179 protein-coding genes and 2 riboswitches (2 of these 181 running past the window's edge) are annotated in these 229,459 nt (G+C 70.8%); of the genes, 89 read left to right on the plus strand and 90 right to left on the minus strand.

The window, feature by feature from the left end; genetic code table 11:
• From R0232_RS21110 to R0232_RS21120, 3 genes are all read left to right on the plus strand, one after another.
• Positions 1–2,243 carry the 3' portion of a DUF6351 family protein gene (locus R0232_RS21110; RefSeq protein WP_431509294.1) on the plus strand. Its footprint begins 4 nt before the window's first position, so only the last 2,243 of its 2,247 coding nucleotides appear in the window; the start codon falls outside the window, past its left edge; it ends in the stop codon at positions 2,241–2,243.
• 179 nt (positions 2,244–2,422) lie between these two features.
• On the plus strand, positions 2,423–2,644 hold the full coding sequence (locus R0232_RS21115) for a hypothetical protein (RefSeq protein WP_431509295.1): 222 nt from the start codon (positions 2,423–2,425) through the stop codon (positions 2,642–2,644).
• A gap of 25 nt (positions 2,645–2,669) precedes the next feature.
• The gene (locus R0232_RS21120; protein WP_431509296.1) at positions 2,670–3,248 is read left to right on the plus strand and encodes a 2'-5' RNA ligase family protein; all 579 of its coding nucleotides are present in this window, start codon (positions 2,670–2,672) and stop codon (positions 3,246–3,248) included.
• 31 nt (positions 3,249–3,279) lie between these two features.
• Here R0232_RS21120 and R0232_RS21125 read toward each other — a convergent pair whose 3' ends face one another.
• The 4 genes from R0232_RS21125 to imuA form a co-directional block, all read right to left on the minus strand.
• A complete protein-coding gene (locus tag R0232_RS21125; RefSeq protein ID WP_431509297.1) occupies positions 3,280–4,236 on the minus strand; it encodes a hypothetical protein in 957 nt (318 codons plus the stop codon).
• 104 nt (positions 4,237–4,340) lie between these two features.
• Positions 4,341–7,685 (minus strand): error-prone DNA polymerase, encoded by a 3,345-nt coding sequence (locus R0232_RS21130; protein WP_431509298.1) that lies wholly within the window; start codon positions 7,683–7,685, stop codon positions 4,341–4,343.
• Positions 7,678–9,060, minus strand: a complete 1,383-nt coding sequence (locus R0232_RS21135; protein ID WP_431509299.1) for a Y-family DNA polymerase — start codon at positions 9,058–9,060, stop codon at positions 7,678–7,680. The genes R0232_RS21130 and R0232_RS21135 overlap by 8 nt, the downstream gene beginning before the upstream one ends.
• Entirely contained in the window at positions 9,029–9,844 is an 816-nt protein-coding gene (imuA, locus tag R0232_RS21140) for a translesion DNA synthesis-associated protein ImuA (protein WP_398493767.1), read from the minus strand. The genes R0232_RS21135 and imuA overlap by 32 nt, the downstream gene beginning before the upstream one ends.
• A 232-nt stretch (positions 9,845–10,076) precedes the next feature.
• On the opposite strand from imuA, the gene R0232_RS21145 reads away from it, so the two are divergent.
• Positions 10,077–10,964, plus strand: coding sequence for a CmcJ/NvfI family oxidoreductase (locus R0232_RS21145; protein ID WP_256222617.1), 888 nt, complete (start codon positions 10,077–10,079; stop codon positions 10,962–10,964).
• Positions 10,965–10,978: 14 nt separating this feature from the next.
• Positions 10,979–11,587 (plus strand): 2-hydroxychromene-2-carboxylate isomerase, encoded by a 609-nt coding sequence (locus R0232_RS21150; RefSeq protein WP_431509300.1) that lies wholly within the window; start codon positions 10,979–10,981, stop codon positions 11,585–11,587.
• A gap of 11 nt (positions 11,588–11,598) precedes the next feature.
• On the opposite strand, the gene R0232_RS21155 is transcribed toward R0232_RS21150, so the two are convergent.
• On the minus strand, positions 11,599–12,513 hold the full coding sequence (locus R0232_RS21155) for a LysR substrate-binding domain-containing protein (RefSeq protein ID WP_431512916.1): 915 nt from the start codon (positions 12,511–12,513) through the stop codon (positions 11,599–11,601).
• A 90-nt stretch (positions 12,514–12,603) separates the two neighbouring features.
• Entirely contained in the window at positions 12,604–13,503 is a 900-nt protein-coding gene (locus R0232_RS21160) for a LysR family transcriptional regulator (protein WP_431509301.1), read from the minus strand.
• 134 nt (positions 13,504–13,637) lie between these two features.
• Between R0232_RS21160 and R0232_RS21165 the strand changes: the two genes are divergently transcribed.
• Positions 13,638–15,005, plus strand: a complete 1,368-nt coding sequence (locus R0232_RS21165; protein ID WP_431509302.1) for a M20 metallopeptidase family protein — start codon at positions 13,638–13,640, stop codon at positions 15,003–15,005.
• 15 nt (positions 15,006–15,020) lie between these two features.
• Here R0232_RS21165 and R0232_RS21170 read toward each other — a convergent pair whose 3' ends face one another.
• Complete coding sequence (locus R0232_RS21170) at positions 15,021–16,559, minus strand: WD40/YVTN/BNR-like repeat-containing protein (RefSeq protein WP_093344632.1); 1,539 nt, start codon at positions 16,557–16,559, stop codon at positions 15,021–15,023.
• A gap of 272 nt (positions 16,560–16,831) precedes the next feature.
• On the opposite strand from R0232_RS21170, the gene R0232_RS21175 reads away from it, so the two are divergent.
• Positions 16,832–17,764: an aldo/keto reductase gene (locus tag R0232_RS21175; RefSeq protein ID WP_431512917.1), complete on the plus strand. Its 933-nt coding sequence runs from the start codon at positions 16,832–16,834 to the stop codon at positions 17,762–17,764.
• A gap of 6 nt (positions 17,765–17,770) precedes the next feature.
• On the opposite strand, the gene R0232_RS21180 is transcribed toward R0232_RS21175, so the two are convergent.
• Positions 17,771–18,661 (minus strand): alpha/beta fold hydrolase, encoded by an 891-nt coding sequence (locus tag R0232_RS21180; RefSeq protein WP_431509303.1) that lies wholly within the window; start codon positions 18,659–18,661, stop codon positions 17,771–17,773.
• Positions 18,658–19,218: a cytochrome b gene (locus R0232_RS21185; protein WP_431509304.1), complete on the minus strand. Its 561-nt coding sequence runs from the start codon at positions 19,216–19,218 to the stop codon at positions 18,658–18,660. Before R0232_RS21185 ends, R0232_RS21180 begins: the two co-directional genes overlap by 4 nt.
• 128 nt (positions 19,219–19,346) lie before the next feature.
• On the opposite strand from R0232_RS21185, the gene R0232_RS21190 reads away from it, so the two are divergent.
• Positions 19,347–20,837, plus strand: coding sequence for a glycosyltransferase family 2 protein (locus R0232_RS21190; protein ID WP_431509305.1), 1,491 nt, complete (start codon positions 19,347–19,349; stop codon positions 20,835–20,837).
• Here the strand turns inward: R0232_RS21190 and R0232_RS21195 are convergent.
• Entirely contained in the window at positions 20,828–21,658 is an 831-nt protein-coding gene (locus R0232_RS21195) for a DODA-type extradiol aromatic ring-opening family dioxygenase (protein ID WP_431509306.1), read from the minus strand. The two genes, R0232_RS21190 and R0232_RS21195, sit on opposite strands and share 10 nt — an antisense overlap.
• Positions 21,659–21,758: 100 nt before the next feature.
• Between R0232_RS21195 and R0232_RS21200 the strand changes: the two genes are divergently transcribed.
• Positions 21,759–22,703, plus strand: coding sequence for a LysR substrate-binding domain-containing protein (locus R0232_RS21200; protein ID WP_431509307.1), 945 nt, complete (start codon positions 21,759–21,761; stop codon positions 22,701–22,703).
• Between the two features lie 72 nt (positions 22,704–22,775).
• Positions 22,776–24,635, plus strand: coding sequence for an ABC transporter ATP-binding protein (locus tag R0232_RS21205; RefSeq protein ID WP_093344647.1), 1,860 nt, complete (start codon positions 22,776–22,778; stop codon positions 24,633–24,635).
• A 26-nt stretch (positions 24,636–24,661) separates the two neighbouring features.
• Here the strand turns inward: R0232_RS21205 and R0232_RS21210 are convergent, their stop codons facing one another.
• Positions 24,662–25,090: a VOC family protein gene (locus R0232_RS21210; protein WP_431509308.1), complete on the minus strand. Its 429-nt coding sequence runs from the start codon at positions 25,088–25,090 to the stop codon at positions 24,662–24,664.
• 79 nt (positions 25,091–25,169) lie between these two features.
• Between R0232_RS21210 and R0232_RS21215 the strand changes: the two genes are divergently transcribed.
• Positions 25,170–25,790 (plus strand): TetR/AcrR family transcriptional regulator, encoded by a 621-nt coding sequence (locus tag R0232_RS21215; RefSeq protein WP_431509309.1) that lies wholly within the window; start codon positions 25,170–25,172, stop codon positions 25,788–25,790.
• Positions 25,791–25,938: 148 nt separating this feature from the next.
• On the opposite strand, the gene R0232_RS21220 is transcribed toward R0232_RS21215, so the two are convergent.
• Entirely contained in the window at positions 25,939–27,048 is a 1,110-nt protein-coding gene (locus tag R0232_RS21220) for an IS5 family transposase (RefSeq protein ID WP_431512875.1), read from the minus strand.
• 474 nt (positions 27,049–27,522) lie between these two features.
• On the opposite strand from R0232_RS21220, the gene R0232_RS21225 reads away from it, so the two are divergent.
• Both R0232_RS21225 and R0232_RS21230 read left to right on the plus strand, forming a co-directional pair.
• Entirely contained in the window at positions 27,523–28,923 is a 1,401-nt protein-coding gene (locus tag R0232_RS21225) for a DUF2868 domain-containing protein (RefSeq protein ID WP_431509310.1), read from the plus strand.
• The gene (locus R0232_RS21230) at positions 28,920–30,347 is read left to right on the plus strand and encodes a GTPase/DUF3482 domain-containing protein (protein ID WP_431509311.1); all 1,428 of its coding nucleotides are present in this window, start codon (positions 28,920–28,922) and stop codon (positions 30,345–30,347) included. The genes R0232_RS21225 and R0232_RS21230 overlap by 4 nt, the downstream gene beginning before the upstream one ends.
• Positions 30,348–30,569: 222 nt before the next feature.
• Here R0232_RS21230 and R0232_RS21235 read toward each other — a convergent pair whose 3' ends face one another.
• Genes R0232_RS21235 through R0232_RS21250 form a run of 4 tightly spaced genes read right to left on the minus strand, consistent with a single transcriptional unit; the run spans position 30,570 to position 34,920 of the window.
• Entirely contained in the window at positions 30,570–32,792 is a 2,223-nt protein-coding gene (locus R0232_RS21235) for a xanthine dehydrogenase family protein molybdopterin-binding subunit (RefSeq protein WP_431509312.1), read from the minus strand.
• A 3-nt stretch (positions 32,793–32,795) separates the two neighbouring features.
• Positions 32,796–33,791, minus strand: coding sequence for an FAD binding domain-containing protein (locus tag R0232_RS21240; RefSeq protein WP_431509313.1), 996 nt, complete (start codon positions 33,789–33,791; stop codon positions 32,796–32,798).
• Positions 33,784–34,434: a (2Fe-2S)-binding protein gene (locus R0232_RS21245; protein ID WP_431509314.1), complete on the minus strand. Its 651-nt coding sequence runs from the start codon at positions 34,432–34,434 to the stop codon at positions 33,784–33,786. Before R0232_RS21245 ends, R0232_RS21240 begins: the two co-directional genes overlap by 8 nt.
• 30 nt (positions 34,435–34,464) lie before the next feature.
• Positions 34,465–34,920: a DoxX family protein gene (locus R0232_RS21250; RefSeq protein ID WP_057597412.1), complete on the minus strand. Its 456-nt coding sequence runs from the start codon at positions 34,918–34,920 to the stop codon at positions 34,465–34,467.
• Between the two features lie 145 nt (positions 34,921–35,065).
• Between R0232_RS21250 and R0232_RS21255 the strand changes: the two genes are divergently transcribed.
• Positions 35,066–35,980: a LysR family transcriptional regulator gene (locus R0232_RS21255; RefSeq protein ID WP_431509315.1), complete on the plus strand. Its 915-nt coding sequence runs from the start codon at positions 35,066–35,068 to the stop codon at positions 35,978–35,980.
• A 24-nt stretch (positions 35,981–36,004) separates the two neighbouring features.
• Here the strand turns inward: R0232_RS21255 and R0232_RS21260 are convergent, their stop codons facing one another.
• Complete coding sequence (locus tag R0232_RS21260) at positions 36,005–36,829, minus strand: SDR family oxidoreductase (RefSeq protein ID WP_431509316.1); 825 nt, start codon at positions 36,827–36,829, stop codon at positions 36,005–36,007.
• 50 nt (positions 36,830–36,879) lie between these two features.
• Between R0232_RS21260 and R0232_RS21265 the strand changes: the two genes are divergently transcribed.
• From R0232_RS21265 to R0232_RS21280, 4 genes are all read left to right on the plus strand, one after another.
• Positions 36,880–37,254, plus strand: a complete 375-nt coding sequence (locus tag R0232_RS21265) for a winged helix-turn-helix transcriptional regulator (RefSeq protein ID WP_431509317.1) — start codon at positions 36,880–36,882, stop codon at positions 37,252–37,254.
• Between the two features lie 166 nt (positions 37,255–37,420).
• On the plus strand, positions 37,421–38,851 hold the full coding sequence (locus R0232_RS21270) for a glycerophosphodiester phosphodiesterase family protein (RefSeq protein ID WP_431509318.1): 1,431 nt from the start codon (positions 37,421–37,423) through the stop codon (positions 38,849–38,851).
• Between the two features lie 43 nt (positions 38,852–38,894).
• On the plus strand, positions 38,895–39,515 hold the full coding sequence (gene trhA, locus R0232_RS21275) for a PAQR family membrane homeostasis protein TrhA (RefSeq protein ID WP_093344676.1): 621 nt from the start codon (positions 38,895–38,897) through the stop codon (positions 39,513–39,515).
• A 107-nt stretch (positions 39,516–39,622) separates the two neighbouring features.
• Positions 39,623–40,066: an ester cyclase gene (locus R0232_RS21280; RefSeq protein WP_431509319.1), complete on the plus strand. Its 444-nt coding sequence runs from the start codon at positions 39,623–39,625 to the stop codon at positions 40,064–40,066.
• A 143-nt stretch (positions 40,067–40,209) separates the two neighbouring features.
• On the opposite strand, the gene R0232_RS21285 is transcribed toward R0232_RS21280, so the two are convergent.
• From R0232_RS21285 to bla, 3 genes are all read right to left on the minus strand, one after another.
• Positions 40,210–41,511, minus strand: coding sequence for a UDP-N-acetylglucosamine 1-carboxyvinyltransferase (locus R0232_RS21285; RefSeq protein WP_093344681.1), 1,302 nt, complete (start codon positions 41,509–41,511; stop codon positions 40,210–40,212).
• Positions 41,512–41,552: 41 nt separating this feature from the next.
• Complete coding sequence (locus R0232_RS21290) at positions 41,553–42,782, minus strand: MFS transporter (RefSeq protein WP_431509320.1); 1,230 nt, start codon at positions 42,780–42,782, stop codon at positions 41,553–41,555.
• 146 nt (positions 42,783–42,928) lie between these two features.
• Positions 42,929–43,819, minus strand: a complete 891-nt coding sequence (bla, locus tag R0232_RS21295) for a class A beta-lactamase (protein WP_431509321.1) — start codon at positions 43,817–43,819, stop codon at positions 42,929–42,931.
• Between the two features lie 351 nt (positions 43,820–44,170).
• Between bla and R0232_RS21300 the strand changes: the two genes are divergently transcribed.
• The 5 genes from R0232_RS21300 to R0232_RS21320 all read left to right on the plus strand — a co-directional run bounded on the left by R0232_RS21300 (position 44,171) and on the right by R0232_RS21320 (position 50,234).
• Complete coding sequence (locus R0232_RS21300) at positions 44,171–46,231, plus strand: LamG-like jellyroll fold domain-containing protein (protein WP_431509322.1); 2,061 nt, start codon at positions 44,171–44,173, stop codon at positions 46,229–46,231.
• A 12-nt stretch (positions 46,232–46,243) separates the two neighbouring features.
• Positions 46,244–46,486 carry a hypothetical protein gene (locus R0232_RS21305; protein ID WP_431509323.1) on the plus strand — a complete coding sequence of 81 codons (243 nt, stop codon included), beginning with the start codon at positions 46,244–46,246 and terminating at the stop codon, positions 46,484–46,486.
• Positions 46,487–46,497: 11 nt separating this feature from the next.
• Positions 46,498–48,612, plus strand: coding sequence for a phosphocholine-specific phospholipase C (locus R0232_RS21310; RefSeq protein ID WP_431509324.1), 2,115 nt, complete (start codon positions 46,498–46,500; stop codon positions 48,610–48,612).
• Positions 48,613–48,699: 87 nt separating this feature from the next.
• Complete coding sequence (locus tag R0232_RS21315; RefSeq protein ID WP_093344701.1) at positions 48,700–49,476, plus strand: DeoR/GlpR family DNA-binding transcription regulator; 777 nt, start codon at positions 48,700–48,702, stop codon at positions 49,474–49,476.
• A 20-nt stretch (positions 49,477–49,496) separates the two neighbouring features.
• Positions 49,497–50,234, plus strand: coding sequence for a glutamine amidotransferase (locus tag R0232_RS21320; RefSeq protein WP_431509325.1), 738 nt, complete (start codon positions 49,497–49,499; stop codon positions 50,232–50,234).
• 13 nt (positions 50,235–50,247) lie between these two features.
• On the opposite strand, the gene fauA is transcribed toward R0232_RS21320, so the two are convergent.
• Complete coding sequence (gene fauA / locus R0232_RS21325) at positions 50,248–52,440, minus strand: TonB-dependent alcaligin siderophore receptor FauA (protein WP_431509326.1); 2,193 nt, start codon at positions 52,438–52,440, stop codon at positions 50,248–50,250.
• A gap of 88 nt (positions 52,441–52,528) precedes the next feature.
• Between fauA and R0232_RS21330 the strand changes: the two genes are divergently transcribed.
• The 8 genes from R0232_RS21330 (at position 52,529) to R0232_RS21365 (ending at position 59,964) form a co-directional block, all read left to right on the plus strand.
• On the plus strand, positions 52,529–53,518 hold the full coding sequence (locus R0232_RS21330; protein WP_431509327.1) for a helix-turn-helix transcriptional regulator: 990 nt from the start codon (positions 52,529–52,531) through the stop codon (positions 53,516–53,518).
• Between the two features lie 93 nt (positions 53,519–53,611).
• On the plus strand, positions 53,612–54,244 hold the full coding sequence (locus R0232_RS21335; RefSeq protein ID WP_093344709.1) for a CDP-alcohol phosphatidyltransferase family protein: 633 nt from the start codon (positions 53,612–53,614) through the stop codon (positions 54,242–54,244).
• A 28-nt stretch (positions 54,245–54,272) separates the two neighbouring features.
• Positions 54,273–54,854 carry a glutathione S-transferase family protein gene (locus R0232_RS21340; RefSeq protein ID WP_431509328.1) on the plus strand — a complete coding sequence of 194 codons (582 nt, stop codon included), beginning with the start codon at positions 54,273–54,275 and terminating at the stop codon, positions 54,852–54,854.
• Between the two features lie 110 nt (positions 54,855–54,964).
• The gene (locus tag R0232_RS21345) at positions 54,965–57,352 is read left to right on the plus strand and encodes a penicillin acylase family protein (protein WP_431509329.1); all 2,388 of its coding nucleotides are present in this window, start codon (positions 54,965–54,967) and stop codon (positions 57,350–57,352) included.
• Positions 57,353–57,408: 56 nt separating this feature from the next.
• Complete coding sequence (locus tag R0232_RS21350) at positions 57,409–58,065, plus strand: histidine phosphatase family protein (RefSeq protein WP_296782035.1); 657 nt, start codon at positions 57,409–57,411, stop codon at positions 58,063–58,065.
• Between the two features lie 50 nt (positions 58,066–58,115).
• A complete protein-coding gene (locus R0232_RS21355) occupies positions 58,116–59,078 on the plus strand; it encodes a DnaJ C-terminal domain-containing protein (RefSeq protein WP_431509330.1) in 963 nt (320 codons plus the stop codon).
• Position 59,079: 1 nt separating this feature from the next.
• Entirely contained in the window at positions 59,080–59,394 is a 315-nt protein-coding gene (locus R0232_RS21360; RefSeq protein ID WP_057595067.1) for a chaperone modulator CbpM, read from the plus strand.
• Between the two features lie 90 nt (positions 59,395–59,484).
• The gene (locus R0232_RS21365; RefSeq protein WP_431509331.1) at positions 59,485–59,964 is read left to right on the plus strand and encodes a MerR family DNA-binding protein; all 480 of its coding nucleotides are present in this window, start codon (positions 59,485–59,487) and stop codon (positions 59,962–59,964) included.
• Here R0232_RS21365 and R0232_RS21370 read toward each other — a convergent pair.
• The 3 genes from R0232_RS21370 to R0232_RS21380 form a co-directional block, all read right to left on the minus strand.
• Entirely contained in the window at positions 59,918–61,672 is a 1,755-nt protein-coding gene (locus R0232_RS21370; RefSeq protein ID WP_431509332.1) for a dipeptidase, read from the minus strand. The two genes, R0232_RS21365 and R0232_RS21370, sit on opposite strands and share 47 nt — an antisense overlap.
• A 163-nt stretch (positions 61,673–61,835) precedes the next feature.
• Positions 61,836–62,177, minus strand: coding sequence for a hypothetical protein (locus R0232_RS21375; RefSeq protein WP_057595065.1), 342 nt, complete (start codon positions 62,175–62,177; stop codon positions 61,836–61,838).
• Between the two features lie 201 nt (positions 62,178–62,378).
• The gene (locus tag R0232_RS21380; protein ID WP_431509333.1) at positions 62,379–63,239 is read right to left on the minus strand and encodes a hypothetical protein; all 861 of its coding nucleotides are present in this window, start codon (positions 63,237–63,239) and stop codon (positions 62,379–62,381) included.
• 173 nt (positions 63,240–63,412) lie between these two features.
• Between R0232_RS21380 and R0232_RS21385 the strand changes: the two genes are divergently transcribed.
• Entirely contained in the window at positions 63,413–64,495 is a 1,083-nt protein-coding gene (locus R0232_RS21385; RefSeq protein ID WP_431509334.1) for a S1C family serine protease, read from the plus strand.
• Between the two features lie 23 nt (positions 64,496–64,518).
• Here R0232_RS21385 and R0232_RS21390 read toward each other — a convergent pair whose 3' ends face one another.
• Positions 64,519–65,850, minus strand: coding sequence for a lytic murein transglycosylase (locus R0232_RS21390; protein ID WP_431509335.1), 1,332 nt, complete (start codon positions 65,848–65,850; stop codon positions 64,519–64,521).
• A gap of 151 nt (positions 65,851–66,001) precedes the next feature.
• Here R0232_RS21390 and R0232_RS21395 point away from each other — a divergent pair, with 151 nt between their 5' ends.
• On the plus strand, positions 66,002–66,172 hold the full coding sequence (locus tag R0232_RS21395) for a hypothetical protein (RefSeq protein WP_172705438.1): 171 nt from the start codon (positions 66,002–66,004) through the stop codon (positions 66,170–66,172).
• Positions 66,173–66,202: 30 nt separating this feature from the next.
• Here R0232_RS21395 and mmsB read toward each other — a convergent pair whose 3' ends face one another.
• From mmsB to R0232_RS21420, 5 genes are read right to left on the minus strand one after another with little or no spacing between them, the layout of a single operon-like run.
• The gene (gene mmsB / locus R0232_RS21400) at positions 66,203–67,096 is read right to left on the minus strand and encodes a 3-hydroxyisobutyrate dehydrogenase (RefSeq protein ID WP_431509336.1); all 894 of its coding nucleotides are present in this window, start codon (positions 67,094–67,096) and stop codon (positions 66,203–66,205) included.
• Positions 67,097–67,141: 45 nt separating this feature from the next.
• On the minus strand, positions 67,142–68,257 hold the full coding sequence (locus R0232_RS21405; protein ID WP_431509337.1) for an enoyl-CoA hydratase/isomerase family protein: 1,116 nt from the start codon (positions 68,255–68,257) through the stop codon (positions 67,142–67,144).
• 28 nt (positions 68,258–68,285) lie between these two features.
• Entirely contained in the window at positions 68,286–69,440 is a 1,155-nt protein-coding gene (locus R0232_RS21410; protein ID WP_093344745.1) for an acyl-CoA dehydrogenase family protein, read from the minus strand.
• Positions 69,437–69,799: a lysozyme inhibitor LprI family protein gene (locus tag R0232_RS21415; protein ID WP_431509338.1), complete on the minus strand. Its 363-nt coding sequence runs from the start codon at positions 69,797–69,799 to the stop codon at positions 69,437–69,439. The genes R0232_RS21410 and R0232_RS21415 overlap by 4 nt, the downstream gene beginning before the upstream one ends.
• Positions 69,800–69,831: 32 nt before the next feature.
• The gene (locus tag R0232_RS21420) at positions 69,832–71,355 is read right to left on the minus strand and encodes a CoA-acylating methylmalonate-semialdehyde dehydrogenase (protein ID WP_208510962.1); all 1,524 of its coding nucleotides are present in this window, start codon (positions 71,353–71,355) and stop codon (positions 69,832–69,834) included.
• A gap of 147 nt (positions 71,356–71,502) precedes the next feature.
• On the opposite strand from R0232_RS21420, the gene R0232_RS21425 reads away from it, so the two are divergent.
• Complete coding sequence (locus R0232_RS21425; protein WP_431509339.1) at positions 71,503–72,408, plus strand: LysR family transcriptional regulator; 906 nt, start codon at positions 71,503–71,505, stop codon at positions 72,406–72,408.
• A gap of 12 nt (positions 72,409–72,420) precedes the next feature.
• Here the strand turns inward: R0232_RS21425 and R0232_RS21430 are convergent, their stop codons facing one another.
• A complete protein-coding gene (locus R0232_RS21430; RefSeq protein WP_431509340.1) occupies positions 72,421–73,389 on the minus strand; it encodes a LysR substrate-binding domain-containing protein in 969 nt (322 codons plus the stop codon).
• Positions 73,390–73,565: 176 nt separating this feature from the next.
• Between R0232_RS21430 and R0232_RS21435 the strand changes: the two genes are divergently transcribed.
• The 5 genes from R0232_RS21435 to R0232_RS21455 are packed head-to-tail and all read left to right on the plus strand — an operon-like array spanning position 73,566 to position 79,188.
• Positions 73,566–74,513: a dihydrodipicolinate synthase family protein gene (locus R0232_RS21435; RefSeq protein WP_431509341.1), complete on the plus strand. Its 948-nt coding sequence runs from the start codon at positions 73,566–73,568 to the stop codon at positions 74,511–74,513.
• The gene (locus R0232_RS21440; protein WP_431509342.1) at positions 74,494–75,750 is read left to right on the plus strand and encodes an aminotransferase class V-fold PLP-dependent enzyme; all 1,257 of its coding nucleotides are present in this window, start codon (positions 74,494–74,496) and stop codon (positions 75,748–75,750) included. The genes R0232_RS21435 and R0232_RS21440 overlap by 20 nt, the downstream gene beginning before the upstream one ends.
• 33 nt (positions 75,751–75,783) lie before the next feature.
• Positions 75,784–76,773 (plus strand): Bug family tripartite tricarboxylate transporter substrate binding protein, encoded by a 990-nt coding sequence (locus tag R0232_RS21445; RefSeq protein WP_431509343.1) that lies wholly within the window; start codon positions 75,784–75,786, stop codon positions 76,771–76,773.
• A gap of 13 nt (positions 76,774–76,786) precedes the next feature.
• Positions 76,787–77,968 carry an enolase C-terminal domain-like protein gene (locus R0232_RS21450; protein ID WP_431509344.1) on the plus strand — a complete coding sequence of 394 codons (1,182 nt, stop codon included), beginning with the start codon at positions 76,787–76,789 and terminating at the stop codon, positions 77,966–77,968.
• Positions 77,969–78,021: 53 nt separating this feature from the next.
• Complete coding sequence (locus R0232_RS21455; protein WP_431509345.1) at positions 78,022–79,188, plus strand: pyridoxal phosphate-dependent aminotransferase; 1,167 nt, start codon at positions 78,022–78,024, stop codon at positions 79,186–79,188.
• On the opposite strand, the gene R0232_RS21460 is transcribed toward R0232_RS21455, so the two are convergent.
• The 3 genes from R0232_RS21460 to R0232_RS21470 all read right to left on the minus strand — a co-directional run bounded on the left by R0232_RS21460 (position 79,185) and on the right by R0232_RS21470 (position 82,081).
• Positions 79,185–80,564 (minus strand): CoA transferase, encoded by a 1,380-nt coding sequence (locus R0232_RS21460; protein WP_431509346.1) that lies wholly within the window; start codon positions 80,562–80,564, stop codon positions 79,185–79,187. The two genes, R0232_RS21455 and R0232_RS21460, sit on opposite strands and share 4 nt — an antisense overlap.
• A 76-nt stretch (positions 80,565–80,640) precedes the next feature.
• Positions 80,641–81,279 (minus strand): 3-oxoacid CoA-transferase subunit B, encoded by a 639-nt coding sequence (locus R0232_RS21465; RefSeq protein ID WP_057595049.1) that lies wholly within the window; start codon positions 81,277–81,279, stop codon positions 80,641–80,643.
• 1 nt (position 81,280) lies between these two features.
• Positions 81,281–82,081: a CoA transferase subunit A gene (locus R0232_RS21470; RefSeq protein WP_057595048.1), complete on the minus strand. Its 801-nt coding sequence runs from the start codon at positions 82,079–82,081 to the stop codon at positions 81,281–81,283.
• Positions 82,082–82,176: 95 nt separating this feature from the next.
• Here R0232_RS21470 and R0232_RS21475 point away from each other — a divergent pair, with 95 nt between their 5' ends.
• Together R0232_RS21475 and R0232_RS21480 are read left to right on the plus strand one after the other, a co-directional pair.
• Positions 82,177–82,779, plus strand: a complete 603-nt coding sequence (locus R0232_RS21475) for a LuxR C-terminal-related transcriptional regulator (RefSeq protein ID WP_203201593.1) — start codon at positions 82,177–82,179, stop codon at positions 82,777–82,779.
• A gap of 184 nt (positions 82,780–82,963) precedes the next feature.
• A complete protein-coding gene (locus R0232_RS21480; RefSeq protein WP_431509347.1) occupies positions 82,964–83,104 on the plus strand; it encodes a hypothetical protein in 141 nt (46 codons plus the stop codon).
• A gap of 97 nt (positions 83,105–83,201) precedes the next feature.
• Here R0232_RS21480 and R0232_RS21485 read toward each other — a convergent pair whose 3' ends face one another.
• The 8 genes from R0232_RS21485 to R0232_RS21520 are packed head-to-tail and all read right to left on the minus strand — an operon-like array spanning position 83,202 to position 94,506.
• A complete protein-coding gene (locus R0232_RS21485) occupies positions 83,202–83,993 on the minus strand; it encodes a hypothetical protein (RefSeq protein ID WP_431509348.1) in 792 nt (263 codons plus the stop codon).
• Positions 83,990–84,724: a phospholipase D-like domain-containing protein gene (locus tag R0232_RS21490; RefSeq protein ID WP_431509349.1), complete on the minus strand. Its 735-nt coding sequence runs from the start codon at positions 84,722–84,724 to the stop codon at positions 83,990–83,992. Before R0232_RS21490 ends, R0232_RS21485 begins: the two co-directional genes overlap by 4 nt.
• Positions 84,721–89,976, minus strand: coding sequence for a DNA repair ATPase (locus tag R0232_RS21495; protein ID WP_431509350.1), 5,256 nt, complete (start codon positions 89,974–89,976; stop codon positions 84,721–84,723). Before R0232_RS21495 ends, R0232_RS21490 begins: the two co-directional genes overlap by 4 nt.
• A gap of 29 nt (positions 89,977–90,005) precedes the next feature.
• Positions 90,006–92,174, minus strand: coding sequence for a hypothetical protein (locus R0232_RS21500; protein WP_296782059.1), 2,169 nt, complete (start codon positions 92,172–92,174; stop codon positions 90,006–90,008).
• A gap of 53 nt (positions 92,175–92,227) precedes the next feature.
• A complete protein-coding gene (locus tag R0232_RS21505; RefSeq protein ID WP_256222622.1) occupies positions 92,228–92,860 on the minus strand; it encodes a ubiquinone biosynthesis protein in 633 nt (210 codons plus the stop codon).
• 52 nt (positions 92,861–92,912) lie between these two features.
• Positions 92,913–93,353 (minus strand): hypothetical protein, encoded by a 441-nt coding sequence (locus tag R0232_RS21510; RefSeq protein ID WP_296782061.1) that lies wholly within the window; start codon positions 93,351–93,353, stop codon positions 92,913–92,915.
• Positions 93,350–94,078, minus strand: a complete 729-nt coding sequence (locus R0232_RS21515) for a PspA/IM30 family protein (RefSeq protein ID WP_431509351.1) — start codon at positions 94,076–94,078, stop codon at positions 93,350–93,352. The genes R0232_RS21510 and R0232_RS21515 overlap by 4 nt, the downstream gene beginning before the upstream one ends.
• Positions 94,079–94,089: 11 nt before the next feature.
• A complete protein-coding gene (locus R0232_RS21520) occupies positions 94,090–94,506 on the minus strand; it encodes a YjfI family protein (RefSeq protein ID WP_093344797.1) in 417 nt (138 codons plus the stop codon).
• A 139-nt stretch (positions 94,507–94,645) separates the two neighbouring features.
• On the opposite strand from R0232_RS21520, the gene R0232_RS21525 reads away from it, so the two are divergent.
• Positions 94,646–95,857 (plus strand): hypothetical protein, encoded by a 1,212-nt coding sequence (locus R0232_RS21525; RefSeq protein ID WP_431509352.1) that lies wholly within the window; start codon positions 94,646–94,648, stop codon positions 95,855–95,857.
• A gap of 11 nt (positions 95,858–95,868) precedes the next feature.
• Here the strand turns inward: R0232_RS21525 and R0232_RS21530 are convergent, their stop codons facing one another.
• Positions 95,869–96,078 (minus strand): TOBE domain-containing protein, encoded by a 210-nt coding sequence (locus R0232_RS21530; RefSeq protein WP_093344803.1) that lies wholly within the window; start codon positions 96,076–96,078, stop codon positions 95,869–95,871.
• 197 nt (positions 96,079–96,275) lie between these two features.
• Here R0232_RS21530 and R0232_RS21535 point away from each other — a divergent pair, with 197 nt between their 5' ends.
• On the plus strand, positions 96,276–97,475 hold the full coding sequence (locus tag R0232_RS21535; protein ID WP_431509353.1) for an NAD-dependent formate dehydrogenase: 1,200 nt from the start codon (positions 96,276–96,278) through the stop codon (positions 97,473–97,475).
• On the opposite strand, the gene R0232_RS21540 is transcribed toward R0232_RS21535, so the two are convergent.
• The 4 genes from R0232_RS21540 to adh all read right to left on the minus strand — a co-directional run bounded on the left by R0232_RS21540 (position 97,465) and on the right by adh (position 101,874).
• The gene (locus R0232_RS21540) at positions 97,465–98,394 is read right to left on the minus strand and encodes a LysR family transcriptional regulator (RefSeq protein WP_431509354.1); all 930 of its coding nucleotides are present in this window, start codon (positions 98,392–98,394) and stop codon (positions 97,465–97,467) included. The genes R0232_RS21535 and R0232_RS21540 overlap by 11 nt on opposite strands.
• A 22-nt stretch (positions 98,395–98,416) precedes the next feature.
• On the minus strand, positions 98,417–99,763 hold the full coding sequence (locus tag R0232_RS21545; RefSeq protein ID WP_431509355.1) for a DUF2325 domain-containing protein: 1,347 nt from the start codon (positions 99,761–99,763) through the stop codon (positions 98,417–98,419).
• Between the two features lie 118 nt (positions 99,764–99,881).
• Positions 99,882–100,271 carry a DUF779 domain-containing protein gene (locus R0232_RS21550; RefSeq protein WP_296782067.1) on the minus strand — a complete coding sequence of 130 codons (390 nt, stop codon included), beginning with the start codon at positions 100,269–100,271 and terminating at the stop codon, positions 99,882–99,884.
• An 82-nt stretch (positions 100,272–100,353) separates the two neighbouring features.
• Positions 100,354–101,874, minus strand: a complete 1,521-nt coding sequence (gene adh, locus R0232_RS21555; RefSeq protein WP_431509356.1) for an aldehyde dehydrogenase — start codon at positions 101,872–101,874, stop codon at positions 100,354–100,356.
• Between the two features lie 235 nt (positions 101,875–102,109).
• On the opposite strand from adh, the gene R0232_RS21560 reads away from it, so the two are divergent.
• The 3 genes from R0232_RS21560 (at position 102,110) to R0232_RS21570 (ending at position 105,375) form a co-directional block, all read left to right on the plus strand.
• A complete protein-coding gene (locus R0232_RS21560) occupies positions 102,110–104,008 on the plus strand; it encodes a sigma-54-dependent Fis family transcriptional regulator (RefSeq protein ID WP_431509357.1) in 1,899 nt (632 codons plus the stop codon).
• 99 nt (positions 104,009–104,107) lie between these two features.
• Positions 104,108–105,010 (plus strand): nitroreductase family protein, encoded by a 903-nt coding sequence (locus R0232_RS21565; protein WP_431509358.1) that lies wholly within the window; start codon positions 104,108–104,110, stop codon positions 105,008–105,010.
• Positions 105,007–105,375 (plus strand): gamma-glutamylcyclotransferase family protein, encoded by a 369-nt coding sequence (locus R0232_RS21570; RefSeq protein WP_431509359.1) that lies wholly within the window; start codon positions 105,007–105,009, stop codon positions 105,373–105,375. The genes R0232_RS21565 and R0232_RS21570 overlap by 4 nt, the downstream gene beginning before the upstream one ends.
• A 24-nt stretch (positions 105,376–105,399) precedes the next feature.
• Here R0232_RS21570 and R0232_RS21575 read toward each other — a convergent pair whose 3' ends face one another.
• Entirely contained in the window at positions 105,400–106,440 is a 1,041-nt protein-coding gene (locus tag R0232_RS21575) for a molybdopterin-binding oxidoreductase (protein ID WP_431509360.1), read from the minus strand.
• Positions 106,441–106,647: 207 nt separating this feature from the next.
• Between R0232_RS21575 and R0232_RS21580 the strand changes: the two genes are divergently transcribed.
• Positions 106,648–107,481, plus strand: coding sequence for a class I SAM-dependent methyltransferase (locus R0232_RS21580; RefSeq protein ID WP_208512780.1), 834 nt, complete (start codon positions 106,648–106,650; stop codon positions 107,479–107,481).
• 321 nt (positions 107,482–107,802) lie between these two features.
• Entirely contained in the window at positions 107,803–109,401 is a 1,599-nt protein-coding gene (locus tag R0232_RS21585; RefSeq protein ID WP_208512779.1) for a glucan biosynthesis protein, read from the plus strand.
• A 16-nt stretch (positions 109,402–109,417) separates the two neighbouring features.
• On the opposite strand, the gene R0232_RS21590 is transcribed toward R0232_RS21585, so the two are convergent.
• Positions 109,418–110,338, minus strand: coding sequence for a LysR substrate-binding domain-containing protein (locus tag R0232_RS21590; protein ID WP_431509361.1), 921 nt, complete (start codon positions 110,336–110,338; stop codon positions 109,418–109,420).
• Between the two features lie 125 nt (positions 110,339–110,463).
• Here R0232_RS21590 and R0232_RS21595 point away from each other — a divergent pair, with 125 nt between their 5' ends.
• The gene (locus R0232_RS21595; RefSeq protein WP_093344831.1) at positions 110,464–111,225 is read left to right on the plus strand and encodes a glucose 1-dehydrogenase; all 762 of its coding nucleotides are present in this window, start codon (positions 110,464–110,466) and stop codon (positions 111,223–111,225) included.
• A gap of 3 nt (positions 111,226–111,228) precedes the next feature.
• On the opposite strand, the gene R0232_RS21600 is transcribed toward R0232_RS21595, so the two are convergent.
• On the minus strand, positions 111,229–111,639 hold the full coding sequence (locus tag R0232_RS21600; protein WP_057597061.1) for an FKBP-type peptidyl-prolyl cis-trans isomerase: 411 nt from the start codon (positions 111,637–111,639) through the stop codon (positions 111,229–111,231).
• A 130-nt stretch (positions 111,640–111,769) separates the two neighbouring features.
• Here R0232_RS21600 and eat point away from each other — a divergent pair, with 130 nt between their 5' ends.
• From eat to R0232_RS21620, 4 genes are all read left to right on the plus strand, one after another.
• A complete protein-coding gene (eat, locus tag R0232_RS21605) occupies positions 111,770–113,197 on the plus strand; it encodes an ethanolamine permease (protein WP_431509362.1) in 1,428 nt (475 codons plus the stop codon).
• Positions 113,198–113,204: 7 nt separating this feature from the next.
• The gene (locus tag R0232_RS21610; RefSeq protein ID WP_431509363.1) at positions 113,205–114,599 is read left to right on the plus strand and encodes an ethanolamine ammonia-lyase subunit EutB; all 1,395 of its coding nucleotides are present in this window, start codon (positions 113,205–113,207) and stop codon (positions 114,597–114,599) included.
• Positions 114,596–115,381, plus strand: a complete 786-nt coding sequence (eutC, locus tag R0232_RS21615; protein WP_431509364.1) for an ethanolamine ammonia-lyase subunit EutC — start codon at positions 114,596–114,598, stop codon at positions 115,379–115,381. Before R0232_RS21610 ends, eutC begins: the two co-directional genes overlap by 4 nt.
• Before the next feature lie 120 nt (positions 115,382–115,501).
• The gene (locus R0232_RS21620) at positions 115,502–116,080 is read left to right on the plus strand and encodes a peroxidase-related enzyme (protein ID WP_093344841.1); all 579 of its coding nucleotides are present in this window, start codon (positions 115,502–115,504) and stop codon (positions 116,078–116,080) included.
• Between the two features lie 17 nt (positions 116,081–116,097).
• Here the strand turns inward: R0232_RS21620 and R0232_RS21625 are convergent, their stop codons facing one another.
• Positions 116,098–117,855, minus strand: coding sequence for a phosphoethanolamine transferase (locus R0232_RS21625; protein WP_431509365.1), 1,758 nt, complete (start codon positions 117,853–117,855; stop codon positions 116,098–116,100).
• Between the two features lie 57 nt (positions 117,856–117,912).
• Positions 117,913–118,611 (minus strand): phosphatase PAP2 family protein, encoded by a 699-nt coding sequence (locus tag R0232_RS21630; protein WP_431509366.1) that lies wholly within the window; start codon positions 118,609–118,611, stop codon positions 117,913–117,915.
• Between the two features lie 164 nt (positions 118,612–118,775).
• Here R0232_RS21630 and R0232_RS21635 point away from each other — a divergent pair, with 164 nt between their 5' ends.
• Together R0232_RS21635 and R0232_RS21640 are read left to right on the plus strand one after the other, a co-directional pair.
• The gene (locus R0232_RS21635; protein ID WP_093344845.1) at positions 118,776–119,444 is read left to right on the plus strand and encodes a winged helix-turn-helix domain-containing protein; all 669 of its coding nucleotides are present in this window, start codon (positions 118,776–118,778) and stop codon (positions 119,442–119,444) included.
• 3 nt (positions 119,445–119,447) lie between these two features.
• The gene (locus R0232_RS21640) at positions 119,448–120,812 is read left to right on the plus strand and encodes a sensor histidine kinase (RefSeq protein WP_431509367.1); all 1,365 of its coding nucleotides are present in this window, start codon (positions 119,448–119,450) and stop codon (positions 120,810–120,812) included.
• Positions 120,813–120,828: 16 nt separating this feature from the next.
• On the opposite strand, the gene R0232_RS21645 is transcribed toward R0232_RS21640, so the two are convergent.
• From R0232_RS21645 to R0232_RS21655, 3 genes are all read right to left on the minus strand, one after another.
• Positions 120,829–121,254: an acyl-CoA thioesterase gene (locus tag R0232_RS21645; protein WP_208512770.1), complete on the minus strand. Its 426-nt coding sequence runs from the start codon at positions 121,252–121,254 to the stop codon at positions 120,829–120,831.
• Complete coding sequence (locus R0232_RS21650; RefSeq protein WP_431512918.1) at positions 121,251–122,081, minus strand: DMT family transporter; 831 nt, start codon at positions 122,079–122,081, stop codon at positions 121,251–121,253. The genes R0232_RS21645 and R0232_RS21650 overlap by 4 nt, the downstream gene beginning before the upstream one ends.
• Positions 122,082–122,158: 77 nt before the next feature.
• Positions 122,159–122,941, minus strand: coding sequence for an SDR family oxidoreductase (locus R0232_RS21655; RefSeq protein WP_093344855.1), 783 nt, complete (start codon positions 122,939–122,941; stop codon positions 122,159–122,161).
• A gap of 139 nt (positions 122,942–123,080) precedes the next feature.
• On the opposite strand from R0232_RS21655, the gene R0232_RS21660 reads away from it, so the two are divergent.
• The gene (locus R0232_RS21660) at positions 123,081–124,784 is read left to right on the plus strand and encodes an electron transfer flavoprotein-ubiquinone oxidoreductase (RefSeq protein WP_208512767.1); all 1,704 of its coding nucleotides are present in this window, start codon (positions 123,081–123,083) and stop codon (positions 124,782–124,784) included.
• A 183-nt stretch (positions 124,785–124,967) separates the two neighbouring features.
• Here R0232_RS21660 and R0232_RS21665 read toward each other — a convergent pair whose 3' ends face one another.
• From R0232_RS21665 to R0232_RS21690, 6 genes are all read right to left on the minus strand, one after another.
• The gene (locus tag R0232_RS21665) at positions 124,968–126,044 is read right to left on the minus strand and encodes a hypothetical protein (protein ID WP_431509368.1); all 1,077 of its coding nucleotides are present in this window, start codon (positions 126,042–126,044) and stop codon (positions 124,968–124,970) included.
• Positions 126,041–126,928, minus strand: a complete 888-nt coding sequence (locus R0232_RS21670; RefSeq protein ID WP_431509369.1) for a 6-bladed beta-propeller — start codon at positions 126,926–126,928, stop codon at positions 126,041–126,043. Before R0232_RS21670 ends, R0232_RS21665 begins: the two co-directional genes overlap by 4 nt.
• 346 nt (positions 126,929–127,274) lie before the next feature.
• Positions 127,275–130,928: a hydantoinase B/oxoprolinase family protein gene (locus R0232_RS21675; RefSeq protein WP_431509370.1), complete on the minus strand. Its 3,654-nt coding sequence runs from the start codon at positions 130,926–130,928 to the stop codon at positions 127,275–127,277.
• A gap of 45 nt (positions 130,929–130,973) precedes the next feature.
• Complete coding sequence (locus tag R0232_RS21680) at positions 130,974–132,281, minus strand: MFS transporter (RefSeq protein WP_431509371.1); 1,308 nt, start codon at positions 132,279–132,281, stop codon at positions 130,974–130,976.
• Positions 132,282–132,371: 90 nt separating this feature from the next.
• Positions 132,372–133,187, minus strand: a complete 816-nt coding sequence (locus R0232_RS21685; RefSeq protein WP_431512919.1) for a putative hydro-lyase — start codon at positions 133,185–133,187, stop codon at positions 132,372–132,374.
• Positions 133,188–133,275: 88 nt separating this feature from the next.
• On the minus strand, positions 133,276–134,181 hold the full coding sequence (locus tag R0232_RS21690; protein WP_057597662.1) for a LysR family transcriptional regulator: 906 nt from the start codon (positions 134,179–134,181) through the stop codon (positions 133,276–133,278).
• 86 nt (positions 134,182–134,267) lie between these two features.
• Here R0232_RS21690 and denD point away from each other — a divergent pair, with 86 nt between their 5' ends.
• The 5 genes from denD to R0232_RS21715 all read left to right on the plus strand — a co-directional run bounded on the left by denD (position 134,268) and on the right by R0232_RS21715 (position 138,831).
• Entirely contained in the window at positions 134,268–135,287 is a 1,020-nt protein-coding gene (gene denD / locus R0232_RS21695) for a D-erythronate dehydrogenase (protein WP_431509372.1), read from the plus strand.
• Between the two features lie 45 nt (positions 135,288–135,332).
• On the plus strand, positions 135,333–136,307 hold the full coding sequence (locus R0232_RS21700) for a TRAP transporter substrate-binding protein (protein ID WP_203201621.1): 975 nt from the start codon (positions 135,333–135,335) through the stop codon (positions 136,305–136,307).
• A gap of 95 nt (positions 136,308–136,402) precedes the next feature.
• Positions 136,403–136,915 (plus strand): TRAP transporter small permease, encoded by a 513-nt coding sequence (locus R0232_RS21705; protein WP_203201622.1) that lies wholly within the window; start codon positions 136,403–136,405, stop codon positions 136,913–136,915.
• A gap of 11 nt (positions 136,916–136,926) precedes the next feature.
• Positions 136,927–138,219 carry a TRAP transporter large permease gene (locus R0232_RS21710; protein ID WP_208510014.1) on the plus strand — a complete coding sequence of 431 codons (1,293 nt, stop codon included), beginning with the start codon at positions 136,927–136,929 and terminating at the stop codon, positions 138,217–138,219.
• A 15-nt stretch (positions 138,220–138,234) separates the two neighbouring features.
• Positions 138,235–138,831: a hypothetical protein gene (locus tag R0232_RS21715; RefSeq protein ID WP_431509373.1), complete on the plus strand. Its 597-nt coding sequence runs from the start codon at positions 138,235–138,237 to the stop codon at positions 138,829–138,831.
• A gap of 33 nt (positions 138,832–138,864) precedes the next feature.
• Here R0232_RS21715 and R0232_RS21720 read toward each other — a convergent pair whose 3' ends face one another.
• Positions 138,865–139,662, minus strand: coding sequence for an AraC family transcriptional regulator (locus tag R0232_RS21720; protein ID WP_431509374.1), 798 nt, complete (start codon positions 139,660–139,662; stop codon positions 138,865–138,867).
• A 139-nt stretch (positions 139,663–139,801) separates the two neighbouring features.
• On the opposite strand from R0232_RS21720, the gene R0232_RS21725 reads away from it, so the two are divergent.
• The 3 genes from R0232_RS21725 to R0232_RS21735 all read left to right on the plus strand — a co-directional run bounded on the left by R0232_RS21725 (position 139,802) and on the right by R0232_RS21735 (position 142,406).
• A complete protein-coding gene (locus R0232_RS21725; RefSeq protein WP_431509375.1) occupies positions 139,802–141,007 on the plus strand; it encodes an MFS transporter in 1,206 nt (401 codons plus the stop codon).
• A 148-nt stretch (positions 141,008–141,155) separates the two neighbouring features.
• Positions 141,156–141,719, plus strand: coding sequence for a L,D-transpeptidase Cds6 family protein (locus R0232_RS21730; RefSeq protein ID WP_431509376.1), 564 nt, complete (start codon positions 141,156–141,158; stop codon positions 141,717–141,719).
• A gap of 144 nt (positions 141,720–141,863) precedes the next feature.
• Positions 141,864–142,406, plus strand: coding sequence for a hypothetical protein (locus tag R0232_RS21735; protein ID WP_431509377.1), 543 nt, complete (start codon positions 141,864–141,866; stop codon positions 142,404–142,406).
• A 2-nt stretch (positions 142,407–142,408) separates the two neighbouring features.
• Here the strand turns inward: R0232_RS21735 and R0232_RS21740 are convergent, their stop codons facing one another.
• Entirely contained in the window at positions 142,409–143,368 is a 960-nt protein-coding gene (locus R0232_RS21740; protein WP_431509378.1) for a LysR family transcriptional regulator, read from the minus strand.
• A gap of 158 nt (positions 143,369–143,526) precedes the next feature.
• Between R0232_RS21740 and R0232_RS21745 the strand changes: the two genes are divergently transcribed.
• The 9 genes from R0232_RS21745 to R0232_RS21785 all read left to right on the plus strand — a co-directional run bounded on the left by R0232_RS21745 (position 143,527) and on the right by R0232_RS21785 (position 155,434).
• Positions 143,527–144,849, plus strand: a complete 1,323-nt coding sequence (locus R0232_RS21745) for an MFS transporter (RefSeq protein WP_431509379.1) — start codon at positions 143,527–143,529, stop codon at positions 144,847–144,849.
• Positions 144,850–144,880: 31 nt separating this feature from the next.
• Positions 144,881–145,954 carry a porin gene (locus tag R0232_RS21750; protein WP_431509380.1) on the plus strand — a complete coding sequence of 358 codons (1,074 nt, stop codon included), beginning with the start codon at positions 144,881–144,883 and terminating at the stop codon, positions 145,952–145,954.
• Positions 145,955–145,978: 24 nt separating this feature from the next.
• Positions 145,979–147,502 (plus strand): FAD-dependent oxidoreductase, encoded by a 1,524-nt coding sequence (locus R0232_RS21755; protein ID WP_431509381.1) that lies wholly within the window; start codon positions 145,979–145,981, stop codon positions 147,500–147,502.
• A gap of 4 nt (positions 147,503–147,506) precedes the next feature.
• Positions 147,507–148,850, plus strand: a complete 1,344-nt coding sequence (locus R0232_RS21760) for an amidohydrolase family protein (protein ID WP_431509382.1) — start codon at positions 147,507–147,509, stop codon at positions 148,848–148,850.
• Complete coding sequence (locus tag R0232_RS21765) at positions 148,847–149,806, plus strand: alpha/beta hydrolase (protein WP_431509383.1); 960 nt, start codon at positions 148,847–148,849, stop codon at positions 149,804–149,806. The genes R0232_RS21760 and R0232_RS21765 overlap by 4 nt, the downstream gene beginning before the upstream one ends.
• A 22-nt stretch (positions 149,807–149,828) precedes the next feature.
• Positions 149,829–149,912, plus strand: a riboswitch (glycine riboswitch).
• A gap of 20 nt (positions 149,913–149,932) precedes the next feature.
• Positions 149,933–150,039, plus strand: a riboswitch (glycine riboswitch).
• A 15-nt stretch (positions 150,040–150,054) separates the two neighbouring features.
• Complete coding sequence (gene gcvT, locus R0232_RS21770; protein WP_431509384.1) at positions 150,055–151,254, plus strand: glycine cleavage system aminomethyltransferase GcvT; 1,200 nt, start codon at positions 150,055–150,057, stop codon at positions 151,252–151,254.
• Positions 151,255–151,337: 83 nt separating this feature from the next.
• Entirely contained in the window at positions 151,338–151,709 is a 372-nt protein-coding gene (gene gcvH, locus R0232_RS21775) for a glycine cleavage system protein GcvH (RefSeq protein ID WP_093344930.1), read from the plus strand.
• A 75-nt stretch (positions 151,710–151,784) separates the two neighbouring features.
• Positions 151,785–154,697, plus strand: a complete 2,913-nt coding sequence (gcvP, locus tag R0232_RS21780; RefSeq protein ID WP_431509385.1) for an aminomethyl-transferring glycine dehydrogenase — start codon at positions 151,785–151,787, stop codon at positions 154,695–154,697.
• Positions 154,698–154,702: 5 nt separating this feature from the next.
• Positions 154,703–155,434, plus strand: a complete 732-nt coding sequence (locus R0232_RS21785) for a Crp/Fnr family transcriptional regulator (RefSeq protein WP_261206674.1) — start codon at positions 154,703–154,705, stop codon at positions 155,432–155,434.
• Here the strand turns inward: R0232_RS21785 and R0232_RS21790 are convergent.
• Entirely contained in the window at positions 155,377–156,942 is a 1,566-nt protein-coding gene (locus tag R0232_RS21790; RefSeq protein WP_431509386.1) for an alpha/beta fold hydrolase, read from the minus strand. The genes R0232_RS21785 and R0232_RS21790 overlap by 58 nt on opposite strands.
• 270 nt (positions 156,943–157,212) lie before the next feature.
• On the opposite strand from R0232_RS21790, the gene R0232_RS21795 reads away from it, so the two are divergent.
• Genes R0232_RS21795 through R0232_RS21815 form a run of 5 tightly spaced genes read left to right on the plus strand, consistent with a single transcriptional unit; the run spans position 157,213 to position 164,068 of the window.
• Entirely contained in the window at positions 157,213–158,682 is a 1,470-nt protein-coding gene (locus R0232_RS21795; RefSeq protein ID WP_431509387.1) for an MFS transporter, read from the plus strand.
• On the plus strand, positions 158,679–160,238 hold the full coding sequence (locus tag R0232_RS21800; RefSeq protein WP_431509388.1) for an FGGY family carbohydrate kinase: 1,560 nt from the start codon (positions 158,679–158,681) through the stop codon (positions 160,236–160,238). The genes R0232_RS21795 and R0232_RS21800 overlap by 4 nt, the downstream gene beginning before the upstream one ends.
• Entirely contained in the window at positions 160,235–161,914 is a 1,680-nt protein-coding gene (locus tag R0232_RS21805; protein WP_208510386.1) for a glycerol-3-phosphate dehydrogenase/oxidase, read from the plus strand. Before R0232_RS21800 ends, R0232_RS21805 begins: the two co-directional genes overlap by 4 nt.
• On the plus strand, positions 161,911–163,461 hold the full coding sequence (locus R0232_RS21810; protein WP_431509389.1) for an FAD-binding oxidoreductase: 1,551 nt from the start codon (positions 161,911–161,913) through the stop codon (positions 163,459–163,461). The genes R0232_RS21805 and R0232_RS21810 overlap by 4 nt, the downstream gene beginning before the upstream one ends.
• Positions 163,462–163,471: 10 nt before the next feature.
• Positions 163,472–164,068 (plus strand): glycerol-3-phosphate responsive antiterminator, encoded by a 597-nt coding sequence (locus R0232_RS21815; RefSeq protein WP_057596439.1) that lies wholly within the window; start codon positions 163,472–163,474, stop codon positions 164,066–164,068.
• On the opposite strand, the gene R0232_RS21820 is transcribed toward R0232_RS21815, so the two are convergent.
• The 3 genes from R0232_RS21820 to R0232_RS21830 form a co-directional block, all read right to left on the minus strand.
• The gene (locus tag R0232_RS21820; RefSeq protein WP_431509390.1) at positions 164,065–164,997 is read right to left on the minus strand and encodes a DUF3014 domain-containing protein; all 933 of its coding nucleotides are present in this window, start codon (positions 164,995–164,997) and stop codon (positions 164,065–164,067) included. The two genes, R0232_RS21815 and R0232_RS21820, sit on opposite strands and share 4 nt — an antisense overlap.
• A 178-nt stretch (positions 164,998–165,175) precedes the next feature.
• Entirely contained in the window at positions 165,176–165,844 is a 669-nt protein-coding gene (locus tag R0232_RS21825; protein ID WP_398500219.1) for an alpha/beta hydrolase, read from the minus strand.
• A 30-nt stretch (positions 165,845–165,874) separates the two neighbouring features.
• A complete protein-coding gene (locus tag R0232_RS21830) occupies positions 165,875–166,933 on the minus strand; it encodes an NAD(P)H-dependent flavin oxidoreductase (RefSeq protein WP_431509391.1) in 1,059 nt (352 codons plus the stop codon).
• Between the two features lie 221 nt (positions 166,934–167,154).
• Here R0232_RS21830 and R0232_RS21835 point away from each other — a divergent pair, with 221 nt between their 5' ends.
• Together R0232_RS21835 and R0232_RS21840 are read left to right on the plus strand one after the other, a co-directional pair.
• Positions 167,155–168,078, plus strand: a complete 924-nt coding sequence (locus R0232_RS21835; protein ID WP_431509392.1) for a hypothetical protein — start codon at positions 167,155–167,157, stop codon at positions 168,076–168,078.
• Between the two features lie 15 nt (positions 168,079–168,093).
• Complete coding sequence (locus tag R0232_RS21840) at positions 168,094–168,720, plus strand: hypothetical protein (RefSeq protein WP_431509393.1); 627 nt, start codon at positions 168,094–168,096, stop codon at positions 168,718–168,720.
• Positions 168,721–168,723: 3 nt separating this feature from the next.
• Here R0232_RS21840 and R0232_RS21845 read toward each other — a convergent pair whose 3' ends face one another.
• The 11 genes from R0232_RS21845 to R0232_RS21895 all read right to left on the minus strand — a co-directional run bounded on the left by R0232_RS21845 (position 168,724) and on the right by R0232_RS21895 (position 181,421).
• The gene (locus tag R0232_RS21845) at positions 168,724–169,935 is read right to left on the minus strand and encodes a DUF1501 domain-containing protein (RefSeq protein ID WP_431509394.1); all 1,212 of its coding nucleotides are present in this window, start codon (positions 169,933–169,935) and stop codon (positions 168,724–168,726) included.
• Between the two features lie 26 nt (positions 169,936–169,961).
• Positions 169,962–171,542, minus strand: coding sequence for a DUF1800 domain-containing protein (locus R0232_RS21850; RefSeq protein WP_281077676.1), 1,581 nt, complete (start codon positions 171,540–171,542; stop codon positions 169,962–169,964).
• Between the two features lie 121 nt (positions 171,543–171,663).
• On the minus strand, positions 171,664–172,359 hold the full coding sequence (locus R0232_RS21855) for a DsbA family oxidoreductase (RefSeq protein ID WP_431509395.1): 696 nt from the start codon (positions 172,357–172,359) through the stop codon (positions 171,664–171,666).
• A 61-nt stretch (positions 172,360–172,420) separates the two neighbouring features.
• Positions 172,421–173,833, minus strand: a complete 1,413-nt coding sequence (locus R0232_RS21860) for an MFS transporter (protein WP_208509885.1) — start codon at positions 173,831–173,833, stop codon at positions 172,421–172,423.
• A 60-nt stretch (positions 173,834–173,893) separates the two neighbouring features.
• The gene (locus tag R0232_RS21865) at positions 173,894–175,777 is read right to left on the minus strand and encodes a bifunctional sugar phosphate isomerase/epimerase/4-hydroxyphenylpyruvate dioxygenase family protein (protein ID WP_431512920.1); all 1,884 of its coding nucleotides are present in this window, start codon (positions 175,775–175,777) and stop codon (positions 173,894–173,896) included.
• Positions 175,778–175,968: 191 nt separating this feature from the next.
• Complete coding sequence (locus R0232_RS21870; protein WP_431509396.1) at positions 175,969–176,733, minus strand: alpha/beta fold hydrolase; 765 nt, start codon at positions 176,731–176,733, stop codon at positions 175,969–175,971.
• Positions 176,730–177,899, minus strand: a complete 1,170-nt coding sequence (locus R0232_RS21875; protein ID WP_431512921.1) for an MFS transporter — start codon at positions 177,897–177,899, stop codon at positions 176,730–176,732. The genes R0232_RS21870 and R0232_RS21875 overlap by 4 nt, the downstream gene beginning before the upstream one ends.
• A gap of 65 nt (positions 177,900–177,964) precedes the next feature.
• Positions 177,965–178,390, minus strand: coding sequence for a carboxymuconolactone decarboxylase family protein (locus R0232_RS21880; protein WP_431509397.1), 426 nt, complete (start codon positions 178,388–178,390; stop codon positions 177,965–177,967).
• A gap of 35 nt (positions 178,391–178,425) precedes the next feature.
• Complete coding sequence (pcaB, locus tag R0232_RS21885) at positions 178,426–179,625, minus strand: 3-carboxy-cis,cis-muconate cycloisomerase (RefSeq protein ID WP_431509398.1); 1,200 nt, start codon at positions 179,623–179,625, stop codon at positions 178,426–178,428.
• Between the two features lie 21 nt (positions 179,626–179,646).
• Positions 179,647–180,480: a shikimate dehydrogenase family protein gene (locus tag R0232_RS21890; RefSeq protein ID WP_431509399.1), complete on the minus strand. Its 834-nt coding sequence runs from the start codon at positions 180,478–180,480 to the stop codon at positions 179,647–179,649.
• A gap of 26 nt (positions 180,481–180,506) precedes the next feature.
• A complete protein-coding gene (locus tag R0232_RS21895) occupies positions 180,507–181,421 on the minus strand; it encodes a shikimate dehydrogenase family protein (RefSeq protein WP_431509400.1) in 915 nt (304 codons plus the stop codon).
• Between the two features lie 200 nt (positions 181,422–181,621).
• On the opposite strand from R0232_RS21895, the gene R0232_RS21900 reads away from it, so the two are divergent.
• Positions 181,622–182,407 (plus strand): IclR family transcriptional regulator domain-containing protein, encoded by a 786-nt coding sequence (locus R0232_RS21900; RefSeq protein WP_431509401.1) that lies wholly within the window; start codon positions 181,622–181,624, stop codon positions 182,405–182,407.
• On the opposite strand, the gene R0232_RS21905 is transcribed toward R0232_RS21900, so the two are convergent.
• The 5 genes from R0232_RS21905 to R0232_RS21925 form a co-directional block, all read right to left on the minus strand.
• The gene (locus R0232_RS21905) at positions 182,404–183,030 is read right to left on the minus strand and encodes an RNA polymerase sigma factor (protein ID WP_431509402.1); all 627 of its coding nucleotides are present in this window, start codon (positions 183,028–183,030) and stop codon (positions 182,404–182,406) included. The two genes, R0232_RS21900 and R0232_RS21905, sit on opposite strands and share 4 nt — an antisense overlap.
• A 103-nt stretch (positions 183,031–183,133) precedes the next feature.
• A complete protein-coding gene (locus tag R0232_RS21910) occupies positions 183,134–194,503 on the minus strand; it encodes a filamentous haemagglutinin family protein (RefSeq protein WP_431509403.1) in 11,370 nt (3,789 codons plus the stop codon).
• Positions 194,504–194,627: 124 nt separating this feature from the next.
• Entirely contained in the window at positions 194,628–195,623 is a 996-nt protein-coding gene (locus tag R0232_RS21915; protein ID WP_431509404.1) for a FecR family protein, read from the minus strand.
• A gap of 90 nt (positions 195,624–195,713) precedes the next feature.
• A complete protein-coding gene (locus R0232_RS21920; protein ID WP_398493422.1) occupies positions 195,714–196,226 on the minus strand; it encodes an RNA polymerase sigma factor in 513 nt (170 codons plus the stop codon).
• Positions 196,223–196,993: a secretin and TonB N-terminal domain-containing protein gene (locus tag R0232_RS21925; RefSeq protein WP_431509405.1), complete on the minus strand. Its 771-nt coding sequence runs from the start codon at positions 196,991–196,993 to the stop codon at positions 196,223–196,225. The genes R0232_RS21920 and R0232_RS21925 overlap by 4 nt, the downstream gene beginning before the upstream one ends.
• 171 nt (positions 196,994–197,164) lie before the next feature.
• On the opposite strand from R0232_RS21925, the gene R0232_RS21930 reads away from it, so the two are divergent.
• Positions 197,165–197,869, plus strand: coding sequence for a glutathione binding-like protein (locus R0232_RS21930; protein ID WP_093344989.1), 705 nt, complete (start codon positions 197,165–197,167; stop codon positions 197,867–197,869).
• A gap of 100 nt (positions 197,870–197,969) precedes the next feature.
• On the opposite strand, the gene R0232_RS21935 is transcribed toward R0232_RS21930, so the two are convergent.
• A complete protein-coding gene (locus R0232_RS21935) occupies positions 197,970–198,746 on the minus strand; it encodes a metallophosphoesterase family protein (RefSeq protein WP_093344992.1) in 777 nt (258 codons plus the stop codon).
• A gap of 133 nt (positions 198,747–198,879) precedes the next feature.
• On the opposite strand from R0232_RS21935, the gene R0232_RS21940 reads away from it, so the two are divergent.
• Positions 198,880–199,731, plus strand: a complete 852-nt coding sequence (locus R0232_RS21940; protein WP_431509406.1) for a nucleotidyltransferase — start codon at positions 198,880–198,882, stop codon at positions 199,729–199,731.
• A 4-nt stretch (positions 199,732–199,735) separates the two neighbouring features.
• Here the strand turns inward: R0232_RS21940 and R0232_RS21945 are convergent, their stop codons facing one another.
• The 6 genes from R0232_RS21945 to R0232_RS21970 all read right to left on the minus strand — a co-directional run bounded on the left by R0232_RS21945 (position 199,736) and on the right by R0232_RS21970 (position 224,120).
• Positions 199,736–216,490, minus strand: coding sequence for an autotransporter-associated beta strand repeat-containing protein (locus R0232_RS21945; protein WP_431509407.1), 16,755 nt, complete (start codon positions 216,488–216,490; stop codon positions 199,736–199,738).
• A gap of 291 nt (positions 216,491–216,781) precedes the next feature.
• Positions 216,782–217,519 carry a response regulator transcription factor gene (locus tag R0232_RS21950; RefSeq protein WP_208510620.1) on the minus strand — a complete coding sequence of 246 codons (738 nt, stop codon included), beginning with the start codon at positions 217,517–217,519 and terminating at the stop codon, positions 216,782–216,784.
• Positions 217,516–219,657 (minus strand): sensor histidine kinase, encoded by a 2,142-nt coding sequence (locus tag R0232_RS21955; RefSeq protein WP_431509408.1) that lies wholly within the window; start codon positions 219,655–219,657, stop codon positions 217,516–217,518. The genes R0232_RS21950 and R0232_RS21955 overlap by 4 nt, the downstream gene beginning before the upstream one ends.
• Before the next feature lie 277 nt (positions 219,658–219,934).
• The gene (locus tag R0232_RS21960) at positions 219,935–221,341 is read right to left on the minus strand and encodes a class II fumarate hydratase (protein ID WP_431512922.1); all 1,407 of its coding nucleotides are present in this window, start codon (positions 221,339–221,341) and stop codon (positions 219,935–219,937) included.
• Between the two features lie 22 nt (positions 221,342–221,363).
• A complete protein-coding gene (locus R0232_RS21965) occupies positions 221,364–222,719 on the minus strand; it encodes a cation:dicarboxylate symporter family transporter (protein WP_431509409.1) in 1,356 nt (451 codons plus the stop codon).
• A gap of 24 nt (positions 222,720–222,743) precedes the next feature.
• The gene (locus R0232_RS21970) at positions 222,744–224,120 is read right to left on the minus strand and encodes a class-II fumarase/aspartase family protein (protein ID WP_431509410.1); all 1,377 of its coding nucleotides are present in this window, start codon (positions 224,118–224,120) and stop codon (positions 222,744–222,746) included.
• 92 nt (positions 224,121–224,212) lie between these two features.
• On the opposite strand from R0232_RS21970, the gene R0232_RS21975 reads away from it, so the two are divergent.
• The 6 genes from R0232_RS21975 to R0232_RS22000 all read left to right on the plus strand — a co-directional run.
• Positions 224,213–224,944: a GntR family transcriptional regulator gene (locus R0232_RS21975; protein WP_208508057.1), complete on the plus strand. Its 732-nt coding sequence runs from the start codon at positions 224,213–224,215 to the stop codon at positions 224,942–224,944.
• Between the two features lie 106 nt (positions 224,945–225,050).
• The gene (locus tag R0232_RS21980) at positions 225,051–226,070 is read left to right on the plus strand and encodes a Bug family tripartite tricarboxylate transporter substrate binding protein (protein ID WP_093356111.1); all 1,020 of its coding nucleotides are present in this window, start codon (positions 225,051–225,053) and stop codon (positions 226,068–226,070) included.
• A 59-nt stretch (positions 226,071–226,129) separates the two neighbouring features.
• Positions 226,130–226,795, plus strand: a complete 666-nt coding sequence (locus tag R0232_RS21985) for a response regulator (protein ID WP_296739584.1) — start codon at positions 226,130–226,132, stop codon at positions 226,793–226,795.
• A gap of 7 nt (positions 226,796–226,802) precedes the next feature.
• Complete coding sequence (locus R0232_RS21990; RefSeq protein ID WP_431509411.1) at positions 226,803–228,236, plus strand: sensor histidine kinase; 1,434 nt, start codon at positions 226,803–226,805, stop codon at positions 228,234–228,236.
• A gap of 38 nt (positions 228,237–228,274) precedes the next feature.
• Positions 228,275–229,309, plus strand: coding sequence for a tripartite tricarboxylate transporter substrate binding protein (locus tag R0232_RS21995; protein ID WP_093356116.1), 1,035 nt, complete (start codon positions 228,275–228,277; stop codon positions 229,307–229,309).
• A 31-nt stretch (positions 229,310–229,340) separates the two neighbouring features.
• Positions 229,341–229,459: the 5' portion of a hypothetical protein gene (locus R0232_RS22000; RefSeq protein WP_431509412.1), read on the plus strand. 67 nt of this gene lie beyond the right edge of the window; the window shows 119 of its 186 coding nt (coding positions 1–119); it begins with the start codon at positions 229,341–229,343; its stop codon lies off the right edge, out of view.

The following is a 229,459-nucleotide window of genomic DNA, read 5'->3' on the forward strand; positions in this document are numbered from 1 at the left end:
TCGCCATCCCCCACGCACCGCGCAAGCGGGTTTCTCCGTGGCCGGCCCTTCGCGCCGGCTCCTTCGCGGCACTGGCCATCGCCGCGGCCGCGCTGCTCGCCAGCTGCGGCGGCAGCTCGGACAGCGGCGCGGTGTTCCTGCCCGTCGCGCCGCCACCGCCCGCGCCGCCGCCCGCCCCGGCCGCCTTCGACGTGCGCACGCTGTCGTCCAAGCCCGAGATGGTGAGCGGCGGCGACACGCTGCTCGAGGTGCGCGCGCCCGAGGGCGTGGCCACCGACAAGGTGCGCGTGAGCCTCAACGGCAAGGACGTGAGCGCGCAGCTCAGCACGCGCGATGCCGCCACGCGCACGCTGCGCGGCCTGGTCACGGGCCTCGCCGAAGACCCGGCCTCGGCCACCGGCAAGGAGAACCTGATCGTCGTGAGCAACGCCGACAAGCCCGAGCAGCGCACCGAGCTCAAGCTGGTCAACTACCCGATCACCGGCCCGATCCTCTCGGGCCCGCACATCGCGCCCTACGAATGCCGCACCGTGCAGAACGGCCTGGGCGTGGCGCTCGACGCCAACTGCTCGGCCACCACGCAGGTGGTCTGGTACTACCGCAGCAAGGCCGGCAGCTTCAAGCCGCTGGCCGATCCGACCGGCACGCGCCCGGCCGACCTGGCCGACACCACCACCAACGACGGCGTCACCGTGCCCTACATCGTGCGCGTGGAGTCGGGCACCATCAACCGCGGCGTGTACCGCCTCGCGGTGCTCGACAACCCGGCGAAGGACGCGCCCGCCACCTGGAAGCCCGGCAAGGGCTGGAACAGGAAGCTGGTGCCCTACTTCGACTGCTGCGGCTCGGCCCAATACAACCAGGGCGTGCACCCGATCGAGTCGATCCTCGACCCGATCGCCGACATCTACCTGTCGCGCGGCTTCGCCTTCTTCAACTCGACCGAGCTGTGGAACAACCAGCACGCCAACCCGCACCTGCAGGGCGAGACGCTGATGATGATCAAGGAGCACGTGATCGAGGAATTCGGCGAGGTGCCGAAGTGGACCGCGGGCATCGGCGGCTCGGGCGGCGCGATCCAGCAGTACCTGATCGCGCAGCTCTACCCGGGGCTGCTCGACGGCATCCAGCCGATCGTCTCGTTCCCCGAGACGCTGATGCCCGAGGTGATGGAGTGCCGGCTGCTCAACAACGTCTACGGACTCGACATGGCGACCTGGACGCCGGCCAAGCAGGTCGCGGTCAATGGCTTCAACCAGGGCACCTGCGTGGCATGGGACCTGTCGTTCGCCAGCATCATCAAGTCCGACAACGCGGCGGGCTGCGGCTTCCTCGAACCGACCAACGCAGCCAACGTGTTCAACCGCGCGACCAAGCCGGACGGCGTGCGCTGCGACCTGTTCCAGACCAACGTCAACCTGCTGGGCAAGCGCCCCGGCACGCAGGAAGCGCGCCGCCCGATCGACAACGTCGGCGTGCAGTACGGCCTGGCCGCGCTCAACAAGGGCACGATCTCGGTGAAGGAGTTCCTCGACCTCAACGAGAAGGTCGGCGGCTACGACCGCGACGGCAACGTGCAGGCGGCACGCTCGCAGGCCGATGCCGGGGCGCTCGAGGCGACCTATTCGGGCGGCTTCAAGAACAGCTTCTCGGGCCCGGGCCTCGCGAACATCCCGATCATCACGCAGCGCGGCAATGCCGATGCGACCGGCGACATCCACGACACGCTGCAGGACCTGATCATCCGCGCGCGGCTGCAGCGCGCCAACGGCCGCAGCGACAACCAGATCATCTGGACGCTGGGTTCGTCGACCTCGATCCTCAGCTACGTGGGCGATTCCATCGACCTGATGAACAAGTGGCTCGACAACATGGCGGCCGACAGTGCCGCGGCCTCGACCGACAAGGTGGTGCGCAACAAGCCCGCGGGCGCCAACGACGCCTGCTGGGACAAGAGCAACAAGCGCATCGACGAGGTCGCGTCGCAGGACCCGGCGGCGAAGTGCAACGTGGTCTATCCGCGCTTCAGCACGCCGCGCATCGTGGCCGGTTCGCCACTCGTGAACGACGTGCTCAAGTGCCAGCTCAAGCCGGTCGCGATGGCCGACTACACGGTGACCTTCAGCGGTGCCGAGGAGACGCGACTCAAGACCATCTTCCCGGCCGGCGTGTGCGACTGGAGCAAGCCGGGCGCGGGGCAGCAGCCGCTGAAGGGAAGCTACCTGCGCCTGCCGCTGGGCTGAGGGTTTCATGGTGGGGATTTCGGGGCTCTTCGGAGCCCCTTTTTCGTGGCGCGGCGCGGGGCGTTCGCGCGATAGGAATTCCCCATCCGCGCCGGCTCCGGGCAAGGAGTTTTAACTGTACGTTCATACAGCATTTCTCTAGAATGCCTCGTCTCCAAGAACAACTTCGAGGCGACCGCATGACCACCGCCAATCCGCCCGCAGCCGCTGCGCGCATCCTCTTCTTCTCACGCCCCATGCAGGCGCAGCCCGGCCCGCGGCTGCGTGCCACGGGACGCCTCTCGACCTGGCCGTTCCGTGTGCTGCGGCACAACGAACAGGGCGATCCGCACGACATCAAGGCGCAGGCTGCGCGGGTGTTGCGGACGACGGCGCAGCAGTGGTGGCCGAAAGTGGACTGAATCACTCATCGTTCGAAAGTGCCAGATGACATTCGACATGACCCAGGATCACGCAACGAGCGACAACCGACTGCTGGTCGGACTGTTTCCGAACGGAGCCGTGTCAACGGCCATCGAATTGCACCGCAGGCAATGGTGGTGGCCGAAGGGCTGCCACTTTCCGCCGCTGAGCCGATTGCATCTCACGCTGGGCTATCTCGACGAGCACGAAGAGCGCTGCGAGGAACGACTGCTCGAGGCACTGTCGCAAGTGCGGATGAAGGCATTCGGTCTGATGCTCGATCAGTCCGGCACATGGTCCAACGGTGTCTCCGTGATTCAGCCTGCTCCGCACGGACAGTTGTTCGAATTGCGAGAAAGAATCTGGTCGGCTCTCCAACAGGCGGACCTGATGGATCTCGCCAAGACCTCGGGCTGGAAACCCCACATCACGATCGCCCGCGCTTCCGAACGCGCCGCCTGCCCGACGATGTCGCCCATCCCTTGGGCCGTGAGCGAAATCCGCGTCGTCCGCTCGCACTTCACGACACCGTTCCGTCACGAGCACCTGGCATCGATCTCCGCACGCCACGGGCTGCGCCGCCTGACTGCTTCACTCCACTGAACCGGCAACCATCGCGCCGGCTCGGCAGGCCTCAGACCAGCAAGTCCTGCACGTCCTCATCGAACCCCGCCATCGGCTGCGCCTTCGCGAGCGCGAGCCACACCGCGAACGGAATCCGCTCGAAGCTGCGATGTACCGCGGCACGCGCGACCACGAGGCGTTCGCCCTCGAGCACCATCACGCCGCATTCGGCCGGCACCTCCTCGGGCGTGGCGATGCAGCGGCCGCGCGCGTCGTTGCCCAGCACGTACCAGCACTCGCCGCCGAGGTCGAGGTAGGCCGCGCGCTTGTCGGGCTTGCGCAGGTCGCCCAGCAGGTCGGCGCGGCTCACCTTCACCTCGTGCACGATCGGGTGCGCATAGGCCTCGACGCTGGTGTTGCGGATCGAGAAGACATCGGGCCTGGCCATGCACCAGCGTGCCTTGCCACCCTCTTCCGCCGGCGGCAGCTTCGCGCGCAGGCTCAGGCCGCGCCAGGCGATGCGGCCGCCGCGCGTCATCTCGCGCGCCACGCGTTCCACCAGCGCCTCGTGCGGCGACAGCGCGGCGCGGTTGATCGTGAGCGTGGTGGCGATGCGCGCGAGGCCGGCATCGGTCACGCGCAGGGTCTCGTGGCCCTGCGCCGACCGCACGCGTTCGAGGAAGCCGCCCGCGAGCAGCTCGACCTCGATCGCGTCGCAGCAGGGCCAGCCGGCCGAGCGGTACATCTCGCGCAGGCGCCGCGCATGCAGCTTGCCGAAGGGCACGCCGCCCGACGCCGATGCGATGGCCAGCGAGGCCGCGAGCGACACCGCGGTCTGCATCGGCGGCTCCTGCACCGGCGGCGGAAAGCCGGGGTCGGTCACCGGGGGCATCGCGGGCGGCGGGTCGCCCTCGGGCAATGGCCCCGGCGGCATGACGGGCGGTGGCGGCACCACGGGCACGTCGGGCGCGGGTGGCGGCGGGCCGATGGGCGTGTCGACGATGGGATCGAGGGCGAGTGCGGACATGGTGAGGAACAGGTTAGCGAAATCCGGTGGATGAGGCGAGGACTCGAACGAACGGTTGCGATCGGTTGCAGAGACGGACAGAACGCGCGGATGCCGCCGTCGCGTCAGTGGAAATCCCGGCTGCTGTTGCTCTGCGCGAGCCGGCCCATCAGCGGCGTCAGGTCCTTGAAGCCGGTGGCGATCAGGTGCTGCACCTTGCCGCCGCTGTCGTCGTCGCGCTGCCAGGTGCCCTGCACCGCGAGCAGGTGCGATTTCAGCAGCGGCTCGCGCCAGGCCTCGATCACGTGGTTCCAGACGATCACGTTGACGTTGCCGGTCTCGTCCTCGAGCGTGACGAAGATGGTGCCGTTGGCGGTCTGCGGCCGCTGCCGGCCCTTGACGATGCCGCAGGCGCGCACCACGTGGCCGCTGGGCATGCCGCGCAGCTGCTCGGCGCTCAGCAGGTTCATGCGCGCCAGCCGCGGGCGCAGCAGCGCGAGCGGATGGCGCCGCAGCGTGAGGCGCATCGACGCATAGTCGCCGACGATCTCCTCGCCCTCGGGCGCCGCGGGCAGCGCCAGCGCCTCCTCGTGGATCGGCACGCCCTTGAGCAGCCCCGGCGCGCGCCGCTGCGCCGTCGCATCCCACATCTGCTGGCGCCGATGGCCCGACAGCGAGATCAGCGCATCGGCCGCGGCCAGCGCCGCCATGTCCTTGCCGTCGAGCTCGGCGCGCAGCGCGAGGTCTTCGGTGCTGGTGAAGGGCGACTGCGCACGGGCTTCGAGCAGGCGCTTCGCGCCGCCCTTGCTGAGGCTCGCGATGCGGTTCAGGCCCAGGCGCACCGCGGGCTGGTCGTCGTGGCCCAGGCGCTCGGCATAGCGTGCGTCGGTGCCCGGCGGCACGCGTGGTGCATCGGCCGCGCGCGGCTCGAGCGTGGTGTCGATCTCGCTGCAGGTCACGTCGACCGGCCGCACCTCCACGCCATGCCGGCGCGCGTCCTGCACCAGCTGCGAGGGGCTGTAGAAGCCCATCGGCTGCGAGTCGAGCAAGGCGGCGAGGAAGCAGGCGGGCTCGTGGCACTTGAGCCAGCTGCTGACCGTGACCAGCAGCGCGAAGCTGGCGGCGTGGCTTTCGGGGAAGCCGTAGTCGCCGAAGCCCATGACCTGTCTGAAGATGGCTTCGGCGAATTCCTCCTTGTAGCCATGGTGGACCATGCCGTCGACCAGCTTGCGGTGGAATTTTCCGAGCCCGCCCTTGCGCTTCCATGCCGCCATTGCGCGGCGCAACTGATCGGCCTCGTCGGCCGTGAACCGGGCCGCGATCATCGCGATCTGCATCACCTGTTCCTGGAAGATCGGGATGCCCAAGGTGCGTTCCAGCGCGGGCCGCAGTTCGTCCTTCTCGTAGAAGATGGGCAGGCCCTTGGCGACACGTTCACGCTGTTTGAGGTAAGGGTGCACCATGCCGCCCTGGATCGGCCCGGGCCGCACGATCGCGACCTCGATCACCAGGTCTTCGTAAGTGCGCGGCTTCAGGCGCGGCAGCATCGACATCTGCGCGCGGCTCTCGATCTGGAACACGCCCACGGTATCGGCGTCGCAGATCATGTCGAACACCTTGGCATCGTCGCTCGGGATCTGGTGCATTTCCCGGCTCCAGCCCCGCCAGCGGTTCATGTGGTCGAGCCCCCGCCTGATCGCGCTCAACATGCCGAGCGCCAGCACATCGACCTTGAGCATGCCGATGGCCTCGAGATCGTCCTTCTCCCACTGGATCACCGAGCGGCCCTTCATCGAGGCTTTCTCGACCGGCACCAGCCGCGTGAGCTTGGTGTGCGTCAACACGAAGCCGCCGACATGCTGGCTCAGGTGGCGCGGAAAGCCCCGCAGGCGCTGCGTCATCTCGATCCACTGCACCAGCTTGAGTTCGTCTTCCTCCACGCCCACGCGCGAGGCGGCGGCACGCAGCTGCTCGCCGAGCACGGTGTCGTCGAACCAGTAGTGGTCCTTCGCGAATTCGTCGACCAGGCGCTCGTCGATGTCCAGGGCCTTGCCCACGTCGCGCAATGCGCTGCGCGCGCGGTAGCAGATGACGACCGCGGCAATGGCGGCGCGGTCGCGGCCGTATTTCTCGTAGATGTACTGGATGACGTCTTCGCGCCGCTGGTGCTCGAAGTCGACGTCGATGTCGGGCGGCTCATGACGATGCCGGCTCAGAAAGCGCTCGAACAGCAGATGGCCCTTGTGGGGATCGATCGCGGTGATGCCGAGGCAATAGCAGACGGCCGAGTTGGCGGAGGAACCTCGGCCCTGGCAAAGGATGTCCTGCGAGCGCGCGAAGCGCACGATGTCCTCCACCGTGAGAAAGAACATCTCGTATTCGAGTTCGAGGATCAGCGACAGCTCCTTCTCGACCTGTTCGCAGACCTTGTCGGGCACGCCTTCGGGATAGCGCTTCCTCGCGCCCTCCCAGGTCTTGCGCACCAGCGTCTGCGCGGGCGATTCGTCGTGGCCGAGGGTCTCGAGCGGGTACTTGTAGTTCTCGCGGATCACCTTCGGATCGAAGCTGCAGCATGCGGCCACCGCCAGCGTGTTCGCGAGCATCTCGCGCGTGTAGAGCTCGGCCAGCCGCACGCGCTGGCGCAGATGGCGCTCGGCATTCGACTGCAGCGCGAAGCCGCATTCCGCCACCGTCTTGCCCTCGCTCACGGCGGTGAGCACGTCCTGCAGCGGTTTTCGTGCGCGCGCATGCATGTGCACGTCGCCGGCCGCCACCCGACGCACGCCGGCGCGCTCGCCAGCCTCGGTCAGCGCCACGAACCAGAGGTCGTCGTCGATCTCGTTGAGCATCTCGACGGCCAGCCAGAGGTTGTCGCCGTAGAGGGCCTGCGCCGCCTTCAGGTCGCCGTGCAGCGCCTCGGCGTCGAGCATGGCGCCGGGCACGCGCTGCGGCACGAACAGCACCTGGCAGTGCTGCAGCGAGGCCACGTCGCTGCCGTCCCAGGTCACGCGATAGTCGCCCTTGGGCAGCTCGGTGTTGCGCGCGGCGGTGATGAATTCGCAGAGGTTGCCCCAGCCCTCGGTGTCGTTCGCGATCACCACCAGCTTGAAGCGCTCGAAGCGGAACTCGCTGCCGAACAGCAGCCGGAACTCGGGATGGCGCGGAATCGGCGGCTCCTCGGGATGCTCGCGCTCGTACTCGTCGAGCTGCCCCGGCAGGTCGCGCAACGCCACGTGCGCGCGCACGATGCCGGCCACCGAGCATTCGTCGGTGATGGCGAGCGCCGCGTAGCCGAGGTGGTAGGCGCGCTGCACCAGCTCCTCGGGCGTGGAAGCGCCGCGCTGGAAGCTGAAGTGCGTGAGGCAATGCAGCTCGGCATAGCCCGGCAGGCTCGGCACGCCGACCGCTTCGCGCCGCGGCAGGGGCTGCACCGGGGCCGGCTTGCGCTGCTTGGCGCTCGAGTCAGGCATACAGCCCCTGCAGGAACCAGCGCACCTCGCCCGAGGCGAAGCAGGCCGCGGAGCGCTCCCTGAAGATCCACACCAGGCCGGCCTCGGGACTCTCTGCGATGTAGTAGTCGCGCACCGCCGGCTGGCCGCCCTCGTCCACGCCGCCCCACCATCCGGTCTCGACCCGCTGCGGCCCGATCAGCTTGCTCAACGGACCCTTGTAGCAAGGCCGCTCGCCGTCCATCTCGAGGCGCAGCGGCTCGGGCAGCAGCCAGGCGGGATAGAGGGCATCGGGCTGCTGGGCCGGTGCCGCGGCGGCATCGCGTGCCCGTGCCTTGGGTGCCGCGGACTTGATGCCGCTGCGGCCCAGCGCCGGCCGCCAGACCTGCGTGTGTTCGGGTTGGTGATCCGCCCGCGCCCGCGGCACCAGCACCTGCATCGCCCCCAGCCGCACGCTCAGCCGCTCGACCATCTCGTGCAACTTGTCCCCCTTGCGGTTGTCCTCCGGCAGAAAACTGGTGCTCGCCCCGGCCCACGGATCGGTCTCGAGCGAGCGCAGCTTGAGCCAGCTCGCAGGCGCGGCGAGCGTGGCGAGAGCCAGCTTTTCGGACAGCAGGCGGCGCAGGTGCGCGAGGTCCTGCGTGGGCTCGGCGGTACGCACCGCGATCTGCTGGGTCGGCGGCAGGTTCACGCCGTTGAAGCGCTTGAGGTCGAGCGTCCATTCCAGCTCGAGCGCGCGCGCGCCGCGCTGGCGCGCACGCAGCCAGATCTGCAGCGCCGACAGCAGCCGGTTGGCCGACCACATCAGTTCGGGCGCGGTCTCGGCCAGCGCGGGCAGCTCGAGCTTCTGCTCGAACACGTCGGGCAGCGTGAGCCAGGCATGGCTTTCGGGGCGCAGGCCCCAGGCGATGTCGAGCGCGGCGCGCAGCTCGGCGCCGAAGCGCCGCGAGAGCCCGCCGCGCGGCAGCGCCGCCACCTCGCCCCAACTGCGGCAGCCGAGCCGCGCGAGCGCATCGAGGTGCTCGCGCGCGGCGCTCAGGGTGTCGAGCGGCAGGCCGGCGGGAATCTCGGGCGGCCGCTTCTCCTCGCGCACGAACAGCCGCAGCCGCGCCAGCGCCTCGAGACTGGTGGCGCCCTGCGCACCGCGCAGCACGGCGGCGGCAGGCACGGGGTTCTCGTTGAGCAACTGACGCATCAGCGAGGAACGCCCGCCCCACAGGCGCTCGCAGGCCGAGACCTCGAGCATCAGCGCCTCGTCGAGCCAGCACACGTGCGGCGTGTAGCGCAACGCCCACCAGCCCAGCGCCTCGGGCGTGGGCATGGCATCGGCGGCGGCCGTGGCGGCACCGGCCTCGGCCTGCGCCTCAAGCGACCACTGCAAGGCGATCCAGTGCATTGGCGCCTCCTGCCTTCCATGCGTCGATGCGCACCACGTTGGCGGCCGGCGGTGCTTCCACCGCCTCCACCGCCACGGCGCCCTGCTGCTGCGCGCGCAGCTTGCGCCGCAACCGCGCGGCCGCGAGCAGTGCCGCCATGCGCTCGCCGCGCGCCGGCAGCATCACCGGCGCGGCCAGCGGCGGGCCGCGGCGCTTGAGGATGTGCAGCTCGATCTGCGCCGGATCGGCCTCGCAGCGCGCGATGCGCAGCCGCAGCCGCGCGGGCGAGGCCGACTGCGCCACGGCCTCGGGCCGGCAGACGAACAGCAGCGCCTCGTGCTGCGCGGCCGCGAGCTGCAGCCGCCGCAGCTCGCCCACGCGCGCCTGCGGCAGCCAGGCCAGCACCGCGCCCACCTCGGCGCAGCGCAGCGCCTGCTCGCAGGCCCACAGCCGCGCGGCCGAGGCCTCGCTGCGCACCCACATCAGTGCCTCGGGCCGCAGGCCATGGGCCGCGAGCGAGGCGCCGAAGGGTTCGCGCGGCGGACCGATCAGCACCACGGGGCCGCCGCGCGCCGCCACCGACTGCACCAGCGCGGGCAGCAGCAGCCGCCAGACATGGTCCTCGGGCGCGGCCTGCAGCAACTCGCTCATGGCGCCGACCGGCCAGCCTCCGCCCGGCAGCTGCGCGTCGAGCGCGGCATGGCCGGTGCCGATGACCTGCGCGTCGGCGCTGCCGAGCTCGTCGGCATGCCAGACGCCGCGGCCGGCGGCGGGAGAGAGGGAAGCGAGGGAAGGAAGGCCCATGATGAAACTGTTAACTGTATTTTTATCCAGTATTTCAGGGGTTCGCAATCGGGTCGGCAAATTTCTTTGCAGGGCCCCTTCTCCCATTCCAATGGCTCATGCGATGGCGCCAAGATCTCGTTTGAAGCCCCGCGCCGAAGCCGCTCCAATGGCTTCACGAAGAATGGTCCTCGTGGTCGCGGCGGATGGGCCGCCGCGGTCGCCAGCGGGCCATGTCCCAGGAGCCCCAGGAATGCACGCCACCCTTTCCCATTCCCCACCCGCCGGCTCGGCCATCGCCGCCGCGCCGCTGCCCGCCAGTGGCGACATCGAGGCCGGCCTCAACTACCTGCGGCCGACCGCGCTGCGGCCCTACAGCTACGCCTTCACGCCGCCGCCCGGCCTGCCCTGGGAGAGCGGCGAGTACGAGCGGATCGCGATGCCGATCGCCGATGCCCGCGGCCGGGCGACCCACATCGAGCGCGAGGGCTTCGAGCTGCGCGAGGCGCCGACCGCGGTCGCCGACTTCCTCGACGACGCCGAGGTCCAGGCCGTCTACTACCCCGAGCTGGCCGCGCTCGCGCTCGCGGTCACCGGCGGCGCGCGCGCCCACGTGTTCGACCACCTGGTGCGACAGCGCGAGCCCGAGCGCGCCGCGCTGAACTTCGGCCGCGGCAAGACCGACGGCAAGGCCGCCGCCAACGGCCGCATCCACAACGACTACACCGAGGAATCGGGCCGGCGCCGGCTCGCGCTGGTGCTCGCGAGCGCGGCCGAGGCCGCCGCCGTGCGGCGCTACTGCATCGTCAACATCTGGCGCTCGATCGCCGGGCCGGTGCTCGACACCCCGCTGGCCGTCTGCGATGCGCGCACGGTGATGGCACGCGACCTGGTGAACGCCGAGGTGCGCTATCCGAAGCGCACCGGCGAGATCTACCTCGCCACCCATGCCCCCACCCACCGCTGGTCGTACTTCTCGCGCATGGACCGGCACGAGGCGCTGGTGTTCAAGCAGTACGACGCGCAGCTCGGCGGCGTCGCGCGCTTCACGCCGCACGCGGCCTTCGACCATCCGCTGGCGCCGGCCGATGCCCCGCTGCGCGAGAGCATCGAGGCGCGCTGCCTGGTGGTGTTCGAGTGAGGGAGGCCATGGCCATGAACGCACCCACGCTCGACTTCTGGTTCGACTTCGGCAGCAACTACAGCTACCTCAGCGCGATGCGCATCGAGCAGGCCGCCGCCGCGCACGGCGTCGCGCTGCGCTGGCAGCCCTTCCTGCTCGGGCCGGTGTTCCGCGCGCTGGGCTGGGAGACCTCGCCCTTCGTGCTGCAGAAGGAAAAGGGCGACTACGTCTGGAAGGACATGGTGCGCCAGTGCCGCAAGTACGGCCTGCCCTGGCAGCGGCCCAGCCACTTCCCGCGGGCCGCCGTGCTGCCGCTGCGCATCGCGCTGGCCGGCTCCGGCCAGCCGTGGATCGGCGAGTTCTGCCGCCGCACGATGCGGCTGAACTTCGCCGAGGACCGCGACATCGACGCGCCCGAAACCATGGCCGCGCTGCTCGCCGACATGGGCCTGCCGGCGCACCGCGTGATCGACGAGGCGCTGTCGGACGCCAACAAGCTGCGCCTGCGCCGCCAGACCGAGACCGCGATGGAGAAAGGCATCTTCGGCGCGCCCACCTTCTTCGTCGGCGACGAGATGTTCTGGGGCAACGACCGGCTCGACGATGCGCTGGCGTTCGCCCGCGCACAGGCCGGCGCCTGAACCTGACGGTCTCAGTGCGGCGCGGAGCCCTTCGCTTCCGCCACCAGCCACTCGGCCACGTGCCGCACTTCCTCGCGCGGCTGCGGCTCGGCCTGGATCAGCCAGTAGGCATGGCCCGAGGGCTGGGCCGGCAACGCGGCCTCCACGCGCACCAGCCGCCGGTCGTCGAGCAGCGGCTGGATCAGCTCGAGCCGCCCGAGCGCCACGCCCTGCCCCGCCATCGCGGCCTGGATCAGCTGGTCGTACTGGTTGAAGCGCAGCATGCCGCGCGGCTTCGCGTCGGCCCAGCCGGCCGCGGCCAGCCAGTCGCGCCACTGCAGCCAGGGCCGCTGCGCATCGTCGAACTCGAGCAGGTTCAGCGCCGCGATCGCCTCGGCCGAGGCCAGCGGCGGCAGCGCCAGCGAGGGATGCGCCACCGGCGCCACCGTTTCGCCGAACAGCCGCACCGCGCCCGCCGGCGCCAGCGCGGGCGTGGTGTAGCGGATCGCGAGGTCGATGCCCTCGTTGCGCAGGTCGGCCACGCGGTTGTTGGCCGAGACGCGCACGTCCACGCCCGGATGGATGTCCTGCACCCGGCTGAGCCGCGGCAGCAGCCACAGCCCCGTGACGCCGATGCTCGCGCTCAGCGTCACCGGCCGCTGCGCGCCGGTGCGGCCGATCTCGCCCATCACCTCCTGCAGCTGCTGCACCACCGCATCGGCGCTGCGGAACAGCCGCTCGCCCTCGGGCGTGAACGAGATCGAGCGATGGCCGCGCACCAGCAGCTTCACGCCGAGCTGCGCCTCGAGCGCATGCACCTGCTTGCTGACCGCCGACTGCGTCACGCACAGGTCCTGCGCCGCCAGCGAGATGCTCATGCGCCGCCCCACCGCGACGAAGCCGCGCACGAGGTCGAGCGAGGACAGGCGGACGAGCGGGAGCGGCAAGCCCATGGCGGATGCGGCGGGATGGCGAGGGTGGAATGGGATTGGAGCACAGGCACCGCCGCGTGTCTTCGCGCGGAATGAGCCGGCCGGCTACCGCCCCCCCGCCGACACCCCGTCCGCCACCGCCTTCAACGACTGCGAGAACGCCCGCGCCGCCGGCGTGAGCGCCGCGGGGTCGCGCATCAGCAGCGACACCCGCACCTGGGGCAGCCTGTCCGCGACCTGCAGCGCAACCAGCCCGCGCGCCGCCACGGCATGCTTGAACAGCGAGGCCGCGGCCAGGGTCAGCGCGCCGGATTTCTTCACCAGCGTGATGCCGAGCTGCCACGAATGGCAGATCACGATGTCGCGCGGCGGCGGCAGGCCGGCCGCGGCGAAGTGGCGGCGCAGCAGCTCGACGCCGTACCAGGGCACCACCCACATGGCCTCGTGCAGCTTCGCCATCGAACGCACGCGCGCCAGCGGATGCTTCGCGCCGGCCACCACCGCGAGCGGGAACTCGAGCAGCGTCTCGCGATGCACGCCGTCGCCGGCATCGGGCTCGAGTTCGCCGAGGATCGCGAAGTCGAAATCGCCGCGGCTCCAGAGGCCCTTCACGTCGGCGCCGCTGAGCTCCTGCAGCTCGAGCGCGACGCCCGGCCACTTGCGGCGGAAGTCCTGCAGCGCGTCGGGCAGCAGCCGCTCGACCGCGAACGAGCTGAAGGCCACGCGCAGAAGGCCGCCGGCACCGTCGCGCAGCTGGGCGATCTCGTCCTCGGCGCGGCGCACCTCGTTGGCCAGCAGCCGCGCGCGCTGGAGCAGGGCCTCGCCGATCACGGTGAGCGACACGCCCTGGGCGCTGCGCACCAGCAACTGCGCGCCCACGCTCTGCTCGAGCTCGCGCATCGCGTAGGTCATGGCGGGCTGCGTGAGGCCGGCCACCCGCGCCGCGGCGCGGATGCTGCCGGCCTCGGCGATCGCTTCGAAGATCTTCAGATGGCGCAGGTTCATGGAAGGACGAGGAAATGGGGTGATCAGGGATTTTGATCGCCCTGGAGTTTTTCGAGTCTTTTCCGACGCGCCGGCTTTCGCTAAGGTCGACCCGCCACGACACCTCCCCTTCACCCTTCCTCCTTCAGCCACCCATGAAACTCCGCTCCCGCTTCGCCCTGCTGATGCTCTCCGGCAGCCTCTTCCACGTCGCGGCCTCGGCCCAGACCGCGCCGGCGCCCGATGCCGGTCATGCGCTGACGGCACGCGCGCTGGCGCTCGCGGATGCCTCCGAGGCGCAGGTGATCGAATGGCGCCGCCATGTGCACCAGCATCCGGAGCTGTCGTACCAGGAGGTGCAGACGGCCGCCTACATCGCCGCGGCGCTCGCGAAGATGCCCGGCATCGAGGTCCAGACCGGCGTCGCCAAGACCGGCATCAAGGCGGTGCTGCGCGGCGGCAAGCCGGGCCCGGTGGTGGCGCTGCGCGCCGACATGGACGCGCTGCCGGTGGCCGAGCGCAACGAGCTGCCGTTCCGCTCGACCGTGAAGGCGCCCTGGCTCAACAGCGACGTGCCGGTCTCGCACGCCTGCGGCCACGACACCCACGTGGCGATGCTGCTGGGCGCGGCGCAGGCGCTGTCGAAGGTGCGCGACGAGCTGCCGGGCACGGTCGTGTTCCTGTTCCAGCCCGCCGAGGAACAGGGCCCGGGGCCGGTGGCCAGCGGCGCGCCCGCGATGGTCAAGGCCGGCGTGCTCGACAACCCGAAGGTCGACGTGGTGATGGGCCAGCACATCAGTGCGCGCGCGCCCTCGGGCACCATCAGCTACCGGCGCGGCAGCCTGATGGCCAGCGGCGACGTGTTCAAGATCGCGCTCAAGGGCAAGGGCGGCCACGGCTCCTCGCCCTGGACCGCGAAGGATCCCACGCTGGCCGCGGCCGAGATCGCGCTGGCGCTGCAGAACATCGTGAGCCACCAGATCGATCCGCTCGACGGCCCGACCGTGGTGACCGTGGGCCTGCTGCAGAGCGGCAACCGCGTCAACATCCTGCCCGACACGGCCGAGATCGCCGGCACGGTGCGCTCGCTGTCGCAGAAGAACCAGAAGACCGCGCACGACGCCATCCGGCTCAAGGCGCAGAAGATCGCCGAGAGCCACGGCCTGACGGCCGAGGTCACGATCGACACCGGCTACGAGGTGCTGGTCAGCGATCCGGCCGCCACGCAGGCCGTGACGCAGGCGCTCGAGACCGCGGCCGGCCCCGGCAAGGCGCGCGAGTCGCAGCCGAGCATGGGCTCGGAGGACTTCGGCTCCTTCGGCAAGAACATCCCGATCGTGTTCTGGCACCTCAATGCCTCGCCCTTCGCCGACCGCAACGGCGCGCCCAACCACTCGTCCGAGTTCGTGATCGACGAATCGGCGCTGCGCGTGGGCGTGCGCGCGCTGGTGGGCAGCACGCTGGCGTACATGAACCGGCCGGCGAGTGGGGCCGCGGGGGTCAAGGTCTTGCAAGCGCAGTGAGGACCGCGCCGCGCTTCAGTTGTCCTTGACGATCTTCCAGCTCTTGCCCTCGTCCGCGGAACGCAGGATCAGGTTGTCGGGCAGGAAGGCGATCAGGGAGCCGTCGGAGCGGTCCACCATCATCTGGCGCACGGCCTGCGGCCCCGTGATGCTCGGCGAGCCGCCGGTGTGGGTCCAGCTCTTGCCGCCGTCGCGCGTGGTCATCAGCCCCATCGCACCGGGCATCAGCCCGGGTGCGATCGGCGCCACCGCATAGGCCGTCTGGCGGTCCTTGAAGGCGATGGTCACGACGAAGCGGCTGGTGTTGAGGTCGCTCCAGGTCTGCCCCCAGTCCGGCGACAGCATGGTGGACTTGGTGAAGATCGCCGTCTGCGACACCAGGGTGCCGTCGGGCAGCGCGTTCACGTCGAGGGTGGACTGGCCATTGCTCGAGCGCGTCAGCGTGCGGCCGTCGGTGGCGTGGAGGTCGCCGTTCGGCATCATCACGCCCACCCGGTCGGGCGTGCCGAAGGCCATGCTGCGCATCCACGGCATGTTGATCGAACGGCTGTCGGAGAACTCGCCGAGCTTGCGCCAACCGACGCCCGGATCGGCCGACGCGTAGACGCTCCAGAGGCTGTCGCTGCGCGAGACCACCACCAGGCTGCCGTCGCGCATCGGCTGCGCCACCTGGATCAGGCCGTCGTCGGGCGGCAGCAGGTCCTTCCAGGTATCGCCCTCGTCGGTCGACAGGCGCAGCAGGCCTTCCTCGCCGGCCACCAGCAGGCCGCCGCGGTACGGCCGCACCGACAGCACCTCGCGCCAGGTCTTCGCGTCGATCTCGCGCCAGCGGCTCTCGCCGCTCTTGCGCCACAGCACCTTGCCGAGCTTGGCGCCGGCCATGAACTCGCCGTCGGCGGTCTGTGCCAGGCCATGCCAGGCGGAAGCGAGCCGCTTGAGCTGCGGCGCCAGCGCGGCGCGGCGATGCAGGTCGGGCGTGAAGATGAAACCGTGCTGCGGACGATCGCGCGTCTGCGCCGCCAGCGCGGGATAGAGGGTCTCGAAGGTCTTCTGCAGTTCTTCCTCCGGCCGCACGTAGGCGACGACGAAGCGCGAGCCCCCGCGCGGCTGGATCAGCAAGGTGCCGAGCAGCGTGACCTCGTCGCGCACCACGTCGAAGCTGCCGAACTTCGCATCGATGGGGAAGGTGTAGCTCATGTTGCCCGAGCCGCCCGCCGCGTGCTTGATGATGTAGCGGCCCGGCGCGACCATGCCGCTGAAGACGGCCGTGGTGTAGGTGGAACGGCGCGTGCGCTGCAGCACCACCATGTCCTGGCCGGTCTGCTTCTCGCCGGGCCCGAGCACGCGTTGGAGATGCAGGGTCCACAGCGTTTCGGCCGGGTCGTTCTCGCCGGGGCTGTTGGTGATCAGCTTCATCACCACGGCGCCTTCATGGCCCGTCAGGGTCTGCTCGGGCGCGATCGGCGGCGCGACGCAGGCGGCCAGCAGGGCCGCGGCCAGCAGCAGCACGAACCCGCGCAGCAGGCGGACGATGGGTCGGGGAAACGGGGTCACGGTCGTGGCTCTCTTGTCGGAATGGTTTTGCGGGATGGCTCCGGCGGATCGCTCGACGGCCGGACGGCAGGCCCTCCACCTGCGGACGCGCACGATACATTCGGGAACATCCGCGGGCAATCCACCGGACGAAGGTGTTGCATCGGCGCCAACCCGCGGCCCGCCCCCGCGAGCCGCTGCGCGATGCAGGGGCCGGTGCTATCGTCGATTCCACCCTTCCCATGAAGCCCCCCGGCCCGACGCCCTCCTCCCGGCCCACGCTCGCGGCGCCGATGCATCGCGCGCAGTTCCTGCGGCTCGCCGCGGCCCTGCCCGCGAGCGCCGCGCTGAGCGCGTTCGCGCAGCGGCCGGCCGGGTCCACGCCCCCGCCGACCATGAACACCCGCCCCATCCCCTCCACCCAGGAAGCGCTGCCCGTGATCGGCTGCGGCACCTGGATCGGTTTCGACCAGCGTCCCGGCAGCGAGGAATACCAGCGCCTCGCGGGCGTGCTCGAGGCGCTGTTCGCCGCGGGCGGCACGGTGATCGACAGCTCGCCGATGTACGGCCGCTCCGAGGAGAGCACCGGCGAGCTGCTGGCCGCCACGGCGGCGGCCCGCGGCGCGCGCCGCCCCTTCCTCGCGACCAAGGTCTGGACCTCGGGCCGCGAGGCCGGCATCGCGCAGATGGAGCAGTCCTTCGCGCGGCTGCGCACCGAGCGCGTGGACCTGATGCAGATCCACAACCTGGTCGACTGGCGCACCCAGCTCGCGACCTTGCGCGAATGGAAGACGCAGGGCCGCGTGCGCTACCTGGGCATCACGCACTACACGGCCTCGGCCTACGACGAGGTCGAGGCGGTGCTGCGCGCGCAGCCGCTCGACTTCCTGCAGATCAACTACTCGCTCGATGCGCGCGCCGCCGGCGAACGGCTGCTGCCGCTGGCGGCCGAGCGCGGCGTGGCGGTGATCGTCAACATGCCCTTCGGCGGCGGCGGCCTGCTGCGCCGGCTGCGCGAGCGCGCGCTGCCGGGCTGGGCCGCGGAGGTCGGCTGCGCGAGCTGGGCCCAGGTGCTGCTGAAGTTCGTGCTGAGCCATCCGGCCGTGACCTGCACCATCCCCGGCACCAGCCGCGCGGCGCACATGGCCGAGAACGCCGCGGCCGGCGCGGGGCCGGTGCCCGACGCGGCGTTCTGGAAGCGGCGCGCGGCCGAGGTGCTGGGCTGACGCCGCTCAGCGATCGAGGAAGTCGGCCACGCGCCGATTGAATTCCTCGGCCCGCTCGTACTGCACCCAATGCCCCGCGCCGTCGACCACGGCGCCTTCGCGCTGCGGCCCCTCGGCCACGAGCCGCGCCACCAGCGCGCGCGAATCGGCGGTCACGTCGAACTCGCCCCAGAGAAAGAGCTTGGGCCCGGGAATCTCGGCCAGCGCCACCTGCAGGCCGCCGCGGCGCGACACCTCCTTGCTGCGAAAGCGCGTGCCGTGGCAGGCGATGTCGTGGATCTCGAAGGCCAGCGGATCGGCGCGCGACATGTCGTGCAGCATCAGCGCGCCGAGGTTGTGCAGCAGCGCGGCGCGCTCCGCCTCGCGGTCCTGCGCGAGGCGCCAGTTGATCATCTCGACCGCCATGCGCCGCATCGTGCCGTGGCCGCCGCTGCCCACCAGCAGCATGCGGCGCACCGCGCGCCGGTGCAGCGCGAACTGCGAGGCCACCACGCCGCCGAAGGAGAAGCCGCCGAGGTCGATCGGCGTGCCGGCGCCGATCAGCACATCGAGCGAGCCGGCCAGCGCCGCGAGCGAGGGCGCGAGCGGATGCTCGTCGGGCGCCGGCGGGGGCGGCGTGCCCGAATCGTTGAAGCCCGGCATGTCGGGCAGCCACAGCGCGCGCTCGGCCGACAGGGCCTCGGCATTGCGCAGCCAGTGCATCCAGCTGCCGTGGCCGCCATGCAGCAGCACCAGCGGCGGATGGGCGCCGCCGTCGGCGGGACCGAAGCGGCGCCAGCGGATGCGCACGCCGGCCTGCTCGATGTCGTGATGGGTCGACAACGCGTCGACGCGCGCGATGACCGCGCGGGCTTCTTCCTCGGTCGCGGCCGAGAGTCCGGACAGGCCCGCGCTCATGGCAGCATCCTCTGCAGCTCGGCCTCGCCGTCGAGGAACTGGTGCTTGAGCGCACCGATCAGGTGCAGCGCGAAGAGCACGTAGAGCACATAGCCGGCCCAGGTGTGCACGCCGCCCAGCACGGTGTGGAGGTTCTCCTTCGCGGCGGCCTCGATGTCCATGATCCAGCCGATGCGCGGCCATTCGAACAGCCCGAACAGCTGCATCGGGTGCGTGGCCGCGTCCTTCCAGGCCGAGTCGTGCATCCAGCCCGACAGCGGCAGCGCGATCATCACGAGGTACAGCGCGCCATGGGCCGCATGCGCGCCGATGCGTTCGAGCCGGCCGTAGCTGCCGGGCATGGCCGGCGGCCGGTGAGTGGCGCGCCACAGGATGCGCAGGATCACCAGCCCCAGCACGGTGATGCCGATCGACTTGTGGGTGTCGATGGCCGGGCGCACCCAGTCGTCGGGAAAGCGGTCGACCGAGAGGATCAGCGCGATGTTGACGACCATCAGCAGTGCGATGATCCAGTGCAGCGCGATGGCGGTGCGTGTGTAGCGATGGTGAGGGGGCATGCGGGAATTTTCGGCGGGAGTCCGACTCAGCCTGTCAGGCGCGCGATTGTCCGGTCTTCGGCCTCGGACATTCGAAACCGCCGGCCCGTTCCGTGCGTACACCTTCCCATCGCCCTGGCGCCCCTGTCTTGAACGACCTGCTCCGCTCCGCCTTCGTCGCCGCGTCACCGCGACTCTCGCCCCCCGCCACGCCGCTGCGAAGCTGGCTCATCCATGGCGGTGTGCTGCTGCTGTGGGGCCTGCTGTTCGCCATGGCCTTCCGCCTGGGCAACGTGCAGGCCTGGTCGGTGGGCGTGGTCTACGTGCTCTACGACACCGTGCTGCTGCTGTTCGTGGGCTGGCAGACGCTCGCGATCCTGCGCCCGCGCGGCATCGCGCTGGCCTCGGCGCCCCTGCCGCATCCCGCCGTGGCACCGCACCGCGCCACGCTGGGCGTGATCGTCGCCGCGCACGACGAGGCCGCGGTGCTGCCCGTGACGCTGGCCGCGCTGCTGGGCCAGACCGATGCGCCCGACCGCATCGTGATCGCCGACGACGGCTCGACCGACGGCACGGCCGAGCTGCTCACCACGCGCTACGGGCTCGAGGCGCCCGAGCCGGGGCAGCTCAGCGCCGCGAGCACCCTGCATCCCAATCTGCACTGGCTGCGGCTGCCGCACGGCGGCAAGGCGGTGGCGCTGAACGTCGCGGTGCTGTGCATAGCCACCGAGACCGTGCTCACCGTCGACGGCGACACCCTGCTCGATGCGCATGCCATCGCCGCGGTGCGCCGCGCCTTCTCGGACGAACCCGCGCTGGTGGCGGCCACCGGCGTCATCACGCCGGTGTGCAGCCGCACGCTGGGCGGTCGGCTGCTGCAGTGGTTCCAGACCTACGAGTACATCCGCAACTTCCTCTCGCGCTATGCCTGGATGCGTGTCGACGGCCTGCTGCTGATCTCGGGTGCCTTCGCGGGCTTCCGGCGCGACGCGGTGCGCGCGGTGGGCGGCTTCGACACCGACTGCCTGGTGGAGGACTACGAGCTCATCCACAGGCTGCACCGCCATGCCCAGGCGCACGGCCTCGACTGGCGCGTGCGCGTGCTCGGCGACGCGCAGGCGCGCACCGACGCGCCCAGCAGCGTGGGCGCCTTCCTGCGCCAGCGCCGGCGCTGGTTCGGCGGCTTCCTGCAGACCCAGTACTGGTACCGAGCGATGGTCGGCGACCGCCGCTACGGCTGGCTCGGCACCGCGATGCTGCCGGTCAAGGCCATCGACACCCTGCAGCCGCTGTACGGCCTCGCGGCCTTCGGACTGCTCGTGATGTACCTGGTGCGCGGCGACTTCGGCGTGCTGTTGCCCGCGGCCGGCGTGATCGCCGCCAAGATCGTGCTCGACCTCTTCTTCCACCTGTGGTCGGTGCACCTGTACCGGCGCTGGGTCGGCCACGACGGCGAGGCCGGCATGCTGCAGGCCTTCGCGGCCGCGCTGATCGAGCCCTTCACCTTCCAGCTGCTGCGCCACACGGGCGCGGCCTGGGGCTGGTGGACCTTCCTGACCGGACGCGGCACCTGGGGCCGGCAGCAGCGCGTCGGGCTGGTCGATTCAGACGGCGCCGAGCGCCGGGTCGATCAGAAGTAGCCCGCGCCGCCGAAGCGGTAGCTCGACACCACGAGGCCACCCATGAAGGCCTCCTCGTGATAGACGCGCTCGCCCGCCTCCTGCTCGGCCGCGCCCACCGCCACCATCAGCGGAATCAGGTGCTCCTCGCGCGGATGCGCCATGCGCGCCGAGGGCGCGGCGGCCCAGTCCTGCAGGCGCTGCACGCGTTGCGCCGGTGCGGCCTCGACCGAGGTGGCGTCGAGCCAGTCGCCGAAGGCCTTCGACACGCCATGCGCCTGCGGCCCGAAGTTGCGCAGGTTGTGATAGCTCAGGCCGCTGCCGACGATCAGCACGTCCTCGTCGCGCAGCGGCGCGAGCGCACGGCCCAGCGCGATGTGCTCGGCCGGATCGAGACCGCGGCGCAGCGACAGCTGCACCACCGGCACCTCGGCCTGCGGATAGATCGCGGCCATCGGCGAGAACATGCCGTGGTCGTAGCCGCGCTCGGGATCGACGGCCGCCGGCAGGCCGGCCGCGGCGATCAGCGACTGCACGCGCTGCGCGAGCTCGGGCGAGCCGGGCGCGTCGTAGTGCACCTCGTAGGTGTGGGCCGGGAAGCCGCCGTAGTCGTAGATCATCGGCGGGCGCGGGTTGCCCTGCACCGTGAACACCGGCGCCTCCCAGTGGGCCGACACCATGAGGATGGCCTTGGGCGTGCGGCCGAGCTGGCGCGGCATGTCGGCCAGCGCGGCGGCGAGCCGGTCGTAGGTGGCGCCCATCTCGCGCTTCATCCAGGGCCAGGGGCCGCCACCGTGCGAGATGAAGTAGGTGGGCAGGCGGTTCGGGTTGTCGTGGGTCATTCGTTGCTTCCTTGAAGGCGTTGCGTCGACTGTAGATATTTCCTGCGAGGAAATCGACAGGCTACGATTCATCGAATCGTTTCTCCAGAGGAAATCATCGATGGACCGCATGACCAGCCTGCGCGTGTTCCGCGAGGTCGTCGAATCGGGCAGCTTCGTGGCCGCCGCCGAGCGGCTCGGGCTGTCGGCGCCGATGGCCAGCAAGCACGTGGCGCAGCTCGAGAAGTCGCTGGGCGCGCGCCTCTTGCACCGCTCGAGCCGCCACCTGAGCCTGACCGAGGCCGGCACCGCCTGGTACGAGCAGAGCCGGCGCGCGCTCGACCTGCTCGACGCCGCCGAGGCCGCGATCGGCCAGACCCGCGAGGCGCCGCGCGGCCAGCTCAAGCTCAGCGCGCCCGTGTGGTGCGCCACCGCGCGCTTCGCGCAGGTGCTGGCCGACTACCGCGACCGCTATCCCGAGGTGCTGCTCGACATCCACCTCGAGAACCGCAAGGTCGACCTCGCGGCCGACGGCTACGACCTCGCGCTGCGCGCCACCCAGGAGCCCTCGCCCGCGCTGATCGCGCGGCCGCTGTGCCGCGTGCCCTTCTTCCTCGCGGGCACGCCCGAGTACCTCGCGCGCATGGGCGGCAGCCCCGCGGTGCCGGCCGAGGTGGCGCGGCTCGGCGCGATCGTGCCGAGCTACGTGGCGCTCGACCACCTGGCACTCACCGGGCCGGGCGGGCGCCTGTTTCCGCTGCGGCTCACGCCGGTCATGCGCTCGGACGACACCACGCTCACGCTGCATGCGGTGCGCGCGGGCATGGGCGTGGCGTTCATGCCGGGCTGGCTGCTCGAGGACGACCTCGCGCAGGGCCGGCTGGTGCGCCTGTTGCCCGACCACGAACCGCACCCGGTGACGCTGTTCGCGGTCTACACCAGCCGCCAGTACATGGCGCCCAAGCTGCGTACTTTCATCGACTTCCTCGGCGAGCGGCTCGCGGCGCTCGAACCAAAGACCGCGCCCGTTCCCGCCACTTCGTCGCGCAAACCACGCAGAAGCTGAAGAAACGCACCTTTTCAGGGCAAGGTCATGCGCTCGCGGCTACAGTCTTCGGCTCTTCGGGAGAGTCAGTCCTTGTTCCGTTTCTTCGAAAAACTTCTACACCCCTACCCCGCCGCCGAACCTCCGCTTCCGCCGCAAGGCTTCTTCGCCTTCCTCTGGGCCTGCACGCAGGGCGTGCGCGGCAAGATCCTCGCGATGGCGGTGCTCACCGCCGTGATGTCGACCTTCGAGGCGCTGCTGTTCGCGCTGCTCGGACGCGTGGTCGACTGGCTCGGCGGCCAGGCGCCCTCGCGCCTGTGGGAAGACCGCGGCACCACGCTCGCATGGATGGCCGGGCTGCTGGTCGCCAGCATCGCGGTGGTCGCGCTGCAGACCATCGTCAAGCACCAGACGCTCGCGATCAACCTGCCGATGCGGCTGCGCTGGAACTTCCACCGCCTGATGCTGGGCCAGAGCATGGCCTTCTACCAGGACGAGTTCGCGGGCCGCATCACGGCCAAGGTGATGCAGACCGCGCTCGCGGTGCGCGAGACCGTGTTCGTGCTGGCCGACGTGCTGGTGGCGATGGGCGTGTATGTCGCCACCATGATCGTGCTGGTGGGCGTGCTCGACGCGCAGCTGATCTGGCCGTTCGTGATCTGGCTGGCCTTCTACATCGGCGCGCTGATCTACTTCGTGCCACGCCTGGGCGCGGTCGGCAAGGCGCAGGCCGATGCGCGCGCGCTGATGACCGGCCGCGTGACCGATGCCTACACCAACATCGCGACGGTGAAGCTGTTCTCGCACACGCAGCGCGAGGCCGGCTTCGCGCGCGACGCGATGCGCGAGTTCATGCACACCGGCTACGGCCAGATGCGGCTGGTGAGCGCCTTCGAGATCGTCAACCACACGCTGAGCATGGGCCTGACCGCAGGCATGGCGGGCACGGCGCTGTGGCTGTGGTCCACCGGCGCGGTCGGCGTGGGCGCGGTGGCCGCGGCCACCGCCATGGCGCTCCGGCTGCAGGGCATGTCGCACTGGATCATGTGGGAGATGACCAGCCTGTTCGAGAACATCGGCACGGTGCAGGACGGCATGAAGACGCTGTCGCGCCCGCGCGCCGTGCTCGATGCGCCGGGCGCCAAGCCGCTCGAGGTGCCGCGCGGCGAGGTGCGCTTCGAGCATGCGAGCTTCCGCTACGGCGCGGCCGGCGGCCGGCGCGTGATCGAGGACCTCACGCTGACGGTGGCGCCCGGCGAGAAGATCGGCCTGGTGGGCCGCTCGGGCGCCGGCAAGTCGACGCTGGTGAACCTGCTGCTGCGCTTCCACGACCTGGAGAGCGGCCGCATCCTGATCGACGGCCAGGACATCGCGCTGGCCACGCAGGATTCGCTGCGCAGCCACATCGGCATGGTGACGCAGGACACCTCGCTGATGCACCGCTCGGTGGCCGACAACATCGCCTACGGCCGTCCCGACGCGACGCCGGCGCAGATCGAGGCCGCCGCGCGCCGCGCCGAGGCGCACGACTTCATCGGCACGCTGGGCGACGCCAGCGGGCGCCACGGCTACGAGGCCCACGTGGGCGAGCGCGGCGTGAAGCTCTCGGGCGGCCAGCGCCAGCGCATCGCGATCGCGCGCGTGATGCTCAAGGACGCGCCGATCCTGCTGCTCGACGAGGCCACCAGCGCGCTCGACTCCGAGGTCGAGGCCGCGATCCAGCAGAGCCTCTACACGCTGATGGAAGGCAAGACCGTGATCGCGATCGCGCACCGGCTGTCGACCATCGCGGCGATGGACCGGCTGATCGTGCTCGACGAGGGCCGCGTGGTGGAGGAAGGCGACCACCGCACGCTGATGGCCAAGGGCGGGCTCTATGCGCGGCTGTGGGCGCACCAGAGCGGCGGCTTCCTGGGCGACGCGCTCGACGAGGAAGAGGCGGCGCTGGCCTGAGCCTCGCCGCCGACCGATCGGGCCGATCAGGTCGGCAGCGCGCCCGCCTCGTACTGCGCCACGAACTCCCCGCTCGGCGGGATCGGCTTGATGATGTCGATCAGCACCCCGTTCGGGTCGCTGGTGATGAAGTGGCGCTGGCCGAAGGCCTCGTCGCGCAGCGGCAGCAGCACCGGCAGGCCGGCCGCGGCCAGGCGGTCGTACACCGCATCGGGATCGTCCACCTCGAAGTTCAACAGCAGCCCGCCCGCCACCTTGCCGCGGCCCGCGGCGGGAATGGTCTCGTGCCGGCCGTCGAGCACCGCGAGGTTGACCGAGGGCTCGCCCTCCAGTTGCAGGTGCACGTACCAGTCGCTCGTGAACAGCGGCGCGAAGCCGAAGTGGCGCTGGTAGAAGTCCGCCGTGCCGGCGACGTCATTGGTCATGATGACCGGGTAGTAGCTCGTGACTTTCATGAGGGCTCCTTGGGATGGCTGAAACTGACATACAGTCTGTATGTTTGATTGAATATACATACATACAGTCTGCATGTAAATGACCTCCAAGATCATCCGGACCAACAAGGAGCGCACCGAGACCACGCGCCAGGCGCTGACCGAGGCGGCGCGCGCCCTCTTCGTCGACCAGGGCTATGGCCAGACCTCCACGCCCGACATCGTGGCCGCGGCCGGCATCACGCGCGGCGCGCTCTATCACCACTACGCCGACAAGCGCGACCTGTTTCGCCATGTGCTCGAGCAGGAGTCGCGCGCGGTGGCCGCCGAGATCGCGGCCGCCACGCCCGAGGCGCTGGCGCCGCGCGAGGCGCTGCTGATCGGCAGCGATGCCTACCTGCGCGCGATGACCGTGCCGGGCCGCACCCGGCTGCTGCTGATCGACGGGCCGGCCGTGCTCGGCATGGCGGAGATCATGGCGATGGACGATGCGAACGCGGCCCGTTCGCTGCGCCAGGGACTGGCCGAGGCCGGCATGGGCCGCGGCGAGGTCTCGCTCGATGCGCTCTCGCAGCTGCTGTCGGCCGCCTTCGACCGCGCCGCGCTCGAGATCGAGGCGGGCGCCGATGCCGCCGAGGTGCGTGCCGCGATGCGCTGGCTGCTGCAGCAGGCACTCGGGCCCGAGGCGCCCTCGAAGCCGGCGCGCAAGACGAAGTCCTAGCAGGCTGTTGAAATTCGACGTTGCAAACGTCGATTGGTTAGCTTGATCAGGCGGTTGAAGCCGAATTGGCCAGGGCTTGGCTGTCGGTTTGGACCGATGAGGCTTTGCGCACGTGCGCCACACGTCGGGCAGGGGGCCGTTCGTGGGCTCATTGCACAGCCCTTTGAGGCCCAATGCACAGCATTCGAGCCATCCGCACGATATTGCTGGCCGTCATGGTGAGCTTGAACTGCTGGTCGACACGCTGGAGTCCGCGGTACATCGTCTGTCGTATCCTCCCGACCGTCTTCGCCCAGCCGAAGTGCTCTTCGATGCGCTTGCGCACGACCTGGCTGGCAGCGTAGCCGGCGTGACGAGTCGTTCGTCCATCGACGGCGCTGCCACCCCAACGCGTCGTGTGGCTGGCCACGTGCGGCGTCACGCCGCGCTTGCGGCAGTCGGCGATGAAGTCTCGCGTGTCGTAGCCCTTGTCGGCTGCGACCGTCTTACGGTGTGCTCCGGGGACGGTGTCGAGCATCGCCAATGCTGCCGAGCGCTCGCCGTAGCCGTCGGCGTACGTAACCACCGCGCCAACAACCAGACCGTTGCGGTTCTCCATCAGCACATGGCCTTGATACGCCAGGATCGCTGCAGTGCTGGCGCCCTTGCGGAACAGTCTGGCATCCGGATCTGTCTTGCTCTGGTGCGTATCGTTGCTGCGTGGTCGGCCCTTCCAATCGCGCTCCTGGTTGCGACCTGCGGGGCCGCCACCCGCCCCGGGCCCGTCGCCGTCCTTGGGCAAGAAGCTCTTGTGACTGGCCCAAGCCTGGATGAGCGTGCCGTCCACCGAGAAGTGCTCCTTGCTCAGCAGCTTGCGCTTGTCAGCCAGTCGCATCACCTGGGCGAAGAAGCTCTCGACGACAGCGTGCTCCAGCAGGCGATCACGGTTCTTGGAAAAGACTGAGTGGTCCCAGACCTCGTCATCGATGGCCAGCCCGATGAACCAACGAAATAGCAGGTTGTAGCGAACCTGCTCCATCAGTTGCCGTTCGCTGCGCACGGAGAAGAACACCTGGATCAGCATTGCCCGTAGCAACTTCTCGGGGGCAATCGACGCTCGCCCAGTCTCGGCGTAGATCGTGTTGAACAGACCGTTCAAGCCGACCAGTGCCTCATTGACCAGCCCGTGGATGGCTCGCAGCGGATGGTCTGGCGGCACGAAGTCATCAAGTTTGGCCAGCGTGAACAGGCCTTCCTGCATCCCATCTGATCCGCGCATCGGTATCACCCCACGTCGTTGCGTCACTTCAACCGTACCAGCATCAGTCTCTTCCCGAACCAGCAGTTCCCCGGAGAAATTCAACAGCCTGCTAGGCCGACCCGGGCAGCGGAAGGTATGTCACGACCGGCCCTGCAAGTCCTACAGAACCCGCCGCCCCCCGCCGACACCCTGGGTACCCCCTGCGCCGTGATGCTGGGACCATCGTCAACAACGTGGAGTGCTCGCGGTGAATTCCATCATTTACATCGTCGGTCTGGTCGTCGTGGTCGTGGCCGTGCTTTCGTTCTTCGGCCTGCGCTGAAAGACGTCAGTCCCCCTCGAACCATCCACACGCCAGAGAGGAACGGGGCCGCGCTGCGGCCCCGTTTTGCTTTGGGGGCGCCGGGCATAATCCGCGCGCTGAGCCGCCCTCGGCCGAGGGCTCATCGTCGGCTTTCCGCCGGCCCTGCCTCTGTTCGCGAAGGGACGCTGTTGACCACCACCGCACTGCGCGAGAACCCCGACTTTTCCGATGCGGTGATCACCGAGGCGATCCGATGGGCCGAGCAGAACGGCCCGCTCGACGACGCGCAGGCCATGCGCATCGCCGCGCAGGCGCCGCACACGCCGGCACGCATCGCCGAACGCGCGCGCCAGCTCGGCGAACGACTCGGATTGCAGGCCGAACTGCGGCGCGCGCGCCAATGGTCGCCCTGGGTGCTGCTCGGGCTCGTGGCCCTCATCGTCGTCGCCGGCCTCGCGCTCGCGGGCAACGTGGTGGGCGGCGGCGAGCGTCACATCAACGTGATCGTCGCGCTCGTGAGCCTGCTCGGCGTGCACCTGCTGACGCTGCTGCTGTGGCTGCTCGGGCTGTGGCTGCCGCTGGCCTCGTTCAGCGCGGCCTCGCTGGGCTGGATCTGGCTCTCGCTGACCGCGCGCGTGGCCGGCGGCCGGCACGGCCAGGCGCCGCTGCTCGTGCGCGCCACCACCGGCCTGCTGGGCCGCGCGAGGCTGCTGCCCTGGGCCTTCGGCATCGTGAGCCACGGCATCTGGTCGCTGTCCTTCGCGGTGGTGCTCGCGGCGATGCTGTTCGCGCTGGCCTTCCGCAGCTACACGCTGAGCTGGGAAACCACCATCCTCGATCCCGCCTTCTTCGTGCGCGCGGTCGATGCGCTGGGCTGGGCGCCGTCGCGCCTGGGCTTCCCGGTGCCCGACGCCGCCACCGTGCTGGCCACCGCGCCGCCGGCCTCGGGCCAGCGCACCTGGGCGCTGTGGCTCACGGGCTGCATCCTCACCTACGGGCTGCTGCCGCGCCTCGTGCTGCTGCTCTGGAGCACCGCCGTGTGGCGCCATCGGCGCCAGGCGCTGCAGCCCGCGCTCGACGCGCCCTACTACCGCCAGCTCGCGGCCCGCTTCGCGGCGCTCGCGCCCAGCGCCATCGTCGATGCCGATCCGGGCCGCCGCGCGCGCGAGGCGCCCGTGGGCCTCGCGCCCGCGGACCTGCGCGACCTGCGCGTGCTGGTCGGCTTCGAACTGCCGCCCGACATCGGCTGGCCGCCCGAGGGCCTGCCCGCGGACCTGCAGCTCGAGCGCATCGACGGCAGCGCGCCCGAGCGCCGCGCGCTGCTCGACCGGCTCGCGCTCGCACGGCCGCGCTGCGTGGTGCTGGCCTGCCGCGCGGCCGCGAGCCCCGACCGCGGCACCGAGCGCTTCGTGCGCGACCTGCTCGCGCACAGCGGCGAGTGCCGCCTGTGGCTGATCGCCGAGGGCGGCAACGACGGCCCGGCGATCGCGCGCTGGCTCGCGTGGCTGCGCGACGCCGGCCTCGAACGCGTGGCCGCGGGCACCTCGCTCGGCGAGTTGCTGGGCTCCACCGACACCGTTGCGCCATGAGCGAGCCGATCCGCATCGCCGTCGTCGGCCACACCAATGCCGGCAAGACCTCGCTGCTGCGCACGCTCACGCGGCGCATCGATTTCGGCGCGGTGTCCGACCGCCCCGGCACCACGCGCCATGTCGAGTCGGTCGACCTCGAGATCGACGGTCGCCCCACCGTGCGCTTCTACGACACGCCGGGCCTCGAGGACGCGGTGGCCCTGCGCGAGCATCTCGCGCGCATCGATCCCGCGGGCCAGGCCACGCCGCCCGAGCGCATCCGCCGCTTCCTGCAGGGCCCCGAGGCGCACGGCGCCTTCGAGCAGGAAGCCAAGGTGCTGCGCGCCATGCTCGACATCGACGCCGCCTTCCTCGTGATCGACGTGCGCGAACCGGTGCTGCCCAAGTTCCGCGACGAGATCGAGCTGCTCAATGCCTGCGCGCGGCCGGTGCTGCCGGTGCTCAACTTCGTGCGCGACGCGGCCAGCCGCGAAGCCGCCTGGAAGGAACTGCTCTCGGCCTACGGCCTGCACGTGCAGGTGCGCTTCGACGCGGCCGCGCCCTTCGTGGGCGCCGAGCGCGATCTCTACGGCGACCTCGCGACGCTGCTGCGCGACCGGCGCGAACTGCTGCGCGGCGTGGCCGATGCGCTCGAGGCCGAGGCCGCGGCGCGGCGCCGCGCGGCCGCCGCGCGCGTGGCCGAGCTGCTGGTCGACGCCACCGCGCTGCGGCGCAGCGTGCCGGCCACCGAGTTCGCCGATCCCGCGCGCCGCGACGCGCTGGTCGCCGCGCTGCGCAAGACCGTGTTCGACAAGGCGCAGCGCTGCGCCGACGACCTGCTCGCGCTCTACGGCTTTCGCCAGGGCGACGCGGCCGAGGCGCCGCTGCCGATGATCGAGGGCCGCTGGGCGCTCGACTTCTTCAACCCCGAGGCGATGAAGGACGCGGGCCTGCGCCTGGGCAAGGGCGCGGCCATCGGCGCCGCGGTCGGCGCGGTGGCCGATCTCGCGGTGGCCGGCCTCTCGCTCGGCGCCGGCGTGGCGCTGGGCAGCGCGATCGGCAGCGCGGTCTCGCAGGGCTGGGGCCCGCTGGGCCGCAAGCTCGCGAACAAGCTGCGTGACGTGCACGAGCTCACGGTGGAGGACGGCGTGCTGTTCACGCTCGCGGCCTGGCAGCTGCAGCTCGCGCGCGCGCTCGAGCGCCGCGGCCATGCCGCCACGCAGCGCATCGAGGCGGTGGACGCCGGCGCCGACGCGGCCGGCGAGGCCATCGCCGCCGCGCTGCGTGCCGCGCAGCCGGCGCGCAGCCATCCCGAATGGGAGAGCGGCCAGGGCGCGGCCGGCGCGCTGCAGGCGGTGCGCGCGCTGTGGCGGCCCGCGCCGCAGCGCGAGGCGCTGGTGGGCACGCTCGCCGGGCTGCTGCAGGGCGGCTTGGAGGTTTGAGGCCTGGTCGCGACTCGATCGGGGATCGGGATCGGACAGCCGTACGCAGAGGGCGCGAAGGTTGCGCGAAAGACGCAAAAGAACAGCCTTGAAGGGGGCCGTGCGCGATCGACGGTCGCGCGGACGAGAAGCGCCACGCATGCGAGGCGATCACCATTCCTTGCTTGCATTCTTTCGCGCCCTTCGCGAAACCTTCGCGTCCTCTGCGTCCGGTCCCCGAATTCAGTCGAGCAGATCCTCCAGCCGCAGCGGCAGCCGCCGCAGCCGCTTGCCCGTGGCATGGAACACCGCGTTCACGATCGCGGGCGCCACGCCCACCATCGCGACCTCGCCGAGTCCCTTCACGCCGAGCGCGTTGAAGCGCGTGTCGGGCTTGCCGACGAAGCCGACCTCGATGCGGCCGATGTCGGCCGCCACCGGCAGCACGTACTCGGCCAGGTCGGCGTTGAGGAAGCCGCCATGGCGCGGATCGACCTCGCTGGCCTCGCGCAGCGCGGCGCCGATGCCCCAGACCACGCCGCCCTCGACCTGGCTGCGCGCGGTGCGCGGACTCGCGACCGCGCCGCAGTCGGCCACGCTCACCACGCGCGGCACGCGGATGCGACGCGTGGTCGGCTCGATGCGCACCTCGACGAAGTGCGCGATGAAGCTGAAGCCCACGTAGTCGGGATAGACCGGCCCGGCCGCGGCCGGCAGCCCGCCCGTGAGCCGGCCGTAGACCTGCTCGGGCTGGCCGGGTGCGCGACGCCGGCTCTCGGCCTCGGCCTGCGCGCGGCCCGAGGCGCGCAGCAGTTCGAGCGCGGTGGCGTTCGTGCCCGCGCCGGGGGCGTGGGTGCGCAGGTCTTCCATCAGCCGCTGCGCCGCCTCCTGCACCGGCGGCAGCGCGGTCGCGGTGCCCCAGGAGCCGGCCGTCAGGTGCTGCGGCGCGGCACCGGTGTCGCCGAGCGCGATCTCCACCGCGGCCACCGGCGCGCCGAGCACGCGTGACACGGTGAGCGCGATCGCGGTGCGCATGCCCTGCCCCATCTCGTGGCCGCCCACGGCCACGCGCACGCGGCCGTCGCCGGCCAGACCCACGGTGGCGAAGGCCGGCGCCATCGCGGCCTTGTAGGCGCCCACGGCCACGCCCCAGCCGATGCGGCTGCCGTCGGCGGCGCGCATCGAACCCGGCGCCATGTCGCGCCGCGCCCAGCCGAAGGCCTCGCTGCCCTGCACCAGGCACTCGGCCAGGTGGCGCGAGGAGAAGGGCTTGCCGGTCAGCGGATCGACCGCGGTGTCGTTGCCGAGCCGGAAGGCCACCGGGTCTCGGCCCAGCAGGTACGCCATCTCGTCGACCGCGCTCTCGAACGCGAAGGCGGCCGGATGCTCGAAGGGCGCGCGCATGTAGCCCGGCGTCTGCACGTCGGTGCGCACCAGCCGGTCGCGGCCGAGGAAGTGCTTCACGCCGTACAGCCGCGAGGTGATCTCGCTGCCGCTCGAGGGAAAGAGGTCGTGACGCGAGGTCTGCTGGTCGATGTCGTGCACCGCCGCGACCAGCCGGCCCTCGCGGTCCGCGCCCAGGCGCACGTGGTGGCGGCTCGCAGGCCGGAAGCTGGCGTTGTGGAACAGCTGCGCGCGCGTCAGCACCAGCTTGACCGGCCGGCCGAGCTCGCGCGCGGCGATCGCCACCGCCGCGGTGTGCGACTGCAGCGAGTTCTTCTGCCCGAAGCCGCCGCCGAGCGTAGGCGAGAGCACGCGCACGCGCGCCGGCTCCATGCCGAGCTGCTTCGCGAGGCCGTGGCGCACGCCCTCGGCGTTCTGCGTCGGCTCGCGCACGGTCAGTACGCCCTCGTTCCATTCGGCCACGGTCGCGATGATCTCCATCGGGTTCTGGTGCTGGATCGGCAGCTCGTAGCGCGCCTCCACCGTGAAGGCCGCCGCGGCCAGCGCGGCCTCGGCATCGCCCACGCGGCGGTCGGCGAACATCGGCTGCGGCAGCAGCGCGGACTGGGCCTGCGGCTGCGCGTCGGGCGCATCGATGCCCGCGACGAAGGGCTGGGCCTCGTAGCGCACCTCCACCAGGGCCGCCGCCTCGCGCGCGGCCTCGAGCGTGTCGGCGACCACCATCGCGACGGTCTGGCCGCGGTAGGCGATCTGCGCCGAGCGCAGCGGATAGAAGCTCTGGAAGCCGAAGCCGCCGCCCATCAGGAAACCGCCCGATTCGAAGGCGCCGATGTTCTGGTGCGTGTAGACCTTGCGCACGCCGCGCACGCGCTCGGCGGCGCCGGTGTCGATGCGCGCCACGCTGCCGCGCGCGATGCGCGATGGCACGAGCGCGGCATGCAGCAGGCCGGCGCGCGCATCGTCGGCCGCATAGCGGGTGGCGCCGCGCACCTTGTCGTGCGCATCGACGCGCTCGGCACCGGGCCGCGCGCCGCGTTGGGGGTTGCTTGTCGTGGTTGCCATTTTTCAGCTCCTGTCCCGGGCCAGCATCAGCGCGTCGGTCACCGTCTCGATGCCGAGCGCCACCTTGAAGCCGTTGTGTTCGAGCGGCCTGGCCTGCGCGAACGCGATCTCGGCCGCGCGCCGCGCCGCGGCCTGCGTGAAAGGCCGCCCGACCAGGCTGCGCTCGGCCTCGAGCGCGCGCCACGGGTGCGTGGCCACGCCGCCGAGCGCGATGCGCGCATCGACCACGCGGTTGGCGCGCAGGTGCAGGCCCACGGCCGCCGAGGCCAGCGCGAAGGCATAGGACTCGCGGTCGCGGATCTTGTGGTACGTGGAGGCCCTGCCCGCCGGCGTGCGCGGCACGCGGATGCGCACGATCAGCTCGTCGGCCGCAAGCACGGTCTCGAGGTGCGGCGTGGCGCCGGGCGCGCGGTGCAGCTCGCGCACGGCCACCGTGCGTTCGCCGCGCGGGCTCAGCGTGTCGACCTGCGCGTCGAAGGCCGTGAGCGCCACCGCCCAGTCGCCCGGATAGACCGCCACGCAGGCCTCGCTGCCGCCGAGCACCGCGTGGCCGCGGTTCACGCCGGCCAGCGCCGCGCAGCCGCTGCCGGGCACGCGCTTGTTGCAGGCGAACTCGGGGCCGCCGCGGAAATAGGCGCAGCGCGTGCGCTGCAGCAGGTTGCCGCCCACGCTCGCCATGTTGCGCAGCTGCTGCGAGGCGGCCTTCCACAGCGATTCCGACAACGCGGTGAACTCGCGCTGCACCACGGGATGCTCGGCCACGTCGCTCATCGCGGCGAGCGCGCCGATGCGCAGCTCGGCCCGGTCGCTGGCGTCGATCTCGCGCAGGCCCTCGATGCGGCCGATGTCGACGACGGTGGCCGGCGCTTCCACGCCGAGCTTCATCAGGTCGAACAGGGTGGTGCCGCCCGCGAAGTAGCGAGCGCCGGGCTGGCTGCGCGAGAGCAGCTGCACGGCCTCGGCGCTGCTGCGCGGCCGGTGGTAGGCGAAGTCATGCATGGCGGCGGCCCTCCATGCCTTCGGTCTCGGCGCGCATGCGCGGGGCGGCATCGCGGATCGCCTCGAGGATGCCGGCGTAGGCACCGCAGCGACAGAGGTTGCCGCTCATGTACTCGCGGATCTGCGCCTCGCTGGTGGCATGGCCCTCGCGCACGCAGGCGATGGCGGCCATCACCTGGCCCGGCGTGCAGTAGCCGCACTGCAGCGCATCGTGGTCGACGAAGGCCTGCTGCATCGGATGCAGCGTGCCGTCGGGCGCGGCGATGCCCTCGATGGTGGTGACGGCGCAGCCGTCGGTCTTCACGCCCAGCGTGAGGCAGGAGGCGACGCGCCGGCCGTCGAGGTGGACGGTGCAGGCACCGCACTGGCCGTGGTCGCAGCCCTTCTTGGCGCCCGTGAGGCCGAGCTGCTCGCGCAGCACGTCGAGCAGCGAGGCGCGCGGCTCGAGCTGCAGCGCATGCGGCTGGCCGTTGATGACGACGCGGGTGTCGATGCGCGGCGGCGCGGGCGCTGTGTCCTGTGCGTTCGCCAGGCCGGTGCTCGCGACACTCGCGGCACCGGCGGCACCGGCCGCGGTGCTCATCATGAAGGTGCGGCGGCTCAGCGCGGGCGCGCCGGTGCCGGGGGATGGGGTGGGGTTCATCGTGGCGTCCTTTCTTTTTTCTTCTTCTGCTCAGACCTCGCGCCCGATGCGCGCATCGAGCGACAGCCGGCCGCCGCCGCGCGCCAGCAGGCACAGCGCGATGAAGAACAGCATCAGCGGGTATTCGAAGCCGCGGTCGATCCACGGGAAGGTCGGGCCCATCACGTAGCAGATGACCAGCATCTGCACCGCGACCATCGCGGCGACCACGCGCGTGAACAGGCCGGCCGCCAGCATCAGCCCGCCCACGCCCTCGAGGAGGGCGACGAACCAGCCCAGCAGCTCGGCGCCCGGCAGGTGCAGCACGTTGGCGATCAGGTTGACCGAGCCCTTCATCGGGTCGGCCATGCTGCCGTGGCTGCGGCCCAGCAGCTTGGGCAGGCCGTGGGTCACGAGCATCAGGCCGAAAGCCAGGCGCAGCAGCGCGTAGCTCAGCGGCTCGAAGCGGTCATAGGTGCCGCGCAGGCGCGGAAAGATCAACTGCATGGGGGTCGCTCCTCGGAAGGAAAGGGTGACGAGGCGCGGCGGGATGGCCGCGCGCTGGCAGTCTCTCTGTTCTGAACTGGCGAATAAATACGCGAATCTCGCCAATACAATTCAATGGCCGCCAACAATCCACCGAACTCATTCCATGGACCGCTTCGATGCCATGCGCCTGTTCACCCGCATCGTGGAGCTCGGCAGCTTCACGCAGGCCGCGGCCGCGCTCGAGCTGCCGCGCGCCACGGCCACCCATGCGATCAAGGAGCTCGAGGCCCGGCTGCAGGTGCGCCTGCTCGAGCGCACCACGCGCCAGGTGCGCACCACGGTCGATGGTCAGGCCTACTACGAGCGCTGCCGCCACCTGCTGCTCGAACTCGAGGACGCCGAGTCCTCGCTCGCGCAGCTCGCGGTCAATCCGCGCGGGCGGCTGCGCATCGACATCCACGGCGCGGCCGCCAACGACATCGTGCTGCCGCGCATCGGCGACTTCCATGCGCGCTATCCGAACATCGTGCTCGCCGTGGGCAGCGGCGACCGGCTCGTGGAACTGGTGCGCGAAGGCGTGGATTGCGTGGTGCGCGCGGGCGAGCCCAAGGACTCCTCGCTGGTCACGCGCCGGCTCGCGCTGCTGCCGCAAGTGACCTGCGCGAGCCCGGCCTACCTGGCCGAACGCGGCACGCCGCTGACACCGGCCGACCTGCTGAGCCAGCAGCACCTGGCGGTGAACTTCTTCTCGTCCTCGCGGCCCGACCACTTCCCCTACCTGTTCGAGGTCAACGGGCGCGTCGAGCAGGTCGTGCTGCCCGACTGGATCAGCGTGAACAACGCCGACAGCTACAAGACCTGCGCCGAGCAGGGCTGCGGGATCATCCAGGTGCCGCGCTATCACATCGAGCGCCAGTTGCGCGCCGGCACGCTGGTCGAGGTCCTCGCCGATACGCCCTGCCCACCGATGGTCTATTCGGTGCTCTACCCGCAGCACCGGCTGCTGTCGCCGCGCGTGCGCGTGTTCGTGGACTGGGTGACGGCGCTCTATGCCGAGCGCTTCGGCGCGCTCAGGTAGCGGCGTAGCGGCGCCCTCGTGCGCCTACACGACCGGCACCGTGCCGCCGTCGATCACGTACTCGCTGCCGTGGATCGAGGCCGCGCGCCGCGACACCAGGAAGGCCACGAGCTCGGCCACCTCCTCGGGCAGGCCGGGCCGGCCGATCGGGATGCCGCCGAGCGCATCCATCACGCCCTGGCGCGCGCTCGCGTAGTCGCTGCCCGCGCCCGCCGCGAGCCGCTCGACGAAGGCGCGCGCGGCGCCGGTCTCGATGTAGCCCGGCGCCACCGTGTTCACGCGCACGCCGCGCGGGCCGAACTCCTTCGACAGGCCCTTGCTGTAGGTGGTGAGCGCCGCCTTGGCCGCGGCATAGGCGAGCGTGGATTCGTACAGCGGCAGCCGGCGCTGGATCGAGGAGATGTGCACGATGCTGCCCTCGCCCTGCGCGAGCATCGAAGGCAGGAAGGCGCGGTCGAGGCGCACGGCCGCGAGCAGGTTGGTGTCGAGCGCCGCCTGCCATTGCGCATCGTCGAGCGCGAGCGCGCCGCCGGGCGAGGCGCCCGAGCCGCCGACGTTGTTGACGAGGATGTCGAGCCCGCCGAAGGCCGCGAGCGTGCGCTCGGCGACCTGCGCCACGCCCGCGGGCGTGGCGATGTCGGCCGCGACGAAGAGCTCGGCGCCGTCGCTGTCGGCCGCCTCGGGGGCGCTGCGCGCGGTGACGGCGACGCGCGCACCGCTCGCGGCGAGGCGGCGCACGATGGCCTGGCCCATGCCCTTGGTGCCGCCGGTGACGAGCACGCGGCGGCCCGCGAACTCCGCGGGGTCGAACGAGAAAGGCAGGGAGGAAGGTCGATGCATGTCGGTCATGAGAAAGGTCCTTGTTGGCGATGCATCGAGGCTAGGGATACCCTCGGGCCATGACAAGAACGCACGAAGAAGTAAGGCCCGTACTCGCAGGTAACCCCGTCGCCTACACGCCGGCCAGCGCGGCCGCGCAGGTCGAGCGCACGCTGGGCTGGATCGAGGGCCGCTGGAAGCTGGTGATCCTGTTCCAGCTCTTCGGCGGCAAGGTGCTTCGTTTCTCCGAACTCGAGCAGGCGATACCCGCGGTGTCGCAGAAGATGCTGACGCAGCAGCTGCGCCAGCTCGAGGCCGACGGCCTGGTGCTGCGCACCGTGCATTCGCAGGTGCCGCCGAAGGTCGAATACCGCCTGAGCGACTGGGGCCAGTCGCTGTGCCCGGTGCTCGACGGGCTGCTCAAGTGGTCCGAGGCGCGACCGCGCTTCGACTAGACACAAGGCCTTCGATGACGCCGCGGTGACGCTCGATGTCACCGCGCTTCGGGCGCATGGACGCCCGTGTTGCTTGCGCGCCCACGGTCACCGTACCGTCATCCGCCAAACCTAGCATCCGCCGGCCTTCGGCACCCCTCAACGCAACGCAACGCGAAACTCCAACATGAAGAAAACAGCCGTTCCTGCACCCGCACCCCGTCCCCTGCGTGCCGCCTTCGTCGCGCTCGGCGGCAGCCTCGTCATCGCCGCCTGCGGCGGTGGTGGTGGCGGCAGCGCCTTCGTCCCGGTCCTGCCGCCCGCCCCCGCGCCGGCACCGGCGCCCGCCCCGGCGCCGCTGGGCACGCTCGACGGCTCGGTGCCGCTGGTGATCGGCCATCGCGGCCTGCCCGGCCTCTTTCCCGAGGAAACCCAGAAGGCCTACGAAGCGGCCGCCGATGCCGGCGCCGATTCGCTCGAGACCGACCTGCACCTGACCAAGGACTGCGTGCTGGTCGCGCGCCACAACCCCTGGCTCAGCGACAACACCGACATCGCCGACGTGGCCAAGACCAACGCCACCGTGGCAGCGCGCAAGCGCACCGTGGCCGGCGTGCTGGTCGACGTGAAGTACCCGGCGATCCCGGCGAACGGCCCGTCGCAGTACCTGAGCGACCTGACCGATCCCAAGGATCCGAAGTCGGTGCTCAAGTCGCTGATCGTCGACGGCGAGGACCACACCAACGACTGGTCGATCACCGACTTCACGCTGGCCGAGCTCAAGCAGTGGATCCACGGCACCACCTACGACGCGAAGGACGAGCGCCCGACCGACCTGAACGGCAAGCTGCCGATCCTGAGCTTCCAGGAAGTGATCGACATCATGCGTGCCAAGGCCAAGGCCACCGGCCGCACGATCACCGTGTACCCGGAAACCAAGAACCCGATCTGGAACAACGCCCAGGCGATCGCCAACGGCTGCGGCCCGGCCGGCAGCCATCCGCTGGAAGACGCGCTGCTCAAGGCGATGAACGCCAACGACCTGAACCGCAAGGACGCGCCGATCTTCGTGCAGAGCTTCGACCCGGTGAGCCTGAAGTACCTGCGCTCGGCCGGCCTGAAGGCGCGCTCGGTACAGCTGGTCGACGGCAACGCCATCGACTTCAAGACCGGCGAGATGATCTACGTCACGAACGACGTCTACACCTTCGTCGACGGCCGCCCCTACAGCTGGACGCTCGCGGGCGACCCGCGCTGGTTCGGCGAGATGCTCACCCCCGCCGGCCTGGCCGAGGTGAAGACCTATGCCGACGGCATCGGCCCGTGGAAGCCGCAGGTGATGGCCCACACCATCGTGCCGTTCAAGACCGGCGGCACGCTGGCCGACGTGAACACGATCAAGCCCACCGCGCTGATCGCCGACGCGCACAAGGCCGGCCTGTTCGTGCACAGCTACACCTTCCGCAACGAGCAGAAGTACCTCGCGGGCGTGTTCAAGAAGGACCCGAAGGCCGAGTACCTCGCGTACTTCCGCGCCGGCATCGACGGCGTGTTCTCGGACTTCGCGAACACGGCCTTCGCCGCGCGCCAGGACTACCTGAAGGAAACCGGCCGCTGAGCCGGCACGCGGCGGACTGACCGAAGCAAGCAGGCGGCACACCATGTACCCGGGCGAACGACTCAACGGGTACAGCCACCTGCTCGGCCTGCTGCTCGCCCTGCCGGCGGCCGTGCTGCTGCTGGCCAAGACCCTGCCCACGGGCGACCCGGCGAAGATCGCCGGCTCGCTCGTGTTCTCGCTCTCGGCGGTCGCGCTCTACGCGGCCTCCACCCTGTTCCACAGCACGCGCGGCCGGCGGAAGCGCCTGTGGGAATGCGCCGACCATTGCGCGATCTACCTGCTGATCGCCGGCACCTACACCCCGTTCGCGCTGGTGATGCTCGAAGGCGCCTGGGCCTGGGTGCCGCTGCTGGCGATGTGGGGCGCGGCCGCGGTCGGCATCCGGCGCGAGCTGATGGCCGCGCGCGGCGCACCCGTGAAGCCCTCGCTGCCGCTGTACATCGGCATGGGCTGGCTCGCGATCGCGGCGGCCGTGCCGCTGGCGATGCAGCTCGAGGGCGGCGGCCTCGCATGGCTCCTGATCGGCGCCGTGCTCTACACCGCGGGCACGGTCTTCTACCGCAACCGCCGCGGCTTCCGGCATGCGCATGCGGTGTGGCACCTGTTCGTGCTCGCGGGCACGGTCAGCCATTACGTGGCGGTGGGCTGGTTCGTGCTGTAGCGCGGTCACGAGGCGCGCGCGGCTTCGTCAATGACCGCGGCGGTCATCGCGCCGCGCGAGCTCGCGGCGACACACTGGCCGCCCGCCGTTGCGCTTCACGAGCCTGCATGACCTCCACCACCTCTTCCTCGGCGAGCGAGGATCTTCGCGCCAGCTTCCTCGCATTCCGCCACGCGGTGTTCGAACGCCACGAATTCGACGCGATCGCCCGCTTCCTGCACCCCGAGTTCAGCAGCAGCTCGCCGATGCTGCGCGGCCGTGGTCCGGCCATGTACGCCGACTTCGCGCGCCTGCTGCTCGCGGGCCTGCCCGACCTGCGGCCGCTCGAGCAGGTGGTGCTGGTCGAGGGCACGCAGCTGATGGCGATGACCCAGTGGGCCGGCACCCACACCGGCAACTTCCTCGGCGCGCCGCCCACCGGCCGCGCGCTGCGCTTCGCGACCGCGGACCGCTACGAGACGAAGGACGGGCTGCTGCTGCGCCACTGGGACGTGGTGGACCGGCTCGAGGCCTCGATCGAGGCCGGGCTGCTGCGGCGCGCGGCGCCGTGAAACACGGCGGCCGGAACGCTCACAAGGTGTGAAGAAACCGTGGCGAGCGCACCGAGGTCGCGCCGAGGACCGCAGCCGTACTCACGTACGGTGAGGACCGCAGGTGCGAGATCGGGGCGCGCAGTAGGTTTATTCACACCTTGTCACTCCTCGCTGGTCCACTCCACCTGCACGCCCAGGCTGCGCAGGTTCTCGACGAAGCGCGGGTGCGCGCGGCGGATCGGCGTGGCGTTGCGGATCTCGGAGCGGCCCTCGATGCTCGAGGCCACCATGAACAGCGCGATCGCCACGCGGATGATGTAGGGGCTCTCGACCACCGCGGGCACCAGCGGCGCGCCGCCGAAGGTGATGAGCCGGTGCGGGTCGGACGAGAACACGTGGGCACCGAACTTCGAGAGCTCGCCGGTCCAGCCCAGCGCGCCGTCGTAGACCTTGTTCCAGAACATCGCGTTGCCCTGCGCGCGCACGCCCAGCGCGATGAAGATCGGCAGCAGGTCGACCGGGAAGTACGGCCACGGCGCGGCCTCGACCTTGGTCAGCACGTTGGCGGTGAACGGGGTCTGCACCTTCAGCGGCCCCGAGCGCACGGCGCGCGACCAGCCGTCCTCGTGCACGATCTGCACGCCGAACTTGGCGAAGGTGCGGTCGATCAGCGGGAAGTTGGCCGGCGCGCTGTTGCGCACCACCACGTCGCCGCCGGTGATGGCGCCGAGCGCGAGGAAGGTGGTGATCTCGTGGAAGTCCTCGTCGAAGCGGAACTCGCCGCCACCCAGCGCATGGCCGCCATGCACCGTGAGGCGCGAGGTGCCGATGCCGTCGATGCGCGCGCCGATCATGGCCATGAAGCGGCAGAACTCCTGCACGTGCGGCTCGGAGGCGGCATTGGTCAGGGTCGAGGTGCCCTCGGCGCCGACCGCGCACAGCACGAAATTCTCGGTGGTGGTGACCGAGGCGTAGTCGAGCCAGTGGTCGGTGGGCACCAGGCGCCCGTCGGTGCGCACCAGCAGCGAGCCCTCGGCGCGCTCGACCTGGCCGCCGAAGCTGCGGAACACCTCGACGTGCGGATCGATCTCGCGCACGCCCAGGGTGCAGCCCTTGACGTTGTCCTCGAGCCGCGCCACGCCGAAGCGCGCCAGCAGCGGCGGCACCAGCATGATCGAGGAGCGCATCTCCTCGGGCAGCCGGTGGGCGGCGGCGTCGAACACGGTGTCGCGGTGGTGCAGCGCGAGCGTGCCGGTGGCGTGGTCGAGCTGCACCTCGCTGCCCAGCGTGCGGAAGATGTCGAGGATCTTGCGCACGTCGGTGATGTCGGGCACGCCGTGCAGGCGCAGCGGCTCGCGCGTGAGCAACGTGGCGCAGAGGATCGGCAGCACCGCGTTCTTGTTGGCCGACGGCGTGATGCGGCCGCGCAGCGGCGTACCGCCGTGGACGATGAGATTGGACATGTGTGTGTGGGACCCCTGTGTGGGGTGAATGATAGGCGGCGCTAGGCCTCGTGGCCCGGCGTGCGGCGCGGAATCCAGTGGGCCAGCACGCCGGCCGCGGCGAAGGCGAGCCCGCCCGTGACCGCGATGCCCGCGGCCAGCGAGAGGCTGCCCGCGAGGAAGGACAGCAGCGCCGGCCCGCAGGAAGCGCCGATGTCGGACATCAGCCGCCACACGCCGAGGAAGTGCGCGCGGCCATGGCGCGGCGAATGGTCGGCGCCCAGGGTCATGATCATTCCCGAGCCGATGCCGTTGCCGAAGCCGATGGCCAGCGCCGCGACCAGCAGCGTGGCGGCACCCGTGGTCAGCGGCATCAGCAGCATCGCGAGCCCCATGATCAGCATCGATGGCACCGCGACCCAGCGCCGGCCCTTCTGGTCCATCACCTTGCCGGCCGGGTAGAACACCAGCATGTCGATGCCGCCGGCCATGCCGTAGATCAGCGAGGCCACCGAGGGCGCCAGCGCGAGATGGTCGGCCCACAGCGGGATCACGGCCTGGCGCGAGGCGCGCACCGCGCTGACCAAGGTCACGGCGATGCCCAGCGTGAGGAACACGCGGCGATGGTCGCGCAGGGTCGAGACGATGGTGGGCCTGGCGGGCGCGGCCTGGCCCGGCGGCGCGGGCGGCAACTCGAGGTCGGGAATGCGCGCGCCCAGGATGGCCGCGCCGGCCACCGCCACGATGCCGAGCACGTAGGCCGCCATCAGGCCGAAGAAATGCACCGCGCCGGCCGCCAGGAAGGGGCCGATGAACATGCCGATGCGCATCACGCCGCCCAGCGTGGACAGCGCCCGCGCGCGGTACTCGACCGGCACCGCCTCGCTCATGTAGCTCTGGCGCGCGAGGTTGTAGACCGCCTGCGACATGCCGACCATGAAGCAGCCGAGCGCGAACAGGCCCAGGTGCGAGGTCCACACGCACAGCGCCATGCCGAGCGCGCTCCAGGCGCCGGCCGCCACGATGGCCCAGCGCTCGCCCCAGCGCATGGTGATCATCGAGGCCGGGATGTTGTTGAGCAGCGAGCCGATGCCGATCAGCGCCATCACCAGCGCCGCCATCGGCACCGAGGCGCCGAGCTCGCGCGCCGTGAGCGGCACGATCGGCAGGATCGCGCCCTCCCCGATGCCGAACAGCAGCGAGGGGCCGAAGGCCGGCACCGCGATGCGCCACAGCGAGAACGAGGCCTGGGGGGTGGACGAGGAGGTGGAGACGGCGGGCGGGGACGACATGCGGCGGGGGCTCTGGCTGGATGCCCTGGCCGCGCGGGGCGCGCAAGGCGCGGCCATTGTCCCGCCGATGGCGCGCGGGCGCAGGCGCACCGCGCAGTGCCCGATGGGGCGGGTACGGCATTGCGGCCCCGGGGCAGCGCGGGCGCTCAGCCCCGCATCGCGTTCGCCACGATGCGCACCGCCGAGGCCACCACGTCGTTGCGCGTCCTGGCGCCCTTGTCGCCCGGGAAGGTCAGGTACACCGCGAGCACCAGCGGCGCGCCCGAAGCCGGCCACAGCACGCCGACGTCGTTGTTGGTGCCGTAGTCGCCCGCGCCGGTCTTGTCGCCCACGGCCCAGCCGGCCGGCACGCCGGCCAGGAAGCGCTCCTTGTTGGTGGTGTTGCCGCGCAGCCAGGCCTCGAGCCGCGCGCGCTGCGGCGCGGCCAGGGCATCGCCGAGCACCAGCCGCTGCACGCTGGCGGCCATCGCGGCCGGGCTGGTGGTGTCGCGCGGATCGCCGGGGATGGCGCTGTTGAGCTCGGTCTCCCAGCGGTCGAGGCGGAACACCGTGTCGCCGATGGCGCGCGCATAGGCCGTGACGCCGGCCGGCCCGCCGAGCTGGTGCATCAGCAGGTTGGCCGCGGCGTTGTCGCTGTACTGCAGCGTGGCGGCGCACAACTCGGCCACGGTCATGCCGTCGGCCAGGTGCTTCTCGGTGATCGGCGAGTTCGGCAGCAGGTGGGCGCGGGTGTAGCTCAGGCGGCGCTCGAGCAGCGCCGGTTCCTGCGCGGTGCCGCGCTGCAGGATCGCGGCCGCGAGCATCAGCTTGAAGGTGCTGCACATCGGAAACAGCTCGTTGCCGCGGTGCGCGATGCGCGCGCCGCTGCCGGTGTCGAGCGCGTGCACGCCCAGGCGGCCGCCGCAGTCGCGCTCGAGCGCCGCGAGCCGGGCCTCGGCGTCCGGGCCGGCGGCGGCGGACCAGGCGGCGCAGGCGCTCGCGAGCGGGACCGCGCTGGCGGCGGCGAGGAGCGTACGGCGTCGGATCGGTGTGTTCATGGGTGTGGGATTGCGAGAGAGTGGTTGGACGAGACCGCATGGTAGGAACGGGAGCCCCGCGCTGCCAGCGCGAGCGGGGCGGCGGGCGTCCCGGCTGTATCGGGTGTAACGGCGCTTCCTCGTTCCTCTGTCGATCGGCGCTGTTGCGGCTCTGTCGCGGCTCTGTCATGCGGCTCGCGCAGCATTCGAGGCATTGGTTGTATTTGTGGATTTTGTTGTAAATCACATTCATCTGCCCAAGTGCACATGAATGCATCGATCGCCGGCAAGCCACGCACGACCAGGAATGCCTTCGTGCCGGGGCGGACTTGAGTGCCCGCCCCGGCGTTCTTGACCTGCCGGAGTTCCCCGATGACAACGCCGAGAGGCCGCCTCGCGCGCGCCGCCCTGTGCCTGACCCCCGTGCTACTGCTGGCCGCCTGCGGCGGCGGTGGCGGTGGTTCGACCCCCTTCCTTCCCGTTCCGCCGCCCGCGCCGGCCCCTGCACCCGCGCCCTCCCCCGCGCCGGCACCGCGTCCCAAGGCGCTGGTCATCGGCGTCGACGGCGTGCAATACGCGGCTCTGCAGCAGGCGCTCGGCGACGCGCGCATGCCCGCGCTGCAAGGCCTGGGCACCTTGCTGCCTTCCTACACCGGCGGCGTGCTCGGCCAGCGCACGCAGCAGCAGGCCACCGACGGGCCGTCGTGGGCCACGCTGCTGACCGGCGGCTGGGCCGACCGGCACGAGATCCGCTCCAACTACGAAGGCCAGGCCTTCGGCGCCGACACCGTCTTCAAGCTGCTCAAGCAACGCCGCGCCGACACCCGCAGCGCGGTGGTCGCGAGCTGGAGCGGCCTGCCGCAACTGCTGCGCACCGACAAGGCCGCGGGCTACCTCGAGCTCGCGAAGGACTGCGACGGCAGCGACGACTGCGTCTCGACCGAGGCCGCGGGCGCGCTCGAGAGCGGCGGCTACGACCTCGTGGTGGCCGACTACCAGGGCCCGGCGCAGGTCGCCGACGTGGCGGGCTACGGCACCGACTACCAGAACGCGCTCGCGCAGGTCGACAAGCAGATCGCCACGCTGCGCTCCGCGCTGGCGCGGCGCCGCGCGGCCCAGCCGCAGGAGGACTGGCTGGTGGTCGTCGCCACCACCCACGGCCTGGGCGCCACCGGCGTGGCCGACGGCATCCCGGTGCCGTCGAACCTCGCGACCGCGCTGGTGCTCGACCGCCGCGCCAACCTCGACGCGAGCGCGCCCGCCGGGCTGCCCGCGAACATCGCGGACTGGTACGGCCATGCCTCCACGGCCGACATCGCACCCACCCTGCTGACCCATCTGTCGGCCCTGCCCGCGGCCGACAAGTACGCGATCGACGGCGCGCCGCTGCTGGGCGCGCCGGGCGTGCGCCAGCTCGCCGCGGTGGCCAACGACAAGCGCAACGGCATCCGCCTGAGCTGGACGCTGCCGGCCCCGGTCGCCTCGATCACGGTGCTGCGCGACGGCGCGGCCGTGGCCACGCTGCCCGGCACCGCCCTCGGCTTCGAGGACACCACGATGCCCTTCGACGCCAGCGGCACCTACGCCTACGACTACACCGTGGTGGCCGACAGGACACCGGTCTCGCTGCGCGCCTCGCTCGACTACGTGAAGCCGATCGTGCTGCTGCCCAGCGTGGCCAACGGCCTCACGCACCTGTTCCCGCTGAACGGCGCGCTCGGCGACCGCATCGCCGGTGGCCAGGTCTTCGCGCCCTGGGTCAAGGGCGCCACCGCGATCTACGCGGCAGCCGGCGACGGACCGCTGGGCAGCGGCACCCGCGCGCTGCTGTCGACCGACTACACCGGCGCCACGGTCTGCGCGGCCTGCGACGGCGGCTATTCGGTCCCCACGGCCAGCGTGACCAGCACCACGGCGCCCTTCAGCTTCGGCTTCTGGTTCCGCTCCGACGCCACGCGCTCTGGCATGCCGGTGATCTCGAACAAGGACTGGGGCAGCGGCAACAACCCGGGCCTCGCGATCGGCCAGTACGGCAGCGCCCTGCGCTTCAACATCGGCCGCGGCGGCGCGCGCCTTGGCGACAAGGACCTGGGCTTCAGCGCCAACACCTGGGCCTATGTCGCGATGACGGTCGACGTGCCGGCGCTGAAGGTGAGCTACTACGTCTTCGATCCGGCGCTGGGCCTGCAGAGCAGCTCGGCCACGCTGACCAGCGCCTTCGCGGCCGCGCTCAACGGCCTCAACAAGGGCTTCTCGCTCAACGAGGACGGCGACGGCGGCTACGGCCCGAACTACCGCAACGGCAATGCGAGCAACACCATCGCCGGGCGCTTCGACTTCGCCGAGCTCGCGACCTGGAACCGCGTGCTGAGCGCGGCCGAGATCGAGTCGATCGCGCGCTCGCGCGGTTCGCTGACCACGCTGGTGCCCTGAGGAGAGACACGCATGCGCAACCCAACGATGCAACGCGCGGCCTGCGCCCTGGCGCTGCTTGCCGCCACCGCGCTCACGGCCTGCGGCGGCGGCGGAGGGGGTGGCGGCGCCATCGCCCTGCCCCCGGCCACGGGCCTCGTGCCCAACGACCCGGCCACCGCCGGCCCGCCGGCCGAGGCGCTGACCCCGCCGGGCGGCACGCCCGATTCCCAACTGCCGCCGCGCCGTCCCGAGTCGGTGCGCTGCGCGCCCTGAGCCCGAACACCATGAGCGACAAGCAAGCATCCCCTTCCCGCCGCGGCTTCCTGCGCGGCGCCGCCACCACCGCGGGCGCGGCCGCCGCGCTCGGCATGCTGCCGCCCGGCATCCGCCGCGCGCTGGCGATTCCCGCCACGCGCGAGACCGGCACCATCAGCGACGTCAAGCACGTCGTGATCTTCATGCAGGAGAACCGCTCCTTCGACCATTACTTCGGCACCCTGCGCGGCGTGCGCGGCTTCGGCGACCGCTTCCCGGTGCCGCTGTCCAACGGCAAGCCGGTGTGGCAGCAGCCGCCGACCACGGGCAGCGGCACCTGCGTGCCCTTCCGCTACGACACCACCGCCACCAGCGCGCAGCGCACCACCGGCATGGCCCACAGCTGGTCCGACGGCCAGCAGGCCTGGAACGGCGGGCGCATGAACCAGTGGGTGGCGGCCAAGACGGCGCGCGCGCTCGGCTACTACACGCAGAGCGACATCGCCTACCAGTTCGCGCTGGCCGATGCCTTCACCTTGTGCGACGCCTACCACTGCAGCGAACTCACCGGCACCAACTCGAACCGCCTGTTCCTCTGGAGTGGCACCAACGACCCGCTGGGACAGGGCGGCGGCCCCGCGATCGACAACTCGAACGACGACCTCGCCAACGCGCCCGGCTACGACTGGACCACCTACCCCGAGCGCCTGGAACAGGCCGGCGTGAGCTGGCAGATCTACCAGGACATGGCCGACAACTACACCGACAACCCGCTCGAAGGCTTCACCAGCTTCCGCAAGGCCTACTACGCGGCCGAGCCGACCGAGGCGCAGCGCTCGCTCAAGGCGCGCGGCCTGTCGACGCGCTCGATCGACGCCCTGGCCGACGACGTGAAGGCCGGCCGCCTGCCGCAGGTGAGCTGGATCGTGGCGCCCGAGAAGTACTCGGAGCATCCCGGCCCCTCGTCGCCGCTGTGGGGCGCCGAATACACCGAGCGCGTGCTGAACGCCCTCACCGCCGATCCCGCGGTCTGGAGCCAGACCGTGCTGTTCATCATGTTCGACGAGAACGACGGCTACTTCGACCACATGCCGCCGCCCTCGATCCCCTCGCTGAACGCCGACGGCAGCGAGGCCGGCATGAGCACGGTGTCGACGCTGGGCGAGCGCAACGACCTCAAGGCACCCTACCGCGGGTCGCCCTTCGGCATGGGCTGGCGCGTGCCGATGTACGTGGTGTCGCCCTGGAGCCGCGGCGGCTGGGTCAACTCGCAGGTGGCCGACCACACCTCGGTGGTGCGCTTCCTCGAGACGCGTTTCGGCGTGATGGAGCCCAACATCAGCCCCTGGCGGCGCGCGGTCGCGGGCGACCTCAGCACCTGCTTCGACTTCGCCACGCCCAATGCGGCGCTGCCCGCGCTGCCGCACATCGACGGCAAGGCGGCCGACGATGCCATCGCGAAGCAGCTGCTGCTGCCCACCCCGGTCGCGCCCGCGCCCGGCACCGGCACCCTGCCCCAGCAGGCCACCGGCGTGCGCTACTCGCGCGCCCTGCCCTACGAGCTGCACACCAGCGGCCGGCCCGACGTGGCGCAGCAGAAGTTCTGGCTGGTGTTCGGCAACACCGGCGACGCGGGCGCGGTGTTCCATGTCTACGACCATCTCGCGCTCGACAAGGTGCCGCGCCGCTACACGGTGGAGCCCGGCAAGCTGCTCAACGACGCCTGGGCGGTGGCGGCCGGCGGGCGCTACGACCTCTCGGTGTTCGGCCCCAACGGCTACTTCCGGCGCTTCGGCGGCAAGCTGCCGGCCGCGCTCGCGGGCGGCACGGCGCTGCCCGAGGTGCGCGTCTGCTACGACGCCGCCAACGGCGACGTGCACCTGGAGATGCACAACCTCGGCAACATCAGCTGCACCGTCACGGTGGCGCCGAATGCCTACCGCACCGACGGCCCCTGGTCCTTCGCGCTCGCGCCGGGGCAGGTGGTCGTGCAGAAGTGGGACCTGGCGCCCGCGAAGCACTGGTACGACTTCAGCGTGACGGCCAACGTGGACGACGGCACCAGCTACCTGCGCCGCTTCGCGGGCCGCGTGGAGAACGGCAGCCACGGCATCAGCGATCCGGCGATGGGCCAGGCGGGCTGAGCGTCACGCGCCGCCCGCACGCCTCCCGCACAATGAATGGCGCCGGTCCGCCACCGGCGCCATCGCTCCCTCTCCCATCGGCATCCCATGCTCCAAGAAGAACGATTCCTGCGCATCCGCAGCCTGCTGGCCACCTTCTCGCGCCTGAGCGTCGAGCGGATCATGCAGGACCTCGCGGTCTCGCGCGAAACCGTGCGCCGCGACCTGCTCGAGCTCGAGGGCCTGGGCGAGCTGCGGCGGGTGCATGGCGGTGCCGTGGCCACGGGCGCGGAACCCGAGCCGCCGCTGGCGGTGCGGCTGGTGGCGCGGCAGCGCGAGAAGCGCGCCATCGCCAAGGCCGCGATCGCGCTGCTCGAGCCGGGCCAGACCGTGTTCCTCGACACCGGCAGCACCACCGCGCTGCTGGCCGAGGCGCTGGCCACGCTCAGCGGCATGACGGTCATCACCAACTCGCTGAGCATCGCGCTCAAGCTCGCGGGCGCGGCCGAGGGCCGCGACACCGGCGGGCGCACCGTGCTGCTCGGCGGCGAGATCGACGTCAAGACCCAGGCCACCTGCGGCGCCGGCACGGTCGAGGAGATTCGCCGCTACCGCGCCGACGTGGCGCTGCTGTCGCCGGTGGCGATGCATCCCAAGCACGGCGCGATGAGCTTCGAGCACCACGAGGCGGCGATCGCGCGCGCCATGGCCGAGCAGGCACAGCAGCTCGTGATCCTGGCCGACCACGCCAAGATCGGCCAGGCCAGCCGCGTCACCTATGCGCGCAGCGCCGACATCGACGTGGTCGTCACCGATGCCGCCTCGCGCGACATGCCGGCGCTGCCGGCCCTGCGCCGGGCCTGCGAGCGCGTGGTGCTGGCCTGAGGCTTTGGCATCATCGCGGGATGGAAATCCACTCCCGTCCCCTGGTCATCGTCAAGCTCGGCGACACCTTCGACGCCCTGCGCGAGACGCACGGCGACTTCGAGCACTGGATCGCCGACGGCCTGGCCAGCGACACGCTGCCCATCGCCGTGATCGATCCGCGGCGCGGCGACACGCTGCCCGATCCCGCCGCCATCGCGGGCGCGGTGCTGACCGGCTCGCATGCGATGGTGTCGCACCGCGAGGACTGGAGCGAACACACCGCCGGCTGGCTCGCGCGCGCCGTGGCGCAGGGCACGCCGGTGCTCGGCATCTGCTATGGCCACCAGCTGCTCGCGCATGCGCTCGGCGGCGAGGCCGGCGACCATCCGCGTGGCCCGGAGATCGGCACGGTCAGCGTCGTGCTCGAGGAGGCCGCCGCCGCCGACCCGCTGCTGGGCGGCCTGCCGGCACGCTTCGCGGCCCATGCTGTGCACTGGCAGAGCGCGCTGCGCCTGCCCGAGGGCGCGGTGCGGCTGGCCGGCAGCGCGCACGACCCGGTGCATGCCTTCCGCGTCGGCGACAGCGCCTGGGGCGTGCAGTTCCATCCCGAGTTCGATGCCCACGCGATGCGCGACTACATCGATCGCCTGGCCGGCCCGCTGAAGACGGCCGGGCTCGACCCCGAGGCGCTGCGCGAGCGCGTGCAGGCCACCGGCGATTCCGCGCAACTGCTCGGCCGCTTCGCGCGCATCGCCGAGGCGCGCCAGGGCCTCTGAGCCTGGTCGCGCCTCAGTACTGCACGCGCAGCGACAGCGTCGCGTTGCGCGGCGACCCGTACCAGCCCTGGTTGAAGAAGGCCACCTGCGAGTAGTACTTGCGGTCGGTCAGGTTGTTGATGTTCAGGGTCGCCGAGACGTTCTTGCGGATCTCGTAGCGCGCCATCAGGCTCACCAGCGCATAGCCCGACTGCGCGACCACGGTGGAGCGGTTGACCGGCGGCGCCATGACGGTCTCGTAGGCGCGGCCCTGCCAGTTCACGCCCGCGCCCACGGTCAGCGCGCTCCAGTCGCCCGGCAGCCGGTAGCTGCTGAAGATCTTGAGCTGGCTGCGCGGATGCCCGGTGTTGATCGGCGTGCCGTTCGCGGCGCGGGCACGGAAGTGCGTGTAGCCCGCGGCGAGGTTCCAGCCGCGCGCGATCTCGCCGCTGAGCTCGAGGTCCACGCCCTCCACCTTCGCGCCGGCCACCGCGCGGTAGGCCTGGGTGTTGGGCACGCCGCCCGCGGTCTGGCCGGCGATGGCTTCGGCCAGGTTGTCCTGGCGCGTCTGGAACAGCGCGAAGGCGCCGTTGAGCCGGCCGTCCGCATACGCGGCCTTGAGGCCGAACTCGAAGCTCTTGCCGGTCACCGGGTCGAGGATCTCGCCGGCCGCGTCGCGGTTGTTCTGCGGCTTGAAGATGCTGGTGTAGCTGGCGTAGGCCGTGTAGGTGTCGTCGATGTCGTAGAGCAGGCCCGCGTAGGGCGTGATGCGGTCGCGGTGCTCGTACCTGCGGATCGCGCCGAAGTAGTTCTGGTCGGTCTTCCAGTTGCTCACGCGCGCGCCCACGATCAGGTGCAGCGGGTCGGCCAGCGAGAAGCGCCCCACGGCATAGGCGCCGTCCTGGCGCGCGCGCATGGTGTCGGCCTGCGAGGGCACGCTCGACCACAGCGGCTCGGCGATGCGGTCGACGCGCCAGTCGAAGAAGCTGCCGATCGGCGGCTGGTTCAGCGCGCGGTACTGCGGCAGGTCGAGCCGGTCGTCGAAGCGCATCCAGCCGAGCGAGAACTCGTGGTCGCGGCCCAGCAGGCGGAACGGACCGCCGAGCGTGGCATGGGCGGCGCGGCGCTTCAGTTCGCCGTCGTAGTGGATGTACGAAGGCGCCACGCTCATCGCGCCGGTGAAGGCATTGACCGCGCCGCCGCGGTAGAGGTGCTTCATCATTATGTCGGTGCTGGCGTGGCTGTAGGCCAGGCGCGCGGTCCAGCGGTTGGCGAAGCGGTGCGTGAGGTCGAGAAAGGCGGTGGTGGTGTCGGTCTCGGCCCGGGTCCATGTCGTGTTGCTGGCCACGGAGCGGTCGAAGTCGGTACGCCGGCCATCGGTGTAGAACAGCGGGAAGCCGGCGCCGAAGCCGCGCGTCATGGTGTCCTGCTTGCTCAAGCCCAGCGTGAGTTCGGTGGCCGGCGTCAGGTCGGCGCTGAGCACGCCGTAGAAGGTGTTCGAGCGGTTGCCGAGAAAGGTTGTGTAGCTGTCGCCGTCCGAATGGGCCGCCACCAGGCGCGAGCGGATGCGCCCGTCCTGCGTGAGCGGCGCCGAGATGTCGACCTCGGCGCGCCGGAAATTCCAGCTGCCCACCGACACGCCGGCCGAGGCCGCGAACTCGCGCAGCGGCCGCTTGCGCACGAAGTTGATCGCGGCCGACGGGTTGCCCGCGCCGGTCATCAGGCCGGTGGCGCCGCGCACCACCTCGAGCCGGTCGTAGATGGCGGTGTCGAGGTTGCTCTCGCCGAAGGACCAGGGCGACAGCACCGGGCTCACGAGGCCGTCGAACTGGTAGCTGTCGATCGCGAAGCCGCGCGCCGACACCGAAAGCCGGTTGGCGTCGCTGCGCGTGATCGAGATGCCGGTGACGCTGTTCAGCATGTCGCCGGTGGTCTGCAGGCCCTGGTCCTCGACGATCTGGCGCGTGACCACGCTGACCGATTGCGGCGTCTCGCGCGGCGAGAGCTGCAGGCCGGTCGCGGTGTGCACGGCCTTCGTGGTGTACGACTGCGTGCCCTCGGTGGTGGGCGTGACGGCCGTGCCGGTCACCTCGATGGCGGGCAGCGCGGCGCCCGATCCGGCATCGGGTGCCTGCGCCAGCGCGGACATCGAAGGCAGCGCCGCGCCGAACAGGAGGCTCAGGGAATGACGCCGGAACGGCGCGGTAGAACGGAAGGCAGTCGGCATGGCGGCGGTGAGGACAAAGGGTTTAACGACAAATGAGAATTGTTACTATCTGGCGATGCACCGACCTATGCCGAAGCGCGGCAAACGTATGCCGGGCGCCGAAAGCGAAGCGCCCCTCGCGCCCGGCGTTTCGCCGCGCCGCTTCAGCGCCGCCGACTTCGACCGGCTCGGCCGCGACGCGGGCTTCCGCTATCGCCTGCCCTACGTGTCGGGCGTACCGCGCGACCCCGAGGCGCTGTGCATCGCCGAGGGCCGCGTCGAGACGCATGCGCTGGGCCCCGGCCTGACGCTGGCCGCCTCCGACATCGTGGTGCACCACCACTACGAAGCCACCTCGCAGGCGAGCCCCCGGTTCTCGGCCATCGTGGTGCTGCAGGGCCAGGCGCAGGCCGCGCTGGGCCGCGGCGACAGCGTGCCGATGCGCACGCACGGCGGCCTCAGCGCCGCCTATGGCGACGGGCTGTCGATGACCGGCATCCACCCGGCGCGCCAGCGGCTGCGCAGCATCAACGTGTCGGCCGCCGCGCCGCTCGGCACCGGCGACGCGCAGCTCGACGAGCTGATCGCCGCCGCGCTGCGCTCGCCGGCCGGGCGACCGCGCCACTGGGCGGTGCCGCCGCACCTCGTGCAGGCCATCGAGCAGGTGCTCGGCGGCCAGTGGCAGGGCCCGCTGCAGGCGCTGCTGTGCCAGGGCGTGGGCCTGCAGCTGCTCGCGCATGCGCTGGCCGATGCAGCACCCGCGGCGCCACCGTTGCCGTCGTCGCGCGAGCGCCAGCTGCTCGAGCGCGTGCGCGCACGGCTGCACGACGCGCCCGAGGAACATCACACGCTCGAGGCGCTGGCCCGCCTCGCCTGCATGAGCCAGAGCACGCTGCGCCTGAAGTTCCGCGCCGCCTACCAGTGCTCGGTCTTCGAATGGCTGCACGAGCGCCGCATGGCGCTCGCGCGCGAACGGCTGGCGCAGGGCCTGAGCGTGCAGGAGGCCGCGCAGCTCGTGGGCTACCGCCACGCGACGAACTTCGCGACCGCCTTCCGCAAGCGCTTCGGCGTGGCGCCGAGCGGCCGCGAACGCCGCTGACGCCGTCCGCGCCCGCGCGTCGGAGCGCGACTACATCGGGGCCCCGGCGCTTCGGTTAAGGTTCGGCGCATTTCCGCAGTTCCAGAAGGCTCCATGAACCGCCCCGCTCCCGTGCGCAAGCACTTCTCGATGATCCGCGGCTTCCACCTTGCCGACGTGTTCACGCTCGGCAACGCGGCCTGCGGCGTGGGCGGCGTGTTCCTCGCGATGGCCTACATGGCGAGCCAGTCGCTCACCCATTTCTACTGGGCCGCCGCGCTCGCGCCCGCGGCCTTCGTGTTCGACGTGTTCGACGGCCGCATCGCGCGCTGGCGCCAGACCCATTCGGCGCTCGGGCGCGAGCTCGATTCGCTGGCCGACATCATCTCCTTCGGCGTGGCGCCGGCCGCGCTGGGCTTCGCGGCCGGGCTCGACGGCGGCTGGGACTGCGTGGCGCTGGTCTACTTCGTCTGCTGCGGCGTGAGCCGGCTCGCGCGCTTCAACGTCACGGCCGAATCGCTCTCGGCCGGTGGCGACAAGGTCAAGTACTTCGAGGGCACGCCGATCCCCACCAGCGTGGTGCTGGTCGGCGTGCTCGCGTGGGCCGCCTCGCAGGGCCGCCTGGGCGACGCGCTGTGGGGCGGCGCCTGGAGCGTGGGCCCGTGGCAGCTGCATCCGATGGCGCTGCTGTTCGCGCTCTCGGGCACGCTGATGATCAGCAAGACGCTGCGCATCCCGAAGTTCTGAGCCAGACAAACCCCAGGAAGACACCCTCATGACCATGAAGCTGTATTTCGACCCGCACAGCCGCGCGCAGGTCGCCAAGTGGATGCTCGACGAGGCCGGCGTGGACTACGAGATCGTGCCCACGCTGCTGCGCGAGAAGGCGCACAAGACGCCCGAGTTCCGCAAGATCAACCCGGCCGGCAAGCTGCCCGCGCTGGTCGACGGCCGCACGCGGCTGTTCGAGAACGCGGCCATCTGCCTCTACATCGCCGAGAAGTACCCCGCGAAGAAGCTGGCCCCGCCCGTGGGCACGCCCGAGCGCGGCCGCTTCCTGTCGCTGATGGTCTATTCGACCGCGCAGCTCGAGCCCGCGATGGGCGACAGCATGCTCAAGCTGCGCAGCAACAACAGCGCGCGCGGCTGGACCGACTTCGAGGAGGCCAAGGACGCGGTCGAGCGCGAGCTCGGCGACGGTCCCTACCTGTTCGGCGCGCAGTTCACCGCGGCCGACGTGATGATCGGCTCGATGTTCATCTACCTGCGCGCCTTCGGCGGCCGTTCCAACCGGCCCCGGATCGACGCCTACGTCGAGCGGCTGCAGGCACGCCCGAAGGGCATGCGCTTCGGCTGAAGCGAGACGTTCCGGCGCCGGCTGCCGCGCCGGCGACAGGTGGCGCGGCAGAGGCGGGCCTACGCTCGGTCCCCCGCTGTTTTCCAACGAAGGCTTCGCGCCGCACCACCATGCACAACACCAAGAGACAGGCAGCCACCCTTCCCCTTTCCCTGCTCGCCGCCGCCCTGCTCCTCGCGGGCTGCGCCAGCGCCCCGCCACCCTCGGGGCGCGCGGTCACGATCGAGCGCACCACCTACGGCATCGCCCACGTCACCGCGCCCGACTACGAAGGCCTGGCCTTCGGCGCCGCCTACGCGCATGCGCAGGACAACGTCTGCCAGACCGCCGAGCACCTGGTGACGATGCGCGGCGAGCGCTCGCGCTTCTTCGGCGCACAGGAGCGCGGCGCCTTCGGCCTGGGCCTGATGCCCAACGCGCAGATCGACCTGTTCGTGCGCTACCACATGGACGATGCCGCGCTCGCGCGCGCCGGCGCCACCACCGGCACCGAGGTACAGACCATGATGCGCGGCTACGTGGCCGGCTACAACCGCTACCTGCAGGACGCCGGCCCCAACGGCCTGCCCGCGGCCTGCCGCGGCAAGCCCTGGGTGCGGCCGATGACGGCGGCCGACCTGGCGCGCGCCACCGAGCAATCGATGATCCAGGGCGGCCTGGGCGCGCTCGCGGGCGCGGTGCTGGAGGCGGTGCCGCCCGCGCCGGGCGCGCGCACCGGCGCGGCGCCGGTGCCGCTCGACCAGGCCGTGGCCGAGATCGGCCGCCACAGCTTCAACGCCAACCCCGAGGGTGGCGAGCTCGGCTCCAACGGCTGGGCCTTCGGGCGCAACGCCACGCCCGACGGCCGCGGCCTGCTCCTGGGCAACCCGCACTTCCCGTGGACCGGCACCAACCGCTTCTGGCAGCTGCACCTGACGATCCCCGGCCGCGTCGACGTGATGGGCGCCACCGGCGGCCTGAGCCCGGTGGTGGCGATCGGCTTCAACAAGGACGTGGCCTGGACCCACACCGTGTCGACCGGCAAGCGCTTCACGCTCTACGAGTTGCAGCTCGATCCGGCCGACCCGACCGTCTACATCGTCGACGGCCAGCGCCGCCGCATGACGGCGCGCACCGTGAGCCTGCCGGCGAGCGAGGGCGCGCCGGCGCTGCAGCACACCTTCTACGAGAGCGAATGGGGCCCGCTGATCGCGCTGCCCAAGGCCGGCCTGGGCTGGACCGCGCAGCGCGCCTATGCGATCCGCGACGCCAACACGCTCAACGTGCGCTCGGCCGAGTCCTGGATGCGCATGGCACAGGCGCGCAACGTGGCCGAGCTGCGCGCCGCGATGGGCAACCAGGGCATGCCGTGGATCAACACCATCGCGGCCGACCGCGACGGCAACGCGATGTACGCCGACCTCTCGGTGGTGCCCGACGTCTCGGCCGAGCAGCTGCGCGCCTGCGCGCCCTCGCCGGGCGCCGCGGCGCTGCTCAACGCGGCCGGCCTCGCGGTGCTCGACGGCTCGCGCGCCGCCTGTGCCTGGCAGCGCGATGCCACGGCCGCGTCGCCGGGCCTCATCGCGCCCGTGCGCATGCCGGTCGTGGTCACGCCCGACTGGGTGCAGAACAGCAACGACAGCTACTGGCTCAGCAACCCGCGCATCGCGCCGATGGCGGGCGTGTCGCCGCTGGTCGGGCCGGTGGGCGTGCCGCAGCGGCTGCGCACGCGCAGCGGCATCCTCGAGATCGAAGGCCGGCTCGCGGGCGCCGACGGCCTGCCCGGCAACCGCATGGGCGCGGCCGAGCTGCGCAGCGTGATCTTCCGCGACCGCAACCTCGCGGGCCTGCTGGTGATGGACGACCTGCAGGCGGCCTGCGCGGCCGCCGGCGGCGCGCTCGACGTCGACCAGGCACTGGGCTGCCGCGTGCTCGCGGCCTGGGACCGCACCAGCAACGCCGATGCGAAGGGCGCGGCGCTGTTCCGCGAGTTCTGGCGCAAGGCCAAGGACATCCCGAAGGTCTGGCGCCTGCCCTTCGATCCGGCGCAGCCCGTGACCACGCCGGCTGGCCTCGACATGGCCGCGCCCGCCACCCGCGCCGCGGTCTTCAAGGCCCTGGGCGAGGCGGTCGGCATCCTGCGCACCGCGGGCTTCGCGGCCGACGTGCCGCTGGGCGTGCCGCAGTCGCGCGAGGTGCGCGGCCAGCGCATCGCGCTGCATGGCGGCGACGAGTTCGAGGGCGTGCTCAACAAGCTCGAGTCGCAGGGCCAGTCGCTGATCGACCCGAAGGGCTACCAGGTCAACTACGGCAGCAGCTACATCCAGGTGGTGGGCTTCGACGAGCGCGGGCCGGTGGCGCAGGGCCTGCTGACCTACGGCCAGAGCAGCGACCTCGCCTCGCCGCGCGCCTACGACCAGTTGCCGCTGTTCGCGGCCAAGCAGTGGCACGCGCTGCCCTTCCACCGCGCGGACGTCGAGGCGCAGCGCGAAGGGCGGCCGCTGCAGTTCGCCTACTGAGATCGAGCAAACCCGAGCCCGCCGCTGCGACACATGGATTGCGCAGAATCGACGCCATGTCCCAAACCACTGCCGCCACTCCTTCCGCCTCCGGCCACCGGCCCTCGGGCCTCGACCAGCTGATCGCCCTCGCCGCCGCCCAGCCGCTGGCGCCGGCCTGCGACCACTTCTACTTCCTGCGCCACGGTCAGACCGGCCGCAACGCGCAGCGCATCTTCCAGGCCACCGACGAGCCGCTGAGCGAACTCGGCCTGCAGCAGGCCGCGCGCGCGGCCGAACTGCTGGCGGGCGAGCCGATCCGCACCATCGTCTGCTCCGATGCGCGGCGCGCCTTCGACACCGCGCACGCCGTGGGCAGCGCGCTCAAGCTGGTGCCCACGGCGCAGGCGGTGCTGCGCGAGCGCAACTTCGGCGCGCTGATCGGCACCTCCTCGGCCAACATCGACTGGGCCTGCGAGCCCGAGGGCGGCGAGACCCTGGCCCAGTTCGTCGCGCGCAAGCGCGCCGCGCTGGCCGAGGCCCTGGCCCAGCCCGCGCCGGTGCTGGTGGTGGCGCACGGCGGCACGCTCTATGCGCTGGCCGCGCTGCTGGGCGTGCCGGTCGACCTGGGGCTGCTGGGCAACGCGCAGCCATTGCGTTTCGACCGCAGCGGCCCCACATGGGCCGTGACGCCGCTGCTGCGGCATGCCGACGGCGACGCCGCGCTGGCCTAGGGTTCTCCGAGCGCCGCGCGCGAGCCGTCCCCACACCCCACACCAAGACCATGGAATTCAAGGACTACTACAGCGCCCTGGGCATCGAGCGCACCGCGTCGGACGACGAGGTGCGCAAGGCCTACCGCAAGCTCGCGCGCAAGTACCACCCCGACGTCAGCAAGGAGCCCGACGCCGAGCAGCGCATGCGCGACATCAACGAAGCCAAGGACGTGCTCGGCGACAAGGAGAAGCGCGCCGCCTACGACGCCCTGGCCGACCGCGTGGCGCGCGGCGGCCGCCCCGACGGCGACTTCCAGCCGCCGCCGGGCTGGGACGCCGGCTTCGAGTTCCACCGCGGACCGCGCCAGGGCCCGGCCGACCATGCCGACTTCAGCGAGTTCTTCTCCTCGATGTTCGGCGAGGCCGAGCGCCGCGGCGCCGCGCGGCAGAACTTCCGCGCGCGCGGCGAGGACCACCACGCCGCGATCGAGATCACGCTGGAAGACGCCATCGGCGGCGCCGAGCGCGAGATCAGCCTGCGCTCGCAGGTGCTCGACGCGCAGGGCCAGCCGCGCTGGGAAACGCGCACCCTGAGCGTGAAGATCCCGCCCGGCGTGCATCCGGGCCAGTTCATCCGCCTCGCGGGCCAGGGCCTGCCGGGCCATGGCGGCGAGCCGGCCGGCGACCTCTACCTCGAGGTCCGCATCGCGCCGCACCAGCTCTACCGCGTCGAGGCGCGCGACCTCTACATGACCCTGCCGGTCACGCCCACCGAGGCCGCGCTCGGCGCGCAGGTCGAGGTGCCGCTGCCCGGTGGCGGCGCGGTCGAGGTCACCGTGCCGAAGCAGGCCAAGAGCGGCCTCAAGCTGCGCCTCAAGGGCCGCGGCCTCGCGGGCAAGACGCCCGGCGACCTCTACCTGCTGCTCGACATCGCGCTGCCGCCCGCCGACAGCGAGGCCGCGCGCAGCGCCTACGAGGCGCTCGCGCAGGCCTCGGCCTCGTTCAACCCACGCCAGCACCTGGGAGTCTGAGATGGCGACCGTTTCCATCACCACCACCGCCGTCGGCCAACTGCATCCGCTGGCCGCGAGCGAACTCGCGCATGCCTGCGGTGCCGACACCGCCTGGGTCGTGCAACTGGTCGAGGTCGGCATCGTGCGCATCGAGACCGAGGAGGCGCAGCCCGAGCGCTGGCGCTTCTCGAGCGCCGACCTGCAGCACGCGCTGGAGGCACGGCGGCTCGAGCGCGACTTCGGCGTCGGCCTCGATGCCGCGGCGCTGATCCTCGACCTGCAGCACGAGGTGCGCAGGCTCAAGACGGTGCTGCAGGCGCACGGCCTGCGATAGGCCCACGCGCCGCAAGGAAAAGCCGCGCCGCGGCTTGACCTTGACACCGTGCGAGACCGAAGACTTCGGGCCTCTTCCACAGGAGGCCGCATGACCCTTCGCACCCTTCCATCGCCCGTCCACGTCGACACCGCGCCGCGGTTCGACCTCGAGGCCGCGCTCGCGCGCGCCGGCGTTTCGCAACGGCTGCTGAGCCAGTGCGAGGCGCGCGGCCTGATCGCCGCCACCGAGCCCCGCTACACGCACGCCCACGTCGCCGTGCTGCGCTTCGCGCGCCGTGCGCTGGCGCTGGGCTTCGCCATGGACGAGATCGAACGGCTGGTGGCGCTGTGGCGCGACGAGGAACGCACGAGCGCCGAGGTCAAGCGCCTCACGCTGTGCCGCGCCGAAGCGCTCGATTCGCGCATCGAGGAACTGCAGGCGACGAAGCGCGTGCTCGAACGGCTCGCGGACCTGTGCCGGGGCGACCACCGGCCGGCGTGTCCGATCCTCGACGAGCTGGTCGAGCTCCGGGGCTTTGCCGCTACTGCATCTGCGGCAGATTGCCGATCCGCACCAGCATCTCGGTGAACATCTGCATGTCCGCGTCGAGGTCGAGCACTTCCTTGTATTCCTTGGCGTTGTGCGCGGTGTATTTCTTGCCGGGCATCGCGGGGCCGAAGTTGATCGCGTTGGGCATCAGCTTGGCGGTGGTGCTGCCGGCCGTGGGCACGGGCTTGGCCTCCAGCCCGGTGGTGTCGCCATAGATGTTCAGCAGCGTCGAGAGCCACGCGCCCTTGGGGTCGCGCGCCATCCAGTTGCCCTGGTCGTACTGGATCTCGTGCCAGACCTTGGCGGCATCGGCCCAGGCCTGCACCTTCGCGGTGACCTGGGCCTTGAGTTCGTCGGGCGTGCGGCCGCGCGGCATGCGCACGTTGACCGTGACCTCTACGCGGCCGTCGGCGCCCGCGCGCAGCAGGTTCGGCGAGAAGGTCAGCGGGCCCATGAAGTCGTCGGCATAGCCCAGGCCCAGCTTCTCGCCGAGGTAGCCGGTGCCATAGAGCGCATCGAGGTAGTCGACGGCCTGGCGAAAGCCGTTGGGCGCGAGCGCCAGGCCCGACTCCTTGAGGAACAGCGCGAGGCGCGGCACCGGGTTCACGCCCTCCTCGGGCCGCGAGCCGTGGGCCGAGACGCCGGTCACCTTGAGCTCGATGCTGTCAGTGCCGCGCGCGATGTCGATCGCGAACTTGCCGCCCTGGGCTTCGTACTTGCGCAGGAAGGCGGCCTTCGCGGCCTCGAGCGTCGCGGCGGCCGCGCCGAGGTCGCCGCCCTTGAGCGTGGCGGTGGCGGTCTGCGCGATCGCATTGGCCGAGGCGGCACCGGCCATCGCGACGATGGTGGTGGCCGCGGGGTCGGCGGGCTGCGCGGGGAAGAACACCTTGAGCGCGCCCGAGCCCTTCTCGGCCACCACCGCCGGGTACTTGCTGTCGAGCACGATGTTGTAGGCCGGCAGCGCAGTCTTGTTGCGGTAGTAGAGCATCGCGTCGCCACCGGTCTCCTCGGTGGTCTCGATCATCAGGCGGATGCCGCGCTCGAGCGGCAGGCCGCTGTCCTTGACCGCCTTCATCGCATAGAGCACGGCGGCGATCGAGCCCTTGTCGTCGATGGTGCCGCGGCCGTAGAGGAAGTCGCCCACGCGGGTCATGGTGAAGGGATCGAGCCGGGTGCCGTCGTCGAGCACCCATTCGGACAGCACCGCGGGCACCACGTCGGCATGCGTGAGGATGCCGAACTCCTCGCTGCCGCGGCCCTCGAGGCTGACCTCGAAGATGCGGTTGTCGACGTTGCGCCAGGCCAGGCCGAAGTCCTTCGCCATCTTCTCGACCAGCCGGCCGAAGTCGAGGATCGCGGGGCTCTCGTGCGGCGGCACCTGCACGTTGCGCACGGTCGGGATCGCGACCATGGCACCGATGCTCGCGATCGCCGCCTGTTGGTTCTGCAGCCGGTTGTACAGGCCGAGCAGGCGCGCGATGTCGACCAGCGCATCGCCCGCGAGCGGCTGGCGCTGGCCATACGCGGACACGGCGGTGGCCAGTTCCTTGTTGGCCGGGTTCGCGGCGACGGCCTGGGCCAGGAAGGCATTGAAGTCCTTCGCGGTCTGGCCGGCCTGCCAGCGCGCGGCGAGCTGGTCGAGGGCGGGCTTCTTGAGCGTGTCGGCGAAGGCCGTGCCGCCGAGGGCGAGCACGGCGCAGCCGAGGGACAGGGCGGGCAGCGAAAGGCGGGAAAGACGCGATGGCATGGAGGAGCTCCCTCGTGGCAGATACATCCGCCGACGATAGCCGAGCCCACGTCACAAGCAGCCTCGCGACGCGCGCCCCAACGAAAAACCGGGCCACGCTCGTCGCGTGGCCCGGTTTCCCTAACCAATTCTCTTCAACAGAAGCGGCTTGCGCCGCCCGGCCTCACAGGCCGGCTTGACGCGTCAGCGTGCGGGCTTGCGCGGGGATCACGCTGCCCGGGAACGATTCGCGGCGCAGGTTCTGGCCGGGAGCGTGGGCGGCTGCCACGGCTTCGCCACGGACCACGGCGCGGTCGGTGTTGCCGGCCACGACGGGTGCCAGGTTGGCGGTCGCGCCGTCGGCGTAGATGTTGCCTTCGCGGGCAGCGGCGGCGGCCTGGGGCGCCACGTCGGCGCGGCTGTAGCCGGAGGTCACCGAATGCACGCCTTCATAGGTTTCCGCGTGGGCGCCGGCAACGGCGATCAGCGACAGGGCGGCGGCAGCGAGGATGTTCGAGGTCTTCATACGAGTGTCTTTCCTTGGATGGTCTTCTTTTGGGTGGACGCGAAGTTTGCCTCAGGAAACAAGGGAAAACCCTTGCTCTAATGAATCACGGTGTTCACGAAATTGAAACAATGGCGGGGAACTTTCGGACGACGACGCCCAAATAGCTACATTCGGCGCCGAATCGCCGGGCTTTCCGCCCGCGCGCCGAATACCTTCCGCCTAGCGAGGCCAGGCGCGCAGCACCGCGCGGATCGCGCGCGTATCGCCGGCCTTGACCTCGGCGCGGTAGCCGCCGACCAGCGCCTCGCGCTCGCCATCGGCCTGCGCATCGCCGCGCCAGGCGGCCAGCGCGGCGATCTCCTCGTCGCCGAGCGCCGACAGCCAGACCAGCGTGAGCTGCCGCTCGAGCTCGCGCGCGACCGTCAGCAGGTTGCGCTGGCGCGTCGAGGTCACGCCGCGCGACCACAGCGAGTCGATGGCGCCCTCGAGCGTGGCCTCGGGCAGCGAGGTGAACTGGGCCGCGTTGCCGCGCGCCAGCTGCTTGACCACGGCGCTCATCAGCAGCTCGCTCGAGAAGTCGACCTCGCGCAGCTCGGCCACCGCCATGCGATCGAGCAGCCCGGTGCGCGCCGGCCCCGGCGGGTTGGCCTGCTGGCGCTTGATGAAGTCGGCGCGCGCCGCGTCGTCCATCGCGCCATAGTCGGCGCGGACCTTCGCGAGGTGCGCGACCGCGGCCAGCACCGCGGGCGACGGCGCCGCGCCGCCCTGCCCGGCCGCCGCCACGGCCGTCTGCACCGCGGCCAGCGCGGCATGGGCGTCGAAGGCATGGGCCGAGGCGGCATCGAGCGCCTTGAGCGCGCCGCCCGCGATGGCCTCGTCGGCCGGATCGAGCTGCTGCTTCGCGCCGCGCGCCACGGCGCCGGGTGCGTAGGCGGCCTGGTAGCGCGCCGGCACGCCCTCGAACTGCAGCAGCGCCTGCGCGCGGTCCTGGGCCGCCGCGGGCGCGGCGGCCAGCAGCAGCGAGAGCGAGAGGCCGAGGGCCAGGGCGGCCAGGCAACGGGAGCGAAGGAACGACAGCATGGCGCGATTATTGGCGCCCACCCGGTCGGGCCGCGTCGGACGAGCGCCAGCCGGGCGCGCCGGAAAAATCGCGCCGCGCGCAGAACCGAACGCCGCCGCGAGGGTCGCAATCCATCGCCGGTCACCGCGGCCCGCTAAAGTCCGCCCCGCTCCCGCTCAATGCCCACCGCGCCATGCGAACCCTCTTCCTCCTCCCGCTCCTGCTGTCCACCCTGCTCGCCCTCCCCGGCCATGCCCAGCCGCGCGCCGAGGCCGCGCCGCGCCCGATCGCCGCGCGCGGCGCGCTCGGGGCCGACGAGCAGAACAACATCGCCGTGTTCAAGGCCGCCTCGCCCGCGGTGGTCAACATCACCTCGATCGGGCTGGAGCGCGGCCTGTTCTCGCTCAACGTGCAGCAGGTGCCGCAGGGCACGGGCACCGGCTTCGTCTGGGACACGCAGGGCCACGTCGTCACCAACTACCACGTGATCCAGAACGCGGCCGCCGCGCGCGTCACGCTGGCCGACCAGAGCAGCTACCGCGCGCAGCTGGTGGGCGTGTTCCCCGACCGCGACCTCGCGGTGCTGCGCATCGATGCGCCCGCGGCCAAGCTGCGGCCGCTGCCGCTGGGCACCAGCGCCGACCTGCAGGTGGGCCAGAAGGTCTACGCCATCGGCAATCCCTTCGGGCTCGACCAGACGCTGACCACCGGCATCGTGAGCGCGCTCAACCGCGAGATCGATTCGGTCAACCGGCGCACCATCCGCGGCGCGATCCAGACCGATGCCGCGATCAACCCCGGCAACTCGGGCGGCCCGCTGCTCGATTCGGCGGGCCGGCTGATCGGGGTCAACACCGCCATCTTCAGCCCCTCGGGCGCGAGCGCGGGCATCGGCTTCTCGATTCCCGTGGACGAGGTCAACCGCATCGTGCCGCGGCTGATCCGCGACGGCCGCTTCGTGCGGCCCGCGCTGGGCCTGACCTACGCGCCCAAGGAACTCAACAGCGCGCTCGACCTGCCGCGCGGCGTGGCGATCCTGCGCGTGCAGCCCGACAGCCCGGCCGCGCGCGCGGGCCTGCGGGCCTTCGCGCGCGGCGAGCGCGGCATCGTGCCGGGCGACGTGATCACCGCGATCGACGGCGCGGCCGTCACGAGTGCCGACGACGTGCTGACCGTGCTCGAGCGCCTGCAGCCCGGCGACGCGGTCGAGCTCACGCTGTGGCGCGCGGGCGCGACGCGGCGCCAGAAGGCCACGCTCGCGACCTCCGACGAATGAGCGCAAACGAACGCGAATGAGCGCTAGGGCGTGGCGAGGCGCTGCAGCAGCTGCACGGTCGGATAGCCGTCGGCCGGCTCGCCCACGCTGCGCTGCCAGCGCCGGATCGCATCGCGCGTGGCCGGGCCGAGCAGCCCGTCGGCCGCGCCCGCGCCGAAGCCGCGCGCATTGAGCGCCTGCTGCAGCGCGATGGTCTCGGCGCGCGACAGCGGCTGCAGGTCGCGCGGCCAGTCGGCGCGCACGCCGGGCCCGCCCGCGAGGCGCTGCGCCAGCAGGCCCACGCCCAGCGCATAGCTGGTCGCGTTGTTGTAGCGCAGGATGGTGCGGAAGTTCGGCCCGACCAGGAAGGCCGGCCCGCGCGCGCCGGCCGGCAGCAGGATCGAGGCATCGGCCAGCGCGGGCAGCGGCGTGCCCTCGTCCATGGCACGCACGCCCTCGGCCGCCCATTGGCTCGCGGACTGGCGTTGCTGCCCATCGGCGCGCGCGAGGTCGAAGCCCGGCGGCAGCCACACCTCCACGCCCCAGGGCTGGCCGGCCTGCCAGCCCGAGTGCTGGAGGAAGTTCGCGGTCGAGGCCGTGACGTCGGCCATGCTGTCCCAGATGTCGCGCCGGCCGTCGCCGTCGGCATCGACCGCATGCGCGAGGAACACGGTCGGCAGGAACTGCGTCTGGCCCATCGCACCGGCCCAGGAGCCGATCATGCGGTCGCGCGGGATGTCGCCGCGCTGCAGGATCTTGAGCGCCGCCATCAGCTGCTCGCGCGCCCAGCCGGCACGCCGGCCCTCGAAGCCCAGCGTGGCGAGCGCGTCGATGGTCGAGATGTCGCCGTAGTTGGCGCCGTAATTGCTCTCCATGCCCCAGATCGCGACCACGATCTCGCCCGGCACGCCGTAGCGCGCGGCCACGGCATCGAGCTGGGGCCGCAGCGCCTGCAGCCGTTCCTGGCCGCGCGTCACGCGCTGGGCCGAGACGGCCGTGTCGAGGTAGTCCCAGACCGCGCGCACGAACTCGGCCTGGCTGCGGTCGCGCTCCACCACCTGCGGCAGGTAGCTCGCGCCGTCGAAGGCGCTGTGCAAGGTGGCCTCGTCGACGCCGGCCGCGCGCGCCTGGGTGCGGAACTGCGCGACCCAGCGTTCGAAGTCCTGCTGGATGCGGGCATCGTCGGCAGCGGGTGCGACCGGCGCAACGGGCGCGGGCGCGGGCGCGGGCGCGGCGGTGCGTGGCGCGGCGGGTGCGGGCTGGGTCTGCGTGCGCGCGGGCGGCGCGGCGCAGCCTGCGACGAAGGCGGCGAGCAGCAGGCTCGCCGATGCGCGGTACGACAGGCGATGCGGTAGACGTGAAGTGGCATGAGGCATGCCCCCATTCTGACGATGCGCGCAAAGGCCCCGCGCCCGGCTGCTGCAACGACGTGCCGCGCGAGTTGTCCTACGCCGCGACGCGGCCTGCGCGCGCCGGGTGGCCCATGCACGGTGACCACGCTGACAGATCCAACGCAAGGAGCCAGCGATGCCGACCCGAAAGACCAAGGGCCTCTACGCCAACATCCACGCCAAGCAGGAGCGCATCAAGCACGGCAGCGGCGAGCACATGCGCAAGCCGGGCAGCGAGGGCGCGCCCAGCGACGAAGCCTTCGAGAAAGCCGAGAAGACCGCCCACAAGCGCAAACAGCGGCACTGAGGCCGCTGTCCTTCATCGAGCCGCGCCGGCTCAGGGCTTCTGGAACAGCTTCAGCACGCTCGAGAAATCGAGCGCGCCATGCCCCGCGAGGCTGTGCGCGGCATAGAGGTTGCGCGCGATCCCGCCGAGCGGCGTCGAGGCGCGCACCGCGGTCGCGTTCTCCTGCGCCAGGCCCAGGTCCTTGAGCATCAGGTCGGTGCCGAAGCCGCCCGCGTAGTTCTTCGAGGCCGGCGCGGTCTCCATCACGCCGGGCATCGGGTTGTACTTCTCGAGCGCCCAGTTGCCGCCCGAGCTGCGGCGCATGATCTCCGACAGCACCTTGGGATCGAGCCCGTTAGCCACGCCGAGCGCGAGCGCCTCCGATGTGCCGATCATCAGGATGCCGAGCAGCATGTTGTTGCAGATCTTGGCGGTCTGGCCCGCGCCCGCGGCGCCCGCGTGGAAGATGTTGGCGCCCATCTTCTCGAGCACCGGCCGCGCGCGCTCGAGGTCCTTCGTCTCGCCGCCGACCATGAAGGTCAGCGTGCCCGCGATCGCACCGCCCGTGCCGCCCGACACCGGCGCATCGATCATCGCGATGCCCTTGGCGGCGGCGGCCTCGGCCACCTTGCGCGAGGTGGCGGCGGCGACGGTGCTGCTGTCGATCACGAGCGCGCCGGCCTGGATGCTCTCGAGCAGGCCAGGCTTGCCCGCGCCGCCGAGGAACAGGCCCTCGACGTGCGCGCTGGCCGGCAGCATGCTGATCACGACCTCGGCATCGGCCACGCTTTCGGCCGCCGACTTCGCGATCGGCAGGCCCTCGCCCGCGAACTTCTGGCAGGCGTCGGCCGAGAGGTCGAAGGCGCTGAGCGTGTGGCCGGCCTTGAGCAGGTTGAGGGCCATCGGGCCGCCCATGTTGCCGAGGCCGATGAATGCGATCTTCATGTGTCGTCTCCGTTGTCTGTGTGTCTGTCTGTCGTCTGGATGGAATCAGACCAGCGATGCCAGCTCCGCCGGCATCTCGCCGCGCGGGCGCAGGTGGTCGTCGATGAAGGCCTGGGTGATCTCCTCGATGCTCGCGGGCGACCACTGGGGGTTGCGGTCCTTGTCGATCAGCACCGCGCGGATGCCCTCGGCGAAGTCCTTGTGCGCGCAGAAGCCCAGCGAGGCCCAGTACTCGAGGCGGAACACCTCGGCCAGCGACATGCGGTGCACGCGCTGCCAGAGCTCGAAGCTCAATGCGGCCGAGCTCGGCGCGCCCTTCATGAAGGTCTTGGCGGCGCCCTGCAGCCAGGCGTCGTCGCTCTGCAGCGCGCGCAGGCGCTGCGCGATGTCGAGAAGGTCGTCGCCGGCCATCAGCGCGTTGATGGTGTCGTAGTGCTCGCGCACCTTCGAGGCCGGCAGTTCGGCGCCCTCGCCGGCCTTGGCCAGGATGCGCGACAGCGTGGCGCGGTCGGCCTTGCCCTCGCCGGCCCAGGTGGCGGCGGCGATGGCCTCGAGCACCTGGCCCTTGTGCTCCTGCGGCACCAGCACGTCGGCCAGGCCGCAGAAGATCGCGTCGGCGGCGTTGAGGTTCGCGGCCGTGAGCGCGAGGAACAGGCCGGTGCGGCCCGGCGTGCGGCGCAGGAACCAGCTGCCGCCCACGTCGGGGTACAGGCCGATGCTGATCTCGGGCATGGCGATGCGGCTCTGCGCGGTCACCACGCGGTGCGAGCAGCCCGACATCAGGCCCACGCCGCCGCCCATCACGATGCCGTGGCCCCAGCAGAGGAAGGGCTTCGGGAAGGTGTGGATCAGGTGGTCGAGCTCATACTCCTCGCGGAAGAAGTCCTCGGCGTAGGTGTTGCGCTCGGGGCCGCATTCGAGCAGCGTCTGGTGGAGCTGGCGCAGGTCGCCGCCGGCGCAGAAGGCCTTCTCGCCCGCGGCCTGCAGCAGCACGCCGACGATGCCGTCGTCCTTCGCCCATGCGCGCAGCTTGGGCGTGAGCAGGCGCACCATGTCCACCGACAGCGCGTTGAGCGAGGCGGGTGCGTTGAGCGTGGCGACGCCGAAGCGCTGGCCGCCGGCGGTCTTGATTTCGTCGAAGAGAACTACGGAGTCGGTCATTGTCTTGAGGGGTTCCGGATACGGGGCGTCAGCGGATATCGCTGTCCCCTTCCAGCAATTTTCGCGCAACGATCACGCGCATGATCTCGTTGGTGCCCTCGAGGATCTGGTGCACGCGGGTGTCGCGCACCAGCCGCTCGAGCGGGAACTCGCTGAGGTAGCCGTAGCCGCCGTGCAGTTGCAGCGCGTCGTTGCAGACATTGAAGCCCGCATCGGTCGCGAAGCGCTTGGCCATCGCGCAGTAGGTGCTGGCGTCGGCGTGGCCGGCGTCGAGCTTGCTCGCGGCCAGCCGCACCATCTGGCGCGCAGCCACCAGCTCGGTCGCCATGTCGGCCAGCTTGAACTGCAGCGCCTGGAAGCTCGCGATCGGCTTGCCGAACTGCTGGCGCTCGTGCAGGTAGCGGCGCGCCGCGTCGAGCGCGCCCTGCGCCGCACCCACCGAGCAGGTCGCGATGTTGATGCGCCCGCCGTCGAGCCCCTTCATCGCGATGCGGAAGCCCTCGCCTTCCTTGCCCAGCAGGTTCTCGGCCGGGATGCGCACATTGTCGAAATTGATGGTGCGCGTGGGCTGGCTGTTCCAGCCCATCTTGTGTTCCTTCTTGCCGTAGCTCACGCCGGGCGCGTCGGCCGGCACCGCGAAGGCCGAGATGCCGCTGGCGCCCGCGCCGCCGGTGCGCGCCATCAGCACCAGCACGTCGGTGGAACCGGCGCCCGAGATGAAGGCCTTGCCGCCGTTGATCACGTACTCGGCGCCCTGCAGCTCGGCGCGCGTCTTGAGCGAGCCCGCGTCCGAGCCGGCGCCGGGCTCGGTGAGGCAGTACGAGGCCAGCTTGCGTCCGCTCGTGAGGTCCTCGCCCCATTGCTGCGCCACCGCATCGGTGGCCCAGGTGCCGAGCATCCAGGTCGCCATGTTGTGGATGGTGATGAAGGCCGTGGTCGAGGGGTCGACCGCGGCCATCTCCTCGAACACCAGCGCCGCATCGAGCCGCGGCAGGCCGAGGCCGCCGATGCGCTCGGGCGCGTAGAGGCCGCAGAAGCCCAGCTCGCCGGCCTTGGCGATGGCCTCCTTCGGAAAGAAGGCCTCGGCGTCCCACTGCGCCGCATGCGGCGCGAATTCGGCCTGCGCGAAATCGCGCGCGCTCTGCGCAAAGGCGTTCTGCTCTTCGGACAGTTCGAAGTTCATTGTTCGCGACCCTTCCAGCGATCCAGTTCGGCGGTCCGTTTCCGGGTCGATTTCTCCAGGCATGAATTGAATACCAGCGGCCACATGGAGCCGCCCTCGTTGGCCTTCGAGGCGCGCTTGCAGGCCGGGTCGCGGCCCTTGAGCCAGGCGCGCTGCTCGTTGCGCAGCGCGGTGCGCATCTGCGGCGACAGCGTCTTCATCACCTCGCCATAGCGGATGTTGAGCGCCGCATCGGCGGCGCGGAAATCGCGCGCCGCGCAGGCGTTCATCTGCTGCTGGTTCCCGTTGGGATCGCAGTCGTCCGCGCCGGCGCCGGCGGCCGCCCGCGCGCCGCCGGCGAGCAGCGCGAGCGTCGCCACCGCGCCCCAGGCCGCGACGCGAAGGCGCTTCCTCACTTGAGGCTGATGGTGGTGTTGACGCCGTGCGAGACGGTGCTGTCGTCGAACCAGCGTGCCGTCACGGTCTTGGTCTGGGTGTAGAACATGATGACCTGCTTGCCGTACGGGCCCAGGTCGCCGAGCTTGGAGGCGCGCGAACCGGTGAACGAGAACATCGGGACCGGCACCGGGATCGGCACGTTGATGCCGACCTGGCCCACGTCGATGTCTTCCTGGAAGCGGCGCGCCGCGGCGCCCGACTGCGTGAAGATCGCGGTGCCGTTGCCGTTCGGGTTGCTGTTGATCAGCTCGATGGCCTCGTCGATGGTCTCGGCGTCGGCCACGCACAGCACCGGTCCGAAGATCTCCTGGTCATAGATGGTCATGCCGGGCTTCACGCCGGTGAAGATCGTCGGGCCGACGAAGTTGCCCTTCTCGTAGCCGGGCACGCTGGGCTTGCGGCCGTCGAGCACGAGCTCGGCGCCGTCGGCCAGGCCGCGCTCGATCAGGCTGCTGACGCGGTCGTGCGCCGCGCACGAGACCAGCGGGCCCACGTCCACGCCCTTCTCGGTGCCGGCACCGATCTTCAGGGTCTTGGCCTTCTCGATCAACTCGGGCACCCACTTGCGCGCGTCGCCCACCAGCACCGCCACCGACACCGCCATGCAGCGTTGGCCCGCGGCGCCGAAGCTCGCGCCGGCCAGCGCGTTGAGCGTCTGTTCCTTGTTGGCGTCGGGCATCACGATGGCGTGGTTCTTCGCGCCCATCATGCATTGCACGCGCTTGCCGGCCAGGGTGGCGCGGTTGTAGACGTGGGTGCCGACCTTGGTCGAGCCGACGAAGCTGATCGCCTTGATGTCCTTGTGGTCGCAGATGCCGTTGACCACGGCCTCGCCGCCATGGACCACGTTGAGCACGCCGGCCGGGATGCCGGCCTCGAGGGCGAGCTCGCACAGGCGCATCGTGACCATCGGGTCCTGCTCGGAGGGCTTGAGCACGAAGGTGTTGCCGGTGACGATGGCCATCGGGAACATCCACAGCGGGATCATGGCCGGGAAGTTGAACGGCGTGATGCCCGCGCACACGCCCAGCGGCTGCAGCAGGGTGTAGGTGTCGACGCCGTTGGCCACGTTGTTGGCCAGCTCGCCGAGCTGCAGGTTGCCGATGTTCGAGGCGTGCTCGACCACCTCGAGGCCGCGGAACACGTCGCCCTCGGCATCGGGCAGGGTCTTGCCCTGCTCGGCCGTGAGGATCGCGGCCAGCTCGGCCATGTTCTCGCGGATCAGCTGCTGGTACTTGAGGAAGATGCGCGCACGCGCGCCGAGCGGTGTCTTGCGCCAGGTCTTGAAGGCGTCCTTGGCCGAAGCGACGGCGGCGTCGAGTTCATCCTGCGTGGCGAAGGGCACGCGGGCCAGCACCTGCTGCGTGGCCGGGTTGACGATGTCGCGCCATTCGGTGGTCTTCGACTCGACGAACTTGCCGCCGATCAAGAGCTTGACGGTGGCGATCTGGGTCGAGGGCTGGGTGCTGGCGTCCATGTGCTTGTCTCCTGTGAATGCGGTGCCGAAGGCGGCGGAACAGCGGGCATCGTAGCTTTGCAGTTTTGCTATGACAATAGACAAAATTGCGCTGGGGTTTTGCATAAATGCAGATCACCCGCACCACGGCGCCGCCCGGAGGAACACATGGACTGGGACAACCTTCGCTTCTTTCTCGAACTCGCGCGCTCGGGCACGCTGATGAGCGCGGCGCGCCGGCTCGAGGTCGACCACACGACGGTGGCGCGGCGCATCCAGGCGCTCGAGAAGGAGGTGGGCGCGCCGCTGTTCGCGCGCGAGGCCGGCGGGCACCGGCTCACCGAGGCCGGCCGGCGGCTGCAGCCGCAGGTGGAGGCGATGGAAGGCGCCTTCCTCGCGGTGGAGAGCACGGCGCCCGCCTCGCAGGAAGGGCTGTCGGGGCTGGTGCGCATCGGCGCCACCGAGGGCTTCGGCACCGCGGTGCTGGCGCCGCAGCTCGCGCTGTTCGCGCGCCAGCATCCGCGGCTGACCATCGACCTGCTGGCGATGCCGCGGCTGGTGCACCTGTCGCGGCGCGAGGCCGACATCGTGATCTCGCTCGAGCGGCCGGCGCGCGGGCCGGTGCTGGTCACCAAGCTCAGCGACTACACGCTGCGCCTCTACGCCTCGAAGCCCTACCTCGCGGCGCACAAGCCGATCGCCACGCGCGAGGACCTGCGCGGCCACACCTTCATCAGCTATGTCGACGACCTGCTGTTCAGCAAGGAGCTGCAGTACCTCGACGAGCTGCACCGCCCCGACAGCTTCGCGCTGCGCAGCACCAGCGTGCTGGCGCAGCACCGCGCGGTGGCCGCGGGCGCGGGCATCGCGGTGCTGCCGGCCTTCCTGGCCGAGGGCGACGGCAGCCTGCAGCCGGTGCTCGCGGGCCAGGCGAACTTCACGCGCACCTTCTGGATGTCGATGCCGGCCGAGACCAAGCACCTCGCGCGCATGAAGGCGACCTGGGAGTTCCTGCAGCAGACCGCGCAGGCGCAGCGCGACCTGCTGCTGCCCGATGCGGGCGCGCGGGCCTGAGCCGCCGGGCGCCTACGCCACGCCCTCGAGCACCGGCTCGTCCTGCGCGGGCGCGTCGGCCCGCACCAGCTCGCCCAGATGGCGCCACAGCCGCTCGGCCTGCTCGGCCAGTGGCGCGCGCCGGCGCATCAGCATGAAGCGCAGCGGCACCTCGAGCGAAGTGCCGCCGGCCCGCACGAGGCGCCCGGCATCGAGGTCCTCGCGCACCAGCGCCTGCGGCAGCCAGGCCACGCCCAGCCGCGACAGCGCCATGAAGCGCAGCCCGTCGGTCAGGCTGGCCTCGTGGTGGCGCTGCAGCCGCAGTTCTCCATGGCGCTCGAGCAGCGGCGACAGCGACCAGCCGAGGTGGCATTCCTCGGCATAGCCGAGGAAGGAAACGGGCGCGCTGCCGGGATCGCGCAGGTCGAACAGCGGCCCGCCCGCGGCATTCGGCGCGCTCACCGGCACCAGCCGTTCGCGCCCCAGCTCCAGCGCCAGGCAGTCGCCCGCCTCGCAGGCCGAACCCGCGCGCGCGGCCACCGCGCCGGCTTCGTCGAACAGCGCGACCACGTAGTCGACCGAGCCCTCGGCCAGCATCTCGAAGCACTCGGGCAGGTTGTCGGAGTTGACGCTGAACTTGGCGCTCCGGAAGTCGTTGTGCAGCCGCGGCACCCAGTCCGGGAAGAACACGGCCGACATGATGTGCGGCGCCGCGAAGCGGATGCGCTGCTGCCGGTCCTCGCCATCGGCCTTGATGGACTTGCGCAGCCCCTCCAGCGCATAGACCACCTCGGAGGAGATCGCCTGCAGCCGCTCGCCGGGCTGCGTGAGCTCGAGCGCCGCGGTGCGCCGGTCGAACAGCGGCGCGCCGATCCACTGCTCGAGGCCCTGGATGCGCCGGCTCAGTCCCGACACCGACACATGGCAGCGCTCGGCGGCGCGGCTGAAGCTGCGCGTCTGGCACAGGACCAGGAAATCCTTCAGGCTGACCAGGTCGATCATTTGCGGTTTCCTCAAAAGTTGGCGGCCACCAGAGTCTACTTTCGCTCGGCTATAGCCTGGGCGCTCCGGCGCCCCGATCCTTTGCGGCTTTCGCAAAACCCGGCGCCCAATCGGCAACCCGCTGAAGGCCTCGCGCCCCAAGAATTCCGGCACCCCGAACCCTTGCTGGAATCCAGATGCCGCCCTCCACCCCCCAACGCCTTCGCGGCGTGCTCGCCCCGGTCCTCACACCCTTCGACGCCGCGCTGAAGCCCGACGCCGCGCGCTTCCTGCGGCTGTGCCGCTGGCTGGTGGCGCAGGACTGCGGGCTCGCGATGTTCGGCACCAACTCCGAAGGCAACTCGCTCTCGGTCGAAGAGCGCATCGAACTGCTGCAGCAGGCCGTGGCCGCGGGCGTACCGGCCGCGCGCATGCTGCCGGGCACCGGCAGCTGCTCGCTGGCCGACGCGGTGCGGCTCACGCGCTGCGCGGTCGACCAGGGCTGCGCCGGCGTGCTGGCGCTGCCGCCCTTCTATTACAAGAGCGTCACCGACGACGGCCTGTTCGCCTTCTTCAGCGAGGTGATCGAGCGGGTCGGCGACAGCGGCCTGCGGCTGTACCTCTATCACATCCCGCCGGTGGCGCAGGTGGGCTTCTCCCACGCGCTGGTCGAGCGCCTGCTGAAGCGCTACCCCGGCACGGTCGCCGGCATGAAGGACACCGGCGGCGACTGGGACTACACCGCGCGCACCATCGCGCAGTTCGGCCCCGCGGGCTTCGACGTCTTCGCGGGCACCGAGACCATCCTGCTCGACACCCTGCGCCACGGCGGCGCGGGCTGCATCTCGGCCACCGCGAACGTCAATCCCCGCGCCATCGTGCGCCTGTTCGACACGTGGCGCGACGCGGATGCCGATGCGCGGCAGGCGGCGCTCAACGCGGTGCGCGCGAAGTTCGCGGCCCATCCGCTGATTCCCGCCATGAAGTCGGCCATCGCGATGGCCACGGGCGATGCGCAATGGGCGCGCGTTCGGCCGCCGCTCGAGGCGCTCGATGCGCAGCGGCAGGAGTCGCTGCGGCAGGCGCTGCGCGACCAGGCTTTCGATCTCGCCGCACTCGACGTCGATGCCAGCGATCGCCACTGAGCCGGGCGCGGCCGCGCCCTTCACCGAGGCCGAGCTCGCGCGCCTGCGCCGCGACACGCCCGCCTGGGGCGCGGGCGCGCACCTCGCCCATTTCGCGCATGGCTCGGCGAGCCTGCCGCCCGAACCCGTCTACGCGCAATGGCAGGCCTGGCTCGAGGCCGAGCGCACGCTGGGCACGCACCGCGCCACCGAACGGCATGCGGACGCGCTGCATGCGGTGCGCGCCAGCGTCGCGCGGCTCGTCAACGCGCAGCCGCACCAGGTCGCGCTGCTGGGCTCCGCGAGCCAGGCCTGGGCCGCCGCGATGAGCGCCGCCCATGCGCCCCACGTGATCACGACCCACGACGAATACGGCGCCAACGCGCTCCACCTGCTGAACGCGGCGCGACAGCGGCGGCTCGGCTTCTCGGTGATCGGCGCGCGGCCCGGCGCGACGCCGCTGACGCAGCGCCTGGACCATGCGCTGCGCCACGCACCCGCCGGTAGCCGCCCCGTGGTCTCGCTCGCCGCCGTGCCGACCGCCTGGGGCGCGGCCACGCCCATGGACGGCGTGGCGCGCTGCGTGCACGCGCACGGCGGCCTGCTGTTCCTCGACGCCAGCCATGCGGTGGGCCAGGAGCCGGTCGACATGCAGGCCCTCGGTTGCGACGTGCTCGTGTTCCCCACGCGCAAATGGCTGCGTGGCCCGCGCGGCGCGGGCGTGCTGTGCCTGTCGCAGCGCGCGCTCGAGGCGCTCGGCACGCCCGATGCCGTCGACGTGGCCGGCGCGCAGTGGCTGGAGGCCGAGCGCCTGCAGCCCTGGTCCGATGCGCGGCGTTTCGAGGGCCACGAGTTCCATCCGGGCCTGCGGCTGGCACTGGGCGCGGCCTGCGACTACGCGCTCGCGGTCGACCCGGCGCGCATCGCGCGACAGAACGCGCTGATTCGCCAGCGCCTCGCGCATGCGCTGCAGGAGCGCTTCGGCTGGCAGCCGCTCGAGGCCGGCCTGCCCGATCGCAGCGCGCTGCTGACCTACCGCCTGCCCGAGGCCTTCGGCGATGGCGCGGCCTTCGTCCGCCGCCTCGCCGACGCGGGCGTCCATGCCTCCTTCGTCGGCCCGCAGCACGCGCGCTGGGCGCTCGAGGCCGCGGGCCTGCCGGGCGTGCTGCGGCTCACGCCGCACTACCTCACGGACGACGACGAGATCGCGCGCCTCGTGGAGGCCATCGAGACCACGAATCCCCGCGTCCACCGCTGACGCTTTTCCATCGACACCAAAAAGGAGACAAGCATGAAGACCCATCCCCGCCCCCTCGCCCGCCTGGCCACCGCGCTCGCGCTGTTCGCCACCGTCGCCGCGAGCCCGCCGGCCGCCGCGCAGGCCTATCCCTCGAAGCCCATCACCGTCGTCATCCAGTACCCGGTCGGCGGTCCCTCGGACACCCTCGCGCGCCTGCTCGCGCCGCGCCTGCAGGCCGCGCTCGGGCAGCCGCTGGTGATCGAGGCCCGGGTCGGCGCCGGCGGCAACATCGGCACCGACTTCGTGGCCAAGGCCAAACCCGACGGCTACACGCTGCTGCTGTCCTCGAGCGGACCGCTGGCGATCAGCCCGTGGCTCTATCCGAAGCTGCCCTATCGCCCGCTCAAAGACCTGGTGCCGGTGGTGCAGCTCGCCGCAGTGCCGCTGGTGCTCGAGGTCAACGACGCGAACCCGGCGCGCAGCGCGGCGGAGTTCCTGCGGCTGCTGAAGGCCAACCCCGGCAAGTACAGCTTCGGCTCGTCCGGCAACGGCACGCCGCAGCACCTGTCGGCGGTGCTGCTCGGTTCGATGACCGGCGTGACGCTCACGCACGTGCCCTACAAGGGCCAGGCGCCGATGGCCACCGACCTGATGGGCGGGCAGATCGACTTCGCGATCGACAGCATGGTCTCGGCCATGCCCAACCTCGCGACCGGGCGGCTGCGCGCGCTGGCCGTCACCGGCCGCCAGCGCTCGCCGCTGCTGCCCGGGGTGCCGACGATGGAAGAGGCCGGCGTGCCCGGCTACGAGGCGCTCGCCTGGTACGGCCTGATGGCGCCGGCGGGCACGCCGCGCGCCATCGTCGAGCGGCTCAACGAGGCCACGCGCCAGGCGCTCGACACGCCCGCCGTGCGCGAGCAGATCGCGCGGCTCGGCAGCGCGCCCGTGCATGCCACGCCCGAGCGCTTCGGCGCCTTCATCCAGGCCGAATACGACAAGTGGGGGCCGATCGTGAAGAGCACCGGCGCCGTGGTCGATTGAGGCCGCACCGCCCATGAAGATCCTCAGCATCGCGGAACGCACCGTTCCCATCGCCTCCTCGCTGCGCAACGCGCGCATCGATTTCAGCGAGATCACCGCCAGCGTGGTGGCCGTCGTCACCGACCAGTTCCGCGACGGCCGACGCGTCGTCGGCCATGCCTTCAACTCCTTCGGCCGCTACGGCTGCGGCGGACCGCTGCGCGAGCGCTTCATCCCGCGCCTGCTGCGCGCCACGCCCGAGGAACTCAACGACCCCGCCAGCGGCATCGTCGACCCGCAACGCGCGCTCGACCTGATGCTGCGGCGCGAGAAGGCCGGCGCCCATGCCGAGCGCTCGATGGCGGTCGGCACGCTGGAACTCGCGCTCTGGGACATCGTCGGCAAGATGCGCGGCCTGCCGCTGTACCGGGTGCTGGCCGAGCGCATGGGCGAGCCTGGCATCGAACCCGCGCGCTCGGTGCGCTGCTACGTGGGCGGCGGCTTCTACCGCGACCACGACGACCTGGCACGGCTCGGCGACGAGGTGCGCGGCCATCTCGATGCCGGCTACACCGAGCTCAAGATCAAGGCCGGCGGCCTGCCGCTGGCCGCGGAGCTGCGGCGCATCGAGTCGGTGCTGGCGCTGGTGGGCTCGGGCGCGCGGCTGGCGCTCGACGCGAGCTGCGCCTTCGAGCGCGACGAGGCGCTGGCCTTCGCGCGCGCCATCGCGCCCTATGGCCTGCGCTGGCTCGAGGAGCCCTGCGACCCGGCCGACTTCGAGACCTACCGCGCGGTCAGCGAGGCCTATGCGGGCACCGTCGCCGGCGGCGAGAACCTGTTCTCGCGCGAGGAGGTCGCCAACTTCCTGCGCTACGGCGACTTCGAAGGCCGCGTCGTGCTGCAGCCCGATCCGCCGCTGGCCTACGGCCTGCTCGAGCTGCAGCGCATCGTGGCGCTCGCGCAGGCCCACGGCGTGGCGCGCGAGAACATCGTGCCGCACGGCGGCAACCTGATGTCGCTGCACGCGACCGCGGGGCTGGGCCTCGGCAGCGCGGAGTCCTATCCGGGCCTGTTCGGCCCCTTCGGCGGCTTCAGCCGCGAGGTCCGCATCGAGAACGGGCGCGCCACCCTGCCCGAGTCGCCGGGCATCGGCTTCGAGGAGCAGCCCGCGCTCTACCGCATCTTCCGCGAGCTCGCGGCCAGCCTGGGGGTGTGAACGCGCGCGCCGGCCGCAGAATGCGCAGACAACGCTTGCCAGGAGACGCCCGCATGCCTCGCCACCGCCCCGCCCGCCTGACCCACATCGCCGGCATCGGCGTCGACCGCATGGGCGCCATCGCCGACGACGCCGAGGGCCCGCCCTTCCTGCGGCTCGAGAACCTCGACGTCGACATCCCGCCCGATGCCGAGGCCGTGGCGCGCACCGTGCGCGCCGCCACCGAGGATGCGGACAACAGCTACCTGCCTTTCGTCGGCCAGGCGCGGCTGCGCGAGGTCGCGGCGCGCCATGTGTCGGAACTCTCGGGTGTGGCCTACGAGGCGCGCCATTGCGTGATCTCGGCCGGCGGGCTCTCGGGCATCCTCAATGCGCTGCTGGCCACGGTGGAGGTCGGCGACGAGGTGCTGGTGACCGACCCGACCTATGCCGGCCTGCTCAACCGCATCCGGCTCGCGGACGGCACGCCGAAGTACGTGCCGTTCCGCTTCACGCCCGGCGGCGAATGGAAGCTCGACCGCGAGGCGCTGCGGGCCGCCGTGGGCCCGCGCGTGCGCACCATGCTGCTGATGTCGCCCTCGATGCCTTCGGGCGGCTTCTTCGACGCCGACGACTGGCGCGCGATCGCCGCGCTGTGCGTGCAGCACGACCTGACGCTGATCCTCGACGCCGCGATGGAGCGGCTGCTGTTCGACGGCCGCGAGCTCATCCATCCGGCCGGGCTGCCCGGCATGGCCGAGCGCACCATCACCGTGGGCTCGTCGGCCAAGGAGCTGCGCATGATCGGCTGGCGCGTGGGCTGGACCGTGGCGCCCGAGCGCTACATGCCCGACCTGGTGGCGGTGTCGCTGGCCAACGTGGTGGTGCCGGTGGGCATCGCGCAGGACGCGGTCGCCACCGCGCTCGCGCAGTCGCCGCGCACGCTGGCGCCCTATGTGGCCGAACTCGAACGGCGACGCGACACGCTGCTCGACGAACTGCGCGGCCTGCCCGTGGGCGTGCCGGCCGGCGGCTGGTCGATGCTGCTGCGCGCCAGCGATTTCGGCATCGACGGCCAGACGCTGTCCGAGCGGCTGCTGAAGGCGCGCGTCTGCGCCACCGCCATGCAGGGCTGGGGCGAGACGCATGGCGCGCAGTACCTGCGCTTCGTGTTCTCGAACGAGCCGGTGGAACGGCTGCGCGGCCTAGGGGACAAGGTGCGCGCGGCGCTCGGGGCCTAAGGCCACTCCGCGGGGTGGCTGCCCGGCGGCATCGAGGGCCGCGGCCAGACGGCCGGCGTGCGCGCGAGCAGCGCGCTGTGCCGCAGGCCCGCGAGTTCGCCGAAGCCCGAGGGCTCGGTTTCCACATAGGGCGCGATGTCGGGCCTGGGCGTGGCGAGCCCGCCGGGCACGCGGCCGAGTCCGCGCAGCCAGTGCCCGGTCTGCGCGAGCGACACCCGCACCTGCCAACTGCCGCCCTCGCGCTGCTGGCGATGCAGCGCGGCGGCCGCGCCGAAGGCGATCAGGTAGCCCGTGGCCTCGTCGAGGATCTGCATCGGCAGCGGCTTCGGCTTGCCGTCGCCGGCCGCCTCGCCCTCGGCATGGTTGAAGCCCATGGCGGTCTGCACCAGCGAATCGAAGCCGCGGCGGCCAGCCCATGGGCCCTGCGTGCCATAGGCCGTGAGCGAGACGCAGACGATGCCGGGCCGCAGCGCCGCGAGCTGCGCCGGCCCGAAGCCCAGCGCCTCGAGGCCGCCGGGCCGGTAGCCCTGCACGAACACATGCGCCTGGCCGGCCAGCCGGCGCAGCGCCGCCTGTCCTTCGTCGGTGCGCAGATCGACATGCGTCGACAGCTTGCCGCGGCTGGTGTCGGCGATGGCCTCGATGTTGGGCAGCCGCGGCGAGTTGACCAGCAGCACGTCGGCCCCGTAGGCCGCGAGCGCGCGGCCGCCGACCGGGCCGGCCAGGATGCGCGTGAGGTCGAGCACGCGCAGGCCCGCGAGCGGCCGCTGGTCCTCGCGCAGCGGCGGCAATGCAAGCGGTACCGCGTCGCCGATGCGCTCGATGGTGAACAGCGGCTGCGCGGCGATCGCGCGGCCCTGCGGCGTGGCGTCCCACTCGTCGAAGCGGCGCAGCGCGGTGGCCACCAGCCCGCGCGCGGCGGCGGCTTCCTCGAAGTCGAGCGCGCGCCAGCCGGCCAGCGCGGCTTCGGCATCGGCGCGCACGGCCGTCGCGGGATCAAGGCCCAGCAGGCGCAGCGCGCCTTCACGGTGGTGCGCGAAGTTGGCATGGATGCGCACCCAGCCGTCCGCCGTGCGGTAGAGGCCCGAGAACGCGTCCCAGAGTTCGGGCACGCGGCCGTCGAGGCTGAACCAGCCGGTGCATTCGAGCGCGGCATGGCGCATGTCGACCGCGACCGCCTGGCGCGGCACGCCGCGCGCATGGCCGAGTTCGCAGGCCGCCAGCGCGGCCGCGGCGATGCTGCCCTGCGCCGCCGCGCCGACCGCGAAGGACGACGGCAGCACCGGGTCGACGCCCGTGAGCCGCGCCAGCGGCAGTGCGTCGGCCGGCAGGCCGGCCTGGCGCCAGAGGTCGTGGAGGATGTCGCTCGCGCTCATCTTTCGTTCTCTCCAATGAAAAAGGCAGGGCCCGCTCGCGCGGCCCTGCCCTTCGTTCGTCGTTGCGGCCTTCGCCTTACTGGATCAGCTTGGCGCCGGTCTTGGCCTGCAGCGCATCGAAGCTCACGCCGGGCGCGAGCTCGATCACCTTGAGGCCCTCGGGCACCACGTCCATCACGGCGAGGTCGGTGATGATGCGGTCGACCACGCCCACGCCGGTCAGCGGCAGGGTGCACTTCTCGAGGATCTTGAAGTCCTCGGTGCCGTCCTTCTTCTTGGCCACGTGTTCCATCAGCACGATCACGCGCTTCACGCCGGCCACCAGGTCCATCGCGCCGCCCATGCCCTTGACCATCTTGCCCGGGATCATCCAGTTGGCGAGGTCGCCCTGGGTGCTCACCTGCATCGCGCCGAGGATCGAGAGGTTGATCTTGCCGCCGCGGATCATCGCGAAGCTGTCGTGGCTGCCGAAGATGGCCGAGCCCGGCAGCGTGGTGACGGTCTGCTTGCCGGCGTTGATCAGGTCGGCGTCGACCTGGTCCTCGGTCGGGAACGGGCCGATGCCCAGCATGCCGTTCTCGCTCTGCAGCCAGACTTCCTTGGTGCCCGTGTGGTTGGCCACCAGCGTCGGGATGCCGATGCCGAGGTTGACGTAGAAGCCGTCTTCCAGCTCTTGCGCGGCGCGCGCCGCCATCTGGTCTTGGGTCCAGGGCATCTCAGGCTCCTTCTTTCTTGTTGACGACCTTGGCCGGCACTTCGCTGCCGGCGGCGGCCTGGGCGATTGCCGTCTGGGCCTCGACCTTGGCGGCCGCGGCATCGACGCCGGCGCTCACGGTGCGCTTCTCGATGCGCTTCTCGGGCGTGGCGTTGAGCACCAGGCGGTGCACGTAGATGCCCGGCAGATGGATGTCGTCGGGGGCCAGTTCGCCCACCTCGACGATCTTCTCGACCTCGACGATGCAGATCTTGCCGGCCATCGCGGCCGCGGGATTGAAGTTGCGCGCCGTCAGGCGGAAGCGCAGGTTGCCCGACTTGTCGGCCACGTCGGCCTTGACCAGCGCCACGTCGGGCACCAGCGAATGCTCCATCACGTAGGTCTCGCCGTCGAACTCGCGCAGTTCCTTGCCTTCGGCGACCTGCGTGCCCACGCCGGTCTTGGTGAAGAAGGCCGGGATGCCGGCGCCGCCGGCGCGCAGCTTCTCGGCCAGCGTGCCCTGGGGCGTGAATTCCAGCGCGAGCTCGCCCGCCAGGTACTGGCGTTCGAATTCCTTGTTCTCGCCCACGTAGGAGGCGATCATCTTCTTGATCTGGCGCGTCTCGAGCAGCTTGCCGAGGCCGAAGCCGTCGACGCCCGCGTTGTTCGAGATCACGGTGAGGTTCTGCGCGCCGGAATCCTTGAGCGCGTCGATGAGCGCCTCGGGAATGCCGCACAGGCCGAAGCCGCCGACCGCGAGCATCTGCCCGTCGGCCACGACCCCCTTGAGCGCCGCCTCGGCGGAGGGATAGATCTTGTTCACTCGTGCTCCTTGATTGGCTGTGTCGAGAGTGGGTGGGAAAGCCCTGAACGATACTACGTACCCGCATACGTAGTATTTCGTAATGGTGACCCCCGATGCAGGAGACGACCGATCGCAAGGCTGAGGCGGCAACGCCCGACATCGACTACCGGCTGGCCTTCGAGCATGCCCCGGTCGGGATGGTGGTGTCGCGCCACCGCGCCATCGTGGCCTGCAACCAGCGCGTGTGCGAGATCTTCGGCGCAACGCCCTCCGCGCTGGTGGGGCATTCGTTCAGCATCCTCTACCCCAGCCTCGCCGAGTTCGAGCGCATCGGCAAGCGCATGGAACCGATCATGAATGCCAGCGGGCATTACGCCGACAACCGCATGATGCGCCGCCTCGGCAACCTGCACGGCGCGATCGCGGGCGAGACCTTCTGGTGCCACGTCACCGGCCATGCGATGAACCGCGCCATCCCGCACGAGTCGGGCATCTGGACCTTCGAGGACCTGGGTTCGCGCCGCGCGACCAAGGCCCAGCTCACGCCGCGCGAACGCGAGGTGGCGGCCCAGGTGATGCGCGGCCTGACCTCGAAGGAGATCGGCAAGGCACTGGGCATCAGCCACCGCACGGTGGAACTGCACCGCGCGCGGCTGATGCGCAAGTACGCGGCCGCCACCACGGCGGAGCTGGTGCAGAAGCTGATCGCTGGCTGACCCCTGGCTGACCACGATCTCACGGGACCACGCCCCGATCGTTTCGCGTGCGCCAGGTTCCTTCGGATCGTTGCCGAAACGGAAACGCCGTGTCGATGAAAGGCACGAACCATGGCGCTTTCGCAGGACTATCGTTGCAGTCATGCGGACACGGTGTCCGCGTCACTGTTCAAGGAGTCGTCTCATGACCACAGCTCTTCATTCCGAAAAGGCCCTTCTGCAATCGCGCCTGGCCGCGCATGCCCACGTGCTCGTCGTGCACAAGGCACCGGTCGCGCTGACGCTGGCCGCCGTCATCCTGTCGGTGCTCGGCGTGCGCGCCTGACCCTGGCAGCGCGCCAGGGCTGAACGAGAGGCGCCGCGCCCCACGCATCGCACGATGCGCCCACGGCGCCCCTCATTCAGCGCTACTTCTTTCAGCGCTACTTCTTCTTCGGCGCGATCGAGGCCTTTGCCTTGCCGTCCGCCGACGCGGCCGCCCCGACCGCTTCAGGCGCCTTGACCCAGCCGCGCAGCATCAGCCCCATCAACAGGCCGGCCAGGAAGATCGCCCAGTAGACCCAGGCCGGCAGGTTCTCGGCGCCGCTGTGCAGGTTCATGCCGAAGACCGCGCCGATCGCCATCAGCGGAAAGGTCAGCGCGGCGATGGTGTTGAGCTTGTGCTGCGCGCGCGTGGCCTCCAGGGCCGCGCGCGCCTGCGCCTCGGCCGCATGGGCGAGGCGGAAGTCGAGCGACATGCGGGTGTCGGCCAGGAGCAGCTCGAGCCCGCGCGCGATCTCGACCGCGCGGTCGCGCAGGTCGACCAGCAGCGGATCGTCCTTCACCGCCTCGCGCGCCGCCTGCAAGGCGGCCTGCAGGTTGGCGGCCGCGCGCGACAGCGGGATCAGCGGCCCGAGGATCTGGAACAGGGCCTCGGCATCCGCCGCCGCTTCGTGGCGCTGCTCGAACGTGGCGAGCGCGGCGCGGTAGCTCTCGAGCAGCTTCGCGAAGGCGCGCTCGCCCGGCGTGCTGCCCTTGTGGAACCAGCCGCCATCGGGCTTGCGCAGGAACACCGAATGGCGGCGTTCGCTGCCGCTGCCCGCGGGCGGCTCGTGCAGGATCACGAGCAGGTGGCCGTCCTCGTGCACGATGCGCTGCGCGCCGTAGCTGTCGCGGCCCAGCCGCTGCAGCATGGCGGGCGGCAGCTCCCAGTCGTAGTCGATGCGTCGGCTCATCGGTCTTCCTGCAGTTCGCGCCACAGCGTGTCGAATTCGTCGGCGAAGCGCCGCAGCAAGGTGGCGTCGTTGCTCAGCACCAGGTTCTCCTCGTTGAACTCGCTGGCGCTGCGGGTCCAGTTGTAGCTGCCGTTGAGCAGCCAGGCGCCGTCGAAGATCGCGAACTTGTGGTGCATGTGGGCATCGGTGCGATCGACCGCCACCGGGATGCCCGCGTTGCGCAGCCGGCCCACGTCGCTGCCGAGGTCGTATTCCTTGTCGTTGTCGGTCACCAGCCGCACGCGCAGGCCGCGCCGATGGGCCGCGAGCACCTCGTCGCTGATGCGGTCGTCCGACAGCGTGAAGACGCAGAGGTCGGCGCTGCGGCGCGCGCCGCGCAGTTGCTGGACGATGGCCTGCAGGCAGGCCGTGCCCGGGCTGAAGAACACCTGCGAGCGCGGCGCGGCGCCGTCGGGAGTGCCGGGCGAGCGGCCGACGTCGATGGCGCGCACCACGCCCTCGAGCCACTTGAGCAGCCCGAGCTGCTGCGGATCGGCGGTGCGCGCGCGCACCAGGTCGAAGGCCCGGTTGCGCAGCTGGCGCAGGCCGTCCTCGGGCGGCGAGGCCTCGCGCAGCGTGTGCACCAGCACGCGCCGCTCGTCGTCGCTCAGGCGGTGGTCGGCCATGGCGGCGTCGAGCTGCGCGAGCAGCACCGGCAGCGCGTCGTGCCGCTCGGAAGGCGAGGTGCTCATTGGTCCTTCTCCGGCTTGGCCGCAGGCCGCTTCGCCGCGGCCTTCGTGCCCTGCATCTCGGCCGCGAGGCGCTCCATGTCGTGGCGGATGGTGCGGTCGAGCTCGAGCCGGCGCTCGGTGGCCGTGACCAGCGGCAGGATCAGCTCGCGGTAGGTCACGGCGATCTGCAGCATGGCCTCGGCCAGGCGTTGGCTCTCGCTCGGCGTCTCCGGCTGCGGCTCGGCCAGCGCCTCGGGCGGTGGCGGCTTGAGCGCATCGACCGCGCGCGCCACGTCGAGCAGGCCGCTGGTGATGCGCTGGCTGGCATCGGCATCGTCGCCGCCGAGCTTGCGGCGGCGCACGAACTCCTCGCAGATCGCGCTCCAGCGCGCGGCCTCCTCGGCCGTGGGGCTGCCGAGCAGCTGCGCGAGCCGCAGCAGATTCTCCTCGGCGCCGGTGGTCAGCGTCTGGGCCTCGCCGCGGTAGTGGTCGCGCAGCAGCGCATCGAGCTCGTCGTCGCGCATCAGCGCCGTGACCTTGCCCGCGAGCTTGGTCATGTTGCGGTAGCTGCCCTGCAGCTTGAACGGCGGCGCGGCGCGGTAATGCTCCTGCTGCGCGGCCGACTCGATGTACGCGAGGTTGACCTTGAGCAGCAGGTCGCGCACGCGGAACAGGCGCTGCAGCAGGCCCTTGATCTCCTCGAGCTCGACCGCGCTGTAGGGATGCGACAGCGCGCTGCTCGGCACCTCCTGGCCCTGCGCCATCTGCACCAGCAGCTGCACGTCCTTCGGATCGCGCGAGGCCAGCGGCATCAGGGTGGCGTTGGCCGTGAGGCTGTTCTCGATGTAGGACAGCGCGAACGCGGCCTCGCGGCCCGAGAGCACGTCGCCGAGGTTGTAGATGTCGGCCCGGTTGGCGAGCATGTCGGGGATCTTGAACACGTCGCCCGACTCGGTGTAGGGGTTGCCCGCCATCACGATCGCGAAACGCTTGCCACGCATGTCATAGCTGCGCGGCTCGCCGTTCCACACGCCCTCGATGCGGCGCGTGCCGTCGGCCAGCGCGATGAACTTCTGCAGGAACTCGGGGCTGGTGTGCTGGATGTCGTCGAGGTAGAGCATCACGTTGCTGCCCATCGCCAGGCCCAGGTTGAGCTTCTCGAGCTCCTGGCGCGCCGCGCTGTTGGGCGCGCTGGCCGGATCGACGGCCGTGACGCCATGGCCCAGCGCCGGGCAGTTGATGCGCACGAAGATCAGCCCGAGCCGGTCGGCCACGTACTCCATCAGCGTGGTCTTGCCGTAGCCCGGCGGCGAGATCAAGAGCAGCAGGCCCATGCGATCGGTGCGGTTGCCCTCGCCCGCCGCACCGATCTGCTTGGCGAGGTTGTCGCCCACGATCGGCAGGTAGAGCTCGTCGATCAGGCGATTGCGAACGAAGGTCGACAGCGGCTTGGCCTGGAACTGGACTAGCTTGAGCCGCGTCTTCTCGTGCGCGAGCAGCTCGTGGCGCAGCACGTGCAGCGCCTGGAAGTCGGGCACCGCGTGCGCGGCATGGAACTGGAAGCGGCGCCAGAAGTCGTTGAGGTTGAGCGTGACGCGGCCCTCGGTCACGCGCGGATGCTCGCCGCGCAGGCCCTCGACCGTGCGGTCGAGCGCCGCGTTGACGCGCACCCGCTGCACCGGAATGGCGAGCACGCTGGCCGCGTCGTCGACCCAGGCCAGCGACTGCGGCGACTGGTGCAGCGCATAGGCGCGCACCCAGTCGCGCGCCAGGCGCCAGCGCTCGGGCGGCGGCGCGCTGTCGAGGTCGTGCTGCCAGGCCTCGCGCCGGCCGCCGCGCTCGAGCTCGCGCAGCAGCGCGGTGGCGAGGTCTTCGCCCGCGCCCGACACCACCCAATGCTCGCCGCCCTGCGCGCTCGCGAGCTCGCGCACCAGGTAGGCGCCGGCGCGGCCGCAGAGGGTGGTGACCTCGTCCTGGTGCGCCTCGAGCGCCGCGTCGTCGGCGGCGGGTTCGGGCAGCGGCAGCAGGTCGGGCAGGAATTCCTGCGCGAAGTGGCGCAGCACGCGCGCCATGTCGGCCTCGAGCTGCGCCAGCGCATCGCGCCGGCCGAACAGCTCCTGCATCTGCAACGCGGCGCGCGCGCGCCGCTGCATCGACTCGCGCATCGCCACCAGGTGGCCGTGCTGCCAGTAGAGCAAGGCCAGCGCGCGCTCGGTCGGGCCCCAGGCCAGCAGGCCGGCCTCGTCCTGCATCGGCACCAGCGCGGCCAGGAGGCGCAGCGCGTCCTCGTCGTGCACGCCCTTCTGGTAGCCCTCCTGGTAGCGCGGCGCGGCGAAGCGGCGCACCAGTTCCAGCAGCTCGGGATGCAGCGGGTTCTCGGCCAGCAGCGCCAGCAGCTCGGCCCAGCCGCGCTCGGCCCGGCCCTGGAGCAGCGCCTCGAGCAGGCAGCCGGCCAGGTACTCGGCGCGCGACAGCGCGGGCGTCTCGGACACCAGCGCCTGGTTCCAGTAGCGCCGCAGCGGCAGCAGGCGCTCGTCGTTGACCGGGCTCAGGTAGTCGGTGCCCGTGACCTGGTAGGCCAGGCCCTCGCCGTGCGCCACCAGCGTGAGGTCGATCGGTTGCCGGTGCACGGTGAAGGCATGGCGGCCCAGCCGCAGCGTGTCGCCGCCCTCGCTCACCAGCTCGCGCTTGTCGCGCACCGCGCGCAGCGCCTGGTCGCGCGCGGTCTTCAGCCGCGTGTCGAGCTCGTCGGCCGGCACCGCCGAACCGAGCGCGCGCAGGTCGGCGATCAGCGCATGCAGCTTGGCGATCATCGGATCGGCCGCGAAATAGCTGTGGACCTGGCCCAGTTCGCCGAACTGCGCCACGCGGCGCGCGATGCCGTCGAGGATGCGGCCGGCCGCGTCGATCACGCCCTTGGCGCGCCGCTGGCGTCCCTCGACCAGCGTCTGGCGCCGCGCCGACAGCGCCTCGTAGACCGACTCGCGCTTCTCGGCGATGTCGGCCAGGAAATCCTCCTGCTCGGCGAAGCGACCCTCGATCTCCTCGAGCTGGGCCAGCAGGCGCGTGAGCGCGTCGTCGCACTTCTCGGGCGTGTCGGCGAACTCGAGCGCGTTCTCCACCGCCTGGCCGAACAGCTTGAACTGGGCGCCGAACTCGGCGCGCGCCTCGTTCGCGCCCAGCGACTTGCGGCGCGCGCGCGCGTCGGCGCGCATGCGGTTGATGTCGGCGTAGATCAGCGAGATGCGGTCGAGGATCGAGGTGCGCACCACCGCGTCGCCGCCCGGCAGGCTGCCGAGCTGCTCGGTCAGCAGGTCGAGGCCCGCGGCCTGCTCGTCGAGCGTGGCGAGCAGCTTGCCGAGCGCGGGCGAGGTGCCGAGCTGCGGCAACTCGAGCGCGAGCTTGTCGAGCGCCTGGCGCTGGCCGTCGAAGGCGTTGTCGGCCGCCAGGAACTGCATCGCGCGCTCGCCGATGCGCTGCTGCTCGGTCTCGAGCGCGGCGTCCATCGCGGCGATGCGCGGCAGGTCGGCGTAGCGCAGCTCCTTGAGCATCTGCAGCTGGCCGCGGCGCTCGCGCAGCCGCGCCAGCGCCTTGACGAAGTCGTCGGGAGCGCGCCACAGCGTGCTGGCGATGTCGACCAGCAGCGCATGCTGCTCCGCCTCGGCCTGGGCCAGCGCACGCGCCGTTTCGCGCCGGATGGTGTCGACCTTCTCGAACTCGGCCAGCGTGCCGCGCGCCACCTCGGCGATGCTGCGCAGCTCGCCCGAGAGGTTGTCGGTCTCGGGCGAGTCGAGCCAGAAGTAGGCATCGCTCACGCGCGTGCACTGGCGGATCAGGTCCTCGTAGGCGGCGCGCGTGGGCGCCTGCTCGCGCACCGCGCGCGCGATGCCCATCAGGTCGGACACGCCGCGCACCAGCTCGGCATTGCCGATCTTGCCGAAGAAGCCGGTGGCCGGCGGCTGGGCACCGGCATGCTCCTCGCTCGCGAACGGCGTCTGCCACAGCTGCATCGGGTGCACGCGGGTCGGCTCGTTCTCGTCGCCGTTGAACACCAGGATGCGCCCGTCGGCGAAGCGCGCATAGCCGTTGGCGACGATCGGCGTGGCCAGCGTCTTGTCGATCAGGTTGTAGTTGAACAGCGCATAGCGCCCGGGCTTGGGGTCGTAGAAGACATAGGCCACGTCCTCGCCGTTGGGCGAGCGCAGCATGCGCTTGAAGCGCAGGCTGCCGACCATGTCGGCCGGCAGGTCGAAGCGCTTGTGCTCGCCCGACTGCAGGTAGTAGCCGCCCGGGAAGATGATGCCGTGGTCCTCGGGCAGCTGCACGCACGAGCCGCCGATGGCGTCGATGCGCTCGACCTGCTGCGTGCGGATGTTGAACACCAGGTAGCGCGTGACCTGCTCGCGGTAGGGCTTCACGCGCAGCAGGATCAGCATGCCGAGCCTGGCCCAGGCGATCTCGGCATCGGTCAGCGACTGGCTGCGGTCCTCCACCGGTTCGTTGTAGATGCCCAGCCCGGTCTCGGTGTTGTTCTCGACCTTGATCGTGAGGTCGCCGCCCAGCGTCTCGACGAACACGGTGTCGAGCACGTTCACGTGCGGATGCTTGCCGCCCACGTGGTCCTCGCGCGTGGCGACGGTCCATTCGAAGTCGTGGCTGGCCGGCAGCGCGATGTCGCGCTCGCCGCGGTTGTCGATGTAGTGGATGGAGCCGTCGCGCTCGATGGCCCAGCGGAACACGCGCACGTCGTGCAGCTGCTGGCCGATCTGGAACGCGGCCAGCAGCTTGTCCTGCGTCACGCGCAGCTGCAGCAGCGTGGCCTGCTTGTAGTAGGCGTAGAGCTCGCGGAAGTCGGAGGCGAAGCGCGCGTCCTCGAGGAAGGTGCCGGCGATCGGCACCGGCTGCAGCTCGTCGGCATCGGGCGCGCCGAGCTGCGCCATGCGGTAGAGGCCGAACACGTCGCCGACGGCGGTTTCCTTGCGCAGGCCGATGAAGACGTTGTAGCCGAACAGCAGCAGGTCGCCGATGCGCACGATGTCGCGCGCCACGGCGTTGTTCTCGGTGCGCGCGCGGGTGCGCAGCACCAGCGACTGCTCGGAGCGGCCGAACTCGGCCAGCCGCTTCTCGTTGAGGGCGCGCGCCTTCTTCAGCAGGCCCTCGCCCTGGGTCTCGAGGCGCTTCTTCAGCAGGTCGTAGCTGCCGCTGCCCGAGACCAGGGCCTCGGTCGCATCGGCCGCGGCACCGGGGGGATGGCCCGGTTCGTTGGTGTCCATGGGTGGGTGCCGTGCGGGTCAGCCCGCGCTCAGTTGCGGAAGGTGGAGATCAGGTTGTGCAGCGCCGATTTCTGGGTTTCGCTGCCCTCGGTGGCGATCTTGTTCACGAGCGCTGCCACGCTGAGGTTCTGGATCTCGCCCGAGGACGAGCCGAGCGCGCCCACGATGTCGCGCAGGTCCTGCACCACGTCGCGGTTGCCCGAGAGCTGGTCCTTGAACGCGACCTGGATCGCATTGCTCTTGGAGATCACGCCGTCGATGCCCTTGCCCACCGAGAGCGAGCGCACGAAGCTGTCGAAGTAGTCGCCCTGCCCGCCCACGATGTCGATCTTGGCGTTCGACAGCGCGGTGCCCAGCACCTCGGCCTGCTCCTTGGCGATGGCCGTCTGGGCCTCGATGCCCTTGAGGGTCTCGATGTGCGACTTCTCGAGGCGCATGCGGAATTCCTCGTGGTCGCGGGTCTCGGGGCTCATGGACTTCATGGCCTCGAACTTCTCGTGCAGGCCCTTGGCTTCGGCACCGAAGCGCGCCTCGATCACCTGCGCATCGGCCTGGCCCGACTTGAGCGTGGCCTCGGCATCGGCCGTGCGCACATTGACCTCGGCCAGGCCGAGCTTTTCCTTGCCCGTGGCCTCGGCCTCGAACTTGGCGCGCATGCCCGCGGCCTCGGCCTGCGAACGCGCCTCGATCACCTGCGCGTCGGCCTGGCCGGCCTTGAGGATCGCATCGGCGTCGGCGGCGCGCACGTGCACGTCGGCCAGTCCGATCTTCTCCTTGCCCGTGGCCTCGGCCTCGAAGCTCGCGAGCTTGGCCTGGGCGGTGGCGATCTGCACCTTGGCGGCGGCCAGGCCCGGCGCGGCGGAGATGGCCTCCACGCCCTCGGCCTCGCGCTTCTTCGACTCGGCGTCGCGCTCGGCCACCTTGAGCTTGGCATCGGCCAGCGTCAGTTCCTCGGCCGCCTTGTGGCGCGCGCGCTTCTCCTGCGTCTCGGCCGCCTTCACGTCGAGCACCATCTTCTCGTCGGCCTGGCCCTCGGCCATGATCACCACCGACTTCTTGGTGCGCTCGGCCTCGGCCACCACGCGCAGCTCCTTGATCGCCTCTTCCTGCTCGGCCACCGTGCGCTCGACCACGATGCGCTCGCGGATCACGTCGGCGATGGCCTTCTTCTGCACTTCGACGGCCTTGTCCTTCTCGATGCGCTGCAGCGTCACTTCCTTCTCGCGGTCGACGATCTCGAGGTCGCGGGCACGCGTGACCTTTTCTTCCTCGATCGCCACCGCGCGCTTGCGGTTGTTCTCGGCCACTTCCTTCTCGCGCTGCACGTTCTCCTGCTGCACGGCCACGGTCTGCTCCGAGAGCAGGCGCGCGCTCTCGGACTTGGTGCGCTCCTCGGCCTGGATCTTCAGCGTCTCGGCCTCCTCGCGGGCACGCACGCTGGCGATCTCGCGGTGCTGGCGCGAGGTGGCGTCGGCCTGCTGGCGCTCGAGCTCGAGCAGCGCTTCCTGCGTCTCGACGTTCTTCTTCTTGATCTGCATTTCCTCGTTGCGGCGCAGCTCGTTGGTGCGCACGTGCTCGACCGCCGTCAGCTCGGTGATCTTCTTGATGCCCTGCGCATCGAGGATGTTGTTGGCATCGAGCTCCGACAGCGGCGTCTGCTCGAGGAAGTCGATCGCCGCGTCTTCGAGCACGTAGCCCGAGAGGTCGTTGCCGATCTGGCTCACGATCTGGTCGCGGAAGTTGTCGCGCGCCTGGTAGAGGTCGACGAAGTCCATCGACTTGCCCACGGTCTTGAGCGCCTCGGAGAACTTGGCCGAGAACAGCTCCTCGAGCGTCTCGTGGTTCGAGGCGCGCGCGCAGCCGATGCCCTGCGCCACCTTGAGCACGTCGTCGGCCGTCTTGTTGACGCGCACGAAGAACTTCACCTTGATGTCGGCGCGGATGTTGTCGCGGCAGATCAGGCCCTCGTTGGCCGAACGGTCGATCTCGATCGTCTTGACCGAGATGTCCATCAGCTCGGCCTTGTGGATGATCGGGTAGACCATGCGGCCGGTGAAGGTGACCTCGGGTTCCGCGCGCAGCGTGTTCACGATCAGCGCGTGGCCCTGTTCGATCTTGCGATAGAACTTGGCGAACATCGCGAACAGGCCGAGGATGACAATGGCCAGCACGGCGACGGCAATGAGGATGGGCTCCATCTTTTTTCTCCAGTACTTGAAGCGGAAAACAGGGGATCGGGCGGGGGCCGCGCTCAGGACGCCAGGTCGTCGTGCGCGGCGATGAGGTAGCGCGCGGCCACCTCGTCGTATTCGAGGATCAGCGCGATCGAGCCGCGCTTCAGGGTGTTGGGCACGGGTGCCCAGACGCGGATGTTGAGGCTCGCGCCGCGGCGCGCCACCTCGGCGCGGCCGTCTTTCTCGTTGACCACGCCGGTGACGACCTTGCAGGTCTGGCCGACCAGCGCCGCGTTGCTCACGGCCGTGTGGCTCACGAACAGGCCGCGCAGCGGACGGATCGCCACCGCCGTGACCGGAATCGCCACCACGGCGCTCGCCACCAGCAGCGCGGTGCCCGCGACCAGCTTGAGCAGCGTGGTCGGCACCAGCGGCAGCAGCCACTCGCCGCCGAGGCACGACACCACCCAGGCCACCAGCACCAGCAGGCTCACCGCGACCGAGAACGGCACGCCGTTGAGGCCCATGGCCACCACGTAGCTCGCGAGGTCGCCGACGTCCTCGGCATCGCCATCGGCGTGCGCGAGGTCGACGTCGATGCCGTGGTGCTCGATGTCGACCAGGCCCAGCATCGCCAGCACCCAGTAGATCAGCACGACGCCCAGCAGCACCGTGTAGATCGCGGTCGGGTAGCCCGTGACCGCTTCCATGAAATTGCCCATCGATCCTCCCCCGGGCCAGCCGGTGGTCTCTGCGTTGTTGTTATCGCCGCGCCGGCTTGCCGGTGCGGGCGCTCTGCTTCACGCCTTCGGGAGCGCTCTTGGCGGCGCTCTTCGCAGTGCTCTTCATCGCGTTCTTCGTCGTGCTCTTCGCCGCGGCCTTCCCACCGCCCGCGAATGCGATCAGGTCGCGCGTCGCCCGTTCCTTGATGGCGAGCCGGTCGTCGGCCGCCAGTCCGTAGCGCGCCGCCAGGAACTCGTAGTCTGCCGCACCGAGCGACACCGTGAGCCGCGGGCGCTTGGGGCCCGCGGTGGTCGTGAGGCCCAGCACCTGCCGGATCTGGTCGGAGGTCGACACGTGCCGGTCGAACGCCGCCTTGCGCACCGCCTCGAGCACCGCCTCCTCGACGTCGAAGGCCACCTGCACCGCGCGAATGGCGTCGTCCGAGCCCTGCCAGCGTGCCGGCTTGGCCCGCACGGTCATTGCGCGCCGGTCTCCGGCGTGCCGCCGCCGGCCGCGCCGGCCTGGCGCGCGCGGATGCGGTCCATGACCTTGCCGGTGCGGTTGGCATCGCTGCCGATGCCGGCCGCCGCGAGCTTCTTCTCGAGCGCGGCGTGGCCCAGCTCGTTCTCGAGCGACTCGCTGGCCGTCATGCGGTCGGACAGGTCCTCGTGGCGCTTGCGGATGCGCTCGAGCGATTCGCGCGCATTGGCCAGCCGCGAGCCGCCGCTGCCGATGTTCTCGGAGATCGACTGCGTGGCGCGGTAGACGCTCTCGGTGGTCTTGGCGATGCCGATCTCGCGCTCGTGCTCGCGGATGCGCGCCTCGGCCGAGCGGATCAGCTCCTTGAGCTTGCCGACCTGCAGCGCATACGAGGCATGGGCCTTGGCCTGCTCCTCGAGCTCCTGCTCGATGGTGCCGATGCGCGCGGCCACGTCGAGCGCCAGCCCTTCCTGCGTCTTGTTGAGCGCCTCGAGCGCGAGGCCCTCGTAGCGCGCCACCTCGTTCTTGAGGCGCTCGATCTCGCGGGCCGACTGCATCTCCTTGGCCATGACGCCCGTGAGGTCGCCCTTGGCCTTCTCGATGCTGTGCTTGGCGTCGATGATTTCCTGTTCGTAGATGCGGGTCGCGTTGCTGTCGACCACGCTCTCGCCGATCTCGCGTGCGCTGCCGCGCAGCAGGGTGACCAGTTTCTTGATGACCGTCATGATGACCTCGCTTAGTTCAGGAATTCGGACAACGCATCGAGTGCATCGAGCGCGTTGTCGCTGAGCACCGCGACTTCGCGCGCGATGTCCTCGACGCGCGCATCGCGCCCGAGCGCACCGGTGAGCACGTAGCGGCCGTCGACGCGTCCGAAGGACGACAACGGCACGGAGGGGTTGAGGTCGAGCAGCGACTCCAGCAGCTCGGTGCGCCGCTCGGCTTTGACGTCGGCCTCGGTCCACAGGTAGCAGATGCAGATGATCTGCATGTCGGAACTCGTCACGAAGATCGGGAGCTCGTCGCGGCCCTCGATGCTCACCTGGATCACGGGCGTCTGGCCCGGGATCGGCTGCAGCTGCACCGTCACGCCGCCCATCGCGGCCCCCGCCAGAACGTCCAGACCCTCGAGTTGATTCAGCAGCGTTTGCATACCCCTCCTGGTGATTGAGTGACGTGAAGGCGCTCTTGCCTCGGTGGGTTCACTATAGGGCTGCCGACATAACATGTCAAAAAATCTTTTGGCCTACGACCATGACTTTGGGCACTGGCGCGCTCCCTAGAATTCGACGATGGACACCCTCCTCCTCGTCGCGACCCTCGCCTCGCTGCTCGCGCTGAATGCGTGGATCACGCGGCGCATATGGGCCATCGACGAGACCGCGCTGCGCCGGAACCTGCTGATCGCGATGGCCTGGCTCGTTCCCTTCATGGGTGCGTTGATCGCGTGGACCCACTTGCCGAGATCGTCGCGAGGCGCTGGAAAAGAGACCGGCGATGCCACGCTGCCCCACGGCTTCGTCGCCGAAACGGCACCGGCCGAGCTTGCCGTCGGCGCTGCGCCGGCGTTCTCCCTGCCCGCGAACATGGACACGACGCAAGGTCTTCCGCTGCTGGATTGGCAAGCGCTCGAAGCCTGGGCCTCCTCGCAGGACGATCCCGGCCTTCGACGCGAAGCGCTCGCGCGGGGCCGGCGCGCATGGCTGCTGCATCTGCGGGATGCCCTGGGCCCCCACTTCCATCTCTACGAATCGGAACAGGCCTGGGTGCTGTCCTCGCTCGAGCCCGTGGTCGCGGCAGCCACGGCGGCCTATGTGGTCGCCACGCGCAAGCGGATCCAGCAGGTCCTGGCCGGCATCGCCCTGTTCGAAGCCGGCGACAGGAGCATCCTGCTGGTCGTGGACGACGAGGAGAGCTACTACGGCTACGTTTCGGGCTACTACCCGGAGCAAGGCGAATTCGCCTTCAGCGGCGGCATGTTCATCGACGCGGGCTGCCCGCACTTTCTCGCGAAGCGGGCCGATCTCTCGGCCATCGAGCCCGTGATCGCGCACGAGATGACGCACAACGCCCTGTCGCACCTGGACCTGCCCCGATGGCTCGACGAAGGCCTCGCGGTCAATACCGAGCGGCGGCTCGCGGGCGCCGGTCCCGCGACGCACACGCCGCAGGAATTGCGGCGCAAGCATCTCGCGTTCTGGGGCGAGGCGGAGATCCAGCAGTTCTGGTCGGGCGAATCCTTCTTCCGGACCGACGACGGCAACCTGCTGTCGTACGAACTCGCCCGCATCCTGGTCGAGCAGCTGGCCCGGGACTGGAACGCCTTCACGCGCTTCGCCTCGAGCGCGCGACGCGAGGACGGCGGTGCCGAGGCGGCGCTCGAGGTCTTCGATGCGGACCTCGGGGCACTGGCGTGCGCCCTGCTCGAGCGGCAACCCGATCGCCAATGGTCACCGGCGCCCGCGACCTGGTTCGCCGCGGCGCAGGCAGCCGCGCCCGCCTGACGCGCCGCGCCTCAGTCGGTGCCCACCATCACGCTCGAGGCCTTGATCACGGCATAGGCCGTCTGGCCTTCCACCAGCTTGAGCGAATCGGCCGAGTTGCTGGTGATGGTCGAGACGACCTGGACGCCGGGCGCGATCTCGAGCGTGACCTCGGTGCTGACGGGGCCGCGGACGATGGAAATGACCTTGCCCGACAGGACGTTGCGTGCGCTGATCTTCATGGGTGCTCCTGGTTGGATGTGAAAGCCCTCGACGGTCGCGATGCGCGCCGCCGAAGCGCGGGGGCATGGTAGCGCGCAGTTCTTTCGATAAGCCTCGCCTATCGCCGCATCGGATCAAACGATTGGCGCCGCCATGCCGTTCGCGAAACCATCTCTCCCGTGCAGCGATGTGCTGCCGCATCAACCAGGAGATGACTTTGGCCAAGATTGTTTGCGTGCTCTACGACGACCCCGTGACGGGCTATCCCACCACCTATGCCCGCGACGACCTGCCGCACCTGGAGCGCTATCCCGACGGGCAGACCCTGCCCACGCCGCGGCGCATCGACTTCCAGCCCCGCACCCTGCTGGGCAGCGTCTCGGGCGAGCTGGGCCTGCGCAAGTACCTCGAGGCCAACGGCCACCAGCTGGTGGTGACCTCGAGCAAGGACGGCGAGGACAGCGTGCTCGACCGCGAGCTGCACGACGCCGAGATCGTGATCTCGCAGCCCTTCTGGCCCGCCTACATGACGGCCGAGCGCATCGCCAAGGCGCCCAGGCTCAAGATGATCGTGACCGCGGGCATCGGCTCGGATCACACCGACCTGCAGGCCGCCATCGACCGCGGCATCACGGTCGCCGAGGTCACCTACTGCAACAGCAACAGCGTGGCGGAACACGTGGTGATGATGACGCTGGGCCTGGTGCGCAACTACATCCCCTCGTACAACTGGGTGGTCAAGGGCGGCTGGAACATCGCCGACTGCGTGGCGCGCTCCTACGACCTCGAGGGCATGCAGGTGGGCACGGTGGCCGCCGGCCGTATCGGGCTGCGCGTGCTGCGGCTGCTGCGGCCCTTCGACGTGAAGCTGCACTACCTCGACCGCCATCGCCTGCCGGAGTCGGTCGAGAAGGAGCTCAACCTCACGCACCACACCAGCCTCGAGAGCCTGACCCAGGTCTGCGACGTGGTGACGCTGAACTGCCCGCTGCATCCCGAGACCGAGCACATGATCAACGCCGACAGCCTGAAGAAGTTCAAGCGCGGCGCCTACCTGATCAACACGGCGCGCGGCAAGCTGTGCGACCGCGACGCGATCGCCTCGGCGCTCGAGAGCGGCCAGCTCGCGGGCTATGCGGGCGACGTGTGGTTCCCGCAGCCGGCGCCGGCCGATCATCCGTGGCGCACGATGCCGCACCACGGCATGACGCCGCACATCTCGGGCACCAGCCTGTCGGCGCAGACGCGCTACGCGGCCGGCACGCGCGAGATCCTCGAGTGCTATTTCGAGAACCGGCCGATCCGCAACGAGTACCTGATCGTGCAGGGCGGCCAGCTCGCCGGCGTGGGCGCGCACTCGTACAGCGCGGGCAATGCCACCGGCGGCTCGGAAGAAGCCGCGCGCTTCAAGAAGTAGGCTGCGGCGCCGCGCCGAGCAGTCCGTCGACCCAGCCCTGCAGGTCGAGGTCGCGGAAGCTGCGCAGCGCGGCATCGAGCACCGGCGCATGCGGCTGCTGCGCCAGCACCACCAGGCCGATGTCGCGCTGCAGCTGCGGCGACATCGGCCGCCAGCGCAGTTGCTCGGCGCCCTCGGCAAGGCACAACACGCTGTGCGGCAGGATGCCGTAGAGGCCGGCCTGGCGCACATGCGCGTAGAGCACCGTCATCGAATCGGTCTCGACCTGCGGCACGGCCTTCACGCCGGCGGCGGCGAAGGCCGCGTCCATGCCGCGGCGGCACTGCATGTTGGTGGTGAACAGGCACAGCGGCAAGCTCGCGGCCTCCGACCACGACATCGAGGCCGCGCCCTCGAACATCGCCTCGTCGGCCGCCACCAGCACATAGCGCTCGCGGAACACCGGCAGGGTCTGGAAGGCGCCGAGCCGGTCGTCGTCGAGATAGCTCAGGCCGATGTCGAGCTCGAAGTCGGCGATCTTGCGCAGGATCTCGGCGGCCGACAGCGTGTAGACCTCGTGCTTGAGGCGCGGATGCCGGCGCAGGCAGTCCTGCGTGAGCCGCGGCACCAGCGGCAGCGCGGCAGGGATCGCGCCCATGCGCAGCACGCCCACCGGGTCGTTGCCGCCCGCGCGCGCGTCCTGCCGCAGGCCCTCGCAGTCGGCCAGCACGCGGCGCGCCCAGGCCAGCACGCGCTCGCCGTCGGCCGTGAAGCCCTCGAAGCGCCGGCCGCGCTGCACGATGACCACGCCGAGTTCTTCCTCGATGCTGCGGATGGCCCCCGAGAGCGCGGGCTGCGAGACGTTGCAGGCGGCGGCGGCGCGGCCGAAGTGCTGTTCGCGCGCGAGCGCGACGACGTAGTTCAGCTGGCGGATGAACATCGGGGCGAGGCGCGCGCCCGGCTCAGCCGTGCCGCGGGCAGAGCGGCGACGTGCCGGCCGGCCCGTCTTCCCTGCCCTCGCCCTGTGCCTGCGTGCCCTCCGCCGGCCCCGAGAAGGCCGCGGCGAAGCAGCCGATGCCCGCGCTGCGCAGCGGCAGGTAGCGCACCTGCTGGCGCGTGCACAACCGCTTGAGGTTGTCCACCGATTCGTGGTCGATGCAGTCGACCGGGAACACCACCACATGGGCCCAGGACACGGCCGCGGCCAGCAGCCCCGCACGGTCCTCGAGGCCGCCGCCGTGGCGCCGGAATTCCCCGCCATGGCGCAGCACCAGGTCGCGGATCGCCGGATAGGTGCTGGGCCGCCCGCCCACGTAAAGGATGCGGCGGCCCTGCAGCTGCGCATCGAGCTGCGCCGACTGGTCGTTGCGCCCGCCGTCGTCCGCGTTGAGCCTTAGTTGCAGTTCGGCGGCGCCGAGCTCGCGGCCCAGTGCCTGGGTGTGGCGGCGCAGGTGCTCCAGCGTCTCGGCGAGCTGCGCGGCCTCGGCCTGCGCGGCGGCGGCGATCTGTTCGGCGCGCTCGCGGCGCGCGGTCTGCAGGGCGATCAGCGCGGCCGCCTTCCCGGCCCTGTCGGTCTCCTCCACGCGGTCCTGCCGTTCGGGCGCCGCGGCGGCCGTGGCCTCGATCAATTCGCGCCGCAGCGCCGCGATCTGCCGGTCGCGCTCCTCCATCAGTTCCTGCGAGCGCAGCTGCTGGCGGTCGAGCTTCTCGCGCAGCTCGGCGTTGTCGCGCTCCAGCGCCACGAGACGGCGGATGTCGGCACGGTTGGCCGAGCCGACCAGGTGCGACAGCATGTGGACGTCGCCGAACACGCGCTGGCGCAGCGCCGGCGTGGTCTTGCGGTGCGTCAGCACGGCCCAGTAGGCGCCGGGCACCTCGCCCTGGTGCAGTGATTCGTCCCAGTAGGCGGCCAGCGTCTCGGCGTCGGCCAGCTTCGAGGCGCGCTGCAGCGCCGGCGCATGCCGGTGGTCGAGCGCCTTCTGCAGCGCCTTCGCGACCTGCGGCTCGTGCGAGGTCTGCCGCACCGCGTCGTGGTGGATGTCGAGGTCGCTGGCGCCCTTCACGTCGGCGAAGCGCGCCATCAGCTTGCGCAGCTCGGCCGTGCTCAGGCAGGTGCCGATCACCGAGCAATGGAGGTGGTGGTCGAGATCCGCCAGCCGCGCGCGACCGGCCACGACGGCCTCGCGCGCCTCGGGCTCGGGCGTGGCGCAGCAGTCGACCGCGGCATGGCGCAGCGGCGAATCCGCGCGATCGACGCGCGTGAGCGCGGCATCGGCGGCGGCGAGAAGGCGAAAAGGCGGCTGCTGCATCGGCGGGGCGCGCGACGGCGCGGTCTGGCGAAAACGACACCGCAATATACGACGCAACATAGCGAAAGCCAAGCGCGAGGGCTTTCGCCCCGGATTCCGCCCGGGAGCGGGGGAAGGCTCAGGCCTTGGCGCCGTCGCGCTCGCGCGCCTCGAGCACGGCCCATTCCTCGTCGGTGAACAGCCGCGAGCGGGTCAGGAAGCGCACGCCCTCGGGCCCTTCGAGCGAGAACATGCCGCCGCGCCCCGGCACCACGTCGATGATCAGCTGCGTGTGCTGCCAGTACTCGAACTGCGGGCCGCTGATGTAGAACGGCATGCCGCCGATGTGACCCAGCAGCCGGTCGTAGTCGCCGACGATGAACTCGCCCTGGGCATAGCACATGGGCGCGCTGCCGTCGCAGCAGCCGCCCGACTGGTGGAACATCAGCGCGCCGTGCTTCGCGGCGAGCCGGTCGATCAGCGCCAGCGCCGCGTCGGTCGCGGTCACGCGCAGGACTTCTTGCGTCATGGAAAACCTTCCTTCGGGGATGCACGAACGCCCCGCGCGTCCCTTTTCTCGGGCCGCGCGGGGCGTGCCTTGCGGCAGGGGATCAGAAGAAGCCGAGCTTGTTTTCGCTGTAGCTCACCAGCAGGTTCTTGGTCTGCTGGTAGTGGTCGAGCATCATGCGGTGGTTCTCGCGGCCGATGCCCGACTGCTTGTAGCCACCGAAGGCCGCGTGCGCCGGGTACTGGTGGTAGCAGTTGGTCCACACGCGCCCGGCCTGGATGCCGCGGCCCATGCGGAAGGCACGGTTCATGTCGCGGCTCCAGACGCCCGCGCCCAGGCCGTAGAGCGTGTCGTTGGCGATCGCGAGCGCCTCCTCCTCGTCCTTGAAGGTGGTGACCGAGACCACCGGGCCGAAGATCTCCTCCTGGAAGATGCGCATCTTGTTGTGGCCCTTGAACACGGTCGGCTTCACGTAGTAGCCGTCCTTGAGGTCGCCCGCGAGCGTGTTGCGCTCGCCGCCGATCAGCACCTGCGCGCCCTCCTGCCGGCCGATGTCGAGGTACGACAGGATCTTCTCGAGCTGTTCGCTCGAGGCCTGCGCGCCGATCATGGTCTCCATCTCGAGCGGGCTGCCCTGGCGGATCGCGGCCACGCGCTTCAGCGCGCGCTCCATGAAGCGGTCGTAGATCGATTCCTGGATCAGCGCGCGCGAGGGGCAGGTGCAGACCTCGCCCTGGTTGAGCGCGAACATCGCGAAGCCCTCGAGCGCCTTGTCGAAGAAGGCATCGTCCTTGTCGAGCACGTCGGCGAAGAAGATGTTGGGCGACTTGCCGCCGAGCTCGAGCGTGACGGGAATCAGGTTCTGGCTCGCGTACTGCGAGATCAGCCGGCCGGTGGTGGTCTCGCCCGTGAAGGCGATCTTGCCGATGCGGTTGCTCGAGGCCAGCGGCTTGCCGGCTTCCACGCCGAAGCCGTTGACCACGTTGAGCACGCCCGGCGGCAGCAGGTCGCCAACGATCTCCATCAGCACCAGGATCGACACCGGCGTCTGCTCGGCCGGCTTGAGCACCACGCAGTTGCCGGCCGCGAGCGCAGGCGCGAGCTTCCACACCGCCATCAGCAGCGGGAAGTTCCACGGGATGATCTGGCCGACCACGCCGATCGGCTCGTGGAAGTGGTAGGCGAAGGTCTCGTGGTCGATCTCGCTGATGCCGCCTTCCTGCGCGCGGATGCACGCGGCGAAGTAACGGAAGTGGTCGATCGCCAGCGGCAGGTCGGCCGCGGTGGTCTCGCGGATCGGCTTGCCGTTGTCCCAGGTCTCGGCGGCCGCGAGCACGGCCAGGTTCTCCTGCATGCGGTCGGCGATGCGGTTGAGGATGTTCGCGCGCTCGGTGGTCGAGGTGCGGCCCCAGGCGGTCTTGGCCTTGTGCGCTGCATCCAGGGCGCGGTCGATGTCGGCGGCGCTGGAGCGCGGCACCTCGCAGAAGACCTGGCCGGTCACCGGCGTGATGTTCTCGAAGTACTGGTTGTCCACGGGCGCCACCCATTCGCCGCCGATGTAGTTGCCATAGCGCTTCTTGAACGGCACCGCGGTACCGAATTTGCCCGGTTCGAGCATGTCCATGCGTGTCTCCATGTGTGTTGCAGGCGCCGCGACATGCGGCGTCCCGCACGAAGGTCTGCAAGGCCCGTACCCGCCGGCCTCGGTGGAATCCCGAAGGCGCCAGCCCTGGGCGCCGCCGTGTCGCAAGGGTTTTCTTTCGCAATCTGCGACATATCCACGCGAACATGACGGCTAGCATGTCGCGAAAGGCGAACCGGGCGAACCGGCTCGCACCCCGAACCGACTGGAGCCGTGGATGACCGACTCGCAATCGCCCTCGTCGCAGGTGGAACAGGCCCGGGAGCTCTTCTTCGTGCAGGGCCGTGACCCCGAGCCCTGGATCGCGCCGCACATCTCGCGCTCGTGGCGCCGCAGCCTGCCGGTCGATCCGCGCGGCGGCGAGTGCGAGCCGATGGCGCTGGCGCTGCTGCGCGAGCGGCGCGAACAGGCGATGCGGCTGCTCGACTGCGCCCAGCCCGAGCTCGACGGCCTGGCCGAGCACGCCACCGGCAACGGCTGCGTGGTGGTGCTGTCGGATGCCAGCGGCCTGATCCTCGACGAGATCGGCAGCCCCGACTTCCTGCCCAAGGCCGAGCGCCTCGCGCTGCGGCCCGGCGCCGGCTGGTCGGAGCACCAGCGCGGCACCAATGCCATCGGCACCGCGCTGGCCGAGCGCCAGGCGCTGATGGTGCTCGGCGGCGAGCACTACCTGGCGCGCAACGGCACGCTGGGCTGCGCGGCGGCGCCGATCTTCACCGGCCGCGGCGAGGTGGCGGGCGCGCTCGACATCTCGGGCGAGACGGTGCGCGTCAACGGCCATGCACTCGGGCTGGTGCGCATGGCGGCGCAGCAGGTCGGCCACCGCATGATGCTCAGCGAGGCCAGCGGCCACCTGCTGCGCTTCCATCCGCGGCCCTCGCTGATCGGCACCGCGCGCGAAGGCCTGATGGTGATCGCCGACGGCCGCATCGCCGCGGCCAACCACGTGGCGCTCGAGTTGTTCGGGCACTCGTGGCAGGAACTGCTCGACCTCGACGCCGCCACCTTCCTCGGCCGCGACTGGGCGCGCATGGAGCGCCGCCGCAGCCTGCTCACGCTGCCGGGCGGGCGCCAGATCGCGACCGTGCTCGAGCGCTCGGCCCGGCCCGGCGAACCGCTGTCGCGCGGCGCGCGGCGCCAGTGGACGCCCGATGACTCGGCCGCCGCGCCGCCGCCCGACGACGTGCAGCCGCTGCTCGAGCGCGCGGTGCGGGTGCTGAACCAGGGCGTGCCGGTGCTGGTCAACGGCGAGACCGGCAGCGGCAAGGAGGTGTTCGCGCGCCGGCTGCATGCAGCGAGCCGGCGCAGCGCCGGGCCCTTCGTCGCGGTCGACTGCGCCTCGCTGCCCGAGACCCTGATCGAGGCCGAGCTGTTCGGCTACGAGGACGGCGCCTTCACCGGTGCCCGCCGCCGCGGCGCGCCGGGCCGCATCCGCGAGGCGCATGGCGGCATGCTGTTCCTCGACGAGATCGCCGAGATGCCGCTGGCGCTGCAGACGCGGCTGCTGCGCGTGCTCGAGGAGCGCACGGTGCGCCCGCTGGGCGGCGGCCAGGGCGTGGCAGTGGATTTCGACCTGGCCTGCGCCACGCACGGCGACCTGCCGGCGCTGGTGGCGGCCGGGCGTTTCCGCGCCGACCTGATGTACCGCGTGGCCGGCTTCACCGTGGCGCTGCCGCCGCTGCGCGAACGCGCCGACCGGCATGCGCTGATCGCGCGGCTGTTCCTCGAATCCGGCGCGGCCGCGCGCGGGCTGCGGCTCGAGGACGAAGCGCTCGAGGCGCTCGCGGCCTGCCCCTGGCCCGGCAACGTGCGCGAGCTGCGCAGCGTGCTGCGCTCGCTCGTGGCGCTGGCCGAGCCCGGCGATGCGATCGGCATCGACGCACTGCCGGCGAACCTGCGCGCGATGCCCGGCATGCCGGCGGCCCCCGTCCCGGACACCACGAGTCCCGACTTCGGTGGCCCGCCGCCGCTCGTGGCGATCACGCGGCAGGCGATCGCGCAGGCGCTGCAGGACTGCGGGCACGACGTCGCCGAGGCCGCGCACCGGCTCGGCATCCATCGCAGCACCGTCTACCGGCACCTGGCACGCGAGCGCGGCCGGCGGCCGGGCGGCTGAGCCTGGCGATGTCCCGCTTCCGCCATGGCTTTCGCTATGCTCTTTAAAATATAGCGATTCCGCTCGCGATCCCCCGCCCTTTTCACGTCCCGTGTTCCCATGATCAGCACCACCCCTCTCCACGGCCTGCTCGCGCTCGCGGACGAACGCCACCTGGGCCGCGCGGCGCAGGCCAGCCGCATGTCGCCGGCCGAGCTCGCGCAGGCCCTCCAGGCGCTCGAGGCCGAGTACGGCCATGCGCTGCTGCGCACCTCGGCGCCGCCGGCCGAACGCGGCCAACGCTTCGAGGGCTTCACGCCGCAGGGCGAACGGGTGCTGGCATGGGCGCGCGGCTTTCTCGCGCAGAGCGAGGCGCTGCGCAGCGAGCTCCAGGCCTCGCGCACCGAGGCCGCATTGGCGCCGCTGCTCGAGCGCCGCTCGGTCTCGCCCAAGCGGCTGCGCCCGCCCGCGCCCACGGCCGAGCACATCGACGCGATGCTGCAGGCGGCGCTGCGCGCACCCGACCATGGCGGGCTGCATCCGTGGCGCGTGATCGAGTTCCGCGAGGCGCAGCGCGCCGCGCTGGCCGAACGCTTCGAGGCCGAGAAGCTGCGCCGCGATCCGCTGGCCTCGGCCTCCGACCGCCGCCGCGCGCGCGAGCATGCGACGCGCCCGCCCGCGCTGCTGGCCTTCGTGGTCGTGCCGCGCGCACGCAGCAAGGTGCCCGCGCGCGAGCAATGGCTGGCCGCCGGCGCCGCGCTCGGCAACCTGCTCAATGCCGCGCATCAACTGGGCTTCGGCGCGATCGTGCTGAGCGGCGAGCGCTGCTTCGATCCGGTGCTGGCCAGCGAGCTCGGCGTGCGTCCCGAGGAATTCCTCGCGGGCTTCGTGAGCCTCGGCAGCGTGGCCGAGGCACCGCCCGCGCGCGACCACGCGCTGCCCGGCGAGGTCTGGTCGGCCTGGGCGCCGCCGCGCGAGCATCTGTCGCCGCATGCCGGCGATGCGGGACGCTCGTCGCCATGAGCACGGATCACGGCGCCACCGAGCGCCTGTTCTCCTACGGCACGCTGCAGCTCCAATCGGTGCAACTGGCGACCTTCGGCCGGCTGCTCGCGGGCCAGCTCGACCAGTTGCCCGGCTACCGCCTGGAGCGGCTCGCGATCCGCGACCCCGCCGTGCTCGCGACCAGCGGCAAGAGCCACCATCCGATCATCGCGCCCACGGGCTGCCCCGAGGACTGCGTGGACGGCGCGGTGTTCGCGATCACGCCGGCCGAGCTCGCGCAGTCCGATGCCTGCGAGGTCGAGGACTACCGGCGCGAACGGGTGCGGCTGGCCTCCGGCCTCGAAGCCTGGGCCTACGTGGACGCGCGCAGCCGGCCCGGCTGAGACGGCCGCGCGTCGATCCGCAACTCAGGGCGTGTCCGCCGCGAACACCTCGATCGCGACCAGGTTCGACACCGAGCGGCCCTGCTTGACCTCGCCCGGCACCACCAGCCGCGCGACGCCGTTGGCACCGAGCCCCGCGCCGTTCATGTCGTAGGCGACGATCGCACCCTTGTTGCCGAAGCCCGGATCGATCTCGCCGAGCGAGACCGCGGCGCGATAGCCGTCGCTGCCGGTCGCCACGGCATACATCGACAGGCTGGGGTTCTTGCCCGCGGGCAGGCGCAGGCCCAGGCCGTTGAGCAGCGTCCACAGGCTGACGCCGGTGTAGACGTTGGCGCCCACGGTCTGCGTGACCGGCACCATCGCCTGCAGCGCCTTGAGGTCGAAGCTCAGCGGCGTGCCGACCGCGCCCGACACCGCGAAGCTCGTCGACACGCCGCCGCCCGTGCCGGCGGCGGTGGCGGCCGAGGGCTGCACCCGCAGCCGCACGAGCTGCGAGACATAGCGCCCGCCCTTGATGTCGCCCGGCGCGGTGACGCGGAACGGCCCGTCGGCAGCGGCCAGCGGGCCTGGGCCCGAGCCGGCGCCGGTGGTCTCGGCATAGGCCACGATGGCCGGCTTGTTGCCGAAGTCGGGGCTCAGCTCGCCGAGCGCGAACACCACGCGGTAACCGTCGGCGCCGGTGGCCAGCACGTGGCGGCTCAGCAGGTCGTTCTTGCGCGTGGCGTCGGCCTGGAGGCCCGCATCGGACAGCAGCGACCAGAGGCTGGTGCCGATGTAGGTGCGGGTCTGCGGCGTGCTGCCGCTGTTGAAGTTCACCGTCTGCGTGAGCGCAGCGCGCGCGGCCAGGTCGGCCTCGGCGTAGTCGGCGGGACGGTCGACCACGCCCTCGAGCCTGACCGTGGGCGCCGGCGGCGCGGGCGGCGGCGGTGGTGGGGGAGAAGGCGGTGCGGGCGCGGGCGACGGCACCACCGGCAGGAACACCGCGCCATCGCCACCACCGCCGCAACCGGCGACCACGACCGCCACCAGACCGGACACCACGCCTGCGGACCAATGTTTCATATCCACCTCGTCTCCATGTTTTTCGATATGTTTATTCTTACATAGCGAATTCGTTCGAATCCAATAGCTCTATTCGTATGCGATCCATCACTGTGCATGTATGGATACGGCGAACTGCCGATTTCCGCCGCGACTGAACAGCGCGCGCCCTTGCCCGTCTCTTCATCAGGCGAGAGACTTCGCCCCCGCCCTCACTTTCGATCCCGCATGCCCTCCGACGCCGCCCTGCCCGCTTCCGGCCTTTCGGCCGTGCCCTCGACGCTGCGCATCCCGCTGGCCGCGCGTGCCTTCGGCGATGCGATGTTTCCGCGCATGGCGATCGGCGACGCGAGCGCGGCGCGCCTGCTGGCCACGCTCGAGGACCAGGCCCCGCCGCTGCCGCGCGACCGCGCCACGGTCTATGGCGTGCTGGCGCGCACGCGCTGCTTCCGCGCGCTCGCGCGCGATTTCCTGCAGGCGCATGCCGGCGGCCATGTGGTCAACCTCGGCTGCGGCCTGAGCCACTACTTCCAATGGCTCGACGACGGCAAGGCGCGCATGACCGATGCCGACCTGCCCGAAGTGCTCGCGGTGCGCCGCGCGCTGCTGGCCGACGACGAGCCGCGCCACGAGGTGCGGCCGCTCGACCTCACGGCCCCCGACTGGTGGGAGGGCCTCGACCTGCCCGCGCGCGACGGGCCGCCGGTGTTCCTGTTCTCCGAGGGCGTGCTGATGTACCTCGAGCCCGCGCAGGTCGAGGCCGTGTTCGCCACCTTCGGCGAGCGCGCGCCCGCGGGCTCGGTGCTGGCCTTCGATGCCATGTGCTGGCTCGCCACCGGCCGCGCGCACCGGCATCCCTCGGTGCGGCCCACCGGCGCGCAGTTCCGCTGGGGCCTGCGCCGGCCGGCCGAGCTGGCGCGCGCGCATCCGCGGCTGCGGCTCGCGGGCACCCACGAGGTGATGGCCGGCTATGGCTTCCCGCACGGCATGCTGTCGCACGCGATCGGCGCCTTCTTCGGCGTGCCGATGTACGCGGTGTATGCGCTGCACGCCGTGGGCTGAGCCGGCTCGATACACAAACGCACAATTTCACCGCATCGCCGGCCTTGTCCGATGGCGTTTGCGCGGAATGGCTGACGCGCCGCGGGCCGTCGCCGCGGCAAGCTCCAGACTCGTCCCGCCCGCCGAACCCGTGCCCTCCTGCACAGGCCGGCGCCTGCGACGAAGGAGTTCCGCGCTGCATTAGGATCGTCCGGCTCGCCGCCGCGGCACACCGTGTCCGCATCGGCGCCAGGCACCGGCCGCCACGCCAGCGCCCTCTTCTTCGTCCGTCTCCCGGAGTTCACCCGAACTCGTCAGAGAAATCGCAACCCTCAAGAAAACATGCTTGATCGCCGATCCTTCCTTGCCGCCGGCAGCGCCGCCGCCACCCTCGCCGCCCTCGGGCTGCCCGCCGAAGCGCTGGCCGCCAACGGGCTGCAACTGAGCCAGCCCCGACCTTTCTCGTTCGACAACCTGGTCGCCGAAGCCAAGTCGCTGGCCGGCCGGCCCTATGCCGCACCGGCGCCGCTCGCGCCGCAGGTGCTCGAGAAGATCGACTACGACGCGCACGGCAAGCTCAAGTTCGACCCCGCCAACGCCCTGTTCCGCGACGGCCCCGGCGCCTTCCCGGTCACCTTCTTCCACCTCGGCCGCTTCTTCCAGACGCCGGTGCGCATGCACGTGCTCGAGAGCTCCGACGGCGACGGCTTCGCGCGCGAGGTGCTCTACAGCCCCTCCTACTTCTCGATGCCCGCCGACAGCCCGGCGCGCGCGCTGCCCGAGGGCGCCGGCTTCGCGGGCTTCCGCCTGCAGGAAAGCCGCCTCGGCGACCAGGCCAAGCTCGACTGGCAGAAGAACGACTGGGTTGCCTTCCTCGGCGCCTCGTACTTCCGCGCCATCGGCGAGCTGTTCCAGTACGGCCTGTCGGCGCGCGGCATCGCGCTCGAGGTGGCCGTGCCCGACCGGCCCGAGGAATTCCCGGCCTTCACGCGCTTCTATTTCGAGACACCCGCGGCCGGCAACACGAACTCGATGACGGTCTACGCGCTGCTCGAGGGACCGAGCATCACCGGCGTGTTCAAGTTCGTGATGCAGCGCGGCAAGGCCGTGATCATGGACATCGACTCGCGCCTGTTCCTGCGCCGCGACGTGGCGCGCCTGGGCCTGGTGCCGCTGACCTCGATGTACTGGTATTCCGAGACCGCCAAGCCCACCGCGATCGACTGGCGCCCCGAGGTGCACGACTCCGACGGCCTCGCGATCTGGAACGGCGCGGGCGAGCGCATCTGGCGCCCGCTCAACAACCCGACGCAGACCCGCGCCTCGGCCTTCGCCGACACCGGCCCCAAGGGCTTCGGCCTGCTGCAGCGCGACCGCGCCTTCGACCACTTCCAGGACGGCGTGTATTACGAGAAGCGCCCGAGCCTGTGGGTCGAGCCGCTGGGCGACTGGGGCGAGGGCTCGGTGCAGCTGATCGAGATCCCGACCGACGACGAGATCCACGACAACATCGTCGCCTTCTGGGTGCCCAAGGCCGATGCCAAGGCCGGCGCCAGCTACAACCTCAAGTACCGGCTGCACTGGACCGACCAGGAGCCCTATCCCTCGCCACTCGCGCGCTGCGTGGCCACGCGCATCGGGCGCGGCGGCCAGCCGGGCCAGCCGCGGCCGCCGGGCGTGCGCAAGTTCATGGTCGAGTTCATCGGCGCGCCGCTCGCCAACATCCCGTTCGGCGTCAAGCCCGAGCTGGTGCTCACGGCCTCGCGCGGCAAGTTCTCCTACATCTTCGCGGAGGCGGTGCCCAACGGCGTCACCGGCCACTGGCGCGCGCAGTTCGACTTCACGGCCGAGGGCAACGAACCGGTCGACATGCGCCTGTTCCTGAAGAACGGCGACCAGACGCTGACCGAGACCTGGCTGTACCAGTACCAACCCGGCTGAGGCCGACGGGCTTCTTTCAGCGCGCCTTGCGCTGCCTGTCGTAGGGCGCGAACAGCTCCACCGCCCAGTCGACGAACACGCGCAGCTTGGCGCTCAGGTGCCGGTTGGTCGGGTACACCACGTGCAGCGGATAGGGCTCGGGCGCGAAGCCCTGCAGCACCTCGACCAATGCACCGCTCGCGAGATACGGCGCGGCCATCAGGTCGAAGGTCTGCGCCAGGCCCATGCCCGTGAGCATCGCGCTCAGGTGCGCGGTGCTCTCGTTCACGCCCACCACCGTGTGGCCGTGGATCTCGATGCGGTCCTCGCCGCGGCCGTAGCGCAGCGGCACCGGCCGGTTGCTCAGCGAAGAGAAGTAACCCACCACGCGGTGCCGGCCATCGCCGATGTCGGCCGGGGTCTTCGGCACGCCATGGCGTTCGAGGTAGCCGGGCGTGGCGCAGGTCACGAAGGGCATGGTCGCGATGCGGCGCGCCACCAGCGTCTGGTCGTCGAGCGGGCCGGCGCGGATCACGCAGTCCACCGCATCGCCGACCAGGTTCACGGGCCGGTCGCCCACGCCGATCTCGAGCTCGATCTCGGGATAGCGCGCATGGAAGGCCGGCAGCTGCGGGATCAGGATCATGTTGGCCAGCGAGGAGCCGACGTCCACGCGCAGCCGCCCGCGCGGATTGGCCTGCGCGTTCGTGAGGTCCGACTCGATGTCCTCGAGCTCGGCCAGCACGCGCGCGGTGCGCTCGTAGTAGGCCGCGCCCTCGGGCGTGACCGTCACGCGCCGGGTCGTGCGCTGCAGCAGCTTCACGCGCAGGTGGGTCTCGAGCTGCTGCACCATCTTCGTCACGGTCGGCTTGGGCATCTGCAGCGAATCGGCGGCGCGCGTGAAGGTGCCAGCCTCGACCACGCGGGCAAAGACGCGCATGGCGGCGATCTGGTCCATCGGCCGATTATTAGTGATTCGTGAATAAACAAGTGGCGCGCGGCGTCTTGGTCGGCGCGGAGGTCGCGCCCAAACTTCCTTCCATCGTCAACGCCGCCTCGCGGCACCACCCAAGGAAAGAAGTCATGTCCACCTCTTCGCTCAAGCTCGATGGAAAGATCGCCCTCGTCACCGGCGGCACCAGCGGCATCGGCCTGGCCACCGCGCAACGCTTCGTGGCCGAAGGCGCCCACGTCTTCGTCACCGGCCGCCGCCAGGCCGAGCTCGACGCGGCCGTGAAAGCCATCGGCCGCAACGTCACGGGCGTGCTCGGCGACGTCTCGAAGCTCGACGACCTCGACCGCCTCTACGACACCATCCGCGCGCAAAAGGGCCGGCTCGACGTGCTGTTCGCCAACGCGGGCGGCGGCAGCCTGGTGCCGCTGGGCCAGATCACCGAGGAGCACTTCGACAAGACCTTCGGCATCAACGTGCGCGGCCTGCTGTTCACCGTGCAGAAGGCGCTGCCGCTGATGGGCAAGGGGTCGTCGATCGTGCTGAACGCCTCGATCACGAGCATCAAGGGCACGCCCGCCTTCAGCGTCTACAGCGCGACCAAGGCCGCGGTGCGCAGCTTCGCGCGCAGCTGGGCCGTGGACCTGAAGGACGCCGGCATCCGCGTCAATGCGGTGAGCCCGGGCGTGGTGCCGACCCCGGCCTACGAGCTGCTGGGCCTCACGCCCGAACAGGTCGAGGGCTTCATCGAATCGCAGGCCCAGGCCATTCCGCTGGGCCGCGTCGGCACGCCCGACGAGATCGCCAAGGCCGTGGTGTTCCTGGCCTCGGACGACAGCAGCTTCGTGAACGCCACCGAACTCTTCGTCGACGGTGGCATGGCGCAGATCTGAAGCTCAGCGCTTGGTCACCGAGATCAGCTCGATCTCGAAGTTCAGCGTGGCGTTGGGCGGAATCACGCCGCCCGCGCCGCGCGAACCGTAGGCGATCGACGGCGGGCAGGTCAGCTTGGCCTTGCCGCCCGGCTTCATCTTCTGCACGCCCTCGGTCCAGCACGGGATCACGCCGTTGAGCGGGAACTCGGTGGGCTCGTTGCGCTTGTAGGAGCTGTCGAACTCCTTGCCCGAATCGGGGAAGGTGCCGCGGTAGTGCACCTTGACCACGTCGGTCGCGGCCGGCGAGGCGCCCGTGCCTTCCTTGAGCGACTGGTAGATCAGGCCGCTGGCCGTGGTGACGGGCGCGGACTGGGCCCACGCGGCGGACACGGCGCAGAAGGACACGAGAGCGGCACAGAACAGGGACTTCACGGAATACCTCGAGGGAATGGTGGGAAAGGGCCGATTATGGCCAGCGCGCATGAAGCGCCGAAGCCGGCGATGGAACGGCCCTTGCTTCGCGGCGGGGGTACTGTCAACATCCCCCGAGAGAGGAACTCCCATGCCTTCCACCGAAGCCACGCCCGCCGCGCCCTCCCCCGGCGGCAGCGGCCACCTGAAGAAAGTGCTCGGTCCCCTGCAGCTCTGGGGCATCGCGGTCGGCCTCGTGATCTCGGGCGAGTACTTTGGTTGGAGCTACGGCTGGAACACCGCCGGCACGCTCGGCTTCCTGGTCGCCACGGTGCTGGTGGCCACGATGTACACCACCTTCATCTTCAGCTTCACCGAACTCTCGACCGCCATCCCGCACGCCGGCGGTCCCTTCGCCTACGCGCGCCGTGCCTTCGGCCCGCATGGCGGCTTCGTGGCCGGCTTCGCCACGCTCATCGAGTTCGTGTTCGCGCCGCCGGCCATCGCGCTGGCGATCGGCGCGTATCTCAACGTGCAGTTCCCGGGCATCAACCCGAAGTGGTTCGCGCTCGGCGCCTACGTGATCTTCATCGGCCTCAACTGGATCGGCATCGGCATCGCCGCGGCCTTCGAGCTGTTCGTCACCGTGCTCGCGATCTTCGAGCTGCTGGTGTTCATGGGCGTGGTCACGCCGGGCTGGTCGATGGCCAACTTCGTGGCCAACGGCTGGGCCGGCGGCAGCGTGCTGAACGGCGCGGCCATCGCGGGCATCTTCGCCTCGATCCCGTTCGCGATCTGGTTCTTCCTCGCGATCGAGGGCGCGGCCATGGCGGCCGAGGAAGCGCGCGATCCGCACCGCACGATCCCGATCGCCTACACCACCGGCATCGTCACGCTGGTGGTGCTGGCCTTCGGCGTGATGATCTTCGCGGGCGGCGTGGGCGACTGGCGCAAGCTCGCCAACATCAACGACCCGCTGCCGCAGGCCATGAAAGCCGTGGTGGGCGACAACAGCGGCTGGCTGCACATGCTGGTGTGGATCGGCCTGTTCGGGCTGATCGCCTCCTTCCACGGGATCATCATGGGCTACTCGCGCCAGATCTTCGCGCTGGCGCGCGCGGGCTACCTGCCGCGCTACTTCGCGGGCCTGAGCCCGCGCTTCGACACGCCGCACCGCGCGCTGCTGGCCGGCGGCGGCGTCGGCGTGGTCGCGATCTTCAGCGACGAGTGGGTGCAGTTCGGCGGCCAGACGCTCACGGCCAACATCGTGACCATGGCCGTGCTCGGCGCGATCGTGATGTACCTGGTCTCGATGGCCGCGCTGTTCAGGCTGCGCCGCACCGAGCCCGCGCTGCCGCGCAGCTACCGCGCGCCCTTCTACCCGGTGTTTCCCGCCATCGCGCTGGGCCTGGGCCTGGTGTGCCTGGGCGCGATGGTGTGGTTCAACCCGATGCTCACCCTGCTGTTCCTCGTGCTGATGGCGCTGGCCTACGGCTACTTCCTCGCGACCTCGGCGCAGCGCCACGCGGCCGCGCCCGACGAGATGCTCTCGGCGCCCACCTCCACGCCCGCCGCCTGATCGAACGATGCGCTACCGCACCACCATCGCCGGCCAGGGCTTTTCCTTCGACGACCTGCGCCAGGTCATGGCCGCGGCCAGTCCCGCGCGCTCGGGCGACTACCTCGCAGGCATCGGCGCGGCCACCGCGCAGCAGCGCATGGCCGCACGCCACGTGCTGGCCGACACGCCGCTCGTGCAGTTCCTCAACGAGGCGCTGATCCCCTACGAGAGCGACAACATCACGCGGCTGATCATCGACGGCCACGACGCACGGGCCTTCGCGCCGGTCTCGCACCTCACGGTCGGCGACTTCCGCAATTGGCTGCTGTCGGAGCAGGCGGACACCGCGGCGCTCACGGCCCTCGCGCCGGGCCTCACGCCCGAGATGGTGGCGGCGGTGTCGAAGCTCATGCGCAACCAGGACCTGGTCTCGGTCGCGAAGAAGTGCAACGTGGTCACGCGCTTTCGCGACACCATCGGCCTGCCCGGCCACCTCGCGGTGCGGCTGCAGCCCAACCACCCGACCGACGACCTGCGCGGCGTGGCGGCCTCCACGCTCGACGGCCTGCTCTACGGCGCGGGCGACGCGGTGATCGGCCTGAACCCGGTGTCCGACAGCCTGCCGGTGCTCGGTCGCCTGCTGCACATGCTCGACGAACTGATCCAGCGCTTCGAGATCCCCACCCAGAGCTGCGTGCTCACGCACGTCACCAACACGCTGCGCCTGGCCGAGGCCGGCGCGCCGGTCGACCTCGTATTCCAGTCGATCGCCGGCACCGAGAAGGCCAACCTCTCGTTCGGCGTCACGCCCGAGCTGCTGGCCGAGGCCCACGACGCCGCGCAGTCGCTCCAGCGCGGCACCGTCGGCGACAACCTCATGTACTTCGAGACCGGCCAGGGCAGCGCGCTGTCGGCCAATGCCAACTTCGGCGTCGACCAGCAGACCTGCGAGGTGCGCGCCTATGCGCTGGCGCGCCGCTACAAGCCGCTGCTCATCAACACCGTGGTCGGCTTCATCGGCCCCGAGTACCTGTACGACGGCAAGCAGATCATCCGCGCCGGCCTCGAGGACCACTTCTGCGGCAAGCTCATGGGCCTGCCGATCGGCTGCGACATCTGCTACACCAACCATGCCGAGGCCGACCAGGACGACATGGACAACCTGCTGGTGCTGCTGGGCACCGCGGGCATCAACTTCATCATGGGCATCCCGGGCGCCGACGACGTGATGCTCAACTACCAGAGCACCTCGTTCCACGACGCGCTGTTCCTGCGCCAGACCCTGGGCCTGAAGCGCGCGCCCGAGTTCGAGGCCTGGCTGCAGCGCATGCAGATCACCGATGCGGCGGGGCGGATCGCGCCGCCCACTTCCAACCGGCTGCTGGCCGATATGAGCGCCCTGTCGGCGCTGTCTTCATGAACGATCCCGTCACGCCCAACCCCTGGGGCCAATGGCGCTCGGCCACGCCCGCGCGGCTCGCGCTGGGCCGCGCCGGCGCCGGCATGCCGACCGACGAGACGCTGCGCTTCGGCTGGGCCCATGCGATGGCGCGCGACGCGATCCATGCGGCGCTCGACGTCGACGCGCTCGAAGCCGCGCTGCGGCACGACGGCTGGCAGGCCACGCGCGCGCGCAGCCGCGCCGAGGACCGCGCCACCTACCTGCGGCGGCCGGACCTGGGGCGGCAGCTCGATGCCGGCGATGCGGACAGGTTGCGCGCCGACGTCGACGCACCAGCCGATGTCTGCATCGTGATCGGCGACGGCCTGTCCTCGCTCGCGGTCGCGCGCCACGCGGCGCCGCTGCTCGCGGCGCTGCGCCCCCACCTGCCGCCCGACACCCGCTTCGCCCCCGTCGTCATCGCGACCCAGGCGCGCGTCGCGCTCGCCGACGAGGTGGCCGAGCTGTTCGGCGCCGCGCTCTCGGTGATGCTGATCGGCGAACGGCCCGGCCTCAGCTCGCCCGACAGCCTCGGCATCTACCTGACCCACGCGCCACGCAAGGGCCGCCACGATGCCGAGCGCAACTGCATCTCGAACGTGCGGCCCGAGGGCCTGTCGTACGAACTCGCGGCCTTCAAGCTGGCCTGGCTGATGCGCGAGGCGCTGCGGCGCGGGCTCAGCGGCGTGGGGCTCAAGGACGAGAGCGATCTGGCGGTGCTGGAGGCGGGTGCCTCACCGCCGGCGCTACCGGCTGAATGACCAATAGACTGCTCGTTAAGCGGGATAAGCACCACTCTATTGGCGCCGATGGCCGAAGGCCTACCTGCCTATGATGGAGCGCATTGCGGCCACCAGATCCGCAAGCCCACCGGAGACACCATGACCACCCGCTACCCCCTCGCCGAACTCGCCGACCTGCCCGAAGACATCCGCACCGCCATCCTCGCGGTGCAGGAGAAGGCCGGCTTCGTGCCCAACGTGTTCCTCGCGCTCGCGCGCCGGCCCGCCGAATGGCGCGCCTTCTTCGCCTACCACGACGCGCTGATGCTCAAGGAGGAAGGCTCGCTCACCAAGGGCGACCGCGAGATGATCGTGACCACCACCAGCGCGGCCAACCAGTGCCTCTACTGCGTGGTGGCGCACGGCGCGCTGCTGCGCATCTACGAGAAGAAGCCGCTGGTGGCCGACCAGGTGGCGGTCAACTACCGCAAGGCCGACATCACGCCGCGCCAGCGCGCGATGCTCGACTTCGCGATGAAGGTCTGCGAACGCTCGCACGAGATCGACGACAGCGACTTCGCGCCGCTGCACGCGCACGGCTTCGACGACGAGGACATCTGGGACATCGCGGCCATCACCGCCTTCTTCGGGCTCAGCAACCGGCTCGCGAGCTTCAGCGGCATGCAGCCGAACCCCGAGTTCTTCCTGATGGGGCGGCTGCCGCGCGAAAAGAAGTAGGCAGGCGCGGCCGGCGCTCAGGCCGCGCCGCCCTTGCGGCAGGTGGCCAGCGCATCGAGCGCGGGCTTGTAGGTCGGCGTGTTGACGTCCATCAGGCCCAGCACCGTGTGATAGAGGTTGTCGTGCGTGAGCGGCGCATCGAGGCCGGCCTCCATGCACGGGCGCGACAGCTTGCGGCGCTCGCTCAGGCCGGCGCTGAACCAGGTGACCATGGGCACGTGCTTCTGTGCCTCGGGCGCGAAGCTGTAGGGCACGCCGTGCAGGAACAGGCCGAACTCGCCCAGCGACTCGCCGTGGTCGCTCACGTAGAGCAGGCCCGGGTCGTACTGCTTCGACTGGCCCTTGAGCCAGTCGATGGTGCGGCCGAGGAAGCGGTCGGTCTGCGCGATCGAGTTGTCGTAGACGTTCATCAGCTCGGTATGGCCGCACTCGGCGAGCGCATTGGTCTTGCACTCGGGCTGGAAGCGCTTCATGTCGGCGCCCGAACGCTTGTAGTAGGCCGGCCCGTGGCTGCCCATCTGGTGCATCACCAGCACCACGCCCTTGGCGCGGCGCTCGGCCGGCAGCGCGGCGATGCGTGCATCGAGGCCCTCGAGCATCACGTCGTCGAGGCATTCCTCGCCGTCGCACAGCGCGCTCTTGGTGGCGGGCGGCAGGTTGTCGAAAGCGGAGGCATTGGGAATGCGGGTGCAGACGTCCTTGCAGCCGGCCTGGTTGTCGAGCCAGAACACGGCCAGCCCGGCGGCCTGCAGCACGTCGACCAGGTTCTCGTAGTCGTCCTTGCGCGATTCGTAGCCCTGCTTGCCCAGCGGCGAGAACATGCAGGGCACCGAGGCCAGCGTGTTGGTGCCGCAGGAATACACCGTGCGGTAGCTCAGCACGTCGCGCTTCGCGAGTTCGGGCGTGGTGTCGCGCGCATAGCCGTTGAGGCCGAAGTGGTCGGCGCGCGCGGTCTCGCCCACCACCACCACGAACAGCGGCGGCTTCTGCTGGGCCGCGTAGCTGGCACCGAGCGTGGTGCCCGCGGTGATCGGGATCAGCTTGCCGCTGCGCTTGAACAGCGGCTTGATGAACACCGCGCCGGTCGAATAGAGGCTCGCGATCGGGTTCATCATGTAGCGCAGGTGCACGTTGTTGCGCATCAGCGGCGCCAGCTGCCGGTTCATGGCCACGGCCGCGACCAGCGCGACGGCCACCGCGAGCACCAGCAGCACGGCGTTGCGCCACAGCTGCGAGATCCAGAGCATCGGCGCGATGCGCGCGAACCACAGCACGACGGCGACCGGCGCGATCACCACCAGCAGGTTGAAGCCCATGCGCCAGCTCAGCAGGTCGCGCGCCTCGTTGGGATCGGTCTGCAGCACGTTGGCGATCATGGTCGGATCCATGACCACGCGGTACTCGAGCATGTAGTGCTGCACCAGCGCCGCCAGCACGGCCACCGCCAGCCACAGCGGCTTCATCCAGCGGGTCCAGGCGGTGAACGAGAGCATCGCCACCGTGCCGCAGAAGCTCAGCAGGCTCATCGCGGCGATGGTCGGCAGGTAGGTGCTGGGCGCGCCGCCGATGCGGGCCAGTTCGTTCCACAGCGGCCAGTTGGCGGCCAGGCCCAGGTACAGGGCCAGCCACAGCACCATCTGGCGGGCCGATCGCGGCCGCTCCAGCCATTGGCGCACCGCCTCCCAGGGGGTTTCGGACGCGGGGCCCGACGAGGATTCGGAGATCGAGGGGAGGCCGGACCGGAGCGGCGCGGGCTCTATGCGCGTGACAGACATGCGACAAATGTAGGAAGCGGGCCTGAAAGGAGCCTGAACTTGCAGTTCAGGCAGCGTTCAGGCTTGCTGCAACGCAACAACATCCGTCGAGCGGCGGGCGCGACGGATCACCATGTCGATGGCGAGGCCCACCGTCCAGCAGACCCAGCCGCTCCAGAGGGTGTGGCTCATGTAGTGGGCGCCGCGCAGTTGCTGCGTCGCGCCGAGCAGCAGGCCGCCGACCAGGGCCGCAGCCAGCCAGGCCAGCGCGATGCGGGGGGCGACGCGCCGCAGCACGAAGTAGCCGCCGAGGTAGGCGAAGGCGGTGGACGCATGGCCGGCCGGGAAGCAGCCGCCCGGGCCGCCGTCGCGCACGCCCCAGGACCAGTGCGAGACGTAGTGCGCCATGCCGCCGAATTCCTGCAGGTCCCAGGGGCAGCTGGTGTGGCTCGCCTGCTTGAGCAGGCTGACGGCGAACACCGAGGCCAGCACCGTCAGCGCCAGCTGCGCGCGGCTCGCGCGGTCGAGCCGCCGCAGGAAGCCCACGGGCCAGCGGATCGCGAGGAACAGCGCGATCAGCAGCGCCCAGCTCAGGTTCTTGGCGCCGGTGTGCATCACGTGGACCAGGAACGGGTTCTCGCGCAGCGGAAAACCCATCGGCGTGCCCATCCAGCGCGCCAGCGGCAGGTCGGCCCCGGCGGCATCCCAGAGCAACAGCAGCGCAAACGAGATCAGGGTCCAGGCGCCCAGGCGAAGGTTCGGGATACGGCGGGTCATCGAAGGAAAAGCGGCCATCGGCAAAAATAGGGGCCAGCCTAGGCCGCGCGAATGAACCAGGGCTGAAGCCACCTGAACCGAAGCTGAAGCCGACTGAGCGGAAGCTGACCGCGGCCCGGACGCTAGACTGCGGCTTTCCCACCGAATCCGAGGAGTGCCACCGCGTGCGCATACTGCTGGTCGAAGACGATGTGGCGCTGGCGGATGCCGTCTGCGGCTACCTGCTGGCCAAGGCCTTCGTGGTCGACGTGGCGCCCAGCCTCGCCGATGCGCGCGGCGCGCTGCTCTCGGTGCAGTACGCGGCGGTGCTGCTCGACCTGCACCTGGGCGACGGCGACGGCCTCTCGCTGCTGCCCCAGGTGCGCGCGCTGCGCGAACCGCCGATCGTCATCGTGCTGACCGCACGCGACCAGGTCACCGACCGCATCCGCGGCCTCGATGCCGGCGCCGACGACTACCTGATCAAGCCCTACGACCCGGCCGAACTGCTGGCGCGGCTGCGCGCGGTGGAACGCCGGCGCAGCGCGGGCAACTCGCCGGTGCTGCAGCTGGGCACGCTCGAGATCGACATCGCGCACGACCGCGTGCGCCGCGACGGCCAGCCGGTGACGTTGACGCAGAAGGAATGGGCGCTGCTGCGCGTGATGGCCACGCGGCCCGAGCGCATCCACACGCGCGAGAACCTGGCCGATGCGCTCTACGGCTTCGGCGACGAGGCCGACAGCAACACGCTCGAGGTCTTCATCAGCCGGCTGCGGCGCAAGCTCGGCCGCAGCCACATCCAGACCCTGCGCGGACTCGGCTACCGGCTCTCGGCCGACGAGGAGGAATAGCCGATGACCGAAGCGGCGGCACCTCGCGCGCGCAGCGAGCGCGACACCCTGGCCGGCCGGCTCACGCGCACGCTGATCCTGTGGGTCGGCGGCGTCTGGCTGCTGTGCGTGTTCGCGGTGGTCTGGTACGTGGACCGCGAGATCAACCACAACTTCGACAACGAGCTGGTCGAGGTCTCGCACCGCATGTTCGCGATGGCGGTGCAGGAGCTCGAGAAGCTGCAGCACCCGGGCCAGGAGCCGCCGCGCGCGCCGTTGATCGCGCCCAAGCAGCTGTTCTCGGAGGACGCGGTGATCTACCAGATCGTCGACCTGCACGAGCACGTGCTGCTGCGCTCGGCCGAGGCGCCGGAGGACACCTTCGACGTGCCGCTGGCCGCCGGCTTCGCGAACAACCCGAACTGGCGCATCTACACCGTGCGCCATCCCACGCTGGGCCTGTTCTTCCAGGTCGCCGATCCGCTCGACGAGCGCCGCCGCGCGCTCAACCGCACGCTGTTCGGCCTGATCATCCCGCTCGGCGCGGTGCTGCCGCTGCTGGCGCTGGTGCTGCGCAACGTGGCGCGCACCGAGCTGCGCGTGCTGCAGCAGCTCACCGGCGAGATCGAGAAGCGCAGCGGCGCCGACCTGCGCCCGATCGCCCTGCCCAACCTGCCGCGCGAGCTGCGCACCGTGGGCGACCACGTCAACCTGCTGCTGGAGCGCCTGTCGCATTCGCTCGACGTGGAGCGCGCGCTCGCGGCCAATGCCGCGCACGAGCTGCGCACGCCGCTGGCGGCCGCGCGGCTGCGGCTGCAGACCGCGCTCGAGCACGACCTGCAGCGCAACGACGTGCAGGCCGCGCTCGACGCGCTGCGCACGCTGAGCCACCGCGCCGAAAAGCTGCTGCAGCTCTCGCGCGCCGAATCGGGCGCCTCGCTGGCGCGCGCGCGGGTCGACCTGGTGCAGCTGGCCGGCACGGTGGCGCAGGAGTTCTGGCAGGACCCGCAGCATGCCGAGCGCCTCGCGCTCAAGGTGCCCGACAGCGTGGCGCCGGTGGCCCTGGGCGACGTCGACGCGCTCGCGATCGCGCTGCGCAACCTGGCGGAGAACGCGCTGCGCTACGGCGGCGAGGGCCGCGTGGTGATCGAGGTGATGGCGCCCTGCGTGCTCGCGGTGCGCGATGCCGGCCCGGGCGTCAGCGCCGAGCAGCTCGCGACCCTGCGCGAGCGCCATGTGCGCCACAGCTCCGACCGCGCCGGCTACGGCCTCGGCATCTCGATCGTGAGCACCATCGTCGAGAAGCATGGCGCGAAGCTCGAGCTGGCCTCGCCGCCGCCCGGCGCGGCCCAGGGCTTCGAGGCGCGGATCGTGCTGCGGCCGGCCTGAAGGCCCGCGCCCGCGGTCAGTCGCTGCTGACCAGCGCGCGCAGCCAGTCGGGCAGCGCCAGCGCCTTCTGCTTCGGGAAGTCGACCCAGATCGTGGTCGCGCCGCCCGCGGCGCAGATCAGGTCGGGCTGGTCGGCGCGCGCCATCGTGGCCCAGCTCTCGAAGGTGGTGCGGCCCGGGTCGCTCACGTACATCTTGAGCAGCACGTTGCCCGGGTACTCGATCTGGCGGTAGAAGTTGCAGAAGGCGTTCACGATCACCATGCCCTCGCCGCCGGGCTCGGGCTCGAAGCCGATCGAATGCATCCAGTCGATGCGCGCGGTCTCGAGGTAGCGGAAGTAGGTGCCGTTGTTGAGGTGGCCCATCGCATCCATGTCGCCCCAGCGGATCGGGATCGACATTTCGTACACCAGTTTCTTCTTCTCGGGGATTTCGATTCTCATCGGTGGGCCTTGATCGAGGCGAGGATGCCGAGGACGAACAGCAGGGCCGCCACCAGCTCGGTGGCGTGCGGCCAGCGGCCGTCCCAGACGAAGGAATAGACCAGCGCGAACAGCGTCTCGCTCACGATGAGCTGGCCGCAGAGGCTGGCCGACAGCCGCTGGCTCGCGACGTTCCAGAGGATGGTGGCGAGCCACGAGGAGCCGAAGCCGCCCGCGAGCGCCAGCACGACGAACAGCAGGCCGTCGGGCTGGGCCTGCAGCGCCGCGAGGTCGCTGCCGGCCGCGAGCCAGAGGCCGATGGCGCCCAGACCGGTGGCGATGCCGAGCCAGTTGGCCCAGTCGGCCGCGTGGATCTCGGTGTGGCGCTGCAGCCAGGCCGCGTTGAGCAGGCCGTAGACGGTCCAGCTCGCCATCGCGCCGAGCGAGAGCACGATGCCCCAGGCGAAACGCCCGCCGCCATGCGCGCCGCCCTGCTGCGCCGACCATGCGCCCCAGATCATCAACGCGATGCCGGCGCCGGTGAGCAGCAGGCCGGGCAGCAGCGCGGCCATGCGCAGCCCCGGCGGGCGGCCCAGCAGCATCATCCAGACCGGGATGGTGCCGATGATGAGGCTGGGCACCTCGGTGCCCGCGGCCACGATGCCGAAGGCCAGCAGCAGGTAGTAGCCGCTGAAGCCCAGCACGCTGAGGCCGAGCGCGGCCAGGGCCTGGCGCCCCGTGGGCCAGCGTTGCGCCGCTGGCCGCGCGAACACGGCCAGCGCCGACACGGCGCCGAAGACGGCGAAGCGCGCCGAGACGATGTCGACCATGGCGAAGTGCCCGACCATGCGCGGCACGACGAACACCAGCCCCCAGAGCGCCCCCGCGCCCAGGCCGGCCGCGACCCCGAACCAGGCGCGCGGGCTCAGAGCGCGAACCCGTCGTCGGCGGCGATCACGGCGCCGTTCACGAAATGGCTCTCGCCGCTGGCCAGCAGCACGATCAGGCCGTCGAGGTCCTCGGGCTTGCCCACGCGCTTGCGCGGCAGCATGCTCACGAGCTTGGCGCCGCCCTCGGTGCTCCAGTGCGATTCGTTGATCTCGGTCTCGATGTAGCCCGGGCACAGCGCGTTGACGTTGATGCCGAAGCGGCCCCATTCGAGCGCCATGGCCTTGGTCATCTGGATCAGCGCGGCCTTGCTCATGGCGTAGACGCCGATCTGCGGCAGCACCTTGAGCCCGGCCACCGAGGCGATGTTGATGATGCGCCCGCCGATGTAGGTGCCCGGCGCCGCGCCCTTGGCACGCGCCAGCATGCGCTTGCCGACCTCCTGCGCGACGAAGAACGAGCCCTTGAGGTTGGCGTCGAAGATGAAGTCGTAATCCTCGGGCGTCACGTCCTGCAGCCGCTGGGTGGTGCTCACGCCCGAGTTGTTGACCAGCACGTCGATGGCGCCGACCTCGGTCTCGGCGCGGGCCACCGCCGCCTTGATGCTGCCGATGTCGGTCACGTCGAGCTCGACCACGTGGGCGTCGCCGCCCTCGCCCTGGATGCGGGCGCGCAGCTCCTTGAGCTTGTCGACGCGCCGGCTCGCGAGCACCACGGCGGCACCCGCGCGCGCCAGCGTTTTCGCGAACTGCGCGCCGAGGCCGCTCGAGGCGCCGGTGACGAAGGCCACGCGGCCCGAGAGATCGATGCTGTACGCCATGGAGTGCTGTTCCTGTGGAGTCGCGAAGGCGACGTGAAAACACGGGCGACACGCCCCGCGGGGGCGGCCCGTGGCGCCCGCATAAAATGCCCGGCAGCCACGAAGCGCCAGTGCCTCCCATCATATCGACGAGACCCCCATGACCCACGACGAAATCCTTGCCCAGTACGGTCCCCGCGAAGCCATGGAGTACGACGTCGTCGTCGTCGGTGGCGGGCCGGCCGGACTCTCGACCGCGATCCGCTTGAAGCAGCTCGCCGCCCAGCACGAGAAGGAGGTCTCGGTCGTGGTGCTCGAGAAGGGCTCGGAGCCCGGCGCCCACATCCTGTCGGGCGCCATCATGGACCCGCGCGCGCTCAACGAGCTGCTGCCCGACTGGAAGGAACTCGGCGCGCCGCTGAACCAGCCCGTGACCGACGACGCGATGGTGTTCCTCGGCGAGAAGGCCAGCCTGCGCACGCCCAACGCCTTCCTGCCCGACTGCTTCCAGAACCACGGCAACTACATCATCAGCCTCGGTGCCTTCACCAAGTGGCTGGCGCAGCAGGCCGAGAACCTCGGCGTCGAGATCTTCCCGGGCTTCCCGGCCGCCGAGGTGCTCTACGACGAGAAGGGGGCCGTGCGCGGCGTCGCCACCGGCAACATGGGTGTCGGCAAGGACGGCGAGCCGACCGAGAACTTCCAGCTCGGCATGGAGCTGCTGGGCAAGTACACGGTGTTCGCCGAGGGCGCGCGCGGCCACCTGGGCCGCCAGCTGATCGCCAAGTTCAAGCTCGACGAGGGCAAGGATCCGCAGACCTACGGCCTGGGCGTCAAGGAAGTCTGGGAGATCGATCCCAAGCGCCACGAGCCCGGCTTCGTGCTGCACACGGCCGGCTGGCCGATGAAGAGCGACACCTACGGCGGCGCCTTCCTCTATCACATGGAGGACAACAAGGTCACGATGGGCTTCATCACGGGCCTGGACTACAGCAACCCCTACCTGAGCCCGTTCGAGGAAATGCAGCGCTGGAAGCTGCACCCCAACATCCGCTGGTACCTCGAGGGCGACGAGGCCAAGGGCATCAAGCCCGCCAAGCGCATCGGCTACGGCGCGCGCGCGATCACGGCCGGCGGCCTGCAGTCGCTGCCCAAGACGGTGTTCCCGGGCGGCGCGCTGGTCGGCTGCGAGGCCGGCTACCTCAACGTGAGCCGCATCAAGGGCAGCCACGCCGCGATCAAGACCGGCATGCTGGCCGCCGAGGCCGCCTTCGACGCACTGCAGGCCGGCCGCCAGCACGACGAGCTCACGGCCTACCCCGCCGCCTTCGAGAAGAGCTGGCTGCATGCCGAACTCAAGAAGGCGCGCAACTTCAAGGCCTGGTTCAAGAAGGGCCTGCTGGTCGCGACGCTGATGAACGGCATCGAACAGTGGCTGCTCAAGGGCAACATCCCCTGGACCCTGCGCCGCACCAAGCCCGACCACCAGTACCTGAAGCCGGCCTCGGAATGCCAGCCGATCGCCTACCCCAAGCCCGACGGCAAGCTCACCTTCGACCGGCTCTCGAGCGTGTTCATCAGCAACACCAACCACGAGGAACAGCAGCCGGCCCACCTGACGCTGAAGGATGCGTCGGTGCCGGTCAACGTCAACCTCGCGAAGTTCGCGGGCCCCGAGAGCCGCTACTGCCCGGCGGGCGTGTACGAGTTCGTTCCCGACGAGGCCAGCGCGGGCAAGCAGCGGCTGCAGATCAACGCACAGAACTGCGTGCACTGCAAGACCTGCGACATCAAGGACCCGACGCAGAACATCGTGTGGGTCACGCCTGAAGGGGGCGGTGGGCCCAACTACGTGGGGATGTAAGGTCTGTTTTCTGGGGCCCTCTTCGGAGGGCCTTTTTGCTTTTGCTCGTTCTCGTTCGGGGTGCGTGCACAGGACAGCGGGTACTTCCCTCCGCGAATGTCCCCCGGCCTTCGGCCTCCTCCTTGATTTCGCTGCGGGAAGCACCCGCTGCCCTGCGCACGGGAGGCGCTGAGGGGCTGTCGGTCAAGCGAGGTACGTGGCTACCTCGTCGGCGGTGAGGAAGCGCACCACCGTCACCTGTGGCTTCTGCTCCGAATGGAAGGCCTGGTTGAAACCGTTCCAGCCGCGCGCGGGCTTGTCCTCGGTCTCCAGCGCGACGAGCACCAGCCTTCCCTGCCTACGCGCGTTCTCTCGCAAGGTCCCCTCGCCCCAGGCCCAGGCCATGCGGTCGACGAGTTCACCACCGGCGTAGGCCTTGGCCTGCAGCCAGAGGTACTGCGCCGAATCGCTGTCGCGCGGCTCGTCATCGGCACCGAGGCGGTCGGCCAGCGGCTGCCGTATGCCCAAGGTCTCGGCATGCTCGCTGAACAGGTCCTGCAGCAGCGAGAAGGCGTGGAAGTTGTTGTTGATGCCGTGGGCGCGCACGATCATCCCGGCGTTCGAAGCCGGCAGCAGCACGACCAGCTCGTCCTCGTAGGCCATCTGGGCGGCGCGGTGCAGGAAATGCAGTTCCTCGAAGGGCAAGGTGCCATTGACCGACAGCGCCTCGATGCGCGCGCGCAGCGCCTCGTCGGCCAGCAGGTCGCGGTGGTTGCGGACATCGCGCATCAGCATCGCCATCAGCGGCAGCACCAGCAGGTCGACCGCCTGCCGGCTCGCCTCGACCTGCAGGCGCTCGGCCGGCAGCAGCGCCTCGAGCGCGGCTTCGGCGGCGCGCCAGGCGAGGACATCGGCCGGGTCCTCCTCGGGCGCTTCTTCTTCGTCGTCCTCCATCGGCTCCGCGGCGCAATAGGGTGCGAGCGATGCGAGCAGTTGGGCCAGGCGCCGCAGCGCCGCCGGAAACAGCAGCCGCGGATCGGCACCGTTCTCCACCAGCCCGCCGCAAAGAATCGCGAACAGCGCGGCGCGCAGTGGATGCAGTTCGGGCAGCAGCGCGGCCGCGGCCTGCAGCACCTCGTCGCCCGTGCCTTCCTTCACCGTGGCGCGGTAGAAGTCGGACACCGCATCGTGGTCGTAGAAGCCCGCCTGCGCATCGAGGTCGTCCTCGTGCAGCACGGGCAGGTGCAGAACGTCGAGAAAATCCTGAGGCAACGCTTTCATGCGCGAGAGCGTAGCGCAGCCGCCCCCGCCGACCCGATGCGTTCGTACTTGGTCACGCAATGCATGCCGTGCCCCTGCTCGGCCACGAACAGGCTGCCATCGGCCGCGCCCCACAGGCCATGGCCATACACGCCGAAAGTGCGAAAGCGCCCCAGCACCACGCCCGAGAGATCGAGCCGGCTCACGCGCGGCGCCTGCTCGGTCACGAACACCTCGCGGCCGTTCGACCAGATGTCCATCGGCCGCAAGAGGCCCGTCCACTGCGTCAGATAGCGCCCCTCGCGGTCGAAGAGCTGGATGCGGTCGTTGTCGCGGTCGCACACGGCCACGCGGTCATCGGACAGCACCCACACGCCGTGCGGCGTCGAGAACTCGCCGGGCCCCTGCCCCACGCCGCCCCAGGTCTGCAGATGCCGCCCCTCGGCCGAGAAGCGATGCACACAGGCATTGCCATAGCCATCGCTCACATAGATCTCGCCATCGGGTGCCACCGCCACGTCGGTCGGATGATTGAACGGCGCACCCCAGCGCGGCGCATTGAAGTGGCCGAGTTCGAAGCGCGTTTCGAGTGCGGCATCGAGCGCCAGCACCTGGTGGGCGTCGTACGACACGAGGTAGACGTTGTCGACGCCATCGATGAAGAGGCCGTGGCCGCTGGTGAGCCTGGTGTTTTCGTAGACCGTGTCGAGCTCGCCATCGGGTCCGTAGATCAACAGCTGCGGTGCCGACCGCTGCAGCACGAACACCCGGCCGCGGCTGTCGAGCGCCAACTGGCTGATCACGCCGACATTGCCGCGTGGCGAGGGCTTCTGCCAGGGACGCACCATTCGGTAGTCCGACTGGCCGTCGGTCATGCAGAAATCTGGTGTTTCGTTGGCTGGCATGGGGGTCCTTGCTGGGTCTTGCAAGCGTAGGGGCGCTGCTCCATCGCGTCCAACCAGTTTTTCTGTTGGGCTGGGACAGTTTTTTTGTTGCGGTTCGGGGCGCGTGCACAGGACAGCGGGTACTTCCCTCCGCGAATGTCCCCCGCCTTCGGCTCCTCCTTGATTTCGCTGCGGGAAGCACCCACTGCCCTGTGCACGGAGGCGCTCGGGTTGTGCCGGCCGATCAAGCGCTGCGCGTCTGGCGCGCGTCGGCGGGGTACTCCCCGCAGCGAAATTAAGGAGGAGGCCGAAGGCCGGGGGACATTCGCGGAGGGGAGTACCCCGTTAGCGCGCGCCCGCCCCAACCTCAACCCAAAGCGCCCCAACCGCCCCCACCAGGCGTCTCGATCACGAACACATCCCCCGCTTCCATCTGAACCTGCCCGATGTGATCAAGCGCCTCGACACTCCCATCGGCCCGCTCAACACGATTGATGCCCACTGCCCCAGCATCGCCTCCTGCACCACCGAATGCCCCATGGTGCCGCCCATTGCTGAGGATCGAAGCCGTCATCGGTGCCAGGAACCGAACCCGCCGCACACCCCCGTCACCACCATGCCAGCGCCCCGCTCCACCCGACCCCGAACGCAGGCTGTAGCTGTCGAGCCGCACCGGGTAGCGGAACTCCAGCACCTCCGGATCGGTGAGCCGCGAGTTCGTCATGTGGGTCTGGACCACGCTCGTACCGTCGAAGCCTTCGCCCGCGCCCGAACCGCCCGAGATGGTCTCGTAGTACTGGTGCGCGCCATCGCCGAAGGTGAAGTTGTTCATCGTGCACTGGCTCGCCGCCATCACGCCGAGCGCACCGTAGAGCGCATTGGTCACGCAGCTCGAGGTCTCGACATTGCCGGCCACCACCGCCGCGGGCGGCAACGGGTTCAGCATGCAGCCGCTGGGCACGATCACCTCGATCGGCTTGAGGCAACCCGCGTTGAGCGGAATGTCGTCGTCGACAAGCGTGCGGAACACATACAGCACCGCCGCCATCGTGATCGCGCGCGGCGCATTGAAGTTGTTCGGCAACTGCGCGCTCGTGCCGCTGAAGTCCACCGTCGCCGAACGCGCGACCGCATCGACCTTCACGCGCACCTGGATGCGCGCGCCGTTGTCCAGCGGCAGCACGAACTCGCCGTCCTTGAGCGCCGTGATCACGCGACGCACCGACTCCTCGGCGTTGTCCTGCACATGGCCCATGTAGGCCGCCACCGTCTCGCGGCCGAACTGCGCCACCATGGCCTGCAGCTCCTGCACGCCCTTCTCGTTGGCCGCGATCTGCGCGCGCAGGTCGGCCAGGTTCTGCTCGATGTTGCGCGAGGGATGCGCGCCGCCGCCGAGCAATGCGCGGAGTTCGACCTCGCGCAGCCGGCCACCCTCCACCAGCTTGAAGTTGTCGATCAGCACGCCCTCCTCGCCGATGGTCTTCGAGAACGGCGGCATCGAGCCCGGCGTGATGCCGCCCACGTCGGCATGGTGACCGCGCGAGGCCACGTAGAACGAGGGCCGCGCATCGGCCGCGCCGAGGTAGACGGGCGTCACCACCGTGATGTCGGGCAGGTGCGTGCCGCCGTGGTAGGGGTCGTTGAGCACGAACACGTCGCCGGGCTTCATGTCGGGGTTGCAGGCGATCACGGTCTTGATCGACTCGCTCATCGAGCCCAGGTGCACCGGCATATGCGGCGCGTTGGCGATCAGGTTGCCCTCGACATCGAACAGCGCGCACGAGAAATCGAGCCGCTCCTTGATGTTGACCGAGTAGGCGGTGTTCTGCAGCCGCAGCCCCATCTGCTCGGCGATGTTCATGAAGAGGTTGTTGAAGACCTCGAGCATCACCGGGTCGGCGCGCGTGCCGATCGCATGGCTGGTGGCACGCTCGCGCACGCGGTGCAGCTCCACGCCGTCGGCCGTGGCGCGTGCCTGCCAACCGGGTTCGACCACGGTGGTGGCGTTGCGCCCGGCCAGGATCGCCGGGCCGTCGACCACCGCGCCGGGGCGCAGCGCGGCCTCGTCGAACAGCGCGGCATCGCGCCAGCCCGCGGCGGCTTCGTCGGCCTCGCAGTACATGCGCACGGCTGCGAGCGACTCGGGCACGTGCGACTCGGCCGTGCCGGTAGCCGCCGCGGCGCGCGTGCGCTCGCCAGCGCCGACGGCCTCGACCGCCACCGCCTCAATCACCAGCGCGCGCTCGCTCATCAGGAACGCGAAGCGCCGGCGGTAGGCCTGCTCGAACTCGTCGCGCATCGCGGCGATGGCTTCGGCGGCCGGCGTGTCCATCGGCAGCGCGCAAGGCAGTGCCGTGTCGGTGCCTTCGTAGCGCAGTTGCACGCGGTGCAGCACGCTGATCGCGGCCTCCGCCACGCCCTGCCCGCGCAGTTCCTCCACCGCCTGCCCGGCCAGGCCGATGGCGGCCTCGCGCGCCTCGGCCAGGCCCGCCGCGTCGAGCCGGCGCTCGAGCGCGCGCTCGCGCAGCGCCAGCTGGTCGGCCAGCCCCATGCCGAAGGCCGAGAGCACGCCCGCCAGCGGATGCAGGTAGACGCTGCGCATGCCCAGCGCATCGGCCACCAGGCAGGCATGCTGGCCGCCCGCGCCGCCGAAGCACTGCAGCGTGTATTGCGTGACGTCGTAGCCGCGCGCCACCGAGATCCGCTTGATCGCATTGGCCATGCTCGCCACCGCGATGCGCAGCGCGCCGCTCGCCACCTCCTCGGCACCGACCGCGCGGCCCGTGGCCTCGGTCATGCGTTGCGCCATCGCGGCAAAGCCGCGCTCGGCCGCGTCGCGGTCCAGCGGCTGGTCGGCGCCCGGGCCGAACACCTGCGGAAAGTGCGCGGGCTGGATCTTGCCGAGCAGCACGTTGGCGTCGGTCGTGGTCAGCGGCCCGCCGCGGCGGTAGCTCGCGGGGCCGGGGTTCGCGCCGGCCGACTCGGGACCGACGCGCAGCCGCGCGCCGTCGAAGGAGACGATCGAGCCGCCGCCGGCCGCCACCGTGTGGATGCTCATCATCGGCGCGCGCATGCGCACGCCGGCCACCTGGGTCTCGAACGAGCGCTCGAACTCGCCCGCGTAGTGCGACACGTCGGTGGAGGTGCCGCCCATGTCGAAGCCGATCACGCGCGCATGGCCGGCGTCGAGCGCGGTGCGCACCATGCCGACGATGCCGCCGGCCGGGCCCGAGAGGATCGCGTCCTTGCCCTGGAAGCGGTGCGCCTGCGTGAGCCCGCCCGAGCTCTGCATGAAGAACAGCGGCACGCCCGGCATCTGCTGCGACACCTGCTCGACATAGCGGCGCAGGATCGGGCTCAGGTAGGCGTCGACCACCGTCGTGTCGCCGCGCGGCACCAGCTTCATCAGCGGGCTGGTCTTGTGCGACACCGACACCTGCGTGAAGCCGATGGCGCGCGCGATGCCTTCGGCCGCCAGCTCGTGCGCCGTGTGGCGCCAGCCGTGCATGAAGACGATGGCGCAGGCGCGCAGGCCCTCGTCGAAGGCGGATTGCAGCTGCGCGCGCAGCGGCGCCTCGTCGAGCGCCTGCACGGTGCCGCCCTGCGCGTCGATGCGCTCGTCGGCCTCGATCACGCGCCGGTACAGCAGCTCGGGCAGCACGATGCGACGATCGAACAGGCGCGGCCGCGCCTGGGTGGCGATGCGCAGCGCATCGCGGAAGCCCTTCGTCGTGACCAGCACCGTGGGCTCGCCCTTGCGCTCGAGCAGCGCGTTGGTGGCCACCGTGGTGCCCATCTTCACGCACTCCACGCGCTCGGGCGTCACGGCCTCGCCCGGTGCCAGCCTCAGCAGGCGGCGGATGCCCTCGACGGCCGCGTCGCGGTACTGCTCGGGGTTCTCCGACAGCAGCTTGAGCGTGTGCAGGCCGCCTTCGGGATCGCGCCCCACGAGGTCGGTGAAGGTGCCGCCGCGGTCGATCCAGAACTGCCAGCGGGACGGGAGAAGGGTTTGCGTGGTCATGGGGAACAAGGATAGGTCTTCGCGAGGAAAGGGAGCGGAATCGGGTCAGTTCTGGCGCAGGTCGCGGCCACGGGTCTCGGGCAGGCACAGCGCCACCACCACGACCATCGCATAGGCCACCGCCGCGCAGACGCCGATGGCGGTGCCCAGCGACAGGTGCATGCGGTCGCTGAGCACGCCGACCAGCGCCGGGAAGGTGGCGCCGATGCCGCGCCCGAAGTTGTAGCAAAAGCCTTGCCCGGAGCCGCGCAGCTCGTTGGGGAACAGCTCGGCCAGGAAGGCGCCCGCGCCGCTGAAGATGCCCGACATGAAGAAGCCGAGCGGGAAGCCCAGCAGCAGCATCAGGCCGTCGGTGATCGGCAGCAGCGTGTAGGCATAGACCAGCAGGCCGGCGCCGATGGCGAACAGGATGAAGGCGCGGCGGCGGCCCAGGCGGTCCGACAGGTAGGCGCCGCAGAGGTAGCCGACGAAGGCGCCGACGATGAACATGAACTGGTAGCCGCCCGAGCTCAGCACCGTCAGGTGGCGCTCGTTCTTCAGGAAGGTCGGCAGCCACACGCCGATGGCGTAGTAGCCGCCCTGCATGCCGGTGAACAGCAGGCTCGCGAGCACCGTGGTGCCGAGCACGCCGGGCTTGAAGATCGCGAGGAAGTTGCCGCTGCGCTCGCCGCGCGCCACGGCGGCGCGGGTCTGCACGTAGATCTCGGGGTCGCTGATCGAGCGGCGGATGAAGACGATCAGCAGCGCCGGCAGCAGGCCCAGCAGGAACATCACGCGCCACGAGATCTCGGGCGGCAGGAACGAGAACAGCGCCATCGACACCAGCACCGCCGCGCCCCAGCCCACGGCCCAGCTGCTCTGCACCAGCCCGACCGCCTTGCCGCGGTAGGCCGGCCGGATCATCTCGGCGATCAGCACCGAGCCCACGGCCCATTCGCCGCCGAAGCCCAGGCCCTGCAGCGTGCGCGCCACCAGCAGCTGCCCGGGCGTCTGGGCCAGGCCGCAGGCGAAGGTGAAGATCGCGAACACCAGGATCGTGAGCTGCAGGATGCGCACCCGGCCGTAGCGGTCGGCCAGGATGCCCGCGGCCCAGCCGCCGAGCGCCGAGGCCACCAGGGTGGCGGTGCCGATCAGGCCGACCTCGGTCTTGCTCATGCCCCACAGCGACAGCAGGATCGGCGTGACCAGCGGCAGCGTGTAGTAGTCGAAGGCATCGACCGCGTAGCCGCTGAACGAGGCCGCGAGCGTGCGCTTCTCGTTCGGGTTCAGGGTGCGCAGCCAGTTGGCGTCGCCGGCGTCCTCCGTGCCGTCGACGGGCGTCGGCGCGGTGGCCTCGAGGGTGCTGTTTTTCATGGTGTCTTCTCCAGGGTGGGTCGGGGCGGGAACGGCGCCACGCGGTCCCTGCCCAGGGAACCGGCGGCGATCGGAACCAGGGGCGGCGCGCTACAGCGCGGCGAGCCGGTGGTGCGGCAGGTCGGTGACCAGCATCGCGCCCGGCGCATGCGTGATCGCCAGCGGCAGCCGCGCGGCCGCGAGCGCGGCCTGGGGCGTCACGCCGCAGGCCCAGAACACCGGCAGCTCGTCGGGCATCACCTCGACGGCATCGCCGTACTCGGGGCGGCCGATGTCGCGGATGCCGATCAGCGCGGGATCGCCGAGGTGCACCGGCGCGCCATGCACGGCCGGAAAGCGCGAGGTGATCTGCACCGCGCGGATCGCATCGGCGGCGCGCAACGGGCGCATCGACACCACCAGCGGCCCGCGGAACGGACCGGCCGGCACCGTCTGCAGCCCGGTGCGGTACATCGCGACGTTGCGGCCCTGCGCCACGTGCCGCAGCGCGATGCCCTCGGCCAGCAGCGCATGCTCGAAGGTGAACGAGCAGCCGATGACGAAGCCGACCATGTCGTCCCGCCACAGCGCGCGCACGTCGGTGGGCTCGTCGACCAGTTCGCCCTCGCGCCAGACGCGGTAGCGCGGCAGGTCGCTGCGCAGGTCGATGTCCTCGCCGAGCGCGGGGAGCGAGGGATCGCCGACCTCGGTCACGCCGAGCAGCGGGCAGGGCTTGGGATTGGCCTGGCAGAAGCGCAGGAAGTCGCCCGCGTAGGCCTGCGGCAGGATCACGAGGTTGCCCTGCACGTGGGCGCTGGCGAGGCCGCTGGTGTGGCCACTCAGGCGGCCGGCGCGGGCGGCTTGCCGCACCTCGCGTGCACTGCTCGCGCCGGTGGGCAGGGAGATCGGTTCGTCGTTGGCTGGCATGGCGTTGGCGAGCGGCTGCATGTCTCTTCGTTGTGGTGGGCGGATTGTGGGAATCCGCGCGCCCGAACGCCAACGCAAAGTTTCTTGCTCAGCTCATCGATTTTTTCGATGACCCAGCGCGGTGCGATCCGTGCACCACGGCGGAACTCACGGCGGCTTCGAGCAGCAGTGAAGAAGGATCGTCGCGATAGCTCGCATAGATCGGCAATGGCTCCAGCGTCCCTTCGCTCGGCAGCACCCGCAGCGGCAGCCGCCTTGCCAGGCCGTCGACCACCGCGCGCGGCAAGGTGGCCACGCCGAAGCCCGCCTCCACCAGTTGCGCCATCGCCGAGATCGAGGAGATCGCATGCACGCGCGGCGCCGCGCCGCCGGCCTCGCGGAAGAACTCCAGCAGCGCCACATGCGGCTGCGAACCGCGCTGGAAGGTCAGCAGGTCGAGCGACAGCAGGTCGGCGATGCGGTAGCGCCGCCGCAGGTGCAGCTCGCGGTGGCCGACGAAGCACATGGCCATCGGCGGCACCGCGCGCGTGCGCACGCCGTCGCCCACCGCGGGCAGCGCGGCGAACACCAGGTCCTGCTTGCCGCGCTGCAATTGGTCGACCAGCACCGGCGTGGTTTCGACCGTGAGCTCGAGCTCGAAGTCCGGGTAGGTGGCCTGCATGTGCTTGAGCCAGCCGGTGAGCCAGCTGTGCACCACCGACTCGATGGCCCCCACGCGCAGCACCGTCTCGCGCACCGCGCCCGAGCCCATCTCGGCCTTGATGTGCATCTGCATCTCGAGCAGCTTCTGCGCGAAGGCATGGAAGCGCTGGCCCGCCACCGTGAGGCGGAACTGCTTGTCGCGCCGGTCGAGCAGCAAGGTGCCGAGCTCGCGCTCGAGCGCGGCGATGCGGCTGGACAGCGCGGACTGCGTGAGGTGCAGCTTCTCGGCGGCGCGCGTCACGCTCTTGAGGGCCACGGCCCAGTGGAAGGCTTCCACGAATCGGAGGTTCATCGTTCGGCTCGGCGGACTGGCGAAGCCCCGAGTGTCGCGCCGGCCGCGCTTATCCTCGGACCCTCGACAAGGAGACAAGGACCGACATGCAGATCGTCATCACCGGCGGCGCCGGCTTTCTGGGCGCCCGCCTCGCCCGCACGCTGCTGGCCACGGGCAGCCTCTCACTCGCGGGCGCGCCCGTCCGACCCATCCACAGGATCACCCTGGTCGACCGCGCGCCGCCGCCGGCCGACCTCGCGGCCGACCCGCGTGTCGCCTTCGTGACTGGCGACCTCAACGACCAGCTCGGCGCCGATGCCGACGCCACGCCCTGGCGCGAGGCCGAGGCCGTGTTCCACCTCGCGGCCGCGGTCAGCGGCGAGTGCGAGGCCGACTTCGACCTCGGCATGCGCAGCAACTTCGCCGCCACCCATGCGCTGCTCGAGCGGCTGCGCGCGCTCGGCACCCGGCCGGTGCTGGTGTTCTCGAGCTCGCTCGCGGTGTTCGGCGATTCGCCCGAGCAGCCGCTGCCGCCGGTGATCGACGACCACACGCTGCCCACGCCGCAGACCAGCTACGGGATCCAGAAGTTCATCGGCGAGCAGCTGGTGGCCGACTTCACGCGCAAGGGCTTCGTGCGCGGGCGCAGCGTGCGGCTGATGACGGTGAGCGTGCGCCCCGGCAAGCCCAACGGCGCGGCCTCGGGCTTCTTCAGCGGCATGATCCGCGAGCCCCTGGCCGGGCTGCGCGCGGCCTGCCCGGTGCCCGACGAGACGCCGGTGGCCGTCGCCTCGCCGGCGCGCACCATCGAGGGGCTGATCCGCGCGGCCGAGGCGAGCGAGGCCGAATGGGGTCCGCGCACCGCCGTGAACCTGCCTTCGCTGTCCACGACCGTCGGCGAGATGGCCGCGGCCCTCGAGCGCGTGGCCGGCCCGGCCGCGACCGCGTTGCTCGACCGCACGCCCGAGCCGACGATCCGGCGCATCGTGAAGTCCTGGCCCGGCCGCTTCGACACGCCGCGCGCCCGCGCGCTCGGCCTGGGGTCGGACGACAGCTTCGACGCCGTGATCCGCGAGTACGTCCGTGAAAATCCCGACGCTGTAAAGCTTCCGGTTGCGGCATAGTCCGGGGCGCCTGACGCAATCCTGACCAATCCCCCCGGAGACACCATGAAACTCGGCCACATCGCCGCCGCCTGCCTTTCGCTCGCCCTGGGCACCAGCGCCCTCGCGCAGCAACCCACCGTCCTGAAGATCGGCTACGCGACCTCGAAGGAGTCGCACTACGGCGTCGGCTCGACCGTGTTCTGCGACGAGGTCGAGAAGGGCACGCAAGGCCGCTTCAAGTGCCAGCACTTCGCCAACTCGGCGCTGGGCGGCGAACGCGAGCAGATCGAGGCGATCCAGCTCGGCACGCAGGACCTGGTGAACACCTCGACCGGCCCGGTCGGCAACTTCGTGCCCGAGGTCAAGATCGTCGACATCCCGTTCCTGTTCCGCGACTACGCCCATGCACGCAAGGTCATGGACGGCCCGATCGGCCAGGACATCCTGACCAAGTTCCCGAGCAAGGGCATCGTCGCGCTGGCCTGGACCGAGAACGGTTTCCGCCACATGACGAACAGCAAGCGCGACATCGTCAAGCCCGCCGACGCGGCCGGCCTGAAGATGCGCACGATGGAGAACAAGGTGCACATGGACGGCTACCGCACCTTCGGCATCCTGCCCACGCCGATGGCCTTCCCCGAGCTGTTCGGCGCGCTGCAGCAGGGCACGGTCGACGGCCAGGAGAACCCGATCCCCGTGATCCTGGCCTCGAAGTTCTCGCAGGTGCAGAAGCACCTGTCGCTGACCGGCCACGTCTACTCGCCCGCCCTGCTGCTGCTGTCGCCCAAGGTCTGGAACAAGCTCTCGGACGGCGACAAGAAGGTGTTCGTCGAGGCCGCGAAGAAGGCCGCCATCGCCCAGCGCAAGAAGGTCAACGACGACGAGAACAACGGCATCGCCCAGCTCGAGAAGGACGGCATGAAGGTCACGCGCACGGTCGACGGCGCCGCCTTCCGCGAAGCGCTCAAGCCCGCCTACGCGAGCTACGCCAAGGAATTCGGCGCGGACAACATCAAGAAGATCACGGACGTCCAATAAGAAAGAGGCGGCGCCGCGCGGCGCCCCCGACGTTCGAGGAACGCGCCCGGCCCCGCCGGGCGCTTCGTTTTGAGACAGAACCGAGAACAACACACGTGCAAGCCTTCGAGCGCTATTTCCTCGCCGCCAACCGCTGGGCGCTGATCCTCCTGCTGGCCGCGATGTCGGTCATCATCTTCACCAACGTCGTGCTGCGCTACACCACCAGCCAGTCGATCGAGTGGGCCGAGGAGGTGTCGCGCCACATGATGATCTGGCTGACCTTCATCGGCGCCGGCCCGGTGCTGCGCTACGGCGGGCACATCGCGGTCGAGAACCTGCAGGACGCGCTGCCGCGCCAGGCCGCGATCGCGCTGCGCATCGTGGTCGCCTCGCTGCTGTTCGCCTTCTTCGGCTTCATGGTCTGGTACGGCTGGCTCTACATGGAACGCACCATGTTCCAGCTCACCGCGGTGACGCAGATCCCCTTCGCCTACATCTACAGCGCGATGCTGATCGGCGGCGTGCTGCTGATCGTGCACTGGCTGCTGGTGGTGCGCGGCTACGTGATGAACCGCGAGTTCGCGTCCGACGCGCACTTCGACGCCAACGCCTCGGCGTCGCTGTAAGGAGAACGACCATGGATGCCAGCGTCGTTCTGATCGTCTCCGCCTGCGTGTTCCTCGCGATCGGCGTGCCCGTGGCCTTCGCGCTCGGGCTGTCCACCGCCACCACGCTGATCCTCGCCGAGAGCTATCCGCTGATGGTGCTCTTGAAGGAAACCTTCACCGGCATCGACAGCTTCCCGCTGATGGCGGTGCCCTTCTTCATCCTCGCGGCCGAGCTCATGAGCGGCGGCTCGCTGACCGAGGTGCTGCTGCGCTTCGCGGGCCAGTTCGTGGGCCACCGCCGCGGCGGCCTGGGCTACACCAACGTGGTGTCGCTGACCTTCTTCTCGGGCATCTCGGGCTCGGCGCTGGCCGACGCCGCGGGCCCGGGCTCGATGCTGATCAAGATGATGGACAAGGCCGGCTACGACCGCTCCTACGCGGCGGCGCTCACGGCCTCGACCGCGATCGTGGGGCCGATCATCCCGCCCTCGATCATCATGATCATCTATGCGCTGCAGGACGAGAGCGTGTCGGTCGGCACGCTGTTTGCGGCCGGCATCCTGCCGGGCATCCTGATCGCGGTGGCGATGTGCCTGGTCAACTACCACGTCTCGAAGAAGCGCAACTACAAGGGCGACGGCCAGACCCCGCCGCTGCGCGAGATCCTCGTCACGACCTGGAAGGCGATCCCCGCGATCCTGCTGCCGGTGGTGATCCTCGGCGGCATGCGCGCGGGCTGGTTCACGCCCACCGAGGCCTCGGTGGTGGCGGTGTTCTACGCGCTGGTGTGCGGCAAGTTCGTCTACCGCACGCTCGAGTGGAAGATGCTGCCCGACATCCTCTCGCGCTCGGCGCTGCTGTCGGCCTCGGTGCTGATCATCATCGGGCTGTCGGCCTCCTTCGCCTGGGTGCTGACCATCGAGGGCATCCCGCAGCAGATGGCCGAATGGCTGATCGGCATGAACCTCTCGCCGTGGATGTTCCTGATCATCGTCAACGTGTTCCTGCTGCTGTTCGGCATCTTCATCGAGCCGCTGCCGGGCGTGATGGTGCTGGCGCCGATCCTCGCGCCGGTGGCGATCAAGCTCGGCGTCGATCCGGTGCACTTCGCGATGATCGTGATCTTCAACCTCACGCTGGGCATGATCACGCCGCCCGTGGGCGGGCTGCTGTTCGTGACCTGCAACGTGTCGAAGGTGCCGATGTCGGCGCTGGTGCGCGAGCTGGTGCCCTTCCTCTGGGCCCATGGCGCGGTGCTGCTGATCCTGACCTTCGTGCCCGCGCTCAGCACCTGGCTGCCGCACGTGCTCGGCTTCAAGTAGCGGGGAGCGGCCTGCATGCCCACTCGAAAGAAGCATGACGAGGAGTACATCCGCGCGCTGGTCGACGAAGCGCTGAACCGCACGCCGACCGGCGGCTTCCCCGCCCTGGAGAAACGCGAGGGCCTGAAGTCCGGCACGCTGTTCGACTGGGTGGCGAAGTACGGTCCGCCCCAGCCGGAGCGCCCCTTCGAATCGCTGCACTTCTGGATCGGCAACGCCACGCAGGGCGAGGAGGCGTTCATGCGCTACTTCGACCACGCCGGGAACTACTGGGATCTCGAGGTGGAAGACATCGAGGCGGCGCCCGGCGACGTGACCGGCTGCGGCTTCTGCATCGATGCCGGCATGAAGTTCCTCTACGACGAGGACCTGCTGCAGGTCATCTGGTTTCCCGAACCCGTGCCGGTGCGCCGGATCATCGACGAGAGCACGATCGAGGCGGGCGCCGCGACCGAGCGGGTCGCGCTGGCCTGCGCCGAGCGCGGCATCGTGACCGCCAACGCGGGCTTCGTCTACGCCGATCCCGCCTGGCCGATCGACGATGCGGGCAAGACCTACAACGGCCTGCCGTACATCGGGCGCTTTCGCTCGAAGGAACGCCGCCGCTCCTGAATCCCGGAGCCGGGCCTTCTGCCGCGCACGCTCCTAGGCCTCGCGCTGCAGGTACTGGCTCGGCGGCATGCCCAGCGTGCGGCGGAACATCGCCGCATAGGCGCTCGGGCTGTCGTAGCCGTGGGCCAGCGCCACCTCGAGGATCGAGGCGCCGGCCGCCAGCCGCGGCAGGCTCAGCAGCAGCCGCGCCTGCCGGCGCCAGGCGCCGAAGTTCATGCCGGTCTCGCGCTGGAACAGGCGCGCCAGCGTGCGCGCGTTCATGTGCAGCCGCTTCGCCCAGGCCTCGAGCGAGGCCGGCAGCGCGGGATCGCGCACCAGTTCCTCGCACAGCGCCGCCAGGCGCGCATGGCGCGGCATCGGCACATGCAGCGAGAGCGCGGGGGCGCGCTCGATCTCGTCGAGGATCAGCTCCATCACGCGTTCGTCGCGACCGCCCCGCGCATAGTCCAGCGGCAGCGCGATCGCGGCCACGATGAGCTCGCGCAGCAGCGCGTCGACCGGGATCACGCGGCAGTCGGCGCCGAGGCCGGCGCGGGTGCCAGGCTCGACGAAGACGGTGCGCATGCGCACGTCGCCCGCCATGCGGATGCCGTGCACCATGCCGGGCGGCAGCCAGGCGCCGCGCCCCGGCGGCACCACCCAGCTGCCGGCCTCGGCGCTCACGATCATCACGCCCGAGATCGCATGGATCAGCTGGCCGCGCCGATGGCTGTGCAGCGGAATGACGGCGTGGCCCTCGGCATCGGTCGCCAGCACAGCGACCGCACGCGGTGTCGATTCGCCATGCTCGGGGCGCAGGTCGAATTCGGCGGGCGGCTGCAGCTTGTCCATTTCTCGACGATCCTTGTTCTTTCGTAGCGAGATCATCTTCGCACGGCTTCCTAGCATGGCCCGACCTCGACACGAGGTTTCACAGAAAGGGCTATCGCATGCAATGCAATCCGCCGCCGGCCACGCCGGGAGGCCACCGATGAACAAGGGCCGCCTCGGGCTTCTCACCGGCACCCACGCCGTCAACGATCTCTACCAGGGCCTGGTGCCCGCGCTGCTGCCGCTGATGGTGCTGGAGCGCGGCTACAGCTACACGGCCGTGAGCGGGCTGATGCTCGCGGCCACCGGGCTGTCGAGCGTGGTGCAGCCGCTGTTCGGTCTCTATGCCGACCGCCATCCGCGGCCCTGGCTGGTGCCGGCGGGCTTCCTGGTCGCGGCGCTGGGCCTGGTGCTCGCGGGCCTGGGCTCGAACTACCTCTGGACCTGGCTCGCGACCGTGCTGTGCGGCCTCGGCATCGCGGCCTACCACCCGAGCGCCACCGTGGCGGCGCGCGCGGCCGGCGGCGCCTCGCAGAAGGCGATGAGCGTGTTCTCGGTCGGCGGCACCATCGGCGCCTCGTTCGCGCCGGTGCTCGCCACCACGGTGGTCGGCGGCGGCGCGCTGTCGCGCAGCTACCTGCTCGGGCTGCCCGCGCTGGCGATGGGCGCCGTGTGGCTGCTGGCCAACCGCGGCCAGGGCGCGGCGAACGCGGCACGGGCCGGCGCGGCCCGGCGCGCGCAGGCCGCGGCGCAGCGAGCGCCGAACGACTGGCGCGCCTTCGCGCTGCTGGTGGCCACCATCGTCGGCTGGTCGATCCCCTACGTGACGGTGCTGTCGATGCTCTCGCTGCGCATCACGCGCGACCTGCACGGCTCGGCCTTCCAGGGCGCGGCGGCGCTGACCGGCTTCACCGCCGCCGGTGCCGTGGGCACCCTGCTGGGCGGCTGGCTCGGCGACCGCATCGGGCGCATGGGCACGATCCGCGCGGGCTACCTGCTCGCGGTGCCGGCCATGGCCGGGCTGGTGCTCGCGTCCTCGCCCGCCTGGGCGCTGGCCTGCACGGCGCTGCTGGGGCTGTGCATGTTCCTGCCCTTCGCGGCGCAGGTGACGCTGGCGCAGGACTACCTGCCGCGCAACCCGGCCACGGCCAGCGGCATCACGCTGGGACTCGCGCTCTCGGTGGGCGGCCTGGTGTCGCCGCTGTTCGGCCTGCTGTCCGATGCGCGCGGATTGGGCGTGACCTTCAGCGCGGTGCTGTGCGTGCTGTGCGTGGCGGCGCTGCTGTCGCTGCGCATGCGCAACCGCACGCTCGATGCGGGCACGGTCGCGCCGCGGCCCGCGAGCGTGGCCTCGGGCAAGGCCTGACCACCGGAACCGGTGAGTGCGCGGGGGCCCGGCGTTGCGGCGGCCGTACAGCCGCGACGATCCGACACATGCGGGCCGGGTTTCACTGCCAGAATCGAAAATCGCCCCCGGCGACCGGTTCCGACATCAACACAACCAGGACATGCGCATGAATCGATTCCTTCCCCGTCTCTCCGCAGGTGCCGTGCTCGCGGCGGCGGCCCTGGCCGGCCTCTGTGCAGTCGCACCGGCCGTGGCGGCCGATGCACCCGCGAAGGCACCCGCACCGGCAGCGGCGCCGGCCCCTGCTGCGGCCCCTGCGGCAGCAGCACCGGCCGCAGCCGCACCGGCTCCCGCCGCGGCACCCGCGCCTGCGCCCGCCGCGGCCGCCGCCGCGCCGGCCGAGGTCGAGGCCGCCGTGCGCGCCTGGGCCGCCGCCTGGGCCTCGAAGGACGTCGACAAGTACCTCGCCAGCTACGCGAGCGACTTCCAGCCCGCCAAGGGCAGCAGCCACAAGGCCTGGGAAGAGGAACGCCGCAAGCGCATCGGCAACAAGTCGAGCATCAGCGTGAAGGTCGACAACCTGGTGGTCAGCATCAACGGCAACACCGCCACCGCGAAGTTCAAGCAGAGCTACGCCGCCGACAAGATCAAGGAGAGCGGCCGCAAGACGCTCGAGCTGCAGCGCGTCGATGGCCGCTGGCTGATCCGCAAGGAAAGCGCAGGCAGCTGAACGCCGCCGCCGCGCGTCACCAGCGGTAGACGGCGCGCGCCTGCAGCGTGCGCCGCCACTGAGGTCTTTGGTGTTCTGCGCTTCATGAGGGTGTCACGCTCATCCGTGAAGCTCGGGCTCCATTCCCGGACCCGGCGGCACCGCATGTTTCCCACCAAGACCGACAAGGCGCGCGACGAACTCCAGGGCGGACAGCGCACCCTGAGCCAGCGCGAACGGGCGTTGCTGCTGATGGCCGACGGCCGCCGTTCGCTGACCGACTTCAGCCCGCTGTTCGCGAGCCGCGGCGAAGCCGAGCAGGCGCTGATGACGCTGGTGGAGCGCGGCTACCTGCACGATCCGAAGGCCGCCGAAGCTGCGGCCGAGGCAATGCCCGCACCGCAGCCCGCGCCGGCCGTCGAACCCATCCACGTCTCGATCGCCGCCGACACCTTCGACGGCAAGCGCTCGCTGGCCACCACGCGCATGTTCCTGTTCGACATCTGCGAGCGCATGTTCGTGCGCCGCGATCCGCGCTTCGCGCTGCAGATGCGCGACGCGCTGCGCGAGGCGCGCGACCGCGAGGCGATGCTGACCATCGCCGCGCTGATGCTGACCGAGGTCGAGAAAACGGCCGGCACCGAGCGCGCCGAGTCATTGCGCGAGCGCATCGACCGGCTGCTGCCGCCGGCCGAAGTGGTGCACTGAGTTCAGGCACGCCGCCGCGGCGCCGCTGAACGCGCGGCCTTCAGGCTCTTCAATTCGGGCAGCCCCTGCGCGGTCTCGCGCAGCAGCGAGCGCAGCCAGACGATCGCCGGGTCGCGGTCCTGGTGCTTGTGCCACTGCAGCTTCTCGGTGAAGCCCGGGATCTCGACCGGACAGGGCTGCACCTGCAGCGGAAAGCGCCGCGCCATCTGGTGCGCGAGCCGCGTCGGCAAGGTGGCGATGCGCGCGGTGCCGAGCAGCAGCTCGGGCACCAGCGTGAAGTTGGGCGCGATCACGTCCTGGCGGCGCGTGCGCCGGCCCGTGGAGATGAGCCGCGCGTCAAAGGTCACGCGCCGGCCGCCGGCCCATTCGATGCCGACGTGGGCGGACTCGAAGTACTGCTCGGCGCCGAGCCGCTTGCCCTTGACCGGCTGGTCGAGGCACAGCAGGCACGAGAAGGTGTCCTCGAACAGCGGCTCGGACGGATGCCCGGGCACGATCGCGAAATCGGGCGAGATCAGCAGCTCGATCTCGCCGCTGTCGAGGTGCTCGCGCATCTGCGGGCTCATGGCGCGCAGGTCGAACTGCATCAGCGGCGCGAGCGTCGCGGCGCGCCGCACCACCTCGGACAGCAGCACGCTGATCACGTAGTCCGAGGACTCGATGGTGAAGCGCCGGGTCGAGGTGGCCGGGTCGAAGCCGGGCCGCGCGCGCGTGATGGTCTGCAGCTGCAGCAGCACGTCGCGCACCGGCTTCATCAGCTCGTTGGCGAGCGCGGTCGGCACCTGCGTCTTGCCGACCGGCACCAGCAGCTCGTCTTCGAAGTACTCGCGCAGCCGGCTCAGCGACAGGCTGGTCGCCGGCTGGCTCAGGTAGAGCCGCTCGGCGGCGCGGCTCACGCTGCGCGTGGTCAGCACCGCATCGAGCACCACCAGCAGGTTGAGGTCGAGTTTGTTGAAGCGCATGGGTCGTCTCCTTGATTCGCGCGGGATCTTCCTGGAATTTGCGCGGCAAATGCATCGAATTTAAAGAATGAATTTTGCATATGCATCGCCGGCCCGGATCATCCGCCTCCAACGAGCCATCGCGAGCTCGCAGAACAAGCAACCGGAGACAAGACAAGATGCAAGACCAACGCAAGCGCGCACGCGCGCAGTGGGCCCTGGTGGCCTGCCTGACCCTGCTGAACATGCTGGCCCAGATCGACAAGAACATCCTGGTTCTGATGGTCGGTCCAATCCAGCGCGACTTCGGCGTCAGCGACATCCAGATCAGCTTCCTGATCGGCACCGCCTTCGCGGTCGCCAACATCCTGGTCGGCCTGCCGGCCGGCTGGCTGGCCGACCGCTTCGACCGCCGCCTCGTGATCGCCACCGGCGTGCTGGTCTGGTCGGCGGCGGTGGCGGCCAACGCGGCGGCCACCGCCTTCATCGCGCTGGTGATCGCGCGCGCCGTCGTCGGCGCGGCCGAGGCGCTGACGCCTCCCTCTTCCTATTCGCTGATCCGCGACGGCGTGGACGAGCGGCGCCGCGCCCGCGCGCTCTCGGTCTACACCATGTCGATGATGCTGGGCACCGGCCTGTCGCTGGTGCTCGGCGGGCCGCTGCTGCACCTGGTACAGGCCTCGGGCATCCATGCGCTGCCCTTCGTCGGCGAGGTCTCGGCCTGGCAGCTGACGCTGTTCATGATCGGCGTGGCCGGCCTGCCGCTGAGCCTGCTGATCTTCTGCTTCAAGGACCCGCGCTCGCAGCGCGATGCGGCCGCCCGTCCGCAGGAGAGCCTGCGCACCGTGCTGCGCTGGCTGGCCGACCAGCGGCGGCTGTTCGTGCCGCTGTTCGCCTTCGCGGTCGGCAGCTCGATGATCGGCTTCGGCATGGCGGCCTGGATACCCACCATGATCGCGCGCCGCTGGGGCCTGGAGCTGCGCGACATCGGCCTGATGCAGGGCGGCCTGCTGCTGACGATGGGCCCGCTCGGGCTGTGGCTGGTCGGCGTGGCGCTCGACCGTGCCACCGGACTCGCGGCGGTCGCGCGCATCGGCGCGGCGGTGGCCGCGGCCACCACGCTGTTCAGCGTGTCGATGTGCCTGACCGGCGACCTCACGGCCTTCTGGCTGCTCGACGCGCTCGTGGTGCTGTGCTCGTGGAGCTTCATGGCGGTCGCCTCGACCTTCGTGGCGCGCACCGTGCCGGCCGGCGGCATCGGCATGGTGATGGCGATCGTGCTGGTGCTCAACGGGCTGATCGCCCAGTCGGGCTCGCCCACGCTGATCGCACTGGTGGCACGCCATCTCTACGACGGCCAGGCGCTGGCCCTGCCCTCGGCGATGGCCACGGTGTTCGCGCTGTCGGGCTGCATCGCGGTCGGCGCGGCGCTGCTGCTCGGCGGCCGGCTCGCGCGGCGCGAGACGTCGGGCGTGATCCTCGAGCGGCGGATGTCGTCGTGATCCCGCAGCAGCCTTCCGGGAGCCACACCTCATGATCCAACGCAACACCCAGGCCCTGCTGCTCGCCCTGTCGGGACTCTCGCTGGCGCAGGGCGCGCAGGCGCAATCGGAACTCAAGCTGTCGGGCCTGCTCGGCAGCGGCGTGCTCTACACCCGCGACTCGGGCGGCCGCAGCCAGCTGCAGATGACCTCGACACATGCCGCGCCCTTCCTGGCGCTGACCGGCAGCGAATCGCTGGGCGGCGACCTGCGCGCGATCTTCCGCTGGAGCAACTCGGTCTTCGTCGACAGCGGAACCCTCGCGCCGCTCGAGAGCTACATGGGCCTGAGTTCGGGCACCTGGGGCACGCTCACGCTGGGCGCGATGTACGACCTGCTCGCCGACGCGACGCCCTTCACCTCGGAGCGCTACACCTCGCTGCTCGCCACGCATCCCGGCAACCTGGACCGCACGGTCGGCAACTCGCTGAGCAACCTCGTCAAGTACAAGTCGCCGGTGTTCGGCGGCTTCCAGTTCGGCGCCATGTACGGCTTCGCGGAGGCGGACTCGACCACCAACGTCGGGCGCGCCGTCGGCGCGGAACTCAGCTATGCCAGCGGGTCGCTGCAGGCGCTCGCGATCTGGGAGTCGGTCAAGGGCATCCCATATGCGCCCGCCACCCGGCTCGGCGTACCCAGTCTCTACGGCGTCGACTTCGCCAAGGCCCCGGGCACGACCCTGTCGCAGACGCAGGACACGGCCACGGTCGGGCTGGCCTACACCAGCGACGGCTGGCGCTGGATGGGCAACTACAGCCACACGCGCCTGTCGGCGGCAGGGCTGCAGCAGACGGAGACCGCGCGAACCCTCGACGTCGGTGCCTACAAGTACCTCACGAACCAGCTGCGCATCGGCGGCGGCTATTCGCTCACCAGGCTCGCGAGCTACCGCTGGGACCAGGTGCACGGCCACGTCGACTACGCGCTGTCCAAGCGCACGAGCCTCTACCTGCTCGGCGTGCTGCAGAAGGCGGGGCCCGGGCAGAAGGCGGTGCTGCGCAGCCAGGCCGTCGCGGGCGGCCGCCGCCAGTCGGCGTTCGAAGTCGGCATGACGCACGCCTTCTAAAAAGCTTTCTTCCAAGGAGATCGAGTGACCGGAGATTCAATGCAGTGGGACGTGATCGTCGTCGGCGGCGGCCCCTCGGGCCTGACCGTGGCGGCCGAGTTGGCGGGTTCGGGTGCGCGCACGCTGGTGCTGGAGCGGCGCATCGAGGGCGTGCAGTCGCGCGCGGGCACGCTGCTGCCGCGCGTGCTCGAGCTGTTCGATGCACGCGGCATCGCCGACCGCTTCATCGAGCGGACGAGGCAGATCCTCGACTACCCGTTCCGTTCGAGCCACATCTGGGCCGGCTTCCAGTCGATCGAGTGGGAGCACCTCGACACCCGCTTCGGCTTCACGCTCGGGCTGCCGCAGAACATGACCGAGGAGATCCTCTGGGACTGGGCGGCCGAGAGCGGCGCCGAGCTTCGCCGCGGTGCCGAGCTGCGCACGGTGCGGCAGGACACGGAGGGCGTGGAGATCGAGGTGGCCGACCCGTCGGGCGCGACATCGACCCTGCGCGCCAGCTACCTGGTGGGCGCCGACGGCGGCCGCAGCACCGTGCGAACCCAGTGCGGCATGCCCTTCGAGGGCCACTCGGGCACCTTTCGCGGCATCGTGATCGACGCCGAACTCAGCGCGCCCTGGCCCGGCGGCCGCACCGGCGCCGACAACGAGATGGGCTGGGTGCGCGGCTATGCCTTCGGCGAAGGCATCACGCGCTTCAACATCGTGCACCGCGACCGGCGCCATGCCGCCAAGGACGAGCCTGTGACACTCGAGGAGGCCAGGCAGTGCCTGCGCGACGTGCTCGGCAGCGACTACGGCATCGAGGGCTTCCGCTGGGCCTCGCGCTTCGACGACCAGATGCGCGCCGTGCCGCGCCTGCGCCAGGGGCGCGTGTTCCTGGTCGGCGAGTCGGCACGCATCCACTACCCGGCCAGCGGCGTCGGCATGAACTTCTGCCTGCAGGATGCCTTCAACCTGGGCTGGAAGCTCGCGAACGTCGTCACGGGCGTGGCCGACGAGGCCACGCTGGACAGCTACGACGCCGAGCGCCTGCCGGTGATGCATGCGCTGCTCGAGAGCGTGAAGGCGCAGTGCGTGCTGCAGTTCAACTTCGAGCCCGATGCGGTGGCGCTCAAGCGCCGGCTCGCGCGGCACATCATTCCGCTGCCCGAGGTGCAGCGCCAGTTGGTGCTGGAGCTGTGCGGGCTCGAGCAGCCCTACCCCGGTCGCGCGGGAGAAACCGACCGCCACCCGCTGGCAGGCCAGCGGCTGCCCGACTTCGACCTCGTCACGCGCGAAGGCCGCTCGGTGCGCGTCGCCGAGCTGCTGCGCGAGCGGCGCTTTTTGCTGCTCGATCTCGAGGGCAATTCGCGGCAGTTCGAATCGCTGGACCTGAAGGGCCTGCCCGTGACCCTGCTGCCGGCCCGCGTGGCGCATGTGCCGCCCGCCATGCGCGGCGTGCAGGCGATGCTGGTGCGGCCCGATGCCTATGTGGCCTGGGCCAGCGCGGACGTGGCGCGCGCCACCGAGGTCGAGACCGAACTCTCGCGCTGGATGAAGAGGTGATGCGATGAAGAACGACCACAGGCCACTGCTGATCGCGGGCGGCTGGGTGCTGAGCATGGACCCGGACATCGGCGAGCTGCGCCGCGGCGACGTGCTGATCGAGGGCGAGCGCATCGTCGCGATCGCGCCGAGCATCGATGCTCCCCAGGCCGAGCGGATCGAGGCCGACCGCATGATCGTGCTGCCCGGCTTCGTCGACACCCATCGCCACACCTGGCAGAGCTGCGTGCGGCATCGCTATGCCGACATCGATTCGCAGGTCTACTTCGCCGAGATGCTGGGCGCCAAGGGCGCGGCCTACCGGCCCGAGGACGTCTACACCGGCACCTTGCTGGGGGCGGTCGCGGCACTCGACAGCGGCATCACCACGATGCTCGACTGGTCGCACGTGCAGAACAGCCCCGAGCATTCCGACGCGGCGATCGCGGCGCTGCGCGACGCCGGCATCCGCGGCGTGTTCGCGCACGGCTGGCCGCTGGTCGACGGCGCCTCGTGGATGTTCGGCAGCGAGCGCGGCCATCCGCAGGACATCCGGCGGCTGCGCGAGCGCTACTTCTCGAGCGACGACCAGCTGCTCACGCTCGCGATGGCCGCGCGCGGCCCCGAGATGGCGCAGCGCGAGACCTGGCTCGGCGACCTTCGGCTGGCGCGCGAACTCGGCATCCGCTCGAGCATCCACATGGGCGCCTACGCACGCAATGCCGCCGTGCGCGGCATCGCGCAGATGCACGAGGCCGGCGTGCTCGGCGACGACCTGACCTTCGTGCACTGCTGCTGCTCGCACCACGACGAGTTCTCGATGATGGCCGACGCCGGCGTCAGCGCCTCGCTCGGCGTGCACTGCGAACTCAATGCGCAGGGCATGGGTGACATCCCGTTCGACCGGCTGCTGGCCGTGGGCATCCGGCCCAGCCTCAGCGGCGACACCGAGACCAAGTGCGCGGGCGACATGTTCACGCAGATGCGCCATGCCCTGGCCTATTACCGCTCGTGGATGGGCGGCGGCCATTCGAAGACGAAGAACGCCCCGGCGACGCTGGGCCTGCGCGATGTGCTCGGTTTCGCCACCCTGGCCGGCGCGCAGGCGAACGGGCTCGCGCACAAGGTGGGCTCGCTCACGCCGGGCAAGCAGGCCGACGTGGTGCTGATCCGCGCCGACGACCTGAACCTGGCGCCGGTCTCCGACGCAGTGGGCGCGGTGGTGCTGGGCGCCCATCCGGGCAATGTCGACAGCGTGTTCGTCGCGGGCCGGCCGGTGAAGCGCGACGGCCGGCTGCTCGATGTGGACCTCGATCGGCTGCGTCGGCGCGCGGCGGATTCGCAGGCCTATGTGCTGGGGCTGGCATGAGCGCCGCGCTCGATCCCCAGCTCGCGACGATCGTCGCGGCCATGCGCGCCCACGGGGCCCCACCACCGTTCTCGGGCACGCCCGCCGAAGCGCGCGAACGCATGCGCCGCGCGGTGATGGCGGCGCGCGAGCGCACGACGCTGCCGGTCGTGGCTTCCACCGAGGACCGCGTCGCCGAACACCGGGGCCTGCGCGTGCCGGTGCGGGTCTACCGGCCCGTCTCGGCCGAGGCCATGCTGCCGACCGTGGTGTTCCTGCACGGCGGCGGTTTCGTGCTCGGCAGCGTCGAGCTGATGGACGACATCGCGCGCAAGCTCTGCCGCGACGTCGAGGCCGTGGTGGTCTCGGTGGACTACAGGCTGGCGCCCGAGCACCCGTTCCCGGCCGCGCACGACGATGCCCTGGCCGCGACCCGCTGGGCGCTGGACCATGCACAAACCCTCGGCGGCGATCCGTCCCGGGTCGCCCTGGCCGGCGAGAGCGCGGGCGCCAACCTGGCGGCCTGCGCCGCGCTGGCGCTGCGCGGCCATGCGCGGCCACTGGCGGCCCAGCTGCTGGTGGTGCCGGGCCTGGACATGGCGCGCGACGTGGCCGCGATCGAGGCCCGCGGCATCGACCACCCGATGCTCGCGCCCGCCGACCTGCGCGAGATCGCCCGGCTCTGCATGGGCGCCTCGGCCCGCCGCGCCGCCGAGGTGCCGCCCTCCCCGCTGCGCGCGGCGGAGCTCGCGGGCCTGCCGCCGACCCTGATCGCCGTCGCCGGCCACGACCCGCTGCGCGAGGAAGGCCTGGCCTACGCGCACCGGCTCGAGGCGGCCGGCATCCCGACCCGGCTGCTGGCCTTCGACGACATGTTCCACCCGTTCTTCGGCTTCTTCGCCCACTCGGCCGCCGCCGGCCGGGCCCATGACGCCATCTGCCGGGCGCTGTCGGACCGGCTGCGCGGCCGCGGCTGAGGCGGCCCGCAATCCACTACACTCGCCGGGGTCAGGAGAGAGCCCCGCACGGGGCCGCCGAAGGCGCAGGGAACCCCCGAACGCTCAGGCAAAAGGACTGACACAGCGCCGGCCTTCGCGGGACGGCGTTTCCTTGCTGGAGAGAGGCCGGTGCCGCAGGCGCCCGGTCCACCGAAGGAGCAAACCCCGATCGTGGGGCGAATCTCTCAGGTAAAGCGGACAGCAGGGGTGGCCCCATGGCGCGAGCCATGGCATTCGATTGCTGCCCCCAGGAGTGCCCCGTGGCTGCTTCCGCCCCCGAATCCGAACTGCTCAAGACCCCGCTGCACGCGCTGCACCTGGAACTCGGCGCCCGCATGGTGCCCTTCGCCGGCTATTCGATGCCGGTCCAGTACCCGGCCGGCCTGATGGCCGAGCACAGGCACACGCGCGAGGCTGCGGGCCTGTTCGACATCTCCCACATGGGCCAGCTGCGCCTGTCCGGCCCCGATGCCGCGGCCGCCTTCGAGACCCTGATGCCGGTCGACGTGATCGACCTGCCCGCGGGCAAGCAGCGCTACGGCCTGCTGCTCGACGACCAGGGCGGCATCCTCGACGACCTGATGTTCTTCAACGAAGGCAACGGCTCGCTGTTCGTGATCGTCAACGGCGCCTGCAAGGTGGCCGACATCGCCCATATCCAGCAGAAGATCGGCCAGCGCTGCCAGGTGCAGCCGCTGCCCGAGCAGGCGCTGCTCGCGCTGCAGGGCCCACAGGCCGCGGCCACGCTGGCGCGGCTCTCGCCCGGTATCGAGCGCTTCGTGTTCATGACCGGCGGCGCGGTGCAGATCGGCGGCATAGCCGCCTTCGTCACGCGCAGCGGCTACACCGGCGAGGACGGCTTCGAGATCTCGGTCGCCGCGAAGGACGCCGACGCGCTGGCGCGGCTGCTGCTGGCCCAGCCCGAGGTCAAGCCCATCGGCCTGGGCGCGCGCAACTCGCTGCGGCTCGAGGCCGGCCTGTGCCTCTACGGCAGCGACATCGACACCAGCACCACGCCGATCGAGGCCTCGCTCAACTGGGCGATCCAGAAGGTGCGCCGCAACGGCGGCGCGCGCGCGGGCGGCTTCCCCGGCGCCGAGAAGATCCTGGCCCAGCTCGTGGCAGCCACCGGCGCCGCCGGCCACCTCGACCACGACACCCTGAAGCGCCGCCGCGTCGGCCTGGTCGCGCTCGAGCGCATCCCGGTGCGCGACGGCACGCCGCTCCAGTCCTTCGAGGGCCAGGACATCGGCCAGGTCACCAGCGGCCTGCTGGGCCCGACGGCCGACCGGCCGGTCGCCATGGGCTACGTGGCCACCGCCTTCGCCGAGCCCGGCACCCGGGTGCAGGCCATCGTGCGCGGCAAGCCGGTGCCGATGGAGGTCTCGACCCTGCCCTTCGTGCCGACGCGCTACTACCGCGGCTGACGACCGGACATCCGGCGGACCGCCGTCGCGGCTAACCTACGCCCCGGCATCGGCCACTTTTTATCCACGAGGAGTTTTTCAACATGAGCATCAAGTACACCAAGGACCATGAATGGGTGCAGGCCGAGGGCGGCAACGCCACGGTCGGCATCACCGTCCATGCGCAAGACGCGCTGGGCGACGTGGTCTTCGTCGACCTGCCCGAGGTCGGCAAGAGCTTCGCCCAGGGCGATGTCGCCGGCGTCGTCGAATCGGTGAAGGCCGCGGCCGACGTGTTCATGCCCGTCTCGGGCGAGATCACCGAAGTCAACGAAGCCCTGCGCGCCGATCCCTCGCTCGCCAACAGCGCGCCGCTGGCCGAAGGCTGGTTCTTCAAGGTCAAGCTGTCCGAACCGGCCCAGCTCGACGCGCTGATGGACGAAACCGCCTACGGCAAGTTCGCCGAGGAATCCTGAGCTCCTGAAACCGGATGGCCGGACGCGAAGGCTCGCGTCCGGAAGTCCGCTCCCCCTTCTCTTCCCCCGCCCGCCATGCCCACCCCCGCCGCCCTGCCCACCCTGCAAGAACTCGAGAACGCCGAGGAATTCATCGCCCGCCACATCGGCATCGATGCCGACGACGAGGCGCGCATGCTGCCCGTGATCGGGTCGGCCACGCGCGCCGAACTCATCGACGGCATCGTGCCCGCGGCGATCCGGCGCAGCAAGCCGATGCGGCTGCCGGCACCGGCCACCGAGGCCGACGCGCTGGCCGAGCTCAAGGCGATCGCGGCGAAGAACAAGGTGTTCCGCAACTTCATCGGCCAGGGCTACTACGGCACCCACACGCCGGGCGTGATCCTGCGCAACATCCTCGAGAACCCGGCCTGGTACACGGCCTACACGCCCTACCAGGCCGAGATCTCGCAGGGCCGCATGGAGGCGCTGGTCAACTTCCAGACCATGGTCTGCGACCTCACGGGCATGGCGATCGCCAATGCCTCGATGCTCGACGAGGCCACCGCGGCCGCCGAGGCGATGACGCTGGCCAAGCGCAGCGTGAAGAGCAAAAGCAACGTGTTCCTGGTCTCGGGCGACTGCCATCCGCAGACCATCGAGGTGGTGAAGACCCGCGCCGCGCCGCTGGGCATCGAGGTCAAGGTCAGCACCGCCTCGGAAACCCTGCCGCACCTGATGGCCAGCGGCGAGTTCTTCGGCGTGCTGGCGCAGTACCCGGCCACCACCGGCCACGTGCACGACCTGCGCCCGCTCGCGGGCCATGCGCACCAGTACGGCGCGGCCTTCTGCGTGGCGGCCGACCTGCTGGCGCTGACCCTGCTCGCGCCGCCCGGCGAATGGGATGCCGACATCGTCTGCGGCACCACCCAGCGCTTCGGCATGCCGCTGTGCAACGGCGGCCCGCACGCGGCCTACCTGGCCTGCCGCGACGATTTCAAGCGCTCGCTGCCGGGCCGCCTGGTCGGCGTGAGCGTCGACACCCATGGCCGCCCCGCCTACCGCCTCGCGCTGCAGACGCGCGAGCAGCACATCCGGCGCGAGAAGGCGACCTCGAACATCTGTACCGCGCAGGTGCTGCCTGCGGTGGTCGCAAGCATGTACGCGGTCTACCACGGCCCCGACGGCCTCACGCGCATCGCGCAGCGCGTGGCCGCGCTCACCGCGATCCTCGCGCGCGGCCTGGCCCAGATGGGCCGCGAGCCGGTCAACGAGACCGCCTTCGATTCGCTGACCATCCGCACCGGCGACGACACCGCCAGGATCCTCGAGCGCGCGCAGGCCGCCAACGTGAACCTGCGCCAGCGGCTGCAGCAGCACCTGGGCATCTCGCTCGACGAGACCAGCACGCGCGCCGACGTCGAGACGCTGTGGGCGCTGTTCGTGCCCGCCGGCACGCCGATGCCGCGCTTCGAGGAGCTGGCCGCCAACACCGCGCCGCGCATCCCGCAGGAACTGCGCCGCGCGAGCGCCTTCCTGTCGCACCCGGTGTTCAACACCCACAAGAGCGAGACCGCGATGCTGCGCTACATCCGCAGCCTGTCGGACAAGGACCTCGCGCTCGACCGCAGCATGATCCCGCTGGGCAGCTGCACCATGAAGCTCAACGCGACCAGCGAGATGATCCCGATCACCTGGCCCGAGTTCGCGAACATCCATCCCTTCGCGCCGGCCGAGCAGTTGCAGGGCTATGCCCAGCTCGACGCCCAGCTGCGTGCCTGGCTCTGCGAAGCCACCGGCTACGCCGGCATCAGCCTGCAGCCCAATGCCGGCTCGCAGGGCGAGTACGCGGGCCTGCTGGCGATCCGCGCCTTCCACGAGGCCAAGGGCGAGGGTCACCGCAACATCTGCCTGATTCCCTCGTCGGCGCACGGCACCAATCCCGCGAGCGCGCAGATGGTGGGCCTGCAGGTGGTGGTGACGGCTTGCGATGCGCAAGGCAACGTCGATCTCGACGACCTGAAGCGCGCCTGCGAGAAGCACGGCAAGAACCTGGCCGCGGTGATGATCACCTACCCGAGCACGCACGGCGTGTTCGAGACCCGCGTGAAGGAGCTGTGCGAGCTGGTGCATGCGCACGGCGGGCGCGTGTATGTCGACGGCGCCAACATGAACGCGCTGGTGGGCGTGGCCGCGCCGGGCGAGTTCGGCGGCGACGTGAGCCACCTGAACCTGCACAAGACCTTCTGCATCCCGCACGGCGGCGGCGGCCCGGGCGTGGGCCCGGTCTGCGTGGTCGAGGACCTCGTGCCCTACCTGCCGGGCCATGCGACCGCGGGCGTGTCGGGCCATGGCGTGGGCGCCGTGTCGGCCGCGCCGCTGGGCAATGCGGCCGTGCTGCCGATCAGCTGGATGTACTGCCGCATGATGGGCGCGAAGGGCCTGCAGGCCGCGACCGAGACCGCGATCCTCAGCGCCAACTACATCAGCGCGCGGCTCAAGGACCACTATCCCACGCTGTACGCGAGCCCCAACGGCCACGTCGCGCACGAGTGCATCCTCGACCTGCGCCCGCTCAAGGACACCAGCGGCGTCACCGCCGAGGACGTCGCCAAGCGCCTGATCGACTACGGCTTCCACGCGCCCACGCTGAGCTTCCCGGTGCCGGGCACGCTGATGGTGGAGCCGACCGAGAGCGAGCCGCTGGCCGAGCTCGACCGCTTCATCGAGGCGATGATCGCCATCCGCGGCGAGATCCGCCGCATCGAGGAAGGCGTCTGGCCGAAGGACGACAACCCGCTCAAGCACGCGCCGCACACGGCCGCGAGCCTGCTCGGCAGCGAATGGGGCCATCCCTATGCGCGCGAACTCGGCGCCTTCCCGCTGGCCGGCCTCAAGGACGCCAAGTACTGGCCGCCGATCGGCCGCGTCGACAACGTCTACGGCGACCGCAACCTGTTCTGCAGCTGCGTGCCCGTGGGCGAGTACCAGGAAACCGAAGCGGCCTGAGCCGCATGGACCCCGGCGAGATCGCCTCGCTCAAGTCGCGCTGGCGCGGCTGCGTCTGGGCCCACACGCTGAGCGACGACGAGGCCGAAGTGCTGCTGCCGCAGCTGCGCTTCGTCGAACTCGCCGCGGGCCAGGCCATCTGGCACCGCGGCGATCCGGCCGAGCACTGGGTCGGCATGGGGCGCGGCAGCATGAAGCTGTGCACCACCTCGGCCTCGGGCAAGCCCGTGACCTTCATGGGCCAGGCCTTCAGCTGGGTCGGCGAAGTCGAGCTGATCCGCAACGAACCGCGCTTCTGCGATGCGGTGGCGCTGTCCGACGCGGTGATCATCAAGATGCCGAAGGCGGCCTTCTTCCACCTGCTCGACGGCAACCGCGCCTTCAACCGCTTCGTGCTGCAGCTGCTGAGCGAGCGGCTCACGCAGTCGATGGCCGTCACGCTGTCGGACCGCACGCTCGACCCGGTCGCCAAGGTCGCGCAGAGCCTGGCTTCGCTGTTCAGTCCCGCAGGCTTTCCGCCGCGCTCGCTCGAGCTGCAGGTGTCGCAGGCCGAGCTCGCGCTCTACTGCAACATGTCGCGCCCGCGGCTCAACGCGGCGCTGCGGCGGCTCGAGGCCGAGGGCCTGCTGACGCTGGGCTACCAGGTCGTGACCTTGCGCGACCTCGATGCACTGCGCGCCTACCGCGCCGCGCCCTCGGCCGCGAGCGGCAGCCACACGCGGCCCGAGACCGCATAGGCGTTGTCGCCGGCGATGCCGGCCACCGGCGCGCCCGACGCGGGCGCCCAGACGTACTGCGCATGGGTGGCGAACAGCGCCACGCCGAGCTCGTCGCCGGGCCGCAGGCGCGCGGCCACGCCGCCGAGCGCGATGCGCTGCCGCCCCGGCGGCGCGGGCACCACTTGGTCCGACAGCAGCATCAGCCCGCCATTGCGGCGCAGCGCGAGCCCCACCAGGGCCACGCCGGGTCCGCCGGCCGCCCGCACGTCGAGCTCGGCCTCGGGCACGCCGGCCAGCACCGCGCCACGTGGCGTATCGGTGGGCAAGGGAACGAAGACCGGCGCCGGCGAACCCGCGCGCACCTCGGTGAGCGCGAGGGCCGCGCCGAACCGAGCCGCGATCGGCGCCGTGCCCTCGAAGGCCGAACCGTCGTCGAGCGCGATGCACAGCTGGGGCACCGAAGGCGCGGACGGCTCGATGTCGCGCAGCTTGGCATCGAGCCAGCCGAGCATCGCGTCCATGGCATCGACGCTGCCGCAGCGCGCCGGCTTGTCGCGCTGCCCCGCGCGCGGATTCACATGGCCCGAGCGCAGCACCATGAGCCGCACGTCGCCGCCGCCGGCCTTCAGCTGGCGCCAGTTGCGCAGGCCCTCGTCCATGTCGAACAGCACGTCCTCGCTGGCCTGCACCACCAGCGCATCGACACGGCGCGACGGCTGCGCGGCCCAGCTCAGGCCCGAGGGCCCGTGCGCCTGGTAGGCATCGCGCAGCCGCTGCGCATCGGCGCCCATGTCGTTCCAGGCCCAGGCTCCGGCCTTCGGCGCCGTCTCGCACAGCGGTCGCAGCAGGCCGCCGTCGCGCACCTTGCCGCGCTGCGCCATGAAGCATTCGAACTGCACGAAGCCCTGCTTGAGCACGCCCTGCGGCGCGAGCGAATGCTGCAGGTCGTACCAGGTCATCGACGGGATCGCGGTCGCGATGCGCGGCTCGAGTTGCGCGAGTTGCATCTGGTAGCCGCCACCGTACGAGCCGCCGATGCTGCCGATGCGCGGCCTGCCGTCGGCGCCCTTGCGCAGCGGCAGCTCGCGCTCGGCCCAGTCGATCAGGCTGCGGATGTCGGCGATCTCGGCCTGCGGATCCATGATGCGGCTATCGCCGCCGCTGTCGCCATGGCCGCGGTGGTCGAAGCTGATCACCGCATAGCCGCGCTCGACCAGCGTGGGCACGAGGCGGTCGACGCGCGACCAGTAGCTCGCGCCCGGGTCGGTGTCGCGCGGCGGCAGTTCGCGCAGCCGGCCGAGGCCGAAGCCGCTCGCATGCAGCACCAGCGGATAGCCGCCCTCGGGTTTCGCATCGGGCAGGAACAGCGTGAACGCGACCTTCGTGCCCCTGGCCGCATCGGCGCCCGCGAGCGGATCGGGCACCGTCGATGGCACCGCATGCTGCCGAACCGTGGCCGCGTGCGCCGCCGGCAAGGCCAGGCAGGCGGCGGCGCACAGCGCGATGGCGTGGATCAGGGTCTTCATGTCTCGTTCGTTCCTCGTCGTGTCTTTCGAAGCACGCGACTCTAGGAACGCGGGCCGCCGCTGTTTGTCCCCGCGGGAACAGATGCAACACGGTGGCTTCTGGCGGTTCTAGTGGTTAACACCGCCTCGAATCACATTCATTGACGGATTGAAAACTTCGCACTTAGAATTTCGGCGCAGGTTCAGATTTAAAGACCATCTGTGAGATGGCTTTGTCGCGCCTGCATGGTTTGCATCGTCTTCTTGCGGATTATTCCAATGGAGACAACTGTGCAACCCAACGCGCTCAAGATCCGCGGCATCGACGATGTCATCGCCTACCTGGATTCACGCCAGGGCATCAAGGGCCGGGCCGCCGTCATCTGGTGGCTCGCACTCGGCGGACTGTTCCTCGACGCCTTTTCCAATTCCGCATTGAGCGCGGGCCTCGGGCCCATGACGCGCAACCTCTCGCTGAGCGCCGCGCAGGTCGCGCTGATGACCTCGATGGCCTCGTGGGTCGCGATCGCCTTCAATCCCATCGGCGGCTGGATGGCCGACCGCTGGGGCCGCATCCGGCCGCTGATCCTCGCCAAGGTGCTGGCCGTCACGGGCGCGGTGATCGTGGTGTTCGCGCCGGGCTTCGAGACGATCCTGGTCGGCCGCTTCTTCGTGGGCGCGGCCTACGGCATCGACTTCGCGATCGCGATGGCGGTGCTGGCCGAGTTCACGCCGGCGCGCTTCAAGAGCCGGCTCAACACCTGGCAGGGCATGTGGTACCTGGCCGTGTGCAGCAACCTGCTGCTGGCGCTGATGTTCTATTCGTGGAACGTGGGCGATTCGATCTGGCGCTACTCGGTGGCCGCCACCGCGGTGTTCGGCCTCGCGATCCTGCTGCTGCAGTTCGCGCTGCTGGTCGAGAGCCCGGTCTGGCTCGCGCGCAAGGAGCGGCTCGACGAGGCCGCCGCCGCCATGAGCCGCATCTATGCAGAGCGCTTCGCCGCCGCGCCGCGCCACGAGCGCGTGCCGGTCACGAACCAGGCGCGCCGCGGCGCGGCCAACGTGCTGCTGATCTTCCGCGGCGTCTACCTGCCGCGCACCATCCTCGCGGCCACGGTGCAGATCGGCCAGTCGATCCAGTACTTCGCGGTCGGCTGGTACCTGCCGCTGATCAGCGCCACGCTGTTCGGCAAGGACTTCGCGCAGGCCACCATCGGCGCGCTGGCCTTCAACGTGTTCGGCATCTTCGGCGGCTTCCTCTCGCCGTGGATCGGCCGCAAGCTCGGCCTGCGCCGCGCCTCGGCCTTCGGCTTCGCGATGGTGTTCCTCATGCTGCTGACGCTGGGCCTGTTCCATGGCCGCATGCCGCTGTGGCTGGCGGTGGCGGTGCCCTCGCTGTTCATCCTGTTCCATTCGGGCGGACCGGGCGCCAACGGCAAGAGCCTGTCCTCGCTGTCCTTCCGCAGCGAACTGCGCGCGGGGGCCAACGGCATCATCGGCGCGCTCGGCTCCATCGGCGCGGCGCTGGGCCTGCTGGTGTTCCCGCTGTTCCGCGAGAAGTACGGGCTCGAGCACACCTTCCTGATCCTCTCGGTGGTGCCGCTGATCGCGAGCGCGATCTGCTTCGCGATTCGCTGGGACCCGACCCGTACCGGAATCAATCCCGACAACGAAGCCGGTGCGCCGCAGTTCAAGGACGACGCGCGCGCCGGCATCGCCTCCGAATCGCTCCAACCCGCCGTGGGAAAAATGAACCGATGAGCTCCACCACCGAGGACGTGATCCTCTCCATCGACGAAGGCACCTCGGGCACGCGCGCCGCGGTCGTCGGCCGCGACGGCCATGTCTCCTGCCTCGAGTACGCGCCCCTTTCGGTCGACACGCCGCGCCCCGGCGTGGTCGAGCAGGACGCCGACGCGATCCTCGCGAAGACCCTGGCCGTGTGCCGCGCCAGCGTGGCGCGCGCCCAGTCCGAGGGCAAGCGCATCGCCGCGCTCGCCATCGCCACCCAGCGTTGCTCGGCCGTGCTGTGGGACACCCACACCGGCCGCGCGCTGGTGCCCGTGATGGTCTGGCAGGACACGCGCCATGTCGACGAACTGTCGCGCCTCGCGCCCGAATGGGACGCGCCGCTGATGCGCCAGCTCGGCCGCCCGGTCGGCGTGCGCTCGCCCTACCTCTGGGCCACGCACCACCTGCGCGACACGCCGGCCGTGGCGCATGCCTTCGAGCAAGGCCGACTCGGCTTCGGCACCATCGACAGCTGGCTGCTGTGGCACCTGTCGGAGCGGCGCGAATGCGTGACCACGCCGACCAACGTCACCTCGGGCAATGCCTACGTGCTGGCCGAGCACCGCTACCAGCTCGAGTGGATCGACACCCTGGGCTTTCCGCGCGCGCTGCTGCCCGCGCTGCGCGAGGATGCCGGCGACCTGGGCCGCACGCGCGCCGAGCTGCTCGGCATCGCGGTACCGATCCTCGCCTGCGCGGGCGACCAGCATGCGGGCGCCGTCGGCCTGGGCTGCCTCGACCGCGCGCAGGCCATGTGCGTGCACGGCACCGGCAGCTTCGTCGACGTGATCACCGGCACCGTGCCGCCCCTCGACGCGGGCCTGCATCCGGGCACGCTCGCCATGACGGCGCGGCGCTCGGGCGGCGTCTCGCACTTCGCGGTCGAGACCTACGTGGCCACCACCGGCTCGGCGCTCAACTGGGTCTGCGAGAAGCTGCAGTGGTTCGAGAACGCGGCGCAGATCGGCGCGCTGGCGGCCGAGGCCGCGAGCGCGAACGGCGTCAGCTTCGTTCCCGCCCTCACGGGCCTGCGCGTGCCCGCGATGGAGCCGGCCGCGCGCGCCTCGCTCACCGGCATCTCGATGGCGACCACGCGCGCCGAGGTGGCGCGCGCGGTGCTCGAGGGCATCGCGCATTCGGTGGCCGCGTGCATCGCGGCCAACGAGCAGGTCTCGGGCCTGCAGGTGTCCGAGCTGGTAGTCGGCGGCGGCCTGTCGGGCAGCTCGACCCTGCTGCAGATCCAGGCCGACCTCAGCGGCATGCCGGTGCGCCGCATGGCCGAGACCGAGCGCGCGAGCCTGCGCGGCGCCGCCTTCCTCGCGGGCGCCTCGGGCCTGCTGTGGCCCTCGCTGCAGGAGGCCCGCGCCACGCTGGCCACCGACGCGGTGTTCGAACCCGCGATCGGCGCCGACGAGCGCGAGGCCCGGCGCGCGCAATGGCAGGCACGGGTCGACTCCGAGCTCGCGCATGCACGGCGCTTCAAGAACCCACCACTTTCCACCACGCCCGGAGAACTTCCACGATGAGGGTCCTGCCATCCCTTCGACCGGCCAGGGACCGCGCCGAGATGACGGCCACCGAGCCCCTGCGCCTGCACCGCCCCGACCTGCTCGCGCGCCTGGGCGACGAGCACTTCGACATGCTGATCGTCGGCGGCGGCATCACCGGCGCCTATGCCGCGCTCGATGCCAGCCTGCGCGGCTACCGCGTCGCGCTGGTCGAGAAGGACGACTTCGCCTTCGGCACCTCGTCGAAGTCCTCGAAGATGGTGCACGGCGGCCTGCGCTACATCGAGCAGGGCAACCTGGGCCTGGTGCGGCACTCGCTGCTCGAGCGCCAGCGCCTGCGCCGCAACGCGCGCCACCTGGTGCAGCGCCTGCCCTTCCTGTTCCCGGTGATGGAGCGCGAGGGCGTGTTCGACAAGCGCCTGGCCAAGGCCTTCGAGAGCCTGCTGTGGACCTACGACATCGCGGGCGGCTGGCGCGAGGGCATCCTGCACCAGAAGCTCAGCAAGGCCGAGGTGCTGTCGCACTGCCCCACCTTCCGCGAGGAGCACCTGACCGGCGGCTTCATGTACTTCGACGCGCGCGTGGACGACGCGCGCCTCACGCTCAACGTGGCGCGCACCGCCGCCTTCCACGGTGCCGCGGTGCTCAACCATGCGAAGGCGATCGAGATCACGCGCGACGCGCACGGCAAGGTCGACGGCGCGATCGTGCAGGCCGACGGCCGCGAGATCCGCGCGCGCGCCCGCGTCGTGGTGATGGCCACCGGCGTCTGGCTGCGCGACTGGGACGGCCGGCGCAAGAACGAGGAGAAGACGCTCAACGTGCGCCCGGCCAAGGGCGTGCACGTGGCGATCCCCTGGCTCAAGATCCGCAACGACTGCACCGTGACCATCCCGGTGCCGGGCCGCAACCGGCGCGCGACCATCACGCGCTGGGGCAACGTCTCCTACCTCGGCACCACCGACGAGGACTACGAGGGCAACCTCGACGACGTCTGCTGCACGCGCGAGGAGCTCGACTTCCTGCTCGAAGGCGCGCGCTCGGCGCTCAAGACCGACCTGCGCGCCGAGGACGTGGTCGGCAGCATCGCGGGCTGCCGTCCGCTGGTGGCGCCGCCCGGCGGCAAGACGCTGGAGATCAAGCGCAACCACGAGATCCGCACCGCCTCCGACGGGCTGCTGACCATCGTCGGCGGCAAGCTCACCACCTCGCGCCACATGGCCGAGCAGACCATCGATGCCGCGCAGAAGGTGCTGGGCCGGCGCGCCGGCTGCAAGACCAAGTCGGCCTTCCTGCTCGGCGCGGCCGGCTACGACGCGCAGGCGATCACCGCCTCGGGCGGGCTCTCGGCCCACCTGGGCGAGCGCTACGGCACCGAGGCGCGCTTCGTCAGCGACATCCTGCAGGACGACCCCGGCCTGCAGAAGCCGATCGTCGAAGGCCTGCCCTACAGCGAGGCCGAGATCGTCTACGCGGTGCGCCACGAACTCGCCCGCACCGTCGACGACGTGCTGTCGCGGCGCATCCGCGCGCGCCTGATGGCGCGCGACGCCTCGGGCCGCGCCGCGGACCGCGTGGGCGAAATCCTCCAGGCCGAACTCGGCCTGTCCCCCGCCGAGACGGCGCAGCAGGTCACCAGCTACCGCGCCGCCCTCGCACACGAAAAATCCATCCTCATGGGAGAAAGCAGATGATCAGCAAGGACGCCATCCAGCGCGGCTACAACCGCCGCAACTACATCGTCGGTGCGCACACGCCACCGGCCTATGCGAAGACCATCGCGGCCACCGACGGCCCGCCGGGCCTGCAGCGCGCGCCGATCGCGGTGCCGCCCGCGCAGCTCGAGGCGCTGCGCCAGGCCGCCGACGAGGTGCTCACCGCCACCGCCGACGTGGTGGCCTGGACGCGCGACTGGTGGGCCGGCTCCATGGTCAGCGAGACCGGCGGACGGCCCGCCACGCCGCAGGCCGCGATCGTGCGTGTCTCCACCGTCGAGCAGATCCAGGCCGTGATGCGCATCGCGCACGCGGCATCGATCCCCGTCACCGTGTCGGCCGGCCGCAGCAACGTGACCGGCGCGGCGCTGCCGGTGCGCGGCGGCATCGTGCTCGACGTCTGCGAACTCAACAGGTTCATCGGCTTCGATGCCGAGAGCCAGATCGTCGAGGTCGAGGCCGGCATGTTCGGCGACGTGTTCGAGGAGACCATCCAGCGCGACCACCAGATGACCATGGGCCACTGGCCCTCGTCCTTCGGCATCAGCACGGTCGGCGGCTGGGTCGCCTGCCGCGGCGCGGGCCAGCTCTCGACGCGCTACGGCAAGATCGAGGACATGGTGTTCGGCATGGACGTGGTGCTGGCCGACGGCAGCCTCGTCACCGTGGGTGGCTACTCGCGCGCCGCGGTCGGCGCCGACCTGCAGCAGCTGTTCATCGGCTCCGAGGGCACGCTCGGCGTGATCGTGCGCGTGCGGCTCAAGCTGCACCGCCTGCCCGACTACGGCCGCGCCATCGCCTTCGGCTTCGACAGCTTCGCCTCCGGCCTCGAGGCCTGCCGCCAGATCATGCAGCGCGGCGCCAACCCGGCCGCGCTGCGGCTGTACGACGCGCTCGAGAGCAAGGTGCAGTTCGAGCTGGCCGACACGCATGTGCTGCTGATCGCCGACGAGGGCGCGCCCGAGATGGTCGATGCCGTCATGGCGATCAGCGAGCGCGCCTGCCGCGAGCTGGGCCGCGAACTCGACGGCCCGGTGATCTTCGAGCGCTGGCTCGACACCCGCTACCTCACGGGAAAGAGCGCCGAGGGCTTCAAGCGCAGCCCGGGCTTCGTGGCCGACACGCTCGAGATGAGCGGCCGCTGGAGCGACCTGCCCGCGATCTACGACGAGGTGGTGGCCGCAATCAACGCCGTGCCCGGCACGCTGGCCGGCTCGGCCCACCAGTCGCACGCCTACGTGGACGGCGCCTGCCTCTACTTCTCGCTGCGCGGCGAGGTCGAGGTGGCGGACCGCGCACGCTGGTACCGCGCGGCCTGGGACGCGGCCAACGCGGTGCTGGTGCGCCACAATGCCGCGTTGAGCCACCACCATGGCGTCGGGCTGCTGCGTGCGCCCTACATGGCCGACTCGCTGGGCAGCGCCTTCCCGGTGCTGCAGGCGATCAAGCGCACGCTGGACCCGAAGAACATCCTGAACCCGGGCAAGCTCGGCCTCACCGACGAGCTGCCCCCTTCCGCAGACTGAGCCCCATCGAATGGACCGTTCCCTCGGCGCGCGCCTCGCGCGGCACCCGATCATCGCGACGCTCTACGGCGCGGAGCAGATCGACAGCTTCGTCGACAGCGCGAGCGAGATCGCCATCGTCGCGAACGTGGAGCTGCGCCGGCTGCAGGCCGTGGTCGCGACCATCACGCGCGCGGACAAGATCGCCATCGTCAACATCGACAGCTGCGAGGGCATCTCGCCCGACAAGGGCGGCGTGGAGTACCTGGCCGAGATCGGCGCGACCAGCCTGGTGTCCACGCGCGTGGCGACCATCCAGCGCGCCAACCGCGCCGGCCTGCTGACCATGCAGAAGGTGTTCGTGACCGACCGCTCGACCTGGCCGCGCAGCGTGAAGGCGCTCGAGCAGAGCGACCCGAACCTGGTCCAGCTGATGCCCGCGCCGATGCTGCCGCACATCTCGATCAAGGAGCGCAACGCGCTGCCGCCGATCGTCGCCTCGGGCTTCGTGATCACCACCAACGACGTGCGCAGCGCGCTCGCGGCCGGCGCGGTGGCGGTGTCGACCAGCGACACCGCGATGTGGAGCCTCGACATCCAGGCGCCGAAGACCGGCGCGGCGGGCTAGGACTTCTTCTTCGCGACCTCGCCCGTGGCGATCTGCTGGCGCAGCGCGCGCAGGCTGGCCTTGAGCTTGCGCTCGTTCTCCGGGCCCATGCGCACCATGATCTTCTGGCCCGCGCTGAGCGACTCGAGCTGCGGATCGACGTACTCGTAGCGCGTCCACGGGCGCTGCGAGGGATAGTCGCCCTTGACCTCGACCAGCCGCACCTGCACCGGGCCCTTGGGCTCGGGCGCGGCCAGCAGGTGGTCGATGACCGCGATCAACCGGTCGTTGAAATAGCGGCCCGGATAGCCGAGCTCTTCATAGGCCTGCTGGAACAGCGGATAGAGCCGCGCGTACACGCCCGCGGCCTTGGCCGGATCGACCGACTCGGCGAGCAGCACGAAGCCGTTGTAGCGCGCGGCATTGTTGGCCGCGATGGTCTGGTTGGCGCCCTGGCCCTCGGTGATGAAGCGCTGGCCCGTGGGCTGCACCGGCCAGGCGCTGGCGGGCGCCTGCTCGCGCGCGAGGTTGTCGACCGTGGCGACGAAGCGCCGCACCACGCCGTCGGGGCGCAGGAAGGTGTTGGCGTTCTTGCCGCCGAGCAGTTCGGCCAGCGCCTTCAGCACGCGCGAGTCGGAATCGGCCAGCGAGGGCAGCGCGGCATCGGGCGGCGCGAGCGCGTCGACCGGGTTCTGCGGCCCCGAGGCCGCGGGGGCCGGCGCGGGCGCGGGCGGTGCGTCTTCGGGGGTGGTGGCGGCCACCGGCGGCGCCACGGGTTGTTGTTGCTGCTGGTACCAGCGCCAGCCGAAGTAGCCGGCCACCAGCAGCACCAGCACGAGCAGCGCCCACGGCAGCATGGAGCGCTCGCGGCGCGGTGCGTAGTCGCGGGTCTCGCCCGCGGTGCTCATGTCGCGTTCGGCACGGAAGTCGTTGTTGTCGTTCTCGGGCATGGCGGCGTGTCTTTCCTGTGGCGTGCGGTGCGTGATGACGAACCGTCATGTTGCACCAACAAGGGCCCCGGGAGCCCGGGGCCTCGTAACCCCGTGTGACGCCCTCGCCACACGGAAGTTCAGCCCCGCCCTCGACACGCAGGCGGCGCCACCGGTTTCCGGGGCGCGCGAGCGATGCTCAGTGCGCGGCCGTCAGCGACTGCAGCCAGGCCAGCGTGCCCTGCAGCTCGGCCGGCCGGATCTCGTGGCCGCCGGGGAAATCGCTGCCCGCGAGCGACAGCGGCAGGCCGCGCGCCAGCTCGCGCGTGGCCTGCGCGGCCGCGGGCGGAATCACGTTGTCGGCGCTGCCATGGCTCACCCACAGCGACTTGCCCTCGAAGGCCTCGGGCGCGGCCACCTGGGGCAGCACCTGCGGCAGCAGCCGGCTGTGCCAGACCATCGCGGCGCGCATCGACGCCGGCTTGGTCAGCAGCAGCGACAGCGCCATGATCCCGCCCTGGCTGAAGCCGCCGACCACCACGCGCTCGGGCGGAATGCCCAGTTGCGCCGAGGCCGAGGCCAGCATCTCGCCGACCAGGAAGCGGCTCTCGCGCTCCTGGTCCTCGTCGATGCGGCGCTGGCCATCGGCCAGCACCTCGAACTCGAACCAGGCATAGGAACCCGGCGTGAGCACATAGGGCGCGCGCAGGCTCAGCACGTGGAACTGCGGCGGCATCAGGCGCGCGAGGCCGAACAGGTCCTGCTCGTTGCTGCCCACGCCATGCATCAGCACCAGCAGCCAGGGATCGCGCGTGCCCGCGGCGGTCGGTTGTTCGAGGAATTGGAGCGGCAGTTGGAGCGTGGTCATGTCGATGGAAGAAGAAAGCGGAAGGTCCTGTCAGCGCACCGAGGCCTTGAAGCCTTCGGCGAGCGAGCGCGTGATCTCGGCGGTGGGCTGTTCGCGGCAGCCGCTCGCGTTCTGGCCCGACCACAGCGGCGAGAAGTCGCCGCTGCCCTGGGCCTCGGCCTTGGCGCGCAGCGGCGCGATCGCCGAGGTGGCGAGCGGGAATTCGGGCGCGGGGCCGATCGGGCCCAGCTCGCGGATCACGCGGTTGACGATGCCGCGCGCGGGCCGGCCGGTGAACAGGTTGGTCAGCGCGGTATGGCGCGCGGCCTCGCTCTTGAGCGCACCGCGGTGCATGGCGCTGGTGGTGGCCTCGTTGGCCAGCAGGTAGGCCGTGCCCACCTGCACGCCCGCCGCGCCCAGCGCCATCGCGGCCGCCACGCCCTGCGCATCGGCGATGCCGCCCGCGGCGATCACCGGCACGCGCAAGGTCTGCGCCAGTTGCGGCAGCAGCGCGAAGGTGCCCAGTTGCGCCGTGAGGTCGTGCGACAGGAAATGACCGCGGTGCCCGCCGGCCTCGAGGCCCTGCGCGATCACCGCGTCGGCGCCGTTCGCCGCGAGCCAGCGGCCCTCCTCGACCGTGGTGGCCGAGGCCAGCACCTTGGCGCCCCAGCCCTTCACGCGCGCGAGCAGCTCGGCCGACGGCAGCCCGAAATGGAAGCTCACGACCGGCGGACGGAACTCGGCCAGCAGCTCGGCGATCTCGGCGCTGAACGGGTTGCGGCCCGGGCCGGCCGCGATGCCCGCGGGGTCGATGCCGAACTCGGCGTAGTAGGGACCGAGCGCGGCGCGCCAGGTGGCTTCGCGCTCGGCACTCGGCACCGGCGGCTGGTGGCAGAAGAAGTTGAGGTTGTAGGGCTTCGTCGTGCCCGCGCGGATCGCCGCAACCTCGCCGCGGATCGCGTCGTTCGAGAGCATCGCGCAGGGCAGCGAGCCCAGCGCGCCCGCGTTGCTCGCGGCGATCGCCATCGCGCTGCCCTGCACGCCCGCCATGGGGGCCTGGATCAGCGGCAGTTCGGTGCCCAGCAGTTGCAACAGCGTCGAGGTGGTCATGAGAGGTGCTCCAGTGCGAACGGATTCTTCGGAAGGCGCGGCGTGCCGATGCGCGCGCCGCACGCCCGATTCTGAAGGGAAGCGCGGTCGGGCCGCCCGCGCGGGGTCATCGGCGCGGCTTGAGCAACAATGCCCGCATGCGCACACCGACCCCGTCGAATCGCCCTGCTCGGCACCGCCGCCCCCTTGCATCGCTCGCGGGGCTCGCCATGAGTACCGTGATGTTCATTCTGCTCACGGCCTGCACGAAGAACGAATCCGAAAGTGCGACATCGGCGCAGGACACGGCCGCCGTGGAGGCCACGCCCGCCGCCGCGGACCCGGCGCCGCCCGCCACGCCCCGGCCCGAGTTCTCGGCCACGCTGCAGCGCGATGCGCTGATGGCGCTGCTGTTCGAGCCGCCGCCCGCCGGCGAGACCGCGAGCCGCACCGATGACGTGCAGCTGCCCGAGATCGGCAACGACGGCAAGCCGATGACCGAGGGCTTCGCGCCGACCCGTGCCCAGGTCTCGGCGCGCGAGGTGGTCCGGCTCGACGACACGCATGCCGTGCTGCTCACCGAGACCGTGCCGGTCGATGACCGCGGCCAGCCGATGGATGCCCATGTGGCAGGGGCATGGCTCGGCGCCTATTTCTTCGAGCATGGCGACGCGGGCTGGAAGCTCGCGGGCCGCAATGACGGCGTCGACTACCTCGGCTTCTCGGGCAACATCGGCCTCACGCGCGTGGAGCGCATCGCGCCGCAGCGCTTCGTGCTGACCGTCACGAGCGGCAGCTGCTGGCAGGGCTACTGCGGCAGCTGGCTCTCGGTCTACGAGATCGGCGCCGCCGAGGTGCGCCAACTGATCGAGGGCGTGCCGCTGGGTGCCGACAACGGCGGTGCCGACGGCGCCTGCGAGCCGGTGCTGCAGGCCACGCGCCCCGAGGAAGCGCCGCGCGGCGCCTGCTACCGCATCGATGGCAAGCCCGAGTTCGCGCTCGGCACGCAGGACGATCCGGGCGAGCTGCAGATCGTCTTCAAGGGCGCGCGCACGCGCGATGCGAACAACCTGCGCGTCGAGACCGTCGACGAACAGCTGGTCTACAGCCTGCGCAACGGCGCCTATGCGCTGGTGCAGGGCCGCAATCCCGTGCCCTCGTTCTGAGACGGGCGCCGAGCGATGGGCTTCATCCCCGACCGCCGCATCGAAGCCGAGGCCACCGAGGCCGCGACCGAGATGATCGAGCGCGCGCGCCGCAACTTCGACGTGGCGCTCGACTTCACCGATGCCAGCATCCGCAAGGTCGAGGCGCTGCTGCAGCAGCTGCACCTGCGCGCGCGCAACGACAAGCCGAGCGAGGCGCAGGTCTTCGACTACGCCAAGGGCCTGGGCAGCTACGTGGGCGAGGTGTTCCGCCGCAACCATGGCGCCGAATGGGGCGTGGTCGCGCTCGGCGACGACAGCTACCCCGGCATGCGCAGCACCCACCGCGAGCAGCTGTTCTGGCCCTGGCGTCGCGCCTACAACCGCATCGTCAACGGCCCCGAGGACAACGTCTGGCACTACTACCAGCTGCTGGTGGAACGCGCGGGCGGCACCCTGGCCGTGCACGACGACGGCATGCCGTCGAACTTCGCGCCGCCGACGATGAACTACGGCCGCGCACGCGCCGCGGCCACCGTGAAGGGCTCGCCGAGCGTGCGCTTCAGTGCGAATGCCATGGGCGGCGTGCCCGGGCGCGCGAAGCGGCCCGCGACATCGGCCGCGCCCGCGCCGGTGCGCAGGCCCTGGTGGAAGTTCTGGTGAGCCTCACACCAGCTTCAGGTCCTTCGGCGTCACGCCGTCGAACACCTTCGCGACCTGCGCGGGCGAGAGCCCGTACATGCGCTGGAACAGCCCGCCGAGCACCGCGCGGTACTCGTTGAGCACCGGATAGTCGCGGTTCTGGAACAGCGTGGCGGCCGTCAGCGCCTGCTGCTCGCCGACCACGCGGCCACCGGCCTGCGCCGAGAGGCCGCCGCCGAGCACCCAGTAGACCGTGCCATGGCCATGGTCGGTGCCCTTGTTGCCGTTCTCGCGGAAGGTGCGGCCGAACTCGCTGATGACCACCACCACGGTCTGGCGCCAGTTCTCGGGCTCCATCTCCTGCGCGAAGGCCGCGAGGCCGCGGCCCAGTTCCTCGAAGCGGTTCGCGAGGTAACCGGTGGCCGCGCCCTGCCCCACGTGGGTGTCCCAGCCGCCGATGTCGACGAAGCCGAGGTCGTAGCGCTCGCGCATCAGCGCGGCCATGCGGCGGGCCACCAACTCGAAGCCCTTTGGCATCATCGCGTTGCGGCTCGCAGCGTCCATCTCGGCCTGTATGGCGCGGCGCACCTCGTCGCGCACCTGGAATCCTTCGGCTACCGGTTGTGCAAGCGAAGTGTTCCGGTACATCGAGGCGATAAGCTGGCTCTGGCGCGCATCGATGGTCGGTCGCGAGCCGCCCGCGAGCGCCATATTGGCGACTTTGGCATCGCCACGCAGCGAGATCGGCAACTGGTCAGTGAAGGCCATTGGCGAGACGTCGGTCAGCGGCCCTGCGCCTAGCACACCCGCGAGGCGGTTGAGGAAACCCGAGCGGTAGTCGCGCCGCCGGTCGAGCGCCTGGCCCAGTTCGATGCCGTCTTGCGTTTCGAAATGGCTGCGCGTGAGGTCGTCGGTGCCGGCGAAGGCGATGAACGCGGCCTGCTTCTGCTGAAACAGGGGCATCACGCTCTGCGCCAGCGATGGATGCAAGCCCCAATCGGCATCGAGCGGCAGCGCGCCGCCGCTGGTGCCCGGTCGTCCGATCGCGATGCCGGGCCGCGAGGCGTAGTAGAAGTCGCTCGAGGTGGGCACCAGCAAGCTGGTGCTGTCGTAGGCACCGCGCAGGAACACGACCAGCAGCTTGGCCCCCTCGGCGGCCGGCGCGGCGATCAGGCGGCCGACGGTGCCGGCCAGTGGCGCGGCGGCGGCGAAACGGAGCAGTTCTCGGCGTTGCATGGGCGTGGTCCTTGTCGGGGTGACCGCTACCGGCGCATCAGCTCCGGGGCGGCCAGCAGCAGCGTGTTCCATTCGGACGGGTTCCTCGCCTGCGCGAGCACCGCCCGCGTGCCGGCGCCGAAGCCAGCCTGCATTTCGCGTACCGTCGACGATTCGGCCAGCGGAGGGAAGGCCGGCTTCTCCAGTGGCGCCCTGGCATCGCTGAGGAACAACACGGCCCCGGTCGCGCCAAGAATGTGAGCGACCTCGAACCGCGTACTCATCTGCCCGGCACTGGACCAAGCAGCCTCATTGAGCGGATAGCCCTCAGGGGTCTCGTGGCCATAAAACAGCTGACCCATGCGGTCGACCCAGTTGAGCATCGGTCCGATATTCGTTACCACGCGGCCATCGTAGGCCAGCCGCACGCCGGCTATCACGTAATGCACTGGATCGCGGAATTTTCGGCTCAGCGAAGCCGCGAATTCGGGCGACTCGAACAGCGTGCGCAACGTGGCGGCGATATTGCCGTCGCTGCGCGTGAAGCTCGCGGCCATGCGCTCGACGAGTGAGTTCGGCGGATCGTCGGCCACGAAGTAGACGGCAAGCTTGCGCGAGAGAAAGCGCGCGGTGGCCGGTGCGCGCGAGAGGCGGTCGAGCGCCTCGTCGACCTCGGCCAGACCACGGCCGCGGATCGGCTCGCTCAGGAGCATCTTGGAGCCGTAGTCGTGGCGGTTGGGATTGAACTCGAACAAGCCTTCGCGCCGATAGTCCGCGGCGATTTCGGCTTTGAGCTTTGGTGGCGGTGCATCGACTGGCTGCAGGCTCACGCCCACACCGGTGAGCACGCGCGCAAGCTCCTGTACATCGTGCTGCGAATAGCCGCCACCGACACCGAGCGTATGGAGCTCCATCAACTCGCGCGCGTAGTTCTCGTTGATGCGATTGGCTGCGTTCTGCGCATTGTCGAGATAACTCAGCATCGCGGGATGGCGCAACGTGGCACCGAGCAGGTCGCGAAAGCGCCCCAGTGCATGTAACCGGATCGCGTTTTCTTCATAGTCGCCGACCAACGCGCGCAAGTCGCCCTTGCGCAGGCTGATATTGAAGTGATTCGTCCAGAACCATGTCATCTGTTCCTGCAACTGGTTTGGCGAGTAGAGCGCGCGCAGCACGAAGCGCTGTCTCGCTTCGGTTGCAAGCCTGTTGAGGTGCTGCTGATAAGCCTGGTTCGCGGCTTTCCTCTGATCCTCGTCGGTCATTGCGCTGGCGACCTTACGTTCGGTGTCAAGCCCGATCGCAAGTTGACTCACTGGCGTGCGCGCAATCTCCATCGCGTCGATCTGCGCCTGGGCCTCGGGCGGCAGCGGCTGCGGTACGGGCTCCAGTTGGCGCCCCATCCACTCCGCCAGGCCCTGCTTCGCGACCTCGGCCTGGCCGCTCGCATTCGCGCCCCAGCTCACGCGGTCGAGCCAGCGCAGCTGGGTCAATGCATCTGGCGGTGCGCCGCGCAATGCGAGCGGCGGGGCATCGGGCCGCGTGCCGAGCGCGCAGCCCGCGAGCCACAGCGCGGCGGCCGCCATCCATGCGCCCTTCGCGAGGCGCGACCGGATCGGAAACGTGTGCATGGTGGGTTCAACCCGCGCCGTCGGTGCGCGGTTGACCCCAGGATGCCAGCGCCGTGTAAAGCCGCGAGTCAGCTTCGTTTCAAGGCGAAACGCCCCCGCGGCCCAAGACGGCTTGACGGTCTCAGGCCGACACCACCCCGCTGGGCTGCGCCCCCGCGATCTGCCGCAGCGCGCGCTCGAACACCTCCACCGGCTGGCCGCCCGAGATCAGGTGCTGGTCGTTGATGATGATCGCGGGCACCGAGTGGATGCCGGCGTCGGTGTACATGCGTTCGCGCGCGCGGGTCTCCGCCGCGTACTCGTCGCTCGCGAGGATCTCGCGTGCCCGCGCCGCATCGAGGCCCGCGGCGGCCGCGAGCCGCACCAGCACCTCGGGGTCGGAAGGATTCTCGGCATCGGTGAAGTAGGCCTTGAGCAGCGACTTCTTCAGCGCGACCTGCTTGGCCGCGTCCTCGAGCTCGGCCCAGTGCAGCAGCCGGTGCGCGTCGAAGGTGTTGTAGATGCGCGGCCGGCCCTCGGGATTGAAGACGAAGCCGACGGCCTCGCCGCGCTGGCGGATGGCCTCGCGCATCTGGGCCTGCTGCTCGCGCGTGGAACCGTACTTCTGGTTCAGGTGCTCGAAGGTGTCCTGGCCCTCGGGCGGCATCTGCGGGTTGAGCTCGAAGGGCTGGAAGTGCAGCTCGGCCGTCACCCCGGGCGCCACGCGGGCGATCGCCGCCTCGAGCGAACCCAGGCCGACGGCGCACCAGGGGCAGGAGACGTCCGAGACGAAATCGATCTTGAGGTGGGAGGAGGATGGGGTCGTCATGGCCGCCATTCTTCCGCGCGGCGGCGGCCTTGTCAGGTGCAAGGTCTTCCGCCGCCCCACCCCTGAGGCGTCAGGCCGTGGCGCGCGCCGCCACCGGGCTCGCGCCCAGGGTCTGGGCCCGCAGGCGGTCGTACTCGGCCTTGTCGACCGGCACCGCATCGGGGTCGCCGAGGTCGTTCATGTGCACGCGGTAGGTCTCGCGCGCGCTCATCGCGGCCAGCGCGGCCAGCACGGTCACGGCGAAGGTGATGCTGCCCACGGTGAGCCAGATGTTGGCCGAGCCCGGAGGCGCCACGGTCGCGAACAGCGCGGGCAGCAGGGCCGTGAAGGTGGTGCCGATGTTCTGTGAGATGGCCATCGCCGACACCCGGTTGCGGGTGCGGAACAGCTCGGGATAGAAGCTCGGGAAGGTGGCGTTGTAGCCCTGGTAGACGATGCCCCACATCAGCAGCGACATGCAGATCGCGAGCGGCACGTTGCGCACGCTGATGGCATAGAGGTAGGCGAACGAGAGCAGGCCCGAGGCCAGCGCGCCGACGATGATCGGCGGCTTGCGGCCGATGCGGTCCGACAGGTTGCCCACGAACGGGATCACCAGCACCGCGAGGATGTTGCCGAGCACCGGGATCCACAGGTAGACGTCCTTCTGGAAGCCGATGCCGTAGGCCGACTGCACCGCGTAAGCGGCGCCGAAGATGGTGGCGACCACCGGGATCACGTTCATCAGCGCCATGCAGACCACGCGCAGCATGTCGGCCCAGCTGTCGGTGAAGGCCTGCACGATCGGCGAGCGCGGCACCTCGCCCTTCTTGTCGGCCTCGGCGAAGGCCGGGGTCTCGTCGACCTCGCGGCGGATGATGTAGCCCGCGATGATGACGACGAAGCTCAGCAGGAAGGGAATGCGCCAGCCCCACGAATTGAAGGCCTCTTCCGGCATGTAGTGCGCAAGCGGCAGGAACACGGCGGCCGCCATGATCTGGCCGGCCTGCACGCCCTGCAAAGTGAAGCTCGCGAAGAAGCCGCGCCGGCCGAAGGGCGCGTGCTCGAGGATCATCGAGCTCGCGCCCGAGATCTCGCCGGCCACCGCGAAGCCCTGGATCAGCCGCAGGATCACCAGCAGCACGGGCGCCGCCAGGCCGATCTGGTCGTAGGTGGGCAGCAGGCCCACGGCCACGGTCGAGAAGCCCATGAGGAACATGCACAGGATCAGCACCTGCTTGCGCCCGTGCGTGTCGCCCCAGTGGCCGAGCACGAAGGCGCCGATGGGCCGCGCGACATAGCCCACGCCGTAGGTCGCGAGCGAGGCGATGATGGCCGTGGTCGGGTCGCCCTTGGGAAAGAAGATCTGCGGAAAGATCAGCGCCGCGGCGGTGGCGTAGATGAAGAAGTCGTAGTACTCGAGCGCCGAGCCGATCCAGCCGCTGGCGGCGGCCTTCTTCGACTGGTGCTTGCCTTGTGGCTCGTGAGCCGTGGTGTTCGCCATGGGTTGTCTCCGGTGTGGACGAGGATGAGCGGGTGAATGAATGAACGAAAAAAAGGGAGATCAGTCCTGGGCCTGCGAGGCCATGCGCGCCGGCGCGTTGAGCGCGCCGTAGGCGTCGTAGCCGCCGATGCGCTGCGCCACCTCGAAGAACAGGCCGTCCTCGAAGCTCTCGGTGTAGATGTGCAGGTAGTCGCCGGCCGGCGAGCGGTCGAACAGCACGCCCGCAGCGCGCATGCGTTCGAGCAGCACGGCATCGAGCGCGATGCGCGTGGCGAGGTCATCGTAGTAGTTGTCCGAGATCGGCACGAAGCGCACGCCGTTGGCGCGCAGCCGCGCCACCGACGCGAAGATGTCGTCGCTGCGCAGCGCCACGTGGTGCACCGCGCCGCCGCCCTGCGCATGCACGGTGCGCGCGGTGCGCGTGCGCTGGCTCAGCGAGACGTTGAGCACGAGCCGCAGGCTGCGCGCGGCATCGGCCACGCCACGGCTCTTGATCAGGCCGAAGGGATCGGCCAGTTCCAGGCTTTCGCCGACCTCGAGCCCGAGCACGGCGCGCGAGAACAGCACCCAGGTGTCGAGCTGGTCGAGCGCGAGGCCGAGCGCGACGTGGTCGATGGCGCGCAGGCCGGCGCCATCGCCCTCCTTTTCGCCCTGCGCTTCGCCGGACTCGAGGATGAAGTCGGCCTCGTAGAGCCCCGTGGCACCGAGCGACGACGGGATGAAATGCAGCAGGTTGCCGCCCGGCACCACGATCGCGGGCACGGCCTGCTCGCCGGGGCCGACCGGGCTGTCGTGCCGCTGCGAGCACAGCGCGCTGGCGCGCGCGACCGCGGCCTGCGGATCGTCGGTGCGCACGCCCAGCGCGCAGACCGAGGTGCCGTGCGCCTCGAAGCGCGTGCGCGCGAAGCTGTGGGGCTGCGCATTCACGACCATGTGGATGTCGCCCTGGCGGTAGAGCGTGACGGCCTTCGAGCGATGGCGGCCCGCGCGGCGAAAGCCCAGTTGCTGCAGCAGCGCACCGAGTGCGCCGGCCGAGGCCTCGTCGGCCGCGAACTCGATGAAGGACAGCCCGCGAAAGGCCGGCGCCTGCGGCGGATCGAACAGCAGCGGCTGCGTCGGCGCAGTGGCCACGCGCTCGCGCACCTGGCTCTCGAGGTACAGCAGCGAGCGCATCGCATCGACCGCGGTACGGCGGTTCGGCGTCTCGCGGAACAGGTCGTTGAAGATCTCGAGCGACAGCGGCCCGGCGTAGCCGGCGCGCAGCACCTGCACGTAGAAGCCCGCCACGTCGAAGTCGCCCTGCCCCGGGAACACGCGATGGTGGCGCGCCCACTGCAGCACGTCCATCGAGAGCTGCGGCGCATCGGCCATCTGCAGGAAGAAGATCTTCTCGCCCGGGATGTCGGCGATGCCGGCCGGGTCGTCGCGCAGCGACAGCGTGTGGAAGCTGTCGAGGATCAGGCCCAGCGCGGGATGGCCGGCGCGCCGCACGAGGTCCCAGGCCTGGCCATAGCGCGACGTGAAGCGGCCCCAGGCCAGCGCCTCGAAGCCCACGCGCAGGCCATGGGCCGCGGCGCGTTCGGCCAGCGCATGCAACTGCGCGGCGGCGCGCGCGGGATCGTCGATGGCGAGCGGCGAGGTGTTCGAGCAGCACAGCATCAGCGGCACGCCCAGCGCGGCCATCAGCTCGAACTTGCGCTCGGCGCGCTCCAGGCCGCGGCGGAACTGCGGCTCAGGCATGCCTTCGAAGTCGCGGAACGGCTGGTAGAGGTCGATCGCGAGGCCCAGGTCGGCCGCGAGGCCGCGCAGCTCGGCGGCCGTGCCCTTGAAGTTGACGAAGTCGCTCTCGAACAGCTCGATGCCGTCGAAGCCCGCGGCCGCGATCGCCTCGAGCTTCTGGCGCAAGGTGCCGCTGAGCGAGACGGTGGCGATCGAGCGGTGCATGCGCCGCGCGGCGCGCTGCGGAAGGTCGGCGGAGGGCTGGAGCGTGTTCACGGGAGCGACTTTAGGAACGCCGGCCCGTGCCCACAACCATTTAGCGCCGCCTTTGATCGATGATCGAACGCTATCGTACGAATTTCGCACGAATCAGGGGTTACACCTAGGTCCGATGGACCGCCGATGACCCCGTCGAATCAGAGACTGCGCCAGTAATCGATCAGCAGCTGCGCGAATTCGACCGGCCGCTCGACCGCGCTCACATGGGCCGCATCGATGCTGGCGAGCCGCGCGTGGGGGATCGCGGCGGCGATGGCTTCCGACATCGCGAACGGCGTGGCCTCGTCCTGCAGGCCGCCGATCACCAGCGTGGGCACCGCGATGCGGCGGTTGCTGTCGCGGAAATCGATGGCCGCCACCGCGTTGCAGCTCTCGATGTAGGCCTGCGGATCGTTGGCCAGCAGCACCGCCTGCAGCTGCTCGGCGGCCACCCGGCCCTCTGGCGTGGCGGCGAAGGCCGGTGTGAGCCAGCGCGACACCGCGCCCGGCGCGATCGCGGCCACGCCACGCGCGGCCACGGTCTCGGCGCGCGCGCGCCAGGGTGCCTGGTCGGGATAGTGGGCCGAGGAGTTCGCGATGGTCACGGTGCGCAGCAGCTCGGGATGGCGCACGGCCAGCGCCTGCGCCGTCATGCCGCCCATCGACAGGCCGACGAAGTGCACCGGCTCGCCGCCGGCCTCGCGCTGGATCAGCTCGGCCGCGTCCTGCGCCAGTGTCTCGATGCGCAAAGCGCCCGGCACGCGCTCGGAGGCGCCGTGGTTGCGGTGGTCGTAGCGCAGCACGGTGTGGGCACGCGCGAGCTGCGCGGCCACGCCGTCCCACATGCGGAGGTCGCAGCCGAGCGCATGGCTCAGCACGACGATCGGGCCATTGCCTTCGCGGACGAGGTTCAGACGGGTCATGGTGCGGGTTCCTTCGAGAGGGGATGAAGACGGGGAAGCCAGAAGAAGGCGATGGCCAGCAGCGAGCAGGCGGCGGCGACCATGGGGATCACCATCGGCCACGCGCCGTTCGAATAGTCGGCATCGACGAACAGCGCGGCGAACTGCCCGACGCAGAAGGCGACCATCATCATGCCGAAGCCAGACCACGAGACGGCGCGGCCCGCGAGCTGCGGCAGGTCGCCCACCGCGCCGGCCTGGCCGCAGGGCTGGTGGATGCCGTGGCCCAGGCAATAGACCGCGTGGCCCGCGAGCAGCGGCACGGCGCTCAGCGGCGCGAGCCAGCAGCCCAGCGCCTGGATCGTGGCGCCCGCCATGCTCAGCGAGGCGCCCAGTTGCACGGTGCGCACCGGCCCGTGGCGGCGCAGCAGCCGGCGGCACATGGTGGTGCTGAAGATGTAGACCAGCGAACCGCCGGCCGGGATCCAGCCGTACCAGGCGGGCGACCAGCCGAGGTAGCCGATGTAGACCATCGGCGACAGCAGCAGGAAGCAGAACAGCCCGCCATAGGTCGAGGCCGCCACCGAGGCCCAGGCACGGAAGGCGCGGCTCGCGAACACCACGCGCGTGCTGCCACGCGGTGCCGAGGGCGTGTCGACGAAGGTCGGCCGGGTCTCGCCGAAGGAGCGCCAGCACAGCGCGAACAGCACCAGCGCATAGAGCGCCATCGCGCCCATCACCCAGCGCCAGCCCGCGCCCTGCACCAGCCAGGCGCCGAGCAGCGGCGCCACCAGCCCGACCACGCCCAGCCCCGTGAGACCGCGCGCCATCACGTGCGGTCCCTCGTGGGCCGGATAGAGATCGCGCACCGCGGCGCGCGCGCAGACCAGGATCGCCGCCATCGAGAAGCCCTGCAAGGTGCGCCAGCCGGCCAGCATGAACACGCTGCCCGCGAAGGCGCCGCCCAGCGCGGCCAGCGCATAGCAGCCCAGGCCCGCCAGCAGCACCGGCCGGCGGCCGAAGCGGTCGGCCAGCGGTCCGCACAGCAGTTGCGCGAAGCCGAAGGCCAGCACGAACAGCGTGAGGCTGGTGCTGGCCGAACCGAGTTCCCTGGCGATCGCGGGCAGCGCCGGCAGGTAGCTGTCGGTGGCCACCGGCTGGGCCGCGAGCAGCAACGGCAGCAGCAGCGCGAAGCCGGCGTGCCAGCCACCTTGTCGCTGTCCTCGTGGTGCTTGCGGCCCCTGCGGCGCGCTCACTGCGCCGCCGCAGGCAGCAGGCCCTTCTCGCGCAGGATGCCGGTGGCGATGCCGAAGGCGTGGTTGGCGACCGGCACGCCGCAGTAGATGGCGGCCATCATGATCACTTCCTTGATGTCCTCGGGCGTGAGCCGCGACTCGGGCGGACCGTCGAGCGCCGCGCGCACGTGCATCGCGAATTCCTCGTAGGCGTGGATGCCGAGCATCATCGACAGCACCATGTAGCGGCGCGTCTTGTCGCCCAGCGCGGGGCGGCCCCAGATGTCGTTCCACGCATGGCGCGTGATCAGCTCCTGGAACTCGGCATTGAAGCCGTTGCGGTTGGCCAGCGAGCGGTCGACCCAGGCATCGCCGAGCACGCGGCGGCGGTTGAGCAGGCCCGATTCGTAGTCGTCGGCGGGGGTGTCGGAAGAGGAAGTCATGTCAGGGAATCCTTGTTCGTGTGTTCTTGCGAATCTCAGATGGCCGGCAGCCGTGCGCGCAGTGCCTTCACCTCGGCCAGCGCGATCTCGCCGGCGCGCACGGCCAGCGCGGGATCGAACCATTCGTCGGCCGCGTCGCGCGGCAGCTCGGCGCGCAGCCGGTCGATGTTGGCGCGCATGCGCGCGGCATCCACCTGCAGGCCCGGCAGCGCCGCGGCCATGGCGCGCACGCTGCCGTGCGCCGACATCAGCAGCTGCGGCCATTCGCCGAGCTCGGCCTGCCAGGCGCCAAGGGCGCGCTCATGCTGCTGCGGCATGGCGCCGAGCAAGGCCGCCACGCGCTGCGGCGCGCGATGCGCGGCGGCGATCGCCACCATCGACGCCACCGGGTTGCGCTTGTGCGGCATGGCCGACGAGCCGCCGCGCCCGGGCTCGCTGGGCTCGGCCACCTCGGCCACCTCGTACTGGCCCAGCAGCGAGACGTCGACCGCGATCTTGCCGAGGCTGCCCGTCAGCAGGCCGAGCTCGCAGCCCAGCGCCACCCATTCGTCGCGCTGCGTGTGCCAGGTCGCGCCGGGATCGGCGAGCCCCAGTTCCTTCGCCATGCGCGCGCGCACTGCGCCCGCCTGCGGCCCCATCTGCGCCAGCGTGCCGACCGCGCCGCCGAGCTGCAACTGCAGCGCATGGCGCGCGGCCTCGCGCAGCCGCAGGCGGCCGCGCACCAGCGGCGCGGCCCAGCCCGCGCACTTGAAGCCGAAGCTGGTGACCGAAGCCGGCTGCATCAATGTGCGCGCGAGCATCGGCGTGGCGGCATGCTGCACCGCGAGCTGCAGCAGCGCCTCGGCCGCCTTCGCGAGGTCGGTCTCGATCAGCGCCACCGCCTCGCGCGTGACCAGCGACATCGCGCTGTCGATCACGTCCTGGCTGGTGCTGCCGAAATGCACGAAGGGCGCGGCCTCGGCATTGAAGAGCCCGACCGCCTCGCGCAGCGCCTTCACCAGCGGGATCGCCACGCTGCCCGCGCGGCCGCTCTCGCGCACGATCTTGGCGACGTCGAACAGCTCGACCTTGCAGCTGCCGACGATCGAGTGCGCCGCGCTCTCGGGGATCAGCCCCTCGGCCGCCTGCGCGCGCGCGAGCGCGGCCTCGAAGCGCAGCATCGCGTCGACGAAGGCGCGGTCGCTGAAGGCGCCCAGGGTTTCGGAAGTGGAGAGGAAGCCTTCGAAGATGCTCATGGTGTTCTTGTCGTGGGGATGTCAGTACTGGAGCTTCGCGCTGGCGCGCAGCTCGTCGGCCGTGGCGCTGCCGAAGCCGAAGAACTCGAGATAGGCCGGGATCATCTCGAACAGCATGTCGGTGCCGACCTGCACCGCGCAGCCCTTGGCGCGCGCGGCCTCGAGCAGCGGCGTGTACTCGGTCTTCATCACGACCTCGCCGACGAAGGTGCCGGCATCGATGCGCTCGATGTCGAAGGGCAGCGGATCGTCGGCCTTCATGCCCAGCGGCGTGGCATTGACGATCACGTCGAAGCCCGCCGGGTCCTTCGAGCCGGTGGCCACCTTCAGTTGCGGATAGTGTTCACGCAGCCGCCCTGCGAGCGCCTCGGCCGAAGCCGCATGCGCATCGAACAGCATCAGCTCGGCCGCGCCGGCCGCCGCGATCGACGCCGCGATGGCCGAGCCCACGCCGCCCGCGCCCGATACCAGCACGCGCGTGCCCCGAAAAGGCCGGCCCTTGCGCTCCACCCCGCGCACGAAGCCCGCGCCGTCGAACTGGTCGCCCAGCAGCGTGCCGTCGGGCCGCTTGAGGATCGCGTTGCAGGCGCCCGCGATGCGCGCGGTGGGCGTGACCTCGTCGACCAGCGACATCGTCGTGACCTTGTGCGGCATCGTCACCAGCGCGCCGCGCAGGTTGCTGAAGCGGAAGATCTGCGCGAGCGAGGCCGCGTAGTCCTCGGGCTTCACGCCCATCGGCACCACCACCGCGTCGATGCCCTGCTTCTCGAACCAGGGGTTGTAGATCATCGGGGCCTTGAAGGCCTCGGTGGGATAGCCCAGGTGGGCGATGAGCGTGGTCTTGCCGGAAATCATGCGCGAAGCCAAATAAAAAAAGGGGTTCAGGCCGCGCCGTAGCGCAACGGCGTGGCGATCTCGGCGCGCATCGCGTCGGGATAGACGATCTCGCGCAGGAAGTCCGAATCGGCACGCAGCGCCGCGGCCGCATCGGCATGGCCGAAGTAGTCGAAGTAGTGCGGCATCTGCTGGATCAGCATCTCGAAGCCGGCCTGCGCGTTGAGGCCGCGTGCCCGGGCCGCGCGCACCAGCGCCGTGGGCTGGTTGCGCAGCAGGATGTCGAACAGGGCAGCGTGGCCGTCCATGCGCGCCACGTCGACCGGCGCTGCATCGTCGTCGGTCAGGCCCAGCGGCGTGGCATTGACGACCAGGTCGTAACCCTCGGGCGCGTTGCTGTCCACCGCCACCACGCGGGCGTCGAAGAAGGCATCGAGCTTGGCGGCCACGCCCGCGGCCTTGCCCGCGGAGCTGTCGTAGAACGCGATGTACTCGGCCCCATCGACCGTGCCGCCCTCGGCCAGCGCCACGCCGATGGCCGCGGCGCTCACGCCCGCGCCGAGGATCAGCACGCGCTTGCCGCGAAACGGGATCGCGAAGCGGTCGAGCGCGCCGATCAGGCCTTCGCCGTCGAACAGGTCGCCCTCGAGCTGGCCGGCCTCGGTACGGCGCACCACGTTGACCGACCCGGCCACGCGGCCGAACAGGCCCGCGCCCTCGAGCAGGTCGACCACCAGCGGCTTGTGCGGCGGCGCGATCACCATGCCGCGCACATTGCGCGCGAGAAAGGCCGACTTGAAGAACACCGCGAAGTCGCGCACGGGCACCTGCATCGGCAGCAGCACCGCGTCGATGCCGAAGCGCTCGAAGGCGGCGTTGAACATGCGTGGCAGCCGCACGTTGCGCACCGGGTCGCCGGGAATCAGGTAGGCCTGGGTGCTGCCGCTGATGGGGAGGCTCATGGGCGTCTTTCCGTTCGTCAATCGCTCGTTTCGAGGCTGGATGCCCGGCTTTATAGTCCTTTCGCTCGGAGCCTGCTGACTCCAAACCACCATTTCGTTCGATGATCGATCTTTCAAGATCGTCAATCGTTCAAACCTAGGGTTTTTGCTCACCCATCGAGCACTGCGGTTGGGCGGCGGCGCAGGCACACTCCTCGGTCATGAGCAACGACGACCCACCCGCATCGCCCGGCCTCGACAAGCGCGACTGGATCGCCGGCCTGGAGCGCGGCGTGAGCATCATCGAGGCCTTCGACGACGCCAATCCGCGCCTTACGGCGAGCCAGGCCGGCCAGCGCACGAACATGACGCGCACGGCCGCGCGCCGCTACCTGCTGACCCTGCAGCACATGGGCTACGTGGCGAGCGACGGCAAGCTGTTCTGGCTCACGCCGCGCGTGCTGCGGCTGGGCCAGTCGTACCTCGAATCGGCGCGGCTGCCGCGCGTGGTGCAGCCCTTCCTGCAGCGCGTGGCCGCGGGCACCAACGAGATCGCCTACCTCAGCGTGATGGACGGCGACGAGGTGGTCTACATCGCGCGCAACGGCCCCAACCGCAGCATGAGCACCGGCTACGTGCTCGGCGCGCGCGTGCCCGCGCAGGTCACCGCCTCAGGCATGCTGATGCTCGCGCTGCGCGGCGACACCGAACTCAACGAGTGGCTCGCCAAGCGCCAGCTCACCGTCTTCACCTCGCACACCATCGCCAGCATGGAGCGCATGAAGCTCGAGCTCGCGCGCATCCGCGCCCAGGGCTGGGCGCTGTCCGAGCAGCAGCTCGACCTCAACTCGCGCGGCATCGCGGTGCCGCTGCGCGACCGCCACGGCACGCTGGTGGGCGCGCTCAACATCACGATGCCGATGGGGCATGAGAGCTCGGAGGACGCGGTGGCGCGGGTGTTGCCGGTGTTGCGGGAGACGGCGCAGGCGATGCGCAACTTGATCTAGATCGCTGCCCGCAGCGCGCGCCGCGAGCTGCTCACGCCGGTCAGCACCTCCTGCCCCGCACTCTCCGCGCAGTAATCCAACGCCTGCCGCAACGCCGTATCCACACTGCGCAGCGACAGATCAAAGCGCGCCGCCGCCTCCTGCCGTGTCATCTCATTGATACGCAGCGCAATCAGCACCGACCGATGCCGACGCGGCAACCGCTCCATCGCACGCTCGACCGCCGCCACATCGGAGCGCGCTTCCGCGATCGACTCGGGCCCAGGCGCCCGGTCCACCAATTCATCGAGCGCAACCTGCTCCTCCCCCGCGTACTGCCACGGCCGATGGTTGCGCAGCCGGTCCACGGCAAGGTTGCTGGCCATGCGGTGGATGTAGGCCAGCGGGTTCTGCACGTCGTGCGCCAGGCCCAGGTCGCCCAGCCGCATCCAGGCCTCGTGCAGGCATTCGCTCGCGAGGTCGGGGCAGCCCAGGTGGCGCAGCAGCCGGCGCCGCAGGTGCTCGTAGTTCGCGACCAGGATGGCCTGCAAGGCGGCGCAACGCGGCGCGGGATCGGACGGCTCGCCGCATGAAGCGTCGTCCAAGGAATGGTCTGCAGTGCGGCACGGGATGTTCAGGCTCATGGCGGATCCGTCTCGGTGTGCATCGGCGGGCGAAAAGAAGCACGCTGCCGCCCCGCCCCCCGGTTCGCGGGAGGCGGGACGCAGGCGCCGGATGGCGTGGGGCCTAGCGGCCCTGCAAGGCGCGGCGTTCCTCGTCGGTCAGCCGTGCCACCTGCCGGGCATCGAACTGCCGGCCGTTGCCCACGAGCTGCACGGGGTTCGCGGGGTCGTAGCGCATCGCGCTGTCGCCCGCGCGCGGCGGCGGGTTGCGGCTGCCGCCTTCGGCCGGCTCGTTGCCGAAGCCGAGCACGCGCACGGTGAACACCGAGGGCAGGGCCTGGCGCGCCGCGGTGCGGTCGCGCTGCAGGCTCTCCTGCGCGGCCACCGCGGCCTGGGCCGCGGCCGCGCTGGCATTGGTCAGCGCGCCGACGTTCACGGCCGCGACCACCGGCAGGCCCTTGGTCTCGCCCTTGACCTGGATGTTGTCGGCGTTGAGCACCTGCAGCGCGGCGATGTTGAGATTGCCCGCCACGCGCAGGCCGGCATCGCCGGCATTCACGGTGCCGTTGGGCGCGACCAGGTCGACGTCGCCGTCGCCCACGGTGCCGATGCCGCTGCCGCTCATGTCCGACTTCTCACGCACCACGGTCACGCCGTCGAGGTCGGTGACGACCTCGGGCGCGGAGGGCACGCGCAGGGTCTTCGCGCCGCGGCCGGCATCGATGTTGCCGACGGTGGACCAGATGATCTGGTCGCTGCCCTGCTTCGTCACCTCGGGCACGAAGGACAGGATGCGCGACTGGTTCACCGTGACGTCGTCCTTGGCGAAGATGTCGATGTGGCCCGAGGCCAGCGTGACCAGGCCGTAGCCGGCCGGCACGGTGGCGCCGAGCGCCGCCACCTGCAGCCCGCCGCCGGGCGTGAGCACGTTGATGTCGCCGCCGGCCATGGTGCGCAGCATCAAGGTGTTGGCCGCCACGTCGCCCTTCCAGTCCTTGCCCGGAAACAGCGTGTCGATCGCCGCATAGCCGCGGTTGTAGCCGCCGTTGCGCGGCAGGCCGCCCGTGCCCGGTTCGTTCTGGTCGCGGCCCGCCTCGCGCAACTCGAGCAGGAAGGCCTGGCGCAGGAACTGCTGGCGCGCGGGCTCGGGCAGGGCCTGGAAGCGGGTCCAGGCATCTAGCGGCGCGAGCGTCTCGCCGGTCATGTCCAACATGTACGACACGAGACCGCGGCGCACGGTCTTCTCCTGCCCGCCGGGGCGCGTCTCGAGCTGGTCCACCAGATAGATCGGCACCTGCGTGCCGTCGGGCGCGCGGGTCTTGAGGTAGTCGGGCATCGAGGCCACGCGGGCCGGATCGAGGTAGGCCGCGGCGAAGGCGTCGTAGCCCACGGCGCCGTTCAGTCCGGCCATGACGGTGATCGCGGCGCTGTTGGCCGGCAGGCCGTTGATCTGCGTATCGGGCTGCGGCCGGTTGTTCCGGTCGTAGCGCTGGTTGCCCACCGTGCGCACCTGCAGGTTGTCGGCGTACACGTCGCGCCCGGCCGCGAGCGTCAGCGTGCCCGGTCCCTGCATCTCGATGTTGCCGGTCAGGCTGTTGCTGATGGCGTTCTCGCGCTCGATCGGATCGACCCGCACCGTGGCCAGGATGTCGTTGCCCGCCTCCAGCAAGGTGGTGTCGGAGGCGCGCAGGTTGCGCCCCGCCACGCGCACGCCGCGGATGTCCTTGCCCGCGCGCACCCAGGTCTGCTCGTTGGCCTTGAGGTCGAGCCCGAAGATCGAACCCTCCGCGGCATAGATGCGGCTGGGCTCGTAGTCGCCGGCCAGCGGCAGCACCGAGGGATTGCTCACGCTGCGCAGGTACGGGTCCTTGATGAAGGAGGCACCCGACCAGTTGATCCAGTTGTCGAGCATGTCCTCCATGTTCATCTGGCTGAAGGGCGAGCCGGCACCGGCGGGCATGGTCGGCGAGGGCATCATCGCCGGCGTGGCATAGGCCATCGCGAGCGGCGCCGCGAAGCGGATGTCGTTCTGCGCGGCCAGCGAGACGTCGTTGGTGGTGCCCGGCAGCACGTACAGCGGTCCTTCGATCGACAGCCCGCCGTTGAGCGCGACCGCCGACAGCCGCGCCGGATAGCGGTTGCCGCCGAAGCCGACCAGCGTGTCCTTGTCGTTGCTGCGCAATTGCACGTCGCGGAAGATGAACTCCTGGCGGTTGACGAAGTGGATGTCGCCGCCGGTGGAGACCAGCTTCAGCGCGCTGCGGTCGGTGTAGCCGCTCATGTAGGCGCCGTAGTTGAGTACCTGCCCATCGGCGCGCAGGCCCTCGCCGTAGGTGACCAGCAGCGGGTCGACCACCGTCTGCAGCACCAGGTCGCCCGCGGTGCGCAGGCTCAGCGTGGCATCGCCGAGCGCGAGCACCGGCGCCACGCCGTAGCTGGTGCGCGTGATGCCGCCCATGCTGTCGTCGCGGCTCAGGGTCACCGTGCGGCCCACCGCGGTCTCGCCCGCGCGGATCTCGCCCGCGCCGCGCGCGACGTAGTACTGGCCGCCGCGGATCGCGCCGCCGGCCTCGACCTGCATGGCGCCGCCGTTGCGCATCTCGACGGTCATCGCCTCGCCCGCCGAGAGCCCGCCGCGCACGCGCATGTTGGTGGGCAGCGCGACCAGCAGGTTGCGCAGGTCGCCGCCGGCATGGACCGCCACGTTGCCGCCGCCGAGCGCGCCCACGCCCTGCTGGAAGCGGCCGTAGTCGATCCACCAGCTCGACTGCTCGGTCGGATGGATCACGGGCCCGTACACGCCGTCGGGGCCCACGGCGTTTTCGCCGTTGGTATACGGGCCGAAGTAGCGCTGCGCGTTCAGCGTGCCCTGCCGGTTGAGCCACTCGGTGAAACGCTGCCCCGCGGGCGCGGCGTCGATGCTGCCCTGCACGCCGATATCGAGGTTGCCGCCGTCGATGCCGTAGCTCGCCTTCGGGTTGGCGGTGGTGAAGTCGCTCCACACCGTCGTGTCCCTGCGGCCCGCGGTGTAGATCGCCGATTCCTTGTGCGCCAGCGTGAGGTCGCGCCCCGCGCGCACCTCGAGGTCGCCGGTGCCGGTGCGCACCAGCTTGGCGGCGCCGTTGTCGGGCGCGGGATCGCTGTCGCTCGGCTGCGCGGTGTTGGCGGTGCCGATCACGATCGAGCCCTTGCCCGCGGCCTGCGCGGCCAGCGGCCGCAGTGCCAGCGCATTGGCCGAGTCGAGGTCGCCGCCGGCCACCAGCCGCAGGTTCCACGAGGCGCCGGGCTGCAGCACGCCACTGCGGTCCGCCGCGTCGAAGCCGTCGCTCAGGTGGCCGTTGATCAGCAGGTTGCCGCCAGCGCGCAGGGTCAGCGTGCCGTCGCGCGCGCCCGGCAGATCGGCGAACAGGTTCCAGTCGCCATTGAGCGCCAGGTCGCCGGCGCTGCGGATCTCGATGCCCGGCATGACCGCGAGCCCGGTGCCCAGCCGCCCGGCGATCGCACCGGCGGCGGCGCTGAAGCGGCGCGCATCGGCGATCGCCTCGGCCTTGACCGCATCGACCGTGCCGTCCTGCGCCTCGTAGCGGCTGGTGCCCTCGAGCACCGCCGAGCGCGCGCCCGTGACCGCGACGTCGAGCGCGCCGACCTCGATCTCGTCGTGGCCCGCGTTCTGCCGCGCGCGCAGGCGCACCTTGCCGCCCTCGTTGCCCGCCACGTCGATCTGGCCGCCGCGCAGCTCGAGCCGGCCGCCGGCCGCCTCGAGCGTGACGCGGCCGCTGCCGAGTTCGCCGGTCGCGCCGGCCAGCAGCTTCGCGCCGTCGCGCATCGCCACGCCGTTGCCGCCGGTGATGCGGATCGAGCCGCCATAGGCCGAGCGCGCGTCCACGGTGCCGGCGATGTCGATGCTGCCGCGGTCGGCGGTGAGGCCGAAGTCCTCGACCGTCGTGAGCCCGCCGAGCACCACGTCGCCCTGGCGGATGCGGAACTGGCGCGAGCGGTTGAAGCCGGCGTCGTTGAGCCGCTGGCTGAAGCCCGCGAAGTCGGGCAGCGCCTCGATGTCGAGCGAGAAGCTGCCGGCCTTGCCGCCGGCACCGGCCTGCGCGGCGATGGTGCCGTCGAGCACCACGGTGCCGCCGTTCGATGCGGCCAGGCCCAGGGTGCCGGCGCTGCCGCCGCCCGCGTGCGCCGCGAGGCCGAGCCGGCTGCCGGCCTCGAGCCGGACGTCGCCGCCCACGGCCGACAGGTCGATGCGGCCCGCGTCGGCGTACTCGGCCAGGTCGAAGAAGCGCTTGGCGAAACCGCCCACGTCGATCAGCGCGCCCTCGCCCACCACCAGGTGGCCGCCGGTCGCCGTCATGCCGATGCTGCCGCCGAGCGCGACCGCGCGGCCGCCGAAGTCGATGCTCCTGCCGCTCAGCGTCAGGCGCGCGCCCAGGCTGTCCTGCAGGTCCGAAGGCGTGGCCGTCCCCGCGCCGCCGCCCGTCACGCGCAGCGCGCCCTGGGTGGCGATGGTCTGGGCCGCGCCGCCGCGGCCGGTCAAGAGCGGCGTGGCCAGGGTCAGCGCCGCGGCGCCGGTGTCCACCGCGCCCGCGCCCTCGCCGACGATCTGGTCGCGGCCCGCCAGCGTGACCGACCCGAAGCCGGCGAAGTCCTTGCGGCCCGCGCCCAGCACCAGCGTGTCCGCATCGAGCGTGAAGGCGCCGTTGCCGGTGCCGCTGCCGCCCGTGCCGCCGCCGCTGTTGATCAGCGTGACCGCATCGCCGCGGATCGTCACGTCGCCCATGCCGCGGCCGACGAAGGCGGCGCCGTCGAAGGTCAGCGAATGCAGGCCGGCCGCGCCGAGGTCGAGCGAGCCGTAGAAGTCGAAGTCCGAATAGCTGCGCAGGGTCAGGCGCTGCGAATTGGCGAGCTGCGCCAGCGCGCCGCTGTCGAGCACCATGCCCTCGGTGCCACCGCCGAAGCCGATGCGGCCGGCCGACACCGACAGGTCGGCGCCGGCGATCCGCGCCGAGCTCGCGAGCTCGGTGGTGCGCGTCGCGTCGATCAGCAGCGCGGCGCCGCCGTCGACCAGCGCGCCCGCGCCGATCGTCACCAGGCCGCCGCGCGTGGTGTCCACGTTCTGGCGCAGCACCTGCACCGCGTCGCCGGTGGCCAGGCGCACCAGCGCGCCCCAGTCCTTCGTCGGCGAGGTGAGCACGTCGTCGGCCGTATCCCTGGCGTCGATCACGCCGTCGCCGTTGTCGTCGAGGTTGCCGTCGGGGTCGGTGTAGACCGCCGGCGCCTTCGGCTTCATCACCAGGTTGCCCGAGCCGCGGCCGCCCGCGCCCTTGGCGCGCACCCGGCTGCCGCCCTCGATCGCCACCTGCTCGCTGGCCGCGAGGATGATCTCGGGCCCGCTGAGCTCGGAGCCCTCGCCGTTGCGCACCACGATGTCGGTGGCCGTCACGTCGATCTCGAGGCCGAGCGCATTGCCCTGGCGCTTGCCGCCCACCAGCAGGCTGCCGGCGCCGAAGTTCGACAGGCTCGTCGAATCGATCACGAGGTAGCCGTCGGCCTGCAGGCTGGCCGCGTCCAGGCCGGCGCCGACGATCGCGATCTTGCCGCCCGCGATGTCGACCAGCCCGCCGCGCCCGCCCGCGTCGGGCGCCGAGCGCAGCGTGCCGTCGAGCGTGAGCCGCTTGCCGGCATCGAACACCACGGCGCCGCCGTCGCGCGGCAGCCGCGGCGTGACGACGTTCTGGCCGGTCAGCCGGTACTGCGTGAGCTTGAAGGCCTCGGACGAGAAGAAGTCGTTGGCCGTGGCCTCGTTGTATTCGGTGTACTTGCGCAGCGTGTCGCCCGACATCACGCGCCAGGCCGAGGCCTGCGCGTCCTGCTGGCCGCTGTAGGCATTGCCGCCGCGGCCCTGCATCACCAGGCTGCCGTCCGAGGCCAGCGTGGCCGGCGCCAGCGCGCCGCCCCAGGCCTTGCCGGTCGCCTGCACCGCGAAGGCGCCGGGCAAGAGCGCATAGCGCGCCGGCAGCAGGGTGTACCAGCCGGCCGCCAGGCCCGGCCCGCCCGCGAGCCAGACGCGCTGGCCCGCTTCGGCGGCGCTCGCCGGCGCGGCGGCGGTCTGCCCCGGCAGGATCGCGTAGGTACCGGGCCGGTTCAGCACGTCGTGCGAGCCGCCGGGGCCGGGCACGAACTCCCAGGCATAGAGGTCGCCGCCGCCCGTGATGTCCACCGTCGCGCCGCGCGCCAGCGCCACGTCGGGCGACTTCAGCGTGATCCGCTTCTCGGGCGGCGCGCTCAGCGAGCCTCCCGAGGGATTGGCCGCGTCCACCGCCTTGGTGGGATCGTGCCAGTGCTCGTCGTTGAGCAAGGTGCCGTAGGGCACGACCACGCCGGCGCCCGACACCGAAGTGAGGCTGTTGGCGCCCAGCGCGAGGCGCTCGCTCGCGGCCAGTTCGATCTGGCCATGCGGCGCGCGCAGCACGCCGTCCTGCGCGATCGTCGGCGCCTCCAGCCGCAAGGTGCCGCCGGCCGACAGCGGCGCGTCGCCCGGCTCGCCGAACCGCTCGACGGCGATCGAACCGGTGGCGCGGATCACGCCGGTCATGGCCGTGCTCGGATAGACCTGGCCGGCCGCGAGCACCAGCTGCCCGTCGACGTCGAGGTTCAACTGCAACCGGGTGTCGTCGTTGATCTGATCGGGCAGCGCGCCGCCGATGCGGATCTCGCCGGCCTCGAGCCGCGTGCGGCCGAAGCCGCCGATGCGCACGGTGCCTTCGGGCGACACGCCCGCCTCGTTGCCCGAGACGATCTCGATCAACTGGCCCGCGAGCTTCAGCTCGCCCTTGGCATCGGGCACCTCGGCCACGAGCGAGGCCGAGGCCGGCCCCGGCACGGTCAGCAGCGTGAGGTGCGGCGCGCTCAGCGACGACGAGGTGTCGGCGTGCCCGAGGATCCGGCCCTGCAGCGAGATGGCGCGGCCCATCCTGATGTGCGCGTCGTCGAGGCGGATCGGCCCCTGCGAGGAATTCACCAGCGCGAGGTCGGCGAAGCCGCCGTTCGCGAAGGACTGCGGGCGCAGCGTCAGCGCGAAGGCCTGGCCCGGCTTCTGCAGGATCTCGCGCAGCAGCTCGCCGCCGAACAGGGTGTCGCGGAACAGGTCGAGCGTGGCCGGCGTCAGCCCGAACTGCGCCGGGTCGAGCGCCCCGACCGGGCCGGGCGCCGGCAGGCGGTCGGACAGCACCAGCTCCTTGCTCTGCGCCAGGTGCGCCAGCAGGCTCGACGGAATGATCATCGTGCCGTCGACCTCGTAGCCGAAGCTGCGCAGGCCCGGCGCCCAGTCGTAGTCCAGGCCCTGGCGCCAGTTGTTGCAGGCGCCGTCGACGAAGAAGCCGAAGCAGTCCGGGTCCTGCAGCGTCTGGCTCAGGCGCTCCAGCGGCGAGCCGCCGGGCGCGGCGGGCACGTCCATGTTGATCCGGATGCGCCCGCCGATGCCGCCGGGGCCGCCCGCGTTGCCCACCAGCGTGCTCTCGATCAGGCCCTGGCCCTTGACCTGGATCAGGCCGCCGTCGCTGTCGAGCCGGATCTTCGGCGTCGCCTTCGGCAGCTGCGTGCCGGTGCGGCCGGTGTCGGCCACGCCGTCGATCTCGCCGGTGGCGCCCGACACATCGATCAGCGCGCCCTTCTCGAGCTGCACCTCGCCGGCCTGGATGTCGACCGAGCCGCCGTCGCGCACCTCGCCCACCTGGCGGCCGCGGTTGTCGAGGTAGGTCAGCGGCACGCCGCGCGCCAGCAGTTCGCCGCCGGCCTGCAACGTGACCTTGCCGCCCGACAGCGAGATGCTGCCGGCCGGCGCGTCGAGCCGGCCGGCCACGTCGATGGTGCCCAGCTCGCCGCCGGCACCGAGCGACAGGTTGCCGCCGATGTCGGTGCGCACCACCGCGCCCGCCCCGATCGAGATCGGTCCGTTGGTGGTGCCCAGCGACAGCGCGGTGGGCTTGCGCGCCGCGCGCTCCTCGGGCCGCAGCACGCCGATCGGCGCGGCATCGGCCAGGCTGGCACCGCCGGGCAGGTGGCGCCAGTCGAAGTTCGTGAGATCGAGGCTCGACGCCTGCTGCGACACCGTCACGCCCTCGGGCACCACGATGCCGCCCTCGCCGCGCACCGAGACCGTGACGCGGCCGAAGCCGCGCTCGCCGTAGAGCGTGGGCGGCAGCAGCGTCACGAGCGGCTTGCCGGTCTCGGGATCGGTGGGCGCGCTGCCACCGATCTGCACCGGCGAGAACACGTCGAGCATCAGGCTGCCCGCGGAACCGGCCGCGAAGGCGCGCAGGTTCAGCGCGCCCAGGTCCAGCTCGGGCGTCACGCCCACCAGCGTGACCGAACCCGCATTGCCCGCGCGCAGCGAGGGCAGGCCGTTCTTCACGACATCGACGCGGCCGCCGCCCGAGACGTCGAGGACCGCCGCCGGGTCGGCCGCGATCTTCCCCACGCTGATCGAGATCGCGCCGCCATCGATGGCCCAGGCGCCGCTGCCCGGGCCTTCGCGCCAGGTGTTGAGCCACTGGCCGCTGGCATCGAGCCGGCCCTGCGCGCCGATCTCGAGCGCGCCGTTGCTCGACGACAGGCCGATGCGCCCGCCCGGCGTGCGGATCTGGCCGAAGATGCGGATGTCCCGGGTCGAGCCCTCGGTGCCCGCCACCGTCAGCGAGGCGCCCGGCGACAGCTGCAGCTTCGCGCCGGCCGCGAGCTCGAAGTCGCCGTTGATGGTGTTCAGCACGATGCTGCCCATGCCCGAATTGCCGAGCATGTCGTCCGACAGGAAGCTCAGCTTGCGCGAGCCCTGTTCGTCGGGCTTGAGTTGCACGTAGAAATCGTCGCCGAGCGTGGTGAGCGCGCCGAAGTCCTTCGCCAGCCGCTTCGGATCGTGGCTCACGATGATCGTGCCCGGCGACCAGGGCCGGCCGTCGGGCGTGTTCTCGCCGAGCTCGACGCGGCCGCCGAGGCTGGCCGCGGCCTTGGCCTGCGGCCGGTCGCCCGCCACCACGCCGCCGAGCATGTCGCCCTCGAGCACCATCGCGTCGCCCGCGTAGATGCGCAGGTCGCCGGCCTTGCGGCCCTCGGTGTAGCCCGCTTCCTTGTAGTTGGCGCCGATCAGCGGCGAGCGCCAGTTCTCCTTCACGCCCCAGCGCGCATGCTCGCTCGCGAACTCGCCGGCGATGCCGGTGTAGGTGATGTCGGGCAGCGCCTTGTCCATGGTGTGCACGCGGCCGTCGGCGCCCATGAGCTTGGTCGCGGTGTTCATGCCGTCGGAATAGCGCACCGAGCCGCCCGACACGTCGAGCACCGAGCCCGCGCGCGTGATCACCGCGCCGCCCGCGCGCAGGTTGATGCTGCCCGCGCTGGCCGACAGCTCGGCGAGGTCGGTCTTGCCGACACCGACCCAGCCCGACACGTCGGCCAGCGGCGTGCCGACCCAGGCGCCCGGCACCAGCGTCTTGCCGTCGGGCCCGGTCACCCACTGCACGCCCGACATCGGGCCGGCGTCGAACAGGCCGTTGGCGCGCCGGTCGACGATCACCTTCTTGCCGCGCAGCCAGGAGTCGAGCAGCAGCGGCGAATCGCGCAGCTCGTTGATGCGCAGCTCGGCCTCGACGAAGTTGCGCGACATGTCGACCTGCATGCCCTGCAGTCCGGCCACGCTCAGGAAGGCGTCGCTGTCGATGTAGATGCGGCTGGCGTCGCCGAGGCTGCCGGGCTTGAAGTACGGCAGTTGCGTGAACAGCGGGTTGACCGCCGACTCGGCCGCGATGCTGCCCGCGGGCACCAGCACGCCCGCCTTCGGCCGCACGTCGATCAGTTGGCCGTACAGGGCCACGCGGCCCGGCTGGTAGCGCGTGACCAGCGCCGAGGCCTCGATCTCGCTGCGGTCGCCCGCATCGGGCAGCACCTGGGTGATGCTGCCCTCGCCCAGCGTGAGCGTGCCGGCCGACCAGTTGATCAGGTCGTTGACGCCGTCCGAGTACATGTGCGTGCCCAGGCCCCAGGCGCGCAGCAGGATCGAGCCGTTGCGGTTGTTGAGCGCCGTGGTCGAGGCCAGCACGCCCGACTGCCTCACGTCCTGCGCCTGCAGCGTGATGTTGCCGCGGTCGGACTGCACGGTGCCGGTGTTCACCACCTCGTAGCCCACCGACTTGGCGCGCGCCGCCATCTCGGGCATCACCACGTCGCGCAGGCTGTTGACGAAGTTCGCGTCGCCATACACCGGCACGAGCTTCAGCGCGCCCTGCACCTGCCCGCCGGTGAAGGCCCAGCCCGGCACGGCCGACACGGCCACGTCGAGGCCGCGCGGCGCATTCGGGTCCTGCGTCGAGGGCGTCTTCAGGTAGACGTTCTCGCCGGCCGCGAGGATCACCTGGCCGTCGGGCGCCGTGATGTGGCCCGCGTTGCGCACCTTGGGCGCGAACAGCATGACCTTGCCGCCCGACTCGACCGCCAGCCGCGCGCCGGCGTCCACGCGCACCTCGCCCGGCGCCGCGCCGGGATCGAAGCGGTCCACGCCGCCCATGCGGTCGGGCGCGCCGCCCTCGCCGGGCACGAAGCCCGACGGGCCGAAGACCTCGGGCTTGATCGACGTGAACAGGCCGAACTGGGGAATCGCGAAGTCGTTGCCCTGGCCGTCGAACTTCTGCTGGTTGTTGATGCCGAGGTTGAACTGCTTGTCCGACAGCGCGAGGCTCGAGGCGATCAGCGAGCGCGTGTTGACCTGGCTGGTGCCGTTGAAGACGATGCCGTTGCGGTTGATCAGGTAGACCGAGCCGTCGGCCTTGATCTGGCCCGCGATCTGGCTCGGCCGGCCGCTCGGATCGTTGATGCGGTTCAACGCGATCCATGCATTGCTGCCGTCGGGCTTCGCCCCGCCCTTCTGGTCGAACTGCACCGTGGTGTTGCGGCCCACGTTGAAGCTCTCCCAGTTGAGGATCGCCTTGTCCGCGGTCTGCTGGATATTGACCTGCGTGCGTCCGCCCGCGGCCGTCTGCACCGGCGCGTTGGCATTGAGCCAGCCGGCGGTGAGGCTGTTGGTGTCGACCGCGAGCCCGCCGGGCGCGAGGCCGTCTGGGATGTCGCTGCCGTCGTTCTGCGCCGCCTGGCGCGCGGCCGCCTGTGCCGCCTGCTGGGCGGCGATGGTGCGCGCCGCCATGTCGAGGTTGCCGATCGAGCGCCGCAGCTCGTCGCTGGCACGCTGCTGCCCGGCCGGGTTCGTCAGCATCGACGCGGGCATGCCGTTGGGCAGCCGGCCCGTGGCCGTGGCCGCGCCCTGCACGGCGGTCTTGTTGGCGAACCAGGCGCCGCTGAAGGCGCGCTGCGCCTGCGCGTCGATGAGCGCGCCGTTGGCGACCAGCGTCACGGCGATGGCGCGCGCGATCGGTGCCATGCGGAAGCGCCGCCGGGCCGGCTGGTTGGTCGATGGGTGGGGGGTGCCCAGGGATCCGCGTGTGCTCATGAGAAGTGCTTGCCCGAAAGTGAAGGTCGTGGAGTTCCGAGCACCGTGGGCGGTGCGCTGAATTTCCGGTGCGCTAAGACGAACGGGCCGTGCGCAAACCCCCAACTTTTTTTGAGCCGCTGTCTCAGCTCAGCAGCAGCAGCCCGCCGGGCAGCGATCGCGCACGCAGCCCGAAGGTGTGCTCGAGCTGCGCCAGCGCCGAATCGAGCGAGGCCAGCCGGAAGCGGCCGCTGACCCGCTTCTCGCCCGCGACGCCGTTCACCAGCAGCACGCGGCCCGCGCGGTAGCGGTTGATCTCGGCCAGCACCTCGGCCAGCCGCGTCTGGTCGAACACCAGCTCGCCGCGCCGCCAGGCCGACACGTTCTCGAGCGCGACGCGCGCGATGCCGCTGAGCGACTGCGCGTCGTACACCGCCTGCTGGCCGGCCTGCAGCGCGCGCACGCCGGCCGGATGCTCGATGCGCAGCGCGCCCTCGATGCAGGTCACGCAGACCTTGCCGTCGAGATGCCGCACCTCGAAGCGTCCTGCGTGCGCGAGGCTGCGCCCGGCGCCGGCCACCACGCCGAACGGGCCGCCCTCGGCCAGCAGGTCGATCGCGGCCTCGCCCGACAGCAGGTCGATGCCCGTGAGCTGGCCGGCCGCGCGCTCGCGGCGGATCCGGGTCTGGGTGTTGAGCGTCACCTGCACGCGCGAGGCCAGCGCCAGCGTGCGCTGCTCGCCGACCGCCGTGCGCTCGTCGGCCGTGCCCTCGCCCGCCGCGGGCCAGAGTCCGCTCTGCGGATAGGCCACCACCGCCACGCCGGCCACCGCGGCGGCGCTCACGGCCGCGCCCAGAAAAGCGCGGCGCCCGAAGTTCCGGCCCTGCAGCGCGCGCTCGTGCGCCGCGGCCGCCGCCGGGCGGGTGCGCAGGTACTCGCCGCTCACGGGCCGCAGCGCCGCCCAGCGCTGCTTGACCTCGTGGAAGGCCGCGCGGTGCGCCTCGCTGGTGTGGAGCCAGCGCTGGAAGGCCTCGGCGTCCGAGGCCTTGACCTCGCCCGAAGCGAGCAGGCGCAGCCAGACGCGCGCCTGCGCCGGCAGCGCGTCGCCCGGTGCGTCGCGGTCGTCGGCCGATGCCGTCATGGCTTCATGCCGGGCAGCCCCGGTGCGCCGAGGAAACGATGGAAAAGTGCTTCACCCACCCAGACGAACGGCGCCACGCCAAACCCCCAACTATTTTTTGCCATGGTTCATCTGCGCGTCGAGATAGTCGTGGGCGCGCTTGAGTTCGTGCTCGACCACGCGTAGGGAGAGGCCCAGGCGCGCCGCCACGTCCTTCTGCTGCAGCCCCTCCCAGCGCACCAGCATCAGGATCGTGCGGCGGCGCTCGGGCATGCGGTCGATGAACTTCAGCAGGCTCGTCACCTCGGAGCGCAGCTCGGCGGTGCGCGCGGGCCCGGGCGCCGGGTCCGACAGTTCCATCAGCGACTGCACCTCGTCGATCGACAGCGATCGGCTCTGGCGGCGCTGGATGTCCATCGCGATGTTGACGGCCACGCGCACCAGGTAGCTGCCCGGGCTCTGGATCGCGTCTTCCTCCTCGCGGCTCTGCAGCCGCAGCCAGGTGTCCTGCAGCGCGTCGCCGGCCAGGTCGCTGTTGCCCAGCAGCCGCGTCACGCGCCGCTTGAGGCTGGCGTAGTGCCGCGACAGGTAGTCCGACAGGATCGGGCGCGCGTCCTCGGTCATGGCCGGTTCTCGCAGCGCGGCGCGTCGGGGTCGGCGGGGTCGCGCGGCAGCAGCACCAGGGTCAGCGGCTGCGCCATCGCGGGCGGCGGCGCGCGGTCCACGCGCACGCGCTGCAGGGCCTCGCGCACCGCGGCGTCGCGGCGCGCATTGCCGGTCGAGGTCAGCAGGCGCGGCTTCTGCAGCGCACCGGTGGCATCGACCTCGAAGCGCAGCAGGGTGCGGTAGCTGCCGGGCGCGGTGCGCGCATCGGCGCACAGGGCCTGCCAGACGCGCGCCTGCACCCAGGCGCCGTAGTCGGTGTCCACGCCGTCCGCGGCCGGGCGCGCCGCCAGCGCGCGCGCGTCGACCGGCTTCAGCACGAAGGCATCGGCCGGCCCGTCGCGCATGCTTTCGGCAGCCAGGCCCGTGCCCTCGAGCAGCAGGCGCAGCGCGGTTTCGGGCGCGTGGTGGCCGCGCACGGCGGCCGAGGTGCGGCCGCTCACGACCGCGCTGTCGAACAGCGCCGGGCGGCCCGACTGCAGTGCATAGCGCTGCAGCGCGGCGGCCAGGGGCTGCGCCGCGATGTCGAAATCGACGCCGGGCGCGGCGGCCTCGGGCAGGGCGGGCGCGTCATCCACGCGCGCTGCATCGCTGTCGCCGGCCGCGGCCGGCGCGGGCATCCAGAGCCCGCACAGCAGCGACAGCGCCAGGGCATGGCGCTGCCCACGGGCGGCGAGCGGGCGCACCCTGCGAGGAGACGAATCGAGCCGGCAAGGTGGGTGCGCCATTCTGGAAGCCCGCCATCCTCGCGCCCGAATATGACGTCGGTGCTACACCAAAGCATTCCTGGTGCCCGGCAGCGGATGCGCGGATCGGGCAATATCGCCGGCTCGCCCCGGGGGCCGGCCGCCGGGCCGAAGCGCCCTCTTCCGTCATTCCAAGAAAGAAAGGCTCACGCCATGACCTCCCTCGCCGACTTCCCGATCACCCAGAAGTGGCCCGCCCAGCATCCCGAGCGGCTGCAGCTCTACTCGCTGCCCACGCCCAACGGCGTGAAGGTCTCGATCATGCTGGAGGAGATCGGCCTGCCCTACGAGCCGCACCTCGTGAGCTTCGGCAGCAACGACCAGATGTCGGAGGCCTTCCTCTCGCTGAACCCCAACAACAAGATCCCCGCGATCATCGATCCCGATGGCCCGGGCGGAAAGCCGCTGCCGCTGTTCGAGTCGGGCGCGATCCTGTTCTACCTGGCCGAGAAGACCGGCAAGCTGCTGAGCGCCGACCCCGCGAAGCGCTACGAGACCCTGCAGTGGGTGATGTTCCAGATGGGCGGCATCGGCCCGATGTTCGGCCAGCTCGGTTTCTTCCACAAGTTCGCCGGCAAGGAGTTCGAGGACAAGCGCCCGCGCGACCGCTACGTGGCCGAATCGAAGCGCCTGCTCGGCGTGCTCGACAAGCACCTGGCCGGCCGCGAATGGATCATGGGCGACGACTACAGCATCGCCGACATCGCGAGCTTCCCGTGGATCCGCAACCTGATCGGCTTCTACGAGGCGCGCGAGCTGGTCGGCTTCGACAGCTTCCCGAACGTGGCGCGCGTGCTCGAGCGCTTCGTCGCGCGGCCCGCGGTGATCGCGGGGCTGACGATTCCGAAGGCGGCGTGATGCCGAGGGCGAGGTGCTCGCGAGTTCGGTCGCCACGCACCCGGGCCGGCGCTTCTTCATCACGACGCGCCTGAAGGGTCGAGCGGCCGCCGCCCGTGGCTCAGTGCGCGGCCAGCTCGGGTTCCGAAGCGGACTCGCGCGGCACTTCGTAGAGATGGAACGGCGGCACGTCGGGCCGGCTGCGCTGCAGCAGCGGCTTGGCGACGTTGTAGACCGGCGTGCCGTTGATGGTGCGACCCTCGAGCGTGCCGCGGTGCGCATGGCCGTGGAACACGGCATCGATCGGGTAGCGCAGCAGCGGCTCCTCGAGCCGGCTGCTGCCGAGGAAGGCGAAGATCTCGCTCGGCTCGCCCTGCACCGTGCCCACGATCGGCGCGTAGTGCAGCATCGCGATGCGGCGCCGGGTGCGCAGCTTGGCGAGCGCCGATTCGAGCTTCATCGCCTCGTTGAGCGCTTCCTGCACGAACATCTTGATCGCGGGCTCGCCCCAGGCGCCGAGCGAGGCGCGGCCGAAACCGCCCGCGAAGCCCTTGACGCCCGCGATGCCCACGCCCTCGATCTCGCAGGCCGAGCCGTCGAGCATGCGCACGCCGATCCGCGTCAACGCCTCGTTCACCACCTCGGGCGTGCCCGACTCGAAGTCGTGGTTGCCCAGCACGGCGACGATGGGAATCGAGAGGCCGCCGAGCTCCTCGGCCAGCACCCGCGCCTCCTCCGCCGTGCCGTAGTCGGTCAGGTCGCCGCACAGCAGCAGCGCGTCGGCCTCGTCGGCGGCCTGGGCGAAGAAGTCGCGCAGCGAACCCGCGGAGTCCTTCTGCACATGGATGTCGCCGACGGCGGCGAAGCGGACGTGGGTGGATGATTTGGGCGTAGGCATGCAACCCACCGTGCACCCCGCCGCCGCGCGCCGTCATCGGCCTCATCCCGCTGCGCTTGTAGGCGCCCGTCTGACATTCGATGGGGCCCTTTGCCCCTGCCCTGCCTCCGGCGCGGCGGCATTCACTGCGTGCATGACGCCCTCCACCATCCTCGCGCCCTCGCTCGAAGACGAAGTCGAGCCGCGGGTGGCCGATTTCTACCGGCGCGCGCTGCGCGCGCTCGACGAGGCCGGCATTCCGTTCCTCGTCGGCGGCGCGTTCGCGCAGGCCTGCTACACCGGCATCCGCCGCTCGACCAAGGACCTCGACCTCTTCATCCGCCGCGAGGACTACGAGCGCATCGCGCAGGTCGCGCTCGCGCACGGCTGGCGCACCGAGATGACCTTTCCGCACTGGCTCGGCAAGGTCTACGACGGCCAGGAGTTCATCGACCTGATCTTCAATTCGGGCAACGGCCTCATGCCGGTGGACGCGCGCTGGTTCCATGGAAACTGCCGCGCCGACGTGCTCGGCGTTTCCGTCTGCGTCGCCAACGTGGAGGACTGCCTGGTGTCGAAGGCCTTCATCATGGAACGCGAGCGCTACGACGGCGGCGACATCGCGCACCTGCTGCAGGTCAACGCGCAGCGGCTCGACTGGCCCGGGCTGCTGGAGCGCTTCGGCGCGCACTGGCGCGTGCTGCTGGCGCACCTGACGCTGTTCGGCTACATCTATCCCGCCGAGCGCGACCACGTGCCCGGCTGGGTGATGACGATGCTGATGGGCCGCCTCGCCGGCGAGCTGCGCGCGACGGAGGCCCCGGGGGACAACGTGTGCGCCGGCACCCTGCTCTCGCGCGAGCAGTTCCTGCACGACATCGAGCGGCTCGGCTATGTCGATGGACGCCTCACGCCCGCGAGCACGATGACACCCGAGGACATCGCTGTGTGGACCGAGGCGATTCCCGCGCGGGCCGAGGCCCAGGGCGGGAAGCCTCCGGACTGAAATCTCACCACTTCACGCGAACGCCGACCCCTGCATTGACCGAGCTGCCCACGCGCGCCACGCCGCCCGAGGCCCACTGCTTGCCCAGTTCGCCATAGAGGCTCGTGCGCTGGCTCAGCGCCAGCGTGAAGCCCGCTGCCAGCTCGGTGCTCGTGCCGCCGATCGGCGCACCCACCGGCGTGATCGCCGCCGGGTTCACGAAGCGGGCAATGTCGTTGCCCTTCGAGCTGCGGTAGACGTTCAGGCGCGCATAGGGCTGAAGCGTACCGGCCCCCGTCGCGAAGCTGCCCTTGATGCGCACGCCCGCGCGCGCGGTCCAGCTGCTGTCGGCGTCCTGCTGCACCAGCGCACCGGGGATCGCCACGTCGTCCAGCCGCAGGCGCTGATGGATCAGCTGCAGTTGTGGCTCCACCGACCAGCCGCCCGAGCCGAGCGCGAAGGCCTTGCCGACTTCGATCGAGGCCAGGAAGCTGTTGCCCTTGCCTGTCACGCCCGCGCTCAGCTGCGGTTGCACCGTGTAGCGATGACGGCCGGCCTGCAGCACCGCGTCGGCATAGAAGCCGTCGTCGCTCGTGAACGTGCCGTACAGACCCAGGTACTGGCTGCGCAGGTCGTTGCGGCCTGCAGCACCGTTCAAGAGCCCGCTGCTGAAGCCACTGACACGCGTATCGCCTTCGAGCTGGCCCACGTAGATGCCCGCGCGCCAGTTCGCATTGGCCCACAGGTCGGTGCCGGCCTGCAGCCCGCTCACACGGCCCTCGGCATGCGGCGAGACGGTCCCGCCCTGGCGGATGTCCATGTCGGTGGAGATCAACCGGCCCCAGGCCCTGCGGTTGCCGCCGTCCACGCTCGTGCTCGCGCCGCCGCTGCCGCGCACGTCGTCGTCGCCGATGCGCTGGCTCAGGCTCGCGAGCATGCCCAGGTTGCTCTGGCGCAGCTGGTTCGGCAGCGCAGCGAACAGCGAGGCTTCGGCGCGGTAGGTCGGCAGCGAGGCGCCCGGTTCGGCCTCGGTGCGCAGGTACCAGTTCTCGCCCTCGCCGCCCGCATCGCCGGCATACAGGCGGTACTCGTAGGCACCGGCGTCGACGCGGCCGCCCGAGAGCACGAAGGCGTCCTTGCTGCTCTGCGCGGTGGTGGTCGCGCCGTTCTTGGCGCTGATCAGCTCGATGCCCGCGCCACTGGTGCGTGCGCCCAGGCCGCCGAGGTTGGTGACCTGCACCGTGGTCTTGCCGCTCGCGCTGGCCGAGGCACCGTCGAGCACCAGGCGGTCGGCGATGCCGGGGTTATCGAGCTTCGCACCGAGGCGCAGCACGCCGTTGTTGCCGACGTAGGGGCCGGTCAAGGTGAGCGTGGTGCCGGGGAACGTGCCCAGCAGGGAGACCGTGCCGGCGTTGGTGAGGCCGGCCATCTTCTGGCTGAAGCCGCCGAGGTCGAGCGTGGCGCCGCTGGCAACCACAGCGCTCGATGCTGCGCTGAAGGCGTTGGTGGCGCCGGCCTTCAGGGTGCCGCCCGTCACGCGGGTCTCGCCTGCGTAGTTGGCGGTGCCTGCGAGCGTGAGCGTGCCTGCGCCGACCTTGACGAGTGAACCTGTGGTGCCGGTGATGGCACCCGAGATCGTGTTGTCGCCGCCGATGGCGCCCGTGGTCAGCGTCTTCGCGCCGAGCACCACATCGCCCGCGCCACTGAGCGAGCCGATGCTCGTGCCGGTGGTCGTGAGGTCGATGCGCACCTGGCCGCCCGCCGCGTTGGTCACCGTGGCGCCTGCAGCGCTCGCGGTGTCCTGCAGCCGCAAGGTGCCTGCATTGGCGATCGCGAGCTTGCCCGCATCGGCCTTGCCGCCGAACTGCAGCGTGGCACCCGAAGCGATGCTGGCAGGACCAGTTCCCAACGCACCCGTGGTGTCAGTCGTCAGCGTGCCGGCATCCACCAACGTGCCACCGCTATAGCTGTTGGCGCTGCTCAAGGTCAGCGTGCCCGTGCCGATCTTGCGCAGCTTGCCAGTCCCGCTCATGACGCCCGCATAGGTCCCGGCAGTCTTGCCCTGGTCGAAGGCAACTTCGGCGTTGTTGACGATAGTGCCCTGCAGGCTCGTCGCGCTGCCCTGCAGCACGCCACCCTTGACGGTGGTGCCACCGGTATAGGTGTTGGTGCCACCGAGGATCAACCGGCCCGCATCCTCCTTCGAGATCCCGCCCGTGCCGCTGAGCGCGACATTGAGCGTGGCCGTCATCGCCGCGCCCGCGGCCGTGCCGTCGCCCACGCGGATCACCGAGTTGGCGTTGTCCACCACGATGCCATCGCCCTGCACCACATAGCCGTCGGTGGCGAACTGCGCACCGGCGATGCGCACAGCACCGCCTGCTGCATCGACCGTCACGGTGCCGGCCTTGCCGCCGAACACCGCGAACTGGTTCTGTGCCCAGTTGGCGTTGAGCTTGCCGTCCATGTCGGTCCAGCCATCCATCGAGGGCTGCGGGTTGCCCACGCGCCAGGTGCCACTGCCGCCGGCCACCTGGCCGTCGTTGTACTTGGTGCTGTCGCCGCCATCCCAGAAGTTCAGCGACAGGCCCGCGCGGTTCACCAGGTTGACCTGGTTCGCCACCGAGGTCTGCACCTGCAGGTCGGCCGTCTTGGCCGAGCCCGGCACGGTGCCGATGTCCAGGCCGTTGTCGGTGAAGCTGCCGCCGTAGCTCATCAAGCGATACAGGCCGGGGCCGAAGCTGCCGCCCGCGGATTGCGCGATGTTCAGCGTGCCGTCGAGGTTCAGGTTGCCGGTGACGTTGATCAGGTCGTTGAGCGCGCCGCCAGGAACACCGGCTTGGCCGAGTTCGTAGTTCAGCGTGGAGCCGCCGGCCAGGGTCAGTGCACCGAGTGTCAGCGTGCCGGGGCTGTTGCCCGCGGCGAGGACGCCGCCCTTGTCGACGGTGACCGCGCCCGCGATGCTGCCGCTGCCCGCGAGCGTCGCGCCACTCTGGATCTGCACCGCGCCCGTGCCCGTGGCACTGCCGCTCTTGTTGTTCACGCTCAGCGTGCCCGCGCCCACCGTGGTGCCGCCGGTGTACGTGTTCGCGCCCGTCAGCGTCAGCGTGCCGCTGCCCACCTTGACGACCGAACCACCCGTGCCGCTGATCGTGCCCGACAGCGTGGCGTTGTCGCCGCTGGCGCCCAGCGTCAGCGCCTTGGCACCGAGCACGAGGTCGCCGGCGCCGCCGATCGAGCCGAAGCTCACGCCGGTGGTCGCCTGGTCGATGCGCACCTGCGCGCCGGCCTGGTTGAGCACCGTGGCCTTGTCGGCCGAGGCGTCGTCCGCGAAGGCCAGCACGCCGCCCGTGGCGTTGGTGATGGTCGACGTGCCCGCGTTCGCCTTGCCCTGGAAGCGCACCGTTCCCTGGTTGCCGATGGCCGTGGTGCCTGCATCGAAACTGCCACCCAGTTGCAGCGTGCCGCCCGAGGCCACGCTCGCCGCGCCGCTGCCGAGGGCGCCCGTGACGTCGGTGGCCAGCGTGCCTGCGTCGACGAAGGTGCCGCCTGCGTAGCTGTTGGCACTCGTCAAGGCCAGCGTGCCCGTGCCGATCTTGCGCAGCTTGCCGCTGCCGCTCATCGTGCCGGCATAGCTGCCGGCCTTGGCCTGGTCGAACACCACCTCGGCACCGTTGACGATGCCGCCTTGCAGGCTCGCCGTATCGCCTTGCAGCACGCCGGCCTTGACCGTGGTGCCACCGGTGTAGGTGTTGGTACCACCAAGGACCAGGCGGCCCACGTCGTCCTTGACCAGACCGCCCGCGCCAGTCAGCGCGACGTTCACTGCGGCACTGCGCGTGGCGTCGGTGCCCGAGCCATCGCCCACGCGCACCACCGTGCCCGAAGCACCGAGCTCGATCGCATCGCCCTGCAGCACATAGCCGTCGGCCGCGAACTGCGCGCCGTTGATGCGCACCGTGCCGCCCGCGTTGCTGACCGTGACCGTGCCACCGGTGCCTCCGAAGACCGCGAACTGGTCCTGTGCCCAGGCCGCATTGATCTTGCCGTCGGCACCGGTCCAGCCATCGCCGGGCACGCCCACACGCCAGGTGCCCGCGCCGCCGGCGATCTTGCCGTCGTTGTACTTGGTGTTGTCGCCGCCATCCCAGAAGTTGAGCGACAGGCCCGTGCGATTCACGAGATTGACTTGCTGCGCCAGCGAGGTCTGCACCTGCAGGTCCTTCGCCGCGATCGGCGCGCTGCCGATGTCCAGGCCGTTGTCGGTCAGGCTGCCGGTGTAGTCGATCAGGCGGTAGATGCCCGCGCCGAACACGCCGCCCTTCGATTGCGCCACGTTGAGCGTGCCGTCGAGTTGCAGGTTGCCGTTGACTTGCACGCGGTCGTTGAGCGCGCCGCCCACGGTGTTGGCCTGGCCCAGGTCGTAGTTCAATACCGCACCGTCGGCCAGACTCAGGCCGCCGAGCGTCAGCGTGCCAACGCCTGCATTGCCCGCCGACAAGATGCCGCTCTTGGCGACGTTGACTGCACCCGCCACGCTGCCATTGCCCGCGAGCGTTGCACCGCCCTGCACCTGCACCGCGCCGGTGCCGGTCGCACTGCCGCTCGTGTTGTTCACTGCAAGCGTGCCGCCCGCCACCGTCGTGCCACCGGTATAGGTGTTGGCACCGTTCAAGCCGAGCGTGCCGCTGCCGACCTTCACGACCGACCCACCGTTGCCGCTGATCGTGCCCGACAGCGTGGTGCTCGTGTTCAGGCCACCCGTGGTCAGCGCCTTCGCGCCCAGTTGCACGTCACCCGCGCCCTCGAGCGAGCCGATCGACACACCCGCCGTGGTGAGCTGGCCGATGCGCAGCAGCGCCCCCGCGTTGTTCACCACCGTCGCCTGGTCCGCGCTCGCGCGGTCCGCGAAATCGATCACCCCACCGCTCTCGTTGACCAGGCGCGCCTGCCCGGCGCTCGCGTCGTCGAGCAGGTTGACCTGTCCACCGGCGAAGTTCGTGATCTGTGCCTTGCCGCCATTCGCGTTGAACCACAGCGTGGTCGAGCCGCCGCGGTTCTCGATCACTGCATTGCCCGCGCTCGAGCTGTCGCGGAACTCGACCGAGGCCCCCTGGTTCACCGTGATGCTCGCGTTGCCGGCCGAGCTGCTGTCGCGGAACGCGACGAAGCCGCCGTTGTCGGTCTGTGCCTTGCCGCGCGCAGCCACCGTGATCGCGAGCGCGCCCGCTTCGGCCGTGTGGGTGAAGGCCAGCGAGGCGTTGTCCGCCACGGACACCGGGCCGCTGCCGAGCGCGCCCGTGACCAGTGCCTCGACCGCGCCCGCGGCGATGTCGGTGCCGCCGGCGTATGCGTTGGCCGCACCGAGCTGCAAGATGCCCGCGCCGATCTTGCGCAGGCTGCCCGCGCCGCTCACGGTGCCATTGAGCGCAACGGTCCGGTCGATGTCGAAGCTGTTGACACCCGCCCCCAGGCTCACGGCGCGCGTCCCGGTGCTGTCGCCGGTCACATGCAGGGTGGTGCCTTCGAGCGCGAGGCCACCCGTGGCCGCGCCGAGGTTGGCGTCCGAAGCGATCTGCAGGATGCCGCCCTTGACGGTGGTGCCGCCGCTGTAGCTGTTGCTGCCATCGAGCACCAGGGTGCCCTGGTCTTCCTTGACCAGGCCGCCCGTGCCGGACAGCGAGGACGCGATGGTCGCGGTCATGCCCGCGCCGGCCACGGTGCCGTCGCCCACGCGCACGGTGGTCGCGGCATTGCCGAGCTCGATCGCATCGCCCTGCACGCGGTAGCCGTCGGTGGCGAATTGCGCGCCGGTGATGCGCACCGTGCCGCCCGCGTCATTGACCGTGACAGTACCGGCAGTGCCGCCGAACACCGCGAACTGACCTTGCGCCCAGGCCGCATTGATCTTGCCGTCGACACCGGTCCAGCCGTCGCCCGGAATCCCGACACGCCAGGTGCCCGAGCCGCCGGCCACTTGGCCGTCGTTGTACTTGCTCGCGTCGCCGCCATCCCAGAAGTTCAGCGACAGGCCCGCGCGGTTGACCAGGTTGACCTGCTGCGCCACCGAGGTCTGCACCTGCAGGTCGGTCTTGGCGCCGGGTGCGGTGCCGATGTCCAGGCCGTTGTCGGTCAGGCTGCCCGTGTAGCTGATGAGCCGGTACAGGCCCGCGCCGAAGCTGCCGCCCGCGGACTGCGCCACGTTGAGCGTGCCGTCGAGCTGCAGGTTGCCATTGACGTTGACGAGGTCGTTGAGCGGACCGCCGACGGTGTTGGCCTGGCCGAGCTGGTAGTTCAGCGCCGCGCCATCGGCCAAGCTCAGGCTGCCGAGCGTCAAGGTGCCGGGGCCCCCGTTGCCCGCCGACAGCACGCCGCCCTTGGCGATGCTCACCGCGCCCGCGATGCTGCCGCTGCCCGCGAGTGTCGCGCCGCCTTGCACCAGCACGGCGCCCGTGCCCGTGGCGCTGCCGCTGACGTTGTTCACGGCGAGCGTGCCACCCGCCACCGTCGTGCCGCCGGTATAGCTGTTCGCGCCACTCAGCGTGAGCGTGCCGCTGCCGACCTTGACGATCGAACCGCCCGTGCCTGAACCCGGCTGCGCGAACACGCTGCCCTTGTCGCTGACGGTTCCCGACAGCGTGTCGCTGGTGTTCAGCCCGCCCACGGTGAGCCGCGTGGCGCCGAGAACGACAGCGCCCGCGCCCGAGAGCGAGCCCAGTTCCACGCCGGTCTTGGCGGTCGAGCCCGAGACATCGACCACGCCGCCCGCGGCATTGGCGACCGTGGCACCCGTGCCCGAGCTGTTGTCGGCGAAGCGCACCAGGCCGCCCGATGCATTGCCGATCTGCGCGCCGCCGGCCGTGGCGTTGCCGCCGAAGCTCAGCTGGCTCTTGCCGCCGTTGGCGATGGTCGCGCTGCCGGCGCTGGCATCCTGGAAGAAGTAGACCGACCCGCCCGCGTTGGCAATGGTCGACGTGCCGGCGCTGGTGTTGCCGCTGAACTGCACCGAGCTCACGCCCGCTGTCTGCCAGCCCGCGCCGTTGAGCGTGATCTTCGAGCTCGCGGCCGTGGCGTTCTGCGCGAAGGCCAGCATGTTGCCGCTGTCCGCGCTCGCGGCGCGGCCCACGGTGTAGTCGTTGCCGCCCGCGCTCGCCTTGTCGGTGTAGAGCAGCGTGGTGCCGTTGCCCTGCTGGCGCACCGCACCGCTGCCGAGCACGCCGCTCGCGGTGGTGGTGATGCTCGCGCCGTCCTGCAGCAGCGTGCCGCCGCTGTAGCTGTTGGCCGCCACCAGGCCCAGGGTGCCGCCCTTGCCGGTCACGGTGAGCAGCCCGTTGCCGCTGACGAGGCCACCCACGCCGAAGACGCTGTTGCCCAGGTCGATGGTGCCGCCGCCCGCGCCCAGCGCGAGCGCGCGCGAGGCGAAGAACGGCGCGGAGCCGGTCGCGATGCGCAAGGTGCCGCCATCGAGCGCCAGGCCCTTGCCGAACGCACCGAGGTTGTTGTCGGCCGAGATCTGCAGGATGCCGCCCTTGACCGTGGTGCCGCCCGCATAGCTGTTGTTGCCGGTCAGCACCAGCGTGCCGCCGTCGTCCTTCACGAGGCCGCCCGCGCCGCCGATCGACGCCGCGATGGTCGCGGTCATGCCCGCGCTCGCGCTGGAGCCGTCGCCCACGCGCACCACCGTCTGGGGTGCGGTGATGGTGAGCGGGTCGCCGTTGATCGCGTAGCCATCGACCGCGAACTGCGCGCCGCCCAGGCGCACCGCACCGCCCGCGCCCTTGTTGTCCACCGTGACCGTGCCGGCCTGGCCGCCGAAGATCGCGAAGCCGTCCTGCACCCAGGTGCCGTTGGCCAGCCCGTTGGCGTCGGTCCAGTTGTCGCCGGGCGCGCCCGCGCGCCAGGTGCCTGCGCCGCCCGCGATCTTGCCGTCGTTGAAGTTGGCGCTGTTGCCGCCGTCCCAGAGGTTCAGCACGAGGCCGTCGCTGTTGAGCAGGTTGACCTGGTTCGCGACCGAGGTCTGCACCGAGAGCTTGCCCGTCGGCGCGGTGCCGATGTCCAGCCCGTTGTCGGTCAGCGTGCCGGTGTAGTTGATGAGGCGGTACAGCCCCGCGCCGAACTTGCCGCCCGCGCTCTCGGCCACGTTGAGCGTGCCGTCGAGCTGCAGGTTGCCGTTGACGTTGATCAGGTCGTTGAGCGTTCCGCCCGCCACGCCGGCCTGGCCCAGCTCGTAGTTCAGCGTCGAGCCGGCATCCAGGCTCAGCGCGCCGACGCTCAGGGTGCCGACGCCGCCATTGCCCGCCGACAGGGTGCCGCCCTTGGCGACCGTGACCGCGCCCGCGATGCTGCCGGTGCCCGCGAGCGTGGCGCCGCCCTGTACCTGCACCGCGCCCGTGCCGGTCGCGCTGCCGCTCGCGTTGTTCGCGGCCAGCGTGCCGGCCGCCACCGTGGTGCCACCGGTGTAGCTGTTGGCCCCCGTGAGCGCCAGCGTTCCGCTGCCCACCTTGACGACCGAGCCACCGGCTCCGCTGATCGTGCCCGACAGGGTGGTGCTGGTGTTGAGCCCACCCGTGGTCAGCGCCTTCGCGCCCAGCAGCACGTCGCCCGCGCCGTCGAGCGCACCGACGCTGGTGCCCGCATTGACGAGGCTGCCGATATCGAGCTTCGCGCCCGCGTTGTTGACCACCGTGGCCTGGTCGGCGCTCGCGCGGTCGAAGAAGTCGATCAGCCCGCCGCTTTCGTTGACCAGCCGTGCCTGCCCCGCGCTCGCGTCGTCGAACAGGCGGATGCGGCCACCCGCGAGGTTGGTGATCTGCGCCTGGCCCGCGCTGGCATTGAGCCGAAAGTCGGTCGAGCCACCGCGGTTCTCGATCACGGCCTTGCCCGCGCTCGAGGTGTTGCGAAATTCGATCGAGGCGCCCTGGTTCGCCACCAGGGTCGCTTCGCCGGCCGAGCTGCCGTTGATGAACTGCACGAAGCCGCCCTTGTCGGCCGGCGCGCCGCCACTCGCGGCCGCGGTGATCGCGAGCTTGCCCGCCTCGGCCGTGTTGGCGAAGACCAGCGTGGCATTGCCCGCCACCGACACCGGCCCGCTGCCGAGCGCGTCCGTCACCGTCGCATTGATCCTGCCCTGCGCGATCTCGGTGCCGCCCGTGTAGTCGTTGGCCACGATGAGCTGCAGCAGCCCCGCGCCGGTCTTGCGCAGGCGGCCCGCGCCGCTGACCTTGCCCCCGAGGCTCAGGGTCTCGACCGGGACCACCTCGAAAGTGGCCACACCCGCGCCCAGGCTCACGGCCCGCGTGCCCGAAGCGCCGCCGGTCACGTGCAGCGTGGCGCCGTCCTCGAGCGCGAGGCCTCCCGTCTCCGCGCCGAGGTTGCCGTCGGAAGCGATCTGCAGCACGCCGCCCTTGATGGTGGTGCCGCCGCTGTAGCTGTTGACGCTGTCGAGCACCAGCGTGCCGAGGTCTTCCTTCACCAGGCCGCCGGTACCGGTCAGCGCGGACGCGATGGTCGCCGTCATGCCCGCGCCCGCATTGGTGCCGTCACCCACGCGCACCACCGTCTGGGGTGCGGTGATCGTGAGCGCGTCGCCGTTGATCGTGTAGCCGTTCACCGCGAACTGCGCGCCGCCGAGGCGCACCGGATTCGCACCGACCTGGGTGTCGACCGTGACCGTACCGGCCTGGCCGCTGAAGACGGCCACGCCGTCCTGCTGCCAGCCGCCGTTGAGCTTGCCGTCGATGCCGGTCCAGCTCGAGGTCGAGCCGCCCGCGCGCCAGGTGCCGCCGCCGCCCGCGACCTTGCCGTCGTTGAAGTTCGCGGGCGTGCTGCCGTCCCACAAGGTGAGCGCCACGCCTTCGCTGTTGACCAGGTTGACCTGGTTCGCCACCGCGGTCTGCACCTGCAGGTTCTTCGCGTCGGTCGGTGCCGTGCCGATCTCCAGGCCGTTGTCGGTCAGCGTGCCCGTGTAGTCGATCAGGCGGTAGAGGCCGGCGCCGAACTTGCCGCCCGCGGACTGCGCGATGTTGAGCGTGCCGTCGAGCTGCAGGTTGCCGTTGACGCTGATCAGGTCGTTGAACGCGCCGCCGGCCACGCCGGCCTGGCCGAGCTCGTAGTTGAGCGTCGAGCCGGCATCGAGGCTCAGCGCGCCGACGCTCAGGGTGCCGACGCCGCCATTGCCCGCCGACAGGGTGCCGCCCTTGGCCACCGTGACCGCGCCCGCGATGCTGCCGGTGCCAGCCAAGGCCGCGCCCGATTGCACCTGCACGGCGCCCGTGCCGGTCGCGCTGCCACTCGCGTTGTTCGCGGCCAGCGTGCCGGCCGCCACCGTGGTGCCGCCCGTGTAGGTGTTGGCGCCGCTCAGCGTGAGCGTGCCCGCGCCGACCTTGACGATCGAACCGCCCGCCCCCGTGTCCGGCGGCAGGAAGACGCTGCCCTTGTCGCTGACGATGCCCGAGATCGCCTCGCTGCCACCCAGCCCGCCGAGCGTGAGCTGCGTGCCACCGAGCACCACGCCGCCCGCGCCCGACAGCGAGCCGAGCTCGACACCGGCCTTGGCGGTCGCCCCCGCGACGTCGACCACGCCGCCGGCGGCATTGGTCACGGTCGCCGCAGAGCCCGTCGCACTATCGGCAAAGCGCACCACGCCCTCGGTCGCATTGTCGATCCGCGCGCTGCCCGCGCTCGACGTGCCGATGAACTCCACGAGGCTGCGGGCGCCGTTGTCGATCGTCGCGCTGCCTGCATTCGCGTTTTGCTGGAAGAAGACTGCACCGCCCTTGTTGGTGATGGTCGCCGTCCCGGCGCTGGTGCTGTCCGCGAATTCCAGCGCGTTGACGAGGGCCGACTCCCAGGTGCCGCCATTGACCGTGATGTTCGCGCTGCCGGCCGTCGCGTTCTGCGTGAAGGCCAGGCGGTTGTCGCCATCGGTCGTGCCGGCGCGCGCCACGGTGTAGTTATTGGCGCCGGCGCTGGCCGCGTTGAGGAAGGTCACGCGCGTGTGGATGCCCTGCTGCTGCACCGCGCCGCTGCCGAAGGCCGCGCTGGCACCTGCCGTCACGCTCGCGCCGCCCTGCACCACGGTGCCGCCCTTGTAGCTGTTGGCCACCGTCAGGTCGATCGAGCCGCCCTTGCCGGTGACGGTGAGCGAGCCGTCGCCGCTGATGGGAGCGCCCAGGCCCCAGACCGCATCGTTGAGGTCGACGATGCCGCCGCCCGTGCCCAGTGCGACCGCACGCGCGCTGAAGAAGGGCGCGCTGCCCGCCGCGAGGCGCAGCGTGCCGCCGTCGAGCGCGAGGCCCGTGCCGGCCGCGCCGAGGTTGTTGTCGGCAGAGATCTGCAGGATGCCGCCCTTGACCGTGGTGCCGCCCGTGTAGCTGTTGCTGCCGCCCAGGATCAGCGTGCCGCCGTCGTCCTTGACCAGGCCGCCCGCGCCGCCGATCGCGGCCGCGATGGTCGCGCTCATGCCCGCGCTCGCGGCCGTGCCGTCACCCACGCGCACCAACGTCTGGGGTGCGGTGATCGTGAGCGCGTCGCCGTTGATCGTGTAGCCGTCGACCGCGAACTGCGCGCCGCCGAGGCGCACCGGATTCGCACCGACCTGGGTGTCGACCGTGACGGTGCCGGCCTGGCCGCTGAAGATGGCCACGCCGTCCTGCTGCCAGCCGCCGTTGAGCTTGCCGTCGATGCCGGTCCAGCTCGAGGTCGAGCCACCCGCGCGCCAGGTGCCGCTGCCGCCCGCGACCTTGCCGTCGTTGAAGTTCGCGGGCGTGCTGCCATCCCACAAGGTGAGCGTCACGCCTTCGCTGTTGACCAGGTTGACCTGGTTCGCCACCGCGGTCTGCACCTGCAGGTTCTTCGCGTCGGTCGGTGCCGTGCCGATGTCCAGCCCGTTGTCGGTCAGCGTGCCGGTGTAGTCGATGAGCCGGTAGAGGCCGGCGCCGAACTTGCCGCCCGCGGACTGCGCGATGTTGAGCGTGCCGTCGAGCTGCAGGTTGCCGTTGACGCTGATCAGGTCGTTGAACGCGCCGCCGGCCACGCCGGCCTGGCCGAGCTCGTAGTTCAGCACGGAGCCGGCCGCGAGGTTCAGGCCACCGAGCGTGAGTGTGCCGACACCGCCATTGCCGGCCGACAGCACGCCGCCGTCGGCGACCGTGACCGTGCCCGCGATGCTGCCGGAGCCCGCGAGCATGGCGCCCGACTGCACCTGCACGCCGCCAGTGCCGGTCGCGCTGCCACTCGCGTTGTTCGCGGCGAGCGTGCCGCCCGCCACCGTGGTGCCACCGGTGTAGGTATTGGCACCGTTCAGGCCGAGCGTGCCGCTGCCGACCTTCACGACCGCCCCACCATTGCCGCTGATCGTGCCCGACAGCGTGGTGCTCGTGTTCAATCCGCCGGTGGTCAACGCCTTGGCCCCCAGCTGCACGTCGCCCGCACCCTCGAGCGAGCCGATGCTCACACCCGCCGTAGTGAGCTTGCTGATGCGCAGCAGCGCCCCCGCGTCGTTCACCACCGTGGCCTGGTCCGCGCTCGCACGGTCGGCGATGTCGATCACCCCGCCGTTCCCATTGACCAGCCGCGCCTGCCCCGCGCTCGCGTCGTCGAGCAGGTTGACCAGCCCGCCGGCGAAGTTCGTGATCTGCGCCTTGCCGCCATTCGCGTTGAACCACAGCGTGGTCGAGCCGCCGCGGTTCTCGATCACCGCATTGCCCGCGCTCGAGGCGTCGCGGAACTCGACCGAGGCGCCCTGGTTCGTCGTGATGCTCGCATCGCCGGCCGAACTGCTGTCGCGGAACGCGACGAAGCCGCCGTTGTCGCCCGGCGCGCCACCGCGCGCGGCCACGGTGATCGCGAGCGCGCCCGCTTCGGCCGTGTTGGTGAAGGCCAGCGAGGCGTTGTCCGCCACCGACACCGGGCCGCTGCCCAGTGCGCCCGTGACCAGGGCCTCGACCGCGCCCGCGGCGACGTCGGTGCCGCCGACGTATGCATTGGCCGCACCGAGCTGCAAGGTGCCCGCGCCGATCTTGCGCAGGCTGCCCGCGCCGCTGACCGTGCCGTCCAGCGCGACGGTCTGGTCGATGTCGAAGCTGTTGACCCCCGTGCCCAGGCTCACGGCGCGCTTGCTGGCCGTGTCGCCCGTCACGTGCAAGGTGGCGCCTTCGAGCGCGAGGCCGCCCCCGACCGCGCCGAGGTTGGCATCCGACGCGATCTGCAGGATGCCGCCCTTGACGGTGGTGCCGCCGCTGTAGCTGTTGCTGCCGTCCAGCACCAGCGTGCCCAGGTCGTCCTTGACCAGGCCGCCCGCGCCGGCGATCTCGGAAGCGATGGTCGCGGTCATGCCCGCACCCGCCGCGGTGCCGTCGCCCACGCGCACCACCGTGGCCGGCGCGCCGATCGTGAGCGCATCGCCGTTGACCGTGTAGCCGTCGACCGCGAACTGCGCGCCGCCGATGCCCACCGGCTTCGCCCCGCCCTGGGTGTCGACCGTGACGATGCCGGCCTGGCCGCTGAAGATGGCCACGCCATCCTGCTGCCAGCCGGCGTTGAGCGCGCCGTCGACGCCGGTCCAGCTCGAGGTCGAGCCCCCCGCGCGCCAGGTGCCGCTGCCGCCGGCGATCTTGCCGTCGTTGAAGTTCGCGGGATCGCCGCCGTCCCAGAGCGTGAGCGTCACGCCGTCGCTGTTGACCAGGTTGACCTGGTTCGCGACGCTGGTCTGCACCTGCAGGTTCTTCGCGTCGGTCGGCGCGGTGCCGATCTCCAGGCCGTTGTCGGTCAGCGTGCCCGTGTAGTCGATGAGCCGGTAGAGACCGGCACCGAACTTGCCGCCCTGCGACTGCGTCACGTTGAGCGTGCCGTCGAGTTGCAGATTGCCGTTGACGCTGATCAGGTCGTTGAGCGCCCCGCCCGCCACGCCGGCCTGGCCGAGCTCGTAGTTCAGCGTCGAGCCGGCCGCGAGGTTCAGGCCGCCGACGGTCAGCGTGCCCGCGCCGCCGGCACCGGGCGACAGGATGCCCTCGCCCACGTTCACCGTGCCCGCGATGCTGCCGCTGCCGCCGAGCGTGCCGCCGCCCTGCACCTGCACCGCGCCGCTGCCGGTGGCGCTGCCGCTGGTGTTGGCGACGATCAGCGTGGTGCCCGCGACGGTCGTGCCGCCGCCGTAGGTGTTGGCACCGGTCAGTCCCACCGCGCCCGTGCCGGACAACGCGAGCGCGCCGTCGCCGTCGATGGTGCCGGTCAGCGTCAGCGGGTTGCTGCCGTCCACGCCGAGCGTGGCGCCGGCACCCAGCGACACGCCGTTGTTCACCCCGATGTTCGCCACGCCGCTGCGCAGGTTCGCGTTGCCGGCCACCAGGAGCTTGCCGCCCCCCAGCGCGAGGCTGTCGCCGAGGCTCAGCGTGCCGCTGTTGAGCGTGGTGCCGCCGGTGAAGCCGTTGGCCTTGCCGAGCGTCAGGGTGCCGGTGCCGCTGTAGATGATGCCGCCGGTGCCCAGGATCTGGCCGCCGAGCGCGATGTCGTTCGCGCCATCGACGTTCAGGTTCGCATTGAGCACCACGTCGTTCGCGAGGTTCACGGCCGCGCTCGCGTCGAGCGCGGCGGTGCCGCTCACCGTCAGGTCGCCGCCGCCCAGCGAGGTGTCGGTGCCCACGCGCAGCGCGCCGGATTCCAGGTTCACGCCGCCCGAGAAGTTGTTCGCGCCGCCCAGCGTGAGGCGACCCGTGCCGTTCTTCGTCAATGCGCGCAGGCCGGTGATCGCGCCGTTGAGCGCGAGGTCGTTGCTGCCGCCGACGGTGAGCGCCGCATTGAGGCGGAAGTCGTTGGCGAGGCTCACCGCCTGGTTCGCCTCGAGCGAGCTCGGGCCGCTGACCGTGACGCCGGCCTGGCCCAGCGCCGTGTCGTTGCCCACGGTGAGCGTGCCGGCGCCGAGGTTGAAGCCACCGGTGAAGGTGTTGGCGCCGTTGAGCGTGACGCCCGGCGCGCCGGCCAGGCTGATGCCGCCGGCGCCGCTGATCACGCCATTGAGCGTGAGCGCGCCGCCGCTGCCGGCCGCGCCGAAGTTCAGCGTGTTGTTGAGCACCACGTTGTTGGCGAGCGTCACGCCGGCCGCGCCGGTCAGCACGGAGGCGCCGTCGATGGTGAGGTCGCCGGTGCCGAGCGCCGTGTTGCTGCCCACGTCCAGCCTGCCGCCGCCCATCGTCGTGCCGCCGCCATAGGTGTTGCTGGCGGCCAGTGCAAGGTTGCCGTTCGACCTCAGGCTGCCGGCCCCCGAGATGGGTGCGCCGAAGGTCAGCGTGCCCGTCCCGTCGAGCGTCAGCGCGCCGCTGAGCTGCACCTGGTTGTTGAGCGTGCCGGTGAAGAAGGTGTTGAGAGCGACATTGCCACCCACCAGGAACAGGCCCGAGCCGAGCGCGCTCGCGTTGCCCAGCGTCAGGCCGCCGCCGTTGAGCGCGAAACCGCCGCTGAAGGTGTTGACGCCGTTCAGCGTGAGCGTGCCGGTGCCGTTCTTGATGAATCCGCTGTCGCCGCTGACCGTGCCGCCCAGCGTGAAGCTGTTGTCACCCTGCACGATCAGGCCGCTGACGAGGTTCACGTTCTGGCCCAGCGTGAGGCCGTTCACCGCGGCCTGCATCGCGCCGCCCCTGCCCGTCAGCGTGCCGGTGCCGAAGGCGCCCGCATCGTCGAAGATCGCGACGCCGCCGCGAAGCAGGGCGCTGCCGCTGACCACCGCACCGTTCAGGGTCCAGGTGCCGCTGTCGACCTGCAGGTTCTCGAAGTTCAGGTACTGCGAGGCCTTGATCGTGCCCTCGCCGGCATTGCCCGAACCGGGACCGCTGAGGGTGTTGCGCAGCACCAGCAGGTCGGTGCCGCCCAGGCCCGCATCGACCGTGCCGCCGGCCGCGAAGTTCAGGCTGCCGCCCGACGGCAATGCCAGCAAGCTGGCCGGTGCGGATCCACCGGTGATGCTCGAGCCGGTGACCGCGAAGAAGGTGTCGTCGCGCTCCCCGGTGCCGAGCGAAACGCTGCCGTTGATCGTGCCCGCGTTGGTGAAGCTGTTGCCGCCGCTGGTCGGGCTCTCGAACGCGATGCGGCCGGTGATCGTTCCGGTCTCCGTGTTCACCATGTTGACCTGCGCGCCGCCGTAGGCGGCGACCACGGCCGCGTCGGCCGCATTCATGGTCGAGCCGACGACGGGCCCCGTGGTCATCGTTCCCGTGTTGGTGATCGATGTGATGCCGCTGTTCTGCACCGCAAGCGCGAGGCCGGTCAGACCGACGGAGAAGAGCCTGGTCCCGCCGATCATCCCGTTATTGACGACGGTGGCCGTGCTGGAATTGGCGTTGCCCAACACGACGCCCGAGGACAGGATGCCGCCGCCGCCGCCGAACAACTGCGGATCGATCCGGCCATTGTTCGTGAGCTTGACGTCGGAACCCGTCAGCGTCATCGCATTGCCGCCCACACCCAGCAGCACGCCGAGGGTCGCCCCGGGGTTCAGTGTCACGTTCAGATTGCTGCCGCCGTTCGCAAAACTCGGCGCCAGCGGGTTGGCTGCGCCGTTGCAGGTCACGTTGCTGCCCGCAGTCGTGCACACCGCCTGCGCCGGAAAGAAGCCGGTCGCGAGAAATACGGGCGCCGCCAGCATGCCGACCTTCGTCAGCCCCACGAGACCTGCCGTGCGGCCCGCGCGCCGGCTGGCGCTGCGCTTGCCGCGCGCACGCGTCGTTTCCGAGACGGCCACCCAGGCGCCGATCGCGGCATTCCAGATCGTCTTGTAGGCGCTGTTCATGAACGGCTCGCTTCCGTGGTCGGCGTGCGGAAGGCGCTTCGGACAGAAGCGAATGCAGCCGATGCCGCGTGGGCGATGGCTGTCGAATGGCTGTTCATGGGGGGTCTCCTCCTGCCATGCAGTCGCGAGGAGGCGCATGGCATGTGCGGCATCACTGCGCTGCCGCTTCGAGCGAAATTCTCAAGTTCCGCTATTCGATTTGCACCTTACTTTTTCTTGCAATGAACCCCGCAAATCCCCCTGGAAAACCGTGGCCTCGCCGACAAAGGAATGCCTTGGTACTCGCATGGCTCAAGGCTCGATGCGCGCATCCCCCTGGAAGCTGTAGCCCTCGCCGCGCACCGCGACGATCGGCAGCTTCTCGCCGCTGGCCTGCTCGGCCTTGCGCCGCAGGCGCGAGACCGTGACATCGAGGTTGCGCTCGTAGGCTTCGAGGCCGGGCCGCCCCATCGCCGCGAGCAGCGTGCCGCGGTCCACCACTTCGCGCGGCTGCTCGATCAGGCATTGCAGCAGCCGCGCTTCCGCGTTCGACAACTGCACGCGCTGGCCGGTGGGCGACAGCAGCAGCCAGGTGGTGTAGTGATAGCGCCAGGGCGCGTGCACGGCGAGTTCGCCGGCCTCCGCGACACCGGGCTCGCGCGTCCCCTGCCCCGGCGTTTCCTGGCTGCGCTGCAGCAGGTTGTTGAGCACCATCTCGAGCTCGCGCAGGTTCACCGGCTTGACCAGGTAGTAGTCGGCGCCCAGTCCCAGTCCATGCAGGCGGTCGTTCAGCATGCCGCGCGCGGTCAGCATCACGATGCGCATGGCGCTGCGCGATCGCAGCCGCGCCAGCACGCTGAATCCATCCTCGCCCGGCAAGTTGACGTCGCACACCACGGCATCGAAATCCTGCCGCTCCAGTTCCGCGTCGAGCTTCTCGGCGCTGTCCACGCCATGGGCCAGCATGCCCACGCCGCGCAGGTAGCGCAGCACCGTGTCGCGCAGGTCCTCGTCGTCCTCGATGACCAGCACGCGGGTGGCGGCGGTCATCGGCCGCCTCCGGGGTCGGCCATCGACATCGCGATCGCACGGCGGGTTTCCGGCGGCTCGGCGCTGCCCAGGAGCGGCAGCGTCAGCGTCAGCACGGCGCCCTCGCCGGGCCCGTTGGATGCGACCACGCTGCCACCGTGAACCGTGGCGATGCGGTGCACCATGTGCAGGCCCAGTCCGATGCCCGGAATGCGCCGCACGCCGGCCGCGCGATAGAAGCGCTCGAACACGTGCGTCAGGTCCTGCGGCATGAAGCCCGGGCCTTCGTCGCACACCTGGATGCAGACGCCCGGTATCGCGTCGCCTTCGGGAAAATCGTCGGAGCGGCAGCGCCGGATGCCGGCGCGCACGCGCACCGGCGAATGCGGCGGCGCGTACTTGATGGCGTTGGTCAGCAGGTTGTCCATCGCGATGTGCATCAGCGTCTCGTCCGCCAGCACCGGCAGCTCGCGCGCGTCGAGCTGCAGCGAGATGCGCCCGCCGGCGACGCCCTCGTTGTGCTCCTCGATCTTCTCGCGCAGGAAGACCGCGAGCTCGATCGGCGCCAGGCTCAGGTTGTTGCTCGAGGCATCGAGCCATTCGTCGGCCAGCAGGGTGTCGACCAGGTCGCGCATGCGAAAGACCGTGCGGCTGATCTTCTCGGCCTCCTTCTTGACCTCCTCGCGCGCCAGCCCGAGCCGGTCGTCCGAGAGGATCTGCGCCGAGCCGCCGATGGTTCCGAGCGGCGTGCGGAACTCGTGCGACACCATCGCCAGCAGGCCGCGCTGCTCGCGCAATGCCAGCGCCAGTTGGTCGTGCGTGCGATGGTGCTCGGCGATCTCCTGGCGCAGGTCGCGCGTGCGCTCGTTCACGCGCTGCGCGAGCCGCGCGCGATGCCGCAGCGAGAGCGAGAGCGCCCGCCGCTCGCGATGGCGCACGCGCCAGCCCAGCGCGAAGAAGAAGGCCATGATGTGCAGGATGCTGCCGAACACGTAGCTGTACTGCGTGAGCTGCGTGTAGGGTAGCCACTGCAAGTTCTTGGCGAAGTGCACCGAGCCCATCAGGAAGTAGATCGCATAGCCGATCAGCCCCGGCCAGGCCTGGATGTTCCGGCGCAGCGCCATGACGCACATCGGCACCACGCAGGCCGCGAAGACCACCCACGCCAGGTTCAGCGGCCGCGCGACATGCCCGTAGCCGCCGGCGATGGCCACCGCGCACGCCGCGAGGCAGACCAGCGTCATGACCTGGAACACGCGGTTCATGCGCGGGAACTGCCGCTCCATGTCGAGCAGCACGCGGGCGAAGCCGAACGCGGCCGCCGTGTGCAGGCAGACCGAGAAGTTGTGCAGCCGAACGGCGGCCACGGGGCTGTTCTGCAGCCACAGGAATGCCGGCATGCCCTCCGAGCTCCCGAACAGCAGGCCGAGCGTGACGAGGTAGCCCGCGTAGGCGATGAAGCGGCGGTCCGGCAGCGCGATGCCCATCATCAGGCTGACCACCGCCATCAACAGGGCCATGCCGACGACCGCCGCGTCGGCATAGTTGAGCCGCTGCTGCACCGTGGCCAGTTCCCGCAGCGGCGAGACACCGCCGGCGAGGCTCAGGGTGCGGTCGCCCGCCAGGCGCACCCAGACCCAGCGCGGCTCGGTATCGGGCAGCGCGGGCAGGCGCACGGCCGAGATCGACCAGGGCATCTCGCGCTGGGCGCTGGCACGCATCCCGCCCAGCGCGCGGTGCGCGAAGCCACCGCTCGCGCCGGCGCCGGCATCGGGCCACCAGACGTCGAGGTAGTCGACATACGGTGCATTGAGCCGCAACCACCAGCCGCTCTCGAGCGGGCGCTCGACCTCCGCGGGCGAAGCCTGGACCTGGAAGCGCACCCACCACGCGCCCCGGGCGTAGCCGCCGTTGAGGGCGCCCGGCAGCGTCTCGAATCGTTCCTGGTGGGGCGACGACGCCACCTGCTCGCGCGTCAGCTGGCCGGTGGCGTCGTAGTAGGCCTGCGAACGCCCGTCGAGGTTGCGCTCGAACATGCTCAGGCCGGCATCGAGCCGCAGCGGCCCCGGCTGCGCATGGCTCGGCAGCGCCAGGCACGCGAGCAGCAACCAGGCGAGTCCCAGCGCCGCGCGGATCGCGGCGCACCGCGACCCGAACATCGTCCGGCATGGCGCCATGAATGAAGTGGCCGTCCGGGTCCTCGAATTCATGCGGGGCTTCGCGGGAATGGGTGTGCTCGTCCGTCAGGGGTTCTGGAACTACCGGCATCCGTGGTGCCTGCTCGCCGCCCTCGGGATGGATGGAGGCCGGGCGCCATCGCCGCGCGGACTCCGCCGCCGTTTCGCCCCGGATTCTGGGGCGCGGCCGCGGAGTTTGCACCTTACTTTTTCTTTCACCCTGCTGTTTCGCGGCCCCCCGGCCCGGCGCCCGGGTCCCTCAGGCCGGGGCGGTGCCCGCGGGCCTGGCCATCGCCGCCGGATCGACGAGCCGGTCGTACGCGTCGCCGTCGATGAGCTGCAAGGCGATGGCCGCCGCCCGCGGCGTGATGTCGCGCGCGAGCGCCTCGCGCGTGATGCGCGCCACGCGGTCGTAGCCCAGCACGGGATTCAGCGCCGTCACCGCCAGCAAGGCGTTGTCGACGTTCGCCGCGAGCCGCGCGCGCTCGGGCTCGATGTCCTTCACCAGCCGCTCGGCGAACACGCGCGAGGCATCGGCCAGCACGCGGATCGATTGCAGCAGGTTCTGGATGATCAGCGGCTTGGCCACGTTGAGCTCGAAGTTGCCCGAGGCGCCCGCCATGGTGATGGTGAGGTGGTTGCCCATGGCCTGCAGCCCGGCCTGCACCACCACTTCGGCAATGGTCGGGTTGCGCTTGCCCGGCATGATCGAGCTCGTGAGCCCGTCGTCCGGAATGCGCAGCTCGCCCAGGCCGCAGCGCGGGCCCGAGCCCAGCAGCCGCAGGTCGTTGGCCATCTTCACGAGCGAGGTCGCGAGCACGTTGAGCGCGCCCGACACCTCCACCAGCGCGTCGTGCGAGGCCATGCCTTCGAACTTGCTGGGGTTCGGCGCGAAGGCGATGCCGCTGAGCGCGCCCAGTTCCTCGCAGAAGGCGGCGTCGAAGCCCGGCGGCGCATTGAGCCCGGTGCCCGCCGCGGTGCCGCCCTGGGCCAGCAGCTGCAGGCGCGCGAAGGTGGCGTCGATGCGGTCGATACCGTGGCCGACCTGGCGCGCGAAGGCGTCGAAGCTCTGCCCCAAGGTCATCGGCACCGCGTCCATCAGGTGGGTGCGCGCGATCTTCAGCACGTCCGCGAAGGCTTCGCTGCGCTCCTGCAGGCGCTGCTGCAGCAACTGCAGCGCGGGCCGCAGGCGCTGGCGCAGTTCGAGCGCGGTCGCGATGTGCATCACGGTCGGGAAGCTGTCGTTCGACGACTGCGAAGCGTTGACGTGGTCGTTCGGATGCACCGGCGACTTGGTGCCGAGCGGCTGCCCCAGCAGTTCGTTCGCGCGGTTGGCGATGACCTCGTTCGCGTTCATGTTGGTCTGCGTGCCCGAGCCCGTCTGCCACACGGTGAGCGGAAAGTGGTCGTCGAAACGGCCGTCGCGCAGCTCGGCGGCGGCCTCGAGGATCGGCGCCACCTTGGCTGCGTCGAGCGCGCCGCAGCGCAGGTTGGCGCGCGCCGCGGCCATCTTCTGCAGGCCGAAGGCGTGGATCAGGCCCGCGGAAAAACGCTCCTCGCCGATCTCGAAGACCCCCAGTGCGCGCTGGGTCTGCGCGCCCCAGTAGCGGTCGGCCGGAATCTCGACGGGGCCGAAGGCGTCGTGTTCGATGCGCATGGCGGTCATGGCAGTCATGGCAGTCATGGCATCAGGCCCGCGCGGCATGGGCGTCGACGGGCGCCACGCCGTCGTCGAGGTCCTGGTCGGCCCGTGCGGTCTCGGGGTAGCGCTCGGGGTAGAGGTGGCGCTCGGCCTGCTGCGCATCGAAGGTGCCCGACCACTTGGCGACCACCACCGTGGCCACGCTGTTGCCGATCACGTTGCAGGTCGAGATGGCCATCGACAGGAAGCGGTAGACGCCGAAGATCACCGCCAGGCCCTCGACCGGCAGCAGCCCGGTCGAGGTGACGGTGGCCGCGAACACCACGAACGAACCGCCCGAGACCGTGGCCGCGCCCTTCGAGGTCAGCAGCATCAGCAGCAGGATGCCGATCTGGTGGTCGAGCGTGAGCGGCACGCCGTAGGCATGCGCGATGAACATCACGCCCATGGCCATGAAGATCGAGGTGCCGTCGAGGTTGAAGGCATAGCCCGTGGGCAGCACCAGGCCCACCGTCTGCTTGGCGCAGCCCAGGCGCTCGAGCTTCACGAGCAGGCGCGGCAGCGCGCTTTCCGAGGAGGCGGTGCCCAGCACGATCAGGATCTCGTCCTTGATGTAGCGCAGGAAGCGCCACAGGCTGAAGCCCGCGAACCTGGCGACCAGCCCCAGCACCACCGCGATGAACAGCACGATCACCGCATAGAAGCTCAGCACCAGCTGCGCCAGCGCCACCAGCACCGCCGAGCCGTTGCTGCCCACCGAATAGGCCACCGCGCCGAAGGTGCCGATGGGCGCGAGCTTCATCACCAGGTTGATGAACGAGAACAGCACCTCCGAGATGATGTCGAGGCCGCCGTTGATCTTCTCGCGCCGGCTCTCGGGAATCGCGAGGATGCCGATGCCCACCATCACCGCCAGCACCACCACCTGCAGCAGCTCGCCCTTGGCGAAGGCGCCGACGAAGTTGTCGGGCACGATGTGCGCCATGAATTCGAGGAAGCCCTGCGGCGCGGCGGCCTTCACCGCCGGTGCCGCGGCCGCGCCGGCCACCGAGGTCATGCCCTTGCCGGTCTGCAGCAGGTTGCCGGCCAGCAGGCCGATGACCAGCGCGATGGTCGAGATCACCTCGAAGTACACCAGCGAGCGCCAGCCCACGCGCCCCGCGCTGCGCACGTCGCCGGCCGAGGCGATGCCGTGCACGATGGTGAGGAACACCAGCGGCGCCACGCCCGCCTTGATGAGCGACAGGAACATGTCGCCGAGCAGCTTGAGCTGGCCCGCGAACTTCGGAAAGGCGAAGCCGACCGCGATGCCCAGCAGCAGCGCGACCAGCACCTGCATGCCGAGCTTGCGGTACCAGGGCAGCTTCTTCGGCGGCGCGACCAGGGTGGAATCGTTGAGCATGGTTGTCTCCTTGGGTGCCCGGGCTCAGCCCCGGGCCTGCGCGGACAGCGCCAGCGCGCGGTCCACCATCCGGGGCGCGAGGCCCAGGTAGTTGGCGGGGTCGGTCAGGCGATCGATGGCCGCGCGGTCGAAATGCGCCGTGACCTCGGGCAAGGCCGCCAGCGCCTCGGCCAGCGTGCCGCCCTTCTCGTTGACGGTGCGGCAGGCGTCGTAGACCACATCGTGCGCCTGCTGGCGGCCGATGTGCGGCGCCATGCCCATCATCACGGCCTCGGCCACGATCAGGCCGCGGCTGATGCCCAGGTTGTGCTTCATGCGCGCCTCGTCGACGATCAGCCCGCCGAGCGCGAACTTGGCCTGGTGCAGCGCGCCGGCCGTGAGGATGAAGCTCTCGGGGATCGCGATCCACTCGGCATGCCACGGGCCGGTGGCGCGCTCGAAGTCCTGCACCATCGCATCGACCATCAGGCCCGCATGCTGGCGCACCGCCTTCGAGGCCGCGAGCATCAGCTCGCTCGAGATCGGGTTGCGCTTCTGCGGCATGGTGCTGCTCGCGCCGCGTCCCTTGACGAAGGGCTCGTAGACCTCGGCGAACTCGGTCGAGGCCATGATCATGATGTCGAGCGCGATCTTGCCGAGCGAACCGGTGATGAGCGCCAGCAGGTTCACCGCCTCGGCGAAGCCGTCGCGCGCCACGTGCCAGGTGGTCGCGGGCACGCCGAGCTTCAGTTCCTCGGCCATCGCCGCCTGCACCTCGAAGCCCTTGTCGCCCAGCGAGGCCAGCGTGCCGGCCGCGCCCGCGAACTCGACCACGGCCACGCGCGGGCGCAGCTCGGCCAGGCGCTGCTGGTGGCGGTCGAACATGGCGAGCCAGATCGCGACCTTGTAGCCGAAGGTCACGGGCAGTGCCTGCTGCAGGTGCGTGCGCCCGGCCATCGGCGTGTCGCGGTGCTTGCGCGCGAGGTCGGCCAGGATGCCGCGCAGCTCGCGGATCTCGGCGTCGACCAGGTCGAGCGCGTCGCGCACCTGCAGCGCGACGGCCGTGTCCATGATGTCCTGCGTGGTCGCGCCCCAGTGCACGTAGCGGCCCGCGTCGCCGCACATGGCCACCAGCTGGTGCACCAGCGGCAGGATCGGGTAGCCCACGATGTCGGTCTCGTGGCGCATGTGGTCGAAGTCGATGCGCTCGATGCGCGACTCGCGCGCGATGACCTCGGCCGCGTCGGCCGGGATCACGCCCACCTTGGCTTCGGCGCGCGCCAGCGCGATCTCGGCGTCGATGTAGCGCTGGATCAGCGCCACGTCGGAGAACAGCGCGCGCATCGGCGCCGTGCCGAAGGCGTCGCGGAAAAGGATCGAATCGACGACGGTGCTGGCCATCGGGAGGGAGGCGGAGGACATGGACGGGCCTTGATATGTTCGGACATATTTAATTTAATATGTTCGGACATATGCATGAATAGGGTTTACCCTTAGGTCAAAATCGAGCCACCATGAACAAGCCGCGCTTCACCGACATCGCCCAGGAACTGAAGGAAGGCATCGCCTCGGGCCGCTTCCCGCTGGGCTCGCTGCTGCCGACCGAACTCGAGCTGCGCGACCACTACGGGATCAGCCGCCACACGGTGCGCATGGCGCTGCAGGAACTGCAGGACGCGGGCCTGGTGTCGCGGCGCAAGAACGTGGGCACACGTGTCGAGTCGACGGTGGCGCGCATGGGCTTCCAGCAGTCGCTGGCCTCGGTGGAGGACCTCATGCAGTACGGCGCCGCCCACCTGCGCCTGGCGCCCGAGATCGACACCATCGCGAGCAATGCCGCGCTGTCGCGCCTGCTCGGTTGCGAGGAAGGTACGCGCTGGCTGCGCATCTCGAGCCTGCGCATGGAGGAAGGCCCGCAGGGCCTGCCGCTGGGCTGGACCGACATCTACGTCGACACCCAGTACGCGGCGCTCGAGGCGCTGGTGCGCGCCGCGCCCGACACGCTGGTCAGCGCGCTGCTCGAGCAGCACTACGGCCTGCGCGTGGCCGAGATCGTGCAGCAGGTGCGCGCGGTCGACGCCTCGGCGGCCATGGCGCGCAAGCTGCGCATCGAGGCCGGCAGCGCGACCTTGCAGATCCTGCGGCGCTACCTCGACGCCGAGGGCGAGGTGCTCGTGAGTTCGGTCGCCACGCACCCGGGCGAACGCTTCTTCATCACCACGCACCTGCAGCGCGCGAGAGGCTGAGAAGGTGTGAATGAACCTGCTGCGCGGCCGGCGGCGGGACTGACAGCATTCCGACAGCCAGCCCCAGGCACCATGCGGCCTTCTGGAAAAACACGGAGACAAGACGATGCGCCTCGACCTTCCCCAACACCTGGGTTCACCCACCCGCCGCCAATGGTTGCAATCGGGTAGCGCGCTCGCTCTCGGCGGCCTGTTGCCGGGCTTCGCGGGCCTCGCCCGCGCCGACGACACCTGGCCCAACAAGTCGGTGCGCTTCGTCGTGCCCTTCGCGCCGGGCGGCAGCTCGGAGATCGTGGCGCGCTCGACCGCGGTCGAGCTGTCGCGCACCTTGGGCCAGAGCGTGTTCGTCGACAACAAGCCCGGCGCGGCCGGCAACATCGCGATGAGCGAGGTGGCGCGCAGCACCGACCAGCACACGCTGATCCTGGGCCACATCGGCACGCTGGCGGTCAACCCCTACATCTTCGCCAAGCTGCCCTACGACGCGAACAAGGACTTCAAGCCCGTGAGCCTGCTGGCCAAGGTGCCCAGCCTCTACGTGGTGCACCCCGACGTGCCCGCGAAGAACCTCAAGGAGTTCATCGCCTATGCCAAGAGCAAGCCCGGCAAGCTCAGCTACGGCTCGGCCGGCAACGGCAGCGCGGGCCACCTCGCCTTCGAATACCTGAAGATGACCTCCGAGGTCTTCATGCTGCACGTGCCCTACCGCGGCACCGGCCCGATGGTGACCGACCTGCTCTCGGGCCGGCTCGACGCCTCGGCCATCGGCGCGGCGGCGGTCATCCCGTTCATCAAGGCCGGCAAGGTGCGCTGCATCGCCACCGGTTCGGCCAAGCGCCTGGCCCAGCTGCCCGACGTGCCGACCGTGGCCGAGCAGGGCTTCCCGGGCTTCGAGATGACGCAGTGGTACGGCATGCTCGCGCCGGCCAACATCACGCCGGCACAGCTCGCCAAGCTCTCGACCGAGACCATGAGCGCCGTGAAGTCGCCCGAGTCGATGCGCCGCCTGACCGGCGACGCGGCCGAGGCCGTGGGCGGCACGCCCGAGCAGTTCGCGCAGTTCATCGCGAGCGAGCAGGCGCGCTGGCAGAAGGTGATCGCGCGGGCGGGCATCAAGCCCGATTGAGCGCGGACCTGCGGGAAAGCCGCCTGGGCTGCGGCACCGCCGCGCCCTACAGTCGCCCCATGCGCATCCTGCTGGCCGAAGACGAACACACCCTGGGCACCTGGCTCAGCAAGGCGCTCGAGCATGCGGGCATCCAGGTCGAATGGGTGGACGACGGCCGGCTGGCCGACCGCGCGCTGCAGCAGCGCGACCACGATGCGCTGGTGCTCGACCTCGGCCTGCCCGGGCTCGACGGCCACGCGGTGCTGCAGCGGCTGCGCGAACGCGACCAGCGGCTGCCCGCGCTGATCCTCACGGCGCGCGACTCGCTCGACGAACGCGTGAGCGCGCTCAATGCCGGCGCCGACGACTTCCTCGCCAAGCCCTTCGCGCTGGCCGAGCTCGAGGCCCGGCTGCATGCGCTGGTGCGCCGCGCGCGCGGCGTCGAGCATCCGCGGCTGGCCTGCGGGCCGCTGGTGTACGACGGCGCGCGGCGCCAGTTCACGCTGGCCGGCGAGGCGCTCGCGCTGTCGCCGCGCGAGCTCGCGGTGCTGCGCGTGCTGGTGCAGCGCAGCGGCGAGCCGCTGTCGAAGCAGCAGATCCTCGAGCGCGTGTTCTCCGACGACGAGGAGGTGCATCCCGAGGCCGTCGAGGTGCTGGTCTACCGGCTGCGCAAGCGCCTGGACGGCAGCGGCGTGCGCATCGTCACGCTGCGTGGCCTGGGCTACGTGCTCGAGGCGGACTGAAGACGGCATGGTGCGTTCCTCGGTCGCCTGGCTGCGCCGCGCCAGCCTCTGGCAGCGGCTCGCGCTGCTGCTGCTGCCCGCGCTGATCGCGGTCACCGGCATCGAGCTGTGGCGCACGCGGCACGATGCGCTCGCCTCGGCCAACGCGGCCTACGACCGCTCGCTGCTCGGCGCGCTCAAGTCCATCGACGCCAACATCTCGACCGCCTCGGGCGGGCTCTCGGTCGAGCTGCCCTACACCATGTTCGAGTTCTTCGAGCTCACGGCCAGCGGCCAGGTGTTCTTTCGCGTGGCCACCTCCGACGGGCTGGTGGAACTCGGCAGCGCCGACCTGCCCGCGCCGCCCGCCTCGCTCGCGCTCGGCGTGCCGGCCTTCTACGACGCCGAGTATTTCGGCGAGGCCGTGCGGCTCGCGGCCTACCGGCGCGAGCTCGACCGCGCGCCCGCGCGCAGTGCCGGGCGCAGCGTGCTGATCCAGGTCGGCGAGAGCACGCGCTCGCGGCAGGAATTCAGCACCCGCTTCGTGCGCAGCGCGGCCCTGCGCGACGCGCTGGTGCTGGCGCTGCTGGTGTTCGGCACCGGTGCCGCGCTGGCGGCGGCGCTGCGGCCGCTGTCGCGCCTCGCGCGCGAGGTCGAGGCGCGCAAGCCCGACGACCTCACGCGCATCGCCGACACCGACCTGCCCGCCGACGTGCGGCCGCTGGTGGCCGCGGTCAACCGCCAGATGTCGCGCACGCAGGACCTGGTGGCGCAGCAGCGGCAGTTCCTCGACGATGCCTCGCACCAGCTGCGCACCCACCTCACCACCTTGCAGATGCAGGCCGACTACGCGCAGCGCCAGCACGATCCGCTGCAGGTGCGCGCCGCGCTCGACGCCCTCGGCACCGAGATCGGCCGCGCCACGCGCAGCGCGCAGCAGTTGCTGGCGCTGGGCCGCAGCGACACCGTGGCCGTGGCGCCGGCCGCGTTCGAACTCGCCGGCCTGCTGCGCGAGGTGGCCGTCGACCTGCTGCCGCAGGCGCGCGCCAAGCGCATCGACCTCGGCATCCAGGCACCCGACGATGCCGCGGGGCATGCGCACGTCGAACTCGTTGCGGTGGCCGACCGCGCGCTGCTGCGCGAGGCGCTCACCAACCTCGTCGCCAACGCCATCGCCTACACGCCGGCCGAGGGCACCATCACCGTGTTCGCGGCCGGCGATGCGGCCGGCTGGAGCCTCAATGTCGAGGACGACGGCCCCGGCCTCGGCGAGGAGGAACGCGCCCAGCTCGGCCAGCGCTTCCGGCGCGGCGCGCGCGCCGGCAAGGGCGGCTTCGGGCTCGGCCTGGCCATCGCGCGCTCGATCGCGCAGCGCCATGGCGGCGAACTGCGGCTCGAGGCACGCGAGGGCGGCAGCGGGCTGCATGCCATCATCTGGTGGCCGAACCCGGGCACGGCCTGAGCGCCGTCGCGCCTCGTTTCGCGGCCAGAATCCCCGCCATGCCGATCCGCATCGATCACTCTCGACGCCACGCCCTGCGCGCGCTCTCGGCGCTGCTGCTGCCCGGCGGCGCGATGCGCGCCTTCGCGGCGCCGCAGCTCGATCCGGCCGATCCATCGCAGGCCGCGGCCGAATGCATCATCCCCGCCAAGGCCGGCGGCGGCTTCGCCCTCACCTGCGCGCTCGCGCGCGACGCGCTGCAGGCCGTGCGGCCCGCGCGCGCGCCGCTCGCGCAGCGCTTCCTGCCGGGCGGCATCGGCGCCGTCGCCTTCGACCGCATCGCCACCGGCCGCCTCGGCGGCCCGGGCACGCTGGTCGCGTTCTCGAGCGGCTCGCTGCTCAACCTCGCGCAGGGCCGCTTCGGCCCGCATCCGACCAGCGCCGTGCGCTGGGTCGCCGCGCTCGGCACCGACTACGGCGTGGTCGTGGTGCACCGCGATTCGCCCTACCGCAGCCTGCGCGAGCTGATGGCCGCGCTGCGCCAGTCGCCGTCGCGCATCGTGTTCGGCGCCGGCGGCACCGTCGGCAGCCAGGACTGGGTGAAGGCCGCGCTGCTGGTGCGCGCCGCCGGTGGCGACCACCGCGCGATGCGCTTCGTCTCCTTCGAAGGCGGCGGCGATGCGCTCGGCGCGCTGCAGGGCCGGCATGTCGACGTGTTCGCGGGCGACGCCGCCGAGGCGCTGCAGGCCATGGCCGGCGGCACCGCCGTGCGCCTGCTCGCGGTGCTGTCGGAAGCGCGGCTCGGCGGCGCGCTCGCGGGCGTGCCGACCGCGCGCGAACAGGGCGTGGACCTCGTGTGGCCCACCGTGCGCGGCCTCTACATCAGCGCCGACGTGCCCGACGCCGCGCTGCGCGCCTGGACCACCGCCTTCGAGGAGGCCATGGCCGCGCCCGGCTATGCTGCGCTGCGCGAGCGGCATGGGCTCTATCCCTTCGCGCTCACGGGGGCCGCGCTCGATGCCTATGTGCGGGAACGCATCCAGGCGTATCGGCAGCAGGCGGAAGCACTGGGGCTGCGGCGGTGGAATCCTTGAGGCGGATCGCGAACGGCAACGGCGACACGAGATGAAGCGCTACTTTCATTCGAGGCTCGACGCGGCCCTGCAGCTGCTCGAAACGCTCATCGGCTTCGGCCTGGTGTCCGGCGCCGCGGTGGCCGCGGCGCTGGGGCAATTCATCCTCGG

The organism is Variovorax sp. DAIF25, from assembly GCF_050711835.1.
Taxonomy (GTDB): Bacteria; Pseudomonadota; Gammaproteobacteria; order Burkholderiales; family Burkholderiaceae_C; genus Variovorax.

Bases quoted from the DNA above. Each gene is read 5' to 3' on its own strand.
- R0232_RS21115 (WP_431509295.1), top strand. From the start codon at position 2,423: ATGACCACCGCCAATCCGCCCGCAGCCGCTGCGCGCATCCTCTTCTTC.
- R0232_RS21120 (WP_431509296.1), top strand. From the start codon at position 2,670: ATGACATTCGACATGACCCAGGATCACGCAACGAGCGACAACCGACTG.
- R0232_RS21125 (WP_431509297.1), bottom strand. From the start codon at position 4,236: ATGTCCGCACTCGCCCTCGATCCCATCGTCGACACGCCCATCGGCCCG.
- R0232_RS21130 (WP_431509298.1), bottom strand. From the start codon at position 7,685: ATGCCTGACTCGAGCGCCAAGCAGCGCAAGCCGGCCCCGGTGCAGCCC.
- R0232_RS21135 (WP_431509299.1), bottom strand. From the start codon at position 9,060: ATGCACTGGATCGCCTTGCAGTGGTCGCTTGAGGCGCAGGCCGAGGCC.
- imuA (WP_398493767.1), bottom strand. From the start codon at position 9,844: ATGGGCCTTCCTTCCCTCGCTTCCCTCTCTCCCGCCGCCGGCCGCGGC.
- R0232_RS21145 (WP_256222617.1), top strand. From the start codon at position 10,077: ATGCACGCCACCCTTTCCCATTCCCCACCCGCCGGCTCGGCCATCGCC.
- R0232_RS21150 (WP_431509300.1), top strand. From the start codon at position 10,979: ATGAACGCACCCACGCTCGACTTCTGGTTCGACTTCGGCAGCAACTAC.
- R0232_RS21160 (WP_431509301.1), bottom strand. From the start codon at position 13,503: ATGAACCTGCGCCATCTGAAGATCTTCGAAGCGATCGCCGAGGCCGGC.
- R0232_RS21165 (WP_431509302.1), top strand. From the start codon at position 13,638: ATGAAACTCCGCTCCCGCTTCGCCCTGCTGATGCTCTCCGGCAGCCTC.
- R0232_RS21175 (WP_431512917.1), top strand. From the start codon at position 16,832: ATGCATCGCGCGCAGTTCCTGCGGCTCGCCGCGGCCCTGCCCGCGAGC.
- R0232_RS21180 (WP_431509303.1), bottom strand. From the start codon at position 18,661: ATGAGCGCGGGCCTGTCCGGACTCTCGGCCGCGACCGAGGAAGAAGCC.
- R0232_RS21185 (WP_431509304.1), bottom strand. From the start codon at position 19,218: ATGCCCCCTCACCATCGCTACACACGCACCGCCATCGCGCTGCACTGG.
- R0232_RS21195 (WP_431509306.1), bottom strand. From the start codon at position 21,658: ATGACCCACGACAACCCGAACCGCCTGCCCACCTACTTCATCTCGCAC.
- R0232_RS21200 (WP_431509307.1), top strand. From the start codon at position 21,759: ATGGACCGCATGACCAGCCTGCGCGTGTTCCGCGAGGTCGTCGAATCG.
- R0232_RS21210 (WP_431509308.1), bottom strand. From the start codon at position 25,090: ATGAAAGTCACGAGCTACTACCCGGTCATCATGACCAATGACGTCGCC.
- R0232_RS21215 (WP_431509309.1), top strand. From the start codon at position 25,170: ATGACCTCCAAGATCATCCGGACCAACAAGGAGCGCACCGAGACCACG.
- R0232_RS21220 (WP_431512875.1), bottom strand. From the start codon at position 27,048: ATGCGCGGATCAGATGGGATGCAGGAAGGCCTGTTCACGCTGGCCAAA.
- R0232_RS21230 (WP_431509311.1), top strand. From the start codon at position 28,920: ATGAGCGAGCCGATCCGCATCGCCGTCGTCGGCCACACCAATGCCGGC.
- R0232_RS21235 (WP_431509312.1), bottom strand. From the start codon at position 32,792: ATGGCAACCACGACAAGCAACCCCCAACGCGGCGCGCGGCCCGGTGCC.
- R0232_RS21240 (WP_431509313.1), bottom strand. From the start codon at position 33,791: ATGCATGACTTCGCCTACCACCGGCCGCGCAGCAGCGCCGAGGCCGTG.
- R0232_RS21245 (WP_431509314.1), bottom strand. From the start codon at position 34,434: ATGAACCCCACCCCATCCCCCGGCACCGGCGCGCCCGCGCTGAGCCGC.
- R0232_RS21250 (WP_057597412.1), bottom strand. From the start codon at position 34,920: ATGCAGTTGATCTTTCCGCGCCTGCGCGGCACCTATGACCGCTTCGAG.
- R0232_RS21255 (WP_431509315.1), top strand. From the start codon at position 35,066: ATGGACCGCTTCGATGCCATGCGCCTGTTCACCCGCATCGTGGAGCTC.
- R0232_RS21260 (WP_431509316.1), bottom strand. From the start codon at position 36,829: ATGACCGACATGCATCGACCTTCCTCCCTGCCTTTCTCGTTCGACCCC.
- R0232_RS21265 (WP_431509317.1), top strand. From the start codon at position 36,880: ATGACAAGAACGCACGAAGAAGTAAGGCCCGTACTCGCAGGTAACCCC.
- R0232_RS21270 (WP_431509318.1), top strand. From the start codon at position 37,421: ATGAAGAAAACAGCCGTTCCTGCACCCGCACCCCGTCCCCTGCGTGCC.
- trhA (WP_093344676.1), top strand. From the start codon at position 38,895: ATGTACCCGGGCGAACGACTCAACGGGTACAGCCACCTGCTCGGCCTG.
- R0232_RS21280 (WP_431509319.1), top strand. From the start codon at position 39,623: ATGACCTCCACCACCTCTTCCTCGGCGAGCGAGGATCTTCGCGCCAGC.
- R0232_RS21285 (WP_093344681.1), bottom strand. From the start codon at position 41,511: ATGTCCAATCTCATCGTCCACGGCGGTACGCCGCTGCGCGGCCGCATC.
- R0232_RS21290 (WP_431509320.1), bottom strand. From the start codon at position 42,782: ATGTCGTCCCCGCCCGCCGTCTCCACCTCCTCGTCCACCCCCCAGGCC.
- bla (WP_431509321.1), bottom strand. From the start codon at position 43,819: ATGAACACACCGATCCGACGCCGTACGCTCCTCGCCGCCGCCAGCGCG.
- R0232_RS21300 (WP_431509322.1), top strand. From the start codon at position 44,171: ATGACAACGCCGAGAGGCCGCCTCGCGCGCGCCGCCCTGTGCCTGACC.
- R0232_RS21305 (WP_431509323.1), top strand. From the start codon at position 46,244: ATGCGCAACCCAACGATGCAACGCGCGGCCTGCGCCCTGGCGCTGCTT.
- R0232_RS21310 (WP_431509324.1), top strand. From the start codon at position 46,498: ATGAGCGACAAGCAAGCATCCCCTTCCCGCCGCGGCTTCCTGCGCGGC.
- R0232_RS21315 (WP_093344701.1), top strand. From the start codon at position 48,700: ATGCTCCAAGAAGAACGATTCCTGCGCATCCGCAGCCTGCTGGCCACC.
- R0232_RS21320 (WP_431509325.1), top strand. From the start codon at position 49,497: ATGGAAATCCACTCCCGTCCCCTGGTCATCGTCAAGCTCGGCGACACC.
- fauA (WP_431509326.1), bottom strand. From the start codon at position 52,440: ATGCCGACTGCCTTCCGTTCTACCGCGCCGTTCCGGCGTCATTCCCTG.
- R0232_RS21330 (WP_431509327.1), top strand. From the start codon at position 52,529: ATGCCGGGCGCCGAAAGCGAAGCGCCCCTCGCGCCCGGCGTTTCGCCG.
- R0232_RS21335 (WP_093344709.1), top strand. From the start codon at position 53,612: ATGAACCGCCCCGCTCCCGTGCGCAAGCACTTCTCGATGATCCGCGGC.
- R0232_RS21340 (WP_431509328.1), top strand. From the start codon at position 54,273: ATGACCATGAAGCTGTATTTCGACCCGCACAGCCGCGCGCAGGTCGCC.
- R0232_RS21345 (WP_431509329.1), top strand. From the start codon at position 54,965: ATGCACAACACCAAGAGACAGGCAGCCACCCTTCCCCTTTCCCTGCTC.
- R0232_RS21350 (WP_296782035.1), top strand. From the start codon at position 57,409: ATGTCCCAAACCACTGCCGCCACTCCTTCCGCCTCCGGCCACCGGCCC.
- R0232_RS21355 (WP_431509330.1), top strand. From the start codon at position 58,116: ATGGAATTCAAGGACTACTACAGCGCCCTGGGCATCGAGCGCACCGCG.
- R0232_RS21360 (WP_057595067.1), top strand. From the start codon at position 59,080: ATGGCGACCGTTTCCATCACCACCACCGCCGTCGGCCAACTGCATCCG.
- R0232_RS21365 (WP_431509331.1), top strand. From the start codon at position 59,485: ATGACCCTTCGCACCCTTCCATCGCCCGTCCACGTCGACACCGCGCCG.
- R0232_RS21370 (WP_431509332.1), bottom strand. From the start codon at position 61,672: ATGCCATCGCGTCTTTCCCGCCTTTCGCTGCCCGCCCTGTCCCTCGGC.
- R0232_RS21375 (WP_057595065.1), bottom strand. From the start codon at position 62,177: ATGAAGACCTCGAACATCCTCGCTGCCGCCGCCCTGTCGCTGATCGCC.
- R0232_RS21380 (WP_431509333.1), bottom strand. From the start codon at position 63,239: ATGCTGTCGTTCCTTCGCTCCCGTTGCCTGGCCGCCCTGGCCCTCGGC.
- R0232_RS21385 (WP_431509334.1), top strand. From the start codon at position 63,413: ATGCGAACCCTCTTCCTCCTCCCGCTCCTGCTGTCCACCCTGCTCGCC.
- R0232_RS21390 (WP_431509335.1), bottom strand. From the start codon at position 65,850: ATGCCTCATGCCACTTCACGTCTACCGCATCGCCTGTCGTACCGCGCA.
- R0232_RS21395 (WP_172705438.1), top strand. From the start codon at position 66,002: ATGCCGACCCGAAAGACCAAGGGCCTCTACGCCAACATCCACGCCAAG.
- mmsB (WP_431509336.1), bottom strand. From the start codon at position 67,096: ATGAAGATCGCATTCATCGGCCTCGGCAACATGGGCGGCCCGATGGCC.
- R0232_RS21405 (WP_431509337.1), bottom strand. From the start codon at position 68,257: ATGACCGACTCCGTAGTTCTCTTCGACGAAATCAAGACCGCCGGCGGC.
- R0232_RS21410 (WP_093344745.1), bottom strand. From the start codon at position 69,440: ATGAACTTCGAACTGTCCGAAGAGCAGAACGCCTTTGCGCAGAGCGCG.
- R0232_RS21420 (WP_208510962.1), bottom strand. From the start codon at position 71,355: ATGGACGCCAGCACCCAGCCCTCGACCCAGATCGCCACCGTCAAGCTC.
- R0232_RS21425 (WP_431509339.1), top strand. From the start codon at position 71,503: ATGGACTGGGACAACCTTCGCTTCTTTCTCGAACTCGCGCGCTCGGGC.
- R0232_RS21430 (WP_431509340.1), bottom strand. From the start codon at position 73,389: ATGATCGACCTGGTCAGCCTGAAGGATTTCCTGGTCCTGTGCCAGACG.
- R0232_RS21435 (WP_431509341.1), top strand. From the start codon at position 73,566: ATGCCGCCCTCCACCCCCCAACGCCTTCGCGGCGTGCTCGCCCCGGTC.
- R0232_RS21440 (WP_431509342.1), top strand. From the start codon at position 74,494: ATGCCAGCGATCGCCACTGAGCCGGGCGCGGCCGCGCCCTTCACCGAG.
- R0232_RS21445 (WP_431509343.1), top strand. From the start codon at position 75,784: ATGAAGACCCATCCCCGCCCCCTCGCCCGCCTGGCCACCGCGCTCGCG.
- R0232_RS21450 (WP_431509344.1), top strand. From the start codon at position 76,787: ATGAAGATCCTCAGCATCGCGGAACGCACCGTTCCCATCGCCTCCTCG.
- R0232_RS21455 (WP_431509345.1), top strand. From the start codon at position 78,022: ATGCCTCGCCACCGCCCCGCCCGCCTGACCCACATCGCCGGCATCGGC.
- R0232_RS21460 (WP_431509346.1), bottom strand. From the start codon at position 80,564: ATGAGCGCGAGCGACATCCTCCACGACCTCTGGCGCCAGGCCGGCCTG.
- R0232_RS21465 (WP_057595049.1), bottom strand. From the start codon at position 81,279: ATGCCCTGGACCCAAGACCAGATGGCGGCGCGCGCCGCGCAAGAGCTG.
- R0232_RS21475 (WP_203201593.1), top strand. From the start codon at position 82,177: ATGCAGGAGACGACCGATCGCAAGGCTGAGGCGGCAACGCCCGACATC.
- R0232_RS21480 (WP_431509347.1), top strand. From the start codon at position 82,964: ATGACCACAGCTCTTCATTCCGAAAAGGCCCTTCTGCAATCGCGCCTG.
- R0232_RS21485 (WP_431509348.1), bottom strand. From the start codon at position 83,993: ATGAGCCGACGCATCGACTACGACTGGGAGCTGCCGCCCGCCATGCTG.
- R0232_RS21490 (WP_431509349.1), bottom strand. From the start codon at position 84,724: ATGAGCACCTCGCCTTCCGAGCGGCACGACGCGCTGCCGGTGCTGCTC.
- R0232_RS21495 (WP_431509350.1), bottom strand. From the start codon at position 89,976: ATGGACACCAACGAACCGGGCCATCCCCCCGGTGCCGCGGCCGATGCG.
- R0232_RS21500 (WP_296782059.1), bottom strand. From the start codon at position 92,174: ATGGAGCCCATCCTCATTGCCGTCGCCGTGCTGGCCATTGTCATCCTC.
- R0232_RS21505 (WP_256222622.1), bottom strand. From the start codon at position 92,860: ATGGAAGCGGTCACGGGCTACCCGACCGCGATCTACACGGTGCTGCTG.
- R0232_RS21510 (WP_296782061.1), bottom strand. From the start codon at position 93,353: ATGACCGTGCGGGCCAAGCCGGCACGCTGGCAGGGCTCGGACGACGCC.
- R0232_RS21515 (WP_431509351.1), bottom strand. From the start codon at position 94,078: ATGACGGTCATCAAGAAACTGGTCACCCTGCTGCGCGGCAGCGCACGC.
- R0232_RS21520 (WP_093344797.1), bottom strand. From the start codon at position 94,506: ATGCAAACGCTGCTGAATCAACTCGAGGGTCTGGACGTTCTGGCGGGG.
- R0232_RS21525 (WP_431509352.1), top strand. From the start codon at position 94,646: ATGGACACCCTCCTCCTCGTCGCGACCCTCGCCTCGCTGCTCGCGCTG.
- R0232_RS21530 (WP_093344803.1), bottom strand. From the start codon at position 96,078: ATGAAGATCAGCGCACGCAACGTCCTGTCGGGCAAGGTCATTTCCATC.
- R0232_RS21540 (WP_431509354.1), bottom strand. From the start codon at position 98,394: ATGTTCATCCGCCAGCTGAACTACGTCGTCGCGCTCGCGCGCGAACAG.
- R0232_RS21545 (WP_431509355.1), bottom strand. From the start codon at position 99,763: ATGCAGCAGCCGCCTTTTCGCCTTCTCGCCGCCGCCGATGCCGCGCTC.
- R0232_RS21550 (WP_296782067.1), bottom strand. From the start codon at position 100,271: ATGACGCAAGAAGTCCTGCGCGTGACCGCGACCGACGCGGCGCTGGCG.
- adh (WP_431509356.1), bottom strand. From the start codon at position 101,874: ATGGACATGCTCGAACCGGGCAAATTCGGTACCGCGGTGCCGTTCAAG.
- R0232_RS21560 (WP_431509357.1), top strand. From the start codon at position 102,110: ATGACCGACTCGCAATCGCCCTCGTCGCAGGTGGAACAGGCCCGGGAG.
- R0232_RS21565 (WP_431509358.1), top strand. From the start codon at position 104,108: ATGATCAGCACCACCCCTCTCCACGGCCTGCTCGCGCTCGCGGACGAA.
- R0232_RS21570 (WP_431509359.1), top strand. From the start codon at position 105,007: ATGAGCACGGATCACGGCGCCACCGAGCGCCTGTTCTCCTACGGCACG.
- R0232_RS21575 (WP_431509360.1), bottom strand. From the start codon at position 106,440: ATGAAACATTGGTCCGCAGGCGTGGTGTCCGGTCTGGTGGCGGTCGTG.
- R0232_RS21580 (WP_208512780.1), top strand. From the start codon at position 106,648: ATGCCCTCCGACGCCGCCCTGCCCGCTTCCGGCCTTTCGGCCGTGCCC.
- R0232_RS21585 (WP_208512779.1), top strand. From the start codon at position 107,803: ATGCTTGATCGCCGATCCTTCCTTGCCGCCGGCAGCGCCGCCGCCACC.
- R0232_RS21590 (WP_431509361.1), bottom strand. From the start codon at position 110,338: ATGGACCAGATCGCCGCCATGCGCGTCTTTGCCCGCGTGGTCGAGGCT.
- R0232_RS21595 (WP_093344831.1), top strand. From the start codon at position 110,464: ATGTCCACCTCTTCGCTCAAGCTCGATGGAAAGATCGCCCTCGTCACC.
- eat (WP_431509362.1), top strand. From the start codon at position 111,770: ATGCCTTCCACCGAAGCCACGCCCGCCGCGCCCTCCCCCGGCGGCAGC.
- R0232_RS21610 (WP_431509363.1), top strand. From the start codon at position 113,205: ATGCGCTACCGCACCACCATCGCCGGCCAGGGCTTTTCCTTCGACGAC.
- eutC (WP_431509364.1), top strand. From the start codon at position 114,596: ATGAACGATCCCGTCACGCCCAACCCCTGGGGCCAATGGCGCTCGGCC.
- R0232_RS21620 (WP_093344841.1), top strand. From the start codon at position 115,502: ATGACCACCCGCTACCCCCTCGCCGAACTCGCCGACCTGCCCGAAGAC.
- R0232_RS21625 (WP_431509365.1), bottom strand. From the start codon at position 117,855: ATGTCTGTCACGCGCATAGAGCCCGCGCCGCTCCGGTCCGGCCTCCCC.
- R0232_RS21630 (WP_431509366.1), bottom strand. From the start codon at position 118,611: ATGACCCGCCGTATCCCGAACCTTCGCCTGGGCGCCTGGACCCTGATC.
- R0232_RS21640 (WP_431509367.1), top strand. From the start codon at position 119,448: ATGACCGAAGCGGCGGCACCTCGCGCGCGCAGCGAGCGCGACACCCTG.
- R0232_RS21645 (WP_208512770.1), bottom strand. From the start codon at position 121,254: ATGAGAATCGAAATCCCCGAGAAGAAGAAACTGGTGTACGAAATGTCG.
- R0232_RS21650 (WP_431512918.1), bottom strand. From the start codon at position 122,081: ATGGTCGGGCACTTCGCCATGGTCGACATCGTCTCGGCGCGCTTCGCC.
- R0232_RS21655 (WP_093344855.1), bottom strand. From the start codon at position 122,941: ATGGCGTACAGCATCGATCTCTCGGGCCGCGTGGCCTTCGTCACCGGC.
- R0232_RS21660 (WP_208512767.1), top strand. From the start codon at position 123,081: ATGACCCACGACGAAATCCTTGCCCAGTACGGTCCCCGCGAAGCCATG.
- R0232_RS21665 (WP_431509368.1), bottom strand. From the start codon at position 126,044: ATGAAAGCGTTGCCTCAGGATTTTCTCGACGTTCTGCACCTGCCCGTG.
- R0232_RS21670 (WP_431509369.1), bottom strand. From the start codon at position 126,928: ATGCCAGCCAACGAAACACCAGATTTCTGCATGACCGACGGCCAGTCG.
- R0232_RS21675 (WP_431509370.1), bottom strand. From the start codon at position 130,928: ATGACCACGCAAACCCTTCTCCCGTCCCGCTGGCAGTTCTGGATCGAC.
- R0232_RS21680 (WP_431509371.1), bottom strand. From the start codon at position 132,281: ATGAAAAACAGCACCCTCGAGGCCACCGCGCCGACGCCCGTCGACGGC.
- R0232_RS21685 (WP_431512919.1), bottom strand. From the start codon at position 133,187: ATGCCAGCCAACGACGAACCGATCTCCCTGCCCACCGGCGCGAGCAGT.
- R0232_RS21690 (WP_057597662.1), bottom strand. From the start codon at position 134,181: ATGAACCTCCGATTCGTGGAAGCCTTCCACTGGGCCGTGGCCCTCAAG.
- denD (WP_431509372.1), top strand. From the start codon at position 134,268: ATGCAGATCGTCATCACCGGCGGCGCCGGCTTTCTGGGCGCCCGCCTC.
- R0232_RS21700 (WP_203201621.1), top strand. From the start codon at position 135,333: ATGAAACTCGGCCACATCGCCGCCGCCTGCCTTTCGCTCGCCCTGGGC.
- R0232_RS21710 (WP_208510014.1), top strand. From the start codon at position 136,927: ATGGATGCCAGCGTCGTTCTGATCGTCTCCGCCTGCGTGTTCCTCGCG.
- R0232_RS21715 (WP_431509373.1), top strand. From the start codon at position 138,235: ATGCCCACTCGAAAGAAGCATGACGAGGAGTACATCCGCGCGCTGGTC.
- R0232_RS21720 (WP_431509374.1), bottom strand. From the start codon at position 139,662: ATGGACAAGCTGCAGCCGCCCGCCGAATTCGACCTGCGCCCCGAGCAT.
- R0232_RS21725 (WP_431509375.1), top strand. From the start codon at position 139,802: ATGAACAAGGGCCGCCTCGGGCTTCTCACCGGCACCCACGCCGTCAAC.
- R0232_RS21730 (WP_431509376.1), top strand. From the start codon at position 141,156: ATGAATCGATTCCTTCCCCGTCTCTCCGCAGGTGCCGTGCTCGCGGCG.
- R0232_RS21735 (WP_431509377.1), top strand. From the start codon at position 141,864: ATGTTTCCCACCAAGACCGACAAGGCGCGCGACGAACTCCAGGGCGGA.
- R0232_RS21740 (WP_431509378.1), bottom strand. From the start codon at position 143,368: ATGCGCTTCAACAAACTCGACCTCAACCTGCTGGTGGTGCTCGATGCG.
- R0232_RS21745 (WP_431509379.1), top strand. From the start codon at position 143,527: ATGCAAGACCAACGCAAGCGCGCACGCGCGCAGTGGGCCCTGGTGGCC.
- R0232_RS21750 (WP_431509380.1), top strand. From the start codon at position 144,881: ATGATCCAACGCAACACCCAGGCCCTGCTGCTCGCCCTGTCGGGACTC.
- R0232_RS21760 (WP_431509382.1), top strand. From the start codon at position 147,507: ATGAAGAACGACCACAGGCCACTGCTGATCGCGGGCGGCTGGGTGCTG.
- R0232_RS21765 (WP_431509383.1), top strand. From the start codon at position 148,847: ATGAGCGCCGCGCTCGATCCCCAGCTCGCGACGATCGTCGCGGCCATG.
- gcvT (WP_431509384.1), top strand. From the start codon at position 150,055: ATGGCATTCGATTGCTGCCCCCAGGAGTGCCCCGTGGCTGCTTCCGCC.
- gcvH (WP_093344930.1), top strand. From the start codon at position 151,338: ATGAGCATCAAGTACACCAAGGACCATGAATGGGTGCAGGCCGAGGGC.
- gcvP (WP_431509385.1), top strand. From the start codon at position 151,785: ATGCCCACCCCCGCCGCCCTGCCCACCCTGCAAGAACTCGAGAACGCC.
- R0232_RS21785 (WP_261206674.1), top strand. From the start codon at position 154,703: ATGGACCCCGGCGAGATCGCCTCGCTCAAGTCGCGCTGGCGCGGCTGC.
- R0232_RS21790 (WP_431509386.1), bottom strand. From the start codon at position 156,942: ATGAAGACCCTGATCCACGCCATCGCGCTGTGCGCCGCCGCCTGCCTG.
- R0232_RS21800 (WP_431509388.1), top strand. From the start codon at position 158,679: ATGAGCTCCACCACCGAGGACGTGATCCTCTCCATCGACGAAGGCACC.
- R0232_RS21805 (WP_208510386.1), top strand. From the start codon at position 160,235: ATGAGGGTCCTGCCATCCCTTCGACCGGCCAGGGACCGCGCCGAGATG.
- R0232_RS21810 (WP_431509389.1), top strand. From the start codon at position 161,911: ATGATCAGCAAGGACGCCATCCAGCGCGGCTACAACCGCCGCAACTAC.
- R0232_RS21815 (WP_057596439.1), top strand. From the start codon at position 163,472: ATGGACCGTTCCCTCGGCGCGCGCCTCGCGCGGCACCCGATCATCGCG.
- R0232_RS21820 (WP_431509390.1), bottom strand. From the start codon at position 164,997: ATGCCCGAGAACGACAACAACGACTTCCGTGCCGAACGCGACATGAGC.
- R0232_RS21825 (WP_398500219.1), bottom strand. From the start codon at position 165,844: ATGACCACGCTCCAACTGCCGCTCCAATTCCTCGAACAACCGACCGCC.
- R0232_RS21830 (WP_431509391.1), bottom strand. From the start codon at position 166,933: ATGACCACCTCGACGCTGTTGCAACTGCTGGGCACCGAACTGCCGCTG.
- R0232_RS21835 (WP_431509392.1), top strand. From the start codon at position 167,155: ATGTTCATTCTGCTCACGGCCTGCACGAAGAACGAATCCGAAAGTGCG.
- R0232_RS21840 (WP_431509393.1), top strand. From the start codon at position 168,094: ATGGGCTTCATCCCCGACCGCCGCATCGAAGCCGAGGCCACCGAGGCC.
- R0232_RS21845 (WP_431509394.1), bottom strand. From the start codon at position 169,935: ATGCAACGCCGAGAACTGCTCCGTTTCGCCGCCGCCGCGCCACTGGCC.
- R0232_RS21850 (WP_281077676.1), bottom strand. From the start codon at position 171,542: ATGCACACGTTTCCGATCCGGTCGCGCCTCGCGAAGGGCGCATGGATG.
- R0232_RS21855 (WP_431509395.1), bottom strand. From the start codon at position 172,359: ATGGCGGCCATGACGACCCCATCCTCCTCCCACCTCAAGATCGATTTC.
- R0232_RS21860 (WP_208509885.1), bottom strand. From the start codon at position 173,833: ATGGCGAACACCACGGCTCACGAGCCACAAGGCAAGCACCAGTCGAAG.
- R0232_RS21865 (WP_431512920.1), bottom strand. From the start codon at position 175,777: ATGCACCGCTCGATCGCCACCGTCTCGCTCAGCGGCACCTTGCGCCAG.
- R0232_RS21870 (WP_431509396.1), bottom strand. From the start codon at position 176,733: ATGACCCGTCTGAACCTCGTCCGCGAAGGCAATGGCCCGATCGTCGTG.
- R0232_RS21880 (WP_431509397.1), bottom strand. From the start codon at position 178,390: ATGACTTCCTCTTCCGACACCCCCGCCGACGACTACGAATCGGGCCTG.
- pcaB (WP_431509398.1), bottom strand. From the start codon at position 179,625: ATGAGCATCTTCGAAGGCTTCCTCTCCACTTCCGAAACCCTGGGCGCC.
- R0232_RS21890 (WP_431509399.1), bottom strand. From the start codon at position 180,480: ATGATTTCCGGCAAGACCACGCTCATCGCCCACCTGGGCTATCCCACC.
- R0232_RS21895 (WP_431509400.1), bottom strand. From the start codon at position 181,421: ATGAGCCTCCCCATCAGCGGCAGCACCCAGGCCTACCTGATTCCCGGC.
- R0232_RS21900 (WP_431509401.1), top strand. From the start codon at position 181,622: ATGAGCAACGACGACCCACCCGCATCGCCCGGCCTCGACAAGCGCGAC.
- R0232_RS21905 (WP_431509402.1), bottom strand. From the start codon at position 183,030: ATGAGCCTGAACATCCCGTGCCGCACTGCAGACCATTCCTTGGACGAC.
- R0232_RS21910 (WP_431509403.1), bottom strand. From the start codon at position 194,503: ATGAGCACACGCGGATCCCTGGGCACCCCCCACCCATCGACCAACCAG.
- R0232_RS21915 (WP_431509404.1), bottom strand. From the start codon at position 195,623: ATGACGGCATCGGCCGACGACCGCGACGCACCGGGCGACGCGCTGCCG.
- R0232_RS21920 (WP_398493422.1), bottom strand. From the start codon at position 196,226: ATGACCGAGGACGCGCGCCCGATCCTGTCGGACTACCTGTCGCGGCAC.
- R0232_RS21925 (WP_431509405.1), bottom strand. From the start codon at position 196,993: ATGGCGCACCCACCTTGCCGGCTCGATTCGTCTCCTCGCAGGGTGCGC.
- R0232_RS21930 (WP_093344989.1), top strand. From the start codon at position 197,165: ATGACCTCCCTCGCCGACTTCCCGATCACCCAGAAGTGGCCCGCCCAG.
- R0232_RS21935 (WP_093344992.1), bottom strand. From the start codon at position 198,746: ATGCCTACGCCCAAATCATCCACCCACGTCCGCTTCGCCGCCGTCGGC.
- R0232_RS21940 (WP_431509406.1), top strand. From the start codon at position 198,880: ATGACGCCCTCCACCATCCTCGCGCCCTCGCTCGAAGACGAAGTCGAG.
- R0232_RS21945 (WP_431509407.1), bottom strand. From the start codon at position 216,490: ATGAACAGCGCCTACAAGACGATCTGGAATGCCGCGATCGGCGCCTGG.
- R0232_RS21950 (WP_208510620.1), bottom strand. From the start codon at position 217,519: ATGACCGCCGCCACCCGCGTGCTGGTCATCGAGGACGACGAGGACCTG.
- R0232_RS21955 (WP_431509408.1), bottom strand. From the start codon at position 219,657: ATGTTCGGGTCGCGGTGCGCCGCGATCCGCGCGGCGCTGGGACTCGCC.
- R0232_RS21960 (WP_431512922.1), bottom strand. From the start codon at position 221,341: ATGACCGCCATGCGCATCGAACACGACGCCTTCGGCCCCGTCGAGATT.
- R0232_RS21965 (WP_431509409.1), bottom strand. From the start codon at position 222,719: ATGCTCAACGATTCCACCCTGGTCGCGCCGCCGAAGAAGCTGCCCTGG.
- R0232_RS21970 (WP_431509410.1), bottom strand. From the start codon at position 224,120: ATGTCCTCCGCCTCCCTCCCGATGGCCAGCACCGTCGTCGATTCGATC.
- R0232_RS21975 (WP_208508057.1), top strand. From the start codon at position 224,213: ATGAACAAGCCGCGCTTCACCGACATCGCCCAGGAACTGAAGGAAGGC.
- R0232_RS21980 (WP_093356111.1), top strand. From the start codon at position 225,051: ATGCGCCTCGACCTTCCCCAACACCTGGGTTCACCCACCCGCCGCCAA.
- R0232_RS21985 (WP_296739584.1), top strand. From the start codon at position 226,130: ATGCGCATCCTGCTGGCCGAAGACGAACACACCCTGGGCACCTGGCTC.
- R0232_RS21990 (WP_431509411.1), top strand. From the start codon at position 226,803: ATGGTGCGTTCCTCGGTCGCCTGGCTGCGCCGCGCCAGCCTCTGGCAG.
- R0232_RS21995 (WP_093356116.1), top strand. From the start codon at position 228,275: ATGCCGATCCGCATCGATCACTCTCGACGCCACGCCCTGCGCGCGCTC.